This is a genomic window from Vibrio sp. 2092 (assembly GCF_033339635.1).
GTDB classification, from domain to species: Bacteria; Pseudomonadota; Gammaproteobacteria; order Enterobacterales; family Vibrionaceae; genus Vibrio; species Vibrio alginolyticus.
In genome coordinates this window covers 1-230,686 of the sequence record NZ_JAWOUY010000008.1, presented here as the reverse complement: position 1 = coordinate 230,686, position 230,686 = coordinate 1, and the positions used below count along the sequence as shown (strand labels likewise).

The following is a 230,686-nucleotide window of genomic DNA, read 5'->3' as shown; positions in this document are numbered from 1 at the left end:
GCGATGCGCCAGTAACCGAACCTGAAACGGCAGAGCAAAAAGCAGAAAAGAAAGCGAAAAAAGAAGCGCAGTCTTCTCGTAAAGATAAGTCTCGTCAAAGTAAGTCACCTAAAGCCTCTGGGCCTAAATCAACAGGCCGTAAAGCGGCACATAAAGAGCGTAAAGCGCAGAAAGAAGCGTTGTCTCAGTCTGCTAAGAAAGGCAAAAAAGAAGACAAACCGCAAGCCACTCGTGATCCGAAGAGCGGTCGTAATTCTATTGATTTTTTCTAGGGAAATGAACGCTTAACTAAATAAGTGACATCTGAGTAAAACTAAAAAGCGCCGAGCATATTATATCGGCGCTTTTTTGGTTTCACTGTGCTGTAAGTGGGCAGTGTTAATGCACTGTCGTCTCGATGTTTAGGCTATCTGTCCAGTGATGAATGGCGCAAGGCTTTCCTAAGTAAAAGCCTTGGTAATAATCCAAATTAAGTTGATACATAGCTTGTAGTTGCACGTCTTCTTCAACCCCTTCTATAATGACTTTTGCTCCCATATGATCCGCTAGATCAACGGCGCTATGTATGGAAAAGGTTTCTCCGGCGCAGTAGTCTAGCAAATAGGAACGATCGATTTTGATGATGTCAGGGCAGAGCTGCTGAACACGTGCGATATCAGAATGTTGGGCGCCAAAATCATCGATAGCAAAGATAAAGCCATTCGCTTTCATTAACTGTACGGCTTTGATTAATAAATCCGTATTTCCGCATGACTCTTCGACTACTTCAAAAACTACGTCTGATGGGCTCATACCAAGTTCGGAAAGGCGTTTGTAAAGCAGGCCGTTATCTTTAAAGCCCATGTCTTTGGTTAGCGTGAGTAGCGTTTGAGGCATGACGTTAAGAAACAGTTTGATCGGTGTCCCTGCGAAATAGCGTGCAAAATTTCGAATGTGCATTGCTCTGGATAAAAACTCTACACATAAGCGAAAGTAGGGATCAAGACCATTATTGGCCAGAAACACGTCAGGACGAATTAGGGAACCATCAATGCCACGAATACGCAGTAAGGCTTCCATACCAATAATACGTTGGCGTCTATCAAAAATTGGCTGATAAACACTGTGAAAAGTGAATTGATTGAGAGCTACGTAATATTCACCAAGATTATCTTGTTTTATGTATCGCTCGTAGTCGGATTGATTCTTTAACTCCATGAAAAACGCCGAAAATTTAGCATCTTGTCAATGTAACAGGGTGCAATTCTGATTTGAAGAATCAAATGTGCCTAATTACATATGCGGTTGAGTTAATTTGAAATGGCTTCCGATTTTGCTTCAATATGGCGAAAAATAAGTGACAGACCAAAACAGATTAAGAAGTAAGCAAGGCCGACAATCAGCCAAATTTCAAATATATACCCTGATGAATTTGCCATCTCTGTCCCAACAAACGTCATTTCTTGTATCGAAATCAGTGAAACAATAGAGGTGTCTTTCACCAAAGAGATGGTTTGACCGGCAAGTGCAGGTGTTATTGATTTAAGCACCTGTGGCGCGATAACAAATCGGTATTTCACCCATCGAGACAAGCCCAATGAGTCAGCCGCTTCCCACTGACCTTGGTCGATACTTTGTAAACCACCGCGCACAACTTCTGCAATGTAGGCAGAAGAGAGTAAGCCGACGCATAACACGCCAGAGGCAAGGTTTTCCCAAAGGTTAGAAGGCCCAAACAGAAAGCGCTGTAGCGCATTTGGTTCGCCGTTGTAGTTTCGTAGAAGATCTTCCAAACCGAGTAACGGGATCAATTGGTTAGAAATGAAAAAGTAGAAAATAAAAACAAACACCAACGGAGGGATGTTTCTCACTAACTGGATAAACGCATTGGCAGGTGTGCGCAACCAAACGGAACGAGAGAAGCGTGCTAAGCCTAACAAAGTGCCAAACACTAATGCGAAGCTGATGCCCCAAATACTGAGCCTTAACGTCGAAATCAAACCTTGGAAGAAGTAGGGCAAACCACCATCTGCTCTAGGCGTGAAAAGTAATTCAAGCGCCTCTTTCCACTGCCACAAATAATGCACACCAACAGCGGACCGATGGTACAGCCAAACACCACCGATACCGCACATAACAAGTAGTACCCAGTCTAGTGTGTTTAATTGCGGTAAAAGGTAGCCTGTGCTGGATTTCGCGGGTGCTGTGCGAGTGGTAGTGTGTTCGCCCAAAAATTTGACTCCGATAAGTTATGGAAAAGTAAAATGGATGATTGGAGAGTATAGGCTCGCGGCGTCCACGAGCCATTTAGATTACTGGCCTTGCGCGACTTGATCTTGCCAATCTAATGTCGAGAACCAGTATTCATAACGTTGTTTTAACCATCCATCTTGGGTTCTTGCTTCAATCCATTTATTGAAAAAGGCCTTTTTATCTTCTTCCCCCAAGCGAACCGCAAAGGCTTCGTTACCTTTTGATAGTCGCTCAGAGAATGGAAGGAATAGCTTGTCACTGTGTTTCACTGTCTCATGTTCTGGCTTTGGGCTAGAGGCAATGACCGCGTGGGCGTTACCATTCAGCACCTCTTGGAAGGCTTGCGCATCGTCATCAAATTGCAGAATCTTCGCTTTCGGGAAGGTTTCTCTGGCTACTTGAACGGTGAATGCGCCGCGACGAGCCGCAATTTTTACGCGTCGTGAGTCAAAATCGGAGAATTTGCTAAAATCAGAGGCGAGTTCTTTGTTTGCTGCTACTTGAACGCCTGAGTGCGAGTAGGCCTCAGTAAACAACACGCTTTTGGAACGTTCAGGCGTAACCGACATGCCACCGATGATCACGTCGAACTTTTTCGCCAGTAGTGCGGGAATAATGCCATCCCACGCAGTTGGTACGAATTCCACTTTCAAACCTGAATCTTGTGCTAAGCGTTTGGCCACATCGATTTCAAAACCGATTAACTCACCTTGCTTGTTACGCATTGCCCAAGGTACAAATGTTGACATACCAACGCGCAAAGTGCCTCGTTCTTTGATTTGATCTACATTGGGTGTGGCGACATCTTCTTTCGCGATTGTAGGCATAGTGATGGCTAGCCCTAATAATGCAGTAATGGTCGCTTTGAATAACTTCATGTTATCTCCTTATAATTTGCGCCAACTGGCTCCGAGTTTGTGTTCTAGCCATGCAGACAAGCCAGAAAGTGACAGAGTGAGAGCAAGATAAATTGCTGCCACGGTAAACCAAATTTCGAACGGCATCGCCGTCTCTGAGACGATGTTGCGTGCCTGTGTTGTTAGATCAAAAATCGCCATCACGCTTACAATGGAAGAGTTTTTGATCAAAGAAACCACTTCATTGGTTAATGGCGGTAATGTGCGCTGTAAAACCTGAGGCAAAATTACGTCTTTGTAGGTGTAAAACGGTGATAGCCCGAAAGTTTGTGCTGCTTCGAATTGCCCTTTAGGAATACTGTTTAAACCTGCACGGAATATTTCCGCGGTGTAGGCACCTTGGAAAAGGGATAATGCCAAAACGGCGGTGCTGAATCGGTCCAAACCAATCACGGGGCCAAACACGAAGTAGAGTAAATAGATTTGCACCAACAACGGCGTGTTACGTATTACTTCGACATAAGTGGTACCAATAACATTGCCGACTTTCGAATCGCTAAGCCTTAGTAACGCGGTAACCAACCCTAATACTAAGGTAAAAAATAGACTAATAGCCGAGATGTTAAGCGTGACCAATAGCCCATCAATAAGTTCTGCCGGCCACCATTCTCCATCTTCATAAAAAGCGATGTAATCAGGTACGCGCTCCCATTGCCATTGATAGCCCATAGCGTCGGCACCAGAGTCCAACACCCACACAATCGCTATGAAGAGGAGCGTCATTTGCAGTAAAGCTTGAAGGACAGGTTTGATTACGCGAACTATCATCAGTAACTTAAAATTTGGTTCAAAAATGTTTGGGTTCGTGGATGCTGTGGTGTCTCAAATAAGGCGACTGGAGAGTTCATTTCCACGATTTGGCCTTCATCCATAAATACCACGCGGTTCGCTACTTTTTTGGCAAATCCCATTTCATGCGTGACGCAAATCATCGTCATTCCGCTTTGAGCCAGCTCAACCATGACATCCAACACTTCGTTGATCATTTCCGGATCAAGCGCTGAAGTTGGCTCGTCAAACAGGAGTAAATCCGGTTCCATACACAAGGAGCGGGCAATCGCGACGCGTTGCTGCTGACCGCCAGAAAGCTGGATAGGGTACTTACTCGCTTGCTCTTCAATATTGACTCGCTTTAGGTAATGTTTTGCGCGTTTTTCCGCTTCTTGTTTTGATAATTTGTGTGTGCGAATCGGCGCTAAGGTGAGGTTTTCCAGTACAGTCAAGTGAGGAAAAAGGTGAAAGTGTTGGAACACCATGCCGATTTTACCGGGCTTGAGAGATTTTGCGTGAGAAGGCTGGTCGAACACATGAAGCTGGCCTTCTTGAATCGATTCAAGATGGTTGATGCAACGAATGAGCGTTGATTTTCCGGAACCTGAAGGGCCACACACCACGACGATCTCGCCAGAATGCACGGAGAAGTTGATGTCTTTTAGAGCGTGGTAATCGCCATACCACTTATTTACGTCGCTAAACTCAACGACGGGAGTATTCTCTTTCAAAGGGGCACGCTATAACGGAAAAATATCCTTTTACAATAGCAAGTTGTGCGCGTAATTTCATTAAGAATAAGCTAATGTTTAGGCGATGATTTTAAGACTCTATTCAGATCGCTTACAAGATACATCCATGTTTCTTTAATGTTGGTGCAGTCTAGAGTCTAGAGTATGACTAACTCAGTTCAACGAGATACGGATAACGAACAACAATCGCAACAACAGACATAACCATTAGTGTCTGTGCAGAATAGTAGGTCACCATGACAACTTGTCGTGAAAATATTGACCGTCCTCCAAAGCGTTCGAAAGCCAATACGATGCCAGAGATAATAAAGATAAAGCTTCCGAGCACTGCAAAGGAGGAGGATTGTGTTTTCCCACTCAAATAATACTCGATCGAAGCCCAGCACATAGTCATCAGTACCAATATATAACTAGCAACTGGCCGTTTTTCTTTACCGAGATCCGGTCGGAACAACCAGTAGACGCATATACCGAGTCCGAACAAGGCAATTGGGAGCCAAGGTGTAAAATGCCACGCTGACATGATGGCAAAACCATAACTATAGGAGAGATGGGCAGAGCAAAAGAGCACTAATCCTGTAATGAACTTGTCTCTAGGGAGCATTAATAACACGTCACCAAGCAACGAGAGCGATAAGCCAATCAAAATCCAATGCGCATATGGCATTGGGTAAGCCGGGGACTGAATTAAAATACCAAGCATACAGAGCACTGGTAATGGTTTAGAAACGTAAAAGAGCCATTTAGAGCCTTTACGGATACTGATGATATGTATGAATGCTAATACGACAACAACTAGCCACATAAAGTGTTTTCTCGAACAGACAAAATTATGTAGTACATCACTACAACAAATCAAAACTTAATTAACGAGTTAACTCGTTCTTTGATCTCAATTATTTTTATTTGTGTAAAGCTGGACAGTTGTCTCTTTACTAACCAACACGGCCGATTTTTTGTCTGGAGGGAATCGTTGTTTTTAGAAGCCTCCTCGTTTTGAACGTGATGTGGCTTACAAAATAGCATAAAAAAACGGTATTGTGACTGTTAAGTCACAATACCGTTAAACCCTAGGAAGGGCAGTGAAGAATTGTTGCAGTTATGAGACAGCTAACTCTAAGATTTCTCGGCTACGTTCAAGTGTGATCGCCTGGTTTTCACCTAAAACAGTCATGCCGTGTTTGTTTAGTTGATCAATGATGGCATCGATAGCTTGTTCACGGCTCTCACCATAGTTTTCGAGCTTAGTTGCGACATCAAGTTGATGATAAAACGCTTCGATAGATTCGATTGTGCGCTCTGCTAAATCCTCACCTGCTTCAAGACCAAATACGTTGCGACCCATTTGTTCTAACTTAGGGCGCTTAAACTGCATTTGGTTACGAAGTAACGACGGTTGGACAATTGCAAGAGAACGCGCATGATCAACGCCCCATAGAGCCGTTAATTCATGGCCGATCATATGTGTTGCCCAGTCTTGTGGAACGCCACTACCAATTAACCCATTCAATGCTTGGTTAGCAGACCACATTAAGTTTGCGCGCCACATATCGTCGTCTCGTTCCGCAAACTGTTCTCCGAGTGTTTTTAAAGTTTTCAGCAGTGTTTCTGCGTAACCATCTTGAACCATTGCACCGGTAGGAAGCGTCAAGTATTGCTCACATACGTGCACCCATGCGTCAACAATGCCGTTGATAAGCTGGCGTTCTGGCAGTGTTTTCATTACATCTGGGTCTAACACGGCAAATTTTGGCTGCACTGCTGGAGACATGAACGGAAGTTTGTCTTGAGTTTCTTTTTTAGTGATAACTGCGCCCATGTTTGACTCTGAGCCTGTTGCTGGCAATGTCAAAATTGCAGCTAGAGGCGTCGCTTCAGTGACTTGGTGCTTACCAATCATGATATCCCAACCATCACCATCATACTTTGATGCCGCTGCTACGTATTTGGAGCCATCGATGACTGAACCACCACCTACCGCTAAAATAAAGTCAACGCCATGCTCTTTTACCATTGCGACTGCTTTATCGAGTGTTTCTTTGGTTGGGTTTGGTTCAACACCTGAAAACTCTAGCCATTCATGTGCCTCAAGAGCTTCTGCTACTTGGTCGTACACGCCATTTTTTTTGATGGAGCCACCACCGTATACCACTAAAACTTTTTGGTCGGATGGGATAGCTTCTTTGATTGCAGCGATTTGTTTTTGACCAAAGAAAATCTTGGTTGGGTTTACATAAGAAAAGTTCATTATTAGCCCTCTTGCTTCCAGTGAAGGAGATTGAATACATGCATATTAGTCCTGATTAACGATCGTTAACAGGTCGATTTCTGCAAATAATTTGCCTATTTCTACAAAATTAATGCTCTTGAGCTAGAAAGTTAAAGTCGAGAGGAAGTATAGTGCTCGAAACGATAATAGAGACCAAACTCGTTGGTCATTGATGGAGCGCTCTAATGCACACTCTCGCAGATATCATGCAGCAATATGTTGAAAAGCAGGGGCTGCATGACCTAGAAGGTATGAAGAAAACAGCGATAGATGGCGTATGGTTTTATCGCAGTAGCAAAGGGAATCATCGCCAGCCGTTTGTCTATCAGTCCGGCATCATCGTATTGGGTCAAGGGCATAAGAACATTCATATTGGTGATACACCAGTGCAATATGGGCCCGAAGATTACCTTGTTGTCGGGGTTCCCATGCCACTAGAGTGCGAAGCGTTTGCGACAAACAATGAGCCTTTACTTGGCATTTCGATAGATATTTCGCCAACGCTTCTTCATAAACTCGTTAAAAAATTAGAGGCTGAGAAATTCAGTAATAAGTGTCTGGATGCAACCCGTTGCGGCCTTAAGTCGGTACGTATGAATGAAGGTATGTTGGATGCGTGCAAGCGGTTAATGAAAGCAATGTGTAACGAGCTTGATGTCATCATGCTTGGCGAGCTGCTTCTTGAGGAAATTGTGTATCGTACTTTGGTGAGCAAAGAGGGGTATGTTTTATTTGACCTAGCACATCAAGAAGGTTCTTACGCGAGGGTAGCTAAAGCACTAAATCGTGTACATCAAGCGTATCATGAACAGTTGAACGTACAAGCATTGGCTGAAGAAGCCAACATGAGTGTGTCTGCTTTCCATCAAGCATTTCGCAATGTCACGCTTGAATCTCCGTTGCAATATATTAAGAAAGTTCGACTTAACAAAGCGCGCGAATTGATCCAGTTAGAGGGGAGACGTGTTAATGATGCAGCGAGAATGGTCGGGTACACGAGCCCATCACAGTTTAGTCGCGAGTACAAGCGGCATTTTAATGAAACGCCAAGGTCAACAAAGGCTTAGTGATCTTTATTTCAAAATGGCGACTTTTTTTACCTTTTTTATTAATTTGCGAGTGACATATTTATTTGAGTTATAAAATTAGTTACTGGTGCCAAATAATAGGTACGTTGTTGCAATCATTTAGTGGATTGTTGCGAGGCGGTGTGGAAAACTCGTAAATAGATAGTGTGAAATCACCAACTTGTACTTAAGTTATTTTACGTCGAAATAAAAGTATAGATGCGCTTCGTTTAGCGCATTTAGTATTGTTTTAACAATAACTTAAGGAAGAGCGATTATGCACCTTAAAAACGGCAACGCAGTGAAAAACGTGTTCACACTAAGCACACTCACCGCTTCTTGTCTTATGGCCTTCAATAGCTACGCAGCAGTTGACTGTGCCCCTCTAGAAACTTGGCAATCATCAAAAGTTTATAACGGTGGCGACCAAGTTCAGCATGAAGGTAATGCTTATAAAGCGCGTTACTGGACGCAAAACAACAATCCAGCGCAATCTGGTGAGTGGGGCGAGTGGGAAACACTTGGCGCTTGTGATGGCACTGGACCGGTTGATCCACCTCAGAATGAAGTCCCGACGGTTACTCTGACATCGCCTTCTGCGTCGGCTTCTGTGACTGCGGGTGATGTTGTTAGCCTAGCTGCAGATGCGGCAGATACTGATGGGACTGTTAGCAAAGTAGAGTTCTTTGTTGATGGTGTATTAGTTGGTCAGGCAACGTCTGCGCCGTATGCTGCATCGTGGACAGCAACTGAAGGACAGCACGAGTTCTCTACCAAGGCCTATGACGATGCAGGTGCCGTTAGTACGGCAAGTGTTGTGACGTTAACTGTGGCATCAGCGCAACCTGGTAACGAAGCGCCGACAGTGGATGTCGCGCTTTCTGCGAGCTCTATTGACCTGGGTGGTTCCGTAACACTGACTGCAAATGCTACGGATGCGGATGGTACCGTTGCTAAAGTTGATTTTTATGTTGCAGGTGTGCTTGCTGGCACTGCTACAACAGCGCCATACACGCTGGATGTAACCCCTTCACAAGCTGGCTCATTAAGTGTTTATGCGAGAGCAACCGATGATGCTGGAGCAACAGCAGATTCTGCAATTGCGACGTTAACAGTAAACGGCGGCGCAGTGACATCTAATTGTCGTCCTGATGGTCTTTATCAAACAACGGGTGTAGATGTTCCTTACTGTTCTATTTATGATGAAGAAGGTCGTGAGAAAATGGGGGCTGATCACCCACGTCGTGTAATCGGCTACTTCACCAGTTGGCGATCAGGTGACGACCCACAAGCGACTTACCTTGTTAAAGACATTCCTTGGGAACAACTTACTCACATTAACTACGCGTTTGTGAGCATTGGTTCTGACGGCAAAGTAAACGTTGGCGACGTTAATGATCCTAACAACCCTGCTACAGGTAAAACTTGGCCAGGCGTTGAGGTAGATCCTGCTCTTGGTTTTAAAGGTCATTTTGGTGCACTAGCAACTTACAAGCAAAAACATGATGTTAAAACGCTAATCTCGATTGGTGGTTGGGCTGAAACGGGCGGTCACTTCGATACGAACGGCGATCGTGTAGCTGATGGTGGCTTCTACACCATGACGACGAATGCGGACGGTTCTATTAATCATGCTGGTATTGAGAAGTTCGCAACTTCTGCCGTTGAAATGATGCGTCAGTACAAGTTCGATGGCCTGGATATTGACTATGAATACCCGACGTCAATGGCTGGTGCTGGTAACCCTTACGACAAAGACTTCATGGAACCACGTCGTCAGTATTTATGGGCGTCTTACCAAGAGCTGATGAAAGTATTGCGTGAGAAACTTGATGCGGCATCCGCGCAAGATGGTATTCATTATATGCTGACTATCGCAGCACCATCTTCAGGTTACTTGCTACGTGGGATGGAAACCTTCGATGTAACTAAGTACCTAGACTACGTAAACATCATGTCTTACGACTTGCATGGGGCTTGGAATGATCACGTTGGTCATAACGCGGCTTTATTCGATACAGGTAAAGACTCTGAGTTAGCGCAGTGGAACGTATACGGCACTGCTGCATACGGTGGTATCGGTTACTTGAACACAGACTGGGCTTACCATTACTTCCGTGGTTCTATGCCAGCAGGTCGTATCAACATTGGTGTTCCTTACTACACCCGTGGTTGGCAAGGTGTTACTGGTGGCGAAAATGGCCTATGGGGCCGAGCGGCACTACCAAACCAAGCAGAGTGCCAACCGGGCACAGGTGAAGGTGAGAAGAACAACTGTGGTCACGGCGCTATTGGTATCGACAACATGTGGCATGATACTGACCCTAAAGGAAACGAAATGGGCGCTGGTTCTAACCCAATGTGGCATGCTAAGAACCTAGAAAACGGTATTTGGGGCTCTTACGCAGCTGCTTACGGTCTCGACCCTGTCAACGATCCTTCAGATAAGTTTGTTGGTACTTATACCCGTCATTACGATAGCGTTGCTGTGGCACCTTGGTTGTGGAACGCAGAGAAGAGCGTATTCCTATCTACGGAAGATAAAGCTTCTATCGAGGTGAAAGCCGATTACGTTATCGATAAAGAGATCGGCGGTATCATGTTCTGGGAACTAGCCGGTGATTACAACTGTTACGTACTGGATGCAAATGGTAATCGTACGGCAGTAGATGCCACTGAACAAGCTTGTGCGGCGGGTAATGGTGAATACCACATGGGTAACACTATGACCAAAGCTATCTACGACAAGTTTAAGTCTGCGACGCCTTACGGCAACAAAGTAGCGACTGGCCCAACACCAACTGAAGCAGTAGACATTACTGTTAGTGTTGGCGGCTTCAAAGTTGGCGACCAAAACTACCCAATTAACCCGAAAATCACGTTTACGAACAACACTGGTCAAGCGATCCCTGGCGGTACTGAATTCCAATTCGATATCCCAGTATCTGCGCCGGACAACGCGAAAGACCAATCAGGTGGTGGTTTGAAAGTCATTGCTTCTGGACATACTCGTGCAAACAACATTGGTGGCTTAGATGGCGTAATGCACCGTGTGTCGTTCTCTCTACCAGCATGGAAAGACTTGCCAGCGGGCGGCACTTACGAGCTTGATATGGTTTACTACCTACCAATCTCTGGTCCGGCTAACTACTCAGTGATTTCTGGTGGTAAAGAGTTTGCGTTTAAGTTTGAACAGCCAGATCTACCAATTGGTGATCTCAATGCGGGCACGGGTGGTGGTACCACTGAACCAGGTACGTGTGATACGACAGGTTTAGTGACATACCCAGCTCTGCCACAAACGGATTGGGCAGGTAATCCAAGCCACGCTAACCAAGGCGATAAGATCATCCACAACGGTGTGGTTTACCAAGCGAACTGGTGGACAGCGGCTGAACCGGGTACAGATGGTAGCTGGTCAACGGTATGTAACATCTAATTATTATGGATTATTTGTTATAGCCTAATGTTTACAGGCACTTAAACAAAAGCGCACGATGATTATCGTGCGCTTTTTTGTTGTGATAGTTTGTCGTTTAATCGAATTGGTAACTTTCAGGTATGACGACAATACCTTTGTCTGAGATTTTAAATCGCTTCGCATCTTCAAGTTTGTTGATGCCAATTTGAGTATGTGGCGGAATACGAACATGTTTATCAACTATGCAGTTGACCAACTGACTTCCTTCACCGACTTCTACGTCATCAAAAATGATGGAATCGACTACCGTTGCACTATCTTGAATGCGTACATTAGAGGAAATAATGGAGTGCTGTACCGAGCCTCCGGAATTGATGACACCGGTAGCAATGATGGAGTTAATAAAAATGCCTTCATTACCCGTGGCCGACGATACAGTACGAGCTGGTGGAAACTGCGGCTCGTAAGTACGAATCGCCCAATTAGACTGATAAAGGTTCATTGGCGGCACAGGTTCTAGTAGATCCATATTCGCTTCATAGAAGGAATCAATGGTACCCACGTCGCGCCAATAGCAATCTTTATCGACGCGCCCTTTACTTCCACAGAATTGATAAGCGTAAACGGATTCGGTATCAATTAGCTTAGGTATGATGTCTTTTCCGAAGTCATGGCTTGATGAATTGAGTTTTGAGTCTTCTTCAAGCGCTTCTTTCAAAACATCCATATCAAAGATATATATTCCCATAGAAACAAGGCTTCTGGTCGCGCTTCCAGGAAGGGTAGGTGGGGTTTCAGGTTTCTCTATAAACGAAGTAACGAGCCCGTTTTCTGCGGTGCCCATTACACCGAATGCTGAAGCATCCTCTACGGGAACATCCATACAGGCAACGGTGAGCTTAGCACCTTTCTCTTTATGCTCTTCAAGCATTGCAGCGTAGTCCATTCGATAGATATGATCGCCGGATAACACAACCACATACTTTGCATCATTTCGCGATAGCAACCACATGTTGTGATAAATCGCATCGGCGGTTCCTTCATACCATGCACCACCTTTGCGCATTTGTGGTGGAACAGCAGTAATGTACTCGCCTAGCTCTGGATTGAATATCGACCAGCCGTCTCGTAAGTGTTTTTGAAGTGAATGAGATTTATATTGGGTTAAAACAAGGATCTTGCGTAAACCCGAATGTAAACAATTGGTTAGTGTGAAATCTATAATTCTATATTTTCCGCCAAAAGGTACGGCTGGCTTGGTTCTGTCATCGGTGAGTGGGCTGAGTCTAGACCCCATCCCTCCTGCTAAAATTACGGCGAGTGCGTCTTCCATAGTATTCCCTTTCCCTTTTCTGACATGCATCAAAACGGTGCTAACCTGAAGGAGGTGGTATGCAACGCAGAGGTTTTGAAAAGCATGTGCTAATGTGCTTATTAGTGAAAAGTCTACTACAAGAATCGAGCCATAGAATATCTCCTTAAAAATCAAGGAGGTTAAAATTTCACTGTAAGACAACTGCACCATATTAGTGAAGCGCTAAATAGCCCGTGCATCAAATTGGCGCAAAATTGTAGAAAGGAGAAGTCAACAAGTATGGATTTACAATGTAAAGTGGCGACAAAACAAGAAGATAAATAGGGTTTTCTAGCTTAATAACTATGGCTAAACAAGGCTTAGGGTTAGCGTCTTAACTCTAAAGGTCTAAAACAGGCGCGTTGATGTAAGGCAGGAGAGCTTTGTATCAACAATTCAAGAGTAGAAGGCCTGAGACAACTCTTTTCACAGTTGTTGAGAGTGAGTGGATAGGTAAGTAGACCACTCACTCAATGAATATGCTCACTTCACTGATAGCGATACGTTATCACTGCACTAAGAGAGACCGACGATATTTCCTTCATCATCAAGATCTAAGTTCATAAATGCGGGTTTATCAGGTAAGCCTGGCATCGTCATCACGGTACCAGATAATGCATAAACGAATCCTGCGCCCGCACACAAGCGCAGCTCGCGGATTGGGACGGTAAAACCAGTTGGTGCCCCTTTGACTGCGGAGTCCGTGGTTATAGATAGTGGTGTCTTCGCGATGCAAACCGCTAAGTTGTTAAAGCCTAATTGCTCAAAATGTTTGAGCTGTTCAGTCGCGATAGGAGTCATTTCTATATTGGTTGCTCCATAGCCCGCTTCACATACTGCCATGAGCTTTTCGAGTAATGATTGCTCTTTGTTGTATAACGGACAAAACTCTACAGGCGTGGTACACGCATCAATAACATGTTGAGCTAGTTCCGTTGCGCCTTGTCCGCCTTGCGAAAAAGCGGTGCTGATGGCTACTTTAACTTCGGGATTAAATTGGTGAATCAGATCTTCAAGAGCTTTAAGCTCTTTCACACAATCTTGTGGAAACTGGTTAATGGCAACGACAGCAGGTAAACCGTATTTATGAACGTTATTTATGTGCCATTTTAAATTTTCAAACCCAGCCTCCAATGCTGCTTGGTCCGGATTAAAAATGGAATCTGGAATAGCCATACCTGGCCGTAAATCGTAGTGTCCAGAATTCGCTTTGAGGCCGCGTAATGTTGCTACGATCACTACACAGTCCGGGGCTTTGTTGGCGGCAGCAGCTTTAATGTTACACGCTTTCTCAAATCCCATATCCGAACCAAAACCGGCTTCAGTTACCGTGTAACCTGACAGTTTTAGCGCAATATCGTCCGCGATAATGGATGAATTTCCATGGGCGATGTTTGCAAATGGACCTGCATGGATCAACGTAGGAACACCTTCTAGAGTTTGCATCAGTGTTGGTGCAATCGCCTCTTTTAGTGTTACTGCCATTGCTCCTGCAACTTGTAGATCTTCCGTAGTGACGGGGTTTCCGTTCAAATCGTACGCTACGACAATTTTCCCAATACGTTGACGTAAGTCTTTTAAATCTTTGGCTAGTGCAATGATAGCCATCAACTCGGAAGCCGCTGAAATATCGAACCCTTCGTCACGCTCGAAACCATTGATGGTTTTTCCTGCATCATTGAGGCCAATTTTGACTTTACGTAGTGCACGATCATTATGGTCCATCACTCGTTTCCAAGTAATACTTGCCGTGTCGATTTTAAGTGCTCTTAACCCGGTGCGTGATTCAAAGGCATCATAACCCTCGCGTTGCTCATGGAACAAGCGAGCGTCAAGAGCGGCTGAAGCAAGGTTGTGCGCCGCTGTCACTGCGTGAATGTCACCAGTAAGGTGTAAGTTTAACTCTTCCATTGGAGCTACTTGAGAATAACCACCGCCCGCTGCGCCACCTTTAATACCGAAGACGGGTCCCATCGAAGGTTGCCTTATACATGCAATAACAGATTGATTAAGCTTTGCTAAACCTTGCGCCAGTCCTATCGTCGTAACGGTTTTTCCTTCGCCAAGAGGAGTCGGCGTGATCGCAGTGACGAGTACAAGTTTACCGTCATCATTTGCTTTGAGTCGCTCCAAACATTTTGGGTGGACTTTGGCTTTGTGCTTCCCGTGAGTGTCATACTCTTCGGGCAATAGTCCTACTTTTTCCGCGATAACATCAATAGAAAAAAGTGGTGTGTTTCGGCAAATTTCGATATCTGACTGCATGGAGAATCCCCAAAGTGGCACACGGGTAGCGTTGAAAAACTACCTGAGTTATAACGAGTATTATTGTGAGGCAAAGGTCTGCTTGGTGATGGTACTGTTTCGGTTAGGCTTGTAAAGAGTTTACTGCTTCGTATTGTGCGACATACTAACGAAATCTACTCGTTATGGTGCTAGATAAAAACAAAAAGGCCACCAAATGGTGACCTTGATATATTTTTAGCTTTAAAGCTGTCGTTTTAACGATCCCAATAAGTCTCTTCTAAGCTATCTTCTCGTTCAGGAAGCGCTCGCGATAGGCGAGGAGAGTGCTGCGTCAACACTTCATAGCTTACTCGGTTTGCGTATTTACAAATCTGAGAAAGTGAGGAGTAGGTTAAGCATCGTACTTCGTGCTTTTCTGAGTTAGGCACTTCTTTTTGGTGGAAAGAGTTTGCTGCCATGTCATGCAGTAAGGCTGAAAGGGCTGCATCACCTGCACCATTAGTGTTCTTAATCTCTAATGGTCCACCAAGGTAAGGGCCGATGTGAGAGTAGACCTTCATTGGGTTTTGACAGTCTTCTTTACGCATCGCACGACTAAACTCGTACTGGTTAAAGGCTTCGAGGGAGCTTTCAAGGATGTCGTGTGTGGTTTCTCGTTTTACTTTCTCGTCGGTGTAACCAGCCATGTACAGACCATTTGGTCCTGCCGTACACAGTACGAGATCAACCCATTCAAGTGCTTTATCAGCAGCAGCTAGCGGCTCTGTTTCACCTGTTAGCGCCGCACCTTCTTCTTCATTCATCGCGACAACAGAAATGTTTTCGCGAATGTATTCTTGCCACCACTGTGCGTTACCTTCGATAACGTACTTTGTCCCTAACGTAAGTACAACAGGGACATCGTGCTTCTTAGCAAAGTCGATCGCTCTTTGTACCGCTTTAGGCATTGGATCTTCTTCTTTACCACGCATTAGGTAAGAAGAAACAACCAGGGCTGATGCTTTCTCAAAGATCTCTTCAGGAATGCTTTCCGGAAGTAGTTGATTCATATGACCTTCGTTGATAGCAAATGTACGCTCACCGTCTTGAGAAATTAGGGTGTAGCAGCGACCAATAGGGCCATCTACCGTTTGTAAATGGTTAAGGTTCATGCGTGAAGACGTACGGCAAAGGTAGCGATAAGCAAAAGAACCGACTTGAATGTTCTTAGACATCACACCGAGCAAAACGGATTTGCTATCGGCTAAAACTGAGTAGTTGTGAAGAGTATTGCCAATCGTGTCACCTGGGTATTGGTGTGTGATCAGGCCTTGCTCAACCAGTTCTTCGTAAAGTGCATCTGCTTTGCTTTCTTCAAGAACGAGCGAATGTCCTTTACTCAGGTTGTATTTCTCTAAAAACGCGTCATCTACACGTGCTTCGATATCTACAATGGTTTGACCGACACCAACAATAGTTGGGCGATATAGCTTAGGTGCCTGTCGGATTTGGTTTACTAATGGATCTCGAGCGTGAGTTGGGAAGTAGTGTTTAGATTTACGCTGACCAGGAAACTTCATGCTTGTTCTTGAGTGAGAAAAAAAAGAGGCGGGATTGTATCACAAAAAAATGAAAATCGTGGCGATTTATTACAAAGAAGTCAGCTCGCTGAAAAAATCAGCGAGCTGAGTAAATAGCAACCAAAGCAGCTGCAATTTATGACGCTTGTCGTATTGCAATGGGTTGTTTTTTAAACTTGTTGCTCAGCAGCGCCCGGAAAGAGCCTGCTCCGCGCTAACTAAATTTACCCGCGTTACTTTTTCACTTCAGTTGGCTCAACGTAAGCCTTGGTACCCCAAAGTGGGACTGTCGAAAGGCTATGCTTAAAACTACCATCGGTCTCTTTTGTTGTATAAGACAAGTAGAGTAAGGTTTGGTTATCGGCATCATAAATACGGCGAACCTTCATTGTTTTGAAGAAAATGCTTTTTGACTTCTTAAATACAATTTCACCGGACTTACTCTTATCTATTTTTGCAATCATTTCCGGTGTGATTTCGCCAGTCTGACGACATGATATTGAGCTATCACTTGGATCTGCTAAGCTGAAATCCGCTTCGATAGAGGCGATGTGACATGTGACACCTGTTACCACCTCGTCTTTCAACTCACCGACTTTGATGTCTTTCAAAGTAAACCAACCGAGCCCCACGTCAGCAACATCGTTATCTGAACAACCAACTAGAGTAGTAGCAAGCAATGCACTTAACAGCATCTTTTTCATTATTTTTGTCCTTAACTAGGAAAGATATTGATGAAATCTATCAGAGGTTTGCACCTAAAACAAAATTTAGCCACGGAAAGGTCTATGTGCGCTAGGTTTGTTGCGGGCTTCATGCTAATGTACTGCTCTAAACGAAGGTATCAAGATGAATGAACAACAGTTAGCCAGTATCGAGCGTAAAAATACATGGCTGTATGATCTGGTCGAAGTTGAATTTCCGACACCAGAGAGTTTGAAAGGGCGCGATGTCTATTTCAAAACGCTAGAAAAAGCAACGTATCAAGTAGTCGACAAAGACACACTACTGGAAAGTGACTCTGAATTTAACCCCGACGATATTTTTCTGGTCGATTTTCATCGACTGACCATTATGTTCTCTATCTTGCAATCTCAGCGCTGGGAACAGCAGTATGATAAAGATATGATCATTGAATATCTGACACAGATTATCCTCACGCCAGATTTTGAATTATATGTTGGTTTTAAATCTGGAGTCCCAATTGGTGCTGCTATTGTTAGCCATCTCGAAGGAAATACACTCATCTCTGATGTTGCTGTTTCTGAATCAAAATACAAAAGCTCGTTTGTGGCTGATCTGGCTAAAAGACTAAGCACCGAGCAAAAACTGTTAGACTCAGTGGTTATCGAAAACTAACTTACACATCAATGTGCATAAAAAGTAAAGCAAGATGACGTTGGGTGATCTTGCTTAGAAAAACTGTAATTGCTCCCTTCTATTTCCATGAAATGCCAAGCTCGTCGTTTCAACAATCCCAAACTCAAATAAGATTAATCCAAACATTCTTAAAATCGCTTGGGCTTGAGCCTTTAAGACGTCTGGAGATGGCTATGGCAATTACCAATATTAAGTGCGTGATATTTGACTGTGATGGTACGTTGGTCGACAGCGAAAGACTGTGTTGCCAAGCGCTCGTCAATGTATTTAACCAGCATGGGGCTGAGTTAACGATGGAAGAGTGCGTTTCTCACTTTAAAGGAGGAAAGCTCGCTGACATCCTTTTAGATACTAAAGAATTGAAAGATATCAAAGTCCCAATTGATGTTTTAGAGCCGCAATACCGAGAAGAAGTCCAGTCTCTTTTTGTGCGTCACTTACAGCCGATGGATGGCGCAAAACGATTAATTCAGTTTTTGGATTCGCATAATATCGAATATTGTGTGGCGTCTAATGGACCTAAAGATAAAATTGAATACGCTTTGGAGTTAACCGGTTTACTCGATGCTTTCCGAGGGAAAGTGTTCTCGGCATTCGATGCGAATAGTTGGAAGCCTGAGCCCGATTTAATCATGTACAGTGCTATGAGCATGGGCTTTTTACCAAGTGACTGTCTTTATATTGATGACACGCCTAAAGGAGTTGAGGCGGGACTAAACGCCGGTATAAAAACGATACAGTTATTTAATGGTGAAGCTATCAATCTTGTTGATGACGAGCGTGTAATTCGCATCCATCATTTAGATGAATTAAAAGAGCAGCTGTGTGGCTGCTCTGTTTGACCTACTAATGGCAAACCGGACTCAAGCTGTGGATGTGCTTAAGTTTAGACTGTAGGTAAGGCGTTTGATGTAGACATTGGATAGATGAGAAGTTTTTTGTATGAAATCCGCAAGCAGCGCATGTGAATTTCTCGCCATCCGATGAAATGAGATATTCATCTCCTTGGCAGAGTGGGCAATTCAGGTTCTCTATGTCTTTTGTGTCTTTGTAATTATTCATATTGTTTTCCAGCAGCAAATTGGAATTGGCAAGATCAAGCATAGCGGAACGCTTTGTTTAAGAACATTATTTCATCCGGTACAGCGAGAACTTGAGATTCACTTCAAATATCCACTTGGATGTCGTAGAAAATATCGAAGGTAATAGTTGAACACGGTTTAAAGAAAAGGGCTCCTTAAGGAGCCCTTGTTGATCATAAGTTCCACAACGTTATGCGGTGCGGTAGCGTTGTAATATCTCACCAAGAGAAACGGAGGCTTGCGTGAGATTAGCGACGCCAGCGGTAGATTGCTCCGCCACTTCTCTGATTGTGCTTGATTGACTACGAATTTCTGAAAGTTCCGATGCAATATCGTTAGCAACTGCGCTTTGTTCTTCAGCAGATGTGGAAATCTGAATGCTCATGTCCATTAATGAGCGTGCTGACTCGGCAATAGAGGTAACATCATGGCCGATTTCATCAATAAGCTGGCTGCTGGTTTGAGCTTGCTGAACGGTTCGGTTGGTGATTGAAGCAATGTTCTGGCTCTCAATTTGAAGCTTCTCAATCATGGCTTGGATCTCTACTGTTGCCTGTTGAGTTCTGCTTGCTAATGTACGTACTTCATCGGCAACCACTGCAAATCCACGACCTTGTTCACCAGCACGGGCTGCTTCGATTGCTGCGTTTAGCGCCAACAGATTAGTTTGTTCTGAAATGGCGTTAATCGTTGTGATCACGTCATTAATCTGCGTCGTATTCTCGTTTAAATTGGTTACTGACGTAGAGGCTTGTTCAATATAGCTAGATAACGTCTCTATCTCGCCAATCACGTTTTGTACACGGCTTCTGCTTAGTTCGATCTTCTGGGCATCTTGGTCTGACTGCGTCGTTGCTTGTTGAGAAATACTTGATACCTCCTTTGCAGAGGCTGTCATTTCTTCCATTGCCGTCGCGACTGAATCAAGCGTTTGATATTGATGAGATATCTGGGTTTCACTCAACTGCATATCTTTTTCGAATGCAGAAGATGTCTCGCTCAACATCGTTGCATTATTTTTAACACTATTAACCAGTTCACTTAAGGTATCCATAGACTTGTCTAGCGCACAGCCGATGGTACCGAATTCATCTCGACCAGGGTGAAAACCAAGACGAGAGGTTAAGTCACCGTCACCAATTTTTTCGGTTGTTGTATATAAAACCCACAGAGCTCCTCCGATAAACGTTGCCACCCAGTAAGAGAATAGGGCAAAAGGAATAACCCATAAGAAGCTGAGTAATAGTGACGATAGAGCTGATGATTTTACCGATTCGTATTGTGTGGACACATTTTGAGTCAGCTTAATCACTTCTCCAGAATGCAACTTGGCATAAGCGGTGACAGACCCATCGACAAAAGAACTCTCGCTTACGCGGTTCGATTTCGATACGCCGTCAATTTCTGTAGCGCGGTTTGATTGAGCATCAACGATACCAGAAAGCTTCGCTTCGCTCGCCGAGATGGCTTGCTGCTCAAATTGTTGTATTTCATTGAAGTAGCGGCTTCCAGCCACTGAAGTGAGGGCTACTAAAAACAGTAGGAATATAACCCACATTTTGTCGTTGATAGACATCTTGATAAACAGCCTGTCTATCGTTCTAAACTCAACTTCTCTCATTTAAAGCTCCATTAGAGATAAAAGATATTGACCAAATCTATTGCTATATCGAAACAAAATATGCGAAGTTAATCAGCAAAATATGTAACGAATACTAAATTTAGTTTAAGAAATGAGATCTAAGGACGCCTATAACAGTATGTTATATCTTTAAATTGACATGAATGTTGATAAAAGAGTCATTTCTCTAAAGTGTTAAGCGGATATGAAATCTAATTGCAATCGTTTACTTTTGATTATGCTCATAGGTTTTTAAATCTTTACTTCTCGCTGTCATGAATGTGTCATATAAAGACTATAAAAAGGAGTTGCTGATGTGGATATGGCAAGAGCCAGGCCGTCAGCAAGTAAAAGCAAGAGAGCTTAAAATAAAGGAGGTCACAATGAGCGACCAATACCAAAACGATGAGAGCCTAGAGCTGCTAGATGCGCTTGAAATTGGCATTATCTTGTCGGAATACGTTGGCTCAGACAACGAAGCCGAATAGCGGAACACTCTCATCTCGTCGTAATTGACGTTATACTAGGTTCATGTCACACCAAGCCCTAGAGGCCAAAACTGGCGTCGAATGAACTTTCTAGCCCACCTGCATATCGCAGATCACAGTAACAGCCATTTGTTGGGAAACTTGCTTGGAGACTTCGTAAAAGGAGATCCAAGCAAGCTGTATGATCGCGATATCTCAAATGGCATCAGATTACATAGATTTGTTGACCGTATTACCGACCATCATCCAATCGTCAACGAATGTAAGCCTCATTTCACTGGTGTTGCGCGACGTTTTGCACCTATCGCTTTGGATATGTTTTGGGATCATTGCCTCGCAAAACACTGGAACGACTTTCATTCCGTGCCTCTCGAACACTTTGTAAAAACGGCATACGAGAGAGTAAACCGAGAGGTTCATGAACATTTGCCGCCACGTTTTTTGGTGCTCCACAGCAGAATGTGGCATGGCCGATGGCTTCAATCCTATCAAGATCTAGACAATATAGAATTTGCACTACATCGGATATCGCAAAGAAGTCCTAGAATGGCAGACTTAACCACAACATTTAAAGTGATTGAAAGTGATTACACCGAATTAGAAGAGAAGTTCTCGTCACTTTATCGAGATGTTTTGCGCCAGTCGTATGATTTTCAGCAACAGCTTAACGACTCAACTCAATGAGATAGAAAAGTAGTATGGCTTTAGGGGCTCTGGTAAACTCTGCGCTCCAAAAATAATGAGGTTACACATGTCTGTTAATTTTGCTGATTTAGGCATCGAACAAAAGCTAATCGAGACGCTAGGCAATCTAAATATCGTGACGCCAACACCAGTGCAAGAAAAGTCAATTCCACACGTCCTTGCAGGAAAAAACTTACTTGCTGCTGCACAAACTGGTACGGGAAAAACGGCTGCGTTTGGTTTACCTATCATACAAACCGTTCAGCAAAAGAAACTTAACGGCACACCTCAAGCATTGATTTTGGTTCCAACACGCGAGCTTGCACAGCAGGTATTTGATAATTTGAATCAGTACTCGGCAGAAACAGAACTTCGCATCGTGTGTGTTTATGGTGGTACAAGCATTGGCGTACAAAAGAGAAAGTTAGAAGAGGGCGCTGATATTTTGATTGCCACGCCAGGCCGCCTTTTGGATCACCTGTTTAATGGTAACGTAAACATCTCTAAAACCGGTATGCTCGTGTTAGACGAAGCCGACCGTATGTTAGATATGGGATTTTGGCCTGACTTGCAGCGCATCTTCCGACGTTTGCCTGCTGAGAAACAGATCCTATTGTTCTCTGCGACATTTGAGAAGCGAATCAAAACTATTGCGCATAAACTCATGGAATCGCCAGTTGAAGTCGAAGTTTCACCAGCAAATACGACTGCTGAAACGGTAACACAAATGGTTTATCCAGTGGATAAAAAACGGAAACGTGAATTGCTAGCGTACTTAATTGGCTCGCGGAATTGGCAGCAAGTGCTTGTATTTACAAAAACGAAGCAAGGCAGTGATGAGTTAGCGAAAGAGCTCAAGTTAGATGGCATCAAAGCGGTTTCTATCAACGGCGATAAATCACAAGGCGCCCGCCAAAGAGCTTTGGATGAATTTAAACAAGGTAAGGTGCGTGCTTTGATTGCAACCGATGTGGCAGCACGAGGGTTAGATATTCAAGAGCTAGAACAAGTCGTGAACTTTGATATGCCATTCAAAGCAGAAGATTATGTCCATCGAATTGGCCGCACTGGAAGAGCAGGAAAGTCAGGTTTGGCGGTTTCTCTGATGAGTAGAGATGAGGAGTACTTGTTGCAAGCTATCGAGAACCTGCTTGATCAACGCTTACCCCAAGAATGGCTGGCAGGTTTCGAACCAAGTCTTGTAGAAGAAGTTGAGCCTGAACAAAATGGGGGTGGGCGCCGTCGTAGTCGTTCATCTGAGAAGCGTAAGCTAAAAGCAAAATTGGCGATTCATAAGAATCGTGGTAAATCACGTAGCTCTCGCTAAACCGCGCAAATTTTTGTTCTTACATAATCAGGCTGTTTTTGCCTCTTCATAGACGTCTAACGTTTGGGGGATAGCAAGTAGGTACCCTTGATACATATCGAAACCGAGCTTTTTCATTAAGCGAAGTTGATGCTCGGTTTCAATTCCTTCGATAACGGTTTTAGAGCATAACGCTTTTGCGAGTGATAATGCATCGTTAAGCGCTTTAAAATCACCGTTTTCATACCTTAGCAATAAAGAGCGATCCATCTTGATTATATCTGGGCAAACGCTTCTCACTCGCTCAGTTGTCGATGCATTGACGCCATAATCGTCAATCGCTAATTTAAATCCTTCAAGACTTAACTCCCGAGCAGCTTGAGACAAAGAGAGTTCATCCTCCACCTTCAATTCAAGTAACTCCATGACGATTTGTTCATTCATCAAATGCGATTCATAAATGGTTTGTTTTAGCAGTCGGTTATACGTGATGTCTTTGACTAGTATCTCTGCCGCTACCGGTAATACATTGAGAAACAATTGTTTTGTGTGAAAGCGAGACTGAGAGAAATTTTTGATATGGATTAGGCGACTTAAGCGTTCAACATTGAGCAAATCTTGAGTGGGAGTCGCTTTGGATTGGAAAAACTGATCTGGCCTAACCATGTTGCCATTGGCATTGCTAATTCTTACCAGTGCTTCAAGGCCAACGATGGAAATATCGTTCTTATATATGGGTTGAAAGACACTGCGGAGAGTGAAGTTCGCGTATTTCGCAATATACTGCCCGTCGGCTTGTTTCCGGATGCAACTAAGTAGTTGCGAGATGCTCATCATTGTTACCACAACCTAAATCAATGTCTCAACATCAGCGTTATCGCGCTAATTTTTCTATTTCATTGGCAATGAATCTAAGTGTGCTCATTAACTCAAGCAAGAACGATGGTAATGGATGGGTAGGTTTGTCGAGTGACATCAAACAAATTGATGAAATAATTGATAATCTCAGCACTTCAATTTGATGCTACCATTGCAGTACGGCATACAACTGCAAATATTTTCTGACTAACTGCTGTTTGTTCGAACGCCGTAAAGGATGCCCAAACTTAATGTAACAAGGGCTAATACCGAATCGAGTGTCCAACGATTGCGTGAGTTGCGACTCGCTGGTGTACAGTGTGATTCCTTGTTCTGTGTATTCGTTGATCTGATCGGGTAGTTCCCCCATCCACCAATGAAGCAATTCTCGGCTCGTTTTGCTGCGACTTATCCAATGATCACAAACCAAAAAGAGTAGGTCATTAGGCTGTAAGGCATAGCCATATTCACTCTGCCATTCCGTAATTGATGAGAGTAAGTTTTCCCGGCAAGATTTTCCGGCACTGACCATATGGTAACTCAGAACCCAGACAGTGCCGATGTCGGATGAAATTCGATAGTGATGGGGAAGGTCTGGAGAATCCAACACTTCGATTGGCTTTATCACGCAGTTGTATCCAAAGTGACGAAAAGTATGTTCCATCCTTCTTGAAAACGCGAGACCAAGATGATGCTCACTCATGCCTTGGTTATGCACCGCAGGGTAATGCTTTTCACACAGCTTAAGACAGTCGTCTTGAAAATCATTAACACTTTGAATAACTAGGTCGAGTAGCAAAGAATATCCCTTAATAATTACAAAACGAACTGCAAAAGGTTAGCATAGTCTTTTGAGAATAGACTAATTTACTTCGGCAACTTCTTGATCTAAACACCAAATTTCTCACAAATGACCGTGTCTAATCTTTAATAGAGCAACACGAAAGAAGCAGAAGTTGAACAAAAATTTGAAAGGGAAAAAATGATAAAGCTAGAACGCGCACAAAAAGAGGCGCTGGCCACCGCCATTCAAGATTACATGCAAGACGAGCTAGATGTTGAAATTGGCCAGTTCGATAGTGAGTTTCTAATTGATTTTATTACAGAAAAACTAGGGCCAATTTACTATAACAAGGGTGTTGAAGATGCCAAGTTACTGGTTGAACGCAGAATGTTAGAAGTTTCCGAAGAGCTGTATGAGATAGAACAAGAAATTAAGCTGTAAGTTTCAGTTTTACAAACGATTTAAAGTTCCTTCAAAAAATTCGAACAACTTGATAGATACGGTACCATTGGCTGGATGTAAATGATGGTAAATAATCTGTTTCATATGACGTAAATAGGTTAATGTAGTGTTTCTTGCTCAGCATTAACTTAGGAATATATCTAGGAACTTGAGATGGATACACTGGTAAAGAATTACAACCTTACTGCACGCGTGATGCATTGGTTATCAGCGCTGTGCATTATTGGTCTATTTGCAGTGGGTTTGTGGATGGTCGACCTTAGCTATTACAGCGAATGGTATCGAACTGCGCCGCATTACCATCGCTCTGTCGGTATTTTACTCGCTATTTTAACTTTGGCACGCATCGTATGGAAACATGTGACGGCGTCACCAAAGGTAGAAGGCAAACGTTACGAAGTGCTTGCTGCTAAAGCAGCGCATGGTGTCATGTACCTACTATTGATCACCATCTTTGTTTCAGGTTACCTCATTTCAACGTCTGATGGACGCGGCATCGAAGTGTTTAATTGGTTCACCGTGCCAGGAGCGGGAGAGTTATTCCCAGGCCAATCAGATATTGCAGGTGAGATTCACTTCTATGCAGCTTGGGCAGTCATCCTGATTGCAGGCTTACATGCTATTGCTGCACTAAAACACCACTTTATCGATAAAGACAACACATTAAGAAAAATGTTAGGAGCTTCAAAATGAAAAAGTCACTTTTCGCTACAGGATTAGCTATCGCTATGGCACTGCCATTTGGTGCGCAAGCTGCAGATTATGTCATCGATACCAAAGGTGCTCACGCTTCAATCAACTTTAAAGTTAGCCACTTGGGTTACAGTTTCATCAAAGGTCGTTTCAATACATTTTCTGGTGACTTTTCTTTTGATGAAAACAACATTGCTGACTCAAAAGTAAATGTTGTTGTTGATACAACCAGCCTAGATTCAAACCATGCTGAACGTGACAAACACATTCGTAGTGGTGACTTCATCGATGCTGGTAAATACAGTGAAGCAACCTTTACGAGCACAAAAGTGGTTGATAAAGGCAATGGCAAACTAGATGTAACTGGTGATTTAACGCTACACGGTGTTACTAAGCCTATTACTATTGAGGCTGAATTCGTTGGTGCTGGCAGTGACCCATGGGGCGGCGAGCGCGCTGGCTTTGTTGGCAACACTCGCCTAGAGCTTGCTGACTTTGACATCCCAGTAATGGGTGCTTCAAGCTACGTCGATATGGAACTTCATATCGAAGGTATTAAGAAGTAATTAGTTCCTTTTAGATACACTAAAAGCGCTCTTCACTTGAAGAGCGCTTTTTTATTATCTTAATCACATCACTAACATCGATAAACCAGTCAGTGATAGCGATTGAAAGCCAATAGACGTTGTAAATGTTTAGCGAATTACGCTGTTTCTAACTCGCTTTTTTCCACTAGGTTTAAACGCTCACCAAAAATCGGGCGTAGTGCTTTTAATACTTCAGTACGAGTAACGACCCCGACCATCTGCCCATTTTCAAGCACAGGAAGCACTTGTGGCTTACTTACTTTGATACTTTTAGCGCGTTCTTCGAGAGACAAAGACGTCAAGCGAGTGGCAATACCCATACTGCTCGCTGGGTACAACTGCGCTTTATCGATACATAGGAACTCCACAACATCAACGAGGCGATCATCAGCGTCAATTGCGACCACATCTCGGCTCATGATGTCGACGACTTTTTGGTCTTTCACCGGAATGTAGTCCTCACACCATAGTTCTACCATCACATCGTGAGCAGAGAAGAAGCCAACTAATCGATTTTGTACGTCTACAACAGGTGCGCTAGTTACGTTGTTATCAAGTAACACATCCAGCGCGGCTGCAATTGGCGTTTCTGCACGAACGGTGACTGGTTTTGGGTTCATAATGTCTTTAACAAAAGAGGCATTTTTCATGGTGAAATCCTTAACTGACGACAGTGTTGTAGTTGTAGTGATAGAAGAAACATTCGCTGCTTTTAGTTCTGGTCGGCGAAAAATACACCAGTTTGAAAGGCCAACTAATACCGCTCCGCCGACGATGTTGCCAAGCGTGACAGGAATTAAGTTAGCGGTAATAAAGTGGCTAATGTTTAGGTCTGTGTATTGTGACGCGGGCACACCGACAGATGCCCAAAAAGATTCAGGTGCAAAATTCGCGATAACAATACCAAGTGGAACCATAAACATGTTCGCAACACAGTGCTCAAAACCGCTGCTGACAAACATTGCCACAGGCAAAATTGTCATTGCTGCTTTTGTCATTGCATTTGCAGAACTAAATGTCAGCCAAATCGCTAGGCAGACCAACAGGTTACAGAGAATACCGAGTGCAAACGCTTGAATGAGAGTGTGGTGAAGTTTGTGTTGTGCGATGTTAAGCGCATTTAATCCCCATTGACCGCCATCCATCTGATAAAGACCAGCAGCAGTAACCAGCGCAAGTAGGAACATCGCACCAATAAAGTTACCAACGTAAACTTTGCCCCAGATCGAAAGCATCTTACCGAACGAGATTTGCTTATTGGCCCAAGAAATACTGGATAGGACGGAGCTGGTAAATAATTCACCACCGCAGATCACGATGAGGATCAATCCCATGCTAAATGCGAGTCCACCAGCTAGGCGGCTCAAGCCCCAACCAGCGCCCGTACTGCCGGTGGTCACCGTGATGTAAAACAAGAATGCTAACCCGATGAACGCGCCGGCCATAATGGCGAGGCTTAATGTCATACTGCTGGTTTTGTTTGCCTTACTTAACGCAAATTTTTCCGCTTCAACCATCATCTCTTTTGGAGAAAAATACTGGTGATTTTGAGAACTGGTCACCGCCATATTGACTCCTTAATTTGTAATCGCATAAAAAATCCTTGGTTATTAACTCAAAAATGAAATTGTTGTTTTTATTAAGAGCCTCAATGACTTCGGTTTCAAAACCATTGAGGCTTGCGGTGTTCCCGAACCGCGTACTCAGAATAGGGAGAACGGTTAGTAAGGTAAAATTGATAATATTTAGAAACCTCATCAAATTAATTGATAACTTTACGGGGCTAGGTAAAATGAACTCTATTGCTTATTGGGGCATGCTTTAACAATTGTGGGAATTGGGAAATACCCACTAATAATGGAGGACACTTTGCGCTACTCACTTAAGCAATTAGCGGTTTTCGACGCAGTTGCAGATACCGGCAGTGTAAGCCAAGCCGCAGAAAAATTGGCTTTAACACAATCAGCGACGAGTATGTCGCTTGCGCAATTAGAGAAGATGCTTGGCAGGCCGTTGTTTGAGAGGCAAGGCAAGCAAATGGCGTTAACCCATTGGGGGATGTGGTTACGACCAAAAGCAAAACGCTTGCTACAAGATGCATTGCAGATTGAAATGGGCTTCTATGAGCAACATTTATTGAGTGGTGAGATTCGCATGGGAGCGAGTCAAACCCCAGCAGAGCACTTAGTTCCCGACCTTATCAGTATCATTGATAATGACTTTCCAGAAATGCGTATTTCCCTCGGTGTACAAAGTACAAAAGGGGTGATTGATGGGGTATTAGATTACAAGTATGACTTAGGGATTATTGAAGGGCGCTGTGATGATAACCGTTTACACCAAGAAGTATGGTGTCGTGATCATCTTACTGTTGTCGCAGCTTCTCATCATCCTTTTGCGCGTAATCAGTCTGTTAGCCTTGCGCAGTTAGAGCAAGCGAAGTGGGTACTAAGAGAGCATGGCTCTGGCACACGAAAAACATTTGATAGTTCCATTCACCACCTTATTGAAGATTTGGATGTGTGGCGCGAGTACGAACACGTTCCGGTGTTACGTAGTTTAGTTGCTAATGGTCAGTACCTTACTTGCTTACCGTATTTAGATGTAGAGCGATATATAGAAGCAGGTCACCTTGTGGCATTAAATGTACCTGAGTTAAAAATGGAAAGGACGCTTTCATTTATATGGCGTTCAGATATGGCAGAAAACCCATTAGTCGACTGCATTAAAAGAGAGGGGCTGCGAATGATGAAAGGGAAGCCTTCAGTTCTTTAAAGGTTGATTAAATATGCCTACGAGATGAGTTGGTTTATTCCCTAAATCTGTTGATTTATCGGTTGCGTCAAACTTTTAATGTAAATTGTGAAAATAATAATATCTTATTGTGATCAATATCACAGATAAGCTGAGCTGATGTATCTAACATGTGTCCTTGATTTCAATGTATGAAGGCAGTTATTGAACCATATAGGTACGATAATAGCCGAGTAGGTATGACTACCATGACGACACTTTTAGCTATTTCTATTACTACTGGAATTTTATCTGGCGTATGGGGTTGGATCGCCATCTCTTTAGGTTTGCTTTCTTGGGCTGGTTTTTTAGGTTGCACGAGCTACTTTGCAGCGCCAACGAGCGGATTGAAAGGACTAGGCATCAGCTTAATCACCAATATGACAGGCGTATTCTGGGCAATGGTAATTATTCACGGTTCCACTTACGTGGGGTTGGAAATTATTGGCTATGTGATTACCGCTATTGTGGCATTCTTCATGTGTATTCAAGCTAAACAGGCTTGGCTCGCGTACATCCCTGGTACTTTTATTGGTTCATGCGCAACATTTGCGGCTGACGGAAACTGGCAACTTGTCATTCCATCGTTGTTGCTAGGTGGTGTGTTTGGCTATCTAATGAAAGCGACAGGGCTATGGTTGCATACGAAATCAACCGCTACTTCTTCTTCGCTTGCTGAGCAAACACAGTAGTGAACCCCCGATCTTATTGGTATCCACTGTGTATTGAGTTTTATCCCTCTCAATACCCTTAATCAAAATTAATGATGTTTGATACAAGCACACCAAATTGGTGTGCTTTTTTTGTATTACAAGACAATACGCTGAGTGTAAAATACGTCTAACTCATGTATTGCCGTTGGCCATGGTAACAACGCGTTTAAGTGTCCAGCGCAGAAGAACAGGAATACACTCCATGCCTTTCTCTTCACAATGAGAAACAATAGCCAAAGCTAAGTCCGGTTTTGCATGTTTTTTCAAAACACGATTTACGACTTTTTTAGCAGGGATAGGGTGGTCATGAGGAACTTTGATGATGTCCTTAAAGAAAAGTTCAAAACCATTGTTGTACAGAAAGTGCTCGATGTCTCGGTCGGGTAACTCCGTAAGTCGATGCCTTTCCTGATCATGGTCGAGCTGTGCTCGCACTGCATGCGCGTACTTTTTCCCTGCTGGGTCGCCATCGGTAACGACATGCCAATCAATACCAAACTCTTTTGCTACTTTGATGAGTGATTTTAGACCTGATTGAGCAAACTCAACGATTTGAACCCCTTCGGCAGCCAAGTCATACCCGCATTGACGAGCCAGTTCATGAAAAAGCCAAACTTCGGTTTCGCCCTCAACAAGTAACCAGCACCGCGCAAATAATGCTCCTGAACGATGAAAACGAATATGGAAACCAATTCGGCGCAACTCATCTCGACCAAACTTTGTTGAGTTTAAACTCTTAGCGATGGTTCTGTCTGATAGCCGAATTAAACGTCGAATTGAATACAGTGGAACAGAACCGAGTAACGTGCCACTGTTGGTGGTTAATATCTTTTGCATTGGCAATAATTGCAATAAGGACCACGCTCTCGCTAGATGAGTTGGATGCAGTCGACCTTCTGGATCTTCAATGATCAGTATTGGTCTCGCACAGCGCCTTAAATCAGTGGGGCCCTTAGCTTGAAGATAGGCATTGAGTAACCCCATTAAGAGCAAGCGGCTTTGTTTGTCATTGGTTTCTTTCAAGAACTGACTCAAACCTTTATCAGAGGAAGGGCTTGTATAGAAAAGACCATCACGAGGTTTGCGTGGGTTACCTTTACTGACACTTCTGAACGCGAAATAGTGTTCAACAAGCGTTTGCATTGAGTCGAGGCTACTACGAATCTCACCTTTATTCACATGGCCAGGCATGGCCAATAAGCGTCGACAGGTGTTGTTGATTCGTTTTTCAATCCGAGCATTTTTACCATCGCCGTTGACATGGTTTAAATCAGGGAAGCGTCGGGAGTCACGTAGTCGGATTACAGGATGAAGTGTCATTAACTCAATAGCGAGTTTCTCTGAGTGGTGAAGTTTTTTGGGTTTGCCGTTATGATCCAAAAACGCGTACTTTGTATTAATGCCGTGCTCATCGCGAGACGCACTAATACGATAGTAAATGACTTGCTCACCATCTTCGTTGGTGCACCATGTAGGCTTTATGCGTCTGTAGCGTCCCGCTTTTACTTCGTTTTTATCCTGTGCTTTAAAACAAACAATGATCTGTAAGTGTTGTGTTTGTGGATGAGAAATTGAGTAGTCAACGTGAAAATCTTTCAGTTTGAATTGATACAATGAGCCATTGGCAGGTAGTGCGATGGAAAGGGCATCGAGCAATGATGATTTGCCCCACGTGTTTTCACCGATAAGCGTGGTGAGTTCGTCAAAAGAGAGTGAAAGGCGTTTGATGCCTCTAAACCCGGAGATTTCGATGCGTTCTAGTCTCATCTCAATCCTCCTTGCAATTATTTGAATTATCGAGAGTTATTTTGCTACTCCTAAGCATATATGAATTCGGAATTTTTGAGTTAAGCTCAGTTCACAAAATTACGAGAGCCTCTTACTGAATAGAGACCGTTACAAGCGAGGCTTGCTTTCAAAGCTGGGGGACAGCATCGTGATCACTTAAACATGAAATCCTAAATCGCAGTTTCATAAAATTCATGATTCTGTCATGATTCACTTCTTATTATTATAAGGAATGAAAAAAGAGAAGATGAAGATGAATAACAATCATAAGCCAGTGAGAATCAAACTGGCACACATCAATGACACACATTCCTACTTTGAACCAACGTCATTACAGTTAAAGCTTAAGATAAACAATGAACTCACGCTAGAACCCTATGTCAGTGCTGGCGGCTTTTCTCGTATCGCAACCAGAGTCGAGCAGTTAAGAGATGATGCTCAGCGCCAAGGTCATGGGATGTTGTTCCTCCATGCCGGAGATTGCTTCCAAGGCACGCTGTATTTCTCACTATTTAAAGGCAAAGCCAATGCCGACTTATTGAACGCATTAAAGATTGATGCAATGGCGTTAGGTAACCATGAATTAGATATGGGGAATGAGCCAGTTGCATTGTTTTGCCAACGTACTCAGTTCCCATTGCTTGCTGGCAACTGGGATTTATCCAATGAATCACTTAAAAAACCTCACCGTATCAGTGATTGCAAGGATGTATATAGTTACCAACCGGATACACAGAGCGCTCAATACATTGTTAAAGAATTCCATGGTGAGCGGGTCGCGATTTTCGGATTATCCATAGATAAAATGAGCGACATCGCAAACCCTGATGCAGACACGCCTTTTCACTCAGCAATTGAAACCGCCAAGGCGACCGTAAAACAAATCCATTCATCAGGTATAAAAAATATTATTCTTCTGAGCCACTTAGGTTATGAAGGTGATTTAGAGTTAGCTGAGCAAGTTGCAGGTATTGGAATAATTGTTGGTGGACACAGCCACCGGTTGCAAGGTGATTTTTCATCAATAGGGTTAGGACAAGACGATCCCTACGGTATCAAAATTAATGATACCTATGTGGTGCAAGCGGGTTTCCATGCTTTGACAATGGGGCACTGTGTCATTGAGTTTGATGAACACGGTAAAGCAACGATGTTGAGTGGACAAAATGAACTGTTGCTGGGTCGACGTATTTTTTGGGACTCGACGCTAAACCAACAGCTCGACCAAGGTGTATTCGAAACCGCGTGCGACTTCATCCATGGTCAACCGAATGTCGTGGTTTGTAAGAAACACCCGGAAACTCAAGCGATCCTGAGCGATAAATATATTCCTCAGGTCAGGCAGTTACAGTCACAAGTCATTGCTAGTGTTGACACCAAAAAGCGTCATGTGAGAATTCCCGATGAATTTGGTGAGAGTGAGTTGGCTTCCTCCGTTGCCCGATCATTTCTGCACTGTTTAAACAAACGTGGATATGACGTTCAATTTGCAATTCATAATGCGGGTGGCGTGCGAACCTCTTTGAACCCTGGCAACATTACAGTGGCAGACATTGCCGGACGGCTGTTGCCTTTTGCCGTTCCTATCGGCTTTTACGATGTAAAAGGCAGCGCTATTCGCCGTGCACTTGAAGGCGCGATAAATAATGCACTCAACAATGGCGTAGAAGGCACTGGATCTGGCAGTTATCCGTACACTTACAATTTAAACTTCGAGTACCACGCAGATGCCCCAAAAGGTGAAAGAGTTCAATCATTAGTGATTTTTGATGGTAAACAATGGGTAGGTGTTCAAGATGATGTTTGGTATCGAGGGACTTCTTCTGCCTATACGATGAAAGGGAAAGAGGGGTACGACGCATTGCAGGAGATGAAAGGAGAAGGGCGTGTGACCAGTTTGTCCATGGCTGATTGTTTTATTGAACTCCTGACCGATGAGCCAAACTGTTTGAATCAAAGTCACAAACTTTACACAAAGCGACGTCGATAATAGATACTGGTATTCATTTTGCTGCTCTCCACTTACTACATGGGTTGATGAGGATGGCAGTATGTGGAATAAAGATTGGGCAGATACGGCAGTCGTGGTTGCCTGGATCGCAATTTGGTCAACACTGGTCTACTTTGTGCCTCTAAGCGGCTTTTGAATTGCTAAGAATGTGGATGTTACAAAAGGGAGCAGTAATGCTCCTTTTTTGTATCTATCTTCCCCGTTAGGGCTCTAACCAATGAAGAGTTTGTCTTGAGCCATTTGCTGCTTTTTGTCTGTTTACTAAAGTTCAGGTGGTTGAATCCATTTCTTTCTTTTTATAGTGCTTCCTGATTTTTGATAAGAATTTTATTTCGATAAGACAAGGTTTTTTTGTTGGAAAGCCTGACGCTCGGCGTTATTATGTCGGCGTTTGGGGAGTAGTTAGCGCAAGTTTACTTATCGTCATCTCGTTAAGCATCAGCTTATCCGGTAAGTAAAGGTGTTACGTGGTTTATTCACATCAACACTTCAACGAGACCAACGCATTCATTGACTAGCAGCACATAATCGTTATGTGGCTGTTGGTTGTTATTGTATGCGGAAGGTCACCAAACGAAGTCCTTCCGCCATGGGAGGAAATATGTCTCTTATCGAAAGTACCACCCAATTGAGCCAATCGGTGCCTCTTCAAGAATCATTAGCGATGTATGGTGCTTTTGGTTTATTTACCCTTGTTCTTGTTACGCTTGATATCTATCAAACACGTGGTGGCGTTATCACGATGAAAAAAGCCATCGTTTGGAGTGTTTTTTGGTTCTTGCTTGCCTTTGTTTTTGCAGGTTCTATTTATTTATTCTGGGACTTTTACGCGCCACATAGCGCTTATACGAACGACAAAGCAACGATTTCATTCTTAACTGGTTACTTACTAGAGAAGTCGTTAAGCGTTGATAACTTGTTTGTGTTTGCCATCATCTTTGCACAATACAGTGTGCCGGAGCATTTGCGTCCGAGAGCATTGCTTTGGGGGGTGATAGGTGCGCTAGTTTTACGCGCTGTCATGATTGCGGTTGGTGCTCAGTTACTTTCACAGTATCACTGGGTATTGTACTTATTTGCTGCTTTCCTTATTTGGACGGGTGTTAAGCTAGCTCGCGACAAAGGCGAAGCAGAAGAGGTTAATCCATATCCGGAGCAGTTGATTCGAAAGGTATTGCCAGTTACAGATGACTACCAAGGAAATCACTTAATCTTAAAGCAAGCTGGTAAGTGGGTGGCAACACCGATGCTGATCGTTGTTGGTGTCATTGCAGTAATGGACGTTATGTTTGCGTTGGATTCTATACCAGCTATATTCGCGGTAACACGAGAGCCATTTTTAGTCTTAGCCGCGAACGTATTTGCATTACTGGGTTTGCGATCGCTGTACTTTGTTCTTCAAGCAATGTTAGACAAGTTTGTATACTTAAAACCAGCATTATCAGTAATCATGATGTTTATCGGGGTAAAAATGCTATTGGTTGGAACAGAATATGAGATTCCTACAACATGGTCTCTCACATTTTTAGTTGTTGTGATGACATCGGCAGTGGTGGCATCACTTCTAAAAAATAAAGCGAAGCGTCAAACTAGCGTTAATATTACTAATCAAAAAATATAAAGTAAGCACAAAAATCAAAAGAAACAACGAAAAATATTGTTAAATATATGTTGTGAGTTAAGGGGCGATTATGCAGGTAATGTTCAGTTATTCAATGTAATTACAGTAATTGTGATTATTTATGCCGTTATTATTCATTTGTATTTTTGAGTTTTGTAATGAGTTTGTTTTATTAGAAATTCTAATTTGAATGGGTAAAATTTGTCATTTCTTAAACAATAAGAAACTGACTAATATACAACCAACTAAACAGACTACTGCTTTTAAAGAGAGGCAATCATGGCACAAGCAATGCAAATGACAAATGTAGCTTTACCAACCTCTATGGATAAGAAAACCTACGCGGTTAACTTCAAAGGACTGATTGCTCACTTACTGGACATTCTATTTGTAGATAACACTGCGCCACGCAGTTACTACGCAGAAGACTTGTCAGCACATATTCAAAAAGACATCGGTATGTACCGTTAATATTGAAATAGTGTAAGAAATACCGGCCTATGAGCCGGTATTTTTTTATTTGTAAAACATGCCTACTCAACCTACGCCCTAGAAAAGAAACACTCTAGAGGAGGTAGACATGAGAGTAGATTAAGTGTTGTATAGAAAAACGGGGCACCATTGGTGCCCCGTTTTGACATGACTGAAGTGCGATATTACTTCTTGCGGCAGTATTCTGCGATCACGTACATCGACTGACCACCATTTGCCTTACCCGAAACTAGCTTTGGATCATCGCCAAGGCTAATGCCACGAATCACTGTACCTTGTTTGATTACTTGGTTAGTGCCTTTTACTGGTAGGTCTTTAATTACTGTTACATCGTCACCTTTCTTAAGTTCAGTGCCGTTACAGTCAACAGTTTTATCGTCAGCAGACATCCCTTTCATTGCCCAGTTCATTTGCTCTTCTTCCATGTACATCATGTCAAGAGCATCTTGAGCCCAGCTTTCTGTGTTTAGGCGAGTGAGTTGGCGCCATGCAGTCACTTGTACAGCAGGAACCTGGCTCCACATACTTTCGTTTAGACAACGCCAGTGGTTAATGTCTTTTGGCTCATCGATCTCACCCAGACACTTATCACAAACCATAATGGCAGTATCAACCGTCACATTACCGTGAGGTGGGACAGCGTATGCAGTTAGTTGAGATTCAGAAGAACACAGTTCACATTTTGACTCGCAGCGCGCAAGCAGAGTAGCTTCAATAGACATAAGGACTCACCTTAGTAATGTTATTTTGTGGCGGTATTATCCACTTTATCCTGAGAAATAAAAGGGTGTTAGCGAATTAAAGACTAGATTTTACAATACTCCAACCTGATTAAGGTGAAGATGTAAAATATTCGCTAAATAAATAATACGGAAGTATAAAAGACACTATTAATTGTTTTGGCTTATGAATTGGTTGTGTCAATTTCTACAACGATTACAAGCCTAAAAGAGGTAAATGTAGAGAGAGGGTGGCTAGAACATAGCCCTCTAATTTACAGAGGGCCTGTCGTTAACGTTCGACAATCTGGACAATTTGCTCTTTTGAAATGCTCATTTCTTTACCATCCATGTCTTCATACTCGTACATACCCGTTTCCTCGTTCAGGTCTGGTTTACCGTAAGAGGTAATAATTTTCCCTTCATTTGTCGACATCAGATATTGGCTACTTCCGCATGCAGCAAGAAGTAATACAGTGGCAATAACAGTCAATACGCGCATAGAGTTTTCCTTTTAAACAAGTGAGTTAGGCAAAGACATCGATTTAACTATAGCAGAGGAAATATGAGTGGGTTTGAATACAATTGAAATGAAAAAGCCCAGTAGAAACTGGGCTTTGGTAGGAAGGGTGTTGCGATTACTTCAAAACAGAAGTGTTAGTGACACCTGTTAGTGCGTCATCCATTAAGAAGTCAGTGTTTTCCATCTGCATCTCTACATGATGATCAATATCAGACAAAGTGCCATTTGGCGAAGCAAAAGTACTGTGCGATGCAGTAGCATTAAACTGTACAAAGCTCGCAGTTGCATTCACAGTAGTGTCCGTACTGTTCACAGTCTTCAACCCTAGCTTATTAGCAAGCGGTTCAGTACCCGCGAATGGTGCATTTGGAACGCTGTTTGGTACTGTGCTATCGCCATCCACTTCTGTCATAAAGAATGGTGTCGTTAGCGAGCCAGATGCCACTAAATCTGAAGCGTTTGTGAACGGATCGACAGTGTCTAGTGTAGTCTGTGCTGCATAGATAAATTGTGAGAAACCTGCTTCTAGCGCTGCTACTTGAGCTTCCGTTGCCGCAGCCTCAAAAGCTTCGTAACATGTTTTATCTTCTAGATCCGCACATGATGCATCAGCGTAATTCGCATAGTCTTTTGATGCTGCATAAGCGAGGTTATGTTTGATCTGAGGGCCGTAATTGTCTGAACCCAGTAACAAATTACCAATTTGTCCACCAGAGTTCTGTACTGATGCAGAACTAAAGGTGTACAGCGCATCCGCAGAAGGGCTGCCCAATGTATTGTTTGCTGCTGCGACGGCAGATGTAGCTACAATACCGCCAAGTGAATGACCTAGCATTTTGACTTTTGAACCCGTCATTGGGTTGAAGCCTTGCAGAGGACCTCCAGCTAAAAGACCGCCTTGAGCAGATACTACCAAGCTAGCGCGCAAACCTAACACATCCAGAACACTTTGACGTAGGTTGTCACGCGCAACGGCTAAGTTGGAAAGATTTAGATAAGCCAGTACATTCGCATTTGCGGAACGTTGTTCATCTAAGCTGCGCGTACCATGAATAGGTAAGTCAATAGCGATAACTGCCACACCAGCTTTTACCATATTGAACGCGAACGCGTACGCATTCTCTTTCGCTGAGGTGATGCCGTGTTGATAAATCACAACGTCTGTCGCGACGCCAGATTTAGGTGTGAAGACCAGTACTTCGACATCTTCAACCGATTTCACTACGGGAACAGGCGAGTAGCGAGTAATAATACGCTCACTATCAAGCTGGGTACCATCGGTAAGAGTAAGCTTAGCTCCAACAAGTTTTAGCTGCTCTGTAGGATCTGTAGCAAGCTTTGTCACATCAACAGGATCATTTGCAAAAACGCCTGTTGATAGCTGCTGAACCATGTTTGCTTGCTCGTTCGGATCCGCTAATGCTGCGCTTAGCTTCGCTAGGCTTGGCATCGCAGATACCATTGGTTGCATGTTCCAGCTTGCGCCTTTTTCCAAGTAATGAGGCAGTCTTACCACACCTTGTGTCACGCTTACATCGGCACCTGATTGCATGTAAAGGCCTTTAATTGCCGTTTTAGCTGCGTCTAGATCGCTAATGTATTTACTAAAGTCATCGTCAGAGTCTAGCGCAGTGCTAAAGTCTTGGGTTTCACCGAGCGTTATTGTGTAGGCCGTTGATAAGTCTACTGAACCTTCGTTTGAGTCATTTTTGTAAACGGTATTTAGTGTGTTTGCGCCAGTAGAAAAACCAGTAGCGGTTACTCCTTTGACTGCCGCTAACGTATCACCTACAGACTGGGTACTGAACCATGAGGAGTAAACGATGTCGTTAGGATTAACTTGAGCTAGACCAAAAATGCCTTCAACCGCCTGAGTGACTGCTTGAACAGAAGCAAGGTCGCCAGTTTCATAAACGATTTCTTTCGATTTACCAGTCGCATAACTTGCTGATGTACCAATTGGCTCACCATTCACGTCAGTAACATCTTGTGTAACCGCAAAAATGTACTCGCTTGACTCATCAAGTGCAGCCAAGAACTGGATGTATAGAGAGCTACCTTTTGCTTGAACTACGTAGTCCTGATTCTGAACGAGTACCTCTTCGATTGGGTTAGATTTACCGTCCCACTCGGTTAAGCGTTGGTTAATCTTGATGACTTTAACACCAGACGACAGCATGCCCGTTGCAAAACCGTCGCCGTTGAAGTTAAGAACGATTGGCATAGACGTTGACCATCCATCCATCGTGTTCATTGAGGCTCTAGGGTTGGTTAAAGCATCATCGCCATCAGTTGGCAGACCAAGCGTACCATCGCTTGTGTCCATTAATAAGTAAGACGGTGCCGGTACATCTGCGTTCGCTCCTTGAAGCGTAAAACTGATGGATGTTTCGCGATCAAGCAATGCTTGGACTTCATCTTCAAATTGAACTTTGTCGGAAGTACCAGAGCTGGAGGTATCATCACCACAACCAGCAAGAAGGATTGCAGAACAAAGCATTGATAATTTAAACGTGTGTTTCATTGGTTTACTCCGTAATCCCATTATTTGAAGGTGTAGTTCATCTGTACCGCGCTGATGTAAGCAGTACCTTCTGAGTCAAACTTAATCTCTTCACCCAGAGCATTTGTCTCAGTGAAAGAGCCTGATTTACTCTTAACAAGTGCAAAGCCTGCATCGAAAGTTAAATTCTCACTCATTGCGTAAGTTAGGCCCGCGCTGTACCAAAAACGGTCACTGTCAGGGATACTCAATGTCGCTTCACCTGCTTGTTCGTCGTACGCAAAGCCTGCACGGAATGTCCAGTCTGTATTAAGTATGTAAGTTGCACCAATGGAGTAGCGATTGTTGTCTTCATATTTCTCAGGTTTAAAGAAACATACTCCGTCATTACATTCGTTACTGGTCGCTTTTAGTTCTTTAAATGTGCTCCAGTCGGTTTGTTGCCAGCCGTAATGTACAGCCCATTGTTCATTCAGTTGATGGAAAGCCGATAATTCGATAATTGAAGGGAGAGAGATTTTTAAACGGCCATCAACTTTTGGTGATGAAGCTCGACCAGAGTCGTAACTACTAAACTCACCGTCATCAAAATCTAGATCAACCTTAGAGCGGTAGCCAAAGCCAAAACGGTTGTTTTCATTTAGCTCAAATAAAGCGCCGACATTCCAACCCCAAGCGAAAGTTTCGCCTTCCATGCCGACAAGGTTATCGGACTTATTACCACCTAAAATACCGGCGAGTGCGCCTTTGTGACGAGTCAGCTCTGCTTCAGCGTATACGAGGTTGATACCACCACCGACACTGAAAGACTCGTTGATACGGTAAGCGACATTAGGGTTGATGTTTACTGAAAGTAGGGAAGTGTCACCCGCCATATCACCTGCGGAAATATCATTTGGATAGTCGGTAGCAACACCGTATGTTGTGAACATACCGATACCCCAAGCCCAGTTATCATTGATAGGGCTGATGTAATAACCTGCTGGCACGATCTGTAAAGGAGCGACATCTTTCGCGTGTTCATTGTTTACAGTGTCGTACACATCGACTTCAGGGTCGATGATAGATAACGCGCCCGAAAATTGAGCTTCTTTGAAAAGTGTCATTGCTGCAGGGTTACGGGCAAGGACGCTGGCATTATCTGCGATAGCCCCTTCACCTGAAAATGCTCGACCAAGACCAGATGCCGAATGTTCAGCTACCTGGAAGCCCGCTGAGTGGGCATTACACGCAAACAATATTGAAATTGTAAGCAGAGAGCAGTGCTTCTTGTTCATCCTTGACCCTCCTAGGGTGTCATAATGCTGGACCGAAGTCCTTGTAATTGTTGTGTGGTACTTACACCAATTGTTAATACGCGAAATACAACGGTGATGTAAATGTAATGTTAATTGTATGTTTAATAACTTGTCAAAGTTTGAGCGTATTTTGCGTTTTAAATATGATGCATAGGTCAAACGATGGCTTGTAAGGGCATGTATTATCGTTATATTTTTGAAGAGAATGGTACGACCAGAATTGTTTTGCGAGCTTTATAGTTAAATAACGATCAAATCAAGAGATAGCTCGCTTTGCGGTTTCTTCACTTCACAGGCATAATTCGCGCTCGCTATGTAGTTATTCAATAGACGCAATAGGAACCGCATTGGAATTACTGAATGTTGAATTTTTAGGTCGTTCGCTAAGGCTCGAAGGATCGATGGCTGGGTGGCAGCAGTTATATTGGGATAATACGTTGGTGTCTCAAATCGATGCCAGTGACAATACCGCAGAGACTTGTCTACACCAGTTTAAGCTCTCTGCGGGTGAGGAAATCCTGAACTGTCATTTGGAGTGTTCTTTAACATGGCAACCGTTTGAATTGAGTTACAAGGTCACAATTAACGGTGAGCTCATCAATGAAGGTTGTCGAAATGAAAAAGACATCGAGCGCCAAGTGCCAGAAGTTACGCCACCATCCGAAAAGCGTTTAAGTGTAATAGGCCTCGTATCTCTTGGGATGAAAGCACTTAAAAGTGCGAAAGTTATTAAAGTGGCGTTAGCGTCTGCAAGTCTCGCTGCATATTCTTGGCTATTTTCCATCGAGTTCGCGCTAGCGTTGATCGCTTGTTTGGTTTTCCATGAATATGGTCACATTAGAGCGATGAAGTATTTTGGAATGAAGACCAAAGGAATCTATTTGATTCCATTCCTAGGTGGTTTGGCGCTAAGTGACGAAAAGATAAACACGCGCTGGCAGGATGTGGTTATCTCAATCATGGGACCATTTTTCGGTTTAGTACTTAGTATTGTTTTTACTTTGCTTTATTGGATGACTGGTGAGGTGATCTTCGCTGGGCTTGCTGTGTTTAACGCCTTGCTAAACCTATTTAATCTGCTGCCTATTTTACCATTAGATGGTGGCCATGTGCTCAAAAGTATTACCTTCTCAATGAATACTTGGGTCGGGTTAGTTGGCAGTATTGCGACCGCTTTATTAGGCATTTTTATCAGTTACTATTTCGGTCTGACGTTGCTAGGGTTTTTATTGTTAATGGGAATGTTGGAAGTGGTGATGGAATGGAGAGCTCGACATCAAAGCCATTTATTGCCATTAACCCGTTATGGGCAGCTATTCTCACTGGCTTGGTACTTGGTCTCTGTCGGAGGTTTTGTTTCTATCATCTGGTATTTTGCCACTCTCGGAGATAGTTTGTTAAGTTTGCCGCTACAGATATTGGGCACTTGATTAGAATCATTAAAAGCTCCCTAGGGAGCTTTTTTATTTGGCAAGCTTAAGTATAGTAGACGATAGTAGCAATGAATTAGCCACATCTTGGTGCTTTCGCGTTATACGCAGGCAGCTTATTTATGGTTGCTTGTAAATCTTTAATGCGCGTACTGTGCGATGGGTGGGTTGAGAAGAATTCAGGTGGTTGAGAACCACCTGATGCAGCACTCATATTTTTCCATAAATCGACACTTTGACGTGGGTCGAAACCTGCTTTTGCCATGAATTCCAGCCCGACAATATCAGCCTCGGATTCCTGAGTACGACCGTATGGCAAGATAACACCGTATTGAACACCGACACCAAGTGCCGCCATCGTCATTTGTTGATACTGTTTGTACTCGGAAGCTCCAATGGCAACGTTTGCTAGAGACAACCCGGCATTTGCTAACTGACTTTGTGAGAGACGTTCATTACTGTGGTCAGCGAGGACGTGAGCGACTTCGTGACCAATGACTGTTGCCAACTGATCTTGGTTTTTCGCGACATCTAAAAGCCCGGTATACACGCCGATCTTCCCACCTGGTAGAGCAAACGCATTGACTTGTTCACTATCAAAAACAACGACTTCCCAGTCTTTAAATCCAGATTGAGCGGGAATGGTGTCAGTGATGTGTTTGGCAACGCATTGAACGTAGGCATTCGTTTTGCGATCTTTGCTGATTGGGATATCTTTCTTCATTTGTTCGAAAGATTTAGCGCCAAGCGATGACATTTCCTGATCTGAAAACATCAGGATCTGGTTGCGACCCGTCGGTGATGCGCTACACGCCGTTAAACCCGCGATAGTTAAAAGAGCAGAGGCTTTCATCCATACCTTCATAACAGGCTCCATTTAATTTTTTTTTTTGAAGCAATAGTATATACCCAAATAGTAACATGATGCATGGATCAAGTTATTCATCTGATTAATAAAGAAGGTGAGATGTTACGTCTTGAAGTTATGCCCAAGTAGCGTCTATGCTAGCTTCCTAGCACATCGTTACAACCTAACAAACCAGTTTGTGAAACTAAGAGTAAAACAATGAGTATATGGAAAAAGCCCGTAAGCATAGAGATTCTGAATGCCACGTCAAAAAATACCCTGATCGAGCACCTACAAATTAAATATACAGATTTCACTGACGACTCCCTTACAGCAACCATGCCCGTATGCAGCTTTACTCATCAACCTTTAGGAATGCTTCACGGTGGTGCATCAGTCGTGCTCGCAGAAACATTAGGCTCATTAGCTGCAAACTTCTCTGTCGATGAGGGCAGCTACTGCGTCGGTTTAGATATTAACGCGAACCATGTGCGAGCCATGCGAAGTGGTCATGTGATTGGTACGGCAAAACCGCTTCATCTGGGTATTTCAACGCAAGTGTGGCAAATCGATATCACTGATGAGCGAGGCCGTTTAGTGTGTACCAGTCGCTTGACCATCGCTGTGAAACAACACAAAACAAAGTCGGTATAAACTAAGATGGTGATTGAGTTTTCATTAGGAAAAATCATTGCAACCCAGCGTGAAATAGTGATTAAGCTCTCCGGCAGTGCAATGGTAACCTTGCAAGCGCAAACCGATGCAATTCAGTTGCTGGGTAGAGGAGCGAACGTTGTTTTATCTCATGGAGCAGAGTGTAAATGGTCTATCAAGCTAGACAACGAGGAACAACTGGCTGAACTTTCGCGAGAAATTGGTATCGATATTCAATAATTTATAGTGTGATGTTTGCACTTTTTGGTAAAAATGAGGAAACTTAGCTTATCGACAACAAGATAAGAATTTCCTCTTTATGAGTAGCCCTCGTTTACGTGTTCAGTTCGAAACACTGTTTGAAAAATTTTCCGGTCACGATACGGACGTTCAGCTCGAAGACATCACCGAAGCGTTGTTTTGTACACGTCGTAATGCTCGTATTGTTCTAAATAAACTTGAAGAAGAGGGCTGGATTGAGTGGCATCCGGCAGCGGGTCGAGGAAAACTTTCGAAACTCGTTTTTAAACGTAATCGAAGCGATGTCAGCGAAAACCTCGCCAGGCGTTATCTCGATGAAGGGAAAATCGGTCAGGCTCTAGATGCGCTTGATAACGATGCGGCACGATTGACGCAGGTTATCCAAGGTTATTTAGGGCTTCAACATCGGCAGGGCGAGCAGGTCGTGCGTTTGCCTTATTATCGACCATTGTCGATGTTAAACCCGCAGAAACCGATGCGGCGTTCTGAACAGCACATCGCCAGACAAATTTTTAGCGGACTCACTCGCCTTGATGAAAATGAACAACTTCAACCAGATTTAGCCCACACGTGGGAAGCAATTTCTGATACTCATTGGCGTTTTTATCTTCGTCGTGGAGTACGCTTTCATAATGGTGAACCGTTAACAACCAGTTGTGTTCTTGAGAGTGTGCTTGCGTTAAATGGCTTGAACTTGTTTTCTCACATAAAGCGGGTGTCTTCACCACAAGAGTGGACCGTTGATATTGAGCTCGTCCGTCCTGATCGCTACCTTCCTCTGGCTCTGAGTGAGTCGCAAGCAAAAATTTTGCTACCGAGTGCTTTGCGTTCTGAAAGCTTCGATAGACAACCGATAGGGACAGGGCCGTTCCAAGTTAAAATGAATGATGATAAGCGTCTTATTTTGACTGCTTTTGATGGCTACTTTGGTTTTCGCCCTTTACTTGACCAAGTGGAGGTGTGGGTAATCGATGAAGCCTATTCTTCAATGGTTTATCCAAGCCTGTCAAAGCCGAAGATGGATAAACAAGGTTCATCCGATGAAGTCGAGCTGGACCCTGGCTGTACATTCCTATTACTAAACAAAAACACCGGGATTGCAAAAGATCCACGTTGGGCAGAGTTCCTCTCGCAAACCCTCAACAGTCACCAGATTTACTCGCATGTTCCACAAGATAAAGTGATGGAACTGGGAGTATTGCAAGCCTTTGGCCTTAAGCCTGGTTGGATTGATCTTAGGCCAGCAGAAGCGGGCAGCGTACCACAGGCTAATAAGGTAATTTCCGTAGCGTATCAGAAAAAGCATCCGATGTTTCCAGTAGTTGCCAAGGCCATCAAGACACTCTTAAAACCGCACGGTATAGAGGTTGAGTTTATTCGTTATGATTCTCAACCGCCCGCACCGGAGGAAGTGGATATCTGGGTGAAAGCTATGGGCATTGCAACGAACCGAAATGACGCGTTGGCGGGCTGGCTCCTGGATTACAGTGATATTGAGAAGTTCAGTTCAGGTTACGATTTTAGTGAATGGGCTAAACTTGTCGATCAATGGCGTGCCGGCATGCACACAGACTTTCCTGCGCGTGAGCTAGGACGACAGTTAGTAAAAAGCTGTCAGGTGATTCCTATGTTTCACTGCTGGCTAGGCGTGAATAAAGACCACAGCGGTGCGTTACAAAATGCAAAGTGTAATGCCTTAGGTTGGTTTGATTTTAATAATGTATGGGTCAAACCGGATATAGAAAGTAACCATGGCGAAACCGAATAAAAAACAACCGACGAAAACCGTCGATATCTTTTGCTCTAAATGTAAAACTCAACTATTTAAGTACCGTAAAGGCGGGAAAGGCGCACTGGTTAAATGCTTCAAAGAGCGCATTGTTGACGATTTCACACAAACCCCATGTATTTGCCCCGCTTGCGGACAAGAGTTTGCAAGAGACACTTTAGTAAGAGGAACCCCCGCTTACAAAATGATTGGCGGCAAAGTGACGATGAAATAATAAAGGGCTAGAAAATGAGTATGAAACATGACTATTGCATGGTTTTAAGTACAACCAGTAATGAAAAAAATCGAGATCAGATCATTAAAGGTTTGCTAGATGCTCAATTAGCCGCGTGTATTCAAACGATGCCTATTGAAAGTCACTATGTGTGGAAAGGGGAGATTTGTACTGACAACGAATGGTTGCTGGTGATCAAAACTCGTCGAGAACTTTATGAATTGGTGGAAGAGAAAATAGAAAACCTGCACGAATACGAGGTAGCTCAAATCGTACAGGTTCCAATTGTTGATGGGTTTAACCCTTATTTAGAATGGTTGAGAGAATCGACGTTGAGCCGACATTAAGAATAACGACAACACTGCACCAACGGTATCGCACAACATATCTTTCTGGGCGTCCCATATGTCACCTTGCGAGCCCAGAAAGGCAATTCCCTCATCGCCACCAGCCAACTCCGCATACCACCATTCGATAATCTCATAGCCAGCAGCAAGTGACATGATAGCAAACAAAGCAAACCAGCAAGAGAACGCTTTGTTGAACCGTTTTTTGTTTATCAAGTATTCAGCGATCGGATATGCGTAAAGGCCAATTGAAAAGTGCGCAACGCGATCAAAATTATTTCGCTCTGAACCAATCATGTCGTTAAACCAGTCAAACGGCACTTCGGAGAACGTATATTTCGCACCGATAGTGTGCAAACAGAGCCAGATGAACATTAAAAAGTAAGCCGTATTACTGAACTGATAGCGAATCGAAATCGCCCAAATAGCAACAAGAATACCAATCGCCGGGATAATCTCCGCAAACCAAACTGCGCGTGAGTTAGGTTCCAACGCAGAAAATAAAAACACGATGGCATAAAAAATCGTTAATCCTAAGAGTGTCGAGGTGCTTTTCATAGAGTTATTTGATCCTTCAATTTATCTTACAGTGGGACTCCATAGATTGTGTTAATGATTGCACTTAATTGAACGGTGTGCAATTGATATTTTAATGGGTTTTTTGATCACTGAAAATGTTGATTTATTGGCAAACTGCTCAACATTAAAACGTTTGCGCGTGCACTTTTCATTAAAGTTTGATTTACAACATGCCCATCCATAGAATCCATGATTCAGTCTAATAAAAAAGAAGTAAAGCCATGAAACTGGAAACTGTCGATTATCTTGCTGACGATGCTGCTCAACAGTTCGTTACCTCTCTACGCGAAACGGGGTTCGGTGTGTTGAAAAACCACCCGATTCCACAAGAGCTTGTAGAGTCAATTTACAAAAACTGGCATGAGTTTTTCTGTTCAGAACAAAAGAATGATTTTCACTTTAACGTAGACACCCAAGATGGCTACTTCCCACCTTCTGTGTCTGAAGTGGCGAAAGGGCACAAAGTGAAAGACATCAAAGAGTACTTTCATGTTTACCCTTGGGGTCAGATCCCAGAGCAGCTTAAAGCTGAAATCTTAGAGTACTACGAGCGTGCCAATGCGTTTGCTCAAGAGCTATTAGGCTGGGTTGAAGCGTACGCACCTAAGGACGTTCAAGAGAAGTTCTCTATCGCGTTGTCAGAAATGATCAATAACAGTGACAAAACATTACTACGCGTGCTTCACTACCCACCGATGACAGGCGAAGAAGAGCCAGGCGCTATTCGTGCTGCTGCGCATGAAGACATTAACCTGTTAACGGTTTTGCCTGCTGCTAATGAACCTGGACTGCAAGTAAAGAGTAAAGAGGGTGATTGGATCGATGTACCATGTGACTTCGGGAACTTAATCATCAACATTGGTGATATGCTTCAAGAAGCGTCAGGTGGTTATTTCCCTTCAACGACTCACCGTGTAATCAACCCTACGGGTGGCCGTCAAGAAAAGTCACGTATCTCATTACCGTTGTTCCTGCATCCAAAGCCGGAAGTGGTGTTATCTGAGCGCTACACTGCACATAGCTACCTTATGGAACGTTTACGTGAGCTAGGGGTTATTTAACCTTTACGTGATCTCCTTACAAAGGCCGATGGTGAATGACTATCGGCCTTTTTGCATTTATGCTACAAAGTGGAAACTATGTTTTTTGTGCCGTGAATGGGGCCCTAAACTCGTGTCAGAGAGGATGAATGGAAGGACAACGTACTGTCAATAGTATTGAGCCTCATGCAATAGAAAATCCGCTGCTTTGGCCAATGTTAGAAATTCTGAGAAAACAGCCCTCTAATTGGAAAGTGCACACCTTGGCAAGTTCGTTGGGTGAACAAGGTTATATTTCAAAGCTGGACGACTCTCCCGATAAGGATTTATTCAAAAGAAACTTCCTGATCATGAATGCATTATATCAACTGCAAGACACTCTGTATCCGGATAGCTGGCTTCAAGTCGAAGCCATGGATATTCAGCTCATGTCTTCGATGGAAGCTTTGAGGCATAAGATCGATATTCATGATCCTTTGCGTGAGTATTACTTAGATTGGCGCAATTACGAAGCGGACGAAGATGAAGTGCGTCGACTGTTGAATGAATTTTGGACAACTTATCAAAAGTTCATCGGTGGTTCGTCAGTAGCCAGCGTAGATAAGACAAAGGCACTGTCACTATTTGAACTTAACACTGACGCTACGCCTGCGGAAATTAGAAAACAATGGCGAAAACTCGCGCTTCGTTGGCATCCTGATCGAGAAAATGGCGATGCAGAAAGATTTAGAGTTCTTTGTGAAGCGTGGAATGTACTGAGAAACGAATGATTCGCTAAGAATAAAGATAAAGGAAGGCAGCTAACTATAGCTGCCTTTTGATTGAACTGTCTCTGTCAGCGTATCAAAACTAGCATGATGACTTAAACTGAGATTTTCGCATGCGGTTGAGGGCAGCCATAACGTCTAGTGTGCGTGGTTTGGCTAAGTCGCCTTGTTTAGGAAGAGCGGCATGCCACTCACCAGACAGCATTTCTTCAATCTCCTTCGCCGGATGATTACACCAACCTGGAAGTTGAGCAATTTGGAACCATAACCAGCCAATTGTGTTGACTTCATCGGCTGACTCTATCTGTTCCAAAGCGCTAAGATCAGTAAACTCTTTACCAAATCGAAGTGACTCTTTGCCTTTCGCATTCACACGGAACTTGCCGTCAGTCAGAATATTCATCAACGCAACGCGGTTCAGTGCTCGAGGTGGGAAGGTCTGTAAACGTTCTTCTGACTCGTTATGGCGTTGAGTAGGGTGCTGAGCGATAACTTCTTTCGCTTTTTCAGTCACATCAACGGCTTGGTAGTCGTGCATTTGAATGACGGTATCGGCAACGTCTAAGTAGTCGCCCGACCCACCCATAACGATAATGGTAGAGATATCAAGATCATCTCGTAATTGACCAATGCGGTCGACGAGAGGAGTAATTGGCTCATCACCTTTTGCCACCAATGCCTGCATACGCTCATCTCTAATCATGAAGTTGGTAGCAGAAGTATCTTCATCAATCAATAATGTGCTTGCACCCGCTTCAATAGACTCTTGAAGCCAAGCGGCTTGCGACGTTGAGCCTGATGCGTCTTGAGTAGAAAAGTCCGCCGTATCTTTACCCATCGGTAAATGGTTGATGTAGTTCGACAGGTTCAAGTGGTGTACGCATCGGCCATCTTCGGCACGAATCTTCATAGCCTTGTTATCGGCAACAATGTATTCGCGGCCATCTCCTGGAATATGATCGTAAATTGAACGCTCTATTGCATTTAATAAGGTAGATTTACCGTGGAAGCCGCCACCTACGATCAGTGTGATACCTTTTGGAATTCCTAATCCTGTGACATGGCCCTTGTTTGGCGCATGTAAAGTGGCTTGTAGAGATTCAGGGGCTTTAAACTCAACGGCTTCTTTCATTGGAAGGTCGCAATTACCTGCAATTCGAGGAAGAATACTGCCGTTTGCGACAAACGCGACTAAGTTATTGGCCTCTAACTGTTCTCGCAGGGCATCTTGGTCTTCAACAACTTGGCAGTGCTTAATTAAAGCGGCTTTGTCGAGTTCACGCTCTAAAGTTGCTCGACGGATAAACTTAGGCAGGTGGAAAGTCAGTATGTTGTTGGCTTTTTTCCCCAATACTGAACGACCTTCAGCCGGTAAGTTAACTCGAAAACGCAGTTCAATACCTTCTTCAGTAAACAACACCGCGGTGCTATCCAGTACAGTTTGGCCTGTCAGTGAAATTGATACTGAGTTTTCTTGTTTAGCAAACTGTTCAAAACTACGCGCAATAAAATCACGTGCACCTCTTTGAAATGCAGGAGACTCGTCTCTTAGCCACTCAAGACCAGTCAAAGACCATGCGCGAGTCGCACGAAAACGTGACGCCGATGCATAAGGGTCACCCTGTACATGATCGACAAACAAAGTGAAATCAGTGAAGTCGTATTGACCTTTGATTTGCTGATAAGCTCGGTAGTTCTGCTTTTCAATTTTCTTAAGCGTGGCAGTCAACTGATCCATGAAGATATTGGCCTTTTAATAGAAGCGGGCGGCGATTATAGAAACCACCGCCCTCATAGTAAAGAGAATGCTTAGGAAGAGTAGGCGTATTGCCCGCCAGAAAGGCGCTGATTAAACAAACTTTGCTCAAATTCATTACAAGGCATAGGTTTACCATAAAGAAAACCTTGTCCGATATCACAACCCTCACCAATAAGAAACTGCTCTTGTTGGTGGGATTCAATGCCCTCGATCACTACTTGGAGTTCCAGTTTTTTTGCAATGTGTATGATTGAACAAATGATCTCGCGATCATCATCTGACTTTTCCATTTGCTGGACGAAGCTTTTATCAATTTTGATGGCATCAAACGGATATTTCTTTAAATAGCTGAACGAAGCATATCCTGTACCAAAGTCATCAAGTGACAATGTCACACCTAGTTTATGCAACTTATTTAACGTTGTGCGTGCTACTATTTCATCAGCAATTAGAGCGCTCTCGGTTACTTCGAGTTCGAGAAAGTGTGCTGGCAAATGGAAAGTGTCGAGTAGGTGTTGCACTTGTTCTGCAAAATTTACGTTTTGTAATTGAATGGGAGAAACGTTGACGGCAATTTTGAAGTTATCGATTAACTCAGACCATTGTTTCGCTTTGCCTATCGCGGTACGCAGAACAAAAGAGCCAACTTCAAAGATAAGCCCGTTTTGTTCGGCCATATGTATCAATGCTTCGTTGGAAACGTCGCCAAGTATTGGATGTCTCCAGCGAAGCAAGGCTTCTGCGCCAATCCATTTACGTGTTTTGGAGTCTACTTGAGGTTGAAAGTACAACACTAAATCGTCGTTACGCACTGCTTGTAAAAGGTAACTTTCCAGTTCATTGTGACTATTGAGATCAGCCGAATGATTTTCTCTAAAATAACTAAAAGGTTCGCCGGATTCTTTACATAGAAGCATCGCGTAACATGCATGTTGAAGGATACGCTTAGCATTGCTGCAATCTTTGTAAGCTTGAACTATACCGATATACGTGTGCAAATGTATTTCTGTTTTGTTGAAGACAAATCCATCTACGCTAATTTTAGTGATATCATCTAATAGTTGATTTAACCGAGCTTCAATATCCTCTCCCCAAATCAATAAAACCATGTCATTCGAACTTGGTCTACCAGTGATAAATCCGCTAGCACCGTGTCTGGTTAATCTGGAGTGAAATTCTTTTAAAATGTTGTCAAAGACCTCGAACCCGTGCCTGGTCTGAATACTGCGAGCGTTACTAAAACCAATGTTGATGACCACAAGCGATTGCTGATCACTATCAAGGGACTGTAAGGTGTATTGGACAATGTTCTCAAGTGCAGAACGATTTAGAAATCCAGTTCCCTGATCATGTGTTTTTTGGTAGCTCACTTGTTTTTCCGCGGCTTTACGGCGATCAATCTCTTGTGTTAAGGAGTAACTTAACTGGGCTAAATCCGTGGTACGATTTTCAATTCGACTCTTTAGCTCGGTGTTAAGTCGCTGAAGTTTATGTTGTTGGTACACAACTGAAAGCTGTGCTTCGATTGAATCTTTGAAAGTTTCAAGCAACTGACGGTAACTATCGTTGTACTCGTTTCTCTCAGAGTCAAGCATACAGATTGTTCCAAATGTCTCCCCATTTGGCCAGAATAGCGGTAAGCCGCAATAAGAAATCATGCCTAGTTTGATGTCTGGGTTATTTTGCCATTCTTCATCTTCAAGCGCATTGGGGATTACAAGCTCGCCTTTCTGTTCTATAACTTGCTCGCAATACAAACCGTTACCAAGCTGCTCTGCATCGCCAGTACGATAAGGATTACCTAGAGTTTCGCTAGATGTATTTACTTCTATGCGATCCGGATGGATACGCATAATTAATGTGGTGGGTACGTGTGTTATTTGAGCCAGTAAGTTGACGATTTCTTGCCAACTTCTTCGCATAGACTCAGGGATTTCGTAGTCTAATGTTTGCAATCTCCCCATATAGGTCATCCTTTACGTGGTTTCACTTCCTGTGAATTAAAAATGCAGACTGCTCTATTTTGTTCTCGCTTTTTAATTAAGTATAGGGTGGCTAGGGCTCGAAACAAAAAAAAGTCCTGAAAAGTGTTCAGGACTAGGAATAGTTGTCACATATCTCATCCTTGAAACAGATAACAAGCATCAAGGCTTAAGCGACATTAACGATTCAATAGAAATGTCTTGCGAATAGTCGACATCCTCAAAGTTAAAGCCATTGAGCTTCATAAACTCATCTTTAAAACCTTGGTAATCACCAATCTCTTTAAAGTTATCAGCATTCATTTGTTCTAAAAGAGCGTGGACTTCTTGTTGAACTTGCGGTTCAAGTTCCAAGTCATCTATTCGAATCAAGCGTTCACCGTCAACTGGCACTTTCTCTTGATCGTATAACTTCGTAGTAAACAGCCGCTGCATTTGTTCAATACAGCGTTCGTGAGTACCTTTTTCCTTCATCACTCGATAAAGCGCTAACAGGTAGGGACTTAGCGCAGGGATGAATACACTGGCTTTCGTCACCAACGCCTTACACACGGTTGCGTAAGCACCGCCGTCAAAGTTGGCGAGTTTGAGGTTTAATGAATGACTGGTTTGGTGTAAATCGATTTTCGCTCGACCTAACGTACCATCGAGATAAATTGGGTGCGTAATGTCAGGGCCCATGTAAGAAAAGGCGATGGTTTTGCAGCCGTTTGCAATAGAGTCGTTATTGATGAGTGTGTCAATCCAGCTTTCCCAGTCTTCGCCGCCCATTACTTTAATGGTGGCGTTGGCTTCTTCTTCTGTTGCTGGCGTTAAGGTGGTTTCTATCCACTTATCGTTCTCCAGCATGATAGAAGCGCCAGTGACAGGCTCACCAATCGGTTTAATGACACTGCGCCAAAACTCATCAGATTTAGGTTTAGGTCGAACACCGGTTGCCAAGCTATAGATGACTAAGTCAACTTCACCCTCAAAGTACGTTTCAATGGCTTCAATCACTTGATTGCGCACCGAACCAGAGAATGCATCACCAACAATATTTATTGCGGTATGCCCGGCTTGATTTGCTTCTTGCTTAAAAAAGACGTTGTTATACCAACCCGCACTCCCAACCCCTTTCTCTGAAGGGCCACGCTCAAATGAGACGCCAATGGTATCGGCGTTAGCGCCACCGAACGTTAGGGCGATTCGGGCCGCTAGGCCGAAACCAGAGGAGGCACCAATAATCAAAACCCGTTTTGGGCCTTTTTTGATCTGTGGGGCGCGTTTTACGTATTCAATTTGCTCTTTAATAGATGCATGACACCCTTTGGGGTGCGCAGAGCGAGCAACAACACCTTGAATTAACGGTTCTATTCGCATGTTGTTATCTATCCTCGATGAGTGGAATTGAAAATAGATTAACGTAAAGTTACGTAAAACTTATTGAGCTAGACCATTAAAATTAGAGATGTTTAATTAATTCTTGAGCAACGAAACCTGCGATCCAAGGTTGTGCATCTGGTTTTGGGTGAAGGCCATCATCCATCATCCATTCTGGTTTGGTGACAACATGCTCTAAGAAGAATGGCATCAAGGCAACTTGTTGATGCTGTGCAAGCTTAGGGTAGATATCGTAAAACATATCGCTATAGCGCTTACCATAATTAGGTGGAACCCGAATTTGCATCATGACAACGTCCGCACCAGAATCTTTTATCATGGTAATCATTTTTGAAAGATTCGACGTAATAAGTTTAGGAGGGAAGCCTCTTAGGCCATCGTTGGCACCTAACTCAATAAGTACCATGTCAGGGCTATGCTGAGTTAGCAACTGAGGTAACCGTGCTAAGCCATTGCCGGTTGTATCGCCAGAAATGCTGGCATTAATAACTGTTACATCTTGACCATGTTCTGACAACGCATCAGGGAGTAAGCTAGGCCAACTCTCTTCGATCGGCATCTGATAGCCTGCACTCAAGCTATCACCCAAGACAAGTAGCTTTTCGCTCGCATGTGAAGTAGCGGAAAAACAAAAAAATAGAACTAAGGAAAGTATACGAATCATGCAAACACCTGTACTTAATGCACCTATTGTTCAAGCCAATTTGGTTTCTAAACAAGTCTCTACTAATCAAGAACAATTAACAATCCTCAAAGACGTAAATGTTGACATCCGAAAAGGAGAAAAAATCGCCATCGTCGGAACTTCCGGTGCAGGTAAGTCAACATTGATGACGTTGCTAGCTGGTCTTGATACGCCGACATCAGGCGAAATTACTTTATTAGGTCATGAATTATCAAAACTGGACGATGAAGCTCGTGCGAAAATCCGGGCTGACTCTTTAGGTTTCGTTTTCCAAAGTTTCCTGTTAATCCCGAGTTTGAGTGCATTACGTAATGTCACGCTTCCTTGTCTTTTACGTGGTGAAGCCGAAGATGAAGCAAGAGCAGCGGAATTATTAGCTGCTGTTGGATTGGAAAAACGTGTCGACCATTTACCAAGCCAGTTATCTGGTGGTGAACAACAGCGAGTTGCGCTAGCGCGTGCATTTATGACACAGCCTGAGCTGTTGTTCGCAGACGAGCCTACCGGCAATCTTGACCATCAAACCGCAGACAAAGTGATTGAGCTGCTATTCGATCTTAATGAACAGCACGGGACAACTCTGATTTTAGTAACACACGATGGTCATCTAGCAAGCCGATGTGACCGTATCTATCGTATGGAGGCGGGTGAGCTTAAGGAGGAGATATAATGTCTGCAGTATCATCAAGTGAAGCAACATCCACAGAGCAAAACAGTACAACACAGCACTCGTCGAATAAAAGTTTGATACGCTGGAGTTTCGGCGAAATAAGGCAGGGGAATCTTTGGCCTATTAGCGTTGCTCTTATTCTCGTGATTGCGAGTATCTTTGCGCTTTCTGCATTAGCAGAACGAATGGAGCAGGTGATCGTCAAGCAGGGGAAGGACGCATTAACGGCAGATGCGGTGTTTGTGTCTGCTAATCCCATTCCGGACATGTTGTTAGCCTCGACTGAAAGCCTTGAACGTTCGACGATGACACGCTTTGCCACTATGGCATTTAGCGATAATGGTATGCAGCTTATTTCTGTAAGGGCGGTGGATGATAATTACCCTTTAATGGGAGAGCTCGTTCTTGAAAGTAATCCAGCCGGTCGCGTTAAAGAGAACCAACTCTGGCTTGATGAGCGGATTATGACTCAACTAAACGTAAAATCAGGTGACAGCGTCACGATAGGCGATGCCGAGTTTACTGTATCAGGCGCAGTATTGATGGAACCTGGCTTGAGCTTTAATCCATTTCAGCAAATGCCTTCTGCATACATTCATCAAAGTGACGTAGATAAAACAGGAGCAATTCAAGTTGGGAGCCGAGTTCAATACCGTCTGTTTTTACAAGCCGATGATAAAACACTAAAGAGCTTGCAAGATGATACGCAGCTTTCTCCGAGCGATCGCTGGCGCACGCAAGATACTGCCAGTCGTAGTAATGAGGTTTTTGAACGCACGACGCAGTATCTGTCGTTGACCGTAGCGATTGTCATCATTATGGCGGCGACAACATTGGTTCTTACTTGTCAAAATTACGTGAACAGCCGGACACAAACTATCGCGATGTTGAAAAGTCTTGGTGCGAGCCGCCGATGGATTGAAAAGTGGTTATTTATTCAAGTCACAATCCTTCTCATTAGTGCCAGTGTCGTCGGCCTACTGCTAGGGAGCGGGTTGGAGTATTTATTACGCATTCCACTCAAAGACTTATTACCCGATCCACTCCCTAGTTACGGTGTCACACCATTTTTGGTGGCATTTATCTCTGCAGTCTTGATTACTGTTCCCGCTCTCGGTATACCATTGTTAGGCTTGATTAAAACTCCCGCGTTAGAAGTGCTACAGCAGGGCAAAGCGCAACGTTCCTGGAAGCGAATGTTACTTGTTCTAGTTCCCGTTGTTCCATTGCTTTTACTGTATGCAGATAACACCTTAGTTTGGATCGTGCTCACTGGTATAGCGGTACTGTTTGTGGTACTCGCAGCAGTTAGCGTCACACTCACAAAGCTGTTTGCACGTGTGTCAACCCATCCTGCAATGAAGCTTGCGTTGAGTCGTATCAACCGGACGCCAGTAACCAGCGGTCTACAGTTTGGTGCTTTGGCATTATCTTTGATGTTGCTGTCTATCATTTGGCTTGTGCGCAGCGATATTCTCGCTGATTGGGAGAGAACCTTACCTGCAGACGCGCCAAATGTGTTCGCTTTAAACATTGGTGATTATGAGCTCGATAACTACCTAGAAACCCTAGATAAAAATGGAGTTACGCGGTCACAAGCTTATCCAATAATTCGTGGACGACTAACAGAGATTAACGGTCAAAATGTTAAAGAGGTTGAGTACGAAGGAGAAGGTTCTGACGCGATACGTCGAGAGCTAAACCTGACATGGGGAGATACCCTACCAGAATATAATGACGTGCTTTCGGGTGAATGGACAAACAAAGGGAGTGTATCTGTAGAAGCGGATGTAGCAAATGACTTAGGCATCAAACTCGGTGATACGCTGCGCTTTGTAATAAACAGCCAGAATTACGATGCAGTAGTAGATACCATCCGTTATGTCGAATGGCGTGACATGAAGCCTAACTTTTATTTTATTTTCTCATCTGACGTGATGGCTAATTTACCTGGTTCTTACCTCATCAGTTATAGGATTGAAGAAGGAAATGAAGCGTTGTTGACGTCAATGTCACGTGCTCACCCAACGGTCTCTGTTTTAGATATCCGAACTATGGGCGAGAAAATTCAGGCTTTGATTCAGCAAATCGTATCAGCAATCACCATCCTTGCTCTTTTAGGCGTTGTTGCTGGTCTGCTGCTCATCTTTACGCTACTGAGGTTAAGCTTGTCCCAACGTCAACAAGAGATTCGTTTGTATCGCACATTAGGTTCAAGTAAGAAACGGATCAACACAACCCTGTGGGCCGAGTACGGAATTATGGCGTTGATTGCTAGTGGTGTTGCGGTATTCGCTGCGGAAGTTTGTGTGGCCGCAGTCATGACATATGGATTCGATCTCAATGTACAAATTCACCCCGAATTGTGGATAGCTTTACCGCTTGCAACATTTGTTACGTTGGCACTTGTAGTGATGAGTTTGTTGAAAAGATTGTTAACGCCAGTAAACACTTAATCGCAGAGAGTGTTATCAAGTTTGGAACACTCCATGACACTTTTATTTTAGTTATCCACAAAAACAGTGGATAACTTTTGGGATAACTAAATGGGGTAAAAAGTGGGGTGTTTCTGCAGGCTTTGCGCCATGGGTCTTACAGTGAAATTCTTATTCACATAGACACAAAAAAGTGTCTTCTTAACCATGTCGTCAAGTACTTTTTCGCAAATTTTTTCTACTTTAATGCACTTTACAGGCGCTGTTGGATATTTCGCAAACCCATGAACTTTTTGTGATTTTAATCAAGTTCAAACACGAGTAGAATCCACCGTTAGTAAAGAATTTTCCTTATAAAATTTTTAGTGAAGCAATGAAGTCTGAGTTTCCAAGTTATAAAGATAAGCATATCGCTGTTGTTGGTGGCGGTGTAGCAGGTGCAACAGCAGCAATTCATTTTGCGGAGCTGGGTTTTAAAGTTTCCGTAATAGAGAAGGGCGTATCACTAGTAAATGGTCCACCCATTTGTCATTTGCATGCTGGTGGTAATTTATATCGAGAGATTTCCGAGCAACAATGCTTAGACTTGTTAGCACAATCTATTGATACTGTTCGCCTGTATCCGCTTTCACTGAATATTCGTCCGACAATCATCGCGGTTCCTCATTCCGATGGTGGAGACCCATCCACACTAATTCCGCGATTAGAGGTTGTGAAAAGTGCTTATCAGACGCTCGTCGATAAAGATGAGAGTAATAAAGTGCTCGGCGAACCAAGCGAATACTACAAACTGTATTCAAAAGCGGAGCTAGAAGCTCTCGCGCAACGTACTCAACCAAGTCATCCTACAAACTTCGATGAGTGGTGTATTCCTTTTGCTCAACATGCTGATCTTGAAGCGCTAAAGTATCCTGTTGTCGCAGTTCAAGAATATGGTTGGAGTGTTTTTCGCCTCGCCGCAATTGCCAACTTAACACTAGATACGCTTCCTAATGCTTCAGTCTTCACACAAGCAACGTTCAAGCAAGCCGATTGGATGGGGGAACACTGGCAACTTGGCTATGAACGTGAAGGTATCGATTACCTTATGACATGCGACTACTTGGTTAACGCGTGTGGCTTTGAAACAGGCTCAATTGACAACACAGTTGGTGCCAAGCGAGACAGGTTGGTGGAGTTTAAAGCCGCTTACGTTACGAGGTGGGCAGACTGTCAACAACAATGGCCAGAAGTTATTTTTCATGGCCCGCGTGGAACCGATAAAGGAATGGCTCAATTGACGCCTTATGGCGATGGTTACTTTCAACTTCATGGTATGACAAAAGGAATCACGCTGTTTGAAGATGGTTTAGTGGAGAGCACGAACTCATCTGCTCAACCTGAACTGCCTATGCCTTTACTCTCGAAGATCCGTAACGGCTGGAGAGAAGAAGTGTTAGAAGAGCGAACGAACAACGCCATCAAACACATGGCACAGTTCATTCCCGACTATCACTCTGCTGTAAAAGGAGGAAAAGCATTATTTGGCGCTCAGCAAATTCCCGGCACAGATCCAGTACTCAGAGCGGCAGATGTGACTTTTGAAGATAACCACTACGCGAGAATAGAGGTGGTAAAAGCGTCATCGACACTACTCGCAGCGCAAAAAATGCTTCAATTCTGGTTTGACATCGATCCTAACCAAAATGTGGAAACACAGCATCCGGTCGCTGTAAAGTGGTCTGAACAAGAGGTCGAGCAGTACGCGATTAAACTCACTCAAGAGCGAGGCTATCCACAAGCTTTAGCAGTGCGTTATGGTATGCCTGCATAATCGGCTGTGTTTGGGCTCAGTGGTTGTATTAATACCCAAAAAACTGAGCCCATTGGCACCATACTTCTTGCAAGCCTATTCTATCTCCTTTCACAAAATTGACTTTTTGTCCGGGTTTCGCCTGTGCCAGTCTAGGTAAGTCAATACGAGCTACGCGGCCAAATTTAGGATACCCGCCAATAGTCTGGTGATCGTTGAGCAGCACAATAGGGTTACCATCGCTAGGTATTTGAATTGAACCTAACGCAATTCCCTCTGATAGTACGCCTTCGTAAGGTGGACGAATGTTATTGCCCTCAAGACGGTAGCCCATGCGATTCGAATTGGGGGAGATGATGAATGCTTTGTTATAAAATGCTTGGCGAGCGTCTTCATCAAAGTCCTCGTTCTGATAGCCTTCAATCACTCTCAGCTTAATGGGTAAGTTGTAATCTGGCTTAAAGCGAAACGTCATTTGCCTTGGTTTACGTTTCGGTAAGTTATGAGGGACAAAGGGAAGAATATCACCAGCTTTCAAAGCGCCACCATTTGAATCATAACCACCTAGAGATTCTCGCAAGACGGTCGATGCGCTTCCTAAGTGCTGAGCAACATTGAATCCACCTTTAACCGCTAGGTAGGAGCGAAGTCCATTCCTTGCGACTCCGAACTGAAGCTTCTGTCCTTTTTTCAACGTAAAGTCAGACCAATTTGAAATAGGTTCACCATCTATTTTTGCATTTAAATCACCGCCACATATAGCAAGGTGGCAGTTATGCAATGCAATAAAACAAGCGTTACCCAGAGTAATTTCAATTGCAACGCAATTGACTACGTTACCAAGCAAATGGTTGGCCCAACTGTAAGCATAGTCGTCGACCGGGCCACCTTGAGTCACACCGACATGCGCTAAGCCAAAACGACCAAAGTCTTGAACTAAAGAGAGCGGTCCTGGCTTTTCCACCAGTAATCCACCGTAACTCATAGTACGCCTCCTAAATCGATAAACTCTTGTTTTGAAATAGCATTAAAGGTGACCTTGTCACCCACTTCAAACGGTATAAAAGGAGGAGAGTCGGAGAAGAGCGCAAGCGGGCTTTTACCAATAATGTTCCATCCGCCAGGACTATCTGATGGATAGACGGCCGTTTTAGAGTCTGCGATTCCTACACTTCCGGCCGGCACTTGAGTTCTTGGTGTGGCAAGCCTTGCCATGTGCAATTGAGTATCAACGTCAGAGAGAAATGCAAAGCCTGGAGCAAAGCCAATTGCAGAAACCGCGTACTCGGTTTTCGTATGCAGGGTAATAAGATCGTCTAATGACAGACCTCGCTTTTGAAAACGAGATAGATCTAACGCGGTTTCTTCAGAGTAATATACAGGGATAGTAATGTGATTCGGCTGGGAAAGCTTAAGTGATTGAGTATCAAACTGGCTCACGATTTGTTGCAGCTCATTGACTAAGTTCTTTTCGTTGATTCGAAAAGGTAAGTAATCAATGAGAATAGTTTGATAGGAGGGGACAACGTTCATAACAATTGAAGCGAAAGTTTCTCTTATGCTGCGAGCAAGCTCTCCGACTGCATTTTCAGAAATACTCTCATCAAACTTAATGAAAATACTGCACTCGGAGATCAAAGAGATATTAAATTTCTCTTTATGCATTAATTTCCTCCAGCGTATAGGCTTTGGCGGATCTTTTGGATCAGCGCGATCGACTCTTCATTGTCACCATGAACACAAATTGTGTCGGCTTCCAATAATATGTAACCGCCTGAAGCGGTTTTGACACGCCCAGAGTCAGCTAAGGTCCGGACTTGCTCAAGTATCGCGTGCTCGCTTTTTAACACGGCATTGTGCTGTGTTCTAGGAGTCAGTAAGCCGTCATCTTGGTATAAACGATCTGCAAATGCTTCAAATAGCAAGGGAACATCATAATCGTCTGCGATTTCTAAGTATTTTTCGTTTTCCTGTGAAGCTAGGATCATTAACGGTACTTTGAACAGTGCTGCCGCCTTTACTACCGCTCTAAATATCGCATCACTTTTCATCATGTCGTTGTATAGAGCGCCATGAGGTTTTATGTAACTGATGTTTGTGTATTGCGCCCGGCATAATGCTTGTAAAGCACCAACCTGATATATAACCATGTTCGTAATTTCATCACCCGTCATGCTTATGCTTCGTCTGCCAAAGCCTTGTAGGTCGGCGTAACCTGGATGTGCGCCAATATCAACATCATTGTCATTCGCTAGGGTGATAGTGTCGTGCATGACATTAGGGTCGGAGGCATGAAAACCACACGCGATGTTCGCCATATCAACATGGGGCATCACGTCTTCATCTGCGCCCATACTCCAAGAGCCAAAGCTCTCGCCCATATCACAGTTCAATGTAAGTTGCTGTTTATTCAATGTCATACGTTTTATTTCTACACAAGCAAGGGGTTTACGATGCAGGAAAATGCATCTAGGTTCAGTGACTCACTTCATTCTTCTATCATGAAAACGAAGCTTTTTGAGCAGATAGCTGACGAAAAAGATCACGTTAGTCCATAAAGATGTTGCCGTTATTTGAGTTGATCCGAATTTTAAGGTATTTCGTTTCTTTTCCATCCAATTTTTGAGAATTTAAGGTTATTTTGCATTAGCATCGTGTTAATCTTGTCGCCCTTCATGGGTGATAGATTGCATAATGGTTCTTCCGTCATTTTTGTGGTTGTCTGCGACAGGAATATATATGTCATTACGAGCGAAGCTTATTTGGCCTCTTCTGGTCTTTTTAACGGCTATCTTTGTTATCTCAAAAGGTTACACCTCGTATACTGTATACCAATCGTCTAAGCATGAACTGGTCGAGCAGACAAGAAAGCTGATTAACAATGTTTCTTTCTCAATTAAAGATGCGCTGACAACAAAGGACAAGCAAAAAGCTCAAACTATTCTCGCCAACTTTTTAAACCAGCCAAATGTAACGCGGGTCAAACTTTATGACCAAGATGACCAACCATTCGCTGTTATGGAGATAAGTGGGGCACTAGCACCCGTTCCAAGTCAAACCGAAAGAAGTAGGTTGCACGCTCTAGGCTATGCCTTATCAACCAAATTTCTTTATGTTCTAGAGCCGATTATCCATGATGGCTATGTCATTGGTAGCATGAGAGTTACGCTTTCTCATCGCCCAATTGTAGAAGCCATACAATCTTTACTTCAAGATGGCGCTTTACTTCTTCTGTTTCTGATCGCTGGTGGCACTGTTTTTTACATAAGTATCGAGAGGCTTGTTCTCAAGCCCGTTATGGAGCTTAGCCGCGTAATAGAGAATGTGACACACGGACGAAGCACGGAAAATCAAGCACGCTATTACGCCAACGATGAAATTGGAGAGCTCGCGAGATCTTTCAATCAAATGATGAACAGGTTAACAGTACGTGAGAAGCAGCGGCAACATTCACTAGACACACTAGAACAAAAGCGCGCATTTTCAGAAGAGGTTATCGAATCTGTTCAGCATGCATTAGTTATTACCGACAATTCCGGACGTGTTATTCATTGTAATACGGCGACCCAGCAAATATTTCAAAAAAAATTAGATGAGCTTAAATACGCCAATATTCGTGATCTAATTAAAACCAAAACACCGAATGAGCTGAGTCAGATCCTGAGTCGAGGCCTAGAGTGCGATGATATTCACCTCAAAAATGCAGATAACGAACAGCAGTTGAGCCTAACCAGTCGTCGCCTCTCGACACATGAATACTTACTGTTTTCGATTCAAGATATCACCGAAATTGAAGAAGCCATAAACCGGCAACGTGTTGCGGGACGCGTTTTTGAAAGCAGCCAAGATGGTCTCATTGTTCTTAATCATCGCGGTGTCATTACGATGGCAAACCCTGCCGTCACTAAGTTAGTCGGCTTAGAGGTGGATCAGCTTATTGGGAAGTCATTCATCCAAACGCTAAAGTGGCGCAAGTTACAGGAAATGATGCCTAGTATCATCGAGTCGATAGAAAATTATGGCGTTTGGCAAGGTGAAGTTATCGAGAAGAACCATATTGGTCAGTTTGTACCGATGTTTGCTCGAGTCAATCGTATCGTTAAGTGTGAAGACTATGGTTTCTATGATCTGGTTATTGTTCTTACCGACCTTTCCGGCGCAAAAGAGATGGAACGATTGGAGCATTTAGCTCATCACGATGCTTTAACGGGGTTAGCAAATCGATCTAAGTTCCATTTAGAGTTGGAACAACTAGTACAACGCTCTGGATACTTGCGTGACGAATTTGCAGTTTTGTACCTCGATCTGGATGGATTTAAAGAAGTTAACGATACCTACGGTCATGATGCAGGTGATGAAGTTTTGAAAAAAGTTTCCGAGCGTCTAACATCTGCGACGAGACATAGTGATTTAATCGCAAGACTTTCTGGTGATGAATTTGTCATGTTGGTTAATCCCGCCAATCAAAAAGTGGTCACCCGAATAGCAGAACAGTTGCTCGAGAGCATATGTGCTCCAATTGAGTACAAAGGTCACTTACTCAAAGTTGGCGTTAGTATCGGCGTAAAATTAGTCGGCGTAAATGAGCGCGATGCTACTCGAGTTTTAAAAAGTGCGGATACGGCAATGTATCAAGCAAAGAAAGCCGGGAAAGGCCAAGCAATATTAATGGGATGCGAATTACAAGAGACAGTTTAAATCGTAACGTCAAAGCTTTAAACTAACCCGATTCGCGTCAGAAGGAATAATAAAATGAAAGTACTCGTTACGGGTGGTATGGGTTATATCGGTAGTCATACGTGTATTCAAATGATCGAAGCTGGCATGACGCCAGTAATTCTAGACAACCTGTACAACAGTAAATCTACGGTATTAGATCGAATTGAAAAGGTATGTGGTGTAAAGCCAACCTTCATTCAAGCCGATATCAGAGACAAATTAGCGATGGTAGAAGCACTAAAGTCGCACAATATTGAAGCTGTTATCCATTTTGCAGGTTTAAAGGCCGTCGGTGAGTCTGTAGCAAAACCTCTAGAGTATTACGACAACAACGTTAATGGCACGTTAGTATTGGTTGATGCAATGCGTGAAGCCGGAGTTAAATCGTTGGTATTTAGTTCATCAGCGACTGTATACGGTGATCCTGCATCTGTACCCATCACTGAGGACTTTCCAACTAGCGCAACTAACCCATATGGGCGCAGCAAATTAATGGTAGAAGAGTGTTTAACCGACTTCCAAAATGCGAACCCTGACTGGAGCATTACACTTCTTCGTTACTTTAACCCGGTAGGTTCACATCCAACAGGCGAGCTAGGTGAAGATCCTCAAGGTATTCCCAACAACTTAATGCCGTTTGTTTCTCAAGTTGCGGTAGGGCGCAGAGAGTTCCTTTCTGTGTTTGGTAGTGATTATCCGACCAAAGATGGCACAGGCGTACGTGATTATATTCATGTAATGGACTTATCCGATGGTCACGTTGCTGCATTAGAAAAAGTAGGTAGCAAAGCTGGCCTTCATATCTATAACCTCGGTACTGGTAACGGCTACAGTGTACTGGACATGGTGAAAGCATTTGAAGCCGCAAGTGGTAAAGATGTCCCATACCAACTTGTTGAGCGTCGTCCAGGTGATATTGCAGAGTGTTGGGCGGATCCATCAAAAGCGATGAATGAGTTAGGTTGGAAAGCAACTCGTACTCTAGAAGAAATGGCTGGCGATACATGGCGCTGGCAGTCTACTAACCCTCAAGGTTATCCAGATGCCTAATCTTTAATTTACATAATAGTAACAAAAAGGCGCATAATTGCGTCTTTTTTGATCCAAATCGGAAAAAATCGTAAATTACTGGTTAAAAGGTAGCAAGTATATATAGAGCTGTTAAACTATGCCCGACTCTTAATTTGGGTTATAAATTTTCTCGTAGCTATTGGGGTAGTTCATGGAACTCGGTCTGATCATCACTTTCATCATTGCAGCAGCAGTAATGGTGAAAAAAGAGATGGCAAAACAGTAAACTTTCATTTTTCATACTTTTCTTTACATTTTTGAAATGAAAGCCATAAAAAAGCCAGCATTACGCTGGCTTTTGTGTTTTTAAGGTTTAGAACTCGTATTTAACACTAATGTTGTAATTACGCTCAGCTTGCGTTTTGTCTCGACTTAACTCAGTCTTACCGCGAACATCGTTCCAAAGATGGTATTCTTCATTCGTTAGATTCATAACACCAGCACGAATGGTTATATCTTTCATTGGTTTGTAGTACGCCGTTAAGTCAACGACTGTCGCAGACGGCAAAGCAACTTGGTCTTTGATTCCGCCTTTATCACCATCAGAGTTGATATCACTGTTCGATTTCTTAGCCGTGTAGTTTACTTTTAGGCTTGTCCCCCAAAGTGCATTTGGTGAATCGTAATTTACAGCAGCTACGGCATTCCATGGGTTTACACTGTTCAAAGGATTACCATCACCATCTTCACCTTCTGTGTATGCTGCAACAAAGCGAGTTGTCACGCCTGATGGAAGACCAGCAATGGCATGCCAATCAAGACGGTTAGAGAGCTCAACCCCTTTAATGTTTGCTTCACTAATATTGATATTTGTGAATTCAGTTAAACCACCATTGTTTGATGACGTTTGCTCAATAAAGTCACTGTAATCACTGTAGTAGAACGCTACTTCAGTTGCAGACGCTGCAGTGTTATGACGGTAACCAAGTTCATAAGACAAACTCTTTTCAGATCCCAAATTTGGGTTAGGGCGGTTGGTATAGCCATGAGCCGGATTATCGTAGGTGTAGTAAAGCTCGTCGAACGATGGCGCTCGGAACCCTTGGCTCACTTGCGCGAAGATCGTGCCAGGTTGCGATACAGAGTAAGTTGCTCCTAAACGACCAGTTAATGCAGAGTCGCTAAACTTCTCGAATGACTCTTCAGAAGTATTTGAAGGATTAGTAGAGAAGTAATCGTAACGCACACCTGGAGTCAGAATTAGCTTGTCATTAAGAAGCGAAATTTCATCTTGCAAGAATAAACCAAAGCTTTCTTCTTTTGCATCCGGTGTGTAAACGTAAACAGTATCTGGCGTGCCAGGATCGGAATTAAACTCGCGATTGGTATTACTGATGTCACTATGTTTGTACGATATTCCGTAAACAATATAGTGATTTTGAATCTCTTTATCTAACTGAGTTTCGAATTCAAATTTGTCTTCAGTATATTCGTAATCTTTTTTCTGTTGGTTGTCACCACTAGGCGGTACGTAAGGTGGGTAACCTGGGCTGGCTTCGATAAAGCGATTAGACACGCCGTTTTCTTCTTTACCAATCCATGTAAGCTTGGACGTGATCGTATCCGAGATAGCTGCATCTGCAAACCAAATGTGCTTGAGCCCAATGCGATTTTGCTTGGTTGTGTCTTCAGCGTTGAAGTTTTTGTAACTTTTATGTGCGATCTCTGAGTCAGTCTCGTTGTAAATAACTTCTCCCAAGAACTCCAAGCGATGAGCGTCATTCAATTGAGATTGAAGTTTTACCAATAGATCGTTTTTGTAATAATCTTGGTTGTCCACAGAATAGTTATCGTAAGGCGCCTTAGAGAAATTTTGTAGCTCTGCACCATCACGGCGTGTAAAGGCTATAAGTGCTTCTGTATTACCGAAACGCTTTGCTAAAGCTACATGCTCACTAAAAGAGTTATCTTCCGATGAATAAGAGAGTTTAGCTTGACCACCAAAGTCTTTACCATCTTTGAGGAAATCCTTCGGATCTTTTGTTTCGAATGCGACAACACCGCCAATTGCATCACTACCATGTAGGCTAGAAGCTGCTCCTTTAACAATTTCGACACTCTTTAGCATATCGGGGTCGACAGTAACGGCACTAGAATTGATAAACGAATATGGTCCACCGCTGAATACACCTGGTTGAGATGCACCGTCTACTAAGATTTTAACTCGTTTACCTTCCATCCCGCGAATGTTAATACTTTGGACGCCTTGGCGTTGAGTGCCGTTAACAGTAACACCTGGCGTATACTCGAATAGATCATTCAAGTCCTTTACCATGTTTTCTTCGATGTCTTTCTCTGATACAACAGCAACAGAAGCAGCAACAGTGTTTATGGTTTGGTTGGTACGGGTGGCCGACACAACGACTTCTTCAAACTTAGAAGCTTCTTCCGCATAAGTAGTATGGGAAAGGGCAACTAAAATGGAGGCTGACAAAATTGATTTTTTATACATTGGCTTCAATACCTTAGATCCATAATAGGTAACAACACGCGGATATTAATGGATCTAAATGGTAATTACTATCATTACCATTGTCATTTATTGATTTGTATTGAATCTTCTTCTTAGGCTATGAGCATTCCTAGTCTTTAGTTATCAATATGTTATATTATTTGTCGTTAGTTCTTGATAAGTTCATCCAAATACAACGAATGTGATGAATGTCACATTAAGAGAGGCCATGTGCAGAGTCCAATTACGTTAGAAGCACTCCATATTCTAGATGCTATTGATCGAAGAGGGAGTTTTGCTGCTGCTGCGAATGAGTTAGACAGAGCCCCGTCATCGCTGAGCTATCAAATCCAGAAACTCGAGCAAGACTTAGACATTATTATCTTCGATCGCTCTGGTCACAAAGCCCATTTTACTGAAGCAGGTAAGCTTATTCTTGAAAGAGGAAGAGCCATTTTACAAGCCAGTGAAAAGTTAGTGAACGATGCAACGTTGTTGGCGAATGGCTGGGAACTGGATATTACCATTGCCTTCGATGGCATTATTCCTATATCCAACTTTTTCCCGATGGTTGATGCGCTGGCCGAGGTCAGCTCAACTCGAGTCAGGCTGCAAGAGGAGATTCTGGCTGGTAGCTGGGAGTCGTTGAATACGGGGAGAGCTGATTTACTGATTTGCCCATCACTGGATACGCTTCCTCAAGAAGTTAAGTCAGAAAAAATTGGTAAAATGAGTATGTATTGGGTAGCTTCCGCTGATCACTATGTTCACAAGCGTAGTGGTAAGTTTGATGAAGCAGCGCGAGAAAAGTATCGGATCATTGCTATTGCAGATACCGCACGTGAGCAACCCGCGCTCTCAATTAATATTATTCAAAAACAGCCTCGCTTGACCGTCACCAACTTTACGGCAAAAGTAGAAGCGCTCACTGCAGGTTTAGGTATTGGTACATTACCAAGCCAAATTGCACAACCTCTTATTGATAGTGGTGTATTGAAACGAATCGAAGGCACTGAAGAACAGCCGATGAATATTATTTTGGCATGGCGCCGGAACACTATGGGTGAGGCAAAATCCTGGTGTATTCAGTACTTAAAAAAGAATTGGAAACTAAAGTAACAACGTAACTTTTACTTCTTAGATTCCCATTGATTACCGAATGTAAGAAGTAAAAGTCATCGCTAATGCTGCGCTTTTCAATTTAAAGGGAGCACCATATCTGCCGTACCGTCTGCAAACTGGATATCGATCTCAAACCCCAAGTTCTGAGCCAACATCAACATCCCTCTGTTTGTTGGCATGGTCATTCCAGACATTTGCTTTGTGCCTTTAACTTTGCAATAGCTGATTATTTTCTGCATCAGCACTTTGCCTAAACCTTTTCCTTTCAAATCTGAACGAACCAAAATAGCAAACTCAGCGTCACTATTGTCTGGTGTAATCAATGCGCGGGCTACCCCTATGATAGACGGTCCGTCAGTATTAAACGCTACCGCAACAAACGCCATTTCGCGGTCGTAGTCGATTTGAGTAAAGTTTGCCAAAGCCTCATGGTTGAACTCTCCAACTTCAGAAAAGAAACGCTTATAGAGATCTTCTTTCGATACGCTATTAATGAATTGAGCATGCAGCGGCTCATCCTCTGGCAAGATAGGGCGAAGCAAGATAGGTTGGCCATCTCGAAGCGTCACCGTTTCGACAAACTCTGCCGGGAAAGGGCGAATCGCTAGCCGTTTTTGGGCGTCTCCTTCGTACTTACACAGTGTGACATCTGCATCAAGGATAGTTAAATCGCTTCCGGATACCAGTACTGGATGGATATCCAGTTTTTGTATTTCTGGTAACTCAACTGCCATTTGGGAGATACGAACCAAGAACTTCGACAACTCAGTAATATCGAGCGCATCTTTGTGTTTCTGCAGGCGAATCTTTCCAGACTTTAGGGCAACAACGACAAGGTAGCGCGCAAGCGTCATGTTCAAAGGAGGAAGTGCAGCGACGGCATCTTGGGCGATATTCCACTCAGAGCCGCCTTGACCAAGCAAGATCACTGGTCCAAAGACTTTATCTACTGCAATACTAATCCGTAGCTCTTCAGCGCTGCCGAGCTTTGCCATCCCTTGTACTAACAGCCCATGTACATTGGCGGAAGGGTAACTGAGCTTTACGGTATCTAAAATGGATAGCGCTGCGTTGGAAACTTCTCGACTGTTTCTTAAATTTAGAGCAACACCGTGAACATCCGATTTATGAGGAATGTCTGGAGAACGCAATTTTACCGCAACAGGATATCCAATATTTTCTGCCATATGAACAGCTTCAATGTCGTCAGATGCAATCCACGTAGGCAAAACGTTAAACCCGAACAGCTTAAATAATGGGCTGGTTTGATGCGTATCTAAGGTGACTGTATTTTTATCCAGTAGTCGTTCATTTGCCCACTCTTTTGCTGAACTCACACTTCCAGAATGTAATGGCTCTGCCGTCGTTGGCGTTTCCATTAGTTGTTTCTGGTTTCGTCTGTATTCGACCAAGTGCATGTATGCTACAACCGCACTTTCAGGTGTTCTATAGGTTGGAATACCTGCTTGAGTAAATGCCAGTCGCGCTTCTCTCGACGTTTGTTCTCCTGACCAGTTGGTCAAGATATTAAAATGCTTATGCCGAGGGTGAGATTTGATTGCATTAATAAGGGCTTGAGCAGTTTCAAGAGGATCAGAAACAGCAGAAGGACTATGCATAATCAATATCGCATCTGCACAGTCGTTATTCATCAGTGCGTTAATGGTATCAATATAGCGTTTTTGGGTTGCGTCACCAGACAGATCAATTGGATTTCGAGCACGCCAGTTGGATGGAAGTACTGCTTGTAATTGCTCAATGGAAGCGTCATCAAGCGTTGCGAGTTGGCCACCACGTTCAATCAAAGTATCAACGGACATAACAGCAGGGCCGCCGCCATTGGTGATGATCGCTAAACGCTCTCCACGAAGTGGCACAGAATGCGTGAGTGTTTCTACCGCGGCAAAAAGCTCATGCGTATTGCTGACTCGTAACATACCAGTTCTGCGAATAGCAGAATCGTAAATTACGTCAAGTGTATCTCCGTCTTGCTGCTCAAAAGTATTCATCTCTTTAGAGCGGCCCGCTTTTAGCACCAATATACGTCGGTTACGTGAAGCGGCGCGCGCAGCAGACATAAATCGGCGAGCGTCTTGGATATTATCAACATAAAGCAGAATAGCTTCTGTGTTTCCATCCATACTCAAATAGTCGAGCAAATCTGCAAAATCGATATCCTGTCCACGCCCAATCGAAATGAACGAAGAAAAACCAATGTTCTTATCATTTGCCCAGTCTAAAACCGTGGTACAAACCGCCGCGGATTGTGAGATGAAAGCAATTTTTCCAGGTTTAGCTGCAACAGGGGAAAACGTGCAGTTAAAATTGTGCCAAGGAAGGATGATACCTAAGCTGTTTGGGCCTAAGACTCGAATGTTCAATGATGAGATATCTAAAGGCTTAGGGTCATCAGAGATAACAATCGCAAACGGTGTGCCTCTCTCATCTAGCTCTTTAAGCAATTGCTCGTTACGTGAAACGTTCGTACACAAAATTGCAATATCTGGCGTATAGGGTAGGGAAGCTACATCAGGGTAAGCGATCACGCCAGATACGGCTTTATATCGCGGCGTTACTGGCATAATCGCGCCACCAAATCCACTTTGTAGAAGGTTGCGCATCACAACATGTCCTGCTCGCAATGCTTTTTGAGATGCCCCAATAACGGCCACAGAGTTGGGTTTAAAGAGTTTATGTAGTTTATTCATGCTGACTCCTGGCCGTTTGTAAGTCACGTTGGCTTCTCGGTTTCATATCAATCATAAACGAATAATTTACTGATAAAACATCTTCAGACCAGACATTGCAGAAAATGTGTACGATGCTTATGGAGTTTGTGTTATTCATCACATCAAAATCACAGATTATTGTATTTGATGCTTGATAAACGGCCCTGCTATCGGCATGATTTATCGTAATATTTATCCAGAGCATTTGTTACTTCATGAAAAAAATCGCAATCATCGGCTTGTCAGTTCTGCTTTCTGCTTGTGCATCTGAAACTTACATCACGGATGTGACCTCAGAAAGTTACCGAGAGGACTACAAATCAGATCGTATCTCTAAACCAATTATGGCGTCTGAAAACGCTGTAGTAGAAAAAGACGTACAACCAACTGTTGTGAAAATGACGGCAAAGCCTGAAGAAAAGAAAGTAGTCAAGCTAACGCCAAAAGAGCAGGCGAAGCCAGTTAAGATCGTACCACCAAGTAAAAAGCAAGCTGGCATTCAACGATTCGGCTATACCATTCAAGTCGCAGCTGTGGGTAGCCAAGCTAAAGTCGATCAGTTTGCAAATAAGCTGCCACAGAACGGTCAGCCAATTTGGGAAAACTACAAAGTTGTAAACGGTACTAAGTGGTTCTCAGTTTTATACGGAGACTACGCAACAAGCGCAGAAGCCAAGCAAGCGATTTCGACTTTGCCAGCTCAATTTCAGCAGTTAAGACCATTTGTTAAAAGCATTGATGCAATCAAAAACTCAGCTTACCCAACGCTTAACAAATTAAATTAACACATCAAATAAGGGAGCGAATAGCTCCCTTATTTATTTGCTCAAATCCTATTCGAACAACATTCCTCACATTAAAATTACTGTACGTCACACTTCAAAGGTTTATCATAATAAATAGTATCTTTTGTAGGTCACGGAAAGATGGATTCATGATTAAAAATATTCTTTTACTATGCGGCGGTGGCTCTTCTGAGCACGAGATTTCATTATTGTCTGCAAACTTTGTCGAACAACAACTAAATCTTATTGAAGACGTTCACGTTACACGCGTAGAAATAAAAAACGAAGGTTGGATGACCAACCAAGGTGAGTTGGTTTACTTGGATCTCAATACCAAGCAGTTGTGCTCAAGTGAATCTAATCAAACCATTGATTTCATCGTGCCTTGTATACATGGTTTTCCTGGCGAAACAGGCGACATTCAATCTCTGTTTGAAATCGCAGGTATTCCTTATCTTGGCTGCGGGCCAGAAGCGAGTAGCAATAGTTTCAATAAAATCACATCTAAGCTTTGGTACGACGCTATTGGCATACCCAATACGCCATACTTATTCTTAACACGAAACGATGAAGAAGCTCACGTTCAAGCTCATAAAGCCTTTGAAAAGTGGGGAAAAGTTTTTGTTAAAGCCGCTCGCCAAGGCTCTTCCGTTGGCTGTTACAGTGTCACAGGAAAAGACAAGCTTTCTAATGCAGTAAATGATGCTTTTGGGTTTTCTGACCAAGTGTTGGTTGAGAAAGCAGTAAAACCTCGAGAACTTGAAGTTGCTGCATATGAGATGAATGGCCAACTACATATCACTAAGCCAGGCGAGGTCATCGCGCCTGATGGTGCTTTTTACTCGTACGATGAAAAGTACAGCAGTTCAAGTCACTCGCTCACAGAAGTTGAGGCGAAGAATCTAACTCAAATACAATTAGATTCCATCCAACACGCGTCAGAGACGGTATTTAAACAAATGAATCTTCGTCATTTATCTCGTATCGACTTTTTCCTAACGGAAGATGATGAGATTTACTTAAACGAAGTAAACACATTTCCAGGAATGACTCCGATCTCAATGTTCCCTAAAATGCTTCAAAACAACGGGCACAAATTTCATGAGTTCTTGGAAGATTGTATAAACAGTGCAAAGTGATTAACGTTATCGAGACGCGTTTTATGATACAAGTTGTTTTCTAGAGCAAGGATTATTCAAGCCGTATTTGAATATTGCTCAGTAGCAATTATGATTATATCAACGCATTAAACAGATGACTCAGTGGTATGGCGATTTCAAATTATAGAGGTTTTAACCTGCAGTCAGTCGGATCAGATGGCAGTGTTTGGAAGGTTAAAATCAAGAACCACGTCTTACAGGGAAGTTTGACGGCGGTAAAGAAAAGCATTGATTGGTGGTGTGACACCGCATCGATTATTGATCCCAAAGAGTTTGCTTCACTCGGACAGAGAGTGCAGCAAACAGGTGTTGCAAAATCAGAGGTCTTTAACGGCTATACTATTCAAAATGATACAGGCCAACCTAACTCTTGGTACTGTATGTTTAATGGTAAACTGATTAAGGGCAGTAAAGCCGCTATTCAACGCCATATCGAAGCTTATTTGGTTGCAAAGCAAAAAGCGATGCAAGCTCAACAACAAAAGAAACAATAGAATGACTCTGGTATATTCAACAGAAACCGGTCGAATTAAACCGGAAGAAGAAAAAGTATCTCGCCCTAAAGGCGATGGTGTTGTTCGGATTCAGCGCCAAACGAAAGGCCGTAAAGGTAAAGGTGTATGCATTGTTACAGGTTTAGACTTGGATGATGCACCTTTAAAGTTATTAGCGGCAGAACTCAAAAAAGTCTGTGGCTGTGGTGGGTCTGTAAAAGATGGCAATATCGAGATTCAAGGTGATGCTAGAGACAAGATCAAGGCACATCTTGAAAAGAAAGGCATGACAGTCAAATTAGCCGGTGGCTAATTTAATATTTCCAGTAAACAAAAATGGCGTCTAAAGAAATAGACGCCATTTTTTATAAGTTGCTAATTGAAGAGCAAGCAATCGTAGATTGATAGATCGATATTAGCTATTTTATGGTAAATAACCATTATGTTTAATGCTCACAGTAAGGCCCTTAAATTTAAAATCTGCAGGGGAATAGGAGCATACTCAGACAACATTTAGCGTACGGCGATATACAATTTAACATAATATACATAATACGAACTTAAGGGTTAGAAGATTAGCATTGGTGAAGTCAGTTTAGTTACACCGTATTTGGCTTTTGCGGCCTTGCAAGCTTCATCGGCTGTCTTGTATGGGCCATGAACTTCGATTTCACCACAGCGACCACTTGATAAGAACCAGTCATCAACCCTAAAACCGTGTAGCTGATTAAGTTCCTCCACTGTATCTTTAGTTACGTTCGACACCATGCACGTTGGTTCTGCATCTTGCTCATTCAAGTAACCGAACAACTGGATTGGATATTCCATTATTTCTCTCCAACTTTCTGAGTTAACAAGATCTTTGAGCCGCAACTAACTTGATTTATCAGTTCAAGCTGACGTTCTTGAAGTTCTGATACTAACTCTGCTGGACATGAGCCAGTGTTTAAGAACACGGTTATATCAGATAAACAACCTAACGACTCCTTCAAGTCTTTGTCTGTAAAGTTCATAGCTCAACCTCCATTTGAGTCAGCTTCATGCCGTACTTTTTAAGTTCCAACTTGCCATAGTTGTTCACAATGAAGCTTGAACTATCAACCGTATAGATACCTACTTTGTATGGACTTTCATCTTTCTCAAGTGACAACTTCATTTCTACTGGGAACTTACCACCTAGATATGCATAAGCGATTTGTTCGTAGATAGTTCTTGATGGTTTGTCTTCTTTGCCTGGTATTGTGCGTGTTTCTATTTGCTCGTGTTCTGGGAAGATTTCTACTTTTAACATGCGTTTTTTTCCTTAAGCTGCGTATGTTTTGAACGGTAATATGTTTGATTGTGCTGGTTTTGGTAGCTGATACCATGACGGTGCTGTTAGTGATTGAACATCTATTACTTTTGAACGTCTCAGTGTCGGACACATACGTGTTACATCGAACTGTTGACCCACATCGATGCCGATTTTTTTCAAGCGAGCCTTGTGTTCGTAGAACTGAGAACGATTTAAAGTACTGCGTAAGTCGACGCCGTTTTGCCAGAGAGTAAAGTAATTCATTGTAGTATTAGCTTTTCTGACTGTATCGACTGCTCCTGATTGGAGAAGCTGTTGAGCAACACTTAGGTGCTCATCATGTGAGATTGTGATCGTATCCATAGCTTCCTCGAAGTGCTTAATGTGCGTGAAGAAGTCTTGTTCCTCAGTCAGCCCATAAAACTGTAAGTTATGTCTTTTCAATAACTTCTGTCTTAAGCTGTACTCTAAGCGAACAACTCCATTGTTCTCGCAATAAGTGATTAGTTTGTCTATGTAACGTTGCGTGTCTTCATCTACGTTGTGAGCTTTCTTTCTATGGCGCTGTAGCTCAACAGCTTTTGTATAAAGTTTGATAAGTAGCCATTCTGAACCTTCTCCCCAGTAGCAACTGTAACCATCGGGATACAGCTTTGGTTGTAGCGCTCTGCCAAGGTTCATCGAAGACATCCCTCGGATAAATGACTGTTCACTGCCCTTGCCTACTGCCAGATTTTGAGTCCAGTCGATACTTGTGATTTCAGCACCATTACCAACCAGAGAGGAGCCTTTCCCATCTGGAGTTTGACGGTGTTTCAGACGATTGTTTTTGGTGAACGGCGGTAAGTCATATTTGGCAAGAACGTGGTTATATATTTCTACACATTCATCGATAGTTTCGAGTCCAAAGAGGTTGTCTTGTCTTTGCCAGCGAGACGGATTTCCCTCAACTCTGACTCGGTAGCCATCGCAGCGGATAGTCAACTTAGTACTATGTGACCCCTCTAAGATCTTTTGATTCACAGATGGTGGTAATGACTCTCCTGTTTCTAAGTCTACTCGCTCGATAACATGACGCCCCACGAGAGGTAACCCCCCTTCGTGGTAGTCTTGTTGTATGAATAAGCGGTCGATGAAGAACAAGCCAAAACCCTGTCAATAGTCTTTATGGTACATATTTACTTACCATACAGGTAATTTATCATTACCTCAAGATTATGGTATAAAAAACTGGGTGTATAGTTAAAGGTATACGTACCATTTGGAGATTATTGATGATTGGTTCTGTACTAAAAGAAGCTAGAGCACTAAAGAACTTATCCCAGCCAGAGGTCGCGAACTTGGTCGGAGTGACCAAGCAGACTTACCTAAAATGGGAAAATAATGCGACCGAGCCTAAGGCATCTCAGATAAGTAAACTCGCAGAGGTTCTAGACATTACTGCCGATGAGATTTGCAACGGTGAGTTAAAAGAGAAGATGAGTTTGGACAGCTTTATTCTTAACATCGCTAAGATCAGACCTAACACTGAGTTGATTGCGCTCAGAGCTTGGGAACAGATTTCGGATCATAAGGCCTTCATTCATAGCCTGAGAATGGGAGAGATCGAAGGTTATGAAGACCATGAGGTGTTTAATGTTCTGTGATAATCCGGTATTCCGGACTTAGTTCGGGTGTAACAGAACCCGAACCTTTCAACGGCGCACTCTGTGGTGCGCCTGCTCAGGCTTCGCATGTCTCACCCCACAGCTGCGCCTGCCAAAAGTGCGAAATCCGCACAAGAGTACACTATTAAAGATAATGTACCTTGGCCATCGACATAAATGTCTCACACTGTGAGACTTCTGATTAAGTTGCCCTATAGATAGTAAATGCAAGAAGCTAATAAACATACCCTATAGATAGGTGGAACTGCCGCGCGGTCAACCCAAAGAACATCAATAAACAGGTGGGCGCTTGGCTACTCATTTTCCCTCTACAAGCAAGCTTATAGCAGTGAAAATCGAGCTTAGATAATAATTACGCCAACAAGTTAAATGACTAACTTATTGATATAGATGGAGAAAATTGTGGGCGTTTGCAAAATAATCGATATTGTGAGATTATTATAGATACGCAAAAAAACTCGGCTTGTGGGGGCCGAGTTTCGTATCTATTTTATTAACCTAATGATGCATAGGAGGTAACCATGCATAAAAAGATTAAGGAACTCTTTAAAAGAGTCTTGGCAAATCTAATTGGAAGAGCATTGTGGGATGCTATAAGAGACCATTTAGATTCGCTCTAACACGTAATATATTGACGTATTATTTAACTGTTAGGGCAACTTTAAATCAATTTTGCCCGTTCGTCAACTTTGTAGAGAATTGCTCGTATTATGCGAATTATATTACGGGCTATCTCTTCAAAGCGATTCTCTTTCCTAGCATGTACGCAGCGGAGCTGCGACAATGAGCAAGTCTCTCGCCCACCCTTTGCTCACTCTAGGCTTTCAGCAAACCCTCAACATAATTCATAACCATAATACGAACTTAAGGGTTAGAAGATTAGCATTGGTGAAGTCAGTTTAGTTACACCGTATTTGGCTTTTGCGGCCTTGCAAGCTTCATCGGCTGTCTTGTATGGGCCATGAACTTCGATTTCACCACAGCGACCACTTGATAAGAACCAGTCATCAACCCTAAAACCGTGTAGCTGATTAAGTTCCTCCACTGTATCTTTAGTTACGTTCGACACCATGCACGTTGGTTCTGCATCTTGCTCATTCAAGTAACCGAACAACTGGATTGGATATTCCATTATTTCTCTCCAACTTTCTGAGTTAACAAGATCTTTGAGCCGCAACTAACTTGATTTATCAGTTCAAGCTGACGTTCTTGAAGTTCTGATACTAACTCTGCTGGACATGAGCCAGTGTTTAAGAACACGGTTATATCAGATAAACAACCTAACGACTCCTTCAAGTCTTTGTCTGTAAAGTTCATAGCTCAACCTCCATTTGAGTCAGCTTCATGCCGTACTTTTTAAGTTCCAACTTGCCATAGTTGTTCACAATGAAGCTTGAACTATCAACCGTATAGATACCTACTTTGTATGGACTTTCATCTTTCTCAAGTGACAACTTCATTTCTACTGGGAACTTACCACCTAGATATGCATAAGCGATTTGTTCGTAGATAGTTCTTGATGGTTTGTCTTCTTTGCCTGGTATTGTGCGTGTTTCTATTTGCTCGTGTTCTGGGAAGATTTCTACTTTTAACATGCGTTTTTTTCCTTAAGCTGCGTATGTTTTGAACGGTAATATGTTTGATTGTGCTGGTTTTGGTAGCTGATACCATGACGGTGCTGTTAGTGATTGAACATCTATTACTTTTGAACGTCTCAGTGTCGGACACATACGTGTTACATCGAACTGTTGACCCACATCGATGCCGATTTTTTTCAAGCGAGCCTTGTGTTCGTAGAACTGAGAACGATTTAAAGTACTGCGTAAGTCGACGCCGTTTTGCCAGAGAGTAAAGTAATTCATTGTAGTATTAGCTTTTCTGACTGTATCGACTGCTCCTGATTGGAGAAGCTGTTGAGCAACACTTAGGTGCTCATCATGTGAGATTGTGATCGTATCCATAGCTTCCTCGAAGTGCTTAATGTGCGTGAAGAAGTCTTGTTCCTCAGTCAGCCCATAAAACTGTAAGTTATGTCTTTTCAATAACTTCTGTCTTAAGCTGTACTCTAAGCGAACAACTCCATTGTTCTCGCAATAAGTGATTAGTTTGTCTATGTAACGTTGCGTGTCTTCATCTACGTTGTGAGCTTTCTTTCTATGGCGCTGTAGCTCAACAGCTTTTGTATAAAGTTTGATAAGTAGCCATTCTGAACCTTCTCCCCAGTAGCAACTGTAACCATCGGGATACAGCTTTGGTTGTAGCGCTCTGCCAAGGTTCATCGAAGACATCCCTCGGATAAATGACTGTTCACTGCCCTTGCCTACTGCCAGATTTTGAGTCCAGTCGATACTTGTGATTTCAGCACCATTACCAACCAGAGAGGAGCCTTTCCCATCTGGAGTTTGACGGTGTTTCAGACGATTGTTTTTGGTGAACGGCGGTAAGTCATATTTGGCAAGAACGTGGTTATATATTTCTACACATTCATCGATAGTTTCGAGTCCAAAGAGGTTGTCTTGTCTTTGCCAGCGAGACGGATTTCCCTCAACTCTGACTCGGTAGCCATCGCAGCGGATAGTCAACTTAGTACTATGTGACCCCTCTAAGATCTTTTGATTCACAGATGGTGGTAATGACTCTCCTGTTTCTAAGTCTACTCGCTCGATAACATGACGCCCCACGAGAGGTAACCCCCCTTCGTGGTAGTCTTGTTGTATGAATAAGCGGTCGATGAAGAACAAGCCAAAACCCTGTCAATAGTCTTTATGGTACATATTTACTTACCATACAGGTAATTTATCATTACCTCAAGATTATGGTATAAAAAACTGGGTGTATAGTTAAAGGTATACGTACCATTTGGAGATTATTGATGATTGGTTCTGTACTAAAAGAAGCTAGAGCACTAAAGAACTTATCCCAGCCAGAGGTCGCGAACTTGGTCGGAGTGACCAAGCAGACTTACCTAAAATGGGAAAATAATGCGACCGAGCCTAAGGCATCTCAGATAAGTAAACTCGCAGAGGTTCTAGACATTACTGCCGATGAGATTTGCAACGGTGAGTTAAAAGAGAAGATGAGTTTGGACAGCTTTATTCTTAACATCGCTAAGATCAGACCTAACACTGAGTTGATTGCGCTCAGAGCTTGGGAACAGATTTCGGATCATAAGGCCTTCATTCATAGCCTGAGAATGGGAGAGATCGAAGGTTATGAAGACCATGAGGTGTTTAATGTTCTGTGATAATCCGGTATTCCGGACTTAGTTCGGGTGTAACAGAACCCGAACCTTTCAACGGCGCACTCTGTGGTGCGCCTGCTCAGGCTTCGCATGTCTCACCCCACAGCTGCGCCTGCCAAAAGTGCGAAATCCGCACAAGAGTACACTATTAAAGATAATGTACCTTGGCCATCGACATAAATGTCTCACACTGTGAGACTTCTGATTAAGTTGCCCTATAGATAGTAAATGCAAGAAGCTAATAAACATACCCTATAGATAGGTGGAACTGCCGCGCGGTCAACCCAAAGAACATCAATAAACAGGTGGGCGCTTGGCTACTCATTTTCCCTCTACAAGCAAGCTTATAGCAGTGAAAATCGAGCTTAGATAATAATTACGCCAACAAGTTAAATGACTAACTTATTGATATAGATGGAGAAAATTGTGGGCGTTTGCAAAATAATCGATATTGTGAGATTATTATAGATACGCAAAAAAACTCGGCTTGTGGGGGCCGAGTTTCGTATCTATTTTATTAACCTAATGATGCATAGGAGGTAACCATGCATAAAAAGATTAAGGAACTCTTTAAAAGAGTCTTGGCAAATCTAATTGGAAGAGCATTGTGGGATGCTATAAGAGACCATTTAGATTCGCTCTAACACGTAATATATTGACGTATTATTTAACTGTTAGGGCAACTTTAAATCAATTTTGCCCGTTCGTCAACTTTGTAGAGAATTGCTCGTATTATGCGAATTATATTACGGGCTATCTCTTCAAAGCGATTCTCTTTCCTAGCATGTACGCAGCGGAGCTGCGACAATGAGCAAGTCTCTCGCCCACCCTTTGCTCACTCTAGGCTTTCAGCAAACCCTCAACATAATTCATAACCATAATACGAACTTAAAGGTTAGAAGAATCGATTTTGCAGATTTGCTCGACTATTTGAGTATGGATGGAAACACTGAAGCTATTCTGCTTTATTTAGCATTGGTGAAGTCAGTTTAGTTACACCGTATTTGGCTTTTGCTTCCTTGCAAGCTTCATCAGCTGTCTTGTATGGGCCATGAACTTCGATTCCACCACAGCGACCACTTCTGTATCTGACACCATGCACGTTGGTTTTGCATCTTGCTCATTCAATATGAGACAACATGGACACGCATTTGCTTAACCCAAACGTGTAAGTACTATATTATCTTTATAGGAACAAGGAATCTATTAGATGTAAACTCTCTACTTTTCAATCTATACCTAGATCTTTCTTCATATGTTCACTCAACTCGTTAGTGGTTCTTACATTAATCTTATGGTTGCAATGATGGATTCTCAACTCTTCACCAAATAATTTTACTAGTGATTTGGTATACAAAGTACTAATATTATTTATTATTCTATACAATGTATCTTTCTGATAAACAGATCTTTTCGAATTTTGTATTGCAGTCTTCATATTTTAATATCCTTACACGTTTAACTTTATAATTTAAAAAATCAATTTCAACTTTTATTATTAATTTTTTCGATATGTAATGAGTCATTATCAATGATGCACAATCAACAATTAAATCACCCGAATCCAACTTAGTAATTTCACGAGACAAACTTTCTATTTTTAAATCTTTATTTTCTATATTTAATCCGATTGAGTTAATTCCTTCAGGATATCGGTTTAACTTAATATCCAATATGGTTTTATTAAGATAGTAGTCTGCCATTATTTCATGGCGGCTTTTAAATATCATTGTCCCCCTCCGATGATGCAAGTTATACTTTCCCACCAGTTAAAAGACAACGTGACTCAGAGTTGCAAAAAGGTAACAATCATGGAATTGATGAACAATGAGCTGATCTGCTTTGCTGCCATTTGTAAACACCTCTCTCTTACAGAGGCATCAAAAGAACTTGGAAAGTCGAAAGCTCAAGTCAGCAGGCAGCTAGCAGCATTAGAAAGACAACTTGGCGTAACACTCGTCCACAGGACAACAAGGAAACTCGTTTTAACTGATCATGGCGAAAGCATTAGAGAGCTTGCTATCAAGACGTTAGAGAGTTTGCACGAGTTAAATTACAGAGCTAGCTCGTTGAGTGAATGCATTGATGGAAAGTTCAAAATCACAATGCCCAACTCTATAGCCTCTTCTATTTTTGGTTCTGTTCTTAAAGACTTAAAAGAACGATATCCAAAAGTTGATTTTGAAATATCATCAAGTAACAATGTAGAAAATTTATTAGAAAGCAATGTAGATTTAGCGATTAGGCTTAATAATGTTATTGATGACACTCTTATTGCACATAAAATTGGTGATTATAGTGATGTTTTGATATCTAGGGTAAGTAATGCTAACAACAAAACACTATTAATCTACAAACATCATTCGAATAAGGAATCAATTAAAAATCAATATACTGATGTTATCGAAGTTGATAACACCTCTATTTTAATAAACTTTGTTTCTGAGGGAGTTGGGGTTGGTGTCATTCCAAACTATCTTGTTAAAAGTAACTATATAGACAAAAACATCCGAATATCGCAAACTTTTGATATAGAACGTTCCATGTATATTGCCTACCCTTATCAAAACCCTTTGCCAAGAAAGCTAGCTGAGATATCTACTTTTATTAGGTCTGAGTTATCACAAGTATTGAAGAGTGAGTCATTTTAGGGCGGTTGTTCAGATGCGTTGTCTACTCAACTAGGCCTAACGCTAATCTTTGTAACATATTGTTTCAGAGGTATTTATTAACACCCCCATCTTTATGCTTGCTATCACAATGTGAGATGCTCTGCCGTCTTGTTATCAAGGTTTTGCGTGGAATAAATCACGTGGGGTAAACGATAGATTGACTTACATTAAAATTTTCATCAAAGGCAACTTTATATAAAATTGATTTCATACCAATCTATGTGTATCTTCTACCCATATCCCCACAATAACCAAGGAGAATGCCATGGATAAGCTACTCGCGTCTGCATTAGAAATTAAGCAGCGAACTATGGTGACTGGCTTTTTTGCTAGAAATGGATTCAAAATCGCTATGACCGATTTTGATGATGTCACTTTTGAGCGAGAAGGCGTGCAAGTTAACGTACATTTTGATCTGCAGTCAAACGCGGAGTCTGCATCTGTTTTATCTCATGAGGCATCAATCATTCCTGGCTAAAAACTTTTATTATCACCGATACACCAAGCCGAACATAAAAGTTCGGCTTTTTAGTGACAAAAAATGATGAGTGCGAACAAGAGTTGTCGATCACTCGTCTAAATAGACGATTAATAAATCAGCTTCAACTTCGTTCACAACCTTTGGTATCGATGAAAAAAAGCGACTCAATAAGTTGTGATGATGACCACAGACAACTAAATCTATCCCCTCTTTTTTGACGATTCCCGATAGTTTTATATGAAGATCGCCTATTACTACCATGGTCTCGTTTACTGGGTATAAGCATTTATCAGCGAGCTCTTGCAGCCTTCTTTCCAATTCTTGCTCTTCCTTCGCTTCCATGACTATGCGATCAACATCTACGTAAACAAATGAGAGTTTGCTGCTTGAGTTATCTGCTTGCATTATTGCTTTTTCGATAACGGCTTGGCTAGATTGAGATAAGTCGACAGCAACCAAAACGTGCTTATAACCCATCATTCCTCCCTAGGTTAGTTTTTGTTCTCATATTAAGTCTAGTCCACATAGAGCGAACACAACATCAAAACTACTGCTACATGATAGTTAAAGGAGTTTAGTGTAAAACAGGCAAATAGTTTTCATTGCAACCTTGTTGCTTCCTCTCATCCAAAGATCAACGATGTTTTTCCAATTTCTTCTCTAATTATCGGACTATTTAACAGGAAGGATGCCAGAAAACATTACGTTGTAACACGCGTTACTACTCTTGATTTCTACTACTCTTGAGGTTTCATATTACCCACTTCAACGTCGCCTAGTTTAGTAAAACTACTTTAGATTAAGCATGCTCAATATGTAACGCTCCGCTCAAATCCAGGAGACGTATTTCGGCTAAAAAAAGCAGCTCAATAAGATGAATTTCGCTTCATCTATTACATATGTCTGCGAGTGCTTACTGTTTTTATATCGCTTATTTAATAACTCCAGTTGAATTATCGTTATAAGTTACGGTGTCTCTTTTTTCTTTTTTTAGCATAATCTTCTGCCTGAGAACGAGGCTCTCTTGGGCTTTGTAATTAAATTACAAGATCAATCGCGACCAATATGGTTGGCAGATTAAAAGACCGAGGTAAATAATTGATATAATTGAGTTTAATTTATAAGTTCTTTAAAAAATGCCTAATTACCTGCACTATGCAAACCAAGGTTAACATAATGAGGTAAAATTTTACCAACTCACTATTTAGTCTTAAAGGTAATTGAGCAAGATTAAAATCATATAGGTATAGTAAATTGTAGTTACAGCGTAACCAGGGTGGTATTTGGGAATGTAAAGGAATAGAAAATAGAAACGCAAAAAAAACAGGGCGTATGCCCTGTCCATGAATTGATTAGTTTTGTTGCTGTTGTTTTTCTGCGTACTCAGATCGAATCCGTTCGGCAACAATTTTGATAGCTTCTGCAGTACTTGTGCCCTTCGCCATCAATTCTTGAATTCTCTCTACAGCTTGTTGTTGCTCTTGGTGAGATAGAGGGGGTAAATCGTCAAACATAAAAAGCTCCTCATTTTGAGGAGCTGACTATAACGATTCAATTAATAGGTAGCAAGGAAATTAATGGATGCACCCATAGCGTTCTCGTTTGTGTACTGAGCTGCGATATCCAATTCGAACAACTTAAGTGGAGACAACCCGATACCAGCAGTAATGGTTCCTTCGTCATTACTTCGAGCTAAGTTCTTCATATACCCTGCTCGTAATGCCATTTGACGCAAAATATCAAATTCAATACCAGCTCGAATCATTTGCGTATTATCATCAAAGGATGAAAAACGTTTTTCTTCGTTAAGATCGTAGTCAACACTCATCGTAAAGTAATCGGCAACAATCCCTGCCCCAACGGTGTATACAGGACGCATGCTATATTCGTATGATTTTATCGTATCGCTGCCATATTGGAATGACTTTGTTTTAACGTCTCTTCCGATCAAATTTTTCGCTGAAATACCGAGACGATATGGGCCAAAGAACCAAAGTGCGCCGGCGTCTAAGTTAAACATCGTTTCCGCGGTCTCATTTTCACGTAAGTCTTTAGTATCAAAATTCTGAAAACTCGTGGCGTATGAGTATGTGTATATACGCTGAAGTTTAGGAGTAACACCAAAAGAAAGGTGTTGGTTCATGAAATTAGTGTATTTAGCAAGTGAAATACCTGCTTCAGCCACGCCAATAGAAACACCTTGTACATAGCTATCATCTAATGGATTAGTACCTGAGGTATCAACATTTGGTTGTACGAATGATTCAGTGTATAGCTTACCGTATGCAGTTGCAGATAAGAATTTGTTGGGAATACCAATGGCAACGACACCACCAAGATCAAAGTCTGTCTTTTTCCCATCGATAGCATCCATCGATTTTTTGATTTCATCGACGTCTGTCAATTTGCTGATGCGTTCGATCTCATCAACTAGATCATATTGATCATCGTAGCTGCCACCAAAACTTGGCACGATCATGCCTGCATCGTCATTTCGGCGATAAATCGCAGTAAGAGCGGGGTTGAAAAAAGGCGCAGTTAGATAAGTTGCTGATACGGTACCAACGCCACCCATTGCATCACTACGAGCCTCTATCGCATAAGTAGCAGCAGAGGCAGCATTAGCGAAAAGAATAGTAGCAACAGAAGTGGCAAGAATTTTATATTTGTTTTTCATACTACACTTGTGATTTTAGTTCGTCCTGAACCTTTATCGGCACAAGTAGTATTTCTTTAACTATTCTTCTTGGGAAAGATCATAGGTTCGGCTAATAGTTTGAGCCTGCTCAACAATTATATCGCCCTGCCAACGGCGACTATTGATACTTACCGCCAATACGTATCTATCGTTTGGGACACCCGCTAGCTCCAATGAATTTGGATAGTTAGACTCATAAGTCTTTTTCCACATTTGCTCGTACTGGCCATCAATGTAGTCATACAAACCAACTTCAAGTTGCGGTAATGGACAATGGGGATTACGAAGTGCGCTCTTTTCTACTTTCCAATTCTCTTTAGATGTCCAACGAACATATTGAGAAGAGTTTGAATCTCCAAGTATTACCCAAGTTCGATACTCTTGTTTATCAGTAGAAACAACGGTTAAGTGATATAAACCAGCTTCAAGCTTGCCTGTTAAGTTATAGCGTTTCGAGTAACTACGCTCGTTGGCAAGTTCTGTCCCGTTCGGCTGTTGTTCATAGCTGAATGAACTGTCCGCGGATATAGAATCATCCACCCATCGATTAAATGAAATATTTTCGATGTCAGTTGTAGCTCTTAGCTTGATCACCAATCTAAATGTATCTCGCCCAGGGCTTTGAATAGTCTGACGAATAACGTTCACACCACTTATCCAATCAGGCAGCGTTACACCAGTGAGAGCCTTGCCACAGTTTTTAGATAGTGACTGACCAAGAAGATCATTAAGGTGAGGAGTCAAATCTTTACTTGGTTCCGTTTGCCAGAGTTCAACAAGAGAGTTGAACATACCCGCAAGATCATCTTCAAGTAAGTGTTGATGTGCCTGTGTTAAAGGCGTGTTAGTTTGAAACCAGTCCATCGCATGGACTGGTTTCACTAACGCTAATGAGACAACTACAGGGAGTAGTATTTTCATTACGACTTATGCTTTCATCTTGTAGCCAACACCACGAAGTGTTTCAATTTCCAGTCCTGGCAGTTTTTGACGAAGCTGTAGTACATGTGTATCAACCGTACGTGTTGTCGGGAAGTGATTGTAACCCCAAACGTGGTCAAGTAGCTCATCACGAGTAAACACGCGACCTAAGTTTGACGCCAAAAATAGCAGCAAATCAAACTCTGTTCGAGTAAGCGTAATTAGCTCGTCTTTATAAGTCACTTCACGAGTCGAGCGGTCAATCTCTAAGTCTTTTGTAATCACTTTATCAGCGTTGCTTTGTTCTGCTGAATCCGGTGCTCGTAGCTGTGCACGGATTCTCGCAAAAAGCTCCGCCTCAGCAAAAGGCTTTGTTAAGTAGTCGTTCGCGCCGGAATCAAGGCCTGCAACTTTATCTTTTACGGTAACAAGTGCCGTTAACAAGATAACTGGTACGTCTTTAATCTGTTTCCATTCTGGGAGACATTGTACAGAGTCACCATCTGGGAGTTGGCGATCGAGAATTACCAAGTCAGCTTTTTTCCATTGTGGCTCTACGTCTGCAATACGCTCCACATGTAAACACTCATATCCTGCTTGTTCCAGGCTTACTAACAGGCCGTCAGCCAAGTTTTTATCGTCCTCAACGAGAAGCAGTGTCTGTTTCACAAGGTATCTCCAATATAAAAGTTGTAGGTGGTCCCATTAAGGACATTTTTCCGCCCATGCGGCCTACCATAGATTCAACGATTGTTAATCCAAGTCCTAACCCGCTCTTACTTACGAACGGTTTCTTCAAATTTGCCCAATCTTTAGCCGTTAGGCCTCCTGCATCTCGGACTTGGAATACTATTTTTTCTTCACTAGTTGAGACATCCAATTCAACCGGTGCGACACCGTACTTAAGCGCATTACGAAGCAAGTTATCGATACAAGTTCCTAACCAGTACACATTAACTTTAGCAGCCACATCTTCATTGATGTTAAAAAGCACGGCACTATCAAATTCTTCTTCGATCTTAAATTCTAACCAATCTGCAACGGATGGTACCCAGTCTGTTGCAAGCATTTGGTTATCAGATTGCAAATAATCTTTACTCGCTTCTGCCAATTGACGCAGGCGGCGCGTATCTTCACACAATCTGCGGAATTCGTCATACACACTTTCAGGCAAATGCTCGAACTCTCGACGAAAGCCCTCAACCGTTAGTGACAGGGATGCAATCGGTGTTCTGAGCTCATGCGTTAAAATTTGCAACACGAGCATTCTACTACGTAGTTCTTCTCGCTTGCTATTCCAACGGTACACCGCCCAACCAATCACCAAAAGAATATTGGCGATTACCAGTATGATCATACTGATCCGCAAAACTTGCGAGTGATCTTCTACATCCCAACAAATATTGCCTCGTTTAACAAAGCAACTTTTGCTTTGAGAGGCTAGAGCGTATGACAGACCCGCATTCGCTACGTTCTCTTGCCAGATATCTTTCTCGAAAACAAAGTAACGGTCACCACGTCTTAGCCAAAGTTCATTACCTTCAATAAACATGCTCGCGCCTGCAATCAAAGCATTAATGGCGTCGTCATCCATGTTTTTCAAGCTTTCTAGCAACTCATCCCCTTCCTCGTTATCACGCTCTTTTATATGCATGTACTGAGATAGTTTGGGTTTGAGTTCTGGATACTTATCCACATAACGTGCCGCGTACGTCCCACCACCAGGGTGAATGAGACCACTACGCGAGAACCAACGAGGTGTCAGCTGCGTCCCTTTACAAATCGCTCTTGTAAATACTAAAGGCTCAGTAATTAAAGGACTTAATGGTAATTTGCCACGACAAGTATTCGCCAAGCTGTAAAGCTGTTGGATATCTTTTAACGGATAGTCAGACGTTTGCGGCAGAAGCGAATCTGGCGCAAGTAACTTGGTAGGATAATTTGATTGCAGAATACGAATATCGTACGACTTAAGAGCTACTTCATAGTTAAATAGCTCTGTAAACGTATCTATTCTTTCTGGTAGTGAATCGGAAAATGCAGGTGCCGAAAAAAGCGGCAATACAGTTGCAAAACCGAGCAAAAACTTTTTAATCAAACTGTTACCGTCACTTGTTACATTAGCCAAAACTATACATCAATCTACAAGCAATTGACATCAGCTAACAGAAGGATTTGCATTACTATAACATTGAAACGGAACAAAAAAGGGCCAGCGATTGCTGACCCTGTATAGTTTTAAATCAAGAATGGTTAAAGTGCTTTAAAAATAGACTCAACACTTTCTTTCGCATCACCAAATAGCATTGATGTATTTTCTTTGAAGAACAGTGGGTTCTGTACCCCTGCGTAACCCGTATTCATTGAGCGCTTGAATACCACTACGTTTTTCGCATTCCATACCTCCAATACGGGCATACCAGCGATTGGGCTGTTCGGATCTTCCAGTGCGGCTGGGTTGACCGTATCGTTAGCACCGATAACCAATACGGTATCGGTTTCAGCAAAGTCATCATTGATTTCATCCATTTCAAGAACGATATCATACGGTACTTTTGCTTCAGCGAGTAACACATTCATATGCCCCGGTAGACGACCCGCTACTGGGTGAATCCCAAAGCGAACTTCAATACCTTGTGAACGAAGTACATCAGTAATTTCATGAACAGGGTATTGTGCCTGAGCTACTGCCATGCCATATCCTGGAGTGATGATTACTGATTTTGAGTTCTTCAACATCTCTGCAACTTCTTCAGCCGTTGTTTCACGATATTCGCCCTGCTCTTCGTCACCTGAAATCACTATCTCTTGACCAAAACCACCGGCAATAACACTGATAAACGAACGGTTCATTGCTTTACACATGATGTAAGAAAGAATCGCACCTGATGAACCTACCAAAGCACCTGTTACAATCAATAGATCATTTGCTAGCATGAAACCTGCTGCCGCTGCTGCCCAACCTGAGTATGAGTTCAACATAGAGACAACAACTGGCATATCAGCACCACCGATTGAAGCGACTAAATGGTAGCCGAATGCGAACGCGATCAAAGTCATCACAATAAGAGCGAACATGCTGCCATCTGCTTTTACGAAGTAGATCATAAGAAGCGTAGAAATAACAACCGCTGCGAGGTTCATTTTGTGCTTATGAGGCAGGTTAAGTGGCGACGAAGAAATCACACCACGCAGCTTACCAAATGCGACAATTGAGCCGGTGAAAGTTACGGCACCGATGAACACACCCAAGAATACTTCTACAAGGTGGATAACATGCTCAGCATGTGTTGCTGCTTCTGGCGCATCTAGGTAGCTGTTGTAGCCAACTAAAACCGCAGCTAAACCTACAAAGCTGTGTAGAATCGCAACCAGTTCTGGCATCTCGGTCATTTCTACTTTCTTCGCATAGAAAATACCGATCGCACCACCTATCGCCATCGCGATAATGATCCAACCAAAACCTTGCGCATCTGGGCTAAAGATCGTCGCTATCAGCGCGATCGTCATACCAGCGATACCGTAGTAGTTACCATTACGAGCAGACTCTTGCTTTGAAAGCCCCGCCAAACTCATGATGAAAAATAATGCAGCAACAATGTAAGCTGCTTGTACTAATCCTGCAGACATTGTGACTCCTATTTATCTTTGCGGAACATTTCAAGCATACGCTTGGTGACGGTGAAACCACCGAAGATATTGATACTCGCGATCAATACAGCAATAAAAGATAGGAATGAAACGACGCCATTACCTTGTCCAATTTGCAGTAATGCACCAACGACAATAATGCCAGAGATAGCATTCGTTACTGACATTAGTGGAGTATGAAGTGCATGGGTAACATTCCATACTACGTAGTATCCGACAACACACGCTAGAACAAATACAGTAAAGTGAGAGAGAAACGCCGCTGGAGCAACAGAAGCAACCCAAGCAAAGGCTCCAACAGCCGCTGCCACACCAATAATTTTCTTCGTTGGAGACGTAGGTTCTTCTACTTTAGGCTCTGGCTTCACAGGCTGTTCTTGTTTCACTTGCGGCTGAGCTGAAACCTGAATTGGTGGCGCTGGCCAAGTAACTTCACCTTCTTTCACCACGGTAACGCCACGGATAACAACATCTTCAAAATCAATATTGATGTTGCCATCTTTCTCTTTACACAGCAGTTTTAGAAGGTTAACAAGGTTTGTCGCGTAAAGCTGAGAAGATTGTGTAGGCAAACGACCAACCATGTCAGTGTAACCAACAATTTTTACCCCGTTATCCGTCATGATAACTTGGTCTTTCACTGTATATTCACAGTTACCGCCATTAGCGGCTGCCAAGTCAACAATTACACTGCCCGCTTTCATGCTGTCGACCATTTCTTTGGTGATCAACTTCGGCGCAGGTTTACCAGGGATGAGCGCGGTCGTAATAATGATATCAACATCTTTAGCTTGCTCTGCGTATAACTCTGCCGCTTTTTTGTTGAAGTCATCAGACATTTCTTTTGCGTAGCCATCCCCAGAGCCTGACTCTTCTTGAAAGTCAACGGTCAGGAACTCAGCGCCCATCGATTCAACTTGCTCTTTTACTTCTGGGCGGACGTCAAACGCACGGACAATGGCACCTAAGCTACCTGCAGCACCGATAGCCGCCAAGCCAGCGACGCCAGCACCCGCAACCAATACTTTCGCTGGAGGTACTTTACCGGCAGCCGTAATTTGACCTGTAAAGAAACGACCAAACTCATGAGCTGCCTCAACCACTGCACGATAACCAGCGATATTAGCCATCGAAGATAGCGCGTCTAAGGCTTGTGCACGTGAGATACGAGGAACGGAATCCATGGCAAGAACGTTAATGTTCTTACTGGAAAGTTGTTCCATCAACTCAGCATTTTGAGCCGGCCAAATAAAGCTAACCAGTGTTGCTCCATCTTGCAGTAACGCAATTTCGTCAATGCCTTGCTCATCATCCACAATTGGCGCATTAACTTTTAAAATAAGGCCAGATGCCCAAACTTCTTCACTAGAAACGATTTTCGCACCAGCTGCTTCATAAGCGGCATCATCGAAACTCGCTAGCACCCCCGCTTGGGATTCAATCGCGACATCGAATCCCAATTTTATTAACTGCTCAACCGACTTCGGCGATGCAGCCACTCGCGATTCACCCGCGAGTATCTCTTTAGGTACACCGATTTGCAAAACGCATACTCCTTGTATACATATCAATAAATTAGTCCCAAAACAGAGCGTCGCTCTACTCTAATTCTTTTTTATTTCTATCTGTTTACCACGCAAGACAATTGCAAACGAAAGATGATGTTTGGGGACACCCATTTGCACAATAACACCTTGACTAACAGCCCTGTTATTATTCTGTTTGTATCGAACGCGTCTCATTACTTCAAGTGTTTTGTAATTTAAATACTAAATTTCATTACATATAACGCTAAGTAATGAATTATTGTCGCTCTGTACACGAAAAATAACAACGCAACACCGTACTAGACTGAGGTCTAACCAGGTAACGATTAAATACTGACTTAACAGAGATTTAAGCGTTAAAAAGAAAGAGCCACTAGCATATACACTAATGGCTCTTTTTAAGATGACTGGAATCAAATTGCAGTAAATTGCTAGTCGAAGATTTTATCGCCCATTTGATCAATAAACATTTGAGATTTCTTCAACATAAGGTCATTGGCATCTTGCTCTGAGCCAAGCAAATCGGAGCGAATAAACCGATGTGTTTTCACTTCATCATTGTCATGCTTTTCTATTCGACCAGCGATGCGATATTGTCCGCCCTCTGAAAGGCTCTCTGGGTAAATAAGGAAACCTTTATACTCAACTGGTTCGATATTTTTGGCTTCAACCGTTTTCTCACTACCACCAAACAAACGCGAAAAAAATCCCACGATTCCTCCTTGGGTCAGCTCACTAGTCAACTGAGCGACTCTTACTTAATATTAACGTTAAGGATCGGTTTTTCATACCAATCCAACTCTTTGTCATCATCATAACTAGTATGGGAAAAAATTACAGGCACATCATACTCTCGGTTCTTACGCCTGTCTTCTTTCACCATTTCTGCGGCGTTTTTCACCGCTATATCCGCGCTTTGCTTAAACTGGCTTAATTTTTGTTCAGAAAGTGAAGACAAAAAATCAATATCATGACGGATATAGACAGGCTTGAGCTGGATAAGCGCAAGGCAAGCAATATCGGCTAACTGTTCGTTGTCATACTGTTCTAAAAATTCGGGCAAACTGAGAACCTGGCCTACTAATGTTTCCATGTAGTTGTGCACATCTGAGCTTATCTGCATCTGTAAATCTCCTTTTTCCTATGAAATGAGTATAGCAACGACTTGTTTATAACAACTTATTGATTGCTCTTAATTTAATCAATCTCTCTCTTTTTGCCGTAATGTCTTCCAAAATACTTGGGAAAAGGAACAAATAGACGTATTCTTGCTAATTCTCAAAGTTCGAAATTCAATAACGGATAAATATCCATATTGATAAAACGATTTACCTAACCAATTATATAGTCAACTATTTTCAGGCAGTTTGTAATAGATGTCCTCATCGTCAATGACTTCATCAGGCTTCAGATTCTTATTCCCTTTTTTGCTACTGGGCATAGTGAGTTCGGGCATGGACAGCATTATTCAGATGACTCAGGCAAACTGGGGCATTGCCGCAAACTTGCCGTACATACTATTAGGTTGTGCGCTACTCCTTTGTTATTCATTTAAGCAAGGCAGAGAGTCCATGGTGTGCTTGGCAATGTTGCTAGCCTACTTCGTGATACAGCACCGCCTACAAGTCCCTCTTCAAAGTGGTACCGCTTTACTTGAGCTAACCATTTTAGCCACGTTACTTCCTGTCTCGTTTCTTACGGTATTTTTGTTTAGTAAAGAAGGTTTTGACTCTAGAGCCATGTTGACTTACATCTTGATGTTAGCAATGTTCGTTCTTTGGTCTTATCTAACGCTAGCATATTACGTTGAAGGAGGGTTTGAACAATGGACAAGCGGTATTTTATTTATTGTACCTACGGTCTCTAAACTGCCTTTAATTCTTGTTTTATATTGCGTGGGTATTGTCTGTTTTCTTGGAATCCTTGTTTTAAAGAAGAATGAAATTATCCATGCGATGACCTACTCTGCCATGGTATTGGCGTCTGCGACGTTCATTTCCTTTGATGTGCAGTACATATCAAGCACCATGTTTACGCTAACAGGGCTGCTTATCATTATTTATGCCGCTTCCGCTAGCCATCAACTGGCTTTCACCGATAGCCTAACGCTGATTCCGAGCAGACGTGCACTTGATCTCGATCTAAAACACATGGGTAAGAAGTTCACGATCGCAATGCTTGATGTTGACCATTTTAAAAAGTTTAACGACACCTACGGTCACGATACTGGTGATGACGTTCTAAAAATGGTCGCTTCGCGCCTCACTAAAACCCCAGGCGGCGCAAAAGTTTATCGATTTGGCGGAGAAGAATTTACCATCGTTTTTAAAGGCAAATACGCTGACGAATGTAAGAACTTTTTGGAAGAAGCTCGCAAATCGATTGCAGAATACGAGATGATATTACGCGATGAAGAATCTCGCCCTGAGAACCATAAACAAGGACAAAAACGTCGTGGTAGCAACAGCTCGAAAAGAAAGTCGGTTTTTGTTACCGCAAGTTTCGGAGTTGCTGATAGCCGGAGTGGGCAAGCTCCTCTGGACGTCATTAAATTAGCGGACGAAGCACTTTACAAAGCGAAAAAGGCCGGACGTAACTGCATAAAGCTTCGTTAGACCCTCACCAATCGTGAAAGTTAACAAGCTTGTCCGGGTTTACAACAAAACCGAACTTCCCCATCAGCATAATAACTGCACTCATCGTTGCCACTATCCCGATGTTATCTATCTAATCAAAGGTATAAGGTATACGCCCGATTGCGACATTCCGTTCGCACTGTTTGCCTATCTTACTTTGAGTTAGCTTTAAAATAACCACCAAAAGTGACAACGCAACAAAAAGAATAGCATTCATAAGATTTTGTTTTTAAAAAGAATTAACTACAGTATGTGTGTTTCTTCCCAAAGACTTCGAGGTATATAGTGCTTTATCAACGGTTGCATACAAGTCTGATTGCACTTCTTTCCCTGTCGGTTGAAAAACAAAAACACCCTGTGACACTGTCACTCTATTTGACACACTAGAATACTCATGTGGGTAATCGAGAAAATACATAGCCTCTTGTATACGCTCGGCTTCTCTTTCTGCTGTTTGAGTGTCGGTACACCCTAGCAACACGACAAACTCTTCTCCACCATATCGACCTACATATTCCCCAGAGCGACAAAACGTCGCCTTTAGTTGATTCGCAATCGCTTGTAAGCAACGGTCGCCTTCAATATGACCGTAGTTATCATTAAACGGTTTAAAAAAATCGACGTCCAATAGAATCAAAGCCATTGGCATGTTGTGACGGCCATGCCATGCAACCATCGATTCCAACTTATGGTCGATATAACGGCGGTTATAGAGTTTGGTTAGGCCATCTTCATTCGCTTGCTGAGTCAAAAGTTGATTAACCTGCTCCAATTGAGCTGTCGCTTGCTTAAGCTCTCGTCTCATATGAGCAATACGCTGCATTGCGATAAGTTTAGAGTTCAGTACCAGTTTATCTACCGGCTTAATTAAATAGTCATCACCGCCCGCATCTATGGCTTTAGCAATCATTTCTGGCTCTTCGTGACTACTCAAGAAAATAATTGGGATCCAATCCGGAAACGTTTCTCTTATATGAAGAGAGACTTCAAAACCGTTCATATCTGGCATTGATATATCGAGTAACACCAGTTCCGGATCAAAACTCTCGTAGGTATTTAACGCCTCTAGTCCACTACCTACGGCTTTTACAATATGTCCAAGTTGCTTTAGACGAATAGCCAACTGCATCCTGTCTAGCTGAACATCGTCAACCAGAAGGATTCGCATCGATGTCCCTGTCGGTTGCATAACGCGTTCCATTTTTAATTATGTCTTTATTAAACATATACCATACTCATAGAGTTGTTGCATTTGACTCATAATTAAGTGCTATATTTTTGTTTGAATATCACGGAATCCATTGCATAAAGCAGTTAGACTGGACGTTACCCTATCTAATCATGGCCTGTGAGCAGAAGTTCAACAAACTCATTCACTTTGGTCATCTTGCGGGTTAATGGGTATAGCTATTTGATGCATTTGGTATTAATATTCCCGCCTTTTTGTAATGAGAGACACACCATGTCAGAAGCAACTAACAGCGAAAGCAAAAAAATCGATCTAGCCAGCATTTCTCCAGAGCTACGTAAAGTTATCGAATTTGACGAAGTTCCAGAGCAAATGTTCGAAATGGTTACCTCTATCCATGAAGTGTCTGAAGAAGCGGTACGTGAATCATGGGACGAAATGCCAGCAAGTGCACAGAACATTCTAGACAACTTTGAACAGTTTCATGCTCTAGTTTCTGTAGGCCAAGCATTCGCTGGTATTAATGTGATGGAAGAGTTTCCGACTCTTAATCTGCCAGAAAACATGACAGATGAAGATAAAGAAGAATACCGTGCTCAACTACTTGATAATGTGCTTCACAACTGCGTGAAAGACATGGTTAAGCAACTGAAGAAAGCACGCCGTGACCCACTTCTTAAGCGTGAATTCAAAGAAGTATTCGCGAAGTAATTCCGACATTCTTCTAGTAAAAAAGGCCGCACTTTGCGGCCTTTTTTGATCATGATGCGTAAATCAGTCTAAACGGTTAATGAGGCGCTAGTGCCATATCTTTTTGTGTCACACTGACACCTTTAATTTGCGCAAAAACACGGCTACCAACTTTTAGGTTGAGATCGTCAAGGGCCCACGGTGTGATCGTTGCCCACAAATAACATTTCTCGTCTAGCTTGAGTGATACATTAATACTCTGTTTGTCATCGGCTGCGTTAAACACTTCGATGGAATCGACAATAGCAGGCAGAATATTTCGAATCGACGTCGCCTTGGGCTGCTCGAGCGTGATAGAAACGTCATTGGCACGCACTTGCAAGCGTATTGGCGTGTCTGGTGTTCCGTCAATCTTTTGCACCCACAGGAATACATTAGGTGCAAGGTTGATACAAGTCAGTGCATAACGTTCATGATGTTCAGCAATCCGGCCTTCAAATAAGCTGCTTTGATCTGAGAAAGATTGCCATGGACGCATAGCATGAGAAGCCCACACTTCCTCAAGCTTACCTGAACTCGAAATTTTACCTTGGTCAATAATTGCAAGGTGCTGAGCAAGCCTTAAAATTTCCTGGAGACTGTGTGTGACATAGATAATAGGGATATTTACCTTCTCCGACAACTCCTCGAGAAAAGGCATTACCTCACGCTTTCTTGGCATATCGAGTGAGGCAAGTGGCTCATCCATCAAAAGCAAATTGGGCTTAGATAGCAATGCGCGCGCAATCGCAACACGTTGCTTTTCACCACCAGAAAGTGATACCGGAAAGCGCTTTAGTAACGGTTTGATAGACAAGAGTTCGGTGACTGCATCAAAATACTCGTCATCTTTTTCTTTAACGCCATATAACAAATTGCCTTGAACCGAATAGTGAGGAAACAAACGTGAATCCTGAAACACATAACCAATACCACGCTTGTGCGTTGGTAGGTTGATTCCCTGTTCACTGTCAAACAAAACATGCTCACCAACCGCAACATACCCTTGCCTTGGAGTGACCAATCCGCTGATGATGTTAATCAACGTCGTTTTACCTGCACCAGATCGTCCAAACAAGGCACTAATTCCGTTACAGGGTAACTTAAGTTTGATGTCGAAGTCAGTCTCACCAAGCATTTGTTTAAATTGGACTTTAATCGTCATTGTTTCGCACCCAATCTGCTTGCCGCTTTACGATTTAGCCATTCAGAGATCATTAATGTAGACAAGGCTAACGCGATAGAAATGATACACAGACGAGCCGCCTGCATTTCTGCACCTGGCGTTTCAATAAAGTTGTACATTGCCAGCGGAATCGTTTGGGTCTCACCCGGAATGTTAGAGACGAAACTGATCGTCGCCCCGAATTCGCCAAGACTACGAGCAAATGACAGCATCGTGCCCGTAATAATTCCGGGAATGGTCAGTGGTAACGTGACGGTGAGAAACACTTTTAAAGGAGAAGCGCCTAACGTAGAGGCTGCGTGCTCCAATTTAGGGTCGACGCTATCTAAGCTTAAGCGTACTGAACGAACCATCAAAGGCAAAGCCACGACAATACAAGCGACGACTGCCCCTTTCCAATTAAAGCTAAAGACTACCCCTAAGTTTTCATAGAGCCACTTTCCAAGGAACCCTTGTCGTCCTAAAGAAATCAACAACAAATAGCCGATTACCACTGGCGGCAATACCAGTGGTAAATGAATTAAGCTATCGAGAATCGATTTACCAAAGAACGTTTTTCGAGAAAGTAGCCAAGCAAGAAAAACGCCGAGAGGAATCAGCCAAAGTACTGCATACGAGCCTACTTTGAGGCTTAACATTAAGGCTTGGTATTCCAGTTCTGTCACGCTTCGTTCCTATAATTGAAGGCCGGTTTATTGCTGAAAGCCATATTGAGCAAAAACGCGTGCGGCTTCGTCCGATTTTAGGTACTGGAAGAACTGCTCCGACTCAGTAGAATCATTCACAATTGCAGCCGGGTAAACAATAGCCGCATGCGTATCACTCGCAAATTCGCCGACAATTTTGACTTTATCAGTTAACTGAGCATCGGTTTTGTAGACCACACCTAAAGGCGCTTCTCCACGTTCAACCAACGCCAAAGCTAAGCGCACATTCTTTGCTGGTGCGACGTGAGTTTGAACCGCTTTCCATACACCCAGTGTAGTCAATGACTCTTTCGCGTACATACCAGCAGGTACTGACGTCGGATTGCCTAAAGCAAGACGATTTCCATGCAATGCCTTCTCCCATGCCTTTGCATCAGAAAAGTTAAATGAGGTTAATTCTGAAGACTGAGGCGCAATCAACACTAAGCTATTGCGCACTAGATTTGTGACATTGTCACGATAAATGACCTCTTTATCGACCAAATAATCCATCCATTTCGTGTTCGCAGAAATGAATACATCCGCTGGTGCGCCATTGATAATTTGTCGAGCGATAGAAGAAGAACCACCATAAACGGGAGTGATAGAAACGTCATACTTTTCTTCAAAGTTTTGCGCGACCTCGTTAATCGCATTCGTCATAGAAGAGGCTGCATACACTTTTAGGTTCGTTGCTGCATTTGCTGAAAATGAAATGCTTAATACTGCCGCAAGGCAAGCATGCTGTTTCCATGCTTTCATAGAGATACTCCAATACAAGGCAAGCGAAAGAACAGGTTATTTGAATATAAAGTTCAATCAGTTAATGTGCTATTTAAACAAAAAATCAAGGCGCATATGTTGTTCTATCGCATCTGCGATGCGATTAATGCCTTGCTCCTTTAACTCTTCAAAGTCTTGTTGTTTGATTTGGGTGCCGTTTACCCATTCTGATACCAGGCTTAAGACATCTGCCTCGTCAAAGAACCCGTGAAGGTAGGTTCCCATGATTTGGCCACACTCGCTGATCGCCCCCTCCGCTTCACCGGAACTAAATGTAAGAGGTTGCAGGCCCCGTACTTCACTTCGCCCTACGTGGATTTCATAACCCTTTACATTGGCTGTTTTGCCGTTAAGAGAAAGCTGTGCTTGTGTGTTTGTAAGCTGTTTGCTGTTAGTTAGCGTCGTAGTGATATCAAGCAAGCCAAGTCCTTCGCTTTGACCTGGTTGGCCTTCGACGCCGTTTGGATCATCAATCAAGTTTCCAAGCATCTGGTAGCCGCCACAGATACCAATCACTTTTCCACCAAGACGAATATGACGCAAGATATCTTTATCCCACCCCTGGCTTCTTAGATAATCCAGATCGTCTCTGACCGATTTGGTCCCAGGCAAAATAACCAGGTCGGCTTTATCTATTTTTTCGCCTTTACCTACATAACGTAGATTGATGTCTGGATTCAATCGCAGCACATCAAAATCAGTATGATTACTAATCCGGGTTAAAACAGGCACAACAACATTCAGTTTTACCTCAGAGTGCAACTCTTGCTGTGCAGTGATCGCGTCTTCTGCTTCTAAATTCAAACCATGAAGAAAAGGAAGTACACCAAGTACAGGTTTACCTGTTTTTTCTTCTAGCCAATCGAGGCCCGATTGCAATAAACGAATATCACCTCGAAAACGGTTGATAACAAATCCTTTTACTCGCGCTTGTTCAGATTCAGAAAGTAACGCAAGTGTTCCGTACAAATGTGCAAACACTCCACCACGATCAATATCAGCGACAATGATCACTGGTACATCAGCGGCCTCAGCAAAACCCATGTTTGCAATATCGCCTTCTCGTAAATTGATTTCAGCAGGACTCCCCGCGCCCTCGATAATGATCGAATCAAATTCTTGAGTCAGACGAGAGAAGGAATCTAACACCGTGTCCATCGCCACTTTCTTGTAATCATGAAAGCCAGCCGCATCCATATTGGAAATCGCCTTACCCTGCAAAATGATCTGAGCACCTGTATCACTGTTAGGTTTAATCAAAACCGGATTCATATGTACGGTTGGCTCAATATTACACGCCTGTGCCTGAACGGCCTGTGCTCGACCTATTTCACCGCCATCTTTGGTTACCGCACTATTTAGTGCCATGTTTTGTGGCTTAAATGGGGCAACATTTATCCCTTTTCTTGCTAATACACGGCATAAACCTGCCACAAGGACACTTTTTCCGGCATCCGAAGTGGTGCCTTGAACCATTAAAGATGGGATCGCTGATTTCATGAACATTCGTAAGGAATAGAGGAAGATGAACAATCATAACGTCATCGTCCCCACTTACTCAAGCAAATGAATAGAATATGAATGTTGAAATCATCATTGGTTCAAACAAGCCCTGTTTTAATGACCCCATCAAAACAAACCGATGAGGATGTAACATGAAAAAGAATACAATTATCGCAACAATCGCCGCCTTAGCTATTGCTCCTTCTATCGCGTTCGCGAAAGATAACGCTCAAAACCAATCAAACTTGCAGTTTAACGGTCCTGTCACTGTGGAAAAATTGGATGCCTTGCTAAACGACTCCAATATGTTTACTGAAAAAGATGTGGTCGTTGAAGGTAACTTATTGCGTCAAGTTCGCGCGGATAAGTTTGTCTTTAGCGATGGTTCCGGTGAAGTGATGGTCGAACTCGATGACGATATTCAGCTAAATACTCCGATTGATCACACGACTAAAGTCCGTCTGTTTGGCGAATTTGAAGGCGGGAACAAACCAGAGATTGAAGTCGAACAACTCGTAGTCATGTAAAACAAACCCCGATTGCTGTGCATATCAACATGATGTAGTGACGATTACAGCTAAATAGTGACGGCAAGCACTTAAAATGATAGCTTTATCAATCTTGGTCTGCTTTTTGCAGACCATTTTTTTGTTCATTTTAATCATCTTGCCCGGAGACACCATGCTAGGTAAAGCTCTAAAGGTTGCAGCCTTTGGTTTGTGTGCTATTTTGCCACTTTCCGCACATGCAAATAATTTCAACTACAACACGATGGAATTTCGCATGGGCACTAGCCCTGGTACATTTGGTGGCGAGTTCAATACCTACTTTACAGAGAATACCCATTTCATTGCTCGCGCAGACAGTGAATTCAGCGGAGACTGGGACATTGCTGGTGGTATAGGCTTTAATGGGCCAGCAGGCCAATTTGCAGATATTTATGGCCAAATGTTGGTACACAACATTAAAGAGAACGGCAGTGATAAAGTCGGCGACGAATGGCGCACGGAAGTGAATATTGGCACTCGTATTTGGTTTATGCAAAATGTTGAGCTACATGGCCGTATCGGCCAAATCATAGATAATGACGATTCGAACACCATTTACAATCTGGGCGCACGATTCCACTCTACTCAGCAACTATCGCTTGGTGCAGATTTCAAAAATAATGGTGTCTATGGCCAGCAAATTGTAATGTCTGCTCGTTTTGCATTTTAGTGGACATGACTATGACTACCAGGGCATCACAAGCAAGCATATGATTCAATAAAAATGGCCTCCAATTTTGGAGGCCATTTTTTGTTAATCACGAATTATTAGCTTGTAGCAGAAACTAGCTGTAATACATCAGTTTTTAGCGGTTTTTTTAGGTTTATCTTGCACATATTTTTTCGATACATCTACAACGGCGATATCTCTAAAAAAGCTTCGACCAAGCAAAATTGGAAACGTCATATGTCCGCGATCCGCTAACGTAAACTCTGTCTTTTCTTTGTGATCCCCAACGGTAATGTAGGCTTTTACCACCGCTCGTTTATCCACCTCTTCTGACGAAGACTGCTTAACTTTAGCCCAGCGCTCAACGGGTACTTTAAATTCTTTGGTGTCTTTGTCACCTAAATCTATCTTAAATTTAACCCAGTCTTTACCATCACGCTCAAACGGAACAATGTCAGTCGCACTAATTGATGATGTTGTCGCACCTGTATCGACTCTAGCCTTGAAAGTCTGGTCAATTTCAGGAACATAAACCCATTCTTCAGAACCAAGAATTAACATGCCATCGGGTGTTTTTGTGACCTTGACTGGCTTCTTAGGCTTTGGTTCCGGCTTTTTCTCAGGTTTCGCTTCTGGTTTGGGCTCCACCTCTGGCTTTGGATCTACATCAGGTTTCACTTCTGGCTCGACTTTAACGGGCTCTTCGACCTTTGGCGACTCTGGCTCAACAGGTTCCTGCGTCGTTTGAGTTGACGTACAAGCAATTAAACTGCCGCTCATCATAAGCGGCAGAATCAGTTTCCAGTTTTTCATCCACACTCCAATTAAGCTTGAGATACTTTCTTAATTGCGTCCGCTACGTATGGAATATGAGTTTCGGTAAGTCCGGCAATGTTAATTCGACCATCGCCAACACCATAAATGCCATAATCTTCACGCAGTTGCGCCATTTGGTTTCCACTAAAGCCTAGCACAGTAAACATGCCTTTGTGACCCTCAATGAAATCAAATTGATCTGTATTATGGTTGTTTCTCAACTCGTTACACAAACTTTGACGAAGGCTAACCAAACGATGTTGCATTTCACTCAATTCTTGCTTCCAAACGGAAGTGAGCTTGTCATCTTGCAGAATGGTCTTGACTAAAGCTGCACCATGGTCGGGTGGCATCGTGTAAGTCGAGCGAGCTAGAGTGAGGAGTTTACCTTTTGCATTGGTTACATCATGCATGTTCTTACCAACCACAATCGCTGCACCAGTTCGTTCACGGTACAAACCAAAGTTCTTCGAACATGAAGTAGTAATCAACATCTCTTCAACGTTATCTGCCATAAAACGAAGACCTTTTGCGTCTTCTTCTAGGCCATCACCGAAGCCTTGGTAGGCAATGTCCACAAATGGGATGAAACCGTTCTTCTGCGACAATTCTGTAATGGCTTGCCAAGCAGAGAAGTCAATATCCGCACCAGTTGGATTGTGGCAACAACCATGAAGAAGTACCACATCTGAAGGCCCAGCTTTCGCAAGATCATCCATCATTTTTGCGGTGTCTACTTGTTTCGTTTCCGAAGAGAAATAGTGGTAGAACTTAACTTTAAGGCCTGCTGCTTCCATTACTGGCTTGTGGTTTACGTAACTTGGGTTGGAAATCCAAACCGTCGTATCTGGCTGTGCGATCTTCATCAGATCACCGAGCATACGCAGCGCACCACTTGCACCTGGCGTTTGAATTGCTGCAACACGATCCATTGCAGACGTTCCCGTCAGCAGCAAATCGATCATGCTTTTATTAAATTCTTCGCAACCCGCAAGACCAACATAAGACTTGGTTTTTTGAGTTTCAACAACGACATCCTGCGCCATTTGAATGGCTTTCATAATCGGCGTTTCGCCTGCGCTGTTTTTGTATACGCCAATGCCAAGGTCAACCTTGTTTGGACGTTCATCGTTACGGTATGCAACGGATAGAGATAAAATAGGATCTAATACGGGAGTTGGGAGATTAGAAAACATGAAAGTCATAACCCTTTGAAATTCAAGTACCGAACCTCACGTTAACACCATCGCAAAAAATGACGAAATGATTTTTCACTTATTTCATCAATTAGAGAACAAAATTCTGGATTGCGGTGAGTTTTGTGCGCTCTATCGTTCAGAAAAAGAACGATTCACTCCTCGTCGTACCAATCCACTCTACCGTTTTTTCTAAACTCTCTTGGTGTCATGGTCGACCACGCTTTAAAACGTGTACTAAAGTTAGCGCTGGTCGGATATCCGACTATTTCTCCAATATGCTGAATTGGCCATTCTGTTGAACGAAGTAACCTAGCAGCATATTCCATGCGCATACGCGTTAAATGTGCCATTGGGCTTCGACCAAACTGCTTTTGAGTCAGTCGATGCAAATGAGGCTCCGAACATGGATATAGAGCCGCTACCTGCTCAACGCTCCAATCCTTATGGAGCTGACGTTGGACAAGGTCAAATACACGCCGAAGCCTCAATTGGCTGCGTGATATCGACTCTGAGGGCGGCATGTTTAACATCAGCTCTAACTGAGCCACACTATGCTCACCTACCGCACCACCATAATCGATTGGAAGGTGAATGCTGCGTAGTAGTGTTTGGATACATGCATACATCACTTCAGGTGTAGATGAAAGCTGATAGCGAACATCACATTCTAATATCGGCCACTCTCTATCAGGAGCAAGAAAAAGCCACGCGATCTGCCAAGGTTCTTCTTCTATACCAAAACCGTTTTCAACACCTGCGGGTACTGTAATCAACGAGCCCGGTTCCAAATCGTATCGATAAGTCCCACTCTCTAGCCACCCTTTACCACGCACCGTATAGAGCAGCATGTGTTTCTTTTGGTTTTTACGATAAACAGAGAAGAAGTCACGACAAGTGGCAATGCCGCACTGCACAATGCCTCTCTCCTCAAGTGCTAATACTCGACTGTGATCAATAAACTCTTGATAAGTTTTTTCTGAAATCGCGTAGCGTTCTTGTTTATCTTCCATGATTTATTGGCTCACATGTGCGTTAGTAGAGAGTTTTACAAAGGTTTTGGATTCCTTTGAAAAATACACCGCCAAATCATGAGGATAAACTACTCGCATTAATCTTTAAGGAGAAATGCGATGCTCTTAACACGCGAATACATCGATAAAGCATTTTGGCAAAAGCTGATTACGATTGGCCTACCTGTTTCACTTCATTCCATGCTTTTTGCTTTGCTCGGCGTCGTGGATATTTTCATGGTAAGCCTACTCGGAGAATCTGCAACGGCAGCAGTTGGAGTTGGAAATCGTATCTTTTTCTTCAACCTAGCGGTTGTCTTTGGCCTGTGCGGTGCAGTTACCGTACTTGCTTCTCAATACTACGGCTCAGGAAACCTAGCCGGAATTCGCAGAACGTTGGCGCAATCTTGGTTTATTTCCATTTTGGTGACGCTGCCGTTTATCGTTCTTTATGCGATTTTTGATGAAGAGATCGTCTCTTTTATGTCAGACGATCCTGAATACGTCACTTATGCACGTGATTATCTTGTGGTTACGGGCTTTAGCCTCATTGCTACGGCGATAGTAGTACCGATTGAAGCGGTATTGCGCTCCGTGGGCCAAACCAAACTGGCAACCAACGTTAGTATCTCCGCCATTGTCGTTAACGTCGCGCTTAATTATGTTTTGATTTTTGGTTTATTTGGTTTCCCTCAATGGGGCGTATTTGGTGCAGCCGTAAGTAGTTTTGTTTCTCGATTTTTCCAAACCGCCGTCTTGATTTATTTTTTCTACAAACGATATGCTTATCTAATTCCGACTAAGTTCGATTGGGTACAAGGCCGCTTAAAACAGTATCGAAAAAAGTACTTTAAGGTTTCTTTACCCATGTTGGTCCACGATGCGCTTTGGACTGGTGGATTGATCGTTTACAGCATCATCTATGGTCAATTGGGCGTTTCAGAACTGGCGATCATCTCATTCTTATCACCGATTGAAGGGGTACTGATTTCAACCTTTATGGGATTTGCGGTCGCTGCATCCGTTCTTCTTGGGAATGATATTGGTGCAAAACATTATGACCGAGTCGAGAAAACGGCGTGGTGGTATGTGTTAACCAGCGCAATCTTAGCCACCTTGCTGTTTTTCCTAGTGTGGTTGAGCTCGCCCATGATTCATCACCTATTGGTACTGAGCCCGTTAACCGATGCAGACATGGCACTTAACGTATGTTTAGTCATGGCGCTAGGTATGATTTTGAGGGTGTTTAACATGGTTGGGATTGGCGGCGTACTAAAGAGTGGCGCTGATATTCGCTATAGCATTTTCATCGACACGTTCGGTCAGTGGGCTATTGGCATCCCCCTTACTTATTACACAGGCATGGTGTTAGGGCTGCCTTTGCATTTTGTCTTGATGTCTCTGCTCGCGGAAGAGTTAGTGAAAGGCGTACTGACGACTTACCGTATTCAATCTAAACGTTGGATAAATAATATGGTTGAAGATGACCAATCGGTGACAGCGTAACCAAAAAGACATTAACGAACTCACACCAAAAGGGCTCACCCGTTCTGCACGCGTGAGCTCTTTTTATGTGCGGAGAATGCTTGATTAGATGTCCGTAAATCGATGAATGATTTGGTTTGAACTGCCACGCCATTCGAGATTGAGGTCTTTCTTGTCTTGTTCAAACTTACCATCAATCAAAACATCGATGTATTGCACCACTTCCCTTTGCGCGTCATTCAGTTCCGTCAGCGTGTAGCCAGTCCAAACCCAAATGTCTTTACCTGGGCACTCCTCTCTCACCCTTTTCACTATCTTCAAAATATGAGGCACATTAGCAGGGTGAAGCGGATCTCCACCCGACAACGACAAGCCACGGCGTTTGATACGCGTGTCGTTTAAGTCAGCGATGATTTTGTCTTCCGCTTCTTGCGTGAAAAGTACACCAGAATCCAAACGTTGCGTCGACTGGTTATAACAGCCACGGCACTGATGCACACAACCCGACACAAACAGCGTACAGCGCGTACCCGGTCCGTTAACAACGTCAATTGGATAGTATTGGTGGTAATTCATAATGCGTCTCTGTGTTATCGCGAAAGAGAAAATCAACCTGTTTAAAGTTGATTTTCAAAGTGTAAAACGAGTGGTAGTTAACCTTACAGGTGTTTAACTCGGCGCTTCACTTCTTCTTGCTTACCGAAGTTAAACGGGCGTGCATCTGGGCTGCCTAGGTAGCCACAAACACGACGTGTCACTGACACTTTGGTTGAATCATGGTTGCCACAGCTTGGGCAAGTGAAGCCTTTACTTGTACAGTCAAACTCACCGTTGTAACCACACTCGTAACACTCATCAATTGGCGTGTTAGTTCCGTAGTAAGGCACTCGGGTGTAACTGTAGTCCCATACGTTTTCTAGTGCTTCAACGTTACGTTGCATGTTCGGGAACTCGCCGTAACAGATAAAGCCGCCGCTTGAGATTTCTGGGTAAGGCATCTCAAAGTCGATCTTGTCGTATGGGTTCACCTTCTTCTCAACATCTAGGTGGAAGCTGTTGGTGTAGTAACCTTTGTCTGTTACGCCTTCAATTACGCCGAACTCTTTCGCATCGATGCGGCAGAAACGGCTACATAGGTTTTCACTTGGCGTTGCATATAAGCTGAAACCATAACCTGTTTCGTCAGCCCATTGATTCACAGCATCTTTTAGATGCTTGATGATCGCGACCGCTTTTTCACGCAAAACAGCGTCATCATAAACGTGCGCTTCTGTACCGAATAGCGCGTTAATTGTCTCGTGTACACCGATGTAACCAAGAGAAATAGACGCACGACCGTTCTTGAAGATATCTGCGATTGAGTCGTCTGCTTTCAAGCGAACACCACATGCGCCTTCCATGTATAGGATTGGGGCCACACGTGCTTTCACGTTTTCAAGGCGAGAGATACGTGTCTCTAGTGCTTTACGAGCAAGACGTAGGCGGTCATTTAGAAGCTCGTAGAATTTCTCTTCGCTTCCGTTTGCACGGATAGCGATACGAGGAAGGTTCAAGCTCACGACGCCAAGGTTGTTACGACCTTCGTGAATCAGCTCACCGTTTTCTTCGTAAGTACCAAGGAAGCTACGGCAACCCATTGGGGTTTTGAATGAACCCGTTACTTCCACTACTTTGTCGTAGTTAAGAATGTCTGGGTACATACGCTTAGACGCACACTCAAGCGCAAGTTGCTTGATGTCGTAGTTTGGATCTTCTGATTTGTGGTTCAAGCCATCTTTGATGCCGAATACCAGTTTAGGGAATACCGCTGTTTTACGGTTCTTACCTAGACCTGCAATTCGGTTCTTCAGAATCGATTTCTGGATAAGGCGTGATGCCCAGCTAGTACCAAGACCAAAACCAAACGTAACGAATGGTGTTTGACCGTTCGCCGTGTGTAGCGTGTTTACTTCGTATTCTAGAGATTGGAACGCGTCGTAACACTCTTTCTCAGTGCGCGCTTTTGCGAACTCTTCTGGCTCAGCAATGTTCCACTCTTTTGCGATCTCTAGGTGTTTCTCGTAGCTTGTGATTACGTACGGTTCTAGAACCTCATCAATACGGTTGATGGTTGTACCGCCGTAAATGTGGCTCGCGACTTGAGCAATGATTTGCGCTGTTACCGCTGTTGCAGTCGAAATTGATTTTGGCGTATCAATCTCAGCGTTACCCATTTTAAAACCATGCGTCAGCATGCCTTTAAGATCGATAAGCATACAGTTAAACATTGGGAAGAACGGTGCGTAGTCTAAATCGTGGTAGTGAATGTCACCCACTTCGTGCGCTTGAACCACATCGCGAGGAAGAATGTGCGTCTTCGCGTAGTGTTTCGCTACGATACCAGCCAACAAGTCACGTTGAGTCGGAATTACTTTGCCGTCTTTGTTCGCGTTCTCGTTGATTAGATCCAGATTACTTTCTTCAATCAAACCTTCGATTTCGCGAGTTAGTGCACTTTGCTTCTCACGAGCGATGTCGCGATCGTGGCGATATTCAATGTAAGAACGCGCTAGGGCTTTGTAAGGACCTTGCATGAGTTCATTTTCGACTAAGTCTTGAATCTCATGGATGTGAACTTCATCGTGTTCTCTTAACTGTAACTCGACAGCAAGAGCCACATTAAGAGCATAAATAGCGACATCTTTATCTTTGTTTTCCGCTGCTGCTTCAACTGCTGCTTGGATACGATCCCTGTTGAACGGAGCTCTTGATCCGTCGCGTTTGATTACGATTGGTTTCACCTTGTTCTCCTTACCCGAGCATACTCACAGAGTTATCCACAAACACACTATATGGGGTTATTTTTTATTCTAGCAACACAATATATTGTGGCGTATTTAACGAGAAGCACCACTCGAAAACATTGATTTTGATCAATAAAGATTGGCTAGCGAACAAGAAGAAATCGATCTTATTGGCGTTGATCTCAGTTGCGAAGAAAACCATGAAAATTGCAAAATTGGTACTAAAACTACTTGCTATTTTTGGAGGTCTTGTAGGATAAAGGATGGAAAGGAATACGCTAAAAGATAGGAGTGCAACAGGCCAAAATGCGATCACTTTTTGTTACGTTAATATTACTTTTTAGTTCTCTTTCATTTGCTCAAAACTCCATCAATCTAACCAGTTGGAACATAGAATGGTTATCTATAGATGGTGGAAAAGTGTCGAGAACACCACAAGATTTTGAAAAACTGACCCACTATGTGGATAAAACACAAGCCGACATTCTTGCTTTTCAAGAAGTCGAAAGCGTCGCTGCAATGCAAAAAGCTGTTGGCAATGACTTCACTATCTATCTTTCCGATCGTTCAAACGCCTCCAACCGACACCTTCAGTTTAACGACACCAACCAATACACAGGCTTTGCCGTGCGCAATGGTGTAAGCGTATTAGACAAGCCAGACTTCTCTATCACACGAGGCAACAGCAAGCTGCGCTTCGCGAGCTACCTTATATTAAATCCAAACCAAGAAAACGAGACTCACCTACTCTCTGTACATCTGAAAGCGGGTTGCAGTGGCGCGTATCGTAATAACCGCGATTGTAAGATAGTGAAACAACAAGGACAGGCACTAGCTAAGTGGATAAAGGCGCGCGAGGACAACAAACAACATTATGTCGTGCTTGGCGACTTTAACCACAACTTGGGTTATCAAGGAGATTGGTTGTGGGACGTGATATCGGACAATACTAGTGCAAAGCTAGTGACTAAAGACACTAAAGCGGAATGTAAAGTGCGCTCTAATCGTAATCCGAATAAAACCCACCAATTCCGCTCGGTGATAGACCACATCATTGCGAGTGGTGATTTGAAGGCGTCGTCTGGTGTTCAAACCGTTTTCAAAACACAAGATGTACTCGACTATAAACTGAGTGACCATTGCCCGGTTTCTACGACACTCACTTTTTAGCGTTTAAGTTCTCTGTTAACGTTGAGATACTCTTTTTTGCGTTGAAGAACTCTTTAGCCACGAACCATTCTTTTAGCGGTGAATGACCCAACCAACATTGCCGCTATAAAGAGCAGAACTTGTGTGTTGCCAGTAAAAAGGCTGGCAACCGCAGGACCAGGACACACACCCAGTAAGCCCCAACCAATACCAAACAGTGCTGCACCACCGACTAACTTTTTGTCTATCGCTTTAGAAGTTGGGCGTACAATCTCATCACCAAACACAGATTCGCTTCTTGGCTTTATTAATAAAAGATAAGCAGGAACGAACACAACAAGTGCTCCGCCCATAACGAAGGCTAAGCTTGGGTCCCATGAACCGGTAATATCAAGAAAGCCGATCACTTTTGCCGGATCTGCCATACCAGAGACCACCATACCAATACCAAAGAGCACACCAGAAAATGCAACAACGGACATTTGCTTAATACTTTTCATTACGTGAGTTTTCATAACTACACTATTCCTCACGATACTAGCAAGACGGTTAACATGGCTGTGGCCATAAAAGTACACGTCGCGACCACAGAACGGATTGAGAAACGCCCTATCCCACAAATGCCATGACCACTAGTACAACCATTGCCGATACGCGTACCGACACCGACTAACAAGCCAGCAACGATAACTAAAACAACAGAACCGCTGTACTGTTCTGGTACATGCCCGCCAAGAACATAAACAGCAAACACGCCACCTAATACCATCGCAATTAAAAAAACAATGCGCCAAACGCGGTCTTCGCTCTCAACGGCACCGTTTAAGATCCCACTGATCCCAGCAGTCTTGCCAGTAAATAGCATCAGTGTTATCGCTGATACGCCAACTATTATGCCGCCCAACAGCGACATCCAAGGAACTTCAAACATAGCAACCGCCAAACTAATTACTTACAGAAAACTTGCTTAAACGCCTCAACCAGCGGACCAACTCTTTCATCAGAAATTGAATAAAATACCTGCTGAGAAACCTTCCTAGCTTTAATGATGTCGTGCTTTCTCAATACGGTGAGATGTTGTGAAAAAGCAGATTGGCTTAATGATGAACCTTCAAACAGTTCACCGACCCCTTTCTCGCCTTCAATCAGCTTACACATCACGATTAGGCGCTCTGGATGAGCCATAATTTTAAGCAGCTCACTCGCTTCGGTCGCACTTTGTAGCATACTGTCGCCCATTCTTATGCCTCTTCATTACTACATTACATTTTATTAGATATTACTAATTAATATTATTAAGTCAATGCTAATGTAGATTAAATAACATTAGACTCAGCTAATTTATTTAAGTAAGGTGTAGGCGTTTTCGATCATTCAGCAGGAGAAATCCATGAGCAAAATCGTGATTATTGGTGGGGTTGCTGGCGGTGCATCTGCAGCAGCTCGCGCTCGTCGTCTTAGTGAAGACGCAGAAATCATTATGTTTGAACGCGGTCCATTTGTGTCATTAGTCAACTGTATGATTGACGACATTAAAAATGATTTAGCACTGCTCCTAATATACTCTTAAAAACAAACAAAAATTCACTTGTTTTCGAGTGTATTATTGTTTGTTTTTTACTCGCTAAGTTGGAGTGTCTATATGACCAAAATTCTCATTGTCGGTGGTGTAGCTGGCGGTGCATCAGCAGCAGCCCGCGCTCGTCGTTTAAGTGAAGATGCAGAAATTATTATGTTCGAACGAGGTAATTTCGTGTCTTTTGCTAACTGTGGCCTTCCCTATCACATCGGTGGCGACATCAAAGATCGCAGTAAATTATTGCTACAAACACCAGAAAGCTTTTTAGCGCGTTTCAACGTTGATGTTCGTGTAATGAATGAAGTGGTATCGATAAACCGTCAAGACAAAACAGTGACAGTAAAAAATCTTCTTGATGGCTCAGAATACGAAGAAACATACGACTTCCTATTACTTAGCCCAGGTGCAGGCCCTATCGTTCCACCAATCCCTGGTCTGGATAATCCGTTGACTCATTCACTACGTAATATCCCTGACATGGATCGCATCATTAAAACGATCCAGATGAACAAGCCAGAGCACGCCACGGTTGTAGGCGGCGGTTTCATTGGTTTAGAAGTAATGGAAGCCTTCCACCAACTGGGTATTAAAACCACTTTGCTTGAAATGGCAGAGCAAGTCATGACACCTGTTGACCGTGAAATGGCAGGTTTTGCTCACGCAGAAATCCGTGAAAAAGGGATCGACCTTAAATTGGGCGTTGCTCTTGAGTCTGTACAATTTATTCCAAATGAACATGTGGCTAGCGTGGATGCTGGTGAGAGTGAGAAACATCAACACTTAGAAGGTGAATTGGTTCTTACGCTTAATAACGGTGAAAAACTAACCACCGACATCCTGGTTATGGCTATTGGTGTTCGTCCAGAAACTAAATTAGCAAAAGAAGCGGGATTAGAAATTGGGACGCTTGGTGGTATCTACACTAATGAATACATGCAAACCAGCGATCCTTCAATTTACGCTGTTGGTGATGCAGTTGAAGAAAAAGATTTTGTCACTGGCGAGCAGACACTTGTTCCTTTAGCGGGTCCAGCCAACCGTCAAGGTCGTATGGCAGCCGACAACATGCTAGGTCGTAGCGAGACTTATCAAGGTACACAAGGTACGGCAATTTGTAAGATCTTTGACCTTGCTGTGGCTTCAACGGGTAAAAATGAAAAACAGCTAAAACGAGCTGGTATGGAATACGAAAAAGTCTATGTCCACACCGCAAGCCATGCAAGCTACTATCCTGGCGCTGAAGTCGTTTCATTCAAGATGTTGTTCGATCCAAAGACTGGTAAGATCTTAGGCGCACAAGCGGTTGGTAAAGATGGCATTGATAAGCGAATTGACATAATGGCTGTTGCACAACGAGCTGGCATGACGGTCGAACAACTGCAACATCTGGAGTTGACTTACGCGCCTCCTTACGGAAGTGCAAAAGATGTCATAAACCAAGCGGCATTTGTCGCCAACAACATCATTAAAGGTGATGCTACAGCAATTCACTATGATGAAATGGATTCCTTAACCGAAAATCAAGTGCTACTCGATGTACGTAACCCAGGTGAGCTTGAAAGTGTTGGCTTTATAAAGGATGCGATCAACATCCCTGTTGATCAATTACGTCACCGAATGGACGAGTTACCAAAAGACAAAGAGATTGTGATTTACTGTCAAGTTGGGTTACGTGGTAACGTTGCTTATCGTCAGTTAGTTAACAATGGTTACAAAGCCCGTAATCTTATAGGCGGTTATCGAACCTATCTTCATTCAAAAATGTAATTACAATTAACAAAATTGACAGCCAGCAATTTGATTGCTGGCTGTTGTATAACCTACCGTATCCCTTAATAGTCAGTTCACTGTGCTGTAAAATCAGCACTAGCTATTTTGTTAACTAATTATATGATTTAGGTAAACCTCTCCGCCTTCAATTTTGTTCAGAAGAAACAGATGACCACGTTACTAATACACATCAACAGCACCAAAGTTGCCCATTTGACCAAGCTTACTAATGGCAAACTGCAATTTTGCTATGACAATAATTGGTTAGCTCAGTCGAATGCCTACCCGATTTCGCTATCTCTTCCGCTTCAAAGTCAACTACACGAAGGTGACCCTGTAGCAAATTATTTTGATAATCTGTTGCCAGATTTAACTTCAACACGTCAGAACATACAGCGTCGCTATAGCACCGACTCAACAGACGTGTTTGATTTATTGCATGCAATCGGTCACGATTGCGTTGGCTCACTCTCATTGCTGCCAGCAGATGAAATACATAATGGTCGTGCTTCAACGCGGCTGGAACCACTTTCAGTTCGTAATTTACACAATATAGTTACGGCTCATGAGTATCAGTTCCCTCTTGGCATGTCCAATAAGCACGACTTCCGCTTAACAATATCTGGGGCGCAAGAGAAAACTGCGCTTCTTAAAATCAAAAATGATTGGTTTTTACCCAGTTTGGATTACCCAAGCACTCACATTCTCAAATTTCCGATCGGCTTTATTCAGCAGCCAGCGGCAACACTTGATATGACGGGGAGCGTTGAAAATGAGTATTTCTGTATAAAACTTGCAGAAGCAATGGGCTTCCAAGTTCCAAAGATTGAGATCTTAAAAGTTGAAGGAATGAAAGCTCTAGTTATTGAACGTTTCGATAGACACTGCTCACAAGATGGGAACGCACTTATTCGATTGACTCAAGAAGACATGTGCCAAGTATTCTCGCTTCCCTCACGATTGAAATATCAGAGTGATGGTGGCGTTGGTATTAAAGAAATCATGCAACTACTGAGTCGTTCTAGATGCGCAGACAACGACTGCGACGATTTTATGCGCTTTCAAGTATTTCAATGGTTGATCGGTGCAACCGACGGGCATGCAAAAAACTTTTCAATTTTTATTGAGGCCAATGGTGCTTATAGACTAACCCCATTCTACGACATTATGTCAGCCTTCCCCACATCAAGTGGCAGAGGCATTAACACACGTAAACTAAAACTAGCGATGGCTCTCAAATCCACTTCAAGCGGCAATAAGTGGCATTTAGAAAAAATCTATCCGCGTCACTTTATTGCAACAGCAGAAACTGTTGGTTTCTGCACAGTTCGAATGCAAGAGATACTTGACGAGTTTGTTGTCACATTTCCTAACGCCATTGAACAAGTAGTTAACCAGCTACCTAACGGCTTTCCTGCTCAAATCATAGATTCAATAACCAGTAACGCACGGAGGATGCTGAACAAGATTAAGTAAGCTGGTCTCAGAGTGTAACGAACGCTTGGATATCTCCGTTTAATTGACTCTACTTATTTAACAACAATTCATAACTTTAATTATTGCAAACTTGCTTAAATCACTATCTAGTTTTGATTATATAGAGCATCCTTTTATGCCACCAAGCACTGTACCAATGATAGCTAGTGGACTTATAATCAAATGTTTGTTTTCTGAAGACATTGACCATTACCAGCAAAAAGAAGAAAAATTTAGTTTCCAGTCTTACTGCTCAATCAAGGCTCCACCTTACCTGCTAGTCCCAGCACCTTCTTGAACTCTTCCTCTTCCGTCGAAGTCAAGATTGGTTGACACATTGTATTGATCACGTAACTGACAGCACGGTGTAAAGGTAATTTAGATGCGCCACCACTAATGTCATAAATTATCATATGATCACTAGGGTATTGTGAAAGTGCCTCAATTATACTCTCCTCAAAACACATACCTTTACGGAGATATTTCCATGCCGCCGTTATGTAATAAATGTTTTTTAATGAGTCGGGTGGGATCACAGAGTGGTCACTGTCTTGTTTTCCTGCCAAGATCTCTAGCAAAAATACCTTTGGATACTTAGCAAGTGAGTCTGCAATTTTAGTGTGGTTGTAGCGTAACATACTCATAGTAGCACTCTCCTATTTTTCTTCCTAGCCAGGAAAATTGGTCAACCGACTAAATCCATTAGCTGTCAAAATACACTGTGATCGGTTAATGATCACATATCTACGTAACCTTCATAATTCACGGTGTTAGTATTTGTCAGCTCTCGCTGCTTTCAGATAAGGACTGAATCCTTAATTAAACTCCAAAGATAGCCGTTATCAGCCGTGATATATTTGCAATTAATCATACAATTCTTTTCACCAAAGACGAACATTACGACAACGCTGACATCGTGGTTTCTAAATTTAAGGAGATTAGTAACAATTATCCTGACTTTCGATAAGATTTCATACGCAATTTCTGAACGTACATAACTCTGTCAGCTCTATCAATAAGTGATTCCGCATCATCATTTTCATCAACAAGCTCAGAACATCCAAAAATCAGTATCCAGTTTTTTGTCTTTGTGCAGCCTAATAAACGATAATTAGACTGGACTTGTTGCGTAGTTGTTAAATAAATAGGATGATTGAAACAAAGTATTTGAGCCTACTTATCGATTTAGCGCGTCTTCTTTGCCTTATACATTTCATTATCGGCTTCTTCTATCCTTTCTTCTATAGATAGAGGGCTATCATAACGGTAATGACTGACACCACAACTATATTCAATACGATAAGGTTTATTGCTTTCTTGGTTAAATTTTACGATCTTATCGCTAAACCTTACGAGGATATGCTTTACTGAGTCTGCTTCTGTATCCGTAAGAAATACAACAAATTCATCACCTCCCCATCGGCCTACGACATCACATTCTCTGAATGTTTCAAGAAGCGTCATCGCGAAAACTTTTAGTACATAGTCGCCTTCATGGTGACCATAATTATCATTAATTGGCTTAAACTTGTTTAAATCGAATACCAGGACAGAGCTTTTCAGCTTTTTACGCTTACACATCTTTAGGGTATGGTCTGCTAGGAGCAAAAAACCTCGACGATTTGAAATCATAGTCAGTTCATCTAGGGTTGCCATTTGAACTGACTTTATTTCCTGCTCAATCATCGTCCCCAAGTCTTGTAGAAGTAAGCGATCTTCTTCGTCCATTTCTCTTGGTTTATTATCAATCAAACACAATGTGCCAATGTTGACCCCATGTCTCAGTTTAAGAGGATACCCCGCATAAAATCGAATGTTAGGATGGTCGGTCACCAAAGGGTTATCACAAAATCTTTTATCGTCAATGGCATTGGGAATGATAAAGAGTCCATCATCGTTAATCGCATGCCCACAAAAAGAAATTTCTCTTGGGGTTTCAGTCACGTCTATCCCTTGAGCAGACTTAAACCACTGTCTATTCTCATCGACGAGGCTAACGAGTGAAATAGGAACACCAAACATACGTTTGGCCATTCGTGTTATACGGTCAAAACGTTCTTCAGACGAAGTATCCAATATCTCCAGCGCTCTTAACGCGTGTAAGCGTTCTGCTTCGTTATCTGGTAGCTTTGGAGTCTTCATATTCTCTCTCTTACTGTGTTAAAGTTCATGAACGGCTTCTAATGCAACTTATTTTAAAAATCAACTGGATATGATGCCAGCTTAAGTTGAGCGACTTACCTAAAGTAGCGGCTCCCTACTTGCTGTGTAAATCATCATTAGTGTGACTTTGAGGAAGCTCACAATGAATGACCTAATGTTTTAATGATATTTCCAACTGTTTGTTTTTTCACAACACATTCGACCAAAAATAGACTTATAACTCATCAAAGTAAACCCAACGACCATTGTTCAACATTTTTTCAATTTTTTCATAAACCATTCTATCTGATGGTATTTTTTCGATATTTAGTCTCACCTTGTATAACCGCCCGTCTTCACAGAGAACTTCGTCGGTATACCAATCGATGAGTTCTAGCTCGTATATCGTTATACCTAACCTATTTGCAATTTCCTCATGCCATAATCTTTCTAATAATTTGTCATGCGGTACGTCTTTCTTGCTCCCCACAATACTTCCTTCTAGGGCAAAGTTGATGCCCCAATTTAGCCTAAATTGGAATTTATTACCGTGATTGAGTATTCAATCCAACTTAAACGCACGGTCTCTGACACATTGCAGACCATGGATTACGTTATTTGCAGATAGCTATCTGGTACTTTGGATTCACAAAGTCTGAATAGCCCCCATGAACTTAATCACACACCTGCACGCAGTAAGAGATTAACTAGAACGCTCGTCATCCAAGACTACTTACGATTTTTACAAGGTTTCAGCCCATTAGTTACACGGTCACGCCTGAGTTACCCTTTATGTTAAGTTAATCAGGAACTCGTATCCCGTGAGCACATAAATGAAATCAACTTTGTAGCTAAAATTGACTTCATGGTTAACTAACACTAGTGTTTAGTGCATACCCACATTATAAAAAAGGATATTTACATATGGATAAGTTGCTGGCATCCGCATTACAAATAAAACAGCGTACGATGGTTACTGGGTTTTTCGCTCGTAATGGCTTCAAGATTACAATGACAGACTTTGATGATATGACATTTGAACGAGAAGGCGTTCAGGTTAACGTACATTTCGATTTAGACTCGAATGCAGAATCAGCGTCTATAAGGTCAAAAAACTCCAACTTATCACAACGTTATTTACTCTAGTCTTCCCTTAATATTCTGCCAGAAGAGCACGTAGACTTAAATATCACGCCGAAGTGCGTGGTAACTTTTATACAATGTCTTGCTCTTCTGGTTCCTAGGACTACGACCGTTGAGCTTGGTTACTTCAGCAACTGACTCTTATTCGCGCTGACTGGTATTGGTGTTTTTCGTCACATTATTGAGACGCCCATAGAGCTGTCAGCCTTCTACTTAAACTTCAGAGAGATGTTTAATTCTGATTTTGAACTGCGTTTAGTGGCTGTCATTACTTAACTCGTCCCAACTAATAGTGGTAGGTGTCAGTCAAGGGGTGAATTGAGATAGGAAGTCTAGATATTGTTAGGAAATATGAAAATCAATATTGTCATATTCCAGATATAACAATATTGATAGTTCTAAGAGACCCAACTCAATAACTTGAGACGAAGATGTCAGCGAATCAATACTGAAACCTTGGTTGTAAAGCGATGTTTATAATTAAATAGCAAAACAATCCAATGTTTTACCAGCATCAAGTGCTTTTTGGATAACCGATGGCGTACGACCTTGGCCAGTCCATGTCTTTTCTACACCATTGTCATCAACGTATTTATATTTAGCCGCTCGAGCCTGACGCTTTCCCTTACTCTTGACCTTTTTCGATGAAAGTGCCGAGACAAGTTCATTAACATCAATACCCTGCTCTTTAATCTGTTTTGCTATTGCAGCGAGCTTTGCTTCTCTCTCTGCTTGCTCGGCTCTTAAAACTTCCTCTTCTTCACGTCGTTCTTCAACAATTGTTGTTAACTTATTGTGAGCCTCTTCAAGCTGATCTAACGTGAGATCTCGAGAAAATACCCTTAGATTGCGGATGTTAAATAATATTTTTTCTAATTCGTTCATATTGGCGCCTAGTATTCCTTATATAACGTAAGAGTTGAAAGCTTCATTTATTGAAAATGTAATCTATAACAGTTCACAAATTATGAAATCAAATCGCTTCATATTCTATAAATGATTTTTTGAATTGTAAATCGATACAATACACTTATAGTTATAACAAGAAAGAAGTGCCACCTCTTTATTAATGACAATGCAAATTTAATTTCCCATAGTACTAACACCAATCAAACACCAGGTTAAGTCATTTATTAGCAATTATTCGACTTAGTTAAATAAAACGCGATAGAACCAACATCAACTAACTTTCGTTACTATTGGTAATCGATAAAAAACTCAATTTACTCACTTGCATACGGCTCAATCCATAAAGTGAATGATTATGTATTAAAATTGACCATATAACATTGATGTCACATAATCCCATTACTAACACGATGGTCTTACCTTTACAGCTTCCAATAATAACTCATTGTATTATCGAGCCTAATAGCTTAGACTCTTCATAAAAACCACACACATAGTAATGCTTTTGTAAAAATTCAACATGCATACGCATGTTTGAAGTTTAACAGGCTAAATTAATCCAGAGCGATATGGACAAAGTAGTAATGCAACAACCAACACAAATCTATCAGTTCTTGGATTTTCTGGTAGACGCTATTTTAATCGTCGATCAGAACTCTAATATTTTATTCGCGAATCAGTCATGTAATCAACTATTTGGGTATGAGTCAGAGGGAATGGAAAACCTTAGCTTAGAAAAGCTTCTACCAGCCACTCATAGTGAAATACATAAAGAAAAAGTTAAGCATTTCATAGAGTATCAGTCCCCAGCTAGGACCATGATGTCACGAAATATGTTGTCTTGTATCAAGTCAAATGGCGAGTCTTTTGCCGCAAGAATTTCGATTGCGAGCATCACACTGAATGGCGAGCGATGTGGCATAGCAACCATTCACGACTTCTCTACCATACAGGAATTTGTCGAAGACCTCCGCAGTAAGGTAATTACAGATCCGTTAACAAATTTATTCAATAGGCGACATCTTAATATTTTACTTGAAAAGCAGTCTCAAGCGATTTTTAACTCAAATTGCATGGGGATCGCTTACTTAGATTTAAACAAATTTAAAGCTATAAATGATTCATTTGGGCATGGTACTGGTGATCTACTTTTAAAAGAGATCTCCAGACGATTAACTGAAAGCCTGCGCAGCGATGATATTTGTTTTCGGTTAGGGGGAGATGAATTTCTTGTATTGTTTAATTTGACTAAACATTATGACAAAACTTCGGAAGCAAAGTCGATAGCGAATAAGCTTAATCAGCTAATTTCAACCCCAGTGTACGTAAGTGCACTCGGTCATGAAATAGCCATTAGAGCTAGCATCGGTATCGGTATATACCCAGATGATTCAAGTAGTTTATCTACACTGATAGAGTTAGCGGATAAGGCGATGTATAGAGCCAAAATTGAGAATGAGCCTTACATGTGTGTTTCCGAAAAAGCATTCGCTCCAGCAAATTCTGTAACTGAGTAAACCGAAGATTTTCGATTGAACCTGATGTCACAGATAGGTGTTACTTGCTGGCAATCAGTGACATCTATCAAATTACACAATGAGTAGACAACAAGGATAGGTGCCAAGCATTATCTATACACACTAACTCAAATATCATAGTCATTGAAACATCAGTATTGCAATCGCTTCGGTCAACTGAATACGTATTCAGTTGATTGCGGCCGCTCGGGCAATAACTGATCTGAGCGGAATGCTCCGAAATAAGCATACTGACGGAACTTTCAAACCTCCTAGCAAGAACGATCAATACCTTCCAGTTTAGTTTAGTCATAGCTACTTTTCGCTGTTAAAATATCCCCCGCTAACGTGATACACCTAAGGTAGCGAAAGGCTCCACAATACACACCATTGCATCAAATACTAGGTTATTATCTTAAACATTAACTTCACAACGGTTTCTACCGTTTCTTTTCGCTCTGTATAATGCATCATCTGCCTTTCTGATGGATTTGTGAAGCGATTGATCTGTTCCCGTCCAGTGAGATATACCTATTGATATGGTTAATTTATCTATATGTGCGAAGCTGTGTTGTTCAACATTCTTTCTGAGCCTCTCTGCCTTCGCAAATGCACTCTCGATACTCATCTCAGCAAGAAAAACGATAAACTCCTCCCCTCCTGTTCTGCATAAAATGTCCGTTTTACGAGATTGACATTTAATCAGATTAGACAGTTCTTTCAGAACCTCATCACCAATACTATGCCCATAGGTATCATTCACTTGTTTGAAAAAATCTATATCGATAGCCATGACTGAAAGAGGACTTTTCCTTTCTTCAAGTTTATCAACCGCCTCTTCGAAACCTCTTCGGTTGGTCAGTCCAGTCATTACATCAGTTAAGCGATCATTTTGCAGCTTTTCTATCGTATTCGAAACGTCGGTAAAGGTTTTAATAACAGCAGACTTCAATAAAAATGCCTCAAAATACCAAGGTTTTATTTTTTTTAAGCTAACAGCGTCAGAATGTTTGACGTTTGCTTTGTTAATTGATAGCGCTAACTGCCAAAGCGGTTTAGATATAGTGGAGGATGTCACCCATATAAATATAAAAGTAAATAAACTCAGAGGAATAGTGCGTACAAGAACAGATTGTAGTTGACCATCTAATATATCAAAGCTCACAGACTTCGATCTCTGAATAATAATGCCCCATCCTGTATTTTTTACAGGTGCATACCCAGCCAGTACGTCTTCTCCAAAATAGCTAATGGTTTCAACGCTACCTCCGTCACCTTGGAGTGCCAAGTCAACAGCATGGTTATTATCAACTGTCTTTCCTATAAGAAATTTATCAGGGTGGTAAATTATACTTTTACTATTATCAACGACATATAAATATGAACCATTGCTGTGACTGTGGTTATCGAGTAGAGAGTTTAATACATTATTATCCTTGAGGTATATTGTACCTCCTAAGTATCCCAGGAACTCCTTATTCGGAGAGAAAACTGGATACGAAATACAAATCAAGTAATTTCCTTTTGGTGAGACAAAAGGCTTGGTAATAAACGGTTGTGCTTTGTTTAATGATTGTAGCAGAGTTTCATCTGTTAACTGCATTCCTTCAGCTTTACTTATGTTTTTTGAAGTTGATAGGATAGCCCCTTTGTTATCGACCAAAACAGTAGAGTTAAACAAGCCAGCTTGCTCTTGCAATCGATTTAGTTCATGGTCAATGAGTTCTTTGCTATCAAAATCACTACCTAAAATATCTGCCGAATACTCAACTTGTCGCATTGCTGATTTAGTAAAGACTTCCGTCACCTCAGCCATTTTTTGGGCGTAAGCATAGTTTGTTTCCATGGAATTACGTATAAGCTGTTCACGCTGAACCTGATAAATTGAGAAAAAAGTATTGAAAAGTGTAATCGACACACTGAATATACAGATAAAAAGAATTAGTTTTCTGAGGTTGAACGTTTGTCTATTGATAGCAAGCATAAATTTAAGTTTGATCCATGGTAAAAGGCATAACTAAAGCTTATAAATTATATCCACTCATAATCCCTAAAATGAAAGTAAAATCAAGAAAAGAGTCAGACTATATTGCTTTTTATCAATTAGCGATGTAAGGAGTTCAAAAACTAACCAATTAGCAAATCCATCATAAACCTATCTGAGTCCATGAAAATGGTGCCTTTCGACATCGCCATTGCTGAGAAACTGACAAAACGATAAGATTTTATTAATCATTGTGGAGTTCACAAATAAACTCTCCACTGAGCCAACTCCTCCGTTACCCCTATCCCATTTTAGAGTACTGACCTCAGCACGAATAAATCCATGTCAACTGTTACATCTCGACCTCAAGCTCATCATCCCTCCATTCATATGTAAGTATGTAGAAACAGGACTGTTTATTCGAATGGCTTTGATAAACTAATTTGCTTACGATATAGATATAACATCAAAATTGTTGATCCATACACCCAAGTGACTAAACTGGTAGTAGCCTCGTCACCGATTTATCAATTAACCCCAATATGAATATGCTCGGCAGACTCTACCCCACATGCACTCTTATCAGGTTTGGTGAATGATTATGGTATAGCTACTGCCCTGGCGACCCTGCATGCAATCATAACCTTCACTCTACCTAATCCAGAATGACATCATTATCGTTGCCAATTTTTATCACCAATATAAATAATGGGATATTCATGTGCATATCAAACAGGTAACAATACTAATGAGCCTATCGCTTACAAATCTAAGTCTTCTAATTCTTTCAGTATTTGAACCTTGATATCATCAGGACAACTACCATATTTGGCTTGTAGTTGCTCAAAAGAGTTTAAGTCATGACAGACACAAAGTAATGACACAGACTTCTCACTACCACTTAACAAAGGAAAAGTAATTGCAAAGCCAATCAAGCTGAAATTGAACCAATCAATTTCCTCGTTAAACTTGGTTTTTAAACGCATTGCTTCATCTATTTCATTACCCCGACGTTTCAACTCGATAAGTTCAGCCAGTGTCATGTGATTCGATTTCGCGATTTGATAAAGTCTCGATAATTTTGATTTGTAACGCTTGCTGATTCTTCTCATATTCTGCACTCTATAATTGTCATCGTTTCAGTCATGCTCATAAGCATGACAAATACGAAAGTAAAGTGATTAAATCAGTTTATAGTTCACAGCCTTATGAAAATGGGCAGTATCCGTTTGCGAGATTGCTAGTTTCAAACCACAATACGGACAATGAATGATGTTAAACGCGGTTTGCCACAGCAACTCTCCTACCTCATTAAGTTCGTGGCTCAGTTCTAGATCCATTTCTGTTGCGGTTTCAGAGACAAACAAAAACCATTGTTCTTCAGTTGTGTAGTGATCTGTATAGTACACTTGAACTTCCTTCGGCATTTGTTCGCATTGATGCTGCTTCGTCATAATATCTATCCCGATTCACGTTAAAAGAAACAAAACATTTCGCTTTCTTTGACTTGCTCTGTACGTCTTGACTTGTAAGGATTACATCCAAACAGCCCAGGAACACGCGATTCTTTCTGTTTTTGGCTAATTTGCGCTAGTTGAGTTTTGATACTAACCTTTCGATTGGCAGATTCTTTTTAGTGACTGATGTATTTAGTTTAAATCTATGATGTTGGTCTTCAACAGTTAAACTGTTAGCTTTAAGTAACGCTTCGCTATCTGAGATTAGACAATCATCTTGACAATTTAAACCATTATTTAAATCGCTATTAATAACTTTTCGTTCTGTTTTTTTATATACGTACTTACGACAATTCACTTTGACCACCTTTTTAATCTAGATAATGTTTAATACCACTTTAATAAAACACATTTAACAAGCATTGTAAATATAAAATTAAAAATATAAATCAAATAAAACCTTTTATTTATTAAAAGTTTCTGCCGCCATAAAAAGCATATAAAAACCTCTCATTAAACTTATAGTTAGTAATCATTTTGTTGATAACAATATAACTAGTTGGCGGCAGATATTAAAAATCTACATTCATGAAAATGGCACTAGCTTACAAAATATTTAGTTAACTGAACGAACCTTGTTGTGGTTTTCAGTAAATAAATACGATATGTCCAACAACACAATTCAATAGACCATACTATTAATAATCGTTCTTCTGACTCGTAGAGTCAGTAAATAGCATGCTAGCGCATGCAGATAACGAATAGTTTATCGTGCATTTAAGGGAACATAGGATTTAATTTTTAATATAGTATATAGATATTTATCATGTTCCCTATTTTAGGTTTTTAACTGTCTGATTAATAGTCACAATTATAAAGTGTGGTTATCAAAAATTGCAGCCTATTAATTTCCTTTTTATTGGACATAAGTTTAACCAAATGTATGTGATGGTGGGCATACTATCGATTTTTAAATGGTTAATCCACATCTGGCTGCTTATCTCTGCCTGACAGAGTAAACATTATCATGAGCAATCTCAGATGCCCTTGGTCTAGTTTATGCCTATGGCATCGCCGCTCTATACTTAATGTATCATAAGAACCGCTGCATAAGTACGCAGCTTACCTAAGCCATATGCCCTACAGTCCAACCGTCCAACCGTTAACATCATCAGGCTTTCAGTACACTGACTAGTATTATTTCTCTAAGACAATACTTACGACGATAACAGACTGTTCACACCCAGTACAAAACCCTATAGCCATCGAGGTACATGTGATACCAGTCAATATCTCAATCTAGTAAGTGACCTCGATGTTTCGCATATCAATTGCATATAAGACACTGAATACTAATTAATCGTCCTTCTGACTCGTAGAGTCAGTAAATAGCATGCTAACGCATGCAGATAACAAATGGTTGGTTGTACATTTAAAGGGAACATAGGATTTTATTTTATATATAAGGTATATAAATTTATCATGTTCCCTATTTAAAGCATCTAACTAATTGATTAATCATCTTCATTTTAAAATATAACCAATAATAAAACCGAACTAATCCCAATCGATTTTTCACATTAAAACTCAAACTAACACAATAATAATTACTTAAGTAGTTATTTATGTATAATATTAACACTCAGCATAAATTGACAAAAAACATTAACTTTCTCTAAAGTTAACAGCATATTCGATTGAATTAATTGGTAAATTTCTTTGACTTGAAAATTACTTTTTATTATAAGTAATTTTTTGTTCATATTTTTATATCCAAAGGATACAATAATAAAAAACAAAAATAACGAATTAATCATGCTAAGTATAAAACCAATAATAAACATCAAAAATCCATATTCTAATAAGTGCGTCCTTTTTGTTGGCACTCCTGAAGATATATCATTTTATAACGACTTCAGAAACGATGTAGCCCTGACATCCGCTTCAATCGCTTCAAAAACTTACAATGGCAAAGCACATACTCTTTCCTACATTAACGTCAGCAAAGATGTTAATGATGAAGAGTTGGTTGATGCGGCAAAAGTAGCTTGTCAACGCGACATTACAATCCGATATAATGGTCAAATGCTTTCAAACAACCCAATAACCTACGGTTTTAGCATTTATTCAGGTATTTATCAAATCAAGCCTATCGAAGAGGTAAAACTGCTCGCGATTAAAGAACTAATCAGTGCCGTTCCACTGAGGTTATCACGTGATGATGCTATAGCAGTTGCTAGCGAACAACTTAACATCGACAACTTGGAAGCTCAAGAACTAGTTAATATGTATAAGGATCCAATCTTAAGTACAGTGGATGATTTAGTCAGCTTAAAAAGTGCTTTAAATGTGTCAGCAATTCGAGAAATTGATTTCACCGCCAGTCGTGTAAATCTTCTTAGAGCATCAATGTCTTTGGGTAAGACGACTACTGCTATTGAAATTGCCAAAAAAGTACTTTCTTCAAACCCTGATGCTAAAGTTGTTTATATCTCCCACATAGAAGCTTTAGGTCAATGTTTTAAAAACAAGCTTCAATCTCAATTTTGTACAAAACTATCTACCTGTGATCATAAAGAAATGAACATTGGTAAGCTAGAGTCAGCGTCAGTACTGACGACAACGATTAATAGTCTACCAGGGCTGCTATTCGAAGTTTTACAAGCAGATTTGATTATCTGGGATGAGTGCGAAAAAGGCATCACAGCAACTAAAGGTAGTCACTTTCAAAATTTGGACAGTCAGTTGAACAGCTATGAGTCTCTAAAGTCGGTTGTTGAAAATGCTAAGTGGTTAATTATGATGGATGCTGACATTTCTGAAGATATCAGCGGCAATTTCGTCAGGAGTATCGGTAAAGATGACATTGCTATATATAACGTTGATGACTACTCAGCCTATAAAAACAGAACCGTATCCATAAAAGACCGTGCTACCGTTTTAAACTCCCCTTTCAATGAACGCCTATATGCTTTCGATTGTTTGAAAACAATGTGGCGTTCCATCAAACGTATGGGTTACAAAAGTAATAACAATGGGTGTTATAAAAAAGCGCTTCAAGCAGGGATCTTAGTCGTTTGTTCAGATACTAAACGTCAGCCTGAAGTCATAGATTTCATTTCAGACCCGAATGTCGAAGCGCAAAAGTATCATAAAATTTTCTATTCGCCTTATATCGGCTGCGGTGTGAGTATTGAAGAGCACTATTCAGACACTATTACCATTATAAGTAACAGTGTACTTGTTCCAAATTCTCTGGTTCAGTTAGCATTACGTTTTAGAGCAGTCAAAGAAATTCACTTTGCGGTATCTAGAGATCGCAATAGTTACCTTTTACCAGCTAAACCAGTGGTCAGCGATAAGTTCACATTTAATGATATGGTAGGACTACACGAAGCGCAGTCAACGGTTCTGAAAGCGAATATGCCTGTTGCATTAATAGCGACTCTCGAAGCACTGGGGTTTGAATCAATTTCCATCGAAACAAGTTCATCAAACAAGAACAAACATAAACAACAGTTAGCTGCCAGAAACCGAGTTGACTCTAACGAGGAGGCCCATGCAATCTCAGAAGCTCAAGATATTTCTGCACAAGAAGCAACTTCGATTATAGAATCAGGTAACGCTACAAATGAAGAAAAAGCGTCTGCGGATAAGTTTCTTTTGGCAAAGGAGTTTGGCATTCCTTCAGTTGATGTTAATGTTGAGTTGGTTAAGTTTGATCGACTATTTAAACTTAGAGATGAACTTCTTTCACTACAAAATAAAGAACTACGTGAGAGATTAACCCCAGATGGAAAAAGAATATTATCTGTGGCTAATACTGTGATTGGAACACTCGGCTTAAGCTATAATGAAAAAGTCGTTATTTCGAATGAAAACTATATAGCGGCCTACTCTCAAATGAAGATTAAGCATAACCAAATTGTTTTGTCAAAATATAATGGCATTTCATTCCGAACAAGTGCAACAGTGAATAATATTACACAGATAAAAAGAAGCGTTAATCACTTTCTTAAAATTCTAGGATTTAGTTGTAAAAATGAAGGCAAGTCAACTTGTAGGAAAAGCACTGTAGAACTTCATCCTTTCTCAAAAAGTTACTTAAATAAACATCTAAATACAGCAATACGTTTGAATTCCTATAGAAGTTCGTGTCATAGTTCGTTCATTTTGAATCATCGTGGTTTCTAATCTATGAAAATGATCTTCGAAATGCAGTATCGGCGTACAGAAAAGTTTATCTATAAACGTGAAGAGATCTGCTCAATCTTTAGAAGTGATGATATTGAGCAGATCATCGCAAAACACGACTACATCGTCAGTATTGATTTTGAGAGATTTGTTTACTTGCGTTCAACATTGCCGCCTGATTTTTTTGACCAACTAGCCTTGTCACTGCGAGATGGCGAACTGTGTTATATATCTTTCGAAGATGCCCTCTCAAGGTGGAGTGTTATCTCTCAGATCCCGATGATTTTAATTCTGGGTACAACAGGGGAATCAGGTTTTTATAAGACTAGGTTTGGCAGTATTGAGTTTGTCCATGTTCCTCATAGTCGAGAGGTAATAATTTCAAATACGACCGAACCTTATTACGCTATTCGATTAGCTAAGAAATTTTTTGCTTTTGAAGACTTAAAACGGATTGATAGGAACATGCATCTTATCGATTACGAAGAACTCTATTGTGATGATTAAATAATTAAAATGATAAACCTTTACTTTTTATAGAATTTAATTGACTTTAATCATCATCAGTTATAACTTAAAAACAGACGCGTTAAACACCCCGCGTGTCACTTAATAAATCTACAATAAACGAAGTTTTGGGGTAAGTTTATTAAGGATTTATTATGCAAAATTTGAAGAACTATCAAGAACAGTCAAATAATCAAATTTCTTTGATTAACCCCCCCCTGCTCACTAGTCATGACATTTGTTTAAACGGCAGAAAGTTACATATCACTTCGCCACTAGACCTGTGCCTTACTTTTGCACAATCTATGGAACTTGTGCTCCTTTCGTATATCAAATTGAACGATGGTTCCGTTATTATGGCAACCTTTTCAAGCTTGTTTTTAAGTCAGATAGAAAGTGAGGAGGACATTTTAAACTTAGTGTTTGCTCTCAATAAATCTCACTTTAGAAATGTAACTGATAATAGGCAACTTCAACTTTATCTTTTTGATGATGTCGATAACAACTCCGAAATGGATGATTTCTGTTACTCTTTCTCAATTAACGACTGGCTCAAACAAGTTAAGACCCATCAAATCTCGTAAAACCATATTTTTACTCTATGTTAATCTTTCCCCCAGATTGATTGTTGCCAGCGTGTTAACGCTGGCTTTTATCGTCTTGCCTACCTCACATTTATGCTCAATAAAACACCCATCAACACTATCTGGATTGATGTCAGACCCAAAATGGTTCATACTTAAAACATTAAATAATTCACGATAATTGCTATGGAACAACTTAGCTACGCTCAAAAACAACGTTTGTCTTATATAGATTTCCGTTTGATGTTTGTGGGCCATTTTTCGCGAGCTGAAGTCGTCGCACATTTTAAGATGGGGCTATCCAATGCCACTCGGGACATTAACCTGTATAAAGAACTGGCTGGCGAGAATCTTGTGTACGACAATGCCGAGAAGCGTTATTTCCAAACATCATGTTTTACGCCACTTTTTGACTATGATACGCAAAAAGCGCTGAGTCAGCTTACGCACAACTTCAGTGATGGCATCGACATAATGGAGGATGTTCGTTTCCCTGTTGAAACACCGAGTCAGCTTGCTGTACCCGATATCCACATTGTTTCTAAGCTAACCCAATCAGCACTCAACAACAAAGCGGTATCGATTGAATACATTTCTCTAGATAGTGGCCCAAGCAAAAGAACGATAGTACCACACACATTAGTGAACAATGGTCTTCGATGGCATGTACGTGCCTACGATATGAAGAGCCATGAGTTTCGTGATTTTGTTGTTACTCGTATAACTAAAGCCAAACTGCTGGATCTAGCGGTATCAGAGTCTCAATCCAAGATGTCAGATAACCAATGGTTACGTATCGTTCCATTAGAGCTAGTACCCCATCCCAAAAATATTAAGCACCCCAAAGCCATTGAGTTGGATTACAACATGAATGATGGTGTTTTATACCTCGATGTTAGAGCCGCTATTGCTGGCTATTTATTACGAAGACTAAATGTCGATTGTTCTGATAGTGCCAGATTACTATCTCCAGAACACCAACTATGGCTGCGTAACAGTCCAACACTTTATGGTATCGAAAACCTACACTTAGCCGCAGGCTATGAGGGAAATCGAACTCAACTTCATTCTTTAGGAAACATCGATGTCTGAACACAAACGCTACTTGGGCGATCTTATTGGTGGTAGTTTAATGCTCCGTGAAAGCCAAATCATTGCCGACCTGCTATTAACAGAACCGACCTTAGAGGATTGGAACAAAGCGATTGTAGAAGAGAACATCTTGCAAAAGCCTTCAGCTGCGTCAGCTAAACGCAATGCCGCGACTATCAAAAAGCGTCTGGAGTCGTTAAACAACGAGTACCTTCAAAAATTAGCTTATAGCGGTACAGAAGAAGCAACACAGTTAATGTTCGCTGCAACATTAATCAACGCCCCTATCCTAGCGGATTTCATGCGAATCGTAGTAACAGACGCAAAGCGTATGTATAGAGAAGCATTGAACGTAGATGACTGGCAGCATTTTTGGCAGGAGCGCGGACGCTTATACCCAGGTTTACTGGAGATGTCAAAGTCATCTACATATAAGATATCCCAAGTCGCGTTCAAAGTTTTAGCAGATGCAGGCTATATAGACTCTACCAAACACAAAAAACTCATGAATATCTTTGTCTCACCTGATGTACGCAGTCTCCTATCAGAGATGGATAGAGATGATATCGTCAGAGCAATGGAGCCATAATGCAAACAGTACAGCAACTCCAGCAACGTTTGGAAAAAGTGCAAGACAGACTGGAAAGTGATGAATTTCTTACCAATAAAGAATTAGGCGGTGAGATAGGCTTCTACATTTTCGACTACCCTGCTGAGCACGAGATTATTGTTCGAGAGCATATCGACTTTTTGACTAAAAAACTGGCATCACGCAGTGAAATCACAGGAAAACGCTTCGCGTGTATCAATTTGTATGAAATGGTCGTCGAGTTACTGAAGTCTCGTAAGCTCCTCGACCGAGCTTACAAGATGCAATTTGAGAAAGGTGATGATGCTTTATTCAAAGCACTGAAAGGCCCACTTGAACAAAATCGGTTTGCTGAATTTATTGTGAAACAGGCTAATGTACTTGAATGTGACTTCATTATCTTACACGGCCTAGGTAGTGTCTGGCCTATCATTCGCGGGCATGGTCTTCTCAATGCATTGCATGCCAAAGTGGGGAACGTGCCTACCGTAATGTTTTATCCTGGTGAATACGATGGAGCAACATTAAAACCATTCGGCCGTATCGAATCAAATAACTATTACCGTGCGTTCAAACTCGTCCCATAGTCAATAAAAAGTATATGACGATGAACTTGCAAACTTACAATAAGCATGTTGGTTAGAAAAAGAATGAATATTAAACAACTTTTTACGAAAGATATCGCTCGCCCTATCAATGGCGTTGTTAAAGCAGATCAAACCGAAAATGAAACCGTCTTTGTCGAACTTGATGAATACGTCATCACGAATGAACTAAAAGAGCATATAGAGAACTTTTTTAAATTTTATATGCCCTCTGTGTACGATCCAGAACAAGCTGCGATCACTGGCAAATCAGGGATTTGGGTTTCTGGCTTTTTTGGTAGCGGTAAATCGCACTTCATCAAGATCCTGTCATACCTGTTGAAAAATGTGTCAGCTACTGATGGAAAAACGACTCGCACAGCGTTTGATTTTTTCTCTGAAAAATTGAAAGACGATGCATTCCTAGTTGGTGACATTGAAAAAGCGATCCAGAAAGACAACAAAGTTATCTTATTCAATATTGATAGCCGAGCCGACACTGATGACAAAGAAGATGCGATTCTTAAGGTCTTCCTAAAAGTATTCAATGAAGAAATGGGCTACTCAGGCGATCATGCGCATATTGCCCACTTGGAGCGAGAACTGGATTCTCGTGGACAGTTTGAAGGCTTTCAAACAGCCTTTGAGTCAATCACAGGTGAAAGTTGGCTAGAACAACGGGATTCCTATGATTTCTACCGTGATGAAATGGCAGAAGCACTGGCACAGGTTACGGGGCAATCATTAGATTCCACTAAACTGTGGGTTGAGAAAATTGAAGAAAACTTCCCTCTGGATATTGCGAATTTCTGTAAGTGGGTAAAAGAATACCTTGATGGAAATCCCGATCGCCGCTTGCTCTTCTTCGTCGATGAAATCGGTCAGTTTATTGGTAAAAACACCCAGATGATGCTGAAACTACAAACTATCACCGAGAATCTCGGAACAATTTGTGGTGGTCGCGCTTGGGTGATCGTGACTTCTCAAGCCGATATCGACTCCATTGTTGGGGGTATGCAAGGCTCAAAAAGCCAGGATTTTTCCAAAATCCAAGGTCGATTTGAACGTATTTCGCTTTCTAGCTCCAATACAAATGAAGTCATCGAAAAACGTCTACTCAGTAAAACAGAGGAAGCCAAGAGTCACCTATCTGAACTCTATGATGCCAAAGGCGATATCATTCGTAGCCAGTTGAGTTTTGAACAAAGCAATGCGGCTGAGATGGCGAACTATCAAAGTAGCGATGACTTCATCAATACCTATCCATTCGTGCCGTACCAATACAACTTGGTACAAAAGATCTTCACAGGTATCAGTCGTGCTGGTGCTTCAGGGCAGCACATGAGTCGTGGTGAGCGTTCGTTGATTGACGCCTTCCAAATCGCCTCAAAAGAGTTTGCCGATAAAAACGTGGGTCGCTTGATCCCAATTCACAGTTTTTATCACTCCATTAAGAAGTTTCTTGATGATGCTGTCGTGCGTGACATTAACCATGCCGCAGACAAATCTTCCATCGATGAATTTGCAGTTCAAGTTCTGCAAACCTTATTTATGATCCGTTACGTCGATGAAGTTAAATCTAATATTGATAACTTGGTAACCCTTTGCATCAGCGAAATTGATCAGGACAAACGCGCGTTGCGACTGGCTATTGAGGCTCGTCTCGAGGTATTGGAACGTAACAACTTAATTGCTCGACAAAACGATGAATACATTTTCCTTACTAATGAGGAAAAAGAGATCGAAGAAGCGATTAAGAAGACCGATATCGAACCTTCAGATGAGACAACCGAACTGAGTAACATCATCTTTAACGAGATATTACGTCGCAACAACAACTACCGTTACCCTGAGAACAAGCAAGATTTTCCAGTGGCTCGTTTTTGTAACGGTGTTCCTTTTGATCGCAATTTAGACAGTGATATTTTGCTGAAAGTTGTTTCAACTATTGATAACAGTTACGACGAATACAACGACGCTACCTGTGCAAACTTTTCATCAGATTGTATTCTTGTCAAATTGAATGATAACCCACGCCTATTCGATGATCTTCGTACTTATATTAAGGCGGAAAAATTCATTCGCAAAAGCAGTAGCGCCTCAGGTTCGAGTCAAGAACAGATCCGCCGCGATAAAGCCAACGAGAACATGAATCGTCGTAAGCGATTAGTCGGAGATCTCGAAGAACTCATCAAAGAGTCTGATTTTTACACGCTTGGCTCTGGCTTTGATGCAAAAGGTAGCTCACTTGCCGTCATGCTAGAGGGAGCCTATCGCTACATCATTGAAAATACTTTCGGTAAGCTCAAACTGATCAAGCCATTCCCTGGAAATATCCTAAGCGAAATTCAGCAAACTTTAGCTGCTGGCGATACGGCACAGATTGGCCTCGACTTAGCAGGTGAAGAAGCCAATCCACTCGCAGTTCTTGAAATAGAACAGCACGTTTCATTAAGTGACGACCATGGTTACGCGGTCACAGCGGCCGATATCATCAAGAAGTTCTCAAAGCGCCCTTATGGTTGGAACACCGATGAGATCATCCTAATATTGGCACGTCTTGGCCTCGCCAATAAACTTGTGTTTCAGGCTAACCAACAGGAAGTCCCGTTAAAAGGCTTATATGAGCATCTAAGTAAATCTCAAAAAAGAGCGAACCTGCGTATTCGCCGTATCAAGCAACAATCTGAAGCTAATCTGAAAAAAGCAGCGAAGCTGTATAAAGATCTTAGCTTTGGCACCGCTCCTAGCGCCGAAAAAGAGTTATTTAACTCAGCAGTTGAAAAGTTAAATCAATGGCTGACTAAACTGAGACGATTCAAATCTATGTCATCGACTGGTCATTACCCTGGTGGTAACGAGATCGATGATGGCATTATGTTGTTATCAGGCTTAACGGAAATCAAAACCAGCTTCCAGTTCGTTGATGAATTCATCGCTAAAACCAACGACCTGCTCGATTTTGAAGAAGAGTATGAGTTACTGGAAAACTTCTACGAAACTCAGTTTACAAGTTGGCAAGGGCTAGAGCGTGCTTTAAATATCACCTTCTCCGCGAACCGTGCGTTCCTTGAAAAAAATGCGGAGGCAATGGCTGCACTTGATAAACTTACTGCTATTTATCACAACGCATCACCGTATCGAGATATTCGTAATATTCAACCTTTGGTTGAGACGCTGACCTCAATCAATAACCAACTGATTGAAAAACAGCAAACTTATACCATTAAAAAGCTCGAACAACGTATTGGTGAAGTTAAAGAACTGATTGAAAACGCTGGAGCAAGTGCAGAGATCAGCAATAAAGCATTATTGCCTTTCCAGAACGCAATTAAACGCGTGCAACGTGAAAACAGTGTTTCGCAGATTAAGCACGAGCTTATCGAAGCGGATGATTGGTTTAACGATGCGGAAAAGGCAGTGAACGCCTACATTCTTCAGCAGCAAGCACTAGCGGAAAAAACGCAAGAAACACAATCTTCAAATTCAGAAGCCACCGACTCACCATCATCAACGAATCAGTCTGCTGCGAACTATGGTTCATCGACGACAGAAGCAATGCCTGTCCGCGAAAAAGCGCCCAAGGCAAAGCCTACTCAAGCAATTGATGCGATGGAAGTCTACAGAGAAGTCTCTGAGGCGACTTATATGGAAACCGTCGAAGATGTTGAAAATTACCTGAAGGCGCTGCGCGATAAACTGGTCACTCTCGTTGAGAGTAACCATAAAGTACGCATTAAATAGCAGTGAAAAACAACAACCATTGAATTTCTGCCTGAGCGCAAGCTCAGGCTAAACCATCGAGTTATATAAATGAATACCAACAAACTCAAAACTTATGCTCCGAAAGCCCGTTTGGCTTTTATGGATGCAGTAAAAAAACGCGCTGCCGTACTCGGCATTTACGAAAATAAAATCAGTGAAGCCACGACACAAGGAACGGATACCCTTATCGAAGGACGTATCTTTACACGCAAGCAAGGTCAACAACGTCAGCAGTTAGTGAAACGCATCGAAGCGCTTGGTGGTGGTAAAGATGGCTACAACCAATTTATTAACGAAATGGCGTTTACCTGGTTTAACCGTTTTACAGCCATTCGTTTCATGGAAGTGAATGGCTATCTTGACCATGGCTTCCGTATGCTGAGTAAAGAAGAGGGTTCAGAGTTTGGCCAAGGTTTTGAAATCTTAGCTCATGCCGCTGATGTGGCAGAGGATTTGGGATTAAATAAATCCGACATCGTAGAAATGCTATTAGCTGGCGACAAAGAAGAAGAGCTGTATCGTGAATTATTGCTCGCTCAATGCCACCAGCTCAGCAAAATCATGCCATTTATGTTCGAAAAACTGGATGATGCCACTGAGTTGCTACTACCAGATAATCTGACTAAAACCGACTCAATTCTCAAAGAACTGGTTAATGACGTACCTGAAGATAACTGGCGAGAAATCGAAGTCATCGGTTGGCTGTACCAGTTCTACATTTCCGAGCACAAAGATGCGGTTATAGGTAAAGTTGTAAAAAAAGAAGACATTCCAGCTGCAACACAACTTTTTACTCCAAATTGGATTGTAAAGTATTTGGTTCAAAACTCACTTGGTCGCCAGTGGTTAGCCACTTACCCCGACTCTGAGCTGAAAGATAAAATGGAATACTACATCAGTCCTGCCGAGCAAAGTGATGAAGTAATTGAGCAACTAAAAGCGATAACGCCTACCAGTATCGATCCAGAGCAAATTAAAGTCCTCGATCCTGCTTGTGGTAGTGGTCATATTTTGGTGGAAGTATACGAGGTTCTTCGTGAAATCTATCTCGAGCGCGGCTACCGATTACGTGAAATTCCTGAGTTGATCCTTACTAAAAATATCTATGGTTTAGATATCGATGATCGTGCTGCACAAATGGCCGCTTTCGCTGTACTAATGAAGGCTCGCGAAGATGACCGTCGTATATTTAGCCGCGTTGTAGATAATCACATTCAACTTAACATTCACGCTATCCAATCGACTGAAAACCTAGATATCAACAAGCTTTGGGTAGACTTGGATCTTGATGGAAACAAGCAAACTGGCTCGATGGGAGATTTGTTTGCAGAAGAATCAGATTTTGTTGAAACATCTAAAGAAAACCAAAAGTTTTTCGATTTAGTACACTACCTAAAAGTCCAATTTATTGACGGAAAAAACCTTGGTTCATTAATTAAAATTGAGGCCAAGTACCTAGAGCCTCTTGCTGATTTGATAAAAAAATTAATAGATAAAGCACTAACAAAAGAACCAACCGCGTCGCAAGCAGCAAATGAGCTATTACCTGTAGCGGAACAAGCGTTGGTATTGGCAAATCAGTACGATGTAGTTGTTGCAAATCCTCCTTACATTGGTACGAAAGGAATGAACTCAGAACTGAAAAAATTCGCCAGAAATACTTTTCCAGATTCAAAATCAGACCTCTTTGCTATATATATTGAAAGATGTATAAATTACGGTAAAGAAAATGCAGAGATAGGAATGGTCACTCCATATGTATGGATGTTTATTAGCTCTTACGAAAAACTCAGAGATAAGATTTTATTCAATCATACCATAGCTGATCTTATTCAGCTTGAATATAATGCCTTTGCGCCTGCATGTATCCCTGTATGTACCTTTACGATTAAAAAAGCACATATTCACAATTACAATGGGAGCTACATCCGACTCTCTGATTTCAGGGGGGCTGATAACCAACCAATCAAAACAAGCGAAGCTATATCTAACCCAAGTTGTGGGTGGTTCTACACATTTAAGCCTGTAGACTTTTGCAAAATCCCTGGTAGTCCAATTGCGTATTGGCTGCCTAATGCAATTAAGGATGCCTTCAAGTCTAGTTCTAACATAGACACACTTTCAGACTTTACTGGTTCTCAAAATATTACTGGGGACAATAATAAGTATCTTAGACGTTTTTGGGAAATTGAACAAAGCAAATTGGGGTCTGAGTGGATTATATACTCTAAAGGCGGTAGTTATAGGAAGTGGTATGGAAATTTTGAATACGTTGTTGATTGGTCGGACAAAGGAAAAAAATTCTATAAAACAAACCCCACATCCAATCTATTAAATGAAAAATACTGGTTCCGTGAAGGAATTTGCTATTCTGATTTAACCTCAGGAGATTACTCTGCACGTTATTTCCCAGAAGGGTGTATATATGATAAAAAAGGTCCTGCTTTTCATGTTAGTGGTCAAAATTTAAAAACCATCCAAGCAATACTAAATACACCTATAGGGACTTATATTTTTAAAGCTTTAAACCCAACATTGACCCTGCAAGTTAGAGAGGTTAAATCATTCCCGATACTTGAATTTAATACTGATGAAACTTCTAAAATAATAGATAATCAAACATTACTTGTTAATGAGACAAAGAAAGATTGGGATTCATTTGAAACATCTTTCGAATTTAATAAAAATCCAATTATTAATAAAACACATAGAACATTAGAAGAATCTTTTTCATTTTATAAGAAAAATACAGAAACCACACTAGATAAATGTAAAGTAGCAGAGGAGGAAAATAACAAGATTATTATTAGTAAGTACTCATTGGAAACTACTCTGGACTACAAGGTAAATAAAAAACAGATAACATTAACAACAAATCCACACTATAGATATTCAACTAGCAAAATTAAAGATGAATTGGAGTTACACTCGCGTTTTCAATCAGATGCAATTTCTGAACTTCTCAGCTATTCGCTAGGCTGTATGATGGGCCGCTACTCCCTTGACCGCGAAGGTTTAGTTTACGCACACTCAGGTAGCCAAGGCTTCAAAGAACTCGTAGCCGAAGGCGCTTACAAGACCTTCCCTGCTGATGACGATGGCATCATCCCATTAGCTGCTGAAGACTGGTTATTTGAGGACGATGCAACTAGCCGATTCCGAGATTTCGTCAAAACGGTCTGGGGTGAAGATCACCAGCAAGAAAACCTCGATTTTGTAGCCGAAAGCTTGTGCTTAGATGCCATCAAACCGAAGAAAAATGAAAGCTCGATGGAGACGATTCGTCGTTATTTCTCTACTCAGTTCTACAAAGATCATTTAAAAACGTATAAAAAGCGCCCTATTTACTGGCTATTTAGCTCGGGCAAAGAAAAGGCATTTGAATGCTTGGTGTACTTGCATCGTTATAACGAAAGTACCCTTGCCCGTATGCGTACTGAGTATGTCACCCCATTGATGGGTAAGCTGGAAACGCAGCACTCGGTCTTAACGGAAAGCCGCACAAACGCGAGTAGCACAGAGCAGCGACGTATTGATAAAGAGTTGAAATCAATCGAGAAGAAACAGTCCGAACTTCGTGCCTTCGATGAAGAGTTAAAGCACTTGGCTGAGATGAAGATTTCTATCGACCTAGATGACGGAGTAAAAGTTAACTACGGTAAATTCGGTAACCTACTCGCTGACGTCAAAGCGATTCATGGTAAAAAACCAGAAGAACTTAAGTAACGTATTGAGCAGTCGTAATGGCTGCTCATTTTACTTCAAAGTCAGAATGATTGGATTTAATGAAGTAATCAACAACTTCGTGAACAAAACAATAAATCTAATTGCCTAGCTTAAAAATAGTTTGGCAATCACTTGCAACATCAGAAGAGCTAAAAATGAGCAATACATATAGAAACGACAAAGATTTAGAGTTACTTCGTTACGCCGATAATGAAATGCTCAGCATCTTAGTCAAGTACTTAACCATAGATAAAAATGGCAAAACTCGCTTCACCGAAACATTGACGGGTGATAAACAATTTAAAGCTGCCCAAGGCAACTATCAACAAGTGTGGCAGCTTATCGCGGGTGAATTACAACACTTTGGTGGGGATACTCTAGTTAATCTGTTTAGAAGATCAGGCGTGGAATACAGAGAAATTCTAATCGATGTTTGTAAAAAACTGAGCATAAAAACCGACTATAAAGCTGGTGTCGTTGATATTGAACAAGCACTCCTAGCCAAGCTATTCCAGGATTCTTGGGAAAAAATGTCAGAGACCGAAAGAGACCAACTTAGAAAAGAACTTAAAATAGATCCGTCGTTAACGAGTAGCGCCGCTTTGGCTGCAATCATCACTGCTATTAGAGTGGGTGGTTTTATGTCATATCAAATCGCTATGATTGTCGCAAACGCAGTAGCAAAAGCAATACTTGGTAGCGGCCTCACGATCGCCGCAAACGCTGGGCTAGCGCGTGTGATTGGACTTTTTGCAGGTCCAATCGGAATGGCAGTTACGGTGCTCCTGACAATACCTGCTATAAGTGGGCCAGCATTTAGGGTAACACTACCCTCAGTAGTACAAATTGCGGCAATGAGACAGCAAATGTTAAATTCAGAGGAGCCTATTTTCTAATGGACACAATTTTCACTTTCGACTGGGCACAGGTTTACCCAAAAGTTATAGAAGGGCTACAAAACGGTACAGTTGTCTTACGGGATGGTGTTGCGTATTGGACTGAGCTAGCTGAACAATCTGGAATTGTTCAACATATGCCCTTAAAGCAAGTACCTTTTGATCCAGAAAAATTGAACGAAATTAGTCAATTGATACAAGCAACTCATGCAACACAGATGGCAGCGATCGGGTTATCAACAACGATTATTGTAGGTGCTATTGTTGTTCAAACCATGTATTTAGCGAAAAAAATTGACAAGTTGCAGCAGACAATTGATGTGATCTCTTCTGATATTGATGCTCAAAACATCTTGTTCTATTTAGAAAAAATGTCTAAATATTTCGGTACTATTGAGTCAGCTAGAGTGCTTCTACTTGATAAATCACTGGTATCTGAAACTCAAGATATTGCAGCAAGTTTAATCAGCACGTTATCAATACAAAGAAACGAAGTCTTGTCGCTGATTGACAACCTAACTTCGTTTGCAGATAAAGCGACGGATCGACATCTTGAGCACATGCTGGATTTCATCTCATTAATGCTGGATATTTTACCCAAAGCTATTTATATAGAAAGTCAACTTTGTGACCGATATAGCAAGTTTAAGCTCTCAGAGCACCTCATGCGAGAAAACTCCAAGCGATACAATAGAACACTTAATGAGTTTCGATTTTGGTGTAACGACAAAGCAAAAGCAGCAATAAGGGGGGATGATAAAGCTATCTCTATTCCATTTCATGAAAAAAAAGCACAGTTGCAGCAGCTCTTCCAATCGGAACATAACCCTCTGCTATTACAAGAATTACAAACACCAAAATTAGAGGTAGTTGCCAGTTAATCCAAGAAAATTTGGCAAGGGGGAACTTATCTCCCTTGTTATCTAAATCCGATACGTTTAGTCATCACAGTAATCACCTGACTATAGCCAGTCATAGTGTTAAAATAAGATAGAATTTTCAGCACTATAACTGCCCTATCGGAATACACAATGAACATAGACCAAATATCTCAGGGCCTTTTAAACAAATTTGAACATAGCCGTTTGGTATTTTGGCAAGATACCGACAAAGAGTTTATTGATCAGCTTGATGAGCTTTCTATTGACGGCATTGAGATCATCCATTTAGATGATAAGTCCCACTTCGAAGTAAAGACACGTGTCGAGTTACTTGAACCAGCTACCCGATTTGTTCTGTACAGTAACACTGAAACCAACAAACCTGAACGCGATTGGTTATATGACATTCGCCTATACTCCGAGGATTTCTATGCTGACTCAAGCTCAATGATCCTGAATGAGATTGGCATGAGAATGGAGTTTCGTCAGGTTATTTCCCATTACCGCGCCTTTTTTACAGCTAAAGTTCGCCGTGAACGTCTGAAGAAGTTGTTGCCTCATAGCGCAAATAAGGAAGAACTGGAACTAGCACTACTAGCAGCAACACTTAAAGTTGAGTCTCCAACCTTCCCTGCTATCTTGAACCATCTGTTATTAAATCTTGCAGATGGCATCGATGTTAATACTATTTTCAGTGATCTAGAAAAGTACAACTTGGTTGATACTTTCTGGCGCTTTGCTTTCGATGTGATGGGATATCAAGTTGAAAAATTTGATGATACAGAGCAAATTCAACCTCATCTAAACGATTTAGTGACCAAACTTCTATTCACAGAGTGCTACCAGTCTTTACTTAATAGTGGAATCAACGGCAATCACGAGGTCTTTGCAAGGTTCAAGCAGCACCTGCTACCAATCAATTTAGATGAATCAGGTAAACGCGATTATACCGAGCGAAGAACATTTAACTCCTCTAAACGAGCGACAGCGATCAGTTTTATTAAGGGTATGCGAGAAAATCGAAATTTATCAAATGCATATAACACCCTTGCAAAACAAGTAGAGCAAGAATTCGAGATAAAGCACATCTTGTCGATGGTTAAGTCTCCTACGCACCTTCATCGTGTCGATACTTTTGAATATGCAGAGCAATATTTTATTATCTTACTCGCTCAACAATTGAGTGACCTGGATCAAGTTGAAGTCGATTCGTTGATCTCTCATCGCTTAACGACACATTGGACTCATCATCAGCTAAATTACGCAGCTATCTTAAAAGCAATTCGAGCTGCCAAACAGTTTTATGCGTTGAAGCAGCAGTATATTGATGGCTTTAAATTTTCGTCTGCCAAAGAAATGTACCGAGCGTATGAAACTGACTTGTATAAGTTCGATTCTGCATACCGACGTTTCTGTGAGCATGCTTTAAAAGTCGCTCATAATGGCTCTGATATATTGAGAAAAACAGGGTTGGTTTCTGATATCGAAACACTCTATGTGGACTGGTACTTACACGACCTAGCGATCGCTTGGGGTAAACTCGTCGATGAAGGGTCTCTGTTAGATAACTGGAAGATTTCAGGCGTACCAAACCAAAATGAGTTTTATAGACGACAAGTCGAAGGCATTTTTAATACAACACAAGTCAAAAAAGTATTTGTCATTATCTCTGATGCACTTCGTTATGAGGTTGCACATGCAATAAGTGACCAAATTAATAATGAAAAGCGCTTTCATTCCGAGATTAAATCTCAACTTGGTGTCGTACCTTCCTATACTCAGCTTGGTATGGCTTCTTTGCTACCACACAATGAAATCTCTGCACACATCAACTCAACGGTCGAATACAAAGTCGATGGTATCAGTGCTCGTGGTACAGACAATCGAAATAAGATTTTGGCTAAGCGCAATGGGATCGCGTTTAAAGCCTCAGAAGTGCTGAACTGGACTAATGAGGAAGGCAGAGAAAAAGTTCACGACGCTAGAGTGATCTATATCTACCACAATGAAATTGACAAGGTTGGAGATAAAGGTGAATCAGAGCATCAAACGTTTGAAGCCTGTGCGACAGCTATCAGTGAAATCAAGCAGTTAATTGAACGTATCATCAATCGCTTAAATGGTAGTCGTGTGTTGGTTACCGCTGATCATGGTTTTATTTTTAAATCCAGCGATGTTGTCGATTCAGATAGAACGGCTTTAACCGTCAAACCAAAAGGCGCTGTTGAAGCTAAAAAACGCTACATCATTGGCGAAAACCTCCCAAACGACAGCTTCTATTGGCACGGTAATATGACCAACACAGCGAGTTTAACTGTAAACTCGGAATGCAGTGACGGTGAATTTATTGTTCCCCGTGGGTCAAATAGGTTTAATTTCGTTGGTGGGGCAAAGTTTATTCACGGTGGTATTATGCCACAAGAAATTTGTGTTCCAGTCATCCAAGTCAAAGAGCTAACTACAAATAAATTGCAGTCACGATACGCCAAAGAGCGAGTACCCGTTGTTCCGCTTTCAAACCCTATCCGTCTTGTCTCTATGGCAGATAAAATAGAGCTTTTCCAAGCTGCGGCTGTTGGCGAAAAATATACGGCTCGTGAGCTAGAGATTTGGATTGCTGATCCTAATGGCCAACCCGTATCCCACAAACAGAAAGTGATGTTTGATGCGACCTCTGAAAAGCAAGATGATAGAAAGAGAAATGTCGTGATCATGCTCAACGGTACGGGATTTGATCGCACCGTATCTTATAAGTTAATGATGAAAGACATCAGCGATCCGACTAAGACACAAGAGCTACAACCTCACTCCGTCACGATCGATATCGCGATAGAAGATGACTTCTTTTAAGGCGTTAGGACCCCTGTATGACAGAAAATTATAATCAACAAGAGCCTATTGACGTTCCTAGTCAGGCAGATGAAATCCAACATATCAGAGATGTCGATCTGGATGAGTTGATGACGACTCAATTTAAAGGAAGAGTTGTACGTAAAGACCTGACCAAACAACTTAAGGAAGGAGCCAATGTTCCTGTGTATGTCCTCGAGTACCTTTTAGGGATGTATTGCTCGACTGATGATGATGAGTTGATAGAAGCTGGCTTAGGTCGAGTAAAACAAATTCTGACTGATAACTATGTTCGCCCAGACGAAGCTGAAAAGGTCAAATCACTGATCCGAGAAAAAGGCACACATAAAGTTATTGATAAAGTCACTGTAAAGCTTAATCAGAAAAAGGACGTGTACGAGGCGAGCCTATCGAATTTAGGTATCAAGGACGCGGTGATCTCTGCCAATGTTGTTAAAGAGAATGAAAAGCTGCTGACAGGCGGTATTTGGTGCATCATTACTCTAAGCTACTTCTATGAGGAAGGCCAAAAGACGTCACCATTTTCTGTTGTTGGCTTAAAAGCAATTCAGATGCCTTCAATGAACATGCAAGAAGTGTTTGACGCTCGACGCAACTTCACTATGGATCAATGGCTAGATATGCTATTACGCTCAATTGGTATGGAACCTGCCAATCTGGAGCAGCGTGCTAAGTGGCATATCTTAGCCAGAATGATCCCGTTCGTTGAAAATAACTATAACGTCTGCGAGCTAGGCCCTCGCGGTACAGGTAAGTCTCACGTTTATAAAGAATGTTCCCCGAACTCTTTATTGGTATCTGGCGGTCAAACCACCGTCGCTAACCTTTTCTATAACATGTCAAGCCGCCAAGTCGGTTTGGTTGGCATGTGGGATATTGTCGCTTTTGATGAAGTCGCTGGTATCCGATTTAAAGACAAAGATGGCGTGCAGATAATGAAAGACTACATGGCTTCAGGTTCATTTAGCCGCGGTCGTGATTCCATTGAAGCGAAGGCTTCAATGGTCTTTGTCGGTAATATCGATCAGAGTGTTGAAACACTGGTTAAAACGAGTCATCTACTTGCCCCATTCCCTCCAGAGATGATTGACTCAGCATTTTTTGACCGTTTCCACGCTTATATTCCTGGCTGGGAAATTCCTAAAATGCGCCCAGAGTTTTTCACAAACCGTTTTGGCCTGATCACCGATTATCTTGCTGAATACATGCGCGAAATGCGCAAACATGCATTTGCCGATGCTATAGACAAATTCTTCAAGCTGGGAAACAATCTCAATCAGCGAGATGTTATCGCCGTTCGCCGTACCACATCTGGACTACTAAAACTTTTAGTGCCTCATGGCGAGTACTCTAAAGAAGATGTACGGATTTGCTTGACCTATGCACTCGAAGTTCGCCGCCGAGTCAAAGAGCAGCTAAAAAAAATTGGAGGAATGGAGTTTTTCGATGTAAATTTCTCTTACCTTGACAACGAAAGTCTCGAAGAGTTTTTCGTTAACGTTCCAGAACAAGGTGGGGCTAAAATCATTCCGCCTGGTAGACCCAATGCAGGAGTCGTTCATTTCGTTAGCCCTGGCACTGCGGGTAAACTTGGTGTCTTCCGTATTGAAACTCAAAAAACAGCAGGTAACGGCAAACTAACGACATCAGGGCTTGGTTCGGATACAGAAGCAAAAGAGCAAGTCAAAGTCGGTTTCGAGTATTTCAAAGGAAACCTATCACGAATAGCGGCGAACAATCAGTATTCGGAACATGAGTTCCATTTGCATTTTGTTGACCTCCAGATGTCTGGTCACTCACATAGTTCTAGCCTAGCCGCTTTGATTGCTAACTGCTCTGCTCTACTTGGAAAGCCGATGCAAGAATCAATGGTGGTTTTGGGGTCGATGACCCTAGGAGGCGTATTGCATCCAGTTCAGGACTTGGCAGGTTCAATGCAAGTCGCTCTCGAAGCTGGTGCAACCAAGATTCTCATTCCTATGGCATCTGCTACAGATATTCCGACGGTGCCAGCTGAAACATTTACTAAGTTTCAAGTTAGCTTTTACAGTGACCCTGTAGATGCGGTTTACAAAGCCCTCGGGGTTAGTTGATGTTTGTTTATGAGATATTAAAGCGGCTTATGCCGCTTTAATAAAATTATGCTGCTCAGTATTTATCATTTAGTCTTATATAAACTTCGCTTGCACTGACTCACTGTCAACATCGGAATTGACCTGTTCATTAATGTAGGTATTTGTTGGCAAGCCTGAAAAATGCAACAAATCTCACAACAAATCTCCTATACCAATACCCTTGCTCCTGGTACGTAACCGCCCGCTTTAGCTATCCTACGTTTCAATTCGAGGTGGTTATCAATAGGTAGTCCACACCACTTTCTTACATCTTCAATGATAGATAATAACTTCAGTGAATTGATGTTCTCGATTACGACTAACAAGTCATTCTCATCCACATCCGTTAGCCAAGTGAGTTCATTCATATGGACGGCTCCATCACCATATTTTTCAGCATCTGGATAAGAACAAATCTTGTACTCATGAGAAAGGTGAATCAGCAGGTGATAGTTCATATCTTCACTTAGGTACAGTTCGCATCGTACCGTTTTCCACAAATCATGTTTGATGCATTTATTTTTTGGATAGCGACAACCATCACCAAAACGTTCGATAATCGGTTGGTTAACAGGTTTGGGGTTGTTCGAGTTTTCGATTAGTAATACTTTCTCTCCTGTCATGACGACCTCTTCAACATCAACGACAGGATTTAGGTTAAAAGACTCCTCAGTAGCTAGTAAAAATGTCGGACATTGCTTAACAAGCATCCACAGTTGGTATATCAAGTGGAAGACATCTTTATCCTCAACTAACACAGAGCTGTTGAACACAGGCATCTTAAGACAGGAATCCTCATTCTGATTTTTTAACCAGTGATGATATTTTTGGAAGGTATCTTCTAAGTCATCATCGCGAATCATTTCATCTATATCTGACAAGCGAATAGTTTCAATGTAGTTACCATTCTCATCTTCTATTGGAATACACTTACTTAATAAATTGGCCTGAGTTTCATGATCTTGGAAAAAGCGAATGAGTTCCCGCAAGTAGCGATTTTCCATTAACTCACCAAACGACGCGATAAAGGTGTCTACGCTGTTAAAGCATAAAGCATGCTCAAAACGTCCAGACTCACGACGCGGCGCTCCGCAAAAGTCGATAATTGATTGCCTTTCAGTTGGCGACAAAAGTCTTTTGGCCGTTTTCATCTCACTTATGCGAGACTCTTCTATACAGAGTACATTTGACATATCTTTCTGCGTTTTACCCTGACTCTTAAAGTAGCTGATAGCGTGGTTTATCCACAATATGGTATCTCGTTTCTTGCTCATAAGTTCTCCTTAAGTATTGATTTATAGACTATAGAATACCTAATGAGATGTAATTACTTATTTATCGTAATTTATCGTAATAAATTACAGATCAAGAATTCTAGGGCATTTTGACACTGAGCGGTAATACTAAAACGAGTTACAATGCTGAACTGAAACTACTAAGTATCCTCTAAACTATCAGACCTGTTATTTCAAACGAGATAAGATTTTATAAAATTGGTATGGAACTGGTTGACTTAGTGGATGAGCAACATGAGCAGTCGAACTCTTTAATCTGAATCACGATTGGTCCAAAATTAATGGATGTTTATGATACGTTAAACCAAAGATTTGGGTGTGTGGAACAAGGGGGAATCGCAGAAGTGCAAATGCGGCGTCAAATGTTAACGCCGCAATATACGACACGGTGGGTCGATTTACCGAAGATCAAGTGCTAGCTATCTCACAATCTACAATTCTATGTCAGGATATACCAGTCTATTGAGTTTCTTTTCAGCTTTACAATAAATCTGATCAGCAAATTTTTCCGAATTAAGGATCTTTGCGTCCGCTGCAATCCCTATAGCGCGATACACGTTGTTCAATTTCCACACGGTTTTACCGCGTTCAACTTCAACAAAAGTTGAATATGGTATGCCCTGGTATGAACCCGCAACTTTTGTATAAACTGTAACCAATACTTGAATACCTACCTGATCCTTTTTAAATAGATAAGTATCTAAAGTCTGTTGCACTTCGTTGAGTATTTTATAGACACCTTCGCTAGTTAATTCTCTAGCACTTGTACGCTTTTGCACTGACTTGAGTGCTTTGTCTAACCCATTAATTTTTATTGAACTCATTGTGACGCCTCCATTGCAGGTGAAGACATCAATGCAGAATTTAACTTCTCAAACTGTTTACGCATTCGAGCAATGACAGCATCAGGTACACCATGAATATTTTGGTATTTCCCATTTATCTCAATGACTTCGAATGATACATTCATCTCATCCGCAAGTGATTTGTAAAATGACATTTCCCAGTTTTTTACAAATGTGTTTGCAACCACGACGTCAAATCCTGCGCGAAGTAAGCGCTTCGTTTCGAGTTGACACCAGGCATGAGCATTTTTGATTAGAGCGGGGTCGTATTGATAAGTATCGTTTCTATCGATAAAAAATTGATCCGCTTCAACTAAGACAGCATCGAGAGTTTTTGCGTATGTAGACTTTCCAGAGCCTGGTAATCCACGCACAAGGGTAAGTGTTTGCTTGGCCATTTTGGCGTTTCCTTTTATTAAAAAATAATTCCCTCCTCTCACCGATAAGGTGATGAATTCTTTGATATTGTTTAATTTATTTAACTCAATCTTTATACAAATTGAGATAGAGAGTGTTCAATCTTATTAAAACGTATAAAAATCTTTTCGTCAACGATTTATTTCAATTAAAACAAAGACTTATTATTTACTTTTAAGGCTATTTATATCTAATAAAAACAAAGAATCGGTTTTACCCCTTATCGGGGGTAAACAACAGACTACCCTCTATAAAGGGTAAAGATGGTTTGTTGACTATGAATCAAGCATCGGTTGATGCACTGCGAAAGCAGTGCTGATTGAAAGCGGCTAACGCCGCATAGAACAAATGATTGGTCTTTGTCGAGCAATATTGATTGATTTAGTTTTATTGGATTACGCAACAAAGCTCCCCCCTGTTAATCATAAATCAATTACAGAAACTATTGTCCAATAATTTTAGATACGATTAAGCAATATGAGAGAGACGATCAAATCGCAATTAGGTAAAGTTTCAGATATAAATAACATATTTAAGTGTATTTTATACATGTCAGGTTACAGTAATGGCTAATCATGAGTTAATCAACTCCATAATAACTGACCCATAATGATAATAAACGAGGAACAAATGCTTACTTTCGAAACTTTAAAAAAACGTCACCGCAACGAGCGGGAAAACTACTCCCAAGCTCTTTCAACTAGAGTACATCGTTCATTGAGTTGGTTTCAGCAAGCAGAGTCATGTGATGACGACGACTCAAAATTTACTTTCCTCTGGATCGCTTTTAACTCTGCTTACGCACAAGACTTTGAACAAAAAGTTAACTATGGAGAAAGAGGACTTTACCAAGAGTTTTTGACACGACTTGTTGAGTTGGATACTGAAAATTTATTATCAGACATCGTCTGGCATAATTACTCAGGTGCAATAAGATCTGTATTGGATAATGAATTTATTCTAGAAAGTTATTGGAATTACCATGCAGGGCGTATCACCGAGCGTGAATGGAAAGAAGCCCGTAGTAAGGCCAAGATTGCTGCTAATGCCGCTCTAGGGCACAACAATACTGCATCTGTTCTTTCGATTGTATTTGCTCGTCTATACACACTGCGTAACCAAATTATTCATGGCGGAGCAACCTACGGTAGCTCAGCGAACCGTAAACAACTACGAGACTGTACTGCTCTGCTAGAAAAGATATTACCAACTATAATTAAAATCATGATGAATTCTAGCAGTGAATTGTGGGGAGATCCTGTGTACCCACTAATCCAAGATTAGATAAAAGAAAACGACAAGCCAAGCTGAGCTGAGAGTGAATGCTCAGCCGAGCCAACTCATCTACAAAGAGGGACGAGATCTCAACCGCAAGCAGATGAGCGAACTTCTGATGGGCAGTTATCTATACAAGCACCAGAACATCTTAATCACTGCCCCAACTGGTGCAGGCAAAACATACCTTAGTTGCGCACTGGTAGCCAGCGGCTGCGGCCAACAACAAACTGTTAGGTACTACCGATTAACTCGCTTGCTAGATGACCTGACCACAGATCGTCTGGATGGTAGCTATCAAATCGCTGGCTAAGAAAGCCTTACTAATCCTTTATGACTGGTGTTCTGAATAAACCGAAACGAGCAACCGCAATCACCGAAATACGCACTTCCCTGATGTGTACTAATTCAGATCTTATCTGACAGTTACCCACTTATCGACGTTGTCGTCGAGGCACCATTTTTACATCGGGGCTGACAAAGTCTTTTTGAACAGAACCACAGACTTCTAACGTATTGATATTTCGGTTTAATGTTTCAATAAACAAAAACAAGACTTGTTCGAACTTTTCGGTAGGTAGTTTATTGCGAAATAGCTCAGTGCTGGCAACATCACTAAACTGCCTTTTGAATAAAAGAATTCGTCGGCGGAGGTATTGGCTTAAGTATAGGGCCTCAGGGTTCGATCCGAGCTGGTCTACCGTGCTTATCTGCTGATTTAGCTTGAGCAAATCCAACTGAAGCTCCAGTAATGTAACTTGTTCTTCTAGTTTCACGGAATTCTGTTTTTGCCTTTCAAGTAAGTCATAAAGATGGTTCACCTGTAATGTAAGGCATATGGTCAAGTTCATGTCATCGACCTTAAAGCCCCAAAAGTGGGGCGTTGTTAATATTAGCGGATTAGAGGTGCGAGTCGATTGAGTCCTTTTTTTGCAAGGTAGAAATCAACGTATTGCCAGAAGGTAAATGTATCAAGAGGCAACTGCTCATCGTCTTCAATACCTAGCACCGATGTATCTCCAGTAGCCTCAAACTCATCGATTTGCTCATCAGAAGCCTTGTGATAGCGGTTCTGAGCCAGTTCATCAATAATGTCTATTTCGCTATAACCATTAAATTTGGCTACTTCATTTGCCGTAACATCCATTCCGCAAGTTAGACCTAGAGGATGAGGTTCTGGGTTCGAGTGAAGTGCCTCCAATAGAGGTTGATCGACAAACGTTCCAGCATCATGCCAGAGGTGTATGTCCCTGATAGTAAAAATCAGCCAGTAGCATGCGTTGATTGCGACTTCCCAACCAAGTAAGTTAAGCTCTCGCACGATTTGTTTTCTATCTTGATCAGATAATGGCATTCCTAAAATCTGTTGAACGACGGTCTCCTGCAATTTAAATTTAGGGTCAATCTGTTCTCTTGCTGCTTCTTTATAATCAGGCGAATTGCAATAGGTAACTAGAACAAGCTTGGCTACTTGTTTCATTGTCAGCGAATCTTGAGGTGTGTGTCTTCGATTAATCGCCATGAGAATTCCTCTTATTGGTTTTGTTGGTTTTACGGATATCAAAACACCACTTCTAGTGACTAGGGAGATGTTTAATAACTCATCGGGGGATAATTGGGGACAGTTATACCAATAGCCCTAAAAATAGTCTCACCATTTTGACGACAATTCAGGTCACTCGGCCTCGAATTCTAAGTAACCAAGTTGTACAAGGAGATCTTCCGTCACATCAGTTGGTTGGCTAGAGCCTTGCGCCCGAATCCAAATGCGAATGGTGTCTCCCAAGCTTTTGCGATTGTCACTTTTATCTGATGCGAATTCTTGGTGGAGATCAAATGGCGCTAATGCGTGATTCAAACAACCAAGAATATCTGCTTTTGAGTTGAGTCTGCCTTCTTGGTGATAGTGCTCTGTAAATGCTCGCACAATCGAGGTTTCCATCAACGCAGACGGAAACCAATCGACTGCGTATTTATAAGAAATTATCCAATTGGGGCCATTCACCCAACTAATTAACCGTTCACTGGAAGAAAACGCCCCCTCCGATGCCATCGATAGTTTGTCGGTTAAACCAGCCATGCATGAGCTAACGATTAGTCCTTTAATTTTTTTGCCGTGCTCACGGATAAGCTCGGTAGTTTTGTTGATGGTAGCATCGGCAATGCGCTTGCCATCTCCATGCCCACCGATATACAGAATCTGTATATCCTCACGAGTATCAACGAGATGTTCTAGTGCTTTCTCAAGCGATTTGTTGTCATAATAATTACAGTTGTAGATATTCAGTTGTGGCTTGTCTGTGCTATCGTTAACCAGCTTTTTCACTCCTTCAAAGAACGGAATGCAACTGGCTTGATCATGATTAGTTTTAAAGGAAAACCAAGGAGCCTCGGCAACTAAAAGTGCGACGTTTTTACTCATTTTTTTCTCGTTGTATTAAATAAGTCAAAATATGACTGAATGGTTATATTTTTGGCTCAGTAGAGAAGTTACCTGATGATCTCCATTCGGTAGCTCTGCAAATCGCCTGTAGCTAAAGTTTGCACAGGACAACTGAAAGAGATTCTGCTAGTCACCAAGAGCTAATTCTCAGCTCGAAAATGAGGGCATCAATCCCCTCATCAATCTACATAGCAGCCCTCTCAGGTAGATGAAGATTAGCTGTACTTAATAGGCGCTTATCCTCTTCAACCATTTCAAAAATATCGCTGTACTCTTTAAGAGCTTGCTCTTTGTTCTCTAAGTCTGCTCGAAGCTGTTCAATGCTGCTTTCTAAATCTTCGATAAGAGTAGGAAGAAAATCTTGCTCTTCTCTGGAGATTTTACCAAGCATATCTGAGCCACATTTACTCACTTCTTCTGTGATTTCCGTTAGCAAAATGCCTACTATTCTAGCCTGCTCAGCTCTTAGTTGTTGGATCTCATCACCCTCGACTTCATTTACAGAAAACTGTTGTCTAATGGAGTTAATATGATGATCTAGGTCTAAGCTAATCGTTGGAATCGTAATTCGATCTACAGAGTTACTTAACGGAAGCAATATCATTTCAGGGTCAAAATCTGGGTCTGAAAAGTCGAATAAGCCTTTTACAGCTTGTTTGATATCTTCACGGAACTGATTGATCTTGATGGCTTGAGAGCTTGACTGATATAGCCTATCGCTAGTCTCAACTACAAAGTCTTCTAGCTTTTGGACTGCATCTTGAACATTTGCATAGGTGTAGTTAACTGTGCGGTAGTTTGTAGATGACACTGTCCTAGTTCTACCCCAACTAAATGGATTATACCAACTAGAGTCACTTACCTCAGAGTAAGTCGTATACGATTCTTCACGACTACCTGTTTGAGAGTTAATGCGTTTAACTGAAAGAGAATTCTGTTTGATGCTTTGCTCTGTCTTATGAAGCTCCTTTTCGATCTGCACTCGATATTTATCGAAAACCATGCTCACTTTTGATTTACCTGCATTAATACGCTCTGCCAACTCTTTCTGTTTCTTTTCTGCTTCAGCTAAATCGCCTTGCTGGAGATTATTTCGCTTAAGAGTAATATCATCACAAATTGCCGTTAGCTTTTGTAATAAATCACGCTCCGCTCCCTTAAGAAGATTATCAAGGCGCTCCGCCATGATTTTATCTTTATTTTCTCGGACTGACTCCAGCTTATAGTGGACTTTTTTAAAGTTAGCTACTGCCTCCAAAATTTGGGGCGTAAAAGTAAAGTCATCAAACATTTGGTTCAGGCGGTTAAGTGTGTGTTGCTCTTCTTCACTTAGATCGTTCCCTTTCTTCGCTAAATCGTAACATCGAGACGATACAAAAATAGGAGGTAAAGCGTTTTGTAAGGTTTGCATCAGATGTGACTGACCACCATGGTTCAATTCATCATGACGGCAAACTGCTTTAACTTCCGACTGGGCTTGGTTATTTAAGCTTGCGGTTAAAGAAGGCAAAGCTTGTCTAATAGAAGAGTAGTTACTGTACTCATCTAGCAACGCACTATCGAATAGAGAACCAATTAAGATGATCTCTTCAATACCTTTATTCGGGATGTTTTGCGCTAGCAGTGCCATATCTTGGCTATCCAAGAACTGACCGCAATAGCTCAGTAGGAAGATGACGTCACATTGACCTAAAAACTCCTGCGTTCGTCTACCCCTTGAAACAATTGGATCGTTCATCCCTGGTGTATCAACAACCTCGATATGTTTAAGCCCAGGAAGATTTAAGGCTAATGATGAGCTTTTAACAATTGGAGTAAACTCACCATCTGCACCAACGAACGGTGTCAGGTCAGAGATTAGAGTCTCATTAGAGCCAGTTCCTTCAATCACATGTTGTTTGCCAAGGTACTCATCAACATTCAACCCTGAACGTTGCACCATCTGGTACAGTTCGAAACACGCCTTAGATTCTTCAGGATAAATTGGTTTTTGAGGTGGTCTAATCCCTCTTTCTCGTCTTAATCCTGACGTTTTTGATGCTTGAAACTCATTGAGCTGTGCTCGATAGCGTATTTCTTCTTGCTCTACTTTTCGAGCTTGTTCAAGTACTTTATTCCACTCTTTCTTACTATAAAACTCTACCGTTGCCGTTGGCTGTTCTGAGTAGCTGATTTTAGTCAGTGCTGCTGTCATAGGTGTCGCAGCTTTAGGAAGAACGGACTTACCATCGAAAAGTAAACTGTTTAAGAAAGATGACTTACCGCGCTTAATTTGACCCACAATACCGATTCGTAACACTCGGTTTTGTTGCTTGGCATTATCAATATCGCTTTCAAATGTATTACGAAGTTTTCCTATATCTTCAAGAAATTTAGAGTTAATTACGTTGACGTAATTTTCGTACCGCAAGTATATATTATTTATTTTTTCTTTCATGGCTGTTGTTCCACTATCTAAAAAATCTTAATAGTTCCCCACTAATACTGCTATTCGTCAGTGAGTGATGGAGTCTAATCTTGGTTAAATTATCTACTTGAGTAAAATCCTTCTTTGAACTACAAACAATAAACTTCCCACTTTCCAGTTCAGTTTTAGTTTTAACGCTATTTAATGAATTAAATGAGTTAGCTAACACATCTCCCAATACACCACCACTAAGGCTATCGCCTATTTTTTTGTACTTCCATAAAGTTCCATTGATATCAATCAGCCCATCATTCTTAACTTTATTGGTTAGCTTTAAAATCCTAACATTCTGACCAATTTGAGAAGATGTAACCGTTTGATTACCAACTTCTAATCGATAACGATCTACTTCATTAAGACCAACACTGCCAAAAAAATATTTTTTCAGCTCATTACTATCAATTAATACTGTAGAGTCCACATACAAACTTTGGCTTAATGCATGATAACCAAGTTTGATTGATGTTAATTTCACATCATTTAAATTAGGTATGATTAGCACACCATTCTGTACTGTTATTTCCCTTCTATCAATTTTAGATTGTAACAAAGAAAGTAGAACTTCATTGTTTAGTCCACCATGTATTTTATCTTTAATATTAGCTAAAATTTTTCTTTTATACGTTTCTTGTGTCCGCTGAGATAGCTCATCCAAGTTAACTTCATAGTAACTAAGAATATGGCCAAACAACTTGATACTCAACAGATCGGCGTTGAAGTACAATGTACTCTCTTGCCAGTTTTTATTTTTCATATAGCAAAAGAGGTCAAAGATGTCTCTAAAGGTACCTTTAGACACTTCAAATTGCCGCGCAAACTCGTCTATAACATTTTTTTCTGATACTGAAATATCTCCATCACGATAACTCATCATCAAAGCATCAAATAAGAAAAGTTGAGCAATAGTTTTGCGCTTAAAATACTTCAAAATGCTTTGAATAATGCTTTTATCAGGTTGATTGGCAAAATCAATACAGACATCAAAGATTGACTCATCTAGATCAAAGGACTTGATTAGAATCAGAAGGTAATCTTTTTCTTCTTCATGTATTTCACCATCAGCATTCATTACCAAAGCTAAACCCTGAAGGTAAAGTAATCTACCTTCGAGAGACAACTCTTTTGCTGCATGGTTTTCAAATGCGCTACTTTCTTTAGCTGCTTCTCTTATTGAATTTAAAATATTACTCATTATATCAATCCATCAGAAGTATTTTATCCAGGGCGACCGCATGAGTGCCTAGTTTTTCGCCATCTGACTAAAGCCAGCACTTAATACTGCCTCTAGCATAGACGTATTCATCATACATCGCTTTTGCTTCCCCACTATGCTTAGCTTGGTTGGTTCTTCACGGAGCATGTTCAAGCTCATGTGGCGCAAGCATGATAAATTCTCAGCACCATGATCTTTGTATATCTGGCAAGCATCTTCATTCATTGTGACATCAAGCACCCAGTGCATTGACTCTATGCCCCAATGTTCTCTGACTGCCATAGCAGCTTGTTCTGCACTAAGCGCTTTGGAGCTGATGTAATAACGGTACTCTAGGTCGACAGATTTTCCTTTCTCAAGGCGAAAATTTTCAACCATTACAACGCTCTTTAAGCCTTTCCAGCGAGAGAAGTTACCTTCAAGTTTAGTACTGTCAAAAACATAGCATTGGCGAGACTCGATACGGCCATGTCCTTGCTCAAGAGAGATGTTATTTGTCACATTGGCTCGCTGAGAAGAGAATGCCTTTTCTATTGCTTGTCGGAGTTTTCCTTGGTTGCTCTTTACTGCAAGCAGATAGTCTCCACCTTGATCTACAATGGCTTTAGCAATCTTAGTTTGACAGGCCATAGCATCAATGGTTACTAGAGCTCCCTTGATGTCGAGCATCTTTATCAGCTCAGGGATCGCTGTAATTTCATTGCTTTTTTGTTCGGTTTTCAGCTGTCCTAGTACGAGCTTGTTGGACGACGCATAAGCACTAATCATATGAATAGTGCTCGTCCTGTCTTCACGATTATATGAGCCGCGAAGCGTTTTGCCATCAATCGCAATCACTTGCCCATCGGTAAGAGTGTGTATTGACGACATCCAGTTAACGAAGCACTCATGAAACTGTTCAGGCTCAATCGTAGAGATGATGCGAGCAATGGTGTCATCCGCAGGAATACCATTCAAAAACAAGTTATTACGCTTAAACCAATCATGATGACCGCGAATATATTCACGAATATCAAACCAGCCTTTCGCACCTGCAATCACCGCACATAGCGAGCCAAAAAGGACTTCAAACAGGCAATAAGTGACCTTTGCACCTTGGCGTTGGTCGATAATCGTTTGAAAATGTTCTTTGAAGTGGTCAATGTGCATGATGTTATCCCTAAAAAGGGAGTATATGATCACAGCTAATTGTGATCGTCAAATCGGTCGTGATTTTGTTCAAAAAACGTTCACGATCTCACCCTGGTATTTTATCTAATATAATCAAACCTTAAGTTCTATGAAAAATAACATTTAATTTAAAAACCAACATCATTATTATTTCTGATTTTTCTATATTAAAAAATTCAAACAAATGTAAATAATTGACAATGGGAATATCTTGCAATAGCAAAAGATCATCAAAGTTTGGCTTAATTGACATCGAGCAAAAAAACATATTAATCTTACTAAATTGATTAATATCTAGTTTAAAGTGTAAACACAGTGATTTTATAACAGAAATTTCCCTATCGCTAATATCACCATCACTATTAGCAATCATAAACATATCAAATAAGAGAGTAATAGACATATCTCTTTTCATGAAGGCTTTTAAAATACACTGAATAGTATCTTGATCAGGGTTTAGACTAAATTCTTCTAATGTATCTATCACTGACTCATCAATTTCAAAGCTTCTAATCAGAACTTTGAGGTACTCTTTTTCTTTTTCATGTATTTCCTGATCAGCATTCATTACTAATGCTAACCCTTGAAGATAAAGTAATTTCTCTTCAAGAGATAGCTGTTTTGCTGCATGGCTATCAAATGAGAGCATATTCTTTGCAGCAGTATTTATTGTATTTAATATATTAACCATATTCTGTGTGTAATTTATTTCGTATTTCACCATATAAATAATAATGTACTTTCTGTGCATCACTACTTATATCATTATCTAACCAAATATACTCCATGATCTTTAATAAATGGTTTAATATCAAACTCCGTAAACCTTCTATCGTTATCATCACATATTGTTGTATCCAAACCATGTCCAAATTTACAATGACTACACCACCTGACAACCAATTTATCTCCCTTAACTTCAGCAATCGCATTTGGATGACCTTTTTCACCAATTTCATGACCAGTGGTAATAGCAGAAAACTGTATCCCATTAAGAGTTGGCAATTGATTAAAGTTACACATTGCAATATTTTTTGCCTGAAAAATATTCATCAAATAATTTAAATCGAATTCTATTTCGTTTTGCTCATAATAAAGATCTATAATTTTATTATTAGTTGACAATTCACAAGGTTCCGTGTCTTTACTTAAACTTATGGTTTTATTAAACGGGTCAGATATCAACCCTTCATCTATAAGAGACATTAATTCATAATCTTCACTATCATATATTAGACCATGGCGAACAGAAATTAAATTTCTATCATATAAAGATTGTAACCATGATACTAAAATTGATTTTGTGAGTGGAACTTTAGAATATATTGGCAATAAAGTAACTTGAGTATATTCGCTATTTGAATTACCAAGCTCTCCCCACTCCACATCAAAATTTGCTTGAGATAGTTCTCTAAAAATAACTTCAGTTAATCTTGATTTATTCTTTTCCGAAGTCAATGTTTTAAGATCATCAAAATCCACCTCGTAATAATCTAACAAATGTTTAAAATGTTCAGGATTTAGCAAATGGCTAGAAAAATATAAAGCACTTTCGTCCCAGTCTTTGTTATTAATATGACAGAACAAATCGAAGATATCTTGATAGGTCCCTTTTAATACTTCTAACTGTTCTGCAATTTTGTCTACTACCGCTTTCTCTCTTTCATCTACGAAATCATCTCTGCGTGTCATCATTAGTGCATCAAACAGGAACAACTGAGCAATTGGCCTGCGTCTAAAGGTACGGAAAAATGCTTGAACTGTATCTTTGTCTGGTCGTTGCGCAAATTCAACAAAGCTCTCAAGTATTGACTCGTCCATTTCAAAAGATTTAATCAGAATACGGAGATACTCCTTCTCTTCTGGGTGAATATCACCATCAGCATTCATCACAAGAGCTAAGCCTTGTAGATAAAGCAAACGCTCTTCCAAAGTAAGGTTTTTTGCTGCATGGTTTTCAAAAGAGTTGGCTTCTTTTGTCGCTTCATTGATTACATCTAAAATATCTAGCATAACTGATTCCTTGTTATTGATTGTTTATACGTTGTTTTAAAGCGGTGACATTCACTGAGGCTGCCATCAGTTTTTGTTTGGTTTCTTCAAACGTATCTGATTGTTCTTTATGTTGCTTTTGTAATTCAACAAGCTGTTCGTTGTGTGCTTGCTTCTTCTGCTCAAGAGTAATATTGAGTTGCTGGCTGAAGTTTCTAACTACACGAGCTAGATGATCCGCTACGGTATCCATAATTTGGCTTGTAGCTTCTGGAATAACCTGACCACGGATTTGTTGCTCAATCTGAGAGTCTCGCTCTGCTTCATTATCTTTTTTCTTACCAAGCAGGCCACCTAGAATACCAACCACAATGCCAGCTACAGGACCTAGCACCACTAAGCTAATAGCACCTGCAATTGTGCCTGAGCTTAATGAAAACTTTTCTTTTTCTTGAGGTGGGATATCAAGGTGAACACTGATTCCACCGACAGAAACACTGTCATGGTTTTCTAACTTACGCTCAAAACGTGCTAGCTCTTTTTGAATAAGTTCATCTAATTCTAGCTGCACCACAGGGCGCACAATAGTCGCCATCGAGTCTGACAAGGTATTACTTTTCGCAGCACTCACTAGGCGATGGATACTATTTGATAATACTGAACTAACTTTAGCGGTAAGCTGCTCTTTGCCGACACTACAAAGGTTATACTCAAGCTCCGTTAGCACCTGCTCAAGGTGCTGCTTCTCTTGATTGAAGCTTTGCTCCAGTCCATCGATCTTATTTTCAATTTCAACGGCAGTGTTAGATGTATATGAACTTTTCGCTTTTAAAGCCACTTCAATGCTCGTAATCAAAGCAGATAGTACTGGTTGATAGCGATGCTTTAACAAAGCATCAAAATGACTTGCAGCATTATCAATCATTACTTCAAAGCCTTTGATTGTATATAGCTGTTTGTCCTGTGTTTCGATACTCGTTACTTCGAAGTGGTCTTGCATTCTTTCATTCAGCGTTTGCTTAACTTGCTCAATGCTTTTTGCCAATTCAACTTCAGACTTACGGGCTGATTTCGAAATTAAGCAGCCAATATCTTTACTGTGGTCGTAGTAAATCTCCTCAAGCCGTTCTACTACCGTATTATCGAACGGAATATCCGCTGGAAATAAAGTAACGAAGTAATCTCCACGCTCAAGGTATGTGGCAATGGCTTTTTGGTGAGCTTTATTACGAGCATCAAATCCAGGCATATCGACTAACACCACATCTCTTCTATTTTTGAGACGTTGGTTATTGAGTTCTACCGTGATGTAAGCAACTTGCTCATTGGGCTGAAAATCTTGTAATACACTTAACGAATAGATTGTTGGTTGAGTATCGTCTACATAATGAACAGTAAATTGATCAACTTCTCCGTAAGTCAACTCGGTAGCAATTGCTGTTTCAGGGGCAATATTAACCTTCAAGTAATCCTTACCTAAGTAGCTATTCAGTAACGTACTTTTACCTGCGGAAAACTTACCGATAACAGGAATGACTACTTTATAGTTGTTAACCCGTGAGGTAAGGAACTCTAACTGCTCTTTTATGCTTTCATCGTTCAGGTGCTGGCTATTAATTTCGTTTAATTCAGCGATCACTGATAACCATTGAGATTGGATCTGAGAAGCTGCCGAACCACTTGTTAGTAACGGAATCTCCTCAGATGTGAGGTTGAGTGTAACTGGTCTGCGATCATTCTGACGCATAGCGTGAAGAAGCTCTAAACCTAGCTCTTTCGCAGGGCGTGGTGTAAATAGATTCAAACCAAGATCGGACTCTAGCTCACTAATGATATCTCGTTCACTCGATACTTCTGTTACCATTTGAATGCCTTTCAATAGAGGAAAGTCATTCTCCTTTTGGCTCGCTATAGGCAAAATGTACTGAGCATCAATACGGTCTACGAACTTACCTGCATTGGACTCCCAGATAAGAGAAGCTGGCACTAACTCTTCTTTATCAATTTCCAAAAATTTCAATGCATTTACATAACGAGCTAACTCATTATTTTCCCATGTTCGACCTGAAGTTAGGTAAAAACTGCTCGTGAGATCAAGCAAAGACTGATAGGCATTTGTAGCGAAGCCATTAGCAATAGCGTCATGGAACCAGTTATTAATAATTTGGTTTCTTTCTAATGCATCAACTCTTTGTGAAACATGCGATATTTGTTGAGAAAGCTCTGCTTCCAAAACTTCAAAACCGTTTTTCATCAGCGCCAACGAGCGATTCAGTCGATGTTCTGTCATCTTAATGCTGCCATGTAACACATTGACATGGTTCATTAGGTAATTGGTTTTGTTCGATAGCGAGGCAACAACTTCTAGTGTTAACTTATTTTTCTGATTAAGTTTTTGAATCAATCGTTGGTTAGCATAGATAGCTCTGTTTAATCCACGATTAACTTCTGCTTGTCGTTCATTATTGCTACCTGTCAGATTGCCAATAATGCGTCCGAATCGGTTCTGCTCTAACTGTGAATTTATCACCCCTTCAGTTGAAGCAAGTGTCGTAATGGATGAAAAAGCCTCATTGAGTAACTCAGTAGAGTTATCTTTCATCTCTGCTATTAATGTATCGATGCTGCTATCAATAAATGCTTGTTCTTGAGCGTCAATTTCCATCGCAACTTGTTGAGTTACTTCTTGAAGACTCTCGTAACTTTCAAACTGACCGTTTCTTAGTTGCTTGTTTAGGTTGACGTTTTGATCGAATTTTTTTCCATCATCAGCGAGCTTATCGACAATAGCAACAAACTGCTCTTCAGTATCTTGGAAGTCTTTAAACTGCTCTAAGATGCGCTTCACATCTTCATAGCCTTCATCTATCAACTTACCTGCATTTTCAGGTGTAAAGTTGAGAGGCGCAATTAATCCATCAAATTCTCTTGTTGGCACGATGTTCCAGAAACGGACATTAGGGTACTGTTTTTCCGTTTGGGATAGCTGTGGGTTTCTCTCCAAATATAGGTTGATGATGTGTGTACAGTGATGCTGTTCAATCAACACTTTGTAAGGCGTATTATCACTATATTCACCAGGTAAAACCCCGCCATCAAAGTATGTCGTCCCATCAATTTCAATGCCATCAAATACAATAGGAATGGCTGCTGATGCCAGCAGCCACTGGACTATACTTGTTGGTGTTTTATCTGTTAGGTCTGGGTATTCAAGCTTTCGAGTACTAGAGTTCAATGCGCAAACGTGGAACGGGATCTGACTTTGGCTAACATCATCACAAGCGCCACTTTTTTCAATTAAGTGTTTTAGACCACTTTGATTAAACAAGCCCTGTGCCTGGCTTAATCCTGTAATAGCCAATACTGCTCTAGCCGCCAATGATGGTGTAAACAGGGTACTCGCATAAGTTGCAGCCTTTCTCGCAAGGTTATCTTTGTTTAAAGACATTATTTGGTCTTTAGAGATACCACGCCATAGTTTCTCTGCCGCTTCCACATCGCCTTGTACGAATAGAGCACCATTCAAACCGCCCACCGAAGTACCAGCCACTGCTTCAACGTTTTTATCTAGACCAAACTCGTGAAGTGCTTTCCAAGCACCAACTTCATAAGCGCCTTTACCGCCTCCACCAGAGAAGACAATACCTAATTTACTCATTATTTAACCTATTAATCGAAACTGACTGATACTGATGCTTTTTTGTTACTAATGATCTGCACTTTCACTTCTTGCGAGACATAAAATTGATCAAACTTAAGTGATGGTGCTGTTTTCGTGATCACATTTTTCATGATCATAATTTCTAGATTTGGTGCTTTATCGAGTTTGATAGATAAACCCAAGGCACTTATCTTCGTGACCTGCCCTTCTAGGCTATCAAGATTTGCTAGATGCGATAATGTGCTTTGATCACCTTGTAGAAGTGCATCGAACTTGAATGTTGCGCTCTGTGCTGAGTCAGATTTCTTTCTCATCGCGTTAAGCTGGACAAGACTTGGGATATCGGACAGCTTAATTTTTTTCGATTCACAAACATCCTTCAGCAAGTCTTCTATCTGAGCATGAATTTTTTCAGAATCTCGTTTATGACGCTGCAAGGTATCTAACTGAACTTTAACTTTCTTATGGAAATCAGTCAGGTGCTTCTTCTTATCACCCGTCAATTTTTCATCAAAGATCAGCTCGTTCAATGTACCGACGGTTAGCTTGAGTGTTTGTTGGGTTGCCAAGTATTCTCGGTGATACTCATCAAAGATTTTTGAAAGTTGCCACTTTAATGTTGAACCATCACTACCTCGATTAACTTGAGTTAAAAACTCTTTAAGGCGTCCACCATGTTCTGAAATTTCTGAATCTTCAACCGCTGAATAACCAATGACATCGACGTAGCTGATTTCTGCATTTTCAAGATCAGCTTTGGCTACCTTGATAATGCTCTTCACTTCAGATTCAAGTTTTTTATCCGCTTTGCTCATCACTACTAGAACAGGTTGGTCTAGCTCCAGACTTTGAAGAAAGTCTATGTCTTGTTGAGGTACGGTTCCGTTCTGACTATCAACAAGCCAGATAAGATAATCTGCCACTCTTAAATGTTGACGAGCAATATTTTCATCAATTTTCTGTTGATTATCTGATTTGCTGTATCCTGGCGTATCCAAGAAGATAAGGTTAGCGTAATTAAAACTTTCTCGTTCAACCGCAATCATTTGCAGGATATGACTGAAGGTAACTTGATACTTTTTATTGAAAGCATGACAGATCGCTTTGATCGCATCTTCATTGATTTCAGTTTTCTTACCGTAAAAGTTCAAAGCATCAATGCGATTTGAAACGCCTTTAAACAAAAAGGTAGGGATAGATGTTGTTGGAGTGGTGTCAACTGGTAGAAGTGATGGACAACCTAAAACTGTATTAAGAAATCGTGTTTTACCCGCACTAAAAGAACCACCGACAGCAACAGTATGACTCTGCTGCAACTGAGGGAAAGATACTGCTTCTTTAAGCAAATCAAACCACTTGATAAGTTGAGCATAAGCACTTGCACCACTAGTATTCTCACCTCGTTTTGTGTGCGATAGAAACGTCTGATTAATTAGCTTATCTATATCCTCTAAAATTTGATCACTCGAAGTTCTTAAATCTGGTTTTGCAACTAAGCTGGCACATAGCTTCAACCCTAGTTCTGCATCTTCGAGGTAACGATTAGATTTACCTAATGATACCAAAGGTATTGTGTCTTTCTTTTCTTCTGATGATGCTAAATGACCATTCATTAAACTATCTATGTCCATCTCATTTAACCTTTCAAGTATTCATTTTTTCGTTGTGATATAACTAAATCACCAAATCCAGAGAGCCATTGTCCTAACAGTTTTGAGTCAACCACAGTTGCTGAAATTTTGTATATGTCACCCAGTTGAGTAATATTTTGGTCTGTCGAGATTGGCGTTTCAGACAGAAGCAACGCTAACTCATTTTTAACTTCGAGTTCGAGGGAGATCTTCTCTCCTTCACCAAATCCAAACCTTCCATCAGCATCGTATTGACTTAGCTTAAACTCTTTCGGGCGTTCAAAACCAAAAGATGAAACAGTGGCTTTACTTACCCGATGTACTGCGATGCTCCGTTCGTTGTCATAACCATCAAATCGACAAACTAAGTACATTCGTTGACCTTGCTGAGCCAAACCTAACGGCATCACCAAAGCTGACTTTTGAACTTGTTTAGTATTGTAATAGTCAATATTGAGTAAACGATCGTGATAAAGCGCTTCGCTAATTGCACAAAATACCTTAGTTGCGATTTTAGGTGGCAACAGTGGTTGAGTTTCACTCACTACCCTCACCTTTTTTAGCCACTCTCTTTCTTTAGAGTTCCCACTTGTTGGGTTGAGTTTGTATTTCGCCTCTTGAAAAAAACCATCAAGTGACGCTGTAATGTTAACTGGTAAGAGCTTAATCAAATACTCTTCCGCTAGATTTAAAAGCAATGCCTCTTGGGCTGACAGCTTAGGCAGCGTCATACCCTCACTCTCTTTATTCCAGCGATATCCATATGGTTTACTTCTCTCATCACGAATAATGTCAAAGTGTTCGCACAGCAGCTCTAAATTGCGTTGGATTGTGCGGAGTTCTCGCTCTATTCCAATATGCTCTAGTTGCTGGTGAAGATCTCGTGCCGTAACTTGATGTGATTTTGGTATGCGCTTCAGCAACTCAAACGCTACAACAAGAGATTCGTGAGTGCTCGCTCGTTTGGCCATACTTGGTCTTACCTAATTTTTCAAAAACTAATTTATTGATTTAAAACACAACAAAAAGAAAAACGATATTCCATATCGCCATGTCACTCCTTTTAATGAATTCTTTATACCTCAATATGCAATCTTTAGTTAAGAAACAAGTAACCACATACCTAACAAATTGACTATAACGTGTTATATGTCAAATTGTGTCGCACTAAATCGTTTACAAAACAATCGCTTTAAGCAGTAGAGTCATGTCTAACACACAGAAAATCTCTTGTTTTATGTGACACATAATGTCGTACTTGGGTTTAAGATCATTTCGATTAAGGACACTTTTAACATCGGAGTGCACAATGTCTGTCTATACGTGTGATAAAAATATCTCTGCTGACACCCCAAGTAGCAGTACAATTACTAAGGCGAAATGGCAGGATCTAATAAAGCAGATACGTTTCTTAGAAGTTGAAAATAAGAAGCTCAGAAAGAAGGTGTACTCCTTAGAGAATCAGGTTCGAATAGACAGCCTAACTAAAGTTGAAACTCGAGAATACGGGATGACATACCTAGAAATGTCTTTAAAAAATCAGCTATTGAACTCCCTAGGTCTAGTCTTCATCGATGTCGATCATCTTAAAATCATCAACGATACAGAAGGACATATAGTTGGGGATGAAGTTTTGGCTTATGTGGGTAGCGCCCTGACAAGATTTAAGAAACCGAGTGAATCTATTTCAAGGTTTGGTGGAGACGAGTTTCTTGCGGTGCTGCCCAATGCAACACATCAAGAAATCAACATCTGGTGTAAACAACTCCACGACACTCTCGCAAAACAACGACTGCCACTTGCTCGTCCCTCACTTTCCATCACCGTCACTACTGGAAGTTATGTTTACAACATGAAAGGCGATGAGAAAATGACATCAAAACAATTACTCAGTTTAGTTGACCTCGATATGTATCAAAAGAAAGGTGGTCGTCATCGTTAACGAGCTAAATGAAAAAACCTATTAAGTCTATGGGTTGTAATAAATGTAGGTCTGCATTTCCCACGATATACAAAAAAGAAAGCCAGTCAGCTTATCTAACTGGCGTTAGCTTATTTGAGTTGTTTTTTTATCCAAACGCACTAATAAAATGGAATTTACCCATTGTTTTATTTACGTTTAGTTGAATTCTGATATTATCTTGACGGCCTGTTTCATAAAATAATTTTCTTGTTAGCCAGGTGCCATAATGTTTAAAAAAAACGAAATCGAAGCCATTGTTAACTATGGTATTCACCCAACCAAAGGCTTGTTCAGATACTACGATTCTGAACGCGGAATCGACAAAACTATGCGCTTTTGCTTCAAAGCAAACCTAGTTCTTGTTGGTCTCCTCATTCTTAGTAAAATTCTGGCGCTATTTAGCGTGAGTATGATATCTGCACTATTAAGCCTGGTTCTTATCGCGATTCCCTTCCTGCTGTTTACTGCCATCTACAAGATATTGGTTGAACTAGTAGTAATCATGTCTTGGTTTGTGCTGTGGCCAGTAATGAACCTTATCTTCAATCGCATGACTCGATAAACCCAGTAAGGATAAATGAGTGAGAACACGAGTAATTCGAACTGGTAAAGATCTAAAAGTGATTGTGATTAATGGCTTTATGTCTGAGCAATCCACTGATGTTACTGATTGGCTATCGGTCGTTGATATGAACTTTCCCAAGGCTGCGGTACTCCACTGCGATTGGGACGCTAGCAATTATAAACGACTAGTCACAAACTGGATGACTCCTGAACTCGAAAAGCCCACCCCTGGCGGTCTATTGCTAAAAATTATATCTCCAACCATTGTTGGACGAGACTTGTTTAAACGTAAATCCGCAATTGCTGCTACTCGCAAAGAGTGGATAACTGCGATGGAAAATGCCAAACTAGCGGGAGTACAACTTGCAAACTATATCGATAGAAACCCGAGCAAATACATTTTGATGGGCCATTCACTAGGTTCACGAGTGATATTTAATTGCTTAGTCAATATGAAAACCTATGACCGAGTGATGGGAGCTTTTCTATTAGGCGGCGCGGTAGGTGCTGAAAGCCCTTGGGGTAACATAGCAATGAGAAAATCGATTCGCATTTTTAACTGTTACTCCGATAACGATATGGTGCTGCGCGGACTTTATCGAGCAGGAACATTGTTTGCCGATACGCCCGTTGGCATAAAACCAATTGAGCAAGGTTATAACAACCAGATCTTTAATATTAATATGTCACGCATTGTTCGAGGACACACCGATTATAAAAAAGCGGAAGTGGGTAACCTGATCAAAACATATACTTCTGTTCCTCGCTAGCAACCTAAAAATTATAAGTTTTCTCCATTTTGCGGGAGCATATACACAAAAAGGTCGCTTCCGCAATGTTTCATCAAGGAAAAATACATCTCAATACAGCTTCTATATGTAGATTTTCATTATGTTAAATCTATAAATCTGTGAGAGTTAGTATACGCAATAAGTAACTTTATAGGTAGTGACAAAGGCAATGTTATTAAAATCATAGAAAAGCCTTATAGAATAAAAATCGAAGGTAGAAAAATTTGTAAAGAAGGCACTAAAACTAAATCTGCAAAGTCAAGCTAATTTTCTTATCTGATCTCGCCACTACAGTGCCTTATTTTTGACCCTATGATTAACCCTAGAGACAAGGGTGCCCTAAATGCTTAGATACGCATCACTGTTTAACAAACAAGTCAGCGTAATCACGTGGTGGGAGTATTTCTTTAGAACTAACTTACAATACCGATATCAATTGCGCTTTGTCAGCAAAAAAGTGTTGACTACTTGATTTTAAAATTAAAAGGGCTGTAGAAGTTGGACATCCAGTTCGTTGCCTATGAGGATCTCGAAAGAGGTATCAATGGCAATAGGGCGCTCTTCGCTTCCACAAACTACTTAAGGCTAATTTGATATAAAGTACTTAAACGCGCTTTTACAATTGAGCTAAACATCTGCCCTTCCAGTTCTATTCTTTGTTTGTACTTGTTCACATATCAATCTGAATTAAAAGAGAAAAAACTATTGTTCACCTATCGATATGATATAAAATGCTCATTTTTCAAATGATAAGGAAACAAAGTGGACGTACAAGATAACACAAGACCAGTAAGTTATATGGCCATCCTAATTGGAATGGTTTTGGGGTATTACATAGCATTAAACCTTGTTCCAATTATGAACGCCTCCATAGGTTTTTCAGACCCAATCGTAATTGTGATGTTAAATGCGACTACGATTTCAGGCTCTCTCTTTTTTGGAGTATTTATAGTATTAGCAAATAAAAGCCCTAAGAATGGCATGAAAGAATTTCACCAAAGCATGGGTGGCCACAGCGTTATGACACTGGTTCTATTTGCAACGTTCATGATACTTACCATTTTCATTTCTTTAATACTAATAACGATTCCAGACTATGAAACACTTACTAATTCTATGGTGTCAATTTTCTTTACTTATATGATTATTGGCTTTTTAGCGGTGTATTTCTGCGCTATAATATTAGCAAAATCATTTCGAAAGACATCTAATTACTATTCAAAGTTGTTTCAGCCTACGTTATATCTAATCATTAACTTTACTTGGGTATTTTTAGTCGCAGTGCAGATCATGTACTGGCGAAACTAAGACGCTCATTTCAAAGTCATATTTTGGTTTAGACATGGCAGCGTACTAATGATAACTCTGCCATTTATGTATGAAACATATGGAATGCCACCGTTCTCCTAAACCAATTTCGCCTCTCCTTGACACAGATTTATGGAAAAGTGTACTCGAGCCGATTACAGGAAACTGTGATCACGGCCATTTAGTAACTTTGATGTTAGCTTCCAGTTCTTTACCCATGAGGATCTCAAAAGAGGTATAAATGGCAGTAAGACACTCTTCGTTTCCACATCTATCAATACGAACAAAACCTTTAGATGCAAGGTAATCAATAGAAATCGAAAGTTCTTCGACACTGCGACCTGTTATATCAGACAACTTCCCGACACTATTTGCTCTATCACGAGAAATCATATACAAAAGCTTAATATTTTCGTTAGTTAAAACCTGTGCCAGATCCGTTAATGATGAAAACCAGAAATGAGGGATATCTTCGACATGGTTTAATTTTCCAGCTGAAACATCCAAAATATACTTACGAACGAGTTCTTCATCGGCTATTCCAATTCGAGCTATCATAGTCAATCCATTCCTATACAATAATTCCCTCTAACTTAAAGAAAAAGTCGTGATGAGAAAAATAAATTATAGCAGACTTATCAATCCTCAGTAATTATTTTATATAATCTATAGTATTATTAACTACTTTGATGACTAGCAATAATCTTGAGGAGATCTGCCGTAATATTAATTGCTTTAGTGCTGGATGGTATATCCATTTTATCTTGATATTGTACCCAAACTTCGCCGTTTTTTGACACACGGATCATTGCAAATGTTTCGTTAAGAAAGGACTTATTGACACCAAGTTGTTCATGCATATCATCCTTCATAATCATCCCTATTACATGTTGGTAGCAGAATATGATGAATACTAATCCATGATTTTGAATAAAACAATACTATTCATCACTAGACTCCAAAATACACACTTACATATAATATGAAAAGCCAGATCTTTGATCTGGCAGATATCAATGAGGTTTTATTAAAGACTGGAACACAAAGACTCTAATATCTTTCTCTCAGTACTTAATTTTTTAACTCTATTACCAGTTTCAAAACTGTCTATTTGACTCATGTGTTTAACAAAACGATCTGCATTTGCTTTACTTGAAATTTTGAAGTTAGATAAATTATTGTAGGTTTTAATTTTATCAGTTAATCTCTTATCATAGAAAAGCATATTCTGAAAAAGAATGTCAGGCATAACATATGCGTCTAATACTTGTTTAATTCTGTACATTGACTGATACAGATCTTGTGCTTCTACAGCAGTCAAAAGACCATCTAAAGCAAGCTTTTCAACCATATCTGCGACGTCATGCACTGGCTTTGAGATTTTTGCCGCCTCTTTCTTAATTCCAGATCTGTCAATCTCGAAGTAACCACGGCATTCATTCACTTTTGCTTCATGATATATTCTATAATAGTATTTATGTTTGGCGAAAAATTTTTCATAAGCCCCTCTAGTAATCTCGTACTCCCCCGACTTCACACATGCCAAAGCGTTGTTATTTATAAATTCTTCAAATGTATACTTTGGATACTCATCAATACGTTTTTGAGCAACATTAATCACCATTGTTTTGGGAGATCCATTTCTAAAATCTTCATTGTTTACATTTATATTTAATCGAAGATAAAGAGTCATACCTTTTCTATGTCGATACGGCGTATAATTTTTACCATCATCGTTTATGTTATCTCTTTCTTTATCTACTGCTATATTAATTGCATTTGCGTTATTGGCCATAGTTAAAACCTTATTACTTATTTTTATCTCTAATTATAAATTACCAGTTAATTAATAATAAGTAAACAAGATAATATTTAACGAGGTAATCATCATAAACAACTGAATTTTAAATACCATTGACTAGACTCACCAATAAAAAATATTATTTCGGAAGTGAAAATTTAAAAATAACTTACCAGCTATTACTTAAAAATAACCAATTTGCTTTTGAAAATTAATGACCAGGTCATTATCTATAGATACTAATACGTCTATATTGAATGACCACGATAATTAATATCAAACGAACATCTACTTATAAAAATCCTCGAAAGGTAGATTTTCAATGACTCACGTATCAAATAATTAATTGCGAATATTTACTGAATCAAGTCCATCGCGTTATCTTTGTCCTTAACTTTGTATTCAAACAATTCTTCATTACTAAATATTTCAGCATCTTTTTGTGACTCAAAATCTTTAAGTTCCTTTAAAGAGATCACTTTTACATTGAAATCGTTGATAAATGTTTGCATAGCTAACTTGTGTTGAATCTCATTATGGTTCTCTCTAATAGAAGAGAACAACTCAATGAACAACTGTCGGAGAACATCAGAGAATGTGTCGCTAAGCTGTACTAAATTGATCTGCATAGTGATAGCACAAGACATTTTATTGCTGCTTTGTATAAATATTCTAGAGCGCAAGTGGAATCGATCATTCTGTAAAATGGCTCGCAGTTTATTAAAGTAAATTTTGTTAGCTGTAAACAGAACAAGTAGCCTACCATTATCGTCAGACTGACGCTTTACGTAACTTGTACGTGCTTCTCGTTTCTGCCTATGCGATAGCAAGGCTGACTTATTAATTTCTTCTTTAAAACGCTCAAAATTGAGCGAATCAGCCGATAGTATTCCGTTTTTTATAAGCTTACCGAGGGTAAACTTGCGGTTTCCACCTAGCTGAGATGCACTAAAACTATTGTCACTAAAAGTAAAGATGAGACCTGATGCTCGTCCATCTTTTTCTCGCACTTCCACTTTGAGATCTGGATGTTGCTTCTCTACCGCAAAGACAAATTCCGCTAGCGTTGAGCAATGATTAAGACGGTTAATCGCTCTCGAAATCAATCGTGCAACTTGCGCTTTTTTAGTTTTAACTCTTGCATCATTGATGCTTGAACTATCGTCATAGCAAATATCTATACTCGAAACTAACTGCCGCAGGCCGAACTCGATTTCAAGTTCCCTCATTACTTCTTGTGCACGATAATAGCTATAGCTGTCAGAGACTTTTTTTCGATTGACCATATCTATAGTGCTGGTCACGATATGTACATGTTCTTCGTCAGTATCATTATGCTTGAAAGATATATAGCGACAATTGTCGTATCCGAGGTGCTCCATAAGCCTCTTGACAGTCTTTTGCCATTGAGGGTTGCTTAAGTTCTCACCAGTGTCTAAAGAAACTATCATGTGCTTGAACTGTTGCTTTACAGAGGGTTTTAGAGCTATTGATTGTTGCATTTCCGCAATGGCCGCTGATAAGTCTAATAGCTCCCCTGATGCAATTCTGGCTTCATTAGGAATGTGGATGATGTTGTTGGCGTATATGAATTCTGTTATTTTAGAAAACTCTTTTCTACCACCCGCGGAATAGTTGATTAAGTTTTTAGCAATACGCTCATCGTTACCTTTTATATAATCAACAAGTATATGGACAGTCTTCTTATTGTGCTTTTTATGTTTTTGTTCAGGTTCTTCATATATCATAGTTTGTTCTCTTTTTTTCTTGTATCAAATCTTCTAATTTTTCAATTGAAATATGCTCCTTTGCTATTTCATACGCTGTATCTTCAGTAAAGCAATTTATTAACAAGAGCCTAGTTTCTTGAAATTCTCGTCTTAATATTTCAAATACTTGGAAAACTAGTTTTATCTCTTGCCTATCAAGTTGTTTGCCTTTCTCTATGTGTGAAACAATAAATCTGATATCTTGAAAAATACCAGAGGTTTTATGGAAAAAGTTTTTTGAGGCTTCAAGTACAATTGGCTTAACCACCATCGTCTTGTTTAATATAGCTCTCATATAAGAAGATAACGTACTATATCCTGATTTCTTCTGATTTTCTTTATGTGTTTTATATTCCATTTCTGTAAAGTTTATCTTCACTGATTTAGACAACTTATCTTCATCAGATTTTCTTTGTTTAATTTTATCTTTTTTTGCAGAGTTTAGTGCTTTCTCTATTTTCAAGAGTTCATTTTTATCTATAGCATTGAATATATCTATGTAATCACTCATGGCTTATGTTCCTTTTTTTATTATTGCATGTCAATTTTTGAGCGAAGCGATTGTGGTTTTATATAGCGCTAACCTCGAAGAGTGTTAGTGCAACCGAACGAATTGTGAGGGGATAGTCTGATGAGGATATTTGGAACAAATAGAACTCACAGACATAGCTTGCTTCAAAATTAGATAATTATATTATTAATTTAAACGATAAGATTTTCAATATTTATTTTCACACAAATAAAAGTATAGTTAACATTTAAAATAAATTTATAAACAATATATTCAAGAAACAATAAATAAACCCATAAAATTCAAAATTATGAAAACAATATCTTAATTAAAAATTTTTATTTACTTATCATGTAAGTAGATTTAATAGCTAATTACTTAAATATTAAGTAATCTTAGTGTGATTTATTTTTGTAGTGTAAGTAGTCTGACATCAAGACTAATTAAAAATAAAATAGACTTTACTTACTAAAAATGAATATCTAATTAAGAAAGAATAGGTATAGTTCTATTCTTCATTGTAATATAATTAATAGCATTATTTATGTCAACTATAAATTTTATAACAAAATTATGCATATATATCTAAGATTTGTATACTTGAAGTTATCTTTAGAGCGAAACCGAACGTCCTATGTAGAACTCAAACTTAACTCAACACCTTCCGTTCAAGGCGTTGAGGAGTGATCATCTATCCCAAACGTTAAGTGAGATTTCTGCTCTAGCAGTCATAAATCTATATAAAAATTAGAGCAGTAGAAATACTGCTCATTTATTATGAGTAAAACAATGATACGGCTGGTTCAATCGTATAACAGTCTTGTATCTTGTACATATTCGAATGCTCCTACGATCCTGATACAGTGGGTAGGTTAAATCTAAGTAATCCCTTACCTTCTGATTTACCAGCTTTTTCTTCTATTCCAACTAAACCATTTTTTGAATAAGATTCAATGATATGATCTATGTCACGGCTACTATCATCATATCCACACTTTATCGAAAAGTTGTTTAAAGAACCTATAATTATTTCCATTCTCTCCTTTGTGAAGTATACTGTTATACGATTATCTTTCAAAAACTGATTGAATAAAACTCTATCCTTTTCTTCCGAAAAATCAATATCAAGGTTAGACACTTTTCCTGTAATACGTGATTTACTAGCTTTAATTTCATTTTCAATTTTTTCTCTTTCCATTCTTTTAATATTATATTGATTCTCCCATTCTTCATCATCAGAATATTGTGTCATATATTCACGTATCTTTGACATGCTCTTATCGATCGCATTAATTTTCTCCTCTAAGTGAGAAATGTCTACACTTTGATCAATGTCAAATTTTAAAGACTTAAGCACATTATAAATTTTATTTTGAGCCAAGTAATAATTTATATTTTCAGAGTCGCATTTAGTGCTTTTTCTTTTTCTGTTACACTTTAAATACATACCTTTAGTTGGATTCTTAACTTTCCTACTAGAGAATGCCATTATATAGCCACATTTAGCTAAACTACCACAACCGTTCTCATTTTCCTTCCGTATTAAGCAACCACATTTACCAACACCAACAAACACATTACGGAAAATTTCACCAACTCCACCTGTATTTTCCCGAGTTCTTTTTTGAACTGCATAGAATGTTCTATCATCAATAATTCTAGGATAGTAATCCTTACCATCTAACTTTCCAATTACATTCGTATTTCTGATGTATGCATTAATAGATGATTCACTAAGAGGACTATTTTTTGTTGTTTTTATTAGATTTCCATTTTCATCAAAACTGTATCTGTAGATATCCAAGTCACCGAGACTCTTAATAATTTTTTGAGGACCGTAATTGAAGTTAAGTTTTAAATCAAATATTTTCCTAATAATTTCCGCATTCTCTTCAATTATTGTATAAGATTTTAAATCTAAGTTTCTAGCTAACCAGAAAGGTGGTTTCGCTATAGATTTCCTTCCTGAATCTTCAAGCAATTTTCTACTGGCTTTTATTCTTGCACTTTTTTGACTAGATTCTTGGTATGCTAAGTACATTCCAATTTCAAGTAGTATTCTTCCTGTTACACTAGATACAGATTCCATATTTTCTTCAAAAACAAGATTCCATTTCGTGATAGCAATTTTAACACCAGCATCGAGAACCCGTTGAAATTGACTTCTGACAAAGTCAACATTAGCTCGACTAAATCTATCTATTAGCTCAATAACAATAAGGTCGCCTTTCTCGATCTTTCCATTTTCAATATCATTAATCAAAGCCCCCAGTTCACCTCTTTTGAAGTTCGCAGCTGTGTAAGCGCTCTTACCACGATCTTCATAAATTAATCCCTTTGAGTATGCCGATTTCCCTTCACTTATAAGGCGCTTGTTGTAATCAGAAATCCAATGCTCACAAGCCTGTTCTTGTCTTTGTATACCCTGTCCTTCCTCAGCCTGAATTTGCTTACTAACACGTTGATATAGATGATACTTATTCACTTTTCTTACACATTTCTGAGAATTATAAAATGTAGTATAACATGTAGTTGTCTTTTGCAAACTGTGGCTTACCCTATCACATTGGTGGCGATATCCAAGAGCGCAGCAAACTGCTTCTTCAAACGCCTGAGAGCTTTCTAGCGCGTTTCAATGTTGATGTCCGTGTGATGAACGAAGTGGTTTCTATTAACCGTCAAGACAAAACGGTTACGGTTAACAATTTGCTTGATGGCTCTGAATACCAAGAGAGCTACGACTTTCTTCTACTCAGCCCTGGCGCAGGTCCAGTTGTGCCGCCTATTCCGGGTATTGATAACCCGTTAACGCACTCGCTGCGCAATATTCCAGATATGGATCGCATCATTAAAACGATCGAAACCAACAAAGTTGAACACGCTACGGTCGTTGGTGGTGGTTTTATCGGTTTGGAAATGATGGAAGCCTTCCACCAGCTAGGCATAAAAACCACATTAGTTGAAATGGCGGATCAAGTGATGACGCCCGTTGACCGTGAAATGGCTGGCTTCGCACATGCTGAAATTCGTGAGAAAGGCATCGACCTTAAACTTGGCGTCGCACTTGAGTCGGTGAAATTCGTACCTAACGAGCACGTGGCAAGTTTCGACTCTGGTGAAAGCGAAAAACACCAACATCTAGAAGGTGAATTGGAATTAACACTAAACAATGGTGAAAGACTCACCACCGATATTCTGATTATGGCAATTGGTGTTCGCCCCGAGACCAAATTAGCAAAAGAAGCTGGCTTAGAAATCGGCGCTCTTGGTGGTATTTATACCAATGAATACATGCAAACCAGCGATCCTTCGATCTACGCTGTCGGCGACGCGGTAGAAGAGAAAGACTTCGTGACTGGCGAGCAAACTCTAGTGCCACTTGCGGGCCCGGCAAACCGTCAAGGCCGAATGGCAGCAGACAACATGCTTGGCCGCCAAGAAACTTACCAAGGTACGCAAGGCACGGCGATCTGTAAGATCTTTGATTTAGCCGTCGCTTCTACTGGTAAAAACGAGAAACAGCTGAAACGTGAAAACATCGCTTATGAAAAAGTGTATGTGCATACAGCAAGTCACGCGAGTTACTACCCAGGTGCAGAAACTGTGTCGTTCAAAATGTTGTTTGATCCAGTAACAGGTAAAATATTAGGTGCGCAAGCAGTAGGTAAAGACGGTGTTGATAAACGTATCGACGTAATGGCAGTTGCTCAGCGTGCTGGTATGACGGTAGAGCAACTGCAACACCTCGAGCTAACTTACGCGCCACCTTATGGCTCTGCTAAAGATGTAATTAACCAAGCGGCGTTTGTGGCAAATAACATCATCAAAGGCGATGCGACCGCGATTCATTATGATGAAATGGATTCACTGACAGAAGACCAACTGTTACTTGATGTTCGTAATCCTGGAGAATTGGAGTCCGTTGGTTATCTTGAAGGTGCAATTAATATTCCTGTCGATCAACTACGTCGTCGCATGCACGAACTTCCTAAAGACAAAGAGATCGTGATTTACTGTCAAGTTGGGTTACGCGGTAACGTAGCATACCGTCAGCTGGTCAACAATGGTTACAAAGCCCGCAACTTGATTGGTGGATACAGAACTCTCAAATTTGCTCGCTTATAACTTGATAATAAAAAAGAGAAAACCACGTGCTTGGTTTTCTCTTTTTTTGCAGGAAAGAAAGCGTAGATCATTCACCTTCAATTGCCAAACGGACTGCTGCTTGAGCATGGATAGAAGTGGTATCGAGTAGTGTAACATCGGTGTGACTTTGGTTTACAAGTAAGGCAATTTCAGTGCACCCGAGAATCACAGCTTCAGCTCCGTGCTCTTTTAGTTTTTCAATAATTTGCAAGTATATCGTCCTTGACTCCTCTTTGATTTCACCTTGGCATAACTCTTTATAAATAATGTTATGTACTTTAGAGCGGTCGTCTTGATCGGGAATGACGACTTCAAGCCCATAACGGTCGGAAAGCCTTCCTTTATAAAAGTCTTGCTCCATTGTGAATTGAGTACCAAGGAGTCCGACCTTTTGAACCCCTTTCTCACGAAGTAACTCAGCAGTCGCGTCTGCGATATGTAGTATGGGGATATTAATACTGGCTTCAATTTGAGGCGCAACTTTGTGCATTGTGTTAGTACAAATAAGAATGAAGTCAGCGCCCCCTTTTTCTATTAAAGATGCAGCATCAGATAGAATGCTTGCCGTTTCTTCCCATTTACCTTGATGTTGAAGTTTCTCTATCTCCGAAAAATTCACGCTATACATACAAATTTTTGCGGAATTTAGGCCGCCTAACGCCTCTTTGACTCCTTCGTTGATCAATTTGTAATAACTAAGCGTCGACTCCCAGCTCATACCACCTAGAAGACCGATAGTTTTCATATAACTCTCCAATCGTTATACACCACCGTGCCAGGGGTGTTTTTACAAAAAAATCAGCCACTTAAATAAGCAGCATTCAAGCGTCTTCACTATTGAGCATTGGGTAACACGAAAATAAAATCATTCCCACAAGGACCGCTACGCGATTCTCATATATCCTCGCAATATCGTTACTGCATTTCCAGAAAGCTTAACGTGCTCAGTGCTTAACAACTCTGTATGGACGACCCCACTTCTCTTGGAGGCTTGGGAGCCTTTCAGTTGCTTTTTGTTGAGCTCTTTAGCCCAGTAAACACATAAAGCGCAATGTGCAGAGCCTGTAACTGGGTCCTCATTAACACCTACCCAAGGCGCGAAGTATCGAGAGACAAAATCGGCGTCAGTGCTTGATTGAGCAGTGATGACGACGCCACGGCCTTTTTGTTTAAGCAGCGCACCAAAATCAGGGTCGAGCTGTTCAAGCACAAATTCATCATTAATGACGATCAACTGCTTATTATCAAACTGACCGTAGGCGACTACATTGGCGGCATCTAGCCCCAAGCCATGAAGTAAGTCTTTGTTAATACTCGCTCTCATATCTAAAGTTGGCGCAGGAAACACCAAATGAATTTCTTCATGATCGAGTTGTGCAGTTAAAACCCCAGATAGCGTAACGAACTCAATCGTATCTCCAGTATTATATAACCCCTGCTCTTTCAGAACGTGCGCCGTTGCAAGTGTGCCGTGTCCACACAAAGCAACTTCCGTCCTCGGTGTAAACCAACGAAGTTGCATTGTATTGAGTGACAGAAATGCCGTTTCAGATAACGACATCTCGGCCGCGATGGCCAACATCGTTTCCTCATCAAGGCTTGACTCTGTGATACAAACACCCGCGGGATTACCTTTGAAAACCTCTGATGTAAACGAGTCAACCTGAAAAATTTTAACTTCCACGAAATATCCTTAAGTTCTATCAAACACGTAATTCTGTATCACGTGATTTTTAATATCTGTTGTTTGAGCGAAAAAAACCTATGAAATTTTCTACCAACCTTATAGGTCTTGTTGGAAGCGCTAACAAACAGGAGAATGTAGTTAATTATGCAAAACGTAAAAAGCCATCATCAATGTGACTCAATTGGATATCTTATCGGAGTTTTCGGCGTTTCTTTAGTTCTAATATGGATTGGTATTTATAAATTCACACCTACAGAGGCCAAGCTTATACAACCGCTCGTTGAAAATCATTTTCTGATGAGTTGGTTGTATGATGTGATGTCAGTTCAAGCCGTATCAAACATCATTGGCGCAACAGAAATCATTGTCGCTATTGGATTAATCGTTGGCCTTAAAAACACGCGAGTCGCTTATTTTTCTGGCATAGCCGCCGCAATTATTTTTCTTGCGACACTCAGCTTTCTAATTACGACACCGAATACATGGAAAGTGTCTGATGGGGTTTTGGTGACAAACTTCTTTTTAGTAAAAGATATTCTATTTTTAGCCATTGCGATTAGCGTCATCGAACGAAACAAGCCAAACAGAGAATAACTCTAAATAGTTCGAAATCTTGTTTTTCCAGAACGTAGCCTGAAAGGTGCAAACGACTTACAAGTCGAATGGTTCTGTCAATAACTCTAAACAAAGGCTCTTAAATTTAGAATGTTTAAGAGTCTTTGCCTCTTAATTATGCGAAACAACATCCTAGCGTAAAGTGAAAAGAAAAGCCTTTCACTCTACTGCTAAGGTTTATTGATACTTTGCCGAAGTAATGAACTCACCGAATGTCTCGCACCATACAACAACCGTATTGTATTCAGAAATTGAAGTGCTTTGAGGAACCTCAACAACGAAGTTATCGAACGTTTTGACATCACCAATTAAGCTCATCTCAGATTTAAGGTCATTAAACTCTTGTTCCGTTTCGACAAACTTAGGAGATAGATAGAGTTTATAGTCTGGTCCGGGAGCGAGTTTTCCTACCAACGTAATGACTTCAGAACTCAAATGAATTTCTCCCTCTCCCCAATGAAAAGCATCGCTACCTTTGAGTTCCCTCTTAAACACTGCGCTGTATTCTGCACCTTGCTTGCTCTTAGCAACTTGTTCATCGGTCGGCGCAGGTGGTGCAATAAGGATCGGTAAAGTATAGATACCTATCGCAATGCCAATAGAAACTGCCACTAAGTGACTGATTGTTAATTTAATTATATTTTTCAAGGTCATAAGCATCTTCTTATTAGTTTTACTACTTGAAATTAGATTCAAATCGGCCTTATCTGTCTATTATCGAGCAGCATAATGTCATTAACATTATACACAAGCTATGCGCACTAAATGCAGACTGAGCGCAATTAAAAACGGCTGATAATTAATATCAGCCGTTTGCTTATCGGAAATGTCGTTGTGCCGGTTTGGTCACTATTCCGCTTCCACCAAAGCGATCTTATCGGATGTCGATTTTTCCAATTTGATCGCAATAAACTTAGAGGTTGGCGTAAACGTTCTATCCCCATAACTGTCCAAAGGAACCAATGGGTTCGTTTCTGGATAGTAAGCCGCCGCCTGACCTGCTGGCACATCATAGGCAACAAGCGTAAATCCGCTTACGCGACGCTCTACGCCATCTTCCCATAATGACACCATGTCCACTTTGTCGCCCGGTTCAAAACCGAGTTTACGAATATCCGCTTCATTGATGAACAGCACTTCGCGCATGCCAAATACACCACGATAACGATCATTTAAGCCGTAAAGTGTCGTATTGTATTGGTCGTGTGAGCGCATGGTTTGCAAAATCAAATCTGGCTTTTGGCCTTTTTCGAGTATCGCTTCGCTGATCAACTGCTTCGGCAACTCGCTAGAGCTGAACTGTGCTTTGCCGCTTGGTGTATTCCATCGACGCTCGGCAGCTGGGTTTACCAAGTGGAATCCACCTGGGTGTTTAAGCTTATGGTTAAAGTCGGTAAAACCCGGAATCGTGTCGGCAATCAAATCGCGAATACGGTCGTAATCTTCAATTGCCCACAACCAATCAATTGGTTTTGCCCCGAGTGTCGCATTGGCAATACCAGCAATAATCGCTGGTTCTGAACGCAAATGCTCCGAACGCGGTTTTAGCTGACCAAATGAGATATGCACCATGCTGAAAGTATCTTCAACCGTCACACCTTGTGGGCCCGTCGCTTGCTGATCAATCTCGGTACGGCCTAAGCACGGAAGAATAAGCGCATCTTTACCTGTGACAAGGTGAGAACGATTTAACTTCGTCGAAATGTGTACGGTTAAATTACAGTTTCGCATCGCGTTGTGCGTACGTTCTGTGTCTGGCGTTGCTTGTGCAAAGTTACCGCCCAAACCGATAAATACTTTCGCTTGTCCTTCTTCCATCGCTTTAATGGCTTGCACAGTGTTGTGGCCTTCACCACGCGGGACGGCAAAGTTAAATCGACTTTCAATGCGATCCAATAACAGATCTGAAGGTTTTTCATCAATGCCCATCGTACGGTCGCCCTGAACGTTACTGTGACCACGCACTGGTGAAAGACCCGCGCCCGGCTTACCAACGTTACCTCGTAACATTTGCACGTTTGCGACTTCTTTAATGGTTGGCACAGAGTGACGATGCTGAGTCAACCCCATCGCCCAACACATGATCACACGTTCTGCACGTCGATACATGCTCGCCACCATCTCGATTTCACTTAAATCAAGACCCGATTGTTCAGCGATGTGTTCCCAAGAGGTTGCGTCCACTTCAGCCAAATACTCATCAATACCTATCGTGTGTTGCTTGATGAACTCACGGTCAAATACCGCTTTGCCACCGTTTTGCAATGCCTCGCTTTCCCATTGCAACAAGAATTTCGCGATGCCACGAAACACTGCCATGTCTCCACCTAAAGCAGGACGCAGGTACGCCGTGTTGGTAGGCTCTGAGCCGTTACTCAACATCTCAATCGGCATTTGTGGGTTTTGGAAACGCTCTAATCCGCGCTCTTTCAGCGGGTTTAGACAGATAACCTGTGCACCACGTTTTACCGCTTCGCGCAGAGGTTCAAGCATTCGTGGGTGATTCGTGCCCGGGTTTTGACCAATCACGAAAATCGCGTCGGCTTCCTCAAAATCATCAAAGATCACTGTGCCTTTACCAACGCCAATGGTGTCTTTCATCCCTATTGCACTGGCTTCGTGACACATGTTGGAACAATCTGGAAAGTTATTGGTACCGAATGCGCGCACAAATAGCTGATACAAAAACGCCGCTTCGTTGCTTGCACGACCAGAGGTATAAAACTCAGCTTGGTGTGGTGAATCCAATTGATTGAGATGTTTCGCGACAAGTGCAAAAGCCTCATCCCAAGAGACTGGCACATAGTGATCGGATTCAGCATCGTATCGCATTGGGTGCGTGATACGGCCTTGGTATTCCAACCAGTAATCGGTTTGCGTTGAGAGAGATGAAACGCTGTGATTGGCAAAAAACTCAGGGTCAACCAGACGATTAGTCGCCTCCCAGTTTACCGCTTTCGCGCCATTCTCACAGAAATTGACTTTACCACTATCTGGCGACTCACCCCATGCACATCCCGGGCAGTCGAAACCGCCATTTTGGTTGGTTTTGAGCATAGTGCGAATGTTTTTAACTGCATTTTCACTGCCCCACCAACTTCTGGTTACGGCTTTCAGTGCACCCCAACCACCAGCTGGACCTTTGTATGTTTTTATTTGTTCTTTTTGGCTCACGACTTTACTCCTCGCAGATATACCAGCAAGCAGGGTGCCCGTGAAAACAAGCGCGTTATTTATTGAGATAATGCGGAAGTATTGAAGGGCTTAGTTTCTAATCCATGTATTTTTTAATCCAAATAAGTAACCACTCAACATGCTCTCGCTTGTCCGAGCGTTTACTTATCTAGATTCTTGATATCGGATACCCGCCTACTGTTTCTAAGACTGTTAGATTCAATTCGCATTGTTGCGCCTTGATCTAAATCAAAGATTAAGTCGTTATTCAATATGCGTCCAATTGATAATCCTGACCGAGTGATAAACAAAATCTATGACGAATTTTTCCACTGACGGTCATCACATTTTTAATCAATACAATTTATGAGGTTAATCGTTTTCCCATCCGATTCCACCTAGTTCGCTTAACGAACTCAATAAAATCGGCACTCTTGATAATAGATAATATCTATCACACTATAGATACTTTAAATTTGACCCTAATTAATATCAGGAATAGCCTTGATTCAGATCAATTTTGAGTGTGGTTTTATTCTTGACTTGGTTTTGGTTTTCCATTCCCCAGTTAAAACGCTCCAGCGCTTAAAAAGTACGGTAGTGCTGTGCCCTTTTTAGGGAGTTCCCCCGTACATGTGACTCACAACGCAAGGTTAACAAGCCATTATGGATATCAAACAACTTAAATATCTCATCGCACTTGAACAGACCAAACACTTTGGTCAAGCCGCCGCATTGTGCCACATTACGCAGCCTACCTTGTCCATGAGAATCCGAAGCTTAGAAGAAGAACTCGATCTCGAATTAATCCAAAGAAGTCAACGATTTGAAGGGTTTACTGAAGCAGGAGAACGCATTTTAGCTTGGGCAAAAACCGTCTTAGCAGCTCATGATGGATTGCAAGCTGAAGCCGCCAACTGCCGTGGTCAGTTGGTCGGCTCTCTTCGGCTTGGAATGGTGCCACTCGCCAGCCAAAACCCGATGCAATTGCTCAAACCATTAGCTCACCAGTTCCCTGAGTTACGCTTTCAAATACTCTCCATGACGACCGAACAGATCATAGACCAACTCAATCGCAATCAACTAGATTTGGGGATGTGTTATGTCGATCAAGTTAACACCGCTTACTTCGATGTTATCGAGCTCGACTCGACCAAACTTGGCGTTTTATTCGATGAGCGTCATTTTGATTTTGCCGAATCTGAAGTGTTGTGGGAGTCACTCAATAACATTCCGCTAGGGCTGCTTTCGAAGGGTATGCACTATCGCCACTCAATTGATCTTAGCTTTGTGAGTAAAGGGCTAGTTCCGCAAACCGTCATTGAAAGTAACTCCACCTTTCACTTGATCCAAGCAGTAACCAGTGGCCTTTGTTGCGCCATTATGCCGCTGAACTGTGGATTAGAAGAGTTGAACGATACGCTTCGCATTATCCCTATCGAAGAAGCCGCCGTTCACGCCCCGCTAGGTTTGTTAAAGCGAAAACAAGAACCCTTCTCCGCGCTAACCGATCAGTGCTTCGCAGAAGCAAAAAACATATTCAATCGATAACAACAACCCACACGTCAATGTTTGGCATACATAACGGCTTATGAGGTGATTTCATGAGATGTACTACTCAATCTTATTTTGAACTGTCCGATTTCAATCAAGCACCACCTCAACCAAGTGCGTTCAATTACCGAGAATTGATTGATGGCCGCCCAGTGCAACAAATGTCGCTGGCGAGTGAGTCAGCTTTAGCTATCAGCTATAACGGCATTAGCCAAGCGGTCATGATGGTGACGCCAGGCCATCTGGAAGACTTTGTGAAAGGGTTTAGCCTAAGCACAGGCATCGTCCACGACTTCAAAGAGATCAAAGACATTGAAGTTGGTGGCGATCACGAATCTCACTATGCGGAAGTGGAAATCAGCAACCGCGCTTTCTGGGCGTTAAAAACACAACGCCGGAATCTTGCCGGCACAACTGGATGCGGCATTTGTGGTGTCGAGGCTCTGGAACAAGCTTTGCCTGATTTAGCACCGCTAACACCGTCTCTTCCTCCGCACTCCGATGTATTCGAAGGGCTGCGAGACAAAGTCGCACTGCATCAAGAAGCCGCACGTGAATCTGGCGCGCTACACGCCGCTTTATTTTCAGATTTACAAGGCAACATCAAGTTGTGCCGAGAGGACATCGGCCGTCACAACGCGCTAGATAAGTTGATTGGCGCATTGGCCAACAATCACATCGAACCTAAAAGTGGCTTCGCAATCATGACAAGCCGTTGCAGCTTAGAGTTGATCCACAAAGCCGTTCGCGCGCGTATCCCCACTCTGGTTTGCTTATCTGCGCCGACAGCGTTAACTGTCGAATGGGCAAGAAGAAACCATTTGAACCTAATTCACTTACCAAAACACGGCTCGCCGCGTCTATACAGCCCTGCCCCTTAACACGTCAACCTAGCCGAATTCCTAATATTTCTAACAGAGACCTCTGGGTCTCTGTTGTTTGCTTCTCGTTCGCGATTGATAGCTAGCAACGAGACACTACTCTTCCAACCAAACGTACTCACCCCTTGTCAGCACTACGCTTAAGCATATTAATCCGCTTGCATTTGAACACTTTCTAATCCGATAAGAAACCAGTAAAAAACCCATAAATTAGTAAGGATTTTGTGTGACTCTTTTCACGCTTTTCTACCTTCCTAGGCATTTCTAGGAATTTTTCCTAGCCGATCTAGGCAACCATCTCATGTGCCTCACAAAACCACTCTCTAGAATTCCGCTCAGTCAAAGGTAACAAGAGCGCATAACGGTCTCCGTTGTGTTTCTAAAACAATTACAAGAGAGTTCATCATGTTAAAATTCCTCGAACAGGTGCGGAAGCCGACACTCGATCTTCCTGTCGAAGTTAGAAGAAAGATGTGGTTTAAACCGTTCATCCAATCTTACTTGGTCGTATTCATCGGCTACCTAACCATGTACTTGATTCGTAAGAACTTCAATGTCGCGCAAAACGACATGATCTCAACTTACGGTTTGAGCATGACAGACCTAGGTCTTATTGGCCTTGGCTTCTCCATCACATACGGCATCGGTAAAACCGTTGTCTCTTACTACGCTGACGGTAAGAACACCAAGCAATTCCTCCCTTTTATGCTGATCCTTTCTGGTCTTGCAATGCTTGGTTTCAGCTTCAGCATGGGCGGCGGTAGTGCAAGCCTGTTCTTGATGGTGGCTTTCTACGCTCTAAGTGGTTTCTTCCAAAGTACTGGTGGCCCCTCTAGTTACTCAACCATTACAAAATGGACACCTCGTAACAAACGCGGCTCTTACCTAGGCTTGTGGAACATGTCACACAACGTTGGTGGTGCGGGCGCAGCGGGTGTTGCTCTTTTCGGTGCCAACTACCTATTCGACGGCCACGTAATCGGCATGTTCGTGTTCCCTTCTATCATCGCGATCATCGTTGGTTTTATCGGTATGCGCTTTGGTAGCGACTCTCCAGAAGCTTACGGTCTAGGTAAAGTAGAAGAACTTTTCGATGAAGCAGTGAGTGAAGAAGACACCGCCGCTGAAGAAAACCAGATGACCAAAAAAGAAATCTTTGTTGAATACGTTCTTAAAAACAAAGTTATCTGGCTACTTTGCTTTGCCAACATCTTCCTTTACATCGTTCGTATCGGTATCGACCAATGGTCAACGGTATACGCGTACCAAGAGCTTGGTCTGTCAAAAGAAACGGCAATCTCTGGCTTTACTCTATTCGAAGTCGGTGCGCTTGTGGGTACTTTGATGTGGGGTTACTTATCTGACTTAGCAAACGGTCGCCGCGCATTGGTTGCTTGTGTATCTCTTGGTTTGATCATCGTATCGCTTGAGTTCTACCAGCACGCCACTAGCGAGTTCATGTACTTAGCGGCTCTATTTGTATTGGGCTTCTTGGTGTTTGGTCCGCAACTTCTTATCGGTGTTGCCGCGGTTGGTTTTGTCCCTAAAAAAGCAATCAGTGTGGCTGACGGCGTAAAAGGTACATTCGCTTACCTAATCGGTGACAGCTTCGCGAAACTTGGTCTCGGTATGATTGCAGACGGTACACCTATCTTCGGCTTAACAGGTTGGAAAGGTACCTTCGCAGCCCTAGATACCTCCGCCATGATTTGTATTGTTTTGCTTGCTTTCGTCGCTATCGCGGAAGAGAAGAAGATTCGACACGCGAAGAAGCTTCAACTTGCACAAAACCAAGCCTAACTTCTCTGCGCGCTTTACTTCGGTAAAGCGCGCAAGATCATTAAAATGAGTTGATCAATTCAGTATCATTAAAGGTTTTTCTATTGGCTCCTGTTGGAGCTTATTGTTGTTAGTCGTCTGCTCTATTTGGTTGTAATAATGATTCATGTTGCTCTAGTTGATGATCACGTCATCGTGCGTTCAGGTTTCGCACAATTATTAAATTTAGAAAGTGATATTACCGTTGTCGGTGAATTCGGCTCTGTCGCCGAAGCGCGAAAAGGGTTGCCTGCGGTACACCCACACGTCGTCATCCTAGATATTTCCATGCCAGATGAAAGCGGCTTAAACTTTCTCAGCGAAATACCAACTGGCATTGCCTGCGTGATGCTTAGCGTGCATGACTCCCCTGCGATGGTGGAAAAATCACTAAAGCTAGGTGCAAAAGGCTATCTTAGTAAACGCTGTAGCCCAGACGAACTTATTCAAGCCGTGAGAACCAGTGCTTCTGGCGGCTGTTACCTCACATCAGATATTGCACTTAAACTTGCAACGCCTAGCGACAACACCACCTCTCTATGCCAACTGACAAAACGTGAAAACGAGGTATGTCAGCTACTTGCCACTGGGTTGGATGTAAAGTCTGTCGCGGCAGAGCTTGGCTTGAGCCACAAGACTGTGCATGTTCATCGTGCGAATGCCATCGACAAACTCGGCGTGAAAAACAACGTTGAGCTCGCCAAACTATTTTCTCAAGAGTCCTTTTAATGCGAGCTTATGCTGTTACCACCATTTGCGGACTTTTTGTTATGGCTTGCGCCTGGTTCTGCTTATGGGTGATTGCCTATTACTTTGTCAATGATCCCGAGCTGGCGATCTTATTGTTTCCTTTCGCTTTACGATTAGGTGTCGCCCTACACACTCGCACCGCTTATTGGCCAACGATTTATCTTTCAGAGTGGGGGCTTTCCATCGCACTTGCGATCTTACTGGGTCAACCGCAGTGGCTTACCGTGCTGATTGCGAGCATTGCCAGTATCCCGGTCACTCTGATTGCGAAAAAATACTACTACGGTGACCAAAACCGCCACTTAGCCGTCATGGGCATTGTGATCATCATTACCGCCTTCATCAACGTAATGGCGGTCGGATTTCACGTGCCTTCTGTTTACATGGTATGGCTGGCTAGCATTTCTGGAGGCTTGCTCGTGGTGCCTATGTGCTACCTGTTGTGGAGCTATTTGTTCCAAAGTCGTTGGTCTCCGCTTAGCTCTCTCCTACTTAGTAATGCCGTTGTATTTCAGGTGCGTCATATCGTGCTTTATGCGCTGCTTTTGATCGGCAGTATTTTGGTGCAAACCAGTTTACCTGAAGAGCTAAAACGATTTGCGCCATTTTGTATGGCTATCCCAATCATCGTGTTGGCACTTCGTTACGGCTGGCAAGGAGCCCTGCTCGCCACCATGCTCAACAGCATTGCTCTGATTGCGGCTCGCAGCGGCGTATCAAATCTAGAAATCACCGATTTGTTATTATCTCTCTCGGCGCAAACCATCACCGGCATTATGCTCGGCTTAGGGGTTCAGAAACAAAAAGACCTCAATCACAAACTGCGCGGCGAACTTGCACGCAATCAGAATTTGTCTCGCCAGCTTATCAAAGCGGAAGAATCGGTAAGACGCGATATTGCGCGCGAGCTACATGACGAAATCGGCCAGAACATCACGGCAATCCGCACACAAGCCAACATCATTAAGCGGGTAAATAACACAGAAACACGCGTGGGTTGCGCCGACATGATCGAAGGGCTTTCCCTCAACGTGTACGACACCACTAAGCGACTGTTAAGCAAGCTAAGACCAAAAATGCTGGATGATTTGGACTTGAAAGAATCCGTCGAGCAACTGACGCGAGAGATGGAATTTGCCAATCACGGAACGACTGTTCAACTGAACTGGCAAGGCGATTACACCAACTTGAGTGACACGCTCAAAGTCACCCTATTCCGTTTATGCCAAGAGTCATTGAATAACGCCGCCAAGTACGCAGGAGCGCAGTTGATCAATATTGAACTGACAATTGGAGAAACGGCGATGTCATTGATGATTCAAGATGATGGTGTCGGTTTCAAAGTTCAGGAGAGTATGAAAGGCATGGGCGTTCGCGGCATGCAAGAGCGTGTGCACGCGTTAGGTGGAAAAATGGTTATCTACTCCACCAGCGATCAAGTGACTGGCACACAAATCAGCATTACTTTACCTAAGGTGTAACTCAAGATGTTTGGATTTTTACGTTCACCTAAATTTACTCAACCGAGTCTAAGCAACGAGCAAATCGACCAGCGTTACCGCCATTGGCGTTTGCACATTATGTTGGGGATGTACATCGGCTACGCAGGTTTCTACTTTACCCGTAAGACCTTTAACTACGCCGCACCAGCGATGATCACCGACCTTGGCTTAGATAAAGGCGATTTGGGTCTTATCGGTACACTTTTCTACATCACCTACGGCTGCTCGAAGTTTATTTCTGGCACGATTTCGGATCGCTCTAACCCTCGTTATTTCATGGGATTAGGATTGATTGCGACAGGTCTGGTCAATATCGCGTTCGGTTTTTCTAGCTCACTCGCGGCTTTCATTACTCTGTGGATCTTAAACGCGTGGTTCCAAGGCTGGGGCTGGCCTTCATGCTCCAAGCTGTTAACCACTTGGTATTCACGTTCCGAGCGTGGCTTCTTATGGGCGATTTGGAACACCGCACACAACGTTGGTGGCGCGCTGATCCCTATTTTGGTGGGCTATTTGACGTTGCACTACAGCTGGCGTGAAGGTTTTATTCTACCCGGCATCATCGGGGTATTGCTCGGTCTATTCGTTTGTTGGCGATTGCGCGACAAACCCACAACAATGGGTTTACCAAGTGTCGGACAATGGCGCAACGACGCGCTAGAACTTGCACAAGAAAATTACGGACGTGGCCTCACCTACCGCGAAATTCTGAAATCGTACGTATTTAACAACAAATACATCTGGCTACTCGCGTTCAGTTATGTGTTGGTTTACATCGTCCGAACCGCAATCAATGACTGGGGAAACCTGTACTTGACCGAGCAGCATCACTATAGCCTGATTAACGCCAACACTGCTCTGTCGATGTTTGAAATCGGCGGTTTTGTTGGTTCATTGGTTGCGGGTTGGGGCTCAGACAAACTCTTTGGCGGTAACCGTGGGCCAATGAACTTGCTGTTCGCTATTGGGATTTTCTTATCTGTCTCCGCGCTTTGGCTGATGCCTCTGACTAACTTTGCATTCCAAGCGGCGGGATTGTTCTCCATCGGCTTCTTTGTCTTTGGGCCACAAATGCTTATCGGTATGGCGGCGGCGGAGTGCTCTCACAAAGATTCTGCCGGCGCGGCAACAGGATTCGTCGGCTTGTTCGCCTACATGGGCGCTGCATTGTCTGGCTATCCACTGGCATTAATTCTTGAAGAATATCATTGGACAGGTTTCTTCATCACCATTTCAGTTTGTGCAGCCGTCATTGGCCTTTTGTTGCTGCCATTTTTGCAAGCGCAACCTTCACGAAAACCACTCGAACCAAAACCTCGGTTGTAAATCGACTTATCGCCCTCGGGCAAATTGGCGAGTGACCTAACCGCGCTCGCCCTCCTTATTTAACGTATCTCTGCTCAATTTTTCTTCCGATTCAGTTCGGAGGGTTAACTATGGGAAAAATTCATGAATTTGAACACTATTTCATCGCATAGCTTCTTTCAAATGAACAACAAAATCCAAAACTACGCTTGGGGAAGCACCTCTTCTATTCACGATTTGTTTGGCTTTTCTAACGAAACGAATGAGCCTCAAGCAGAAGTATGGATGGGTACTCACCCAAACGGCTGCTCTGAAGTTCAGGTTGAGCAAAACACGCTGCCTTTGTCTGAACTGATCAAACAAAACCAACCCGCTTATTTATCATCAGAAACCGCAGCAAAATTTGGCGACCTGCCCTTTCTGTTTAAAATCTTAGCGGCCGAACATGCACTGTCGATTCAAGTTCACCCAAGCAAACAAGATGCCGAAATAGGCTTCGAAAAAGAACAAAGTGCCGGGATCCCACTAAACGCAAGCCATCGTAACTACAAGGATCCAAACCATAAACCTGAGTTGGTGTACGCGCTGACAAGTTACCAAGCCATGAACGGTTTTCGTTCGTATGACGAGATTATTGAGGCATTTGGCCTTTGCGATATCGATGAGCTACGCGCGCCATTAGATGCATTCAAACGCGAAATCAACTCACAAGGTTTGCGAGATTTCTTTGTGCACATTCTGACCATGGAAGGCGAAACAAAAGAGCGAGCACTGAAACAGCTTCTTGCCCACGCTTCACGTCAATCAGAGCAAGGCACTGACAACGACGTTTTCCAGCTCATCTTGGATCTATCCACTCAATACCCCGGCGATGTCGGCTTGTTTGCGCCATTACTGTTGAATGTCATCACGCTGCAACCTGGCGAAGCGATGTTCCTGAGCGCAAGAACGCCACACGCTTACATTAAAGGAACGGGATTAGAGATCATGGCGAACTCAGATAATGTTTTGCGTGCAGGACTCACGCCGAAACACATGGATGTTGAAGAACTGGTTAAATGCACAGATTTTGTGCCTAAGCCGTTTAACAGCCTTGTTCTTAAACCCAATGCCAATGGTTGCCAAAGCCTTTATCCGGTCCCAGTGGCAGACTTTAGTTTCAGCATTCTTAACCAACCGAACAATGAAGTGGTTGAGGCAAACAGCGCAGAGATTTTGATGGCGATTGATGCCGACCTGACACTCATCAGTGATAACGGTGAGACGTTAACCGCCGCGAAAGGACAATCTGTATTTGTTCCTGCTTACGTTGGCCATTACCGTACTAAAAGTGCGGGACGTGTGGCTCGCGCATTTAACTAACTTCTGAATAACAAATTCAAGCTAGCGTCTGACCCAAGGGACTGGGTTAGACAATTTATTCCTTTCATAGATTGAACCATTCCGCTCTTAAGGCACTCATGCTTACACCTTGTCGACTCAAAGCCGCTGCGGTCTAAACCATCTAAGTTTTCTGAGAACCATAGATTCCTCTATTCACTGCAACATTCATTGTCAAAACCCATTTATTTCCGGTAAATTCGCCGCTCCAATATAAAATCACTTGGATAATAAAGGCGCTTGCACAGTGGTATTTGTTGCAAAACGTATAATCAACGTTGTAATCAAAGCCCCAATCACTACAATCTCTGGTTCGATTTTTCAGTTAACGTTTGTATGCCGAAGTTAAACCAAGATAACCCTGTTCAAAGCTCCGCCCTTTCCGATATCGAAACCAGCAGTAAGATTCAATCGGCATTAGAACCGAAGTTTCACAAGCCAGAGAAACGTCTCTGCTTAAGCCCTGGCCTATCGGATAAGCATTTGGCGCGCCGTTGGCAAGTATTGGAACACGTGACCAATAAAGATCATCTTCTTGATCCTTTCACACAGTCACATTGCGACGCTTACTCCAACAACATCGAGCACTTCATTGGTACTGTCAATGTGCCGGTCGGCATCGCAGGTCCTTTACGCGTCAACGGTTTGTATGCGAACGATGACTTTTTGGTTCCGCTCGCAACGACAGAAGCCGCGTTAGTCGCTTCCTACAACCGTGGCGCAAATCTTATCACCGCCGCTGGTGGCGCGAGCGCATTGTTACTAAGTGAAGGGGTGAGCCGAACACCAGTATTCGCCTTTAATCACCTTGCTGACGCCGGCCAGTTCGTCAGTTGGGTTGTGACCCAGTTTGACGTATTTCGTCAAATTGCGGAATCCACCACCTCACATGGCAAACTCAAAGACATCAATGTAAATATCGAAGGAAACCATGTTTATTTGGTCTTTGAATACGTGACTGGTGACGCTTCCGGACAAAACATGGTGACCATCGCAACAAACGAAGTGTTCCATCATATTTTGGCGACCAGCCCAATCAAACCAACTCAAGCATTCTTGGATGGCAACTTATCAGGCGACAAAAAACCAAACGCACACACACTGCGCTCGGTACGCGGTAAGAAAGTATCCGCCGAAGTGACCATTCCTGCTGAGTTGGTGGAAAAATATCTGCATACGACGCCGGAGTCTATGGTTCAATTTGGCAAAATGACCACAGTGGGCGGTTTACTCAGCGGGACAATTGGCGTCAACGCGCATTACGCAAACGCGCTTGCCGCGCTGTACATTGCTTGTGGTCAAGATGCCGCTTGCGTTGCAGAGTCTGCCATTGGAATCACTCGTATGGATGTGGACGCTCAAGGCAACTTGTACGCGTGCGTGACCTTGCCAAACATCATGGTGGGAACGGTTGGCGGTGGTACTGGCCTTCCAACGCAAAAAGCATGTTTGGATATTTTGGGTTTGCACGGCAACGGCAATGCGAAAGCGTTAGCCGAAGTCGCAGCTTCGCTTTGTCTAGCTGGCGAACTCTCGATTGTGGGCGCATTTTGTGCCGATCACTTCTCTCGTGCTCACCATAAGCTTGCCCGAAAATAACCTTTGTTGCTTTGTACAAGAGAACATCCGTGTGGTTTTCTCTTGTGCAAACCAATGGACTTTATTTATTCGCTCAATAATTTTTTGAAACTAACTTAAGCCTTAACAAACATACCAATCTCTTGTTAACAGTACTTTAGCTGTCCCCCTTCTATATCCATTGCGATATCTCTGCTTATTACTCTTCACTGGCCATATTTAATATCAGTATCTTAGAAAAAATAGCATCAAAAACTTCTAGCACTATAGTACCAAATTCATCGTTTGAGTTTTTTGTTCACCACTTATAGCTACTATACTCGCCTATGCAGCTGCTTGATTTTCATAAATTTACTAAACAGCTCAAAAGAGCTTAATAACTCCCGTTAAATGGACTTAAATCGTTACTTCGGGTAAGCGAGTTAACTATGAGACGTCAGAAGCTAAATAAAATCTCTGCTTGGGTACTAGGATTGGCTATCTTATTGCTGAGCCATGTGTCTAATGTATCAGCACAAATACAGCAATCCCCATCCGATCAAACCGTTGCGCGTTTTCTCTATCAAACCTCTTTTGGACCAACACCTGCGTTAATTAATGAGGTTAGGGAAAACGGGTTAGAGGACTGGATACAGAAACAAATCAACCTGCCAGCAACCTACCATCAACCACTTTATCAAACGCCTTTTTCTAAAGGCCTACAGTCAAACCGAGAAAATGCTTGGTATCAAATTGTTGTTACTGCTGAAGATCAGCTCAGACAGCGAACGGCTTATGCATTGAGTCAGATCGTAGTCGTTTCTCGTTATGGCGGCGTTCTTTCCAGCAAACCTACAGGGTTAGTGAATTACTACGATCTGTTGGTTGAGCATGCGTTTGGCAACTACCGAGACCTGTTGTATGACGTTTCCATCCATCCAGTCATGGGGAGCTATTTGTCTATGCTCGGTAGTGCAAAAGAAAATAGTACGACAGGAACGCTTCCCGATGAGAACTTTGCTCGAGAGTTAATGCAGTTATTCACTATCGGTTTGTATGAACTCAATTTAGATGGCAGTAAAAAGCTAAACCACGCAACAGGCAAACCTATCCCCACGTACAATCAAACTGATATTCAAGAGCTCGCGCGAGCATTAACTGGATGGAAAAATTCCGACATCGCATTCGTGAAACCGATGCGAGTTATCAGTCAAAGACACGACACCGGCGAGAAGCGATTTCTAGGGAACGTGATCCCATCGGGTCTAACCGCACAAGAAGAGCTTTCAAAAGTGATTGATATGTTGATGTCTCACCCAAATGTTGCTCCATTTGTTTCAAAGTTACTTATCCAACGTTTGGTCAGTTCAAATCCAAGCCCAGAGTACGTCGCGCGAGTTGCTACGATATTTAACAACAATGGGGAAGGAGAAAAAGGCGATCTAACCGCCGTTGTTCGAGCCATATTGCTCGACCCTGAAGCATTAGGGATGACGGATACCCCGCCTATAAAAGTGAAAGAACCGATACTGGTCCTGACTAATTTTCATCGAGCATCAGGTTTTACGGTTAAAGGATCACGTTACGAAGACGCAACAACGATGATGAACATCGCTAATCAAGGGCCGCTTCGTTCTCCTTCCGTGTTTAATTTTTACTCTCCAGACTATCAGCCGTCTAACGAGTTTACGGAGTCTGGTATTAACTCGCCAGAGTATGAACTTCTCAATTGGTCTGTTTATACCGATTTGGTCAACTATATGTTAACCAGCACTCGTAGAGGAGGTGGTGATTCCTACCACTTCGATCTTAACGAGTTTTATCTTCTTCTGGACGATCACCGTGCCTTAGTCGAATTGGTTAACGAGCGTTTCTTTGCTGGAACGGCTTCTGCTGAATTGAAAGAGCTCATGCTCACCGCCCTGAATGATTATCGTGGGGACTATGTGCCAACAACAAAACTCGCTCTAGTGATATTTACCGCCATTTCTGGCGACGAATTCTATATTCAGGATTAGGAGTGAATTATGGATATTTCACGACGACATTTTATACAAAGCACGCTATCGATGGGCGCACTAGCCTCTCTTAGTCTGCCAGGTTATTCTCTCACAGCGCCATCCAATGACTTTCGAGCATTAATATGTGTGTATTTAGCAGGCGGAAACGACGCATTCAACACCATACTGCCATTATCGGAGGCGCACTATCATCAATATTCCAAAGTCAGAGGCCCACTCTCTGTCGCCAAAGAAGACATACTCCCTATCAATTTGAGTGCTGTCGATAGCTCAAATCACCCAGTGAAGCTCGGCTTACACCCAAAGTTAAATGCGTTAACTTCCGTTTTCGAACAAGGCGATGCCAGCATCGTGCTCAATAGTGGCATTCTCAACCATCCCGTCACCAAACAAGCTATTGAGCAAGGTGAAGCATCACTTCCCGAGCAACTGTTTTCTCATAATTCTCAAACAGACGCTTGGTTACTTGGTGGAATGAGCGAGTCTAAAAATCTTGGTTGGGCTGGCAGAATGTTGGATGTATTAAACTCTGAATCAGAAATAACACCGCTATACAGTGTGCATGGCAACTCGCTTTGGTTACGGGCAATGGAACACCGCCAAACCGTCCTGAAAAAAGATCGCGCGGTTCAGCTTACCGCGATTGATAACCCTTTATACAAAGGTATCTATGATCGCCTTCTCTCTCATCAAACTGACAATCCATTTAATGGTCATTTTAATTTGATGGTTGATGAGTCGATGGTAATGAGCAGTGTACTGAGCGAGCAACTCAACCACATTGCTGACGAGCCGCTGTTTACGTCGTCGACGCTCGGCAAGCAGATGCAAACCGTGTACAAATTGATAGCAAGCCAAGATGTCCTGAAGCAGCAACGACAAGTCTTTTTCGTTAAACACTCTGGGTATGACCTACACGATTCGCAACTGGCACGTCATCCAGTGTTACTTGAGGATCTCGCGACAAACCTTTTAGCAATGTATCGTGCGGTCGAACGGTTAGGGCTAAACAAGCAAGTCACCTCCTTCACTATGTCTGACTTCGGTCGACGGATGATGAGCAACGGAAATGGTACCGATCATGGCTGGGGTGGCCATCAACTATTAATTGGAGGCGCGGTAAATGGGAAACAACCTATCGGTACATGGCCGGAACTAATACTGGGCGGAAACGATGATTACTCTCAAGGCCGACTCATACCCAAAATTGCCGCTGATCAAGTTGGTTCAACACTAGCGCAGTGGATGGGCGTGAGTGATAACGCTGCACTGGAATACGTGTTCCCGAACATCCGTAATTTTACTCATTCAAACCTGGGTTTTATGTCGTAAGATATTTTACAGGTTAGCTGTAGAACGCATCATTAAATAAGGGAGCCTCGCGCTCCCTTACCCATCTTATGTTTGCAGAGTGTCCGTTACACCTCGTCTCGACGGCGTTCGTTGCACAGCTTAATTGCGCGCTCTAACAACTCAAGTGCCGATTGCTTACATTCAGGTAATGCAGCATCACTCTCAGAAATTGGCGTTACACGGTCACCCCATTTCAATACTGCCGCCCCCCATGTCAAACCTGCACCAAACGCAGCAAGAAGCATGTTATCACCAGGGTTAACTCGACCTTGCTCTACCGCTTCACACAATGCAATTGGCACCGTCGCAGCTGAAGTATTGCCATAGTTTTGAATGTTAACAAACGCTTTGTCGTGTGGAATTCCAGACAGGTCACACAAGGTTTGAATAATACGAATATTCGCTTGATGCGGAATCACAACATCGATTTGTTCCGTCGTTAACTGTGATGCTTTCAGTACGGTTTTCGCAGCTAGCCCCATGCCTTTTACTGCACGTTTGAAAATTTCTTGTCCTACAAAGTTGAAATCCCAGTAACCGTTGTCTTCCGCAAAGCGATCCATACAAGTACCAAACTTTGGTACGGACAGAATATCGCGGCCTTTTGCGTCACAACCGATTTGAGACTGTAGTAAACCCGTTTCTTTTTCCGTTCTTGATAACACAACGGCGCCCGCACCATCACCAAATAGAACAGCGGTATCTCGCATTGCCCAATCGATGTAGAAAGACAATCTTTCCGCACCAATAATGATCGCGTTACGATAGTTACCTGATTGAATCAAACGTGTGCCCGTTTCTAGGCCATAGACAAATCCCGTACATGCGGCATTTAAGTCAAAGGCAGCGGCAGCACGAATACCTAGGTTCTGCTGTACCTTAGACGCGATATTTGGAATCAATGAATCTGGTGAACAAGTCGCCACAATGATTAAATCCACGTCTGTTGCATCGACGCCTGCTCGAGCTAATGCATGTTTAGCAGCAACGGTCGCCATGTCTGACGTGTTTACATGACTAATACGGCGGTTTTCGATACCAGTGCGGGTACGAATCCACTCATCGGAAGTATCGAGGAAAGTGCTAAGATCATCGTTAGAGAGCACGGCTGGCGGAACACATTTCCCCCAACCTGTAATTTCAGCGTAGTAATTTGTCATCGCAGACCTATTTATTGTTGTATTTTAATAAAATTTCTTAGAACCTTAGGCTCAAATACAAACCTGCGCTGCGTTATTTCGGCAGGTTAAAAAATAAGTATACAAATAATGAGGCTGACTGGTAAGTCATGTTTTCATCAATACGTAATAAAGGAAGAAGTCATGTCATCGTTTAAAACTCGCTGCCCTTCGTGCGGCGGTCTAAATCGTGTCCCTAATGAGCGCGTTGCCGAATCTGCAACTTGCGGTAAATGTAAAAGTGCACTTTTAGACGGCTCGCCTATCGAAGGTACACAAGATAACTTTTCTGCTCTATTACAAAGTGATATGCCTGTTGTAGTAGATTTTTGGGCCCCATGGTGCAACCCGTGCGTTGGTTTTGCTCCTGTTTTCTCTGATGTTGCTCATGAGCAAGCCGGAACAGCTCGTTTTGTTAAGATTGATACCGAAGCTCAACAACAACTTGCGGCGCAATTTGGTATTCGCAGTATTCCTACCATTATGGTTTTCAAGAATGGTCAACGCGTTGATATGATCAATGGTGCGTTACCTAAAACTCAATTCGATCAATGGTTAAATCAAGCACTTACTAAATAATCTTCCACGCCAACCTTGTTTGTAGGTTGGCGTTTTTATGCAACTTATCAACCTATCTAGTTAACAAATATTATTTGTCGAAACGACTTAAATTTATCATTTTACTTGCCTAACTATTAGCCTCATATTCGCGCCGAATAACCCTTAGATTTCATTTAACTTATAGGCGCAAAACAGTGGAAAACACAGTCGTTCCTGCAGCATCACCACGAGTTACAGTTCCAGTCGTCGCACTGTCTCTTTATGCGGTGGCTTCGGGCTATTTAATGAGCTTGATCCCTCTCATGCTCGGTGAATACAACATCTCAGCAGATTACGCGAGTTGGTTGGCGAGTGTGTTTTATGGCGGCTTATTAACCGGTGCTATTTTTATTGAACGTATCGTACGTCAAGTTGGTCACCGTAACGCGTTTATTGGTTGCTTGGCCGTATTTTCGCTAACTATCGTCACACTACCCGTGTTTGCTAACGGATTGATGTGGCTTGCCGCTCGCTTTATTGCGGGTATCGCGGTTGCTGGTGTTTTTGTCATTGTTGAGTCTTGGCTAATGTCTGGAGACGAAGCATCGCGTGCGAAACGTTTGAGCTTGTACATGCTATCGCTTTATGGTGGTTCAGCATTAGGCCAGTTTGGTATTGGCGTGCTTGGCGTAAGTGGCGGCGTTCCGTTTATTGCGATCACGACGTTGATCCTAATGGCGATGCTGGTGCTAATGTTCATTGAGTGTGAGCAGCCAAACAGCCATGAATCAACCGCTTTATCATTTAAGCAAATTGCCAAACTAAACCATGCAGCAATTATTGGTTGTGTTGTTTCAGGTTTGACCTTAGGTGCGATCTACGGATTAATGCCAGTTGAGTTAACTAACCGTAAAATTAGCCATCAAGACATTGGTACATTGATGGCGCTAGTGATTCTAGGTGGCATGCTAGTTCAACCAATGGTGACCGCGTTAAACAAATACATGAGCCGCACAGTGCTAATGGCGTTTTTCTGTATTTTGGGTATTTTTTCGATCGGTATGACCTTTATTTCCTCGTCAGCCGTGGTATTGGCTGCTGCATTATTCTTTTTAGGTGCAGCTACTTTTGCCTTGTACCCGATTGCAATCAACTTAGGTTGCGAAGGACTTGATGAACGCTTTATTGTCTCTGCGACACAAGTCATGCTGTTTAGCTACAGCATCGGCTCTGTTGCTGGTCCTGTTGTCGCTGATAAATTCATGGGCCAAGAACACGGCTTGCTAGGCTACTTGTTTGCCGCTTTGGTTGCGACTGGCGTATACATGCTACTTGCTGCGAGCAAAACCAAGCAGCGTATGGCCGCTGGCCTCTAACCACGCCGCTTCTATTCAACGAAAACGAGGGCATGTCGCCCTCGTTTTTTATTCTTCGCATTTTTGTTTAGATAAACGCTTGTGACGGTTTGACGCGTTCGCTGCAGGCTTTTCCGGTACCATGCGCTTTTCATGAAGCAAATGACGAACCGCCAAGATGGGATGTTTCAGTAACATTCTGGGGCCAGAGTAACGCATGACCAAACGCATTTGTTCTTTCGGCTCTGGTTTGTAGCAGTGAATCGGACATTTATTACACGTCGGTTTATTCTCTCCATAAGGACAGCGGTCGAGGCGCACTTCTGCGTATTCAAGCAGCTCACGACATTCTGAGCATAAGTCACGTTTTGTTCCATGATGGTCATGACAGTAAACCTCTACCATGGCTTTTACTGTCTTAAATTCAGTGGCGAGTTTGCCAAGTAAAATATCGCTCATGCGCTATCCAAAAATCACAACATCATTGTGTAAAGTTCTAACGTGCGGCCATTATCATATTGCTGCTCAACTCGTTCAAACTCAAAGCCCAGTTTTTTGAGCAAACTTATACTACGAATATTGTCATTATTGGTGATGGCAACCAAATTATCGAGTTTCATTTCCTCTCTAGCGTATTCCAGCACTGCGGTTGCAGACTCCGTTCCGTAGCCGAAGCCATAAGCGGAAGGTAAAAATCCATATCCGAGATCATAGTGTTGTAATGTGTCACGTTTAACCAACCCACAAATCCCGATGGGTTGCCCATCTTCTTTCTTCTCTACAACGAGTAAACTCACGCCTTTAATTTGTTGCATGCGTAGCATGTTTTCTTTTATGTAACGCGCCGCTTCATATTCAGTACGAATTTGTTTGTCTCCGACAAAACGGTAGAAGTCTGGGTGGTTATAAAGTTCTAGTATAAATGGTGCATCATCTACACTCACAAGACGCAGTATCAAACGTTCGGTGTACAGTGTTTTCATTTGGGCTCCATTAAAACGCGATAGATGATTGGACATAGGAACGTACTTGAATTTTGCGACCGATACCGGCGCTTATTTAGTTGTAACTTGATAAAAAAGTAACTATCCTGCCTCGCTAAATTAAAGGACCACCACCATGAACCGCAAGAAGAAAATCAATCAGATCTTGAAAGCGAAGCAGAAGAAGCATAACGCTAAGCTACATAAGAGCAATAAGCCGCGTTATATCTCCAAAGCTGAACGCGCGAAAATGGAAGCTGAAGAACAAAACCAAGCTTCAGAACACACGGAAAACGTTGTAGACACAGCGAAGACAGATCAAGCCTAAAAGAAAAGCCGCTTCAAGCGGCTTTTTTGATATTCGGAGATAGTTAGCTTTAGTATTCGACACTGTAGTTCAGTGTGAATGTGCGACCTCTTCCTTTGTAGTCGTACGCTGCTGCATCGTAGTGTGCTGCATAAAGAATCTGCGCACGTTGTCCCCAAGCGGTTGTGTAGTCTTCGTCAAATAGGTTTTGAATACCAAAACCTAACTGCCCGATAGGTAGTGTTACGTTACCAAGAAGATCAAACGTAGTGTATCCATCTAGTTTATTGTTTGCGTCATCTTCGTAATCAAACATCGTCTGGCTTTGTAAACGTACTGAATAGCCATCCTGATAGTAAGCCGCCCACGCGTTCGCTTTTGATGTACTTGCTTTACCCGCGCTTAGATCTTCCCACTTACCGTTGGTTTTCAGCTCAGAAACCACATAGTGACCTGATGCACCTAACAAAATATCACGGTTTACCCAGTAGTTAATGTTTGCTTCGGCACCGTATACACGTTGCTCGTCATCAACATTGGTGATTAGGAGCGTCTTCTTGTCATACTTGATTGAGTTATCCGACACCGAGTAGTAACCCGCCGCTTGCAGTGCGACAGTATCCGTATCTAATCGGTAACCAATTTCATAGCTGTCCGTTTTGATGCCCGACATTTTTGAGTCAGATACATTAATGCTATTGTTCAACGCGTAGTGACCATTTGCATCCGCGGCATCGTAGCTACCTTGGCCGTAGTACTTTGCAGGATCAGCGAGTTCGAAACCTTGAGAGAAGTTCGCCCAAAGCTGAGATTCATCGTTAAGCTGATAAATGGTGCCCAAATTAAATAAGCTCACAGAGTAGTCAGTGCTGCCACCTGGTACCGCATCCGCTGATACACCATTACCCGATGCGATCTTCTTTTGTATACTATAGGCAACAAAATCATCAATCTTATTGTCCATGTATTGGTAGCGGTAGCCTGCTTGTACTGACCAATCTTGATTGATTTGGTAATCCCCTTGGACAAACATTGCGTAAGACGCCACATCAACATCTGGGTAACGCCCCACTTCGGCATAGGTTCGATTAATTAAGTTCCCAGAGCTGTTCGCAATGGTTGGATCGAACAGAGCCTGGTTACTTTCAAAACGGTCTAAGTACGCATCGACACCATAAACAAGTTTGAATGACTCCCAGCTTTTAGCTAACGCTAAGCGCCCAGCAAAAACTTCTGTTTTTTGTTGAGAGGCACTTTGGTAATAAGGAGTAAAGGTTTGGTCTTCACTACGGTAAGATAACTCGCCTATCAGTTGATGACCGAATACGCTGTCGTGAGCGTAGTTCGCACTTAAGAGAACTCGCTCTGTACCATGTTCACGGTCGGAATCGAACCCCTCTCGTACATCAACAAATTTATTGTTAACAATGTACAAACCGTATGGCGAATCTTGCTGGCTGTCATAGTATTGTGCGACAAAGTTTAACTTGCTGGCATCGGAGATTTGAATCTCGGTCGATCCCATAACATCGAGCGTTGAATTATACTGCAAGGAGCCCTGTGAAATGTCTGGGGTGACAATGTCGCCATTTGCGTCAAATGCACCTTGTGTCTCGGTGTACACAACCGAACCTCTAGCGGTAATTCGCTCATTACCACCCGAGATAGACTGAGCGAGTTTGTAATCAAAGTCATCGCTGCTGTTAAAACCTGTAGTGCCACTCATGTAGGATTCAAACGACAAGTCATCCGAGTACGCTTTCTTGGTGATAATGTTAATAACACCACCAGTAGCGCCTGCACCATAAATGGAGGTTGCACCAGATAGTACTTCAATTCGCTCGATGTTGAATGGGTCTATTGCGTCTAACTGACGACTAATCGGGCGAGAAGACTGTAACGAGACACCATCAATCATTACCAACATTGCTCTACCGCGAAGGTTCTGACCATAGTTAGTTCGACCACCGGTGCCGACGTCTAAAGAAGGGATGGTGGCAGAAAGAATATCACCCAGTGTCTTGCCCGCACGATATTGCTGAGCAATCTCTTCTTGGCCAACAAACCAAACCGTTCCTGGAATATCGGAGATCGATTTCGGCATCACACTGCCTACAACAACCAATTGCTCATCGCTCGGAGTCGATGTTTGTTGAAGATCTTCTGCTGCTATTGAGCTAACTGCGTATCCACTGCTCATCGCAAGTACGATGAGATTGAAAGAAAACGTCCTTTTCATCATTGTATTTATCTTTTTGTTGTCAACAAGAGTATGCAATGATACTTATTCTCACTCTCAAATCGAGCACTGTTACACAAGTTAAATAAATGTTAATTAAGAACCTTCTTGCTGATAAGCTGTCGATTTTCCTCTAAACGAGGACAATCTGCACAAAGCTTTCTGCCTTCACACTTATAGACTAAACAACAACTTTTTCTTACTAACTTTAGCGGCTGATCAGATTCCGTCTCATGAAGTGAGCGGCTATTATCAACATCCAAACCCATTGCGCTTAGCCACAAGACCGCATGCTCCTGAAGTGTCGAGTTAGTCATTTGCGGAAAGCGCTGTTGGAGACGAATTAAACAAGCCATGATTCCGTCCGACATCAATTGATGGGTGAAGCCAGGACGAATGCGTGTCCATTGACTCATCTCTTGTTGATAGAAGTCGAACAGTTCTCGGATTTGACGCCCCGCCTCTTTTATCAACGCCTCTGGCTCGCCATGTATATGCGCTTCGTCGGCGAATCGGTACCCAGAAACAAAACAAGGTTTGAGGTGCTGCGCTATCTCGCGAATGTTTGGCAACGTGTGGTAACCGTAAATAGAGATGAATGCGACATAAACTGGCTGCCAACAAAGTAAATCCCACGTTCTTGTCAACCAATATGCTTTTCCCGCTTCCGGATGAGCCTCCGAGATTTGCTGGTAAAGGCCTTGGATGATCGGGTTGATATCATTCTCGATATGGATAGCTTCTTGCCCTATCTCGCCGATATCACCGTGTAGGTAAGGTGTAATCTCACTCGAAGTTTGAAACAGTTGCGGGAAAAATTGCTCAGACATGATGGCTTATTGTTGGTGTAGTCATTCTGACACCTTTATACCCAAGCACCAATCGCAATGCAAACTATTATCCTTTGCGTTTTCATAACAAAGAAGCACTCTTAGGGTTAGTTATGAATGTATTTCCGAGTTCTGTGAAGCTGTAAGGTCTGGTTACGTATGCGATGAATAGCAACAAACTCTTAAACCTCTTCGCATTTAACGCTCACATGATCGCAAAAATACACAGCATAAAAACACCCTGATAAAACTGTGTTAACAGTTTCCCTGTGTAGCGTGAGTTATTGCCAATAATTGAATATTGCTGTTTCTTATCCAGCGGATTGTGAACAACATGAAGTATTTTCTTTCTGAATATCGAGACAATACAAAGAGGTAATTTGGCTATGTAGCCCTCTGTTTTAAATAAGGAAATCCACATGTTGTATCTTGAGTTTCTATTTTTGCTCGTGATGCTGTATATCGGCTCACGTTATGGTGGTATAGGCCTTGGGGTCGTATCCGGAATTGGCTTGGTGATTGAAGTCTTCATCTTTAAGATGCCGCCAACCTCTCCTCCTGTCACCGTTATGTTGATCATTTTAGCGGTGGTAACATGTGCTTCCATTCTTGAAGCCGCTGGCGGTTTGAAATACATGCTGCAAGTTGCCGAGCGTGTGCTTCGTAAGAACCCAAAACGCGTCACCCTTATTGCTCCTTTCGTGACTTACTTTATGACCTTCCTGCTTGGTACTGGCCACGCGGTTTACTCTATCATGCCAATCATTGGCGACGTTGCGCTTAAAAACGGCATTCGTCCAGAGCGTCCTATGGCTGCCGCTTCTGTCGCCTCTCAAATCGCAATCACAGCCTCGCCAATTTCAGCAGCAGTGGTTTACTACTTGGCGCAACTCTCCGACATTCAACACGAGATCACTCTGCTCTCAATTCTGCTCGTTACTGTACCTGCAACGCTATTCGGTACGTTGTTGATGTCACTTTACAGCCTAAAGCGTGGTAAAGAGCTAGACGACGATGAAGAATACCAAGAGCGTTTGAAAGATCCTGTGTGGAGAGAAAAAATCCTCAACACAACTGCAACGTCTCTTGATGAAGTACTACCAACAAGTGCTCGTAACTCTGTATTGCTGTTCATTGCATCGATCTTGGTTATCGTCGTTATCGCGATGTGGCCAGACATTCGTACCATCGTAGATGGCTCGAAGCCAATCAGCATGGCAGTTGTGATTCAAATGATGATGCTCTGCTTCGGCGGTATCATTTTGCTTGCGACCAAAACTGACCCGCGTGACGTACCAAATGGGGTGGTATTTAAATCTGGTATGGTGGCGGCGATTGCTATCTTCGGTATTGCATGGATGTCAGATACCTACTTCCAGTACGCTATGCCTCAATTTAAATCCGGCATCGTTGAGATGGTAACCAACTATCCTTGGACATTCGCGCTTGCGTTATTCATTGTGTCGGTTGTGGTGAACTCTCAAGCTGCAACGGCTCGCATGATGCTGCCTGTTGGTCTCGGCTTAGGTTTGGAACCTGCGCTGCTTATCGGCTTGATGCCAGCGGTATACGGCTACTTCTTTATTCCAAACTACCCTTCAGATATCGCGACTGTGAACTTCGATACCTCGGGCACAACTAAGATTGGTAAGTGGTACTTCAACCACTCATTCATGTCTGTGGGCTTAATCGGCGTGATTGGTGCGTGTTGCTTGGGTTACTTGCTAGGGCAAATGATCATTCCTTCGTAACTAGCCAAATCAACGATAAATTAGAGGCGAGTCATTGTACGTTTTCGTATAGCCTGAGTGACTCGCCTTTCTTTATTGCACTATTAACTACAGCAAGAAATCGTCATCAATCGCGACAAAATTGTCGGCACAATCAATCAGAGTTTGAGATGTAAGTTTAGGTACACCATAAACGGTCACCGTTTTATTGAAGCGCTGCTGAATTCTCTCTACTAGCAGACTAAAGTCTCCATCTCCCGAAACTAGAATCACTTCCTCAACTTCGGGAGCAATTTCAATTGCATCGAGAGTAATACCCACATCCCAATCGCCTTTCGAGCTGCCATCACGACGCTGGATGTAGGGTTTAAGCATCACCTCAAATCCAACACCACGAAGAATATGGTGGAACTGACGTTGCTTGGGATCATTGCTCGCAATAGCATAAGCACGAGCACTTACCACCTCTTTCCCTTGTGTGGCAACATACCAAAACTGGTTGTAATCAAAATTGCTTCGATACGCTTCGCGACAGGTGTAATACACATTCTGTACATCAACCAAAATGGCGATTTTTTGTTTGCTTTCCGAACTCATCTATTTCTACGCTCAATTTATTTGCTGCCTACCCTATGCCAGTTTTGGAAAAAGCACAATGAGCCAATTCCACTAAACTTAACGTATAAAAAGTTATTTGGGTTTCTAGGGGAACTGTCATGGGTGGAAAGTTACTAGTGATACTGCTTTCTTGTATCTTGTCATCGACAGCATTTGGTTATCCAGCGCACTCCAAATACTGGCCACATAGAAGTGTGCTCTACTTTGCGCCAGAAAATGATGAATACGTCAAACAATTCTTGCTAGAAACACTTATGAATGAGTGTGAGTTGGAAGACAGAGATGTCGTCACGCTGGTCATTACAGAACAAGGTTATACTTTTCCTGCTTGGCTTAAAGAAGAGTTCGACCTAAAAATGCTAGCTCGTCTTTATGAGGTCGAAAAAGGCTCTCATACCGCTATTTTGCTTGGTAAAGATGGTCTAGAAAAACACCGCTGGGGCGCAGAAACAGACTGGCCGTTTATCAACAACCTCATTGATCAAATGCCTATGCGTAAGCAAGAAATGCAGAGGCAACAAAGCCCCTGTAAAATATAGTCACTTCTGGGCAGTATTACGTTGCGAACCAATCCAACTTGTTGTGAAGTTGAGTCACGCTGCCAACCACAATCAATGCTGGGCTCACGGCTTGCTCTGCCATGATCGATAGCTCGTTCAAATTTCCTTGGAACACGCGCTGCTCTGGGCGCGTACCGTTTTCAATAATGGCGCATGACATCTCAGGATCTAACCCATGAGTGATCAGCTTATCCATAATATGGCCGCTTTGCTTCAACCCCATATAGAACACAAGTGTGTTGTTGGATTGCGCTAGTGAATGCCATTCAATCTCACGGCCATCTTTTTGTACGTGACCAGTAATGAACTGAACGCTTTGCGCGTGGTCACGATGCGTTAATGGAATACCTGCGTAAGCCGTTGCACCCGCAGCAGCTGTGATACCCGGAACCACTTCGTATTTGATGCCGAATTCTGCTAGCTCTTCTAGCTCTTCACCGCCACGACCAAAGATAAATGAATCGCCGCCTTTTAGACGTACAACGCGTTTACCTTCTTGCGCTTTTTGCACCAAGATTTGGTTGATTTGATCTTGAGGCACGCAGTGAAAATCGAGCTTTTTCCCAACATAAATCATCTCTGCTGATGCATGCGCCAACTCAAGAATCTCTTTTGATACCAATCGGTCGTACACCACAACTTCAGCCGCTTGAATGGCTTTTAAGCCTTTTACTGTGAGTAAATCAGGGTCACCAGGACCTGCACCAACAAGAGAAACAAAGCCGCTGTTTAAAGATGAGTTAACAGTTGTCATATCAACGCCTATCGAAAATTTGGACATAAAAAGTAACACTCAAGTCATTAACTCAAGGTTAAAATCACTCCAAGGAGTTATTACTTTTTATAGCTAAATCAATACAATACTTATCGAAAGTTAAATGAGTTGAACAGCCCTACCTACCATAGGTAGGGCCAGATAAAAGCGGTTTATTTTGCGATTGCAGGCTCTGTTTTTACTTCTTCTTCAACTACGTTGATAGAAGGCGCTGTTTTTGCGTGAGTTAGGTACAGTGGAATACAAGTCATTACTAGACCACCAACAATGTTACCTAGGATGGTTGGGATAAGGTTGAAGTTCAACCAAGTCGCGATACCAAAATCCGCACCTAGAATCATACCTAGTGGGAATAGGAACATGTTTACTACTGTGTGCTCGAATACTAGAGCGAAGAAGATGAAGATTGGGAACCACATCATTGCTACGCGACCAGATACTGAACGTGCTGTCATGTTGCCGATAACGCCTAGACATACCATTAGGTTACAGAAGATGCCGCGTACGAAACACGTGATCCATCCGTCCATACCCATGTTTTCAAAACCAAGGCTACGCGCGGTAGAAACAGCCACAAATTTCTTCGCTACTGCGTTCAGTTCTAGAGAGAAGTTACCTGTTAGAGAGATAGCCACTAGGTAAGCAACGATCAGAGAACCGATAAGGTTACCCAAGCCTACAAGACCCCAACAACGGAAGATACGACCCCAAGTGATGCCCGGACGGTTAGCAAACTTAGCCAGAGGCGCTAGACCAAAAACACCGGTTACTAGGTCATACCCCATCACACTTAGAATTACGAAACCAACGGGGAAAACAAGTGCTCCTACAAGACCGATACCCGTTTGTACAATCGCGGTAATAGCAACCACCACCGCAAGCGAAAGAATAACGCCAGCCATCGTACCGCGAAGCAGAAGGTCTCGCGTGCTTGTATTGGTTTTCGCTTCACCAACATTGATCATGGTTTGCACGAATTCTGCAGGCTTAAAATCAGTAGACATGAATGTGTCCTTATCCAAAATTGAAAGTTAAAAAGTTAAAGATTGAATAGAGAAAGGCTTCCCGTTGACACCTGAACGCTGTCTACAACACCTCGCTTCCCTGTTCCCCTGAGATGATGCTTGGAAAGCCTTTGTCTATTGAATCTAGGTTTCAGTTCATTCCCTCCCCTAAGAGGAGGGAATGAAAACCAAGCTTACGCAGAGATTTCTACTTCGCCGCTTGTTACGCGGGTTTTGTACGCTTTCACGCTAAAACGCTCGTCTTCCATGCACGCACCTGTTGTCAGGTTAAAGCGTTGCTTCTTAAGTGGGCTAGCCACCCAAAGCTCGCCTTGGTGCTCACAGATCAAACCGCGAGAAAGCACGTTTGATTGGAAGAACGGGTCTGTGTTGCTGATCGCCAGCACTTCTTCTGCTTTTGTTGGGCGGAATACCGCAACTTGCTGACCATCAACCAAAGCACAAACACCCGTGCCCGGTACGATATCGCTGATTTGGCAAATCTTTTCAAATGACATAATCAACCTTCCCTTATGCTTCAGTGATCGCTACGTGTAGGATGTCGCCTTTCGCTTCAGGGTGCTTTTCCGTGAAGGTTGCTGGGCGGTGCTGTTCGCGCTCTTGTACAAACACGACGTTTTCATCGCGCTTGTCAGAGTTGATGAAGTGCGCGAAACGAGTCAGTTGTGATTCGTCGTTGATGGTCGCAGTCCACTCACACTCATACTCGTCTACAAGCTTCGCTACGTCTGCTTCTAGTTGAGCGTTGATGCCAAGTTTGTCTTCAACAATCACTTCGCGTAGGTAGTCAACGCCACCTTCCATGTTTTCCATCCAAACTGATGTGCGTTGTAGTGGCGCAGCAGTACGGATGTAGAACATCATGAAGCGGTCGATGTACTTAATCAGCGTTTCTTTATCTAGGTCACTTGCAAGTAGGTCTGCGTGACGAGGCTTCATACCACCGTTACCACATACGTACATGTTCCAACCTGCATCAGTCGCGATAATGCCAAGGTCTTTACCTTGTGCTTCCGCACACTCACGAGTACAGCCAGAAACACCGAACTTCATCTTATGAGGTGTACGAATGCCTTTGTAACGGTTCTCGATGTAAGAACCTAGACCAACAGAGTCTTGAACACCGTAACGACACCAAGTAGAGCCCACACATGTCTTCGCCATACGAAGTGCTTTTGCGTACGCTTGACCTGTTTCGAAACCAGCGTCGATAAGCTTGCGCCAGATCTCTGGAAGATCGTCTTTTTGAGCACCAAACAGACCAATACGTTGAGCACCGGTTACTTTGGTGTATAGGTTGTATTCTGCTGCAACGTTCGCTAGTGCACTCAGTGCTTGAGGTGTTACTTCACCACCCGCCATACGTGGGATAACAGAGTAAGTACCGTCTTTTTGGATGTTACCTAGGAAGTTATCGTTCGTGTCGTGCAGCTTAACCAGTTGTGGCTTAAGGATGTGCTCACCCCAGCAAGAAGCCAAGATAGAACCAGCCAGTGGTTTACAAACTTCACAGCCGTAACCTTTACCGTATTTCTCTAGAAGCTCATCAAACGTTTTGATCTCTTCAATACGGATTAGGTGGAACAGCTCTTGGCGTGAGTATGCAAAGTGCTCACACACGTCGTTCTTCACTTCGATACCAGATTTAGCAAGCTCAGCATTTAGAACAGACGTCACTAGAGGAATACAACCACCACAGCCTGTACCCGCGCCCGTCACGGCTTTGATGTCGCCCAATGTGTGGTGACCATCAGCAACCGCTTGTGCGATCTTGCCTTTGGTTACGTCGAAACAAGAGCAGATCACTGCACTTTCTGGTAGAGCATCTGCACCTAGTGCTGGTTTCTCAGCGCCTGCGTGTGCAGGAAGGATCAACGCATCTGGGTGTTCTGGTAGGTCGATTTCGTTCAACATAAGTTGAAGCAGGTCGCCGTAGTCAGACGTATCGCCAACCATAACCGCGCCAAGCAGTTTCTTGTTGTCTTTAGAAACGATAAGACGTTTGTAGACTTCTTGTTCTTCGTTCTGGTAAACGTAACTCTTACAACCTTCAGTACGACCGTTCGCGTCACCGATTGAACCTACTTTTACACCTAGAAGTTTCAGCTTCGCAGACATGTCAGCGCCTTCGAATTTGCTTTCTGTGTTACCTAGTAGGTGATCAACGGCAACTGTCGCCATCTTGTAGCCAGGAGCAACAAGGCCGTAGAACATTTCGTTCCAAGACGCACACTCACCAATCGCGTAGATGTTCTCATCAGAAGTCTGACAATGATCGTTGATAGCAACACCGCCACGAGGTGCCACTTCTAGCTCCATTTGGCGTGCTAGTTTGTCTTGTGGACGAATACCTGCAGAGAATACGATGAAGTCTGTTTCTAGTTCTGAACCGTCAGCAAAACGCATAACGTTGCGTGCGTTTGTGCCTTCTGGCGCAATCTCAAGCGTATTTTTGCTGGTGTGAACGTTCACGCCCATACGCTCGATCTTTTGACGAAGCTGGTTACCACCAGCCAGGTCAAGTTGCTCAGCCATTAGTTTTGGCGCGAACTCAACAACGTGCGTTTCTACACCCAGTGCTTTCAGTGCGCCTGCTGCTTCAAGGCCTAGCAGACCACCACCGACAACAACGCCTGATTTGCTCTTCTTCGCACACGCTTCGATCGCTTTAAGATCTTCGATAGTACGGTAAACAAAACAGTCTTTGCTTTCGTGACCTTTGATAGGTGGAACAAATGGGAATGAGCCAGTAGCAAGAATCAGCTTGTCGTATTGAACTTCACGGCCAGTGCTTGAGTAAACAATGCGGTTTTCACGGTTGATGTTAATCGCGCGTTCGCCGATCAGCATGTTAATACCGTGTTTCTCGTAGAAGCCTTCTTTTACTAAAGAAAGTTCATCTGCAGTATGGTGAGAAAAGTAAGAGGAAAGGTGCACACGGTCGTATGCGACACGAGGTTCTTCACAGAAAACCGTAATGTCTATATTAGACATATCAGCTTTCTCGACTAAGTCTTCAATATAACGGTGCCCTACCATACCGTTACCGATGACTACTAGCTTCAACTTGCTCATTATAATTCCTAAGGGTTAGGTTCTTATCACTGAGCTCATTGTTAATTGTGAAAGAAAATTAATACATGATGTAAATCAATTACAATTTCAAACTACCCTAAAGGGGTAGATGAACGTATTTATCTGACTATTGCGAAATAAAAAGTAATTTATTAACGGATATTGGTAGTTTTAACAAACTGAGATAACCGAAGCCATGCTAGCAACGGACTATACCGTTTTGCTTTTATGAAGTTAGGCTGACCATCGAAACCGAGCACACCTACGATAAATCCTGCTTTGCTTCTAAACGACGCACTCACTTGACTTCACCGTTTCAAGGTGATCAGAGAACAATATCTGAAGTGATTGAAAGATTTAGAAAAATCAAGCTTCACAACAAAAATTTTTTACTAGCTAAGTCGCACTATAAAGACTAAAATCAGGTTTAGTTCATATGGAATAGCGTCCATATGATTGATACCGTAATTGACATATAGAGTGCCGTCCCATTTTTGTGAGGCGGCCTTTTATTTGGGAGTCATAAAATGTCAGAAAACAATTCTATCTACATCTCAAGCTTAGATATGAACCGAATCACGGCTTTGTTGGATAAAATGCCAAACATCGCAGCGGAGCTTGTGGAATTAGAAGCAGAGCTCGACCGAGCAACAGTTCTTGAGCCAGAACAAATGCCAGATAACGTGGTCACGATGAACTCGACTGTAGAGTTTAAATTTTCAGGTGAAGATAGAACCATGACAAAGACACTGGTTTACCCTTCTGAACTGAAAAGCAGTGATGATATCTCTATTTTTGCACCCGTAGGCAGCGCACTGATCGGTTTGTCTGTCGGCCAAAAACTTGACTGGCCAATGCCAAATAATCAAGTGAAGACAATTGAAATTGTCGATATCACATACCAACCTGAGCGTTGTGGTGCACTAAACCGCTAACCCTCAGTAGTCCCGGTGCAAAGGCCTCCATTTAAGACTTTGCACCAGGAGAGCCCCTCGCTTACCCCCTATTTCCTTCTTTGTTTTCCAAGCATTTACTTTACTGCTCTTAAGTAACATCACCGATTCTTTATTATTTACCGCATATTCAATATTTATATCTCCAAGCTCAATCATAGAAATTGCAAAGTATTTTTCGTATATTGTCGCTCCGAAAACGACGTAAATTATGCGCAAAATGGAAGAATATCTAACTCGAATTGCCTGCTTAGAAAAAGAAAATGAAGAGCTGAAGCGGAAGAATGCGCGACTACAAGAAAAGTTGAATGCTGCACTCGACAGTAATGGACTGTGTTTGTGGGAGCAGCATATTCCTTCAGGTACTTTGACGATATTCAATATGCAGTGGGGAAAAATGCTAGGTTATCAGCCCCATGAGTTAACCGCGACGGTTGAAACGTGGAAAAACAATCTCCACCCTGAAGATTATGATCTTGCGGTGGGTGCATTTGAAGATCACCTAGCAGGCAAGACCGACCTTTATGAGGTAGTGCATCGCATGATTCATAAAGACGGCAGTGATAGCTGGGTCTACGATCGAGGGCGCATCGTCGAGTATGGTTCTGATGGCGAACCACTACGGATGATGGGTACTCATATCGATATTACAAAAGAAAAGCGTTATGAGCAGCAACTGGCCAAGTTGGCTTCGAGTGATCCATTGACTGGATTGTTAAATAGAAAAGCAATTGAGGAAAACTTTAATCATCAACCTCAAACCGAACCGTCTCAGCAGTCTGCTTTAGTGTTTGTTGATATAGATAATTTTAAAGCAGTTAACGACCAGCTAGGCCATCATACTGGCGACACCCTCCTCATCAATATCGCCAATAGCTTAACAGAGCTTGCGTCAAGCAAGTCTCAAGTTGGACGCATAGGAGGCGATGAATTTGTTATCTTAAACTGGCATTCAAGTCGAGAGGAGATATCCCAACTTTGCAATCAACTCTTAGATTCAATCATTCCAGCGATAAATCAAGACTTACATAAAGTAACGATAGGAATGAGTATCGGTGTTTGTCTCTTTAACAAAGGAAAGCAACCGTTTAATGAAGTGTATCAAAAAGCCGATCACGCAATGTATGAGATAAAGAAAAATGGCAAAAATGGAGTACAATTTTTCAACTTAAAAAGTTGATATCTCTCCATAAATCATCATGTTATGAAATCAGTCATTTGCTACAACTTGAACTAACTAAAGATAAATTCTTTATATCTAAGCCAGTTACCGAAATTACCCCTAGGTACTCATAAATTTGGCACGATACAAATAAATCCCCTCCTCTCCTAGCATCAACCCAATAAGCAACTACACTCATTTAACTGATAGATTAATTACTACTATTATGAAGGGAGTTGTTTTTGATGGATACAAAACAGATTTCTACAGTTATCATAATTTTAGTTCTTTCTGCATTAGTAGTTGCTTATTTAAAGTTAACAACGGTATCAAATGCTATCCACAAACCTACAACAATCGGTATATCTAAGACGCCTCTGTCAGCCCCTTTTATCATTGCAGAGCACATAGGTGCGTTTGAAGAAAACGATTTAAACGTCGAACTTATCATGTGCTTTGGAGGGGTCGAATGTTCAAACCTACTTCTAGAAAACCATGTTAATTACGCCACTTTTTCTGAAAGCGTACTGATGTTTAAAAGCTTTGAATACAAAGATTTAGCATTAATCACTTCTTTTGCATCTTCTACGAATGATATTAAGCTGCTAACTAAAAAGCGGTCTGGTATAGAAAGTATAGATAAATTACCAGGAAAAAAGGTTGGTGTAATAAAAAAGAGCGCTAGCGAATATTACTTAGACTTGTTGCTACAGGTAAATGACATTGATTTAGAAAAAGTAGAAAAAATATCATCAACAACGCAGGTTATTATAAATCATTTAATACAAGGAAACGTCGATGCAATATCTACTTGGGAGCCATACGGATTTATGGCCAAGAATAGAATAAATGAAGAAGTAAAGAACATAGGAATTATTGGCGTGTATAAACTTTACTTTTTGCTTGTATCAAAAGAAATACACATTGAAAAATCAGATCAAGAAGTAATGAAAATAATAAAGTCACTTCATCACTCAATTAACTGGATGGATAAAAACCCTCATTTAACAATGAAAATACTATCACAAAAACTTAACACAACAGTTGAAGAAATATCTTGGAGTTGGGATGATTATAACTTTCGATTAAATTTAACGAATTCTTTATTATTTACATTACAATCAGAAGCTAATTGGGCATTAAAACAAAACTATGTAGAAGGACAGATTCCAAATTACAGAAAAATATTTAAAGAAAACTATATCAATTCATATTTTGATGGTCTAGATTAAAATGCATCGTTCGTTAAACCACTATTTAGCATCACTATTCAGTCTAAGCGTAATACTATGTATCAGCGTTATAGTATACATAAGCTTCATAAAAATAGAAGATTATAAAGCCAAGAAACAATTAAACCAAATAATGGACATACAAATATCATTAGAGTCATTAAGTAGTTATCTTTGGGCTTACACTCAAAATAGGGGAAAAAACAATTTCACACAATTCATGATTTCTCATAACAAATTAAACGAATTATTATCTCAAAATGAAGATGTTTTATACCTTACTAAAGACCTAAAAAAAATGAATCTCGAACTGTATTTTTTAGTTCAATACGAAAATAATCATTTACTAGACAAAGATCGCCATTATGATTCAGTCGTAAATTATAATAAATCAAATCCTGTCATACAATCCAGAATAAACATTGTATCCCAGGATATGAATAATGAAATAATATATATTTATAAAAAAATACTTAATAATAAGTCTACAAAACTACAAAATTTAAATTATTACACTCAAGCAGGTATTATTTTTATCTCTCTGGTTGTTATGCTATTATGCTTTTATATAAAAATAAAGTTCAAGAGAAGCTTTCAAAGGTTTATAAATGGAATAAAACAATTAAGCAGGTCAAATTTTGACTATAAAATCCCTTCAGAAAATCAATTCACGGAATTTGAAAATCTGTCTTGTTACTTCAATAAAATGGCGGCATTGTTAAACCACACAACAATATCAAAATCAAAACTTAAAGAAGAAGTAGAGAATCAAACTTCAGTTCTAAATCGTCAAAAAGAAAGTTTGGTATTTTTGTCTGAGCACGACTCCTTAACTAATATCTACAATCGTCGAGCAATAGAAAAACATTTGATCCAGCTTACGCGTAATTTCAGAGGCAGTGAGAATAGGTTTAGTTTGTTTTTTATAGATTTAAATTTATTTAAGGATATTAACGATAGCCATGGCCATGAGGCAGGTGATGCAGTGTTAAAATCTGTAGCTAGTAGATTATCAAGTATTATCGACGAATCAGACATGGTAGGCCGCTTTGGTGGAGATGAATTTATTATTATTCATCGTTCACACACAACAGGTACGTCTCTGTCTGCATGTGCACTACGCTATATCCAAGAAATAGAAAAAGTAATTCATTTTAAAGGTAAAGAGTTATGCGTCGGAGCTAGCATTGGTATTGCACTCTATCCTGAGCATGGGTCGAATGTACATGAATTATTAACAGCGGCAGACAAGTCTATGTATCAGTCAAAACGTTCTAAAACTAGCTCGTTCACTATTGTCGACAACAGCAGTTCGCTGTTAAAGAGGCCTATGTTTTAATCTAAAGTAGCTGTGGAAACGTTCTACATGCGAATATTCAACGACATCGACCACTGTGGCCACTTACAGTAATAAAGCCGCTTTTATCACATAGCAAAAGCTAAACTCGTAAGCTAAACGCTCTCCAAGCATTGAAGAAAAATAATCCATTGTGAATGGTTAATCCTCCCCTTTTAAACGTCAACTTTCACCACCATATGATAGTTAAGATTCATTAACAGGCTATAACTATCCTATGTCTTTTCCTCGTTTATCTGTTCTGGATTTGGCACCCGTGTCCGACGGAACAAACTTCACCGAAACGTTCGAACGCTCCGTTGAATTAGCTCAATCAATCGAGTCCTGGGGCTATCATCGGTTTTGGATGGCTGAACACCATAACATGCCCGACATCGCCAGTGCCGCAACCAGTGTATTACTCAGTCATATTGGAGCGCACACGAACTCGATCCGTTTAGGATCAGGTGGAATCATGTTACCTAACCATGCACCACTAGTTATTGCAGAGCAATTCGGAACGTTAGAGGCATTATACCCTGGTCGTATTGACCTCGGATTAGGACGCGCACCAGGCACCGACTACCAAACAATGCATGCATTAAGGCGGGAACCAGAGCATATGGATCCTGACTTTGAAGAGCTGTTGGAGGAACTTAATTTCTTTCTTGGTCCCGTATCTCGAAATCAACCAGTCGCGGCTTATCCAGGTAACAACACATCTCTGCCGATTTGGCTTCTGGGGTCGAGTACATACAGCGCACGTTTAGCAGCTAAGAGAGGCTTACCTTTCGCATTTGCTGCACACTTTGCTCCAGATGCAATGTCTCGTGCTCTAAACTTTTATCGAGATGAGTTTGTCCCATCCGAGCATTTAGCTCAACCCTATGTGATGATTTGTGCCAACGTTATCGTAGCGGATACTCAGTCACATGCAGATTTTCTCGCGACAACAGAGAAGCAAAAATTCTTAAAAATGATTCGCGGCAATCGCGAAAAACTTCGCGCACCAGTGAAAAGTATGGCACCACTATGGTCAGCACAGGAAAAGCTTCACGTTGAAACTCAATTACGTGAATCTATCCATGGTGATCAAACATATGTAAGACAGAAAATTGAGAAACTTTTGGAACGCACTGGGGCAGATGAAATTATGGTAAACACGATGGTGTTTGAACAATCTGAGAAGTTGAGATCCTACAGGTTACTATCGGAACTCATGGACAAGTAAAAGAATGGAGGCGCCTCCCGGAGTCGAACCGAGGTCCACGGATTTGCAATCCGCTGCATAGCCACTCTGCCAAGGCGCCTTTCTGATATTGTATCTCTGTCACCAAAGATTTTGATGGTGCCCCGGGCCGGACTTGAACCGGCACAGCGCGAACGCCGAGGGATTTTAAATCCCTTGTGTCTACCAATTCCACCACCAGGGCAACGCAATCATGCGATGGGTTAGACACCATCTATCTCGCGACCTTTGCCGTGAGAACGAGGCGTACTTTAACGGATTAATTTATCTGGTCAACAAAAAATTAGTCTTTTTTATTCAAATGGTTAAAAAGACGACTCTAACGAACAAAGGGCGATCATTTTGCTTATTTGATCATCAATACACTTTGCTTTCGTGCCTTTTAACCTTCTCATTTTATATCAATGAAGAGCCAACAAATCGCGCAAGTTAACAGTATGGGTATAAACTTAACGTGTATTTCAGAGAACAAAATAGCGCTCATCATGTTTCGAAAACCATCATTTCACTTACCCTTACATGCCGACTCCGAACTCGACTTCGTAGTGCCCCACTTCTTCCTTACTGAATTTGATTATGCACGCTCTCTGGAGCAGGGAGTCATCGACGACTTGGATCCTGAATATACACACCAATATCGCGTCACACTGAGGCGCATACGCTCACTATGCTCACTACTTCGCGAACTGATCCCTCCTTTTGAACAGCGTATTTTGAAACCTCATTTAAGAATAATGATGAAGAAAACAAATAAGCTGCGTGATTTGGACGTATTTATCTTGGACAAAAACCAATACATTGAAATGCTCCCAAATCACAAATCGTCTCTTGAGCAACTTTTTTGCTTTATAGAATCTGAACGTGCTTACGAACAAGCAAAAGTTACGCGTTGGCTAGATACACAAGAATACACAACGCACTGCACTTTGATCAGGAATAGTATGTTGCGAAGTACGCAACACGAACCAGTGGATAGCAACGTACCTGCGTTACTTTTCGCAAGCCAAAAAATCTCCGTTCAATTTAAAAAAGTTGATAAAGCACGACGCAAAATCTCGGACAAAAGTCGTGACAGCGTGATTCATTCGATGCGGATAAAGTGCAAAGCGCTTCGTTATTTGTTAGAAGGATTTTCCACGCTCTATCCTTCCCAACAGCACAAAAACAACGTGAAACAACTAAAACTATTGCAAGACAAGCTCGGTGACTTTAACGACACTTCAAGTCAAATTGAATTTTTCGCACAACTCAAAGAAACAGCAAATCTCAATAAACAAGATCGTAAGGCTTTGAAAAAGCTAATTAACGTGCTTAGCGAACATCATGAACTCTCTCGCCAAACCATCTTGACACATTTAAGCCAGTTTGAGTCTTTCATTCGCGATTCCAATACACAAAATCTCTACCGACCCTAAATCAAGGTTCACGTATTCTTAATATTCATTAATTACAGTCAATCGTTGGGCTCCATTAAGAAAGATAACGTGAAACCATTAAAACGATACCAATACGAGCGCTATGCGGTGCTTTGTAATCTCGCCTACCCTCGCGTCTTCAGACAAACTCAATATGGATTCGATCCTAATGGGCAACGAGTCATTAGAAATGAACACGGTAAGATTATGATTCGCGTGCTCTGGAGTAAAAAACAGAGTGAAGTGGTCGTAGTGATTAAAGGCTCACACAGTATCAGTGATTGGTTGTTGAACTTCGCGATGTGGACGAGAAGCTGTCGAAGGTTGGGACTAAACTATCGCATTCACGCGGGTTTCTATCATCTGTTGTTCCAAGAAAGTTTACCGAGCCGGAATGAAGATCGGTTAGGGTTGACCGTGATCGAACGCCTCGAAGGTATCGTTGTACCACTTATTCTCAGGGGAAAAAGAATCACTATTACTGGCCACTCTTCAGGTGGCGCGATTGGCAGTGTTTTTGCTGACTATATTGAGAAAAAATACCCCAAAAGCATTAAACGCGTGGTCACTTTCGGACAGCCCGCTGTCGGAGATTGGACGTTTAAGAAACGCTACCGTTTGGGGCACAAAACATACAGGATTTGTTGCGACATCGACATCGTGACCTTTATGCCGCCCGTACCTTTTTTGTATTGGCATGTAGGCAAAATGCTATGGTTATATAACGGGAGAATATACGAGAACACCCCAACGCTCATACGGCTTGGGCGCTCCTTATTTAGTTGGTTAATGCGACCGTTCTCTTATCACTTTATGAGTAAATACATTCGCGACAAAGACTTTTTTGATGAACGCTGAGTTAAACATCCGAAAGGTATGACGTACAGACACCAAAAAGCCGGACTTCGCCGGCTTTACGATTAAGTGGTGATCTACAGAGAGGCGATTTCTTTTTCAAGTTGATATTTGTTATCTGTGACAATTCGCTCTAACACTTCAACACGTCGCTTCAAGTCACCAATTTGCTTGTTAAGGTTATCTTGTTCTTCTCGGCTCATCGTATTACGTTCAGATATCTCCAACGCTCTTACTTCTTTACGATGGTTCAAGATTAACTTTATTATCCCGCCCCCAAATATGGCACCGAACACAATAGCCACAACCAATACATCAGCAATAGATTCCATTCTTTATCTTCCTCTAGATTATGCTCAACTATAAGTTACTCATTTGTCGAATGAATATCAAATAACACATTGATTCATTGAAGAGTTTTATCAAGAATTGCCTACTCTGTATCAAAATCACAGGAATGGATTATTCAACGCCAACCCAAACCGAGACAGATCCGCCGTTTACTGGGAACTCAGCCCAACCATTCACATCAGTCCAAACTTCTTCAGTTCGGATACCCAACTTGTCTACGTAGCGAGCACTTGGTTTACCCGTATACATCCACTTCGAGCCGCCAGGTCCATCACTCATGATCACGGCCATTGAATGTGGATGCTTTGCATCACCTTCTCGAGTCCAACCAATTACGTCCCAGTGGTCGAGATAAGAATGTTGTTTGCCATACGCATAATCTTTACGCAGTGTTACTAGCTCTTCAATGTAAGGCACTTTGACCATATTGATGTCATGCCCTTTATCACTGTACTGCGCGCCGTAGTAATCTGCATAAAACACGGATGGATAGCCTTCTTCACGCAATAAGATAAACGCGTAAGCGAGCGGCTTAAACCACCAATCAACCGTCGACTCCAAAGCCTGCAAAGGTTGAGTGTCATGGTTTTCTACTAAGGTTACCGCTTTGACTGAATTGTCCTTCATCAGCGTACCATCCATGATTTGACGCATATCGTAGCTACCACCCGATTTAGACGCATTGTAGAAGTTCATATGTAACGGTGCGTCGAATAGAGACATGCTGCCAGAAGTTTTGGTGATAAAGTTATGCAACTGATTAACATCGTAGTTCCAGTACTCTCCGACCGTGAATAGTTCTTTCCCTGTTTTCCAACGTAGGTGATCAATCCATTCTTGCAGGTATTGATATTTGATGTGCTTCACCGCGTCCATTCTAAACCCATCCACACCCGTCATGTTGATATACCACTCGCCCCAGTCTTTCAGCTCTTGCTTCACTTCAGGGTGATCCATGTCTAGATCAGCGTACATAAGGTAATCGTAGTTGCCTTTTTCCGAGCTAACTTCCCAATCCCATGCCTTACCCTCACCTTTGAATTTGAAGATAGCTTTTTCTTCGCCAGCATCGTCCCAATCCACGCCATCAAAGTGGTACCACGTCCAATGAAAGTTTGAGTACTTGTCGTTGCGCCCAGGGAAATCAAACTCTACCCACGCTTCAATCCATTTATCACCAAGTTCAATATTTCGGTTGTTCCAATCTACTCGCTTGGTATCAACCCAAGACTTTCCATCCGCACCACCGCGATGGTTGAACACCACATCGCCATAAATCTGGATATTGTTTTTATGGGCAGCATTGATGGCGCTTAGGTACTGATCTTTGGTGCCATACTTGGTGCGCACCGAACCTTTTTGATCAAACTCTCCCAAATCGTACATATCATAAACGCCATAACCGACGTCGTTGCTACCACCAGCACCTTTATAGGCGGGTGGTAACCATAACGCAGTAAAGCCGTTATCAGATAGTGCCGACGCGTTGTTTTCAACTTGTGTCCAGAGTGCACCGTCATTTGGCACATACCAATGGAAATACTGCATCATGGTGCCATTTTGTGCCGCCATTACAGGCGAACTGAGCAGCAAAGTTAAGGGTAAAAGTGTAGGTTTAAGGTTGAATGTTTTCATTATTTTTCTCTCACGTTAAGGACTAGAATCCTCCTTTCTGCATATACGCACCAAGCGATACTAACTATGACGCTAGCTAGGTTGCTGCCTGTAATACAAAAAGTTCGGATTACAATCGAAGAGAAACTATCACCAATCACACTATACAATTATTGAGTTGTCTAACATTTATAAAATCAATGATTAGCGCATTAAAAATATTGAATGGTGATCAAAACATGGGAGACTTTAGGAAAGCGCGAAGGGTTACGAAAAGGCGGACTAAAAACGAAAAAAGCCAGTCATTTAAGACTGGCTTTCGAAATAGTGGAGGCGCCTCCCGGAGTCGAACCGAGGTCCACGGATTTGCAATCCGCTGCATAGCCACTCTGCCAAGGCGCCTTTCTGATATTGTATCTCTGTCACCAAAGATTTTGATGGTGCCCCGGGCCGGACTTGAACCGGCACAGCGCGAACGCCGAGGGATTTTAAATCCCTTGTGTCTACCAATTCCACCACCAGGGCAACGCAATCATGCGATGGGTTAGACACCATCTATCTCGCGACCTTTGCCGTGAGAACGAGGCGTACTTTAACGGATTAATTTATCTGGTCAACAAAAAATATTCTATTTATCAACTGACTGGAGATAAATCCACCTATTTGTATAAATTAATACCAGAAATGTCGATTCCTATCCCCTTTTTGTACTAGCAATTCGTTGCCTGAAAACATATCGTAAACGCATACTTCTGCTAGTTTATAAATCAGACATTTACAATAAGTAAAATATTCTTTATTCGCTAACTTTTAACCTCAATAAATACAACTCATTTTATATCAACCTATTGCAAACAAATGGGCTCATTTCTTTTAACTAAACTCATACTATTTCTCCTACTCTCCATTAATAATCAACTTTTTTTACTACTATGCCAAAGTCTGTGCTTTCTATAGTTTGAATTGTTAAACAACGAATGCAATTGAACAGATAGGGGCGAGTAAATGACTAAAATATTTTTTACTCTTCGTAGATTCGTGATAACGCTAACGGTTATGAGCCTATCGATCCCTTTCTATGTCCGTGCGAACACCTTGACCATGGGGTTAGCAGGTCAAATTAAAGATCGTTGTGAGATTACTTTTTTATCAGGCAATGTGATGACCTTTTCTGAGCAGAAGACGCAATCATTGCCCTTCTCACTATATTGCAATCGCCCTTTGGGGATCACCATCAATTCTCAATATGGTGGCCTTAAATATGAACATCAGGGCGTTGAATTAATTGAAAATTACGAATTATCGTTGCAAGTCGATGAGCTTCGATTAAATGAAAGTCGACTTAGTAGACAATTGCTTTCGCCCGCAATGATAGACAGCTCTGGTGTTATTCCTTTTACTCAACGAGGAGTACTTAGGGTAACGCTCGAAAATAACTTGCTTTATGCGGGTTATTATCATGACGTTATTGAAATTGAAGTATACCCTTCAATTCATAGCGTAACAAAGTAGGAACTCTGCAAATAACTGCAGAGCAATATACGCTCAGCCGTAATTGAGCCAACAATCAAAAGTGAAAGGAATTTCTTATGAAAAAGCTAACACTCTGTGCAGCTGCTGTAACCGCTATTTTTGGTGCTAACGCTTACGCCGCTCCAGGTGACGTTCAGTTAGTTGGTTATGTATCACCTGTTTGTGAAGTGACTGGCCTTGCCACACAGTTAATTGACTTTGGTAACGTCTCAACAATTCAAAGCGTTAGTGTAGGTGGTCTGGAATTGAAATGTAATGATGCAGATGGTGCGACCGTTACCATGACCAGTGCGGAAGGTGGTTTGGAGTCGGATGATAATGAAGACTTTGCTCTAAAATATGACGCAACATTTAACCCTGCTGGCGGTTTAGCATCCTTTACATTGAACGCACCGGGTGGCCCTGGTCTAAACGATGTTTCAGCTTCTCAATCTTATGGTGGTTCAGGCAATTTGGCTACTGGTGTAGGTGCATCAATTGACATTGTTACTACCGAGACATCTCCTTGGGCTGGTGGCTACTCTGACACATTAACTGTGAATATCACCTCAAACTAAACGTACAGAATGAGGGGGCGTATTTCGCCTCCTCCTTTATTGTCATGTAAGATTTTTTTGATGGAGCTCACTGCTATGATTCGTTGGTTCACATTTTTCTTTTTGTCGTTTACGTGTATGTTCGCACATGCTTTTAAAGTAGAACCGATGTCTGCCGAGATGGCACCATTAGGGAAACGTGCTCAAATGACGATGCGGGTGGAGAATACCTCTACTGTGCCATTGACGGTAGAACTACAACCCTATTTCATGACCATGGATGAATATGGTAACGAGACCATTGTGCCTGCGGATGAAGAATTATTGGTCATACCCGTCACTGCCATTATAGAACCAGGCCGGGCACAATCAGTTATGATTCGTTACTTAGGCGATCCATCCATCACTGAATCTAAAGCGTATCGGGTTGCGGTTAAACAAGTTAAAGTGGAACGAGCCAGCAGCAATCAAGGCCAAGTGAGTTTACTTCTTCGATTCAACACGCTCATCAATGTTCGTCCGCAAAACACCTCGCCCCAGTTTTCCGTCACAAGTATAAAACAAAACGACAAAGACAATTGGGTTCTAGATGTGCTGAATAGCGGCAACAGTTACGGACGATTAACCAACACGACGTGGAAAGTATCCGATGGCACTCAATCTACTTATTTAAAAGGAAATGAAATTTCACAACGTATCTCAGGGACGTTAGTATTGCCCCACTCCAAACGTTCTTTTGAAATGTTGCCACTCGAGAACTTCAACATTCGTACACTATCAATTGATATTGAACAGGAGGAGTAACGATGCAATGGCGTTTATTAGCCGGAGTGATAGTGTGCTTTATATATACTCAAGCGTTTGGAATTACACTCTCCCCCACGGTCATTGAGCTAAATACGGATCATCAACTAACTTCGCAGTTGGTAGTTTCCAACAACTCAACCAAAACGCTCGCACTTGAAGCCAACGTTCGACGTTTGACATTTGCGCCTAATGGTACGTTTGAAACGTCTACGTCTAGCTCACCAAATGAAGACATTTTGGTGTTTCCGCCCGCAGCAATGCTCGCGCCCGGAAAGCGTCAAACATTTAGAATACAATGGCTAAGTAAAGTGCCTCTCGAAATGTCGCAAAGTTACTTTATCCGCTTTAGCACCGCCGATATAAATCGAAGCAGTACTCAAGTTGAAAAGGTGAATGGTTTGTCTACTGGGATTAATCTACAGATCCACTACAATGCACTGTTACACGTTCACTCGTCTTCTCTTCAACCGGACATAAAGTTACATATTGGTGAACATGGTAGTTTAACGCTCACTAACACCGGGAATCGATTTACCTTCACTTCATTACTCAGGTTCGACAACCTTCCTGATGATATTAATCAGACCGTGCATAAGGCGCTGGGTGAGCAGTTTGTTCCGCCTCATTCTACTATTACTGTACATTCTTCTTCGATTCAATTACCCGTTGGCATATATCATGGTTATGAAAACTGACATTTTTAAGATCATGCGCACGTTGGTTACGCCCACTTTCATGTGCTGCTTGGTTCTATTCATAATAAATTCTGCTGCCCACAGCCAAGAAATGGTGCTTAATCCAACTGGCCGAGATATTAAACTCACCTCTTTACTAAGGGTCAGTGATACTATATTAGGTGAAGCAGACATCACCATTACGGCAGACAACCAAATTTTATTACCCAAAGAGGACACCCTGTCTCTCCTAACGTCAGTTGTGACACAAGAGGTAATAAATGCGCTTAAAGAATCCAGTGGTGATGACATATTGTCTCAACAGCACTTCGCACAAACAGGGGTAAGTTTAACCTTTGATTTTGCTTCATTAGAATGTGTCTTGACAATCCCACCACAGTCCAGCCTGACACAGAATTTATCTATGAGCGAAGCGGGAAATTTATATAATTATGCGAAGCCAAGCCTTTTGAGTGGCTATGTGAATGTGTCGCTTTCCGCCAATGAAAGTCAATTTGTCGACGAAGACTCTGCTCGAGAAAGCCTATATCGCAGTCGATTCGACTCAGCATTCAATCTAAGCATGCTTAATTTTGAATATGAATCCTTTATAGAAAATGGTTCTCTAACCGGTTCAAGCTACATTAGAGAAGGCACACGCCTTAATATCGATTACCCCCAACAAGGTACTCGAGTAGTAATAGGCGATATGTACAACAGTGGTCAAGCTTTTCAAGATGGAACAGACATTTTGGGAGTTGGCGTGACGCGTGACTTCACTCTTATACCCACCAAAAATGTACGCCCTCGTGCAAGTCAATCATTCACACTCCAGCGCACGTCTAATGTCGATGTGTATATCGATGGCATCCCTGTACAAAGATTAACCCTTGGTGCGGGCAGTTATAATCTCAGTGATATTCCACTAGCACAAGGAAACAATGATATTGAGCTCGTTATTACTGATCGTTCAGGAAATGAAGAACGCATTGAATTTTCGATTGCGACCGGTAATGATTTATTAAACAGTGGCGAATTCGAATACAGTATCATGTATGGCGTTCCATCAGAAATCCAAAATAAACAATTAGAATACCTCACGGATGAACGTATTTTTCACGGTTATCTCGATGTTGGTGTCTCACCTTGGTTAACCTTAGGAGTTAATTCTCAAGTGCGTGAAAACCTATACCAATATGGTGCTAGCGCACTTTTCGCTTCTAAACTAGGCATTACTGAATTAAACGCTTCACACAGTGATCATCCGATTTATGGTCGCGGTGACGCTTATAAAGTAGCATTCGATGCCGAATTTTCTAAATCAAACTCACTAGAGCCACAGTTAAGCCTCAGTTATGAATATTTAAGCAATAGCTTCAGTGGAATATCGGCATATGAAGCATCAAGCAGTGATATTAATTTAACGACTCATTATGCTAGTGCTTTTGGATCCATCTATCTTTCACGTTCATTACGCGCGGCTGTTACTCTAAATTATCGAGCTGGCGTTGATAAAAAAAACGACTATTGGATTGTAAGCCCCAGCCTATCTGCAAGATTATTCGATACACCCGCCACGTGGAGCGCTCGTGTTAATTATAAGAATAACGAGAGGGGGAGCGATGACATTAGCACGACTCTCACCTTAAGTTGGCCACTCAGCAAACAAACACGTGTCGTTGGTCGTTATTCAACAGAACTCAATGAAAGTGCCTTAGATTATAGTTATCAAAATAATATTGGAAGCACTGGCGGCGTTTCTGCATTTGCCAGTGCCATTAATAACAAAGAGACTGACGCGGATGTTAATCTTGGGGTTAACTATACGGCAAACCGCTATGAATTAAGCGCGAGTCACACCTCTCGCCTTGAGAGCATCAGTGATAATACGAGAAATCATAGCACCGATCTTAAGCTTAGTAGTGCGGTGGCATTTGCAGGGTCATCAGTGACAATAGGAAGACCCGTTAGAGAAGCGTTTGCCATCATTAATAAACATGAAAGCCTTGCAGAGAACGACATTGCCATCGACCCTACCCGAGACGGTAAGCAAGCACGCGTCTATCTCTATGAAGACTCTTCTGCGTTGGTTCCTGACCTTGTGGCCTATAGCAGCCAAGTGATCGGATACGACGTGGAAAACTTACCACCCGGTTACGATCTCGGAGAAGGCGCTTTTTGGGTTAAACCTGGCTATAAAAAAGGATTCCAACTGCAAATTGGTTCTGATGCGGTATTAACCGTCATTGGTAAACTGTTCGATCGTCAAAGTAACAGCCCTATTTCACTTGTTGCGGGCTTTGCGCAGTACCTTGGTAAAACACAGCAACAACCAATTGAATTCTTTACAAACCGTAGTGGTGTTTTTGCGATTTCTGGATTAAAACCGGGGCAATACAAACTCGTTCTTGACACTAAAGAACAAGAGTCAGTAGTTATTAATCTTAGTGAACGAAGTGACACCTTGATCAGATTAGGAGAGTTATATGTCGATTAAACAACTAAAGCGGAGCGCGTTGTTCTTGCTACCATTGGCTAATATACCTTCTGTTTGGGCTTGTGAAGCTAACTCTCTGTCTATCCAACCAGTATCAACACAAGCAAAATACGATGTCTTCAATAACAGCAGTTTTGCAACAACCAATACCTATCGTGTGAGTGCAAATATTATTGGTGAGGGCTGCAAACTGAACTTAGTTTTACAGCTTGACGATACAAGTAAATCATTGAAAAGTAGCCGTCAAGATTCGCTCTTTTTCGAGTGGAGTGGGCAATCAGGTAACACAATAGCTAATCAATGGCGCTTTACTTTGACCGAGAACCAACCTGCTGCAACCGTACAAATGCGCTTTCCCGCTAAACAATGGTTAACGTCAGGGATCTATCGAGGCGTATTAGAAGTTGCTACGTCATATGCACAAATAGACGGCAAAATAGAAATAAGTCCTACTTTGCTTCCTGTCACTGTGGATGTACCACCAGCAGCGAAAATTCATTTTTACGGATTATCACAACCACATTATGACCTTGACTTAGGAACGTTACACTCAAACAAAGTAATCAATTCATCGCCTAACCTATGGGTTCAAAGTAACTCTGCCTATGCGGTTGTTTTGGAGTCATCAAATCATGGTGCATTACGCCACGAATCACATGAACCCAAGTGGGATATTCCCTATCAAATTATCTTCGACAACGACTACGTCAATCTTACACAATTTAGTGTACGTATCCCACGTCACGCTGCTACGACTGGTCAACCTATTCCTCTGATCTTTGTTATTGGTAACGCAGAAGAAAAACCTGGAGGTCAATACGAAGACACATTGCAGATATCAATCGAACCTAATTTATCCCAACAGCCATAAAGCGATACATATATCAAAATATGAATACCACATTGGCAAACTTCCGCGTTGTTACCTAGAATTGACTAATCTATAAGTGAGCACAATAAAAAACGGAAATTATAACTATGAGTTATGTAGAACAAGAACATAATTGTAATCGGGCTATAAAGCATATACTTTTGATAGGCGATGACGGGATTAGCAACCAATTTATAATACAAGAAATAAACAAAAGTGGCTATTTTTCTTTTGAAAGAAAATGCTTACAAGAAATTAATAAATCTACTAAGACCATCAGCTCTGATCTCGTTCTTATTAGTTATCTAACCTTAGAAAAGGTTATCGATATCCAAGTAACGTTATCACAGGTATTATCCAATAAATGGATAATTTATGATTTTCCTAAAGAAATTGGAGAAATGATAGTAGCAGAAACACAATTAATGTATCTCATAGATTTGAAAGGGATTATCTACCAGGATGCACCTATAGAGCACTTTACGCGTTGTTTAAAAAGCGTAATTGATGGTGATCTGTGGCTGCCAAGAAAAGTAATGACAGAGATGATAACCGACATTCGTCCTTATGCACTACAGCTGCAAGCGAAACAGACTCATTTAACCAAGAGAGAGATTCAAATATTTAAACTTGTCATCAAAGGCGCATCCAATCGTGAGATATCTGAAGATTTATTTATCGCTGAATGTACCGTTAAAACACATGTTTACAACATATATAAAAAATTAAAAGTAAATAACCGTAAGGAAGCCATTCAAAAGGCAAGCTTTATTTATGATAAAATTTTATTTACCCAGTATCATCACTAACCTTTTCATTGCTTGCAAACTAAATTCACGGTGAAAACATCTAATTCATCTATCAGTTCTTTGATAGTAACTATTCACCCGCGAGCTGGCTTTGTTGCTTAAATCGATGGAACTAAATCAAGAAGCTACGATCTGATCGGCTACACCCATTAATCATCGTAGCCTCATGCCTAAACCTCGTTACAAAACAACTAACTGGACGCAGTACAACAAAGCCTTAATAAACCGTGGTT

203 protein-coding genes, 4 tRNA genes and 2 pseudogenes (1 of these 209 cut by a window edge) are annotated in these 230,686 nt (G+C 41.8%); 99 read left to right on the top strand and 110 right to left on the bottom strand.

What is annotated here, in order from left to right; translation table 11 throughout:
- On the top strand, positions 1-272 hold the 3' portion of the coding sequence (locus R7P80_RS15800) for an RNA-binding S4 domain-containing protein (RefSeq protein ID WP_005376400.1). Its footprint begins 262 nt before the window's first position; 272 of the gene's 534 nt are visible here — the last part of the coding sequence; its start codon lies off the left edge, out of view; it ends in the stop codon at positions 270-272.
- Between the two features lie 106 nt (positions 273-378).
- Here R7P80_RS15800 and R7P80_RS15795 read toward each other — a convergent pair whose 3' ends face one another.
- From R7P80_RS15795 to R7P80_RS15765, 7 genes are all read right to left on the bottom strand, one after another.
- Positions 379-1,197: an EAL domain-containing protein gene (locus tag R7P80_RS15795; RefSeq protein WP_053303582.1), complete on the bottom strand. Its 819-nt coding sequence runs from the start codon at positions 1,195-1,197 to the stop codon at positions 379-381.
- A gap of 92 nt (positions 1,198-1,289) precedes the next feature.
- Positions 1,290-2,210, bottom strand: coding sequence for an amino acid ABC transporter permease (locus R7P80_RS15790; RefSeq protein ID WP_017820957.1), 921 nt, complete (start codon positions 2,208-2,210; stop codon positions 1,290-1,292).
- A gap of 81 nt (positions 2,211-2,291) precedes the next feature.
- Entirely contained in the window at positions 2,292-3,110 is an 819-nt protein-coding gene (locus tag R7P80_RS15785; RefSeq protein ID WP_047103554.1) for a transporter substrate-binding domain-containing protein, read from the bottom strand.
- A 9-nt stretch (positions 3,111-3,119) separates the two neighbouring features.
- Positions 3,120-3,917, bottom strand: coding sequence for an amino acid ABC transporter permease (locus tag R7P80_RS15780; RefSeq protein WP_225491833.1), 798 nt, complete (start codon positions 3,915-3,917; stop codon positions 3,120-3,122).
- Positions 3,917-4,651 (bottom strand): amino acid ABC transporter ATP-binding protein, encoded by a 735-nt coding sequence (locus R7P80_RS15775; protein ID WP_225491832.1) that lies wholly within the window; start codon positions 4,649-4,651, stop codon positions 3,917-3,919. Before R7P80_RS15775 ends, R7P80_RS15780 begins: the two co-directional genes overlap by 1 nt.
- Before the next feature lie 169 nt (positions 4,652-4,820).
- Entirely contained in the window at positions 4,821-5,477 is a 657-nt protein-coding gene (locus tag R7P80_RS15770) for a lysoplasmalogenase (protein ID WP_005376394.1), read from the bottom strand.
- 294 nt (positions 5,478-5,771) lie between these two features.
- Positions 5,772-6,920: an iron-containing alcohol dehydrogenase gene (locus R7P80_RS15765; RefSeq protein WP_047103556.1), complete on the bottom strand. Its 1,149-nt coding sequence runs from the start codon at positions 6,918-6,920 to the stop codon at positions 5,772-5,774.
- Positions 6,921-7,126: 206 nt separating this feature from the next.
- Here R7P80_RS15765 and R7P80_RS15760 point away from each other — a divergent pair, with 206 nt between their 5' ends.
- Complete coding sequence (locus R7P80_RS15760; protein ID WP_005386077.1) at positions 7,127-8,008, top strand: AraC family transcriptional regulator; 882 nt, start codon at positions 7,127-7,129, stop codon at positions 8,006-8,008.
- Between the two features lie 277 nt (positions 8,009-8,285).
- Complete coding sequence (locus R7P80_RS15755; RefSeq protein WP_171345665.1) at positions 8,286-11,447, top strand: chitinase C-terminal domain-containing protein; 3,162 nt, start codon at positions 8,286-8,288, stop codon at positions 11,445-11,447.
- Positions 11,448-11,544: 97 nt separating this feature from the next.
- Here R7P80_RS15755 and glgC read toward each other — a convergent pair whose 3' ends face one another.
- The 4 genes from glgC to R7P80_RS15735 all read right to left on the bottom strand — a co-directional run bounded on the left by glgC (position 11,545) and on the right by R7P80_RS15735 (position 17,293).
- Positions 11,545-12,762 (bottom strand): glucose-1-phosphate adenylyltransferase, encoded by a 1,218-nt coding sequence (gene glgC, locus R7P80_RS15750; protein ID WP_213893430.1) that lies wholly within the window; start codon positions 12,760-12,762, stop codon positions 11,545-11,547.
- A gap of 537 nt (positions 12,763-13,299) precedes the next feature.
- Positions 13,300-15,048, bottom strand: a complete 1,749-nt coding sequence (locus R7P80_RS15745; protein ID WP_225491831.1) for a formate--tetrahydrofolate ligase — start codon at positions 15,046-15,048, stop codon at positions 13,300-13,302.
- Between the two features lie 236 nt (positions 15,049-15,284).
- Positions 15,285-16,589 (bottom strand): inosine/guanosine kinase, encoded by a 1,305-nt coding sequence (locus R7P80_RS15740; protein ID WP_005376376.1) that lies wholly within the window; start codon positions 16,587-16,589, stop codon positions 15,285-15,287.
- A 233-nt stretch (positions 16,590-16,822) separates the two neighbouring features.
- Positions 16,823-17,293 (bottom strand): CreA family protein, encoded by a 471-nt coding sequence (locus R7P80_RS15735; RefSeq protein ID WP_005397614.1) that lies wholly within the window; start codon positions 17,291-17,293, stop codon positions 16,823-16,825.
- A 145-nt stretch (positions 17,294-17,438) separates the two neighbouring features.
- Here R7P80_RS15735 and R7P80_RS15730 point away from each other — a divergent pair, with 145 nt between their 5' ends.
- Both R7P80_RS15730 and R7P80_RS15725 read left to right on the top strand, forming a co-directional pair.
- The gene (locus R7P80_RS15730) at positions 17,439-17,948 is read left to right on the top strand and encodes a hypothetical protein (protein WP_005376378.1); all 510 of its coding nucleotides are present in this window, start codon (positions 17,439-17,441) and stop codon (positions 17,946-17,948) included.
- Between the two features lie 194 nt (positions 17,949-18,142).
- Positions 18,143-18,811 carry an HAD-IA family hydrolase gene (locus tag R7P80_RS15725; RefSeq protein ID WP_017820949.1) on the top strand — a complete coding sequence of 223 codons (669 nt, stop codon included), beginning with the start codon at positions 18,143-18,145 and terminating at the stop codon, positions 18,809-18,811.
- A gap of 430 nt (positions 18,812-19,241) precedes the next feature.
- Here the strand turns inward: R7P80_RS15725 and R7P80_RS15720 are convergent, their stop codons facing one another.
- Positions 19,242-20,672, bottom strand: a complete 1,431-nt coding sequence (locus R7P80_RS15720; protein WP_025767793.1) for a methyl-accepting chemotaxis protein — start codon at positions 20,670-20,672, stop codon at positions 19,242-19,244.
- 314 nt (positions 20,673-20,986) lie between these two features.
- Between R7P80_RS15720 and R7P80_RS15715 the strand changes: the two genes are divergently transcribed.
- The 3 genes from R7P80_RS15715 (at position 20,987) to R7P80_RS15705 (ending at position 23,171) form a co-directional block, all read left to right on the top strand.
- Positions 20,987-21,160, top strand: a complete 174-nt coding sequence (locus tag R7P80_RS15715; RefSeq protein ID WP_017820948.1) for a hypothetical protein — start codon at positions 20,987-20,989, stop codon at positions 21,158-21,160.
- Between the two features lie 81 nt (positions 21,161-21,241).
- Positions 21,242-21,844 (top strand): ACP phosphodiesterase, encoded by a 603-nt coding sequence (locus R7P80_RS15710; protein ID WP_025767792.1) that lies wholly within the window; start codon positions 21,242-21,244, stop codon positions 21,842-21,844.
- Positions 21,845-21,911: 67 nt separating this feature from the next.
- A complete protein-coding gene (locus R7P80_RS15705) occupies positions 21,912-23,171 on the top strand; it encodes a DEAD/DEAH box helicase (RefSeq protein ID WP_053307679.1) in 1,260 nt (419 codons plus the stop codon).
- Positions 23,172-23,198: 27 nt separating this feature from the next.
- On the opposite strand, the gene R7P80_RS15700 is transcribed toward R7P80_RS15705, so the two are convergent.
- Together R7P80_RS15700 and R7P80_RS15695 are read right to left on the bottom strand one after the other, a co-directional pair.
- Positions 23,199-23,987 (bottom strand): EAL domain-containing protein, encoded by a 789-nt coding sequence (locus R7P80_RS15700; RefSeq protein WP_005376384.1) that lies wholly within the window; start codon positions 23,985-23,987, stop codon positions 23,199-23,201.
- Between the two features lie 187 nt (positions 23,988-24,174).
- Positions 24,175-24,807: a hypothetical protein gene (locus R7P80_RS15695; protein WP_225491830.1), complete on the bottom strand. Its 633-nt coding sequence runs from the start codon at positions 24,805-24,807 to the stop codon at positions 24,175-24,177.
- Positions 24,808-24,990: 183 nt separating this feature from the next.
- On the opposite strand from R7P80_RS15695, the gene R7P80_RS15690 reads away from it, so the two are divergent.
- The 3 genes from R7P80_RS15690 (at position 24,991) to R7P80_RS15680 (ending at position 26,513) form a co-directional block, all read left to right on the top strand.
- Positions 24,991-25,233: a DUF2164 domain-containing protein gene (locus tag R7P80_RS15690; RefSeq protein WP_042520836.1), complete on the top strand. Its 243-nt coding sequence runs from the start codon at positions 24,991-24,993 to the stop codon at positions 25,231-25,233.
- A gap of 174 nt (positions 25,234-25,407) precedes the next feature.
- Positions 25,408-25,947 (top strand): cytochrome b, encoded by a 540-nt coding sequence (locus R7P80_RS15685; RefSeq protein ID WP_025767789.1) that lies wholly within the window; start codon positions 25,408-25,410, stop codon positions 25,945-25,947.
- Positions 25,944-26,513, top strand: a complete 570-nt coding sequence (locus R7P80_RS15680) for a YceI family protein (RefSeq protein WP_017634178.1) — start codon at positions 25,944-25,946, stop codon at positions 26,511-26,513. Before R7P80_RS15685 ends, R7P80_RS15680 begins: the two co-directional genes overlap by 4 nt.
- Before the next feature lie 137 nt (positions 26,514-26,650).
- On the opposite strand, the gene focA is transcribed toward R7P80_RS15680, so the two are convergent.
- The gene (gene focA / locus R7P80_RS15675; protein WP_064369261.1) at positions 26,651-28,102 is read right to left on the bottom strand and encodes a formate transporter FocA; all 1,452 of its coding nucleotides are present in this window, start codon (positions 28,100-28,102) and stop codon (positions 26,651-26,653) included.
- A gap of 301 nt (positions 28,103-28,403) precedes the next feature.
- Here focA and R7P80_RS15670 point away from each other — a divergent pair, with 301 nt between their 5' ends.
- Positions 28,404-29,309 carry a LysR substrate-binding domain-containing protein gene (locus R7P80_RS15670; RefSeq protein WP_005376369.1) on the top strand — a complete coding sequence of 302 codons (906 nt, stop codon included), beginning with the start codon at positions 28,404-28,406 and terminating at the stop codon, positions 29,307-29,309.
- Positions 29,310-29,536: 227 nt separating this feature from the next.
- Positions 29,537-30,019, top strand: coding sequence for a DUF1097 domain-containing protein (locus R7P80_RS15665; protein ID WP_225491829.1), 483 nt, complete (start codon positions 29,537-29,539; stop codon positions 30,017-30,019).
- A gap of 153 nt (positions 30,020-30,172) precedes the next feature.
- On the opposite strand, the gene R7P80_RS15660 is transcribed toward R7P80_RS15665, so the two are convergent.
- Positions 30,173-31,807 carry an ATP-dependent endonuclease gene (locus R7P80_RS15660; protein ID WP_017634174.1) on the bottom strand — a complete coding sequence of 545 codons (1,635 nt, stop codon included), beginning with the start codon at positions 31,805-31,807 and terminating at the stop codon, positions 30,173-30,175.
- Positions 31,808-32,075: 268 nt separating this feature from the next.
- On the opposite strand from R7P80_RS15660, the gene R7P80_RS15655 reads away from it, so the two are divergent.
- The 3 genes from R7P80_RS15655 to R7P80_RS15645 all read left to right on the top strand — a co-directional run bounded on the left by R7P80_RS15655 (position 32,076) and on the right by R7P80_RS15645 (position 35,931).
- Positions 32,076-33,818 (top strand): bifunctional metallophosphatase/5'-nucleotidase, encoded by a 1,743-nt coding sequence (locus R7P80_RS15655; protein ID WP_005376363.1) that lies wholly within the window; start codon positions 32,076-32,078, stop codon positions 33,816-33,818.
- A gap of 622 nt (positions 33,819-34,440) precedes the next feature.
- Positions 34,441-35,460, top strand: coding sequence for a TerC/Alx family metal homeostasis membrane protein (locus tag R7P80_RS15650; RefSeq protein WP_005376353.1), 1,020 nt, complete (start codon positions 34,441-34,443; stop codon positions 35,458-35,460).
- A gap of 279 nt (positions 35,461-35,739) precedes the next feature.
- Positions 35,740-35,931, top strand: a complete 192-nt coding sequence (locus R7P80_RS15645; RefSeq protein WP_005376351.1) for a hypothetical protein — start codon at positions 35,740-35,742, stop codon at positions 35,929-35,931.
- Positions 35,932-36,116: 185 nt separating this feature from the next.
- Here R7P80_RS15645 and R7P80_RS15640 read toward each other — a convergent pair whose 3' ends face one another.
- The 4 genes from R7P80_RS15640 to R7P80_RS15625 all read right to left on the bottom strand — a co-directional run bounded on the left by R7P80_RS15640 (position 36,117) and on the right by R7P80_RS15625 (position 40,974).
- Positions 36,117-36,674, bottom strand: coding sequence for a PhnA domain-containing protein (locus R7P80_RS15640; protein ID WP_005376350.1), 558 nt, complete (start codon positions 36,672-36,674; stop codon positions 36,117-36,119).
- Positions 36,675-36,963: 289 nt separating this feature from the next.
- The gene (locus R7P80_RS15635; RefSeq protein WP_005376349.1) at positions 36,964-37,173 is read right to left on the bottom strand and encodes a YgdI/YgdR family lipoprotein; all 210 of its coding nucleotides are present in this window, start codon (positions 37,171-37,173) and stop codon (positions 36,964-36,966) included.
- Positions 37,174-37,309: 136 nt separating this feature from the next.
- A complete protein-coding gene (locus tag R7P80_RS15630) occupies positions 37,310-39,718 on the bottom strand; it encodes a VolA/Pla-1 family phospholipase (protein WP_005376348.1) in 2,409 nt (802 codons plus the stop codon).
- Positions 39,719-39,738: 20 nt separating this feature from the next.
- Positions 39,739-40,974 carry an outer membrane protein transport protein gene (locus R7P80_RS15625; RefSeq protein WP_225491828.1) on the bottom strand — a complete coding sequence of 412 codons (1,236 nt, stop codon included), beginning with the start codon at positions 40,972-40,974 and terminating at the stop codon, positions 39,739-39,741.
- A 422-nt stretch (positions 40,975-41,396) separates the two neighbouring features.
- Here R7P80_RS15625 and R7P80_RS15620 point away from each other — a divergent pair, with 422 nt between their 5' ends.
- Complete coding sequence (locus R7P80_RS15620; RefSeq protein WP_005376346.1) at positions 41,397-42,425, top strand: site-2 protease family protein; 1,029 nt, start codon at positions 41,397-41,399, stop codon at positions 42,423-42,425.
- Positions 42,426-42,501: 76 nt separating this feature from the next.
- Here R7P80_RS15620 and R7P80_RS15615 read toward each other — a convergent pair whose 3' ends face one another.
- Entirely contained in the window at positions 42,502-43,290 is a 789-nt protein-coding gene (locus tag R7P80_RS15615; RefSeq protein WP_017634168.1) for a M48 family metallopeptidase, read from the bottom strand.
- 201 nt (positions 43,291-43,491) lie between these two features.
- On the opposite strand from R7P80_RS15615, the gene R7P80_RS15610 reads away from it, so the two are divergent.
- From R7P80_RS15610 to cutA, 5 genes are all read left to right on the top strand, one after another.
- Positions 43,492-43,926, top strand: a complete 435-nt coding sequence (locus tag R7P80_RS15610; protein ID WP_005376340.1) for a hotdog fold thioesterase — start codon at positions 43,492-43,494, stop codon at positions 43,924-43,926.
- A 6-nt stretch (positions 43,927-43,932) separates the two neighbouring features.
- The gene (locus tag R7P80_RS15605; protein ID WP_005376338.1) at positions 43,933-44,166 is read left to right on the top strand and encodes a DUF3389 domain-containing protein; all 234 of its coding nucleotides are present in this window, start codon (positions 43,933-43,935) and stop codon (positions 44,164-44,166) included.
- A 79-nt stretch (positions 44,167-44,245) separates the two neighbouring features.
- Entirely contained in the window at positions 44,246-45,955 is a 1,710-nt protein-coding gene (locus R7P80_RS15600; protein WP_017821931.1) for an SgrR family transcriptional regulator, read from the top strand.
- Positions 45,939-46,190: a hypothetical protein gene (locus tag R7P80_RS15595; protein WP_005376334.1), complete on the top strand. Its 252-nt coding sequence runs from the start codon at positions 45,939-45,941 to the stop codon at positions 46,188-46,190. Before R7P80_RS15600 ends, R7P80_RS15595 begins: the two co-directional genes overlap by 17 nt.
- A 14-nt stretch (positions 46,191-46,204) precedes the next feature.
- A complete protein-coding gene (gene cutA, locus R7P80_RS15590) occupies positions 46,205-46,537 on the top strand; it encodes a divalent-cation tolerance protein CutA (RefSeq protein WP_005376332.1) in 333 nt (110 codons plus the stop codon).
- Here the strand turns inward: cutA and R7P80_RS15585 are convergent.
- Positions 46,499-47,095 carry a DUF2238 domain-containing protein gene (locus R7P80_RS15585; RefSeq protein ID WP_005376330.1) on the bottom strand — a complete coding sequence of 199 codons (597 nt, stop codon included), beginning with the start codon at positions 47,093-47,095 and terminating at the stop codon, positions 46,499-46,501. The genes cutA and R7P80_RS15585 overlap by 39 nt on opposite strands.
- A gap of 242 nt (positions 47,096-47,337) precedes the next feature.
- Here R7P80_RS15585 and R7P80_RS15580 point away from each other — a divergent pair, with 242 nt between their 5' ends.
- Together R7P80_RS15580 and R7P80_RS15575 are read left to right on the top strand one after the other, a co-directional pair.
- Positions 47,338-48,177, top strand: a complete 840-nt coding sequence (locus tag R7P80_RS15580; protein ID WP_005386285.1) for an isopenicillin N synthase family dioxygenase — start codon at positions 47,338-47,340, stop codon at positions 48,175-48,177.
- Between the two features lie 128 nt (positions 48,178-48,305).
- Complete coding sequence (locus R7P80_RS15575) at positions 48,306-48,926, top strand: DNA-J related domain-containing protein (RefSeq protein ID WP_005376328.1); 621 nt, start codon at positions 48,306-48,308, stop codon at positions 48,924-48,926.
- 79 nt (positions 48,927-49,005) lie between these two features.
- On the opposite strand, the gene R7P80_RS15570 is transcribed toward R7P80_RS15575, so the two are convergent.
- The 4 genes from R7P80_RS15570 to R7P80_RS15555 form a co-directional block, all read right to left on the bottom strand.
- Positions 49,006-50,661, bottom strand: a complete 1,656-nt coding sequence (locus R7P80_RS15570) for an ABC-ATPase domain-containing protein (RefSeq protein ID WP_064369257.1) — start codon at positions 50,659-50,661, stop codon at positions 49,006-49,008.
- A 71-nt stretch (positions 50,662-50,732) separates the two neighbouring features.
- Positions 50,733-52,646: a sensor domain-containing phosphodiesterase gene (locus tag R7P80_RS15565; protein ID WP_225491827.1), complete on the bottom strand. Its 1,914-nt coding sequence runs from the start codon at positions 52,644-52,646 to the stop codon at positions 50,733-50,735.
- Between the two features lie 180 nt (positions 52,647-52,826).
- Positions 52,827-54,026, bottom strand: coding sequence for an enoyl-ACP reductase FabV (gene fabV / locus R7P80_RS15560; RefSeq protein ID WP_033907078.1), 1,200 nt, complete (start codon positions 54,024-54,026; stop codon positions 52,827-52,829).
- Positions 54,027-54,108: 82 nt separating this feature from the next.
- Positions 54,109-54,711 (bottom strand): arylesterase, encoded by a 603-nt coding sequence (locus R7P80_RS15555; RefSeq protein WP_149192555.1) that lies wholly within the window; start codon positions 54,709-54,711, stop codon positions 54,109-54,111.
- Between R7P80_RS15555 and R7P80_RS15550 the strand changes: the two genes are divergently transcribed.
- The 3 genes from R7P80_RS15550 (at position 54,710) to R7P80_RS15540 (ending at position 59,650) form a co-directional block, all read left to right on the top strand.
- On the top strand, positions 54,710-55,402 hold the full coding sequence (locus R7P80_RS15550) for an ABC transporter ATP-binding protein (protein ID WP_005376323.1): 693 nt from the start codon (positions 54,710-54,712) through the stop codon (positions 55,400-55,402). The genes R7P80_RS15555 and R7P80_RS15550 overlap by 2 nt on opposite strands.
- Positions 55,402-57,858, top strand: a complete 2,457-nt coding sequence (locus R7P80_RS15545) for an ABC transporter permease (protein ID WP_225491826.1) — start codon at positions 55,402-55,404, stop codon at positions 57,856-57,858. The genes R7P80_RS15550 and R7P80_RS15545 overlap by 1 nt, the downstream gene beginning before the upstream one ends.
- Positions 57,859-58,210: 352 nt before the next feature.
- On the top strand, positions 58,211-59,650 hold the full coding sequence (locus R7P80_RS15540) for an FAD-dependent oxidoreductase (protein WP_005376318.1): 1,440 nt from the start codon (positions 58,211-58,213) through the stop codon (positions 59,648-59,650).
- Between the two features lie 28 nt (positions 59,651-59,678).
- Here the strand turns inward: R7P80_RS15540 and R7P80_RS15535 are convergent, their stop codons facing one another.
- Genes R7P80_RS15535 through R7P80_RS15525 form a run of 3 tightly spaced genes read right to left on the bottom strand, consistent with a single transcriptional unit; the run spans position 59,679 to position 62,049 of the window.
- Positions 59,679-60,614, bottom strand: coding sequence for a biotin-dependent carboxyltransferase family protein (locus tag R7P80_RS15535; RefSeq protein WP_225491825.1), 936 nt, complete (start codon positions 60,612-60,614; stop codon positions 59,679-59,681).
- Positions 60,611-61,294 carry a 5-oxoprolinase subunit B family protein gene (locus R7P80_RS15530; protein ID WP_005386313.1) on the bottom strand — a complete coding sequence of 228 codons (684 nt, stop codon included), beginning with the start codon at positions 61,292-61,294 and terminating at the stop codon, positions 60,611-60,613. Before R7P80_RS15530 ends, R7P80_RS15535 begins: the two co-directional genes overlap by 4 nt.
- Positions 61,294-62,049 (bottom strand): 5-oxoprolinase subunit PxpA, encoded by a 756-nt coding sequence (locus R7P80_RS15525; RefSeq protein WP_186585310.1) that lies wholly within the window; start codon positions 62,047-62,049, stop codon positions 61,294-61,296. Before R7P80_RS15525 ends, R7P80_RS15530 begins: the two co-directional genes overlap by 1 nt.
- A 319-nt stretch (positions 62,050-62,368) precedes the next feature.
- Here R7P80_RS15525 and R7P80_RS15520 point away from each other — a divergent pair, with 319 nt between their 5' ends.
- Together R7P80_RS15520 and galE are read left to right on the top strand one after the other, a co-directional pair.
- On the top strand, positions 62,369-64,327 hold the full coding sequence (locus tag R7P80_RS15520; RefSeq protein WP_186585309.1) for a diguanylate cyclase domain-containing protein: 1,959 nt from the start codon (positions 62,369-62,371) through the stop codon (positions 64,325-64,327).
- Positions 64,328-64,381: 54 nt separating this feature from the next.
- Complete coding sequence (galE, locus tag R7P80_RS15515) at positions 64,382-65,398, top strand: UDP-glucose 4-epimerase GalE (protein ID WP_225491824.1); 1,017 nt, start codon at positions 64,382-64,384, stop codon at positions 65,396-65,398.
- Between the two features lie 334 nt (positions 65,399-65,732).
- On the opposite strand, the gene R7P80_RS15510 is transcribed toward galE, so the two are convergent.
- The gene (locus tag R7P80_RS15510; RefSeq protein ID WP_225491823.1) at positions 65,733-67,871 is read right to left on the bottom strand and encodes a TonB-dependent hemoglobin/transferrin/lactoferrin family receptor; all 2,139 of its coding nucleotides are present in this window, start codon (positions 67,869-67,871) and stop codon (positions 65,733-65,735) included.
- A gap of 231 nt (positions 67,872-68,102) precedes the next feature.
- Between R7P80_RS15510 and R7P80_RS15505 the strand changes: the two genes are divergently transcribed.
- Positions 68,103-68,990 (top strand): LysR family transcriptional regulator, encoded by an 888-nt coding sequence (locus tag R7P80_RS15505; protein ID WP_033907071.1) that lies wholly within the window; start codon positions 68,103-68,105, stop codon positions 68,988-68,990.
- Positions 68,991-69,067: 77 nt separating this feature from the next.
- Here the strand turns inward: R7P80_RS15505 and R7P80_RS15500 are convergent, their stop codons facing one another.
- The gene (locus tag R7P80_RS15500) at positions 69,068-71,701 is read right to left on the bottom strand and encodes a bifunctional acetate--CoA ligase family protein/GNAT family N-acetyltransferase (protein WP_225491822.1); all 2,634 of its coding nucleotides are present in this window, start codon (positions 71,699-71,701) and stop codon (positions 69,068-69,070) included.
- A 236-nt stretch (positions 71,702-71,937) separates the two neighbouring features.
- Between R7P80_RS15500 and R7P80_RS15495 the strand changes: the two genes are divergently transcribed.
- The 4 genes from R7P80_RS15495 to yciH all read left to right on the top strand — a co-directional run bounded on the left by R7P80_RS15495 (position 71,938) and on the right by yciH (position 74,474).
- Positions 71,938-72,507, top strand: a complete 570-nt coding sequence (locus R7P80_RS15495) for an SPOR domain-containing protein (RefSeq protein WP_005390018.1) — start codon at positions 71,938-71,940, stop codon at positions 72,505-72,507.
- Positions 72,508-72,656: 149 nt separating this feature from the next.
- Entirely contained in the window at positions 72,657-73,646 is a 990-nt protein-coding gene (locus R7P80_RS15490) for a D-alanine--D-alanine ligase (RefSeq protein ID WP_005376296.1), read from the top strand.
- Between the two features lie 128 nt (positions 73,647-73,774).
- Positions 73,775-74,161, top strand: a complete 387-nt coding sequence (locus R7P80_RS15485) for a DUF3319 domain-containing protein (RefSeq protein ID WP_005376294.1) — start codon at positions 73,775-73,777, stop codon at positions 74,159-74,161.
- 1 nt (position 74,162) lies between these two features.
- Positions 74,163-74,474 (top strand): stress response translation initiation inhibitor YciH, encoded by a 312-nt coding sequence (gene yciH, locus R7P80_RS15480; protein ID WP_005376292.1) that lies wholly within the window; start codon positions 74,163-74,165, stop codon positions 74,472-74,474.
- A 254-nt stretch (positions 74,475-74,728) separates the two neighbouring features.
- Here yciH and R7P80_RS15475 read toward each other — a convergent pair whose 3' ends face one another.
- From R7P80_RS15475 to R7P80_RS15460, 4 genes are read right to left on the bottom strand one after another with little or no spacing between them, the layout of a single operon-like run.
- Positions 74,729-74,989 (bottom strand): hypothetical protein, encoded by a 261-nt coding sequence (locus tag R7P80_RS15475; protein WP_225491821.1) that lies wholly within the window; start codon positions 74,987-74,989, stop codon positions 74,729-74,731.
- Complete coding sequence (locus R7P80_RS15470) at positions 74,989-75,174, bottom strand: hypothetical protein (RefSeq protein ID WP_225491820.1); 186 nt, start codon at positions 75,172-75,174, stop codon at positions 74,989-74,991. The genes R7P80_RS15475 and R7P80_RS15470 overlap by 1 nt, the downstream gene beginning before the upstream one ends.
- A complete protein-coding gene (locus tag R7P80_RS15465) occupies positions 75,171-75,452 on the bottom strand; it encodes a single-stranded DNA-binding protein (RefSeq protein WP_023625061.1) in 282 nt (93 codons plus the stop codon). The genes R7P80_RS15470 and R7P80_RS15465 overlap by 4 nt, the downstream gene beginning before the upstream one ends.
- 12 nt (positions 75,453-75,464) lie before the next feature.
- A complete protein-coding gene (locus R7P80_RS15460; protein ID WP_225491819.1) occupies positions 75,465-76,598 on the bottom strand; it encodes a phage/plasmid replication protein, II/X family in 1,134 nt (377 codons plus the stop codon).
- Between the two features lie 131 nt (positions 76,599-76,729).
- Between R7P80_RS15460 and R7P80_RS15455 the strand changes: the two genes are divergently transcribed.
- The gene (locus tag R7P80_RS15455) at positions 76,730-77,101 is read left to right on the top strand and encodes a helix-turn-helix transcriptional regulator (RefSeq protein WP_225491818.1); all 372 of its coding nucleotides are present in this window, start codon (positions 76,730-76,732) and stop codon (positions 77,099-77,101) included.
- Positions 77,102-77,993: 892 nt separating this feature from the next.
- Here R7P80_RS15455 and R7P80_RS15450 read toward each other — a convergent pair.
- The 4 genes from R7P80_RS15450 to R7P80_RS15435 are packed head-to-tail and all read right to left on the bottom strand — an operon-like array spanning position 77,994 to position 79,863.
- Positions 77,994-78,254 carry a hypothetical protein gene (locus R7P80_RS15450; RefSeq protein ID WP_225491821.1) on the bottom strand — a complete coding sequence of 87 codons (261 nt, stop codon included), beginning with the start codon at positions 78,252-78,254 and terminating at the stop codon, positions 77,994-77,996.
- Positions 78,254-78,439: a hypothetical protein gene (locus tag R7P80_RS15445; protein ID WP_225491820.1), complete on the bottom strand. Its 186-nt coding sequence runs from the start codon at positions 78,437-78,439 to the stop codon at positions 78,254-78,256. The genes R7P80_RS15450 and R7P80_RS15445 overlap by 1 nt, the downstream gene beginning before the upstream one ends.
- A complete protein-coding gene (locus R7P80_RS15440) occupies positions 78,436-78,717 on the bottom strand; it encodes a single-stranded DNA-binding protein (protein ID WP_023625061.1) in 282 nt (93 codons plus the stop codon). The genes R7P80_RS15445 and R7P80_RS15440 overlap by 4 nt, the downstream gene beginning before the upstream one ends.
- Before the next feature lie 12 nt (positions 78,718-78,729).
- Positions 78,730-79,863, bottom strand: coding sequence for a phage/plasmid replication protein, II/X family (locus R7P80_RS15435; protein WP_225491819.1), 1,134 nt, complete (start codon positions 79,861-79,863; stop codon positions 78,730-78,732).
- A 131-nt stretch (positions 79,864-79,994) separates the two neighbouring features.
- On the opposite strand from R7P80_RS15435, the gene R7P80_RS15430 reads away from it, so the two are divergent.
- On the top strand, positions 79,995-80,366 hold the full coding sequence (locus R7P80_RS15430; protein WP_225491818.1) for a helix-turn-helix transcriptional regulator: 372 nt from the start codon (positions 79,995-79,997) through the stop codon (positions 80,364-80,366).
- 1,376 nt (positions 80,367-81,742) lie between these two features.
- Here the strand turns inward: R7P80_RS15430 and R7P80_RS15425 are convergent.
- Complete coding sequence (locus R7P80_RS15425; RefSeq protein ID WP_225491817.1) at positions 81,743-82,093, bottom strand: hypothetical protein; 351 nt, start codon at positions 82,091-82,093, stop codon at positions 81,743-81,745.
- An 81-nt stretch (positions 82,094-82,174) separates the two neighbouring features.
- Here R7P80_RS15425 and R7P80_RS15420 point away from each other — a divergent pair, with 81 nt between their 5' ends.
- Positions 82,175-83,014, top strand: a complete 840-nt coding sequence (locus R7P80_RS15420; protein ID WP_213895842.1) for a LysR family transcriptional regulator — start codon at positions 82,175-82,177, stop codon at positions 83,012-83,014.
- A gap of 286 nt (positions 83,015-83,300) precedes the next feature.
- The gene (locus tag R7P80_RS15415; protein WP_005376260.1) at positions 83,301-83,513 is read left to right on the top strand and encodes a hypothetical protein; all 213 of its coding nucleotides are present in this window, start codon (positions 83,301-83,303) and stop codon (positions 83,511-83,513) included.
- A 90-nt stretch (positions 83,514-83,603) separates the two neighbouring features.
- Here the strand turns inward: R7P80_RS15415 and R7P80_RS15410 are convergent, their stop codons facing one another.
- From R7P80_RS15410 to R7P80_RS15365, 10 genes are all read right to left on the bottom strand, one after another.
- The gene (locus tag R7P80_RS15410; protein WP_017634770.1) at positions 83,604-83,993 is read right to left on the bottom strand and encodes a universal stress protein; all 390 of its coding nucleotides are present in this window, start codon (positions 83,991-83,993) and stop codon (positions 83,604-83,606) included.
- Positions 83,994-84,868: 875 nt separating this feature from the next.
- Positions 84,869-85,030 carry a YoaH family protein gene (locus tag R7P80_RS15405; RefSeq protein WP_005376257.1) on the bottom strand — a complete coding sequence of 54 codons (162 nt, stop codon included), beginning with the start codon at positions 85,028-85,030 and terminating at the stop codon, positions 84,869-84,871.
- Positions 85,031-85,071: 41 nt separating this feature from the next.
- Positions 85,072-86,193 carry a conjugal transfer protein TraF gene (locus R7P80_RS15400; RefSeq protein WP_005388052.1) on the bottom strand — a complete coding sequence of 374 codons (1,122 nt, stop codon included), beginning with the start codon at positions 86,191-86,193 and terminating at the stop codon, positions 85,072-85,074.
- 60 nt (positions 86,194-86,253) lie between these two features.
- On the bottom strand, positions 86,254-87,135 hold the full coding sequence (locus tag R7P80_RS15395) for a DUF2861 family protein (protein ID WP_005388048.1): 882 nt from the start codon (positions 87,133-87,135) through the stop codon (positions 86,254-86,256).
- 6 nt (positions 87,136-87,141) lie between these two features.
- Positions 87,142-87,804: a response regulator transcription factor VxrB gene (vxrB, locus tag R7P80_RS15390; RefSeq protein WP_005376251.1), complete on the bottom strand. Its 663-nt coding sequence runs from the start codon at positions 87,802-87,804 to the stop codon at positions 87,142-87,144.
- On the bottom strand, positions 87,779-89,233 hold the full coding sequence (gene vxrA, locus R7P80_RS15385) for a sensor histidine kinase VxrA (protein WP_025767766.1): 1,455 nt from the start codon (positions 89,231-89,233) through the stop codon (positions 87,779-87,781). Before vxrA ends, vxrB begins: the two co-directional genes overlap by 26 nt.
- A gap of 155 nt (positions 89,234-89,388) precedes the next feature.
- On the bottom strand, positions 89,389-90,765 hold the full coding sequence (pntB, locus tag R7P80_RS15380; protein WP_005376248.1) for a Re/Si-specific NAD(P)(+) transhydrogenase subunit beta: 1,377 nt from the start codon (positions 90,763-90,765) through the stop codon (positions 89,389-89,391).
- An 8-nt stretch (positions 90,766-90,773) separates the two neighbouring features.
- Complete coding sequence (locus tag R7P80_RS15375) at positions 90,774-92,330, bottom strand: Re/Si-specific NAD(P)(+) transhydrogenase subunit alpha (RefSeq protein ID WP_054575447.1); 1,557 nt, start codon at positions 92,328-92,330, stop codon at positions 90,774-90,776.
- Positions 92,331-92,764: 434 nt separating this feature from the next.
- Positions 92,765-93,046, bottom strand: coding sequence for an HlyU family transcriptional regulator (locus R7P80_RS15370; protein WP_005376244.1), 282 nt, complete (start codon positions 93,044-93,046; stop codon positions 92,765-92,767).
- A 41-nt stretch (positions 93,047-93,087) separates the two neighbouring features.
- Positions 93,088-93,456: a late competence development ComFB family protein gene (locus R7P80_RS15365; RefSeq protein ID WP_213869755.1), complete on the bottom strand. Its 369-nt coding sequence runs from the start codon at positions 93,454-93,456 to the stop codon at positions 93,088-93,090.
- Positions 93,457-93,709: 253 nt separating this feature from the next.
- On the opposite strand from R7P80_RS15365, the gene R7P80_RS15360 reads away from it, so the two are divergent.
- Complete coding sequence (locus R7P80_RS15360) at positions 93,710-94,948, top strand: sensor domain-containing diguanylate cyclase (protein ID WP_182038277.1); 1,239 nt, start codon at positions 93,710-93,712, stop codon at positions 94,946-94,948.
- A 250-nt stretch (positions 94,949-95,198) separates the two neighbouring features.
- Here R7P80_RS15360 and R7P80_RS15355 read toward each other — a convergent pair whose 3' ends face one another.
- Positions 95,199-96,158: a diguanylate cyclase gene (locus R7P80_RS15355; protein ID WP_017634619.1), complete on the bottom strand. Its 960-nt coding sequence runs from the start codon at positions 96,156-96,158 to the stop codon at positions 95,199-95,201.
- 273 nt (positions 96,159-96,431) lie between these two features.
- Here R7P80_RS15355 and R7P80_RS15350 point away from each other — a divergent pair, with 273 nt between their 5' ends.
- A complete protein-coding gene (locus R7P80_RS15350; protein WP_005376232.1) occupies positions 96,432-96,869 on the top strand; it encodes a DUF3069 domain-containing protein in 438 nt (145 codons plus the stop codon).
- Between the two features lie 76 nt (positions 96,870-96,945).
- On the opposite strand, the gene modC is transcribed toward R7P80_RS15350, so the two are convergent.
- The 4 genes from modC to R7P80_RS15330 all read right to left on the bottom strand — a co-directional run bounded on the left by modC (position 96,946) and on the right by R7P80_RS15330 (position 101,042).
- Complete coding sequence (gene modC, locus R7P80_RS15345; RefSeq protein WP_054575980.1) at positions 96,946-98,052, bottom strand: molybdenum ABC transporter ATP-binding protein ModC; 1,107 nt, start codon at positions 98,050-98,052, stop codon at positions 96,946-96,948.
- On the bottom strand, positions 98,049-98,738 hold the full coding sequence (gene modB / locus R7P80_RS15340; RefSeq protein WP_054575979.1) for a molybdate ABC transporter permease subunit: 690 nt from the start codon (positions 98,736-98,738) through the stop codon (positions 98,049-98,051). Before modB ends, modC begins: the two co-directional genes overlap by 4 nt.
- A gap of 27 nt (positions 98,739-98,765) precedes the next feature.
- Positions 98,766-99,521 carry a molybdate ABC transporter substrate-binding protein gene (gene modA / locus R7P80_RS15335; RefSeq protein WP_225491816.1) on the bottom strand — a complete coding sequence of 252 codons (756 nt, stop codon included), beginning with the start codon at positions 99,519-99,521 and terminating at the stop codon, positions 98,766-98,768.
- Between the two features lie 69 nt (positions 99,522-99,590).
- Entirely contained in the window at positions 99,591-101,042 is a 1,452-nt protein-coding gene (locus tag R7P80_RS15330; protein WP_054728981.1) for a cobyric acid synthase, read from the bottom strand.
- Positions 101,043-101,197: 155 nt separating this feature from the next.
- Between R7P80_RS15330 and R7P80_RS15325 the strand changes: the two genes are divergently transcribed.
- The gene (locus R7P80_RS15325; RefSeq protein ID WP_005376220.1) at positions 101,198-101,572 is read left to right on the top strand and encodes a YgiW/YdeI family stress tolerance OB fold protein; all 375 of its coding nucleotides are present in this window, start codon (positions 101,198-101,200) and stop codon (positions 101,570-101,572) included.
- Positions 101,573-101,726: 154 nt separating this feature from the next.
- Complete coding sequence (locus tag R7P80_RS15320; RefSeq protein WP_017634623.1) at positions 101,727-102,263, top strand: hypothetical protein; 537 nt, start codon at positions 101,727-101,729, stop codon at positions 102,261-102,263.
- Between the two features lie 129 nt (positions 102,264-102,392).
- Here the strand turns inward: R7P80_RS15320 and R7P80_RS15315 are convergent, their stop codons facing one another.
- From R7P80_RS15315 to R7P80_RS15305, 3 genes are all read right to left on the bottom strand, one after another.
- Complete coding sequence (locus R7P80_RS15315; RefSeq protein ID WP_005388032.1) at positions 102,393-103,076, bottom strand: ATP-dependent zinc protease; 684 nt, start codon at positions 103,074-103,076, stop codon at positions 102,393-102,395.
- Positions 103,077-103,087: 11 nt separating this feature from the next.
- On the bottom strand, positions 103,088-104,275 hold the full coding sequence (locus R7P80_RS15310; protein ID WP_053303643.1) for an aromatic amino acid transaminase: 1,188 nt from the start codon (positions 104,273-104,275) through the stop codon (positions 103,088-103,090).
- Positions 104,276-104,430: 155 nt separating this feature from the next.
- Positions 104,431-105,288, bottom strand: coding sequence for an AraC family transcriptional regulator (locus R7P80_RS15305; protein WP_005388028.1), 858 nt, complete (start codon positions 105,286-105,288; stop codon positions 104,431-104,433).
- A gap of 120 nt (positions 105,289-105,408) precedes the next feature.
- Here R7P80_RS15305 and R7P80_RS15300 point away from each other — a divergent pair, with 120 nt between their 5' ends.
- The gene (locus R7P80_RS15300) at positions 105,409-106,794 is read left to right on the top strand and encodes an MATE family efflux transporter (protein WP_225491815.1); all 1,386 of its coding nucleotides are present in this window, start codon (positions 105,409-105,411) and stop codon (positions 106,792-106,794) included.
- Between the two features lie 84 nt (positions 106,795-106,878).
- Here R7P80_RS15300 and nrdG read toward each other — a convergent pair whose 3' ends face one another.
- Both nrdG and nrdD read right to left on the bottom strand, forming a co-directional pair.
- Positions 106,879-107,349 carry an anaerobic ribonucleoside-triphosphate reductase-activating protein gene (gene nrdG, locus R7P80_RS15295; RefSeq protein WP_005376213.1) on the bottom strand — a complete coding sequence of 157 codons (471 nt, stop codon included), beginning with the start codon at positions 107,347-107,349 and terminating at the stop codon, positions 106,879-106,881.
- 83 nt (positions 107,350-107,432) lie between these two features.
- On the bottom strand, positions 107,433-109,553 hold the full coding sequence (gene nrdD, locus R7P80_RS15290; RefSeq protein WP_005388026.1) for an anaerobic ribonucleoside-triphosphate reductase: 2,121 nt from the start codon (positions 109,551-109,553) through the stop codon (positions 107,433-107,435).
- Between the two features lie 309 nt (positions 109,554-109,862).
- Between nrdD and R7P80_RS15285 the strand changes: the two genes are divergently transcribed.
- Positions 109,863-110,726 (top strand): endonuclease/exonuclease/phosphatase family protein, encoded by an 864-nt coding sequence (locus R7P80_RS15285; protein WP_225491814.1) that lies wholly within the window; start codon positions 109,863-109,865, stop codon positions 110,724-110,726.
- A 53-nt stretch (positions 110,727-110,779) separates the two neighbouring features.
- Here R7P80_RS15285 and R7P80_RS15280 read toward each other — a convergent pair whose 3' ends face one another.
- From R7P80_RS15280 to R7P80_RS15270, 3 genes are read right to left on the bottom strand one after another with little or no spacing between them, the layout of a single operon-like run.
- Complete coding sequence (locus tag R7P80_RS15280) at positions 110,780-111,220, bottom strand: YeeE/YedE family protein (RefSeq protein ID WP_225491813.1); 441 nt, start codon at positions 111,218-111,220, stop codon at positions 110,780-110,782.
- Between the two features lie 14 nt (positions 111,221-111,234).
- Positions 111,235-111,648 (bottom strand): YeeE/YedE family protein, encoded by a 414-nt coding sequence (locus R7P80_RS15275; RefSeq protein WP_406707485.1) that lies wholly within the window; start codon positions 111,646-111,648, stop codon positions 111,235-111,237.
- A gap of 5 nt (positions 111,649-111,653) precedes the next feature.
- Positions 111,654-111,944 carry an ArsR/SmtB family transcription factor gene (locus tag R7P80_RS15270; RefSeq protein ID WP_005376206.1) on the bottom strand — a complete coding sequence of 97 codons (291 nt, stop codon included), beginning with the start codon at positions 111,942-111,944 and terminating at the stop codon, positions 111,654-111,656.
- A 151-nt stretch (positions 111,945-112,095) separates the two neighbouring features.
- Here R7P80_RS15270 and R7P80_RS15265 point away from each other — a divergent pair, with 151 nt between their 5' ends.
- The 3 genes from R7P80_RS15265 to R7P80_RS15255 all read left to right on the top strand — a co-directional run bounded on the left by R7P80_RS15265 (position 112,096) and on the right by R7P80_RS15255 (position 115,530).
- Positions 112,096-112,275 (top strand): pyridine nucleotide-disulfide oxidoreductase, encoded by a 180-nt coding sequence (locus R7P80_RS15265; RefSeq protein WP_225491811.1) that lies wholly within the window; start codon positions 112,096-112,098, stop codon positions 112,273-112,275.
- A 72-nt stretch (positions 112,276-112,347) separates the two neighbouring features.
- Positions 112,348-114,051: an FAD-dependent oxidoreductase gene (locus tag R7P80_RS15260; protein ID WP_225491810.1), complete on the top strand. Its 1,704-nt coding sequence runs from the start codon at positions 112,348-112,350 to the stop codon at positions 114,049-114,051.
- Positions 114,052-114,222: 171 nt separating this feature from the next.
- Positions 114,223-115,530: a type II toxin-antitoxin system HipA family toxin gene (locus R7P80_RS15255; protein ID WP_225491809.1), complete on the top strand. Its 1,308-nt coding sequence runs from the start codon at positions 114,223-114,225 to the stop codon at positions 115,528-115,530.
- Between the two features lie 257 nt (positions 115,531-115,787).
- Here R7P80_RS15255 and R7P80_RS15250 read toward each other — a convergent pair whose 3' ends face one another.
- The 3 genes from R7P80_RS15250 to R7P80_RS15240 form a co-directional block, all read right to left on the bottom strand.
- On the bottom strand, positions 115,788-116,174 hold the full coding sequence (locus tag R7P80_RS15250) for a hypothetical protein (RefSeq protein WP_225491808.1): 387 nt from the start codon (positions 116,172-116,174) through the stop codon (positions 115,788-115,790).
- A 541-nt stretch (positions 116,175-116,715) separates the two neighbouring features.
- Complete coding sequence (locus tag R7P80_RS15245) at positions 116,716-117,672, bottom strand: sensor domain-containing diguanylate cyclase (RefSeq protein ID WP_225491807.1); 957 nt, start codon at positions 117,670-117,672, stop codon at positions 116,716-116,718.
- 235 nt (positions 117,673-117,907) lie between these two features.
- Positions 117,908-118,162, bottom strand: coding sequence for a hypothetical protein (locus tag R7P80_RS15240; RefSeq protein WP_140371601.1), 255 nt, complete (start codon positions 118,160-118,162; stop codon positions 117,908-117,910).
- 434 nt (positions 118,163-118,596) lie between these two features.
- Between R7P80_RS15240 and R7P80_RS15235 the strand changes: the two genes are divergently transcribed.
- Positions 118,597-118,818: a hypothetical protein gene (locus R7P80_RS15235; RefSeq protein WP_225491806.1), complete on the top strand. Its 222-nt coding sequence runs from the start codon at positions 118,597-118,599 to the stop codon at positions 118,816-118,818.
- Between the two features lie 477 nt (positions 118,819-119,295).
- Here the strand turns inward: R7P80_RS15235 and R7P80_RS15230 are convergent, their stop codons facing one another.
- On the bottom strand, positions 119,296-119,700 hold the full coding sequence (locus tag R7P80_RS15230) for an H-NS family nucleoid-associated regulatory protein (protein WP_225491805.1): 405 nt from the start codon (positions 119,698-119,700) through the stop codon (positions 119,296-119,298).
- 593 nt (positions 119,701-120,293) lie between these two features.
- Between R7P80_RS15230 and R7P80_RS15225 the strand changes: the two genes are divergently transcribed.
- Positions 120,294-121,241, top strand: coding sequence for a sensor domain-containing diguanylate cyclase (locus R7P80_RS15225; protein WP_225491804.1), 948 nt, complete (start codon positions 120,294-120,296; stop codon positions 121,239-121,241).
- A gap of 415 nt (positions 121,242-121,656) precedes the next feature.
- Here R7P80_RS15225 and R7P80_RS15220 read toward each other — a convergent pair whose 3' ends face one another.
- The 3 genes from R7P80_RS15220 to R7P80_RS15210 form a co-directional block, all read right to left on the bottom strand.
- Positions 121,657-123,087, bottom strand: coding sequence for a sensor domain-containing diguanylate cyclase (locus tag R7P80_RS15220; RefSeq protein WP_225491803.1), 1,431 nt, complete (start codon positions 123,085-123,087; stop codon positions 121,657-121,659).
- 899 nt (positions 123,088-123,986) lie between these two features.
- Entirely contained in the window at positions 123,987-124,268 is a 282-nt protein-coding gene (locus R7P80_RS15215) for a hypothetical protein (protein ID WP_318096712.1), read from the bottom strand.
- Positions 124,269-124,406: 138 nt separating this feature from the next.
- Positions 124,407-124,679 carry a hypothetical protein gene (locus R7P80_RS15210; protein WP_225491801.1) on the bottom strand — a complete coding sequence of 91 codons (273 nt, stop codon included), beginning with the start codon at positions 124,677-124,679 and terminating at the stop codon, positions 124,407-124,409.
- Positions 124,680-126,497: 1,818 nt separating this feature from the next.
- On the opposite strand from R7P80_RS15210, the gene R7P80_RS15205 reads away from it, so the two are divergent.
- From R7P80_RS15205 to brxL, 12 genes are all read left to right on the top strand, one after another.
- Positions 126,498-128,876 (top strand): hypothetical protein, encoded by a 2,379-nt coding sequence (locus tag R7P80_RS15205; RefSeq protein ID WP_318096711.1) that lies wholly within the window; start codon positions 126,498-126,500, stop codon positions 128,874-128,876.
- 3 nt (positions 128,877-128,879) lie between these two features.
- Positions 128,880-129,383, top strand: a complete 504-nt coding sequence (locus R7P80_RS15200) for a hypothetical protein (protein ID WP_225491799.1) — start codon at positions 128,880-128,882, stop codon at positions 129,381-129,383.
- A 155-nt stretch (positions 129,384-129,538) separates the two neighbouring features.
- Entirely contained in the window at positions 129,539-129,967 is a 429-nt protein-coding gene (locus R7P80_RS15195) for a hypothetical protein (RefSeq protein ID WP_225491798.1), read from the top strand.
- Positions 129,968-130,153: 186 nt separating this feature from the next.
- Complete coding sequence (locus R7P80_RS15190) at positions 130,154-131,059, top strand: WYL domain-containing protein (protein ID WP_225491797.1); 906 nt, start codon at positions 130,154-130,156, stop codon at positions 131,057-131,059.
- Entirely contained in the window at positions 131,052-131,648 is a 597-nt protein-coding gene (locus R7P80_RS15185; protein WP_225491796.1) for a DUF1819 family protein, read from the top strand. Before R7P80_RS15190 ends, R7P80_RS15185 begins: the two co-directional genes overlap by 8 nt.
- Positions 131,648-132,235, top strand: coding sequence for a DUF1788 domain-containing protein (locus R7P80_RS15180; RefSeq protein ID WP_225491795.1), 588 nt, complete (start codon positions 131,648-131,650; stop codon positions 132,233-132,235). Before R7P80_RS15185 ends, R7P80_RS15180 begins: the two co-directional genes overlap by 1 nt.
- A gap of 63 nt (positions 132,236-132,298) precedes the next feature.
- Entirely contained in the window at positions 132,299-135,976 is a 3,678-nt protein-coding gene (gene brxC / locus R7P80_RS15175) for a BREX system P-loop protein BrxC (RefSeq protein WP_225491794.1), read from the top strand.
- A 69-nt stretch (positions 135,977-136,045) separates the two neighbouring features.
- On the top strand, positions 136,046-139,723 hold the full coding sequence (pglX, locus tag R7P80_RS15170) for a BREX-1 system adenine-specific DNA-methyltransferase PglX (protein WP_225491793.1): 3,678 nt from the start codon (positions 136,046-136,048) through the stop codon (positions 139,721-139,723).
- Positions 139,724-139,878: 155 nt separating this feature from the next.
- Entirely contained in the window at positions 139,879-140,619 is a 741-nt protein-coding gene (locus R7P80_RS15165; protein WP_225491792.1) for a DUF3944 domain-containing protein, read from the top strand.
- Positions 140,619-141,500, top strand: coding sequence for a hypothetical protein (locus R7P80_RS15160; protein ID WP_158155135.1), 882 nt, complete (start codon positions 140,619-140,621; stop codon positions 141,498-141,500). The genes R7P80_RS15165 and R7P80_RS15160 overlap by 1 nt, the downstream gene beginning before the upstream one ends.
- Positions 141,501-141,650: 150 nt before the next feature.
- Positions 141,651-144,350: a BREX-1 system phosphatase PglZ type A gene (pglZ, locus tag R7P80_RS15155; RefSeq protein WP_225491791.1), complete on the top strand. Its 2,700-nt coding sequence runs from the start codon at positions 141,651-141,653 to the stop codon at positions 144,348-144,350.
- A 74-nt stretch (positions 144,351-144,424) separates the two neighbouring features.
- Entirely contained in the window at positions 144,425-146,464 is a 2,040-nt protein-coding gene (gene brxL, locus R7P80_RS15150; RefSeq protein WP_225491840.1) for a protease Lon-related BREX system protein BrxL, read from the top strand.
- Between the two features lie 188 nt (positions 146,465-146,652).
- On the opposite strand, the gene R7P80_RS15145 is transcribed toward brxL, so the two are convergent.
- Positions 146,653-147,759, bottom strand: coding sequence for a hypothetical protein (locus R7P80_RS15145; RefSeq protein WP_225491790.1), 1,107 nt, complete (start codon positions 147,757-147,759; stop codon positions 146,653-146,655).
- Between the two features lie 302 nt (positions 147,760-148,061).
- Here R7P80_RS15145 and R7P80_RS15140 point away from each other — a divergent pair, with 302 nt between their 5' ends.
- A complete protein-coding gene (locus tag R7P80_RS15140) occupies positions 148,062-148,199 on the top strand; it encodes a DUF4113 domain-containing protein (RefSeq protein WP_195747630.1) in 138 nt (45 codons plus the stop codon).
- Positions 148,200-148,211: 12 nt separating this feature from the next.
- On the opposite strand, the gene R7P80_RS15135 is transcribed toward R7P80_RS15140, so the two are convergent.
- Positions 148,212-148,604, bottom strand: coding sequence for a hypothetical protein (locus R7P80_RS15135; RefSeq protein ID WP_225491789.1), 393 nt, complete (start codon positions 148,602-148,604; stop codon positions 148,212-148,214).
- Positions 148,601-149,023, bottom strand: a complete 423-nt coding sequence (locus tag R7P80_RS15130) for an ATP-binding protein (RefSeq protein ID WP_225491788.1) — start codon at positions 149,021-149,023, stop codon at positions 148,601-148,603. Before R7P80_RS15130 ends, R7P80_RS15135 begins: the two co-directional genes overlap by 4 nt.
- Before the next feature lie 649 nt (positions 149,024-149,672).
- Here R7P80_RS15130 and R7P80_RS15125 point away from each other — a divergent pair.
- Both R7P80_RS15125 and R7P80_RS15120 read left to right on the top strand, forming a co-directional pair.
- Positions 149,673-150,326 (top strand): hypothetical protein, encoded by a 654-nt coding sequence (locus tag R7P80_RS15125; protein WP_406707484.1) that lies wholly within the window; start codon positions 149,673-149,675, stop codon positions 150,324-150,326.
- A gap of 19 nt (positions 150,327-150,345) precedes the next feature.
- A pseudogene (locus R7P80_RS15120) lies at positions 150,346-150,667 on the top strand (ATP-binding protein); the annotation flags it as partial.
- A gap of 84 nt (positions 150,668-150,751) precedes the next feature.
- Here R7P80_RS15120 and R7P80_RS15115 read toward each other — a convergent pair.
- The 11 genes from R7P80_RS15115 to R7P80_RS15065 form a co-directional block, all read right to left on the bottom strand.
- Complete coding sequence (locus R7P80_RS15115) at positions 150,752-151,168, bottom strand: hypothetical protein (protein WP_029805242.1); 417 nt, start codon at positions 151,166-151,168, stop codon at positions 150,752-150,754.
- A 41-nt stretch (positions 151,169-151,209) separates the two neighbouring features.
- Complete coding sequence (locus R7P80_RS15110) at positions 151,210-151,839, bottom strand: hypothetical protein (protein ID WP_225491787.1); 630 nt, start codon at positions 151,837-151,839, stop codon at positions 151,210-151,212.
- A 153-nt stretch (positions 151,840-151,992) separates the two neighbouring features.
- Entirely contained in the window at positions 151,993-152,739 is a 747-nt protein-coding gene (locus R7P80_RS15105) for a hypothetical protein (protein WP_225491786.1), read from the bottom strand.
- Positions 152,740-152,944: 205 nt separating this feature from the next.
- Positions 152,945-155,197, bottom strand: coding sequence for a dynamin family protein (locus tag R7P80_RS15100; protein ID WP_225491785.1), 2,253 nt, complete (start codon positions 155,195-155,197; stop codon positions 152,945-152,947).
- A gap of 13 nt (positions 155,198-155,210) precedes the next feature.
- Positions 155,211-156,419 (bottom strand): TerB family tellurite resistance protein, encoded by a 1,209-nt coding sequence (locus tag R7P80_RS15095; protein WP_225491784.1) that lies wholly within the window; start codon positions 156,417-156,419, stop codon positions 155,211-155,213.
- Positions 156,420-156,467: 48 nt separating this feature from the next.
- A complete protein-coding gene (locus tag R7P80_RS15090) occupies positions 156,468-157,589 on the bottom strand; it encodes an ISAs1 family transposase (protein ID WP_014386692.1) in 1,122 nt (373 codons plus the stop codon).
- A 121-nt stretch (positions 157,590-157,710) separates the two neighbouring features.
- Positions 157,711-158,361 carry a TerB family tellurite resistance protein gene (locus R7P80_RS15085; protein ID WP_225492137.1) on the bottom strand — a complete coding sequence of 217 codons (651 nt, stop codon included), beginning with the start codon at positions 158,359-158,361 and terminating at the stop codon, positions 157,711-157,713.
- A 14-nt stretch (positions 158,362-158,375) separates the two neighbouring features.
- A complete protein-coding gene (locus R7P80_RS15080; RefSeq protein ID WP_225492096.1) occupies positions 158,376-159,623 on the bottom strand; it encodes a TerB family tellurite resistance protein in 1,248 nt (415 codons plus the stop codon).
- Positions 159,624-159,636: 13 nt separating this feature from the next.
- A complete protein-coding gene (locus R7P80_RS15075) occupies positions 159,637-163,260 on the bottom strand; it encodes a patatin-like phospholipase family protein (RefSeq protein WP_225492098.1) in 3,624 nt (1,207 codons plus the stop codon).
- Positions 163,261-163,271: 11 nt separating this feature from the next.
- Positions 163,272-164,894: a dynamin family protein gene (locus R7P80_RS15070; protein WP_225492100.1), complete on the bottom strand. Its 1,623-nt coding sequence runs from the start codon at positions 164,892-164,894 to the stop codon at positions 163,272-163,274.
- A 5-nt stretch (positions 164,895-164,899) separates the two neighbouring features.
- A complete protein-coding gene (locus tag R7P80_RS15065; RefSeq protein ID WP_198107338.1) occupies positions 164,900-165,865 on the bottom strand; it encodes a helix-turn-helix transcriptional regulator in 966 nt (321 codons plus the stop codon).
- 338 nt (positions 165,866-166,203) lie between these two features.
- On the opposite strand from R7P80_RS15065, the gene R7P80_RS15060 reads away from it, so the two are divergent.
- The 4 genes from R7P80_RS15060 to R7P80_RS15045 all read left to right on the top strand — a co-directional run bounded on the left by R7P80_RS15060 (position 166,204) and on the right by R7P80_RS15045 (position 169,520).
- Positions 166,204-166,836, top strand: a complete 633-nt coding sequence (locus R7P80_RS15060; RefSeq protein ID WP_225492103.1) for a GGDEF domain-containing protein — start codon at positions 166,204-166,206, stop codon at positions 166,834-166,836.
- Positions 166,837-167,083: 247 nt separating this feature from the next.
- Positions 167,084-167,419 carry a hypothetical protein gene (locus R7P80_RS15055; protein ID WP_029807069.1) on the top strand — a complete coding sequence of 112 codons (336 nt, stop codon included), beginning with the start codon at positions 167,084-167,086 and terminating at the stop codon, positions 167,417-167,419.
- Between the two features lie 19 nt (positions 167,420-167,438).
- Positions 167,439-168,191: a DUF726 domain-containing protein gene (locus R7P80_RS15050; RefSeq protein ID WP_225492105.1), complete on the top strand. Its 753-nt coding sequence runs from the start codon at positions 167,439-167,441 to the stop codon at positions 168,189-168,191.
- Positions 168,192-168,974: 783 nt separating this feature from the next.
- Entirely contained in the window at positions 168,975-169,520 is a 546-nt protein-coding gene (locus R7P80_RS15045; protein ID WP_029807067.1) for a hypothetical protein, read from the top strand.
- Positions 169,521-169,691: 171 nt separating this feature from the next.
- On the opposite strand, the gene R7P80_RS15040 is transcribed toward R7P80_RS15045, so the two are convergent.
- The 6 genes from R7P80_RS15040 to R7P80_RS15015 form a co-directional block, all read right to left on the bottom strand.
- A complete protein-coding gene (locus R7P80_RS15040) occupies positions 169,692-170,078 on the bottom strand; it encodes a transcriptional regulator (protein ID WP_029807065.1) in 387 nt (128 codons plus the stop codon).
- A 119-nt stretch (positions 170,079-170,197) separates the two neighbouring features.
- Positions 170,198-170,392: a hypothetical protein gene (locus R7P80_RS15035; RefSeq protein WP_225492107.1), complete on the bottom strand. Its 195-nt coding sequence runs from the start codon at positions 170,390-170,392 to the stop codon at positions 170,198-170,200.
- A 155-nt stretch (positions 170,393-170,547) separates the two neighbouring features.
- The gene (locus R7P80_RS15030; protein WP_225492109.1) at positions 170,548-171,315 is read right to left on the bottom strand and encodes a hypothetical protein; all 768 of its coding nucleotides are present in this window, start codon (positions 171,313-171,315) and stop codon (positions 170,548-170,550) included.
- Positions 171,316-171,677: 362 nt separating this feature from the next.
- The gene (locus R7P80_RS15025) at positions 171,678-173,069 is read right to left on the bottom strand and encodes a relaxase/mobilization nuclease domain-containing protein (protein ID WP_225492111.1); all 1,392 of its coding nucleotides are present in this window, start codon (positions 173,067-173,069) and stop codon (positions 171,678-171,680) included.
- Positions 173,059-173,601 (bottom strand): chromosome partitioning protein ParA, encoded by a 543-nt coding sequence (locus tag R7P80_RS15020; RefSeq protein WP_225492114.1) that lies wholly within the window; start codon positions 173,599-173,601, stop codon positions 173,059-173,061. Before R7P80_RS15020 ends, R7P80_RS15025 begins: the two co-directional genes overlap by 11 nt.
- Positions 173,602-174,448: 847 nt before the next feature.
- Positions 174,449-176,086: a recombinase family protein gene (locus R7P80_RS15015; RefSeq protein WP_225492116.1), complete on the bottom strand. Its 1,638-nt coding sequence runs from the start codon at positions 176,084-176,086 to the stop codon at positions 174,449-174,451.
- A gap of 47 nt (positions 176,087-176,133) precedes the next feature.
- Here R7P80_RS15015 and R7P80_RS15010 point away from each other — a divergent pair.
- Positions 176,134-177,726 (top strand): annotated as a pseudogene (locus tag R7P80_RS15010) (FAD-dependent oxidoreductase); the annotation flags it as partial.
- A gap of 67 nt (positions 177,727-177,793) precedes the next feature.
- Here the strand turns inward: R7P80_RS15010 and R7P80_RS15005 are convergent.
- Together R7P80_RS15005 and R7P80_RS15000 are read right to left on the bottom strand one after the other, a co-directional pair.
- Positions 177,794-178,492, bottom strand: coding sequence for an aspartate/glutamate racemase family protein (locus R7P80_RS15005; RefSeq protein ID WP_225492121.1), 699 nt, complete (start codon positions 178,490-178,492; stop codon positions 177,794-177,796).
- 138 nt (positions 178,493-178,630) lie between these two features.
- Entirely contained in the window at positions 178,631-179,431 is an 801-nt protein-coding gene (locus tag R7P80_RS15000; RefSeq protein ID WP_225492123.1) for a PhzF family phenazine biosynthesis protein, read from the bottom strand.
- Between the two features lie 147 nt (positions 179,432-179,578).
- Between R7P80_RS15000 and R7P80_RS14995 the strand changes: the two genes are divergently transcribed.
- On the top strand, positions 179,579-180,028 hold the full coding sequence (locus tag R7P80_RS14995) for a YkgB family protein (RefSeq protein ID WP_005376100.1): 450 nt from the start codon (positions 179,579-179,581) through the stop codon (positions 180,026-180,028).
- 198 nt (positions 180,029-180,226) lie between these two features.
- Here the strand turns inward: R7P80_RS14995 and R7P80_RS14990 are convergent, their stop codons facing one another.
- Together R7P80_RS14990 and R7P80_RS14985 are read right to left on the bottom strand one after the other, a co-directional pair.
- Complete coding sequence (locus R7P80_RS14990) at positions 180,227-180,703, bottom strand: DM13 domain-containing protein (RefSeq protein WP_005376099.1); 477 nt, start codon at positions 180,701-180,703, stop codon at positions 180,227-180,229.
- A gap of 195 nt (positions 180,704-180,898) precedes the next feature.
- Positions 180,899-183,223, bottom strand: coding sequence for an FdhF/YdeP family oxidoreductase (locus R7P80_RS14985; RefSeq protein ID WP_225492125.1), 2,325 nt, complete (start codon positions 183,221-183,223; stop codon positions 180,899-180,901).
- 666 nt (positions 183,224-183,889) lie between these two features.
- On the opposite strand from R7P80_RS14985, the gene R7P80_RS14980 reads away from it, so the two are divergent.
- The 10 genes from R7P80_RS14980 to R7P80_RS14935 all read left to right on the top strand — a co-directional run bounded on the left by R7P80_RS14980 (position 183,890) and on the right by R7P80_RS14935 (position 197,323).
- Entirely contained in the window at positions 183,890-184,774 is an 885-nt protein-coding gene (locus R7P80_RS14980) for a LysR family transcriptional regulator (RefSeq protein WP_005376096.1), read from the top strand.
- Between the two features lie 53 nt (positions 184,775-184,827).
- Positions 184,828-185,658, top strand: coding sequence for a formate dehydrogenase accessory sulfurtransferase FdhD (gene fdhD, locus R7P80_RS14975; protein WP_213987617.1), 831 nt, complete (start codon positions 184,828-184,830; stop codon positions 185,656-185,658).
- 405 nt (positions 185,659-186,063) lie between these two features.
- Positions 186,064-187,458, top strand: a complete 1,395-nt coding sequence (uhpT, locus tag R7P80_RS14970) for a hexose-6-phosphate:phosphate antiporter (protein WP_213987616.1) — start codon at positions 186,064-186,066, stop codon at positions 187,456-187,458.
- Between the two features lie 138 nt (positions 187,459-187,596).
- Positions 187,597-188,205 (top strand): transcriptional regulator UhpA, encoded by a 609-nt coding sequence (gene uhpA, locus R7P80_RS14965; RefSeq protein WP_005376090.1) that lies wholly within the window; start codon positions 187,597-187,599, stop codon positions 188,203-188,205.
- Positions 188,205-189,707: a signal transduction histidine-protein kinase/phosphatase UhpB gene (gene uhpB / locus R7P80_RS14960; RefSeq protein WP_213968373.1), complete on the top strand. Its 1,503-nt coding sequence runs from the start codon at positions 188,205-188,207 to the stop codon at positions 189,705-189,707. The genes uhpA and uhpB overlap by 1 nt, the downstream gene beginning before the upstream one ends.
- A 6-nt stretch (positions 189,708-189,713) precedes the next feature.
- Positions 189,714-191,054 (top strand): MFS transporter, encoded by a 1,341-nt coding sequence (locus tag R7P80_RS14955; protein WP_225492127.1) that lies wholly within the window; start codon positions 189,714-189,716, stop codon positions 191,052-191,054.
- A 123-nt stretch (positions 191,055-191,177) separates the two neighbouring features.
- Positions 191,178-192,395 (top strand): mannose-6-phosphate isomerase, class I, encoded by a 1,218-nt coding sequence (gene manA / locus R7P80_RS14950; protein ID WP_213895868.1) that lies wholly within the window; start codon positions 191,178-191,180, stop codon positions 192,393-192,395.
- 354 nt (positions 192,396-192,749) lie between these two features.
- Positions 192,750-194,012: a hydroxymethylglutaryl-CoA reductase gene (locus R7P80_RS14945; protein ID WP_005376082.1), complete on the top strand. Its 1,263-nt coding sequence runs from the start codon at positions 192,750-192,752 to the stop codon at positions 194,010-194,012.
- A gap of 407 nt (positions 194,013-194,419) precedes the next feature.
- Complete coding sequence (locus tag R7P80_RS14940) at positions 194,420-195,988, top strand: DUF1800 family protein (RefSeq protein ID WP_213866327.1); 1,569 nt, start codon at positions 194,420-194,422, stop codon at positions 195,986-195,988.
- Positions 195,989-195,997: 9 nt separating this feature from the next.
- Entirely contained in the window at positions 195,998-197,323 is a 1,326-nt protein-coding gene (locus R7P80_RS14935; protein WP_225492129.1) for a DUF1501 domain-containing protein, read from the top strand.
- A gap of 86 nt (positions 197,324-197,409) precedes the next feature.
- Here R7P80_RS14935 and R7P80_RS14930 read toward each other — a convergent pair whose 3' ends face one another.
- A complete protein-coding gene (locus tag R7P80_RS14930) occupies positions 197,410-198,504 on the bottom strand; it encodes a ketoacyl-ACP synthase III (protein ID WP_086047382.1) in 1,095 nt (364 codons plus the stop codon).
- Between the two features lie 162 nt (positions 198,505-198,666).
- On the opposite strand from R7P80_RS14930, the gene trxC reads away from it, so the two are divergent.
- Both trxC and R7P80_RS14920 read left to right on the top strand, forming a co-directional pair.
- Positions 198,667-199,101 carry a thioredoxin TrxC gene (trxC, locus tag R7P80_RS14925; RefSeq protein ID WP_005376074.1) on the top strand — a complete coding sequence of 145 codons (435 nt, stop codon included), beginning with the start codon at positions 198,667-198,669 and terminating at the stop codon, positions 199,099-199,101.
- Between the two features lie 176 nt (positions 199,102-199,277).
- Positions 199,278-200,438: an MFS transporter gene (locus tag R7P80_RS14920; RefSeq protein WP_033907039.1), complete on the top strand. Its 1,161-nt coding sequence runs from the start codon at positions 199,278-199,280 to the stop codon at positions 200,436-200,438.
- 48 nt (positions 200,439-200,486) lie between these two features.
- Here the strand turns inward: R7P80_RS14920 and R7P80_RS14915 are convergent, their stop codons facing one another.
- Entirely contained in the window at positions 200,487-200,876 is a 390-nt protein-coding gene (locus R7P80_RS14915) for a nitrous oxide-stimulated promoter family protein (protein ID WP_005387988.1), read from the bottom strand.
- A 14-nt stretch (positions 200,877-200,890) separates the two neighbouring features.
- The gene (locus tag R7P80_RS14910) at positions 200,891-201,400 is read right to left on the bottom strand and encodes a GNAT family N-acetyltransferase (protein ID WP_054865303.1); all 510 of its coding nucleotides are present in this window, start codon (positions 201,398-201,400) and stop codon (positions 200,891-200,893) included.
- Positions 201,401-201,536: 136 nt separating this feature from the next.
- Between R7P80_RS14910 and R7P80_RS14905 the strand changes: the two genes are divergently transcribed.
- Positions 201,537-201,728 (top strand): DUF2986 domain-containing protein, encoded by a 192-nt coding sequence (locus R7P80_RS14905; protein ID WP_171342947.1) that lies wholly within the window; start codon positions 201,537-201,539, stop codon positions 201,726-201,728.
- Between the two features lie 49 nt (positions 201,729-201,777).
- On the opposite strand, the gene R7P80_RS14900 is transcribed toward R7P80_RS14905, so the two are convergent.
- Both R7P80_RS14900 and R7P80_RS14895 read right to left on the bottom strand, forming a co-directional pair.
- Complete coding sequence (locus tag R7P80_RS14900; protein WP_085569014.1) at positions 201,778-203,949, bottom strand: TonB-dependent receptor; 2,172 nt, start codon at positions 203,947-203,949, stop codon at positions 201,778-201,780.
- 89 nt (positions 203,950-204,038) lie between these two features.
- The gene (locus tag R7P80_RS14895) at positions 204,039-204,776 is read right to left on the bottom strand and encodes a siderophore ferric iron reductase (protein WP_225492131.1); all 738 of its coding nucleotides are present in this window, start codon (positions 204,774-204,776) and stop codon (positions 204,039-204,041) included.
- 419 nt (positions 204,777-205,195) lie between these two features.
- On the opposite strand from R7P80_RS14895, the gene R7P80_RS14890 reads away from it, so the two are divergent.
- Positions 205,196-206,527, top strand: a complete 1,332-nt coding sequence (locus R7P80_RS14890; RefSeq protein ID WP_005376060.1) for an anaerobic C4-dicarboxylate transporter — start codon at positions 205,196-205,198, stop codon at positions 206,525-206,527.
- Between the two features lie 87 nt (positions 206,528-206,614).
- On the opposite strand, the gene R7P80_RS14885 is transcribed toward R7P80_RS14890, so the two are convergent.
- Complete coding sequence (locus tag R7P80_RS14885) at positions 206,615-207,103, bottom strand: NYN domain-containing protein (RefSeq protein WP_005387978.1); 489 nt, start codon at positions 207,101-207,103, stop codon at positions 206,615-206,617.
- 119 nt (positions 207,104-207,222) lie between these two features.
- On the opposite strand from R7P80_RS14885, the gene R7P80_RS14880 reads away from it, so the two are divergent.
- Complete coding sequence (locus R7P80_RS14880) at positions 207,223-207,663, top strand: DUF4174 domain-containing protein (protein ID WP_005376058.1); 441 nt, start codon at positions 207,223-207,225, stop codon at positions 207,661-207,663.
- Between the two features lie 16 nt (positions 207,664-207,679).
- Here R7P80_RS14880 and cobA read toward each other — a convergent pair whose 3' ends face one another.
- From cobA to nirB, 4 genes are all read right to left on the bottom strand, one after another.
- Positions 207,680-208,438 (bottom strand): uroporphyrinogen-III C-methyltransferase, encoded by a 759-nt coding sequence (gene cobA / locus R7P80_RS14875; protein ID WP_167416015.1) that lies wholly within the window; start codon positions 208,436-208,438, stop codon positions 207,680-207,682.
- A 173-nt stretch (positions 208,439-208,611) separates the two neighbouring features.
- Positions 208,612-209,463, bottom strand: coding sequence for a formate/nitrite transporter family protein (locus tag R7P80_RS14870; protein WP_033907034.1), 852 nt, complete (start codon positions 209,461-209,463; stop codon positions 208,612-208,614).
- A gap of 194 nt (positions 209,464-209,657) precedes the next feature.
- Complete coding sequence (gene nirD / locus R7P80_RS14865; protein WP_025767738.1) at positions 209,658-209,981, bottom strand: nitrite reductase small subunit NirD; 324 nt, start codon at positions 209,979-209,981, stop codon at positions 209,658-209,660.
- A gap of 13 nt (positions 209,982-209,994) precedes the next feature.
- Positions 209,995-212,559 (bottom strand): nitrite reductase large subunit NirB, encoded by a 2,565-nt coding sequence (nirB, locus tag R7P80_RS14860; RefSeq protein ID WP_025767737.1) that lies wholly within the window; start codon positions 212,557-212,559, stop codon positions 209,995-209,997.
- Positions 212,560-213,086: 527 nt separating this feature from the next.
- Between nirB and rnk the strand changes: the two genes are divergently transcribed.
- From rnk to R7P80_RS14835, 5 genes are all read left to right on the top strand, one after another.
- Entirely contained in the window at positions 213,087-213,494 is a 408-nt protein-coding gene (gene rnk, locus R7P80_RS14855; protein ID WP_005390213.1) for a nucleoside diphosphate kinase regulator, read from the top strand.
- A gap of 238 nt (positions 213,495-213,732) precedes the next feature.
- Positions 213,733-214,692, top strand: a complete 960-nt coding sequence (locus tag R7P80_RS14850) for a GGDEF domain-containing protein (protein ID WP_025767735.1) — start codon at positions 213,733-213,735, stop codon at positions 214,690-214,692.
- Between the two features lie 227 nt (positions 214,693-214,919).
- Positions 214,920-215,906, top strand: a complete 987-nt coding sequence (locus tag R7P80_RS14845; protein ID WP_136976404.1) for an ABC transporter substrate-binding protein — start codon at positions 214,920-214,922, stop codon at positions 215,904-215,906.
- 133 nt (positions 215,907-216,039) lie between these two features.
- On the top strand, positions 216,040-217,245 hold the full coding sequence (locus tag R7P80_RS14840) for a GGDEF domain-containing protein (protein ID WP_225492133.1): 1,206 nt from the start codon (positions 216,040-216,042) through the stop codon (positions 217,243-217,245).
- Between the two features lie 235 nt (positions 217,246-217,480).
- Positions 217,481-218,473, top strand: a complete 993-nt coding sequence (locus R7P80_RS14835) for an LLM class flavin-dependent oxidoreductase (protein WP_005376038.1) — start codon at positions 217,481-217,483, stop codon at positions 218,471-218,473.
- Positions 218,474-218,478: 5 nt separating this feature from the next.
- Here R7P80_RS14835 and R7P80_RS14830 read toward each other — a convergent pair.
- A tRNA-Cys gene (locus R7P80_RS14830) sits at positions 218,479-218,552 on the bottom strand.
- 36 nt (positions 218,553-218,588) lie between these two features.
- Positions 218,589-218,675 (bottom strand) — tRNA-Leu (locus R7P80_RS14825).
- A 301-nt stretch (positions 218,676-218,976) separates the two neighbouring features.
- Here R7P80_RS14825 and R7P80_RS14820 point away from each other — a divergent pair.
- On the top strand, positions 218,977-219,906 hold the full coding sequence (locus R7P80_RS14820; protein WP_021707732.1) for a CHAD domain-containing protein: 930 nt from the start codon (positions 218,977-218,979) through the stop codon (positions 219,904-219,906).
- A 69-nt stretch (positions 219,907-219,975) separates the two neighbouring features.
- Complete coding sequence (locus R7P80_RS14815) at positions 219,976-220,764, top strand: lipase family protein (RefSeq protein ID WP_005375991.1); 789 nt, start codon at positions 219,976-219,978, stop codon at positions 220,762-220,764.
- Positions 220,765-220,838: 74 nt separating this feature from the next.
- On the opposite strand, the gene R7P80_RS14810 is transcribed toward R7P80_RS14815, so the two are convergent.
- From R7P80_RS14810 to R7P80_RS14795, 4 genes are all read right to left on the bottom strand, one after another.
- A complete protein-coding gene (locus R7P80_RS14810; protein WP_005375990.1) occupies positions 220,839-221,093 on the bottom strand; it encodes a hypothetical protein in 255 nt (84 codons plus the stop codon).
- Positions 221,094-221,223: 130 nt separating this feature from the next.
- Complete coding sequence (amyS, locus tag R7P80_RS14805) at positions 221,224-222,747, bottom strand: alpha-amylase (RefSeq protein ID WP_203345459.1); 1,524 nt, start codon at positions 222,745-222,747, stop codon at positions 221,224-221,226.
- Positions 222,748-223,054: 307 nt separating this feature from the next.
- Positions 223,055-223,128: transfer RNA gene (locus R7P80_RS14800), tRNA-Cys, on the bottom strand.
- A gap of 36 nt (positions 223,129-223,164) precedes the next feature.
- A tRNA-Leu gene (locus R7P80_RS14795) sits at positions 223,165-223,251 on the bottom strand.
- Positions 223,252-223,731: 480 nt separating this feature from the next.
- Here R7P80_RS14795 and R7P80_RS14790 point away from each other — a divergent pair.
- The 7 genes from R7P80_RS14790 (at position 223,732) to R7P80_RS14760 (ending at position 230,453) form a co-directional block, all read left to right on the top strand.
- Complete coding sequence (locus R7P80_RS14790; protein WP_225492135.1) at positions 223,732-224,238, top strand: hypothetical protein; 507 nt, start codon at positions 223,732-223,734, stop codon at positions 224,236-224,238.
- Positions 224,239-224,315: 77 nt separating this feature from the next.
- Entirely contained in the window at positions 224,316-224,816 is a 501-nt protein-coding gene (locus R7P80_RS14785; RefSeq protein ID WP_169644000.1) for a hypothetical protein, read from the top strand.
- A 75-nt stretch (positions 224,817-224,891) separates the two neighbouring features.
- On the top strand, positions 224,892-225,599 hold the full coding sequence (locus R7P80_RS14780) for a molecular chaperone (protein ID WP_169643998.1): 708 nt from the start codon (positions 224,892-224,894) through the stop codon (positions 225,597-225,599).
- Positions 225,600-225,601: 2 nt separating this feature from the next.
- A complete protein-coding gene (locus tag R7P80_RS14775; RefSeq protein ID WP_169643996.1) occupies positions 225,602-226,297 on the top strand; it encodes a fimbria/pilus periplasmic chaperone in 696 nt (231 codons plus the stop codon).
- A 91-nt stretch (positions 226,298-226,388) separates the two neighbouring features.
- Entirely contained in the window at positions 226,389-228,773 is a 2,385-nt protein-coding gene (locus R7P80_RS14770; protein WP_169644015.1) for a fimbria/pilus outer membrane usher protein, read from the top strand.
- Positions 228,763-229,644 (top strand): hypothetical protein, encoded by an 882-nt coding sequence (locus R7P80_RS14765; protein WP_169643994.1) that lies wholly within the window; start codon positions 228,763-228,765, stop codon positions 229,642-229,644. The genes R7P80_RS14770 and R7P80_RS14765 overlap by 11 nt, the downstream gene beginning before the upstream one ends.
- Positions 229,645-229,751: 107 nt before the next feature.
- Entirely contained in the window at positions 229,752-230,453 is a 702-nt protein-coding gene (locus tag R7P80_RS14760) for a response regulator transcription factor (protein ID WP_169643992.1), read from the top strand.
- Positions 230,454-230,686: the final 233 nt, after the last annotated feature.

Coding starts and splice junctions, on each gene's coding strand:
- R7P80_RS15100 (WP_225491785.1), bottom strand. CDS start 155,197: ATGAAAGAAAAAATAAATAATATATACTTGCGGTACGAAAATTACGTC.
- R7P80_RS15730 (WP_005376378.1), top strand. CDS start 17,439: ATGAATGAACAACAGTTAGCCAGTATCGAGCGTAAAAATACATGGCTG.
- R7P80_RS14910 (WP_054865303.1), bottom strand. CDS start 201,400: ATGAAAACACTGTACACCGAACGTTTGATACTGCGTCTTGTGAGTGTA.
- modC (WP_054575980.1), bottom strand. CDS start 98,052: ATGACGATTAAAGTCCAATTTAAACAAATGCTTGGTGAGACTGACTTC.
- rnk (WP_005390213.1), top strand. CDS start 213,087: ATGTCAGAAAACAATTCTATCTACATCTCAAGCTTAGATATGAACCGA.
- R7P80_RS14890 (WP_005376060.1), top strand. CDS start 205,196: ATGTTGTATCTTGAGTTTCTATTTTTGCTCGTGATGCTGTATATCGGC.
- R7P80_RS15635 (WP_005376349.1), bottom strand. CDS start 37,173: ATGCGCGTATTGACTGTTATTGCCACTGTATTACTTCTTGCTGCATGC.
- R7P80_RS14820 (WP_021707732.1), top strand. CDS start 218,977: ATGTTTCGAAAACCATCATTTCACTTACCCTTACATGCCGACTCCGAA.
- R7P80_RS15405 (WP_005376257.1), bottom strand. CDS start 85,030: ATGTTTGACGATTTACCCCCTCTATCTCACCAAGAGCAACAACAAGCT.
- R7P80_RS15640 (WP_005376350.1), bottom strand. CDS start 36,674: ATGTCTATTGAAGCTACTCTGCTTGCGCGCTGCGAGTCAAAATGTGAA.
- R7P80_RS15395 (WP_005388048.1), bottom strand. CDS start 87,135: ATGAAAATACTACTCCCTGTAGTTGTCTCATTAGCGTTAGTGAAACCA.
- R7P80_RS15140 (WP_195747630.1), top strand. CDS start 148,062: ATGGATGTTTATGATACGTTAAACCAAAGATTTGGGTGTGTGGAACAA.
- R7P80_RS15660 (WP_017634174.1), bottom strand. CDS start 31,807: ATGAGACTAGAACGCATCGAAATCTCCGGGTTTAGAGGCATCAAACGC.
- R7P80_RS15645 (WP_005376351.1), top strand. CDS start 35,740: ATGGCACAAGCAATGCAAATGACAAATGTAGCTTTACCAACCTCTATG.
- R7P80_RS15055 (WP_029807069.1), top strand. CDS start 167,084: ATGTTTAAAAAAAACGAAATCGAAGCCATTGTTAACTATGGTATTCAC.
- R7P80_RS15095 (WP_225491784.1), bottom strand. CDS start 156,419: ATGAGTAATATTTTAAATTCAATAAGAGAAGCAGCTAAAGAAAGTAGC.
- R7P80_RS15570 (WP_064369257.1), bottom strand. CDS start 50,661: ATGGATCAGTTGACTGCCACGCTTAAGAAAATTGAAAAGCAGAACTAC.
- R7P80_RS15060 (WP_225492103.1), top strand. CDS start 166,204: ATGTCTGTCTATACGTGTGATAAAAATATCTCTGCTGACACCCCAAGT.
- R7P80_RS15795 (WP_053303582.1), bottom strand. CDS start 1,197: ATGGAGTTAAAGAATCAATCCGACTACGAGCGATACATAAAACAAGAT.
- R7P80_RS14770 (WP_169644015.1), top strand. CDS start 226,389: ATGGTGCTTAATCCAACTGGCCGAGATATTAAACTCACCTCTTTACTA.
- R7P80_RS15425 (WP_225491817.1), bottom strand. CDS start 82,093: ATGATATTTAAAAGCCGCCATGAAATAATGGCAGACTACTATCTTAAT.
- R7P80_RS15205 (WP_318096711.1), top strand. CDS start 126,498: ATGCTAAGTATAAAACCAATAATAAACATCAAAAATCCATATTCTAAT.
- R7P80_RS15770 (WP_005376394.1), bottom strand. CDS start 5,477: ATGTGGCTAGTTGTTGTCGTATTAGCATTCATACATATCATCAGTATC.
- R7P80_RS15565 (WP_225491827.1), bottom strand. CDS start 52,646: ATGGGGAGATTGCAAACATTAGACTACGAAATCCCTGAGTCTATGCGA.
- R7P80_RS14945 (WP_005376082.1), top strand. CDS start 192,750: ATGCCGAAGTTAAACCAAGATAACCCTGTTCAAAGCTCCGCCCTTTCC.
- R7P80_RS15360 (WP_182038277.1), top strand. CDS start 93,710: ATGTCCTCATCGTCAATGACTTCATCAGGCTTCAGATTCTTATTCCCT.
- R7P80_RS15755 (WP_171345665.1), top strand. CDS start 8,286: ATGCACCTTAAAAACGGCAACGCAGTGAAAAACGTGTTCACACTAAGC.
- R7P80_RS15410 (WP_017634770.1), bottom strand. CDS start 83,993: ATGGGTTATAAGCACGTTTTGGTTGCTGTCGACTTATCTCAATCTAGC.
- R7P80_RS15315 (WP_005388032.1), bottom strand. CDS start 103,076: ATGAAAAACTGGAAACTGATTCTGCCGCTTATGATGAGCGGCAGTTTA.
- R7P80_RS15710 (WP_025767792.1), top strand. CDS start 21,242: ATGAACTTTCTAGCCCACCTGCATATCGCAGATCACAGTAACAGCCAT.
- R7P80_RS15620 (WP_005376346.1), top strand. CDS start 41,397: ATGGCTGGGTGGCAGCAGTTATATTGGGATAATACGTTGGTGTCTCAA.
- R7P80_RS15180 (WP_225491795.1), top strand. CDS start 131,648: ATGCAAACAGTACAGCAACTCCAGCAACGTTTGGAAAAAGTGCAAGAC.
- R7P80_RS14790 (WP_225492135.1), top strand. CDS start 223,732: ATGACTAAAATATTTTTTACTCTTCGTAGATTCGTGATAACGCTAACG.
- glgC (WP_213893430.1), bottom strand. CDS start 12,762: ATGGAAGACGCACTCGCCGTAATTTTAGCAGGAGGGATGGGGTCTAGA.
- R7P80_RS14810 (WP_005375990.1), bottom strand. CDS start 221,093: ATGGAATCTATTGCTGATGTATTGGTTGTGGCTATTGTGTTCGGTGCC.
- R7P80_RS15705 (WP_053307679.1), top strand. CDS start 21,912: ATGTCTGTTAATTTTGCTGATTTAGGCATCGAACAAAAGCTAATCGAG.
- R7P80_RS15255 (WP_225491809.1), top strand. CDS start 114,223: ATGACCACGTTACTAATACACATCAACAGCACCAAAGTTGCCCATTTG.
- R7P80_RS15580 (WP_005386285.1), top strand. CDS start 47,338: ATGAAACTGGAAACTGTCGATTATCTTGCTGACGATGCTGCTCAACAG.
- R7P80_RS15350 (WP_005376232.1), top strand. CDS start 96,432: ATGTCAGAAGCAACTAACAGCGAAAGCAAAAAAATCGATCTAGCCAGC.
- R7P80_RS15420 (WP_213895842.1), top strand. CDS start 82,175: ATGGAATTGATGAACAATGAGCTGATCTGCTTTGCTGCCATTTGTAAA.
- R7P80_RS15630 (WP_005376348.1), bottom strand. CDS start 39,718: ATGAAACACACGTTTAAATTATCAATGCTTTGTTCTGCAATCCTTCTT.
- R7P80_RS15070 (WP_225492100.1), bottom strand. CDS start 164,894: ATGGACATAGATAGTTTAATGAATGGTCATTTAGCATCATCAGAAGAA.
- R7P80_RS14930 (WP_086047382.1), bottom strand. CDS start 198,504: ATGACAAATTACTACGCTGAAATTACAGGTTGGGGGAAATGTGTTCCG.
- R7P80_RS15355 (WP_017634619.1), bottom strand. CDS start 96,158: ATGCAACCGACAGGGACATCGATGCGAATCCTTCTGGTTGACGATGTT.
- R7P80_RS15485 (WP_005376294.1), top strand. CDS start 73,775: ATGGCGATTTCAAATTATAGAGGTTTTAACCTGCAGTCAGTCGGATCA.
- R7P80_RS15185 (WP_225491796.1), top strand. CDS start 131,052: ATGTCTGAACACAAACGCTACTTGGGCGATCTTATTGGTGGTAGTTTA.
- R7P80_RS15020 (WP_225492114.1), bottom strand. CDS start 173,601: ATGAGTGATTACATAGATATATTCAATGCTATAGATAAAAATGAACTC.
- R7P80_RS15440 (WP_023625061.1), bottom strand. CDS start 78,717: ATGTTAAAAGTAGAAATCTTCCCAGAACACGAGCAAATAGAAACACGC.
- R7P80_RS15195 (WP_225491798.1), top strand. CDS start 129,539: ATGCAAAATTTGAAGAACTATCAAGAACAGTCAAATAATCAAATTTCT.
- R7P80_RS14885 (WP_005387978.1), bottom strand. CDS start 207,103: ATGAGTTCGGAAAGCAAACAAAAAATCGCCATTTTGGTTGATGTACAG.
- R7P80_RS15230 (WP_225491805.1), bottom strand. CDS start 119,700: ATGAACGAATTAGAAAAAATATTATTTAACATCCGCAATCTAAGGGTA.
- R7P80_RS14840 (WP_225492133.1), top strand. CDS start 216,040: ATGGACATACAAATATCATTAGAGTCATTAAGTAGTTATCTTTGGGCT.
- cobA (WP_167416015.1), bottom strand. CDS start 208,438: ATGACAACTGTTAACTCATCTTTAAACAGCGGCTTTGTTTCTCTTGTT.
- R7P80_RS15700 (WP_005376384.1), bottom strand. CDS start 23,987: ATGATGAGCATCTCGCAACTACTTAGTTGCATCCGGAAACAAGCCGAC.
- R7P80_RS15220 (WP_225491803.1), bottom strand. CDS start 123,087: ATGGAAACAAACTATGCTTACGCCCAAAAAATGGCTGAGGTGACGGAA.
- R7P80_RS15030 (WP_225492109.1), bottom strand. CDS start 171,315: ATGGCCAATAACGCAAATGCAATTAATATAGCAGTAGATAAAGAAAGA.
- R7P80_RS15665 (WP_225491829.1), top strand. CDS start 29,537: ATGACGACACTTTTAGCTATTTCTATTACTACTGGAATTTTATCTGGC.
- R7P80_RS15125 (WP_406707484.1), top strand. CDS start 149,673: ATGCTTACTTTCGAAACTTTAAAAAAACGTCACCGCAACGAGCGGGAA.
- R7P80_RS15270 (WP_005376206.1), bottom strand. CDS start 111,944: ATGGGCGACAGTATGCTACAAAGTGCGACCGAAGCGAGTGAGCTGCTT.
- R7P80_RS15455 (WP_225491818.1), top strand. CDS start 76,730: ATGATTGGTTCTGTACTAAAAGAAGCTAGAGCACTAAAGAACTTATCC.
- R7P80_RS14990 (WP_005376099.1), bottom strand. CDS start 180,703: ATGACCTTGAAAAATATAATTAAATTAACAATCAGTCACTTAGTGGCA.
- R7P80_RS15210 (WP_225491801.1), bottom strand. CDS start 124,679: ATGACGAAGCAGCATCAATGCGAACAAATGCCGAAGGAAGTTCAAGTG.
- R7P80_RS15035 (WP_225492107.1), bottom strand. CDS start 170,392: ATGAAGGATGATATGCATGAACAACTTGGTGTCAATAAGTCCTTTCTT.
- pglX (WP_225491793.1), top strand. CDS start 136,046: ATGAATACCAACAAACTCAAAACTTATGCTCCGAAAGCCCGTTTGGCT.
- R7P80_RS15685 (WP_025767789.1), top strand. CDS start 25,408: ATGGATACACTGGTAAAGAATTACAACCTTACTGCACGCGTGATGCAT.
- R7P80_RS15540 (WP_005376318.1), top strand. CDS start 58,211: ATGAAGTCTGAGTTTCCAAGTTATAAAGATAAGCATATCGCTGTTGTT.
- R7P80_RS15500 (WP_225491822.1), bottom strand. CDS start 71,701: ATGAATAAACTACATAAACTCTTTAAACCCAACTCTGTGGCCGTTATT.
- yciH (WP_005376292.1), top strand. CDS start 74,163: ATGACTCTGGTATATTCAACAGAAACCGGTCGAATTAAACCGGAAGAA.
- R7P80_RS15525 (WP_186585310.1), bottom strand. CDS start 62,049: ATGACATTGAATAAACAGCAACTTACATTGAACTGTGATATGGGCGAG.
- R7P80_RS15415 (WP_005376260.1), top strand. CDS start 83,301: ATGGATAAGCTACTCGCGTCTGCATTAGAAATTAAGCAGCGAACTATG.
- R7P80_RS14850 (WP_025767735.1), top strand. CDS start 213,733: ATGGAAGAATATCTAACTCGAATTGCCTGCTTAGAAAAAGAAAATGAA.
- R7P80_RS15740 (WP_005376376.1), bottom strand. CDS start 16,589: ATGAAGTTTCCTGGTCAGCGTAAATCTAAACACTACTTCCCAACTCAC.
- R7P80_RS14980 (WP_005376096.1), top strand. CDS start 183,890: ATGGATATCAAACAACTTAAATATCTCATCGCACTTGAACAGACCAAA.
- trxC (WP_005376074.1), top strand. CDS start 198,667: ATGTCATCGTTTAAAACTCGCTGCCCTTCGTGCGGCGGTCTAAATCGT.
- focA (WP_064369261.1), bottom strand. CDS start 28,102: ATGGCGGTGACCAGTTCTCAAAATCACCAGTATTTTTCTCCAAAAGAG.
- R7P80_RS15470 (WP_225491820.1), bottom strand. CDS start 75,174: ATGAACTTTACAGACAAAGACTTGAAGGAGTCGTTAGGTTGTTTATCT.
- R7P80_RS15200 (WP_225491799.1), top strand. CDS start 128,880: ATGAAAATGATCTTCGAAATGCAGTATCGGCGTACAGAAAAGTTTATC.
- R7P80_RS15325 (WP_005376220.1), top strand. CDS start 101,198: ATGAAAAAGAATACAATTATCGCAACAATCGCCGCCTTAGCTATTGCT.
- R7P80_RS15225 (WP_225491804.1), top strand. CDS start 120,294: ATGGACAAAGTAGTAATGCAACAACCAACACAAATCTATCAGTTCTTG.
- R7P80_RS15105 (WP_225491786.1), bottom strand. CDS start 152,739: ATGAGTAAAAACGTCGCACTTTTAGTTGCCGAGGCTCCTTGGTTTTCC.
- galE (WP_225491824.1), top strand. CDS start 64,382: ATGAAAGTACTCGTTACGGGTGGTATGGGTTATATCGGTAGTCATACG.
- R7P80_RS15135 (WP_225491789.1), bottom strand. CDS start 148,604: ATGAGTTCAATAAAAATTAATGGGTTAGACAAAGCACTCAAGTCAGTG.
- cutA (WP_005376332.1), top strand. CDS start 46,205: ATGAGTATGAAACATGACTATTGCATGGTTTTAAGTACAACCAGTAAT.
- uhpB (WP_213968373.1), top strand. CDS start 188,205: ATGCGAGCTTATGCTGTTACCACCATTTGCGGACTTTTTGTTATGGCT.
- manA (WP_213895868.1), top strand. CDS start 191,178: ATGAATTTGAACACTATTTCATCGCATAGCTTCTTTCAAATGAACAAC.
- R7P80_RS15215 (WP_318096712.1), bottom strand. CDS start 124,268: ATGACACTGGCTGAACTTATCGAGTTGAAACGTCGGGGTAATGAAATA.
- R7P80_RS15310 (WP_053303643.1), bottom strand. CDS start 104,275: ATGTTTTCTAATCTCCCAACTCCCGTATTAGATCCTATTTTATCTCTA.
- R7P80_RS15085 (WP_225492137.1), bottom strand. CDS start 158,361: ATGCACAGAAAGTACATTATTATTTATATGGTGAAATACGAAATAAAT.
- R7P80_RS15190 (WP_225491797.1), top strand. CDS start 130,154: ATGGAACAACTTAGCTACGCTCAAAAACAACGTTTGTCTTATATAGAT.
- R7P80_RS15650 (WP_005376353.1), top strand. CDS start 34,441: ATGTCTCTTATCGAAAGTACCACCCAATTGAGCCAATCGGTGCCTCTT.
- R7P80_RS15300 (WP_225491815.1), top strand. CDS start 105,409: ATGCTCTTAACACGCGAATACATCGATAAAGCATTTTGGCAAAAGCTG.
- R7P80_RS15250 (WP_225491808.1), bottom strand. CDS start 116,174: ATGAGTATGTTACGCTACAACCACACTAAAATTGCAGACTCACTTGCT.
- R7P80_RS15550 (WP_005376323.1), top strand. CDS start 54,710: ATGCAAACACCTGTACTTAATGCACCTATTGTTCAAGCCAATTTGGTT.
- R7P80_RS15520 (WP_186585309.1), top strand. CDS start 62,369: ATGTCATTACGAGCGAAGCTTATTTGGCCTCTTCTGGTCTTTTTAACG.
- R7P80_RS15680 (WP_017634178.1), top strand. CDS start 25,944: ATGAAAAAGTCACTTTTCGCTACAGGATTAGCTATCGCTATGGCACTG.
- R7P80_RS14835 (WP_005376038.1), top strand. CDS start 217,481: ATGTCTTTTCCTCGTTTATCTGTTCTGGATTTGGCACCCGTGTCCGAC.
- R7P80_RS14900 (WP_085569014.1), bottom strand. CDS start 203,949: ATGATGAAAAGGACGTTTTCTTTCAATCTCATCGTACTTGCGATGAGC.
- R7P80_RS15305 (WP_005388028.1), bottom strand. CDS start 105,288: ATGGAAGATAAACAAGAACGCTACGCGATTTCAGAAAAAACTTATCAA.
- pglZ (WP_225491791.1), top strand. CDS start 141,651: ATGAACATAGACCAAATATCTCAGGGCCTTTTAAACAAATTTGAACAT.
- R7P80_RS14870 (WP_033907034.1), bottom strand. CDS start 209,463: ATGTCTACTGATTTTAAGCCTGCAGAATTCGTGCAAACCATGATCAAT.
- R7P80_RS15510 (WP_225491823.1), bottom strand. CDS start 67,871: ATGTATAAAAAATCAATTTTGTCAGCCTCCATTTTAGTTGCCCTTTCC.
- R7P80_RS15450 (WP_225491821.1), bottom strand. CDS start 78,254: ATGGAATATCCAATCCAGTTGTTCGGTTACTTGAATGAGCAAGATGCA.
- R7P80_RS15320 (WP_017634623.1), top strand. CDS start 101,727: ATGCTAGGTAAAGCTCTAAAGGTTGCAGCCTTTGGTTTGTGTGCTATT.
- R7P80_RS14880 (WP_005376058.1), top strand. CDS start 207,223: ATGGGTGGAAAGTTACTAGTGATACTGCTTTCTTGTATCTTGTCATCG.
- R7P80_RS14775 (WP_169643996.1), top strand. CDS start 225,602: ATGCAATGGCGTTTATTAGCCGGAGTGATAGTGTGCTTTATATATACT.
- R7P80_RS15025 (WP_225492111.1), bottom strand. CDS start 173,069: ATGATATATGAAGAACCTGAACAAAAACATAAAAAGCACAATAAGAAG.
- R7P80_RS15145 (WP_225491790.1), bottom strand. CDS start 147,759: ATGAGCAAGAAACGAGATACCATATTGTGGATAAACCACGCTATCAGC.
- R7P80_RS15090 (WP_014386692.1), bottom strand. CDS start 157,589: ATGCACATTGACCACTTCAAAGAACATTTTCAAACGATTATCGACCAA.
- R7P80_RS14905 (WP_171342947.1), top strand. CDS start 201,537: ATGAACCGCAAGAAGAAAATCAATCAGATCTTGAAAGCGAAGCAGAAG.
- R7P80_RS15785 (WP_047103554.1), bottom strand. CDS start 3,110: ATGAAGTTATTCAAAGCGACCATTACTGCATTATTAGGGCTAGCCATC.
- fdhD (WP_213987617.1), top strand. CDS start 184,828: ATGAGATGTACTACTCAATCTTATTTTGAACTGTCCGATTTCAATCAA.
- R7P80_RS15465 (WP_023625061.1), bottom strand. CDS start 75,452: ATGTTAAAAGTAGAAATCTTCCCAGAACACGAGCAAATAGAAACACGC.
- R7P80_RS15430 (WP_225491818.1), top strand. CDS start 79,995: ATGATTGGTTCTGTACTAAAAGAAGCTAGAGCACTAAAGAACTTATCC.
- R7P80_RS14845 (WP_136976404.1), top strand. CDS start 214,920: ATGGATACAAAACAGATTTCTACAGTTATCATAATTTTAGTTCTTTCT.
- R7P80_RS14760 (WP_169643992.1), top strand. CDS start 229,752: ATGAGTTATGTAGAACAAGAACATAATTGTAATCGGGCTATAAAGCAT.
- R7P80_RS15445 (WP_225491820.1), bottom strand. CDS start 78,439: ATGAACTTTACAGACAAAGACTTGAAGGAGTCGTTAGGTTGTTTATCT.
- R7P80_RS15625 (WP_225491828.1), bottom strand. CDS start 40,974: ATGAACAAGAAGCACTGCTCTCTGCTTACAATTTCAATATTGTTTGCG.
- R7P80_RS15760 (WP_005386077.1), top strand. CDS start 7,127: ATGCACACTCTCGCAGATATCATGCAGCAATATGTTGAAAAGCAGGGG.
- R7P80_RS14995 (WP_005376100.1), top strand. CDS start 179,579: ATGCAAAACGTAAAAAGCCATCATCAATGTGACTCAATTGGATATCTT.
- R7P80_RS15530 (WP_005386313.1), bottom strand. CDS start 61,294: ATGCATAAAGAGAAATTTAATATCTCTTTGATCTCCGAGTGCAGTATT.
- R7P80_RS15780 (WP_225491833.1), bottom strand. CDS start 3,917: ATGATAGTTCGCGTAATCAAACCTGTCCTTCAAGCTTTACTGCAAATG.
- R7P80_RS15265 (WP_225491811.1), top strand. CDS start 112,096: ATGAGCAAAATCGTGATTATTGGTGGGGTTGCTGGCGGTGCATCTGCA.
- R7P80_RS14915 (WP_005387988.1), bottom strand. CDS start 200,876: ATGAGCGATATTTTACTTGGCAAACTCGCCACTGAATTTAAGACAGTA.
- uhpA (WP_005376090.1), top strand. CDS start 187,597: ATGATTCATGTTGCTCTAGTTGATGATCACGTCATCGTGCGTTCAGGT.
- R7P80_RS15495 (WP_005390018.1), top strand. CDS start 71,938: ATGAAAAAAATCGCAATCATCGGCTTGTCAGTTCTGCTTTCTGCTTGT.
- R7P80_RS15110 (WP_225491787.1), bottom strand. CDS start 151,839: ATGGCGATTAATCGAAGACACACACCTCAAGATTCGCTGACAATGAAA.
- R7P80_RS15075 (WP_225492098.1), bottom strand. CDS start 163,260: ATGAGTAAATTAGGTATTGTCTTCTCTGGTGGAGGCGGTAAAGGCGCT.
- R7P80_RS15365 (WP_213869755.1), bottom strand. CDS start 93,456: ATGCAGATAAGCTCAGATGTGCACAACTACATGGAAACATTAGTAGGC.
- R7P80_RS15595 (WP_005376334.1), top strand. CDS start 45,939: ATGGCGAAACCGAATAAAAAACAACCGACGAAAACCGTCGATATCTTT.
- nirB (WP_025767737.1), bottom strand. CDS start 212,559: ATGAGCAAGTTGAAGCTAGTAGTCATCGGTAACGGTATGGTAGGGCAC.
- brxC (WP_225491794.1), top strand. CDS start 132,299: ATGAATATTAAACAACTTTTTACGAAAGATATCGCTCGCCCTATCAAT.
- R7P80_RS14895 (WP_225492131.1), bottom strand. CDS start 204,776: ATGTCTGAGCAATTTTTCCCGCAACTGTTTCAAACTTCGAGTGAGATT.
- R7P80_RS15245 (WP_225491807.1), bottom strand. CDS start 117,672: ATGAAGACTCCAAAGCTACCAGATAACGAAGCAGAACGCTTACACGCG.
- R7P80_RS15600 (WP_017821931.1), top strand. CDS start 44,246: ATGAGTAGCCCTCGTTTACGTGTTCAGTTCGAAACACTGTTTGAAAAA.
- R7P80_RS15715 (WP_017820948.1), top strand. CDS start 20,987: ATGTGGATATGGCAAGAGCCAGGCCGTCAGCAAGTAAAAGCAAGAGAG.
- R7P80_RS15160 (WP_158155135.1), top strand. CDS start 140,619: ATGGACACAATTTTCACTTTCGACTGGGCACAGGTTTACCCAAAAGTT.
- R7P80_RS15260 (WP_225491810.1), top strand. CDS start 112,348: ATGACCAAAATTCTCATTGTCGGTGGTGTAGCTGGCGGTGCATCAGCA.
- R7P80_RS15280 (WP_225491813.1), bottom strand. CDS start 111,220: ATGAAAACTCACGTAATGAAAAGTATTAAGCAAATGTCCGTTGTTGCA.
- R7P80_RS14940 (WP_213866327.1), top strand. CDS start 194,420: ATGAGACGTCAGAAGCTAAATAAAATCTCTGCTTGGGTACTAGGATTG.
- R7P80_RS15615 (WP_017634168.1), bottom strand. CDS start 43,290: ATGAAGGTATGGATGAAAGCCTCTGCTCTTTTAACTATCGCGGGTTTA.
- R7P80_RS15475 (WP_225491821.1), bottom strand. CDS start 74,989: ATGGAATATCCAATCCAGTTGTTCGGTTACTTGAATGAGCAAGATGCA.
- R7P80_RS14935 (WP_225492129.1), top strand. CDS start 195,998: ATGGATATTTCACGACGACATTTTATACAAAGCACGCTATCGATGGGC.
- R7P80_RS15130 (WP_225491788.1), bottom strand. CDS start 149,023: ATGGCCAAGCAAACACTTACCCTTGTGCGTGGATTACCAGGCTCTGGA.
- R7P80_RS15765 (WP_047103556.1), bottom strand. CDS start 6,920: ATGAACTTTTCTTATGTAAACCCAACCAAGATTTTCTTTGGTCAAAAA.
- R7P80_RS15720 (WP_025767793.1), bottom strand. CDS start 20,672: ATGAGAGAAGTTGAGTTTAGAACGATAGACAGGCTGTTTATCAAGATG.
- R7P80_RS15330 (WP_054728981.1), bottom strand. CDS start 101,042: ATGAAATCAGCGATCCCATCTTTAATGGTTCAAGGCACCACTTCGGAT.
- R7P80_RS14780 (WP_169643998.1), top strand. CDS start 224,892: ATGATTCGTTGGTTCACATTTTTCTTTTTGTCGTTTACGTGTATGTTC.
- R7P80_RS15610 (WP_005376340.1), top strand. CDS start 43,492: ATGAGTATATGGAAAAAGCCCGTAAGCATAGAGATTCTGAATGCCACG.
- R7P80_RS15115 (WP_029805242.1), bottom strand. CDS start 151,168: ATGAACTTGACCATATGCCTTACATTACAGGTGAACCATCTTTATGAC.
- pntB (WP_005376248.1), bottom strand. CDS start 90,765: ATGTCTGCAGGATTAGTACAAGCAGCTTACATTGTTGCTGCATTATTT.
- R7P80_RS15005 (WP_225492121.1), bottom strand. CDS start 178,492: ATGAAAACTATCGGTCTTCTAGGTGGTATGAGCTGGGAGTCGACGCTT.
- R7P80_RS15065 (WP_198107338.1), bottom strand. CDS start 165,865: ATGGCCAAACGAGCGAGCACTCACGAATCTCTTGTTGTAGCGTTTGAG.
- R7P80_RS15400 (WP_005388052.1), bottom strand. CDS start 86,193: ATGAAAAACAAATATAAAATTCTTGCCACTTCTGTTGCTACTATTCTT.
- R7P80_RS15555 (WP_149192555.1), bottom strand. CDS start 54,711: ATGATTCGTATACTTTCCTTAGTTCTATTTTTTTGTTTTTCCGCTACT.
- R7P80_RS15605 (WP_005376338.1), top strand. CDS start 43,933: ATGGTGATTGAGTTTTCATTAGGAAAAATCATTGCAACCCAGCGTGAA.
- R7P80_RS14765 (WP_169643994.1), top strand. CDS start 228,763: ATGTCGATTAAACAACTAAAGCGGAGCGCGTTGTTCTTGCTACCATTG.
- R7P80_RS15545 (WP_225491826.1), top strand. CDS start 55,402: ATGTCTGCAGTATCATCAAGTGAAGCAACATCCACAGAGCAAAACAGT.
- R7P80_RS15080 (WP_225492096.1), bottom strand. CDS start 159,623: ATGCTAGATATTTTAGATGTAATCAATGAAGCGACAAAAGAAGCCAAC.
- R7P80_RS14785 (WP_169644000.1), top strand. CDS start 224,316: ATGAAAAAGCTAACACTCTGTGCAGCTGCTGTAACCGCTATTTTTGGT.
- nirD (WP_025767738.1), bottom strand. CDS start 209,981: ATGTCATTTGAAAAGATTTGCCAAATCAGCGATATCGTACCGGGCACG.
- R7P80_RS15585 (WP_005376330.1), bottom strand. CDS start 47,095: ATGAAAAGCACCTCGACACTCTTAGGATTAACGATTTTTTATGCCATC.
- R7P80_RS15575 (WP_005376328.1), top strand. CDS start 48,306: ATGGAAGGACAACGTACTGTCAATAGTATTGAGCCTCATGCAATAGAA.
- nrdG (WP_005376213.1), bottom strand. CDS start 107,349: ATGAATTACCACCAATACTATCCAATTGACGTTGTTAACGGACCGGGT.
- R7P80_RS15165 (WP_225491792.1), top strand. CDS start 139,879: ATGAGCAATACATATAGAAACGACAAAGATTTAGAGTTACTTCGTTAC.
- R7P80_RS14955 (WP_225492127.1), top strand. CDS start 189,714: ATGTTTGGATTTTTACGTTCACCTAAATTTACTCAACCGAGTCTAAGC.
- uhpT (WP_213987616.1), top strand. CDS start 186,064: ATGTTAAAATTCCTCGAACAGGTGCGGAAGCCGACACTCGATCTTCCT.
- R7P80_RS15735 (WP_005397614.1), bottom strand. CDS start 17,293: ATGAAAAAGATGCTGTTAAGTGCATTGCTTGCTACTACTCTAGTTGGT.
- fabV (WP_033907078.1), bottom strand. CDS start 54,026: ATGCGAATAGAACCGTTAATTCAAGGTGTTGTTGCTCGCTCTGCGCAC.
- modA (WP_225491816.1), bottom strand. CDS start 99,521: ATGAAAGCATGGAAACAGCATGCTTGCCTTGCGGCAGTATTAAGCATT.
- R7P80_RS15285 (WP_225491814.1), top strand. CDS start 109,863: ATGCGATCACTTTTTGTTACGTTAATATTACTTTTTAGTTCTCTTTCA.
- R7P80_RS15745 (WP_225491831.1), bottom strand. CDS start 15,048: ATGCAGTCAGATATCGAAATTTGCCGAAACACACCACTTTTTTCTATT.
- R7P80_RS15535 (WP_225491825.1), bottom strand. CDS start 60,614: ATGAGTTACGGTGGATTACTGGTGGAAAAGCCAGGACCGCTCTCTTTA.
- amyS (WP_203345459.1), bottom strand. CDS start 222,747: ATGAAAACATTCAACCTTAAACCTACACTTTTACCCTTAACTTTGCTG.
- R7P80_RS15655 (WP_005376363.1), top strand. CDS start 32,076: ATGAAGATGAATAACAATCATAAGCCAGTGAGAATCAAACTGGCACAC.
- R7P80_RS15040 (WP_029807065.1), bottom strand. CDS start 170,078: ATGATAGCTCGAATTGGAATAGCCGATGAAGAACTCGTTCGTAAGTAT.
- R7P80_RS15725 (WP_017820949.1), top strand. CDS start 18,143: ATGGCAATTACCAATATTAAGTGCGTGATATTTGACTGTGATGGTACG.
- R7P80_RS15690 (WP_042520836.1), top strand. CDS start 24,991: ATGATAAAGCTAGAACGCGCACAAAAAGAGGCGCTGGCCACCGCCATT.
- R7P80_RS15235 (WP_225491806.1), top strand. CDS start 118,597: ATGGATAAGTTGCTGGCATCCGCATTACAAATAAAACAGCGTACGATG.
- R7P80_RS15490 (WP_005376296.1), top strand. CDS start 72,657: ATGATTAAAAATATTCTTTTACTATGCGGCGGTGGCTCTTCTGAGCAC.